This window comes from Arthrobacter woluwensis (genome assembly GCF_900105345.1).
GTDB classification, from domain to species: Bacteria; Actinomycetota; Actinomycetes; order Actinomycetales; family Micrococcaceae; genus Arthrobacter_E; species Arthrobacter_E woluwensis.
This window is the reverse complement of the sequence record NZ_FNSN01000003.1, coordinates 2675588-2906273: the sequence shown is the minus strand read 5'-3', so window position 1 is coordinate 2906273 and position 230686 is coordinate 2675588. Positions and strand designations below refer to the sequence as shown.

The window sequence follows — 230686 nt, the reverse complement described above, 5'->3', positions numbered from 1 at the left end:
CCGCGGCATAGCCGGTGGCCTGGTCGATCACGATCCGCACCTGGCGCGCGGCGGAGACGAGGTCCTGGGCCTGGGCGGTCCGCAGGGACTCGATGTAGCCGTCGATCGCGGCCGGGACGTTGTGGGCGCGGCCCGCGATGTGGGCCCAGTGCTCCTCGGTGTCCGTGGACATGAGGTCGAAGATGGCGCGGATGTCCTGCGCGGGGGAGGCGATGTTGTTCAGCTCGGCGAGGGTCCAGCCGCTCGCGTGGCGTTCCACGGCGAGGCCCAGACGCTCACGCATGGCGTCCAGGGTCACGCGGTCCACGTCGTCCACGGGCTCCAGCCCGTCGAGAGCGGCGAGTGTCTCCTGGTCCAGGCGGGCGAACGCCTCCAGACCGGCGGGGGAGAAGTCGGGGTACTCGCTTTCGTGACCCGGCAGTCCCAGACTCGTCGCCAGGGCGGGATCGAGTTCCAGTAAACGTGCGGTGTAGCTGTCGGCGAGATGGTCGATGGCCGTCTTGGGGCGCGTGGTGGTCTCAGTCACAGTCCTAGCGTAGGCATTTTTTCGAAAGGAGTGCTTGAAAACCTTGCCGGTCGTGACGAGGACACGGCACTGTCGAACGGAATGGTCGCATTTGCGATCCCAGGCCGATCGAAAAACCGCAAAGGCGAATATTTGGCTATGCTCGCACCATGAGTGGAATCCGGATCAAGGATGCCGCCGCCTTCCTGGGGGTCAGTGACGACACCGTGCGCCGGTGGCTCAACAGCGGCCTCCTGAAGGTGGAACGCGGCGGGGGAGTGACCGAAGTGGACGCCTTGTCCCTGGCCGCGCTGGCCCGGGAACAGGCGGCGCAGCCCGCCGACCCGACGAAGGTGGGCCGTTCGGCCCGTAACCGGATGGTCGGCCTGGTGACCCGCGTCGTCTCGGACAAGGTCATGTCCCAGGTGGAGATGCAGTGCGGCCCGCACCGGATCGTCTCCCTCATGAGCACGGAGGCCGTCGAGGAACTCGGCATCCGTGAAGGAAAGCTCGCCGTGGCCGTGGTCAAGGCGACCAATGTGATCGTGGAGGTCCCTGATGAAGCGTGAGATCCTCTCCCGGCCGCCCCTCGGCAAGGCCGCCGTCGCCTTCGTGGCGGCGTCGTTCGCTCTGACCGCGTGCTCCGGCGCTTCCGGAAGCCCCGCCTCCGGAAGCGCGTCTCCGCAGGACGCCGGCAAGACGACCGTGGTGGTCTTCGCAGCGGCCTCCCTCAAATCCAGTTTCACCACCCTTGCGGAGAAGCTCCGTGCCGAGCACCCCGAGCTGGACCTCAAGTTCAACTTCGCCGGCTCGCAGGACCTCGTGGCGCAGATCAAGGCCGGCGCCAAGGCCGATGTGGTCGCCACCGCGGACCTGGCGACCATGGCCAAGCTGAAGGACGCCGGCTCGCTCGACGGCGCGGCGCAGAACTTCGCCAGCAACACCCTCACCATCGCCGTGCCGCCGAGCAATCCCGCGAACATCTCCGCGCTCGCCGACCTGGCCAAGCCCGGTGTCAAGACGGTGCTGTGCGCGGCGCAGGTGCCGTGCGGCGCGGCGAGCCACAAGGTGGAGAAGGCGGCCGGGCTCGACATCAAGCCGGTCAGCGAGGAACTCGCCGTCACGGATGTGCTCGGCAAGGTCTCGTCCGGCGAAGCCGACGCGGGGCTCGTCTACCGCACCGATGCGCAAGGTTCGAAGGGCGCCGTGAAGGCGGTCGACTTCCCGCAGAGTAGCGCCGCCGTCAACACCTATGCGGTGGCCCTGGTCCAGGGCGCTCCGGACCGCGACGGCGGCAGGACCTTCCTCGCCGCCCTGACCGGGGCGCCGGGGCAGAAGGTCCTGGCCGAGGCCGGGTTCGGCAAGCCGTGAGCGACCCGGGTGGCGAGGCCACCCGGGCTCCGCGTGGCAGGGCCGGGGTCGGGAGGAACCGCCGTGACGGTGCTCGGCTGGACGGTGGCCGGCTGAACGACACCCGATCGAACAGCGCCCGATTGAACGGGGTGCCCGGCTGGATGCTGCTGGCGGCCGTGCTCGGGCTCGCCTTCATCCTGGTGCCGCCCCTGGCCATGGCCCTCAAGGTCGACTGGGCGCACTTCATCCCCCTGGTGACGAGCCAGGCCTCTGTCGACGCCTTGTCCCTCAGCCTTCGCACGGCCTGCCTGAGCACGGTACTCTGCATCGTGCTCGGGGTGCCGCTGGCCGCCGTCCTCTCGCGGGCGCGGTTCCCCGGCCAGCGAGTGCTGCGGGCCCTGGTGCTCCTGCCACTCGTGATTCCACCGGTCGTGGGCGGTCTGGCCCTGCTGTACGCCTTCGGCCGGTTCGGGCTTCTGGGACCGCCCCTTCGAGCCGTGGGGGTCGAGCTGTCCTTCAGCACGGCCGCGGTGGTGCTGGCCCAGGCCTTCGTCTCGCTCCCGTATCTGGTGCTCAGCATGGAGGGTGCGCTGTCCAGCGGCGACGTGCGCTACGAGACGGTGGCCGCGACCCTCGGCTCCAGCCCCGCGGCCACCTGGTGGAGGGTGACGCTGCCCCTGGCCCTGCCGGGGCTGCTCTCCGGCGCCGTCCTCGCGTTCGCGCGGTGCCTGGGCGAGTTCGGCGCCACCCTGACCTTCGCCGGCAATCTGCAAGGCGTCACCCGCACCCTGCCCCTGGAGATCTACCTCGCCCGCGAGAGCGACCCCGACGCGGCCGCCGCGCTCGCCCTGCTGCTCGTGGCGGTGGCGGTGCTCGTGGTCGGGCTGGCTCACGGTCCCTGGGTCCGGCGCAAGGCCGGTGTGCGATGAGCGGGCGTGCGATGAGCGGCGCCTTCCTGGACGCCGACGTCCGCGTGCCCTCCCGTGGCCTCGACCTCCGGCTCGGCCTGGGGGAGGGCGACACCCTGGCGATCATGGGTCCCAACGGCGCCGGCAAGTCCTCCTTCGCGGCGGCCGTGACGGGCACCCTTCCAGGATCCCGGCGACAGGCCGAGGGCCGGATCGTCCTGGGCGGGCGGACCCTGCTGGACAGCGCCCGGGGCGTCGACGTCCCCGCGCACCGGCGGTCGGTGGCCCTCATGGCCCAGGCCCCGATGCTCTTTCCGCATCTCGACGCTCTGGACAACGTCGCGTTCGGTCCCCGCAGCCGGGGCGCATCCAGATCCCGGGCCCGTGAGGAGGCGCTCGGCTGGCTGGACAAGGTCGGAGGACGAGAGTTCGCGGGCGAAAAACCCTGGCAGATCTCGGGCGGACAGGCGCAGACCGTGGCGCTGGCCCGAGCGCTCGCCACCCGGCCCCGGCTCCTGGTTCTGGACGAACCCCTCAACGCCCTCGACGTGACGGCCTCGACCCGGATGCGCGGCATCCTCAAGGAGCTGCTGGCCGGCCAGAGCGCCGTCCTCATCACGCACGAGATCCTCGATGCCCTCACGCTTGCCAGTCACACGGCGATCCTGCACGACGGGCGTGTGGTGGCCTCCGGGCCGACGCGCGAGCTGTTCACCCGCCCTCCGAACGTCTTCGCCGCGAAGCTGGCTGGGCTGAACCTGATCCGCACCGGAGAGGACGCGCTCGCCTTCCGGGCCGCCGACGTCGTCGTGTCCGCGCGGGAACCCGGCCTCGGTGCGGAGGGGAGCGGCCTGCCCTCCGGGGCTCAGCACTTCCCGGTCACCGCCCAGGCCCTGGAACCCCGCGGGGAGACCGTGCTGCTGCGCGCCGAAGGAGCGGCGGGGGAGGCCGCCGGGCACGAGGTGAACGCCGAGGCGGACGTCAGTCTGGTCGCGGCCATGGACGCGAGCCCGGGTTCACCGCTCTGGTTCAGCGTCCCTGACGGCGCCGTGCGGCGGTACCGCCCGGCGTCCTGACCGCGGATTCGGCCTGCCCGGCTCAGCCAGCCGGAATCAGTGAGCGGGACTCAGCCCCGGGACCGGCGCCAGGAGCCGGGACCGGCCTTCAGCGGCACGTTGAACTGGGCGCGGCGGTGCCAGAAACGCTCGGAGTGACGGGCGGGGCTCGCGGTCTCCTGCGGCTGACCCGCTGCGAGAGCGCTCACGACGGCGGTCAGCGCGGCGAGCTCTTCGGGCGTGGGGTTGCCCCGGGTGACGGTGAGGAACGGCTGGGCGTTCTCCGCGTCACCCTGGGGCGCGTCGGTGGTGGTGGCCATGATCGTCCTTAGAGCGGGATGTTGCCGTGCTTCTTGGCGGGCAGGCCGGCACGCTTGTCCCGCAGGGCCCGGAGGCCACGGATGAGCTGGGTGCGGGTCTCGCTGGGGGCGATGACCGCGTCGATGTAGCCGAGCTCCGCCGCCTGGTACGGGTTGAGGAGCTCGTCCTCGTACTGGCGGATCAGTTCCGCACGGCGGGCCTCGACGTCGCCGCCCTCCGCCTGCACCGCGGCGAGATCGCGGCGGTACAGGATGTTGACCGCGCCCTGGGCGCCCATGACGCCGATCTGCGCGGTGGGCCAGGCGAGGTTGAGGTCCGCGCCGAGCTTCTTGGAGCCCATCACGATGTACGCGCCGCCGTAGGCCTTGCGGGTGATGACGGTCAGCTTCGGAACGGTGGCCTCGGCGTAGGCGTAGAGCAGCTTCGCGCCGCGGCGGATGATGCCCTGGAACTCCTGGTCCTTGCCGGGCAGGAAGCCGGGCACGTCCACCAGGGTCACGATCGGGATGTTGAACGCGTCGCAGTGCCGCACGAAGCGGGCGGCCTTCTCGGAGGCGGCGATGTCCAGGGTGCCGGCGAACTGCATGGGCTGGTTGGCCACGATGCCGACCGTGTGGCCCTCGATCCGGGCGTAGCCGATCATGACGTTCGGGGCGTACAGCGCCTGCATCTCCAGGAAGTTGCCGTCATCCACCACGTTCTCGATCACGCGGCGCATGTCGTACGGGTGGTTCGCGGAGTCCGGGATGAGGGTGTCCAGGGCGAGATCGTCCTCGTCCACGTCGAGCTCCTGGCCGTGCTCCAGGATGGGCGCCTCGGCGAGGTTGTTGCTCGGCAGGAAGTCGAGCAGCTCGCGGACGAATTCGATCGCATCCGCCTCGTCGCTCGCCAGGTAGGTGGAGGTGCCGGTGGTGGCGTTGTGCTGACGCGCGCCGCCGAGGGTCTCCATGTCCACGTCCTCGCCCGTGACCGTCTTGATGACGTCCGGGCCGGTGATGAACATGTGGCTCGTCTTGTCCACCATGACCACGTAGTCGGTCAGGGCGGGGGAGTAGGCGGCGCCGCCGGCGCACGGACCCATGATGAGCGAGATCTGGGGCACGACGCCGGACGCGTGCACGTTGTTGCGGAAGATGTCCGCGAACATCGCCAGAGAGGCCACGCCTTCCTGGATACGGGCGCCGCCGCCGTCGTTGATCCCGATCACCGGGCAGCCGTTGCGCAGGGCGAACTCCTGCACCTTGACGATCTTCTCGCCGTTCACCTGGCTCAGGGAGCCGCCGTAGACGCTGAAGTCCTGGCTGTAGAGGGCCACGAGGCGGCCGTCGACCGTGGCGTAGCCGGACACCACACCGTCGCCCAGGGGCTTCTTCTTCTCCATGCCGAACGCGGTCGAGCGGTGCGTGGCGAGGGCGTCGAACTCGACGAAGGAGCCTTCATCCACGAGCAGGTCGATGCGCTCACGGGCGGTGTTCTTGCCGCGTGCGTGCTGCTTCTCGACGGCCTCCTGGCCGGACGGGACCAGGGCCTGGGCCTGACGGTCCCGGAAGTCGGCGATCTTCCCCGCGGTGGTGGCAAGGTCGTGGCTCATGGTCCTCACTTCCGGTCCGGCACAGTCCTGTGCCGCTGGCGTACGTGTTGCTTGTGCACATTCGACAAGCCTGAGAGCCAGTCTAGCCAGGGGTCCGGCGCTGATCGCTGTAGGAACCCTACAAAGTCCCGTGTCCAGGCATGGACTGCTGCGAGAGCGTCGCCGACAGGGTTCCACATACTAGCGCCCAGTCCGCTCCCCGGCTCTCGCTTCGCTCGGCGGGGGACCCCTCGCGTACTAGGCTGGACAGTATGGACGCACAGGACTCTCAGCACGTGGAAGGGCGTGAGCCGTTCGACGCGGGCATGCTCCGCAACGGCCTGGTCCAGGCCCTCGGTCTCGCCCGGCTGGATCACGTGGACACCACCGGCTCCACCAATGCCGACCTGCTGGCCGCCCTGGGTTCCGAAGACGGCCGGGGCCGCACCGAGTACCCCGACCTCAGCGTCCTGATCGCCGATCACCAGAGCACCGGCCGGGGACGGCTCGACCGGCACTGGGAGGCCCCGCCACGGTCGGCGCTGGCCGTCTCGATCGTGCTGCGGCCGGTCAACGCTCAGGGCCGGCCCCTGCCCACCGATTCTTATTCCTGGTTCTCGCTGCTCGCGGCCGAGGCCTGGTGCCTGGCGCTCGAGGACATCTGCGGCGTCCATGCGGGGGTGAAGTGGCCCAACGATCTCCTCCTCGGTGAGCGCAAGCTCGCCGGCATCCTCGCTCAGCTGCACTTCCCGGCGGACGGCCAGCCGCCCGTCGTCGTGCTCGGGACCGGGGTGAACGTCAGCCTGACCGCGGAGGAGCTGCCGGTTCCCACGGCCACTTCCTTGCTGCTGGCCGGGGCGCGGCCCCTCGACCGGACCGCACTGGTGGCGGCCTATCTGCGCCGTTTCGTCCAGCTCTACCGCGACTACTGCAACTCGGACGGCGACCCCGACGCCGGCCTTGCCGGGGAAGCCTCGCTGCACCACCGTCTGACGCAGTCCACCGTGACACTGGGCCGGACCGTGAAGGCGCACCTTCCCGGAGACCGCGACGTGGTGGGCCGCGCGGAACGGCTCGATCACCACGGCTCCCTGGTGCTCCTCACCGAGGACGGCCTGGAGCACACGGTCACGGCCGGCGACGTCGTGCACCTGCGCCTGCATGGACCCGACGGCGCCGGCGGCTATGCGTAAGGCCCTGCTTCCGGGGGAACAGCTCATCTGCACCACCCGGCCCCAGGCCCGCAGTCTCATCTGGCCCGTCACCGCCGGGATCCTGGCCCTCGCCGCGGCGTCGTTCGCCGCGGCCTGGGTGGGCCGGGGCAATCTGAACCGTCTCCTCCCGTGGCTGCCGCAGGGATCGACGCCGTACCTGACGCTGGCCTGTGTGATCCTCGGCGTGGCCGTGCTGCTGCTCTTCACCCTGCCGCGGGTGATCGCCTGGAACAGCACCCGCTACGTGCTCACGAGCCAGCGGATCCTGATCGTCAACGGCGTCCTCGCCAAGGTCACGCGCCAGTACCTGTTGGCCGGCGTCCAAGCGGTCCAGACCCGCCAGGAACTCCTGCAACGGCCTCTGCGTTCGGGGACTATAACCTTGGAACTGCGGCATGGCGGATTCGGGGTGCTGAGCGACGTCCCGGAGGTGGAGACCTTCCGGTCCTTCATCCAGGATGCGCTCGACGATCTCCCGGACGGGGTCATCTATCCGGACGACACGATCGACGATTTCCACGACCCCGCATTGCCCTGGGAACTGAGAGAAGGTGAAGAGTGAGCGAGGAGACCTCCGGACAGGCCGCCCCCGCCGTCGACCCGCACGAGACGGACTCCGACGCACACACCCCCGTGGTGCCCGTGCCCACCACCTCCCTTCCCCAGGTCGGCTCGGTCCGTGAACTGCAGCGCCGGCTGCTCGGCGGTGACCGGACCCTCCGCCGTCGTGAAGTCGCCTCCGGCGTGGGCGTGTCGCTGCACTCCGCCCGCAAGATCTGGCGCGCGCTCGGCTTCCCGAACTGGGGGGACCAGGACGTCGCCTTCACCGAGTCGGACCAGCAGGCGCTGGAGACGATCGTCGGACTGGTGCGCGAAGGCCTCCTCACCGAGGAGACCGCCATCTCGATCGCCCGTTCCATCGGACAGATGACCGACCGCATGGTCGTGTGGCAGGTCGAGGCGCTCGTCGAAGACCTCATGGCCAACCAGGGCATCCCGGACGCCGAAGCCCGGCAGAACATCGTGGACGTTCTTCCCGCCTTGATCGACCCGCTCGAGCAGGTGCTCCGGTACTCCTGGCGCCGTCAGCTGAATGCCGCGGTCCAGCGGCTCTCGGTCCGCGCCGCCTCCGGCCTTGAGGCGAGCGAGGAAGGCCGTGAAGGCGACGAGGACGACGCTCCGCTGCCGCTGGCCCGCGCCGTGGGTTTCGCCGATCTGGTCTCCTACACGAGCCTGTCCCGCCGGATGAACGAGCGCACCCTGGCTCAGCTGGTCCAGCGGTTCGAGAACAAGTGCGCGGAGATCATCTCCGTGGGCGGTGGCCGGCTGGTCAAGACCATCGGCGACGAAGTGCTCTACGTCGCCGAGACCCCGACCGCCGGCGCCGAGATCTCCCTGGCGCTCTCCCAGGCCTTCGAAGACGACGAGATCCTGCCGAAGACCCGCGTGGCCCTGGTCTGGGGGCGGATCCTCTCCCGCATGGGCGACATCTACGGTCCCACGGTGAACCTGGCCGCGCGCCTCACCGCGCTCGCCGAGCCGGGGACGGTGCTGATCGACTCTCTGACGGCCAGTGTCCTGGCGGGGGACGAGCGCTACATCCTGACTCCTCAGGAGCCGGAGAACGTGCGCGGATTCGGCGAGATCTCGCCGGTTCTGCTGGAGCGGGGAGCGGGCCCGGGGCTCGTGGTGGACTGAGCCTCCCGTAATTATTCATTCGATGTTACTTTTGAGTTGGATCACCGGCGTGAAAAACTCAGGGGACAGGAGCGTCCTGGCGGGGACCGCTCCGACACCGCATTCTCCTGCATGACATCGAAGGATTGACGTGAGCCCTGACGGAACGAAACCACAAGGATTCAGTGCCGGGGGCAAGCGACGGTTCTTCAACCTCGGCCGGACCGGCCGGCGCGTGCTGGGCATCACCTCGGTGACGGTCGTGTCGTTGTCGCTGGCCGCGGCGGCCATCGCGTATCCCGGTTTCAAGACCGCTGATGTGGACCTCAACGACGGCGGCGTCTGGGTCACCTCGAACGCCCGCAATGCGGTGGGCCGCCTCAACTACGCCTCCCGGGTGCTGGATGGCGCGGTCACGCCCGCCAGCAACTCCTTCGACATCCTCCAGTCCCGCCAGAACGTCCTCGTGCAGGACAGTCAGGGCTCGGCCCTCGGCCAGGTCGACCCCGCCAAAGTGCGGCTGAGCGGCGAGCAGAAACTCGCGGCGTCCTCCACGTCCTCGATCGGCGGGGACGTCATCGCGGTGGCGGATCCGTCCAAGGGCCAGGTCTGGGCGATGAAGGCCGAGGCTCTGAGCGGCTACTCACCGGACTCCGCCGAACCCACGGTGAAGGGCAGCGCCGGGATCCGGGCGGCGGTCAGTGCCGACGGCCACGTCGCCGTGGTGGATCCGGCCAAGGGCACCGTCACGCAGTTCTCCCTGGACGACTCCGGCGCCGTCACGGACCGCGCCAGCAGGGACTGGGCGGATCTCAAGGGCGCAGGCGAGGTGCAGATGGCGGTCCTCGGGCAGAAGACCGTGGTGCTCGATCCGGCCGGCGGCAAACTCTTCCTGCCGGACGGCCGCACCGTGCCGGTGCCGGACGCCCGGAACGCCCGCCTCCAGCAGAGCGGGCCGGATGCGGATCAGGTGGCCATCGCCACGCCCACCGCGCTGATCGTCCAGCCCCTCGACGGCGGCAAGGCCACCTCGGTCGACGCCGGCGGGACCGGTGTGGCCGCCGCGCCGGTGCAGCAGGGCGGCTGTGTCTACAGTGCGTGGAGCGGCAGCAACCGCTACGTGCGCAAGTGCGTGAACCCGGCCGATGACCAGCAGCGCGACGTCCCGCAGGCCAGCGCCTCGCCGTCGTTCGTGTTCCGCGTCAACCGCGACCTGGTGGTGCTGAACGACATCAACGCCGGCAACGTCTGGCTGGTGAACCAGAACATGCTGCTGGTCAACAACTGGGACGACGTGATTCCGCCGAAGAACACCTCGCAGGACGCGGACAAGGACTCCGCCGACGAGGTGCAGCAGACCACGCTGCCGGACCGCAGCAAGCCCAACACCCGGCCGGTCGCGAAGCCGGACAGCTATGGCGTGCGCGCGGGCCGCACCACGATCCTCAGCGTGCTGGACAACGACTCGGATGCCGACGGCGACGTGCTGAGGGTGCGGGCGGAAGGCCAGCCGTCCATCGGACGCGTGGAGAGCATCTACGGCGGGACCGGATTCCAGGTCTCCGTGCCGGCGGACAAACGCGGCAGCGCCGAGTTCAAGTACATCGCGGACGACGGACGAGGAGGTCAGGACGCGGCGCAGGTGACGCTGGACGTCGTCCCGCCCGAGGTCAACCGCAAGCCTCAGCTCAAGCCGGGGCGCGTGCCCAGCCTGGTCCTGCAGCAGGGCAAGCAAGTGGTGCAGAACGTCCTGCCGGACTTCATGGACCCGGATGGGGATGACATGTTCCTCACCGGCGCCACCAGCAGCAATGCCGGCGACGTGGTGCGCACGCGGCCGGACGGCCAGCTGACGCTCCAGGACGCGGGGTCCTCGCCGGGCAAGCGCACCCTGACGCTCCGGGTCTCGGACGGACGCGACACGGCCGAGATCCGCGTGACGGCCGACGTCAAGCCGCCGAGCGCTCTGCCGCCGCTGGCCAACGCGGACTCGGTCATCGTGCCCGCCGGCCAGAAGATCACCGTCGCTCCCTTGAAGAACGACGTCGACCCGCTCGGCGGATCCCTCCGGCTCGCCCGAGTGGCTCCCGACGCGCAGTCGACGGCGGTGATCGGCGCCGACCAGCAGACCTTCCAGTTCAGTTCGACGCTGGTGGGCACCCATTATGTGACCTACACCGTGACCAACGGCCCGGCCGCGGCGCAGCAGCTCGTGCGCGTGGACGTGGTCCCGTCGAACGCGGACGGCCCGCCGATCGCGGTGCGCGACGTCGCGCAGCTGCCGAGCGGCGGCAGCACCCTGGTGGACGTCCTCGGCAACGACTTCGACCCCGCCGGCGGCGTGCTGGTGGTGCAGTCGGTGACGCTTGCGAACGGCGCACCCGTGAGCGTCTCCGTCCTGGACCACAGCGTCGTCCGCGTGACGGATCTGCACGCCCAGGGCACCGTGACGCTCAAGTACTCCATCTCCAACGGCAAGGCGTCCGCCACGGGCGAGATCGCCGTCGTGGTGATCCCGTCGCCGTCGAAACTGCCGGCCCCGCAGGCCAAGGACGACGAGGCCACGGTCCGCGTGGGTGACGTGGTCACCATCCCGGTCCTGGCGAATGACGTCGACCCGAACGGTGGGAAGCTGACACTGGACTCGAAGCTGCCTGAGGTGCCGGACAGCGCCGACGGCCGTATCTTCACCTCCGGCAACACCGTCCGTTTCCTCGCGGGCCCGACCCCCAAGACGGTCTACGCCACGTACAAGGTGCTGAATGAGTCCGGTCAGGCCGACTCCGCGCAGCTCACCATCCGGATCAAGGCCCGCGACGACGAGCGCAACGCCCGTCCCGAGCCGAAGAACGTCACGGCGCGCGTCCTGGCCGGGATGAAGATCAAGATCGCCATCCCGCTGGACGGCATCGACCCCGACGGCGACTCCGTGGAGCTCGTGGGCGTCGACAAGGCGCCGGCCCTGGGCACGGCCGTGCTGGGGGAGGGCGTCATCGAGTACATCGCCGGCTCCGCCTCGGCCGGAACGGACACCTTCACCTACCGGGTGCGGGATCGCATCGGCGCCGAGAACACCGGCACCGTGATCGTCGGGGTGGCTCCGGCCGCGTCCGTCAATCAGAAACCACTGGCGGTGGACGATTACGCCGAGGTCAAGCCCGGCCGACGGATCGCCGTCGACGCCCTGGCCAATGACTCGGATCCTGACGGGGACCCGATCGCGCTCGTGAAGGACCGCTTCGAGAGCGAGTCCGGTCTCAACGCGTCCGCCACCGAGAACGGGCGCGTCCTTCTGACCGCGCCGGGCGCGGAGGGCACCCACAACATCCGCTACACGATCGTCGATGACAAGGGCGCGCAGGCGAGTGCCGTCGTCGTCCTCAAGGTCAACCCGAAGGCCGTGGCCAAGGCGCCCATCGCCAACGATGACCACGTGACCCTCGCGGAGACGCTCGGCAAGACGGCCGTCGACATCCCGGTGCTGAAGAACGACTCGGACCCGGACGGGGTGACCGAGGATCTGAAGATCACGTTCCCGGACGGCAACCCGAACGCGAGCCTGGGCCCGGACGGCAAGGTGCGCGTGAAACTCGCGGAGAACGCCCAGCTCATCCCGTACACCGTCACCGACCTGGACGGGTTGACCGCCACCGCCATCATGCACGTGCCCGGTCAGGGCAAGATGCTGCCCGCACTCAAGAACAGTCAGGTGGTCGAGGTGACGGCGGGTCAGAGCGTCGACCTCAAACTGTCGGACTATGTCGCCGTGCGCCCGGGACGGACGCCCCGCATCACCGTGGCCGAGAAGATCAAGGTCATGGGCGCCTCCGCGGAGAAGGTGCTCGGCTCCGACGGTGCCACCCTGCACTATGCGGCCCTGAAGAACTTCGTGGGCCCGGGCTCGGTGACCTTCGAGGTCACGGATGGCAGCGGCCCGGACGACGCCGACGGCCTCAAGTCCACCCTGACCATCCTCACCAAGGTCAACCCGGATCCCAACGCCAACCACGCGCCCACGTTCCTGGGGAGCCCGCTGGACGTTCCGGACGGGGAGACCGTCACCCTGGACCTCAGCCGTCTCGCGAAGGACGTCGATCAGGGCGATCAGGAGAAGCTGCGCTTCGCCCTGGACGGCACGCCGTCGGCCGAGAAGTTCGGGATCACCCTCGAAGGGTCACAGCTCAAGGTGACCGGAAAAGCCGGCACCGCCGCCGGCGCCCGCCAGGTGGTGGGCGTGACGGTGACCGATGGCCGATCGGAACCGGTGCGCGCCGAGATCTCCCTGCAGGCGGTCGCGTCCACGCGCCCGCTCCCGGTCGCCAATGACGACGTGGTGGACAAGGCCGACGCCGGGAAGCCGGTGACCGTCAAGGTCACCGAGAACGACGTCAACCCCTTCCCGGGAAGCCCGCTGAAGGTCGTGGATGCCCAGGTCGAGACGGGGAGCACGAACGGGTCGCCCGTGATCAACGGGGACTCACTCACCGTCACGCCGGCAGCGGACTACCGCGGCGTCCTGGTGGTGCGCTACTCGCTGGAGGACAAGACGCAGGATCCGTCCCGCCGTGCGACGGGCCGGGTGAAGATCACGGTCCGGGCCGCGCCGGACGCTCCGTCCGCGCCCACCGCGACGGATGTCCGCAACAAGACGGCCGTGCTGCACTGGTCGCCGCCCTCGGACAACGGCGCGCCGATCACCAAGTACACGGTGCGGTCCAACAGCGGGTTCACCCAGGAATGCACCACCACCACGTGCACGCTGACGGGGCTGAAGAACAATGTCCCGTACCGATTCACCGTGGTCGCGACCAACGAGGTGGGGGACTCGAAGCCGTCGGCAGAATCCAACGAGGTCCGCCCGGACGTGAAGCCCAACCAGCCGGACGCCCCTACGGTGAAGGCCGGGAACCAGAACATGGCGATCACCTGGGCCCCCGCGAAGACGGAGGGCTCGCCGGTGACGAGCTACAACCTGGAGATCTCCCCGCCGCCCGCCAGCGGTGTGGGGAGCAAGACCGGCGTCACCGGGCTGAGCTACACCTGGTCCGGACTGACGAACGGCACCGAGTACAGGGTCCGCGTCCAGGCCGTGAACAAGGCGCCCACGCCGTCCGACTGGAGTTCCTACTCCGCGTCGGATCACCCGGCGGCCCCGCCGGCGCAGCCGGCCGCCCCCACCACTCGCGTGCTCTCCGCCGTGGGCACGACGAACCAGGTCGCCGTCGACTGGGTCGCCCCGGACCCGCACGGCGACCCCGTGAAGAACTACTTTGTGACCCGCCACGGCGGTGGACAGGCAGATCTGACCAAGACCGTGTCGGGGAGCGCGCTCAGCACGGAGTTCCAGGTTTCGAACCAGGAGACCGAGTACACCTTCACGGTGCAAGCGGAGAACAAGGCCGGCAAGAGCCCTGTCTCGGCGCCGAGCGCCCCCCGCCGGGCGACAGGCAAGCTGGGGACACCCCAGGGAGTCAAGGCGACGCCGGCCAACACGGGAGGGAACGGCCACCAGATCACGGTGAACTTCACACCTCTCACTGCCGCGCAGCGCAACGGGTCCAGCGTCTCCGAAGTCAGCTACCACTACAACGCGAGCCCGTCAGGGCAGACCGGAAGGATTACCCCCGGCCAGACCATCGGGGGGCTCTCTAACGGGAGTGCTCAGACGATCACCGTGGTGGCCGACTCGACTGTGGCGCCCAGTTCCGACGCCAGCGCGCCGTCCAGCACCACCCCCTATGGCGCGCCGGGCACTCCGAGCGCCTCGGGCCAGGATGGAGCGCTCAACAACACGAACGTGAAGTTCAACTGGTCCTCGCCGCCGGATGCCACCAACGACGTGGCCGTCACGAAGATCAGCATCGATAACGGCGCGTGGCAGACCGTGGCGGCCAACGGGTCCCGGACCTACGACACGGGCGGCTACAGCAAGAGGGCGACCATCAGGGTGCAGACCTTCAATTCACTCGGGACCGCTGGGTCGATCGCCTCGGCGAGTGCGACCTCGGGGGCGCACAAGACCGAATGGCAGACTGCCTTGAATCCGGCGGTCGTGGAACGGAGCTGCAGTTACACCTACAACGGAGTGAACTGGAGCGATGCCAACCACACCTGTGACGGTCAGGCCAATTACAACGCGCCCTGGTTCGGCCCGGGTGATTCCTTCGCGGTGAAGTGCTGGGTGACTTTCGATAATCGATACCAAGCCGACGGAGGCGGAATCGGTAACAAGGGCAGCTTCAATTGGTACCAGGTCGCGAATGGATCCAAGAACGCGGGACGGTACGTCATCACTGGTCACACCACCCTGGGCGAGCCCGGCGGTAACGACGTGCCGCACTGCTGAGGCGCCAAACGAAGGCGGGAGAGCGTCTGCCATGGGGAGCAGTCCCCATGGCAGACGCTTGCACCGGTTATTCTGCCGAAGTTACTTTTGAGTCTGGAGTGTGAGTGCAAGACTCGCTACATATGACTGACCTCATGGGGGAGGTCCGTTCTTCTCCTTGACCGACTACGACCCGTGAGGACCGCACCGTGAGCCCAGCCGGCAGCTTCCCCAGATTCGGGCGGAGAGCCCGGCGCGTCATCGCGGTGACCTCGGTGACAGCCATTTCGCTCTCCCTGGCGGCCGCGGCGATCGCCTACCCGGGTTTCAAAACCGCGGATGTGGACCTGAACGACGGCGGCGTCTGGGTCACGTCCAACGCCCGCAACGCCGTGGGCCGGCTCAACTACGCGTCCCGGGTGCTTGACGGAGCTGTCACGCCCGCCAGCAATCGCTTCGACATCCAGCAGGACGCGAGCCGCATCCTGGTGCAGGACGGCGCCGGAAGCAGCGTGAACGCGGTGGATCCCGCGGCCGTCCGGCTCGGCCCCGACTTCAAGCTGCCACCCACCACCTCCCTCTCCCTGGGCGGCCAGACGGTCGCGCTGACCGAGGTGTCCAGCGGCAAGGTCTGGGTGACGACCCCCGAGGAGCTCTCCGGCTTCAATCCCGAGAACACGCCCGTGGCCGTTCAGGGCGCCAACGGACAGAACACCTTGACCGGGCCGGACGGGACGGTGCACACGCTGAACCGCTCCAAAGGCGAGCTGACGGAACTGCGGCAGTCCGCCCCGGGGGCCGGTGTCGAACGCCAGACCAGGACCGTGACCGCGCTCAAGGACACCGGCGATCTTCAGCTCACCACGGTGGGTGACACCGTGGTCGCCTTTGAAGCGACGAGCGGCCGGGTGATCCGGGAGGACGGTTCCAGCATCACGATCCCCGACTCTCGCGATGCGAAACTGCAGCAGCCCAGCTCCGGAGGGGACGCCGTCGTGCTCGCGACCCCTACCGCGCTGTGGAAGGTTCCGCTGTCCGGCGGCGAGGCCGCCAAGACGCCGGTCGACGGCTCCGGCGCCCCGGCCGCCCCGGTGCAGCTGAACGGCTGCACCTACGCCGCCTGGGCCGGTGTCAACAAGTACGTCCGGCAGTGCCAGAACCCGGCGGATGACAAGAAGCAGGACATCCCGCAGGCCAGCAAAAGCCCGCAGTACGTCTTCCGCGTCAACCGGGACAACGTGGTCCTGAACGATGTGAACTCCGGCGTCGTGTGGCTGGTCAACCAGGACATGCTGCTGGTGGACAACTGGGACGAGGTCATCCCTCCGAAGAACCACAACTCGAACCAGGACGACAATTCCTCCGACACCACGGCTCGGAACGTCCTCCCGGACCGCACCAAACCGAACCGGCCCCCGACGGCCAAACCGGACACGTTCGGCGTGCGGCCCGGCCAGACCACGGTCCTGCCCGTGCTGGAGAACGACTCGGATCCCGACGGCGACGTCCTGACCGCGTCCGTGGAGGGCAACGGGCCCAAGGCGGGCACGGTCGAGCCCATCTACGGCAAGACGGCCTTCCAGATCGCAGTGCCGGCCTCCACGGCGCCCGGCACCGAGACCTTCCGGTACACCGCCAACGACGGCCGCAGCGGCACGAACACCGCCCAGGTCACCTTGCGGGTGGTGGGTCCCCAGGAGAACTCGGTTCCGCGGCTGAAGGCGGAGCGCAGGACCACCCTGGTGGTGGAGAACGGCAAACAGGTCAGCCAGAACGTCCTGCTCGACTGGATGGACCCGGACGGCGATGAGCTCGTGCTCATGGATGCCAAGACTGAGAACCCCCAGGACCTGGTGAAGGTCCGCCGCGACGGCATGCTCACCTTCCACGACGCGGGCACCGGCCCCGGCCGCAAGACCGTGTCCATCACGGTGTGGGACGGACGGGAATCCACCACGGGCCGCGTCACGGTGGACGTGCGGCCCAACGGCGCGCTGGTTCCGCAGGTCAACGCTGACCACGTCAACGCGGTGGCAGGCCAGCCGACCACGATCTCCCCGCTGAAGAACGACGTCGACCCGAACGGCGGCAACCTCCGCCTCGCGAGCGTCGACGCTCAGGGCAAGGCCCAGCTGGGCCCCGTCACCGATGCCGGGACGTTCACCTTCCTGGCGAAGTCCGAAGGCACCTATTACCTCAGTTACGTCGTCAGCAACGGCCCGCAGAGCAATGTGGGGCTCATCCGCGTGGATGTGGCGTCCGGACGCGAGGAGGGCGCGCCGTCGGCCGTGCATGACGTCGCGCTCCTGCCCACCGGCGGCCAGGCGCTCGTCGCGCCGCTGGAGAACGACGACGACCCCGCCGGCGGTGTGCTGGTGCTCCAGTCGATCACCGTCGACCCGGATTCCGGGATCTCGGCGACGATCCTGAACCACGAGGTCCTGCGGATCACCGATGTCCGCGGCGCCAACGCCCCGAGCACCATCCGCTACACCATCTCCAACGGCAGCAAGTCCGCCACGGGGACCATCTCCGTGATCCCCGTGCCGGCCCCGGCGGTCATCCAGGCGCCCGAGCCGAAACCGGACGAGGTCAACGTCCGGGTGAACGACGTCGTGACCATCCCCGTCCTGGCCAACGACACCCACCCGCAGGGTGAGGAGCTCAGCGTCGACCAGAAGCTCACGGAGCTGCCCGACGCCGCGGAGGGCAAGGCGTGGGTCTCCGAGAAGACCGTGCGATTCCTGGCGGGCCCGACCCCGAAGACCGTGCGCGTCGTCTACAACGCCGTGGATCCCCAGGGCCAGAAGAGCGCTGCGCCGGTGACCATCCACATCCTGCCCATCGAGGGCCGCGAGAATTCCCGGCCCCAGGCCAAGAGCGTGACCAGCCGCGTGATCGCGGGCGGCACGGTGCGGATCGCGATCCCGATGGACGCGGTGGATCCCGACGGCGACTCGGTCCAGCTCGTGGGCGTGGAAAGCGCCCCGAAGAAGGGCACGGTCCAGCTCGGCAGCAACTACATCGACTACACGGCCGCCACGGACGCCTTCGGCACGGACACCTTCCAGTACCGGATCCAGGACCGGCAGGGCGCCGTCGCGACGGCCCTCGTGACCGTCGGCGTGGCGCCGCTGCCCGAGGTGAACCAGAGCCCGTCCGCCGTGGACGACTCGGTCACGGTCCGGCCCGGGCGTGAGGTCGCAGTCGCGGCCCTGGCGAATGACTCGGACCCGGACGGCGACACCATCGGCATCCTCAAGGACCGGCTCGACGCCAACGCCGCATTGAAGGCCACTGTGAGCGACACGAGCCACCGGATCCTCGCCACCGCTCCGCAGGAGGAGGGGACCGCGAGCCTGCGGTACACCATCGCCGACTCCCGCGGCGCGACGGCGGACGCCTCCGTGCGGATCATCGCGCGGAAGGACGTGCCGCTCAAGGCGCCCATCGCGCGGGACGACCGCGTGACCCAGGCGCAGACACTCGGCAAGACGAGCGTCGACGTGCCGGTCCTGGACAACGACGAGGACCCTGACGGCGTGGGGGAGAAGCTCAAGATCTCCAGCGAGAACCCCAACGCCCATCCGAACGGCAAGGGCGGCCTGGCGGTCAACCTGACCAAGGACGCGCAGCTCGTCCCGTACACCGTCGAGGACGTGGACGGACTCAAGGCCACCGCGATCGTCTGGGTCCCGGGCGTGGGGGAGCAGATCCCGGTCCTGGCGAAGGACGACGTGCTCGAGGTCAAGGCCGGCAGCAGCCTGGACTACCAGCTCAAGGAATGGGTGAAGGTCCGTGACGGGCGCACCCCGCGGATCACCCAGGTGGACCGCGTCACCATGATCGGCGCCAACGCCCAGGACGCCGTCCGCGATAACGGCGGCTCGCTGCGCTACACCGCGAACCGGGAGTACGTGGGCCCGGGTTCACTGAGCTTCGAGGTCACCGACGGCGACGCGCCGGACGATCCCAAGGGCCTCAAAGCCACCCTCACCATCCGCACCAAGGTGATCGCCGATCCCGACCGAAACCACCCGCCGCGGTTCCTCGGCAGCACCGTCGAGGTGGCGGAGGACGGCGGCGCCACGGTGGACCTGTCCAAGCTCGCCAGCGACCCCGACTCCCGCGACCAGCTGCGCTTCTCCCTGGAGGGCGACGCCCCCGCGGGCTTCGACGCCGGCGTCGACGGCGCGACGCTCAAGTCCTCGCTCAAGGGCGAACCGAAGCCGGGCACGCGCGGCACGCTGCGGATCAAGGCCGACGACGGGCGGGGCGGCACCGCCGTCGCGTCCTTCACGCTCGTGGCCAAGGCCTCCGTCCGGCCGCTGCCGGTGGCGAACGACGACACGGTCGCGGATGCCGACGCGGGCAAGCCCCGTTCGGTGCCGGTGCTGGCCAATGACGTCAACCCGTATCCCGAGACGCCGCTGAAGATCGCCAGCGCCGTGGTCGAGACCGGCAACGGCACGGCGCTCGTGCAGGGCGACCAGGTCCAGGTGACCCCGGCACAGGGCTTCAGCGGCACCATGGTCGTCGCCTACGCGGTCCGGGACAAGAAGGACGACCCGAGCCGTACCGCCACCGCGCGGATCAGGCTGACCGTGCGGGACAAGCCGGACGTTCCGGGCACACCGAGCGCCAGTAATGTGGGTGACCGCACCGCGCTGCTGACCTGGCGTCCGCCCGCGGACCGCGGCGCGCCCATCGAGCACTACACCGTCAAGGGCGAGGGCGGCTTCACGCAGCAGTGCCCGGCGAACAGCTGCACGCTGACGGGCCTCACCAACAACGTGAAGTACCACTTCACGGTGACGGCGACCAACGCCGTCGGCGAGTCCCAGGCCTCGGCGCCGTCGGCGGAGGTCCGCCCGGACACCCGCCCGGAGCAGCCGAACCCGCCGACCACCAAGTTCGGTGACCAGCAGATCTCCGTGGCCTGGCAGCCGCCGGTCACCAAGGGCTCACCGGTCACGTCCTACGAGCTCGAGATCTCCCCGCCCGCTCCGAACGGGGTGTCCAGCAAGCCGGGCCTGAAAGGCACGAGCACCGTGTGGACGGGGCTGAAGAACGGCGTGGCGTACAAGTTCCGGGTCAGGGCTTCCAACCAGGCCCCGGAGCCCAGTGAGTTCAGCGCCTATTCGGCGGCCGAAACCCCGGCCGGCGTCCCGGCGCAGCCGCAGGCGCCGCGTGCGACGTCGGCGGAATCCCTCGGTACGCAGAGCCAGTTGACCGTCGAATGGACCGCCCCGGATCCCAACGGCGCCGCGATCTCCGCCTACACTCTGACCACCTATCAAGGTGGGGCCGTGGTCAAGACCCTCAGCGTTCCCGGCGGCCAGACGAGCGCGAATGTCTCCATGGACAATTCCGAAGCGGATTACAGCTTCACGGTGAGTGCCACGAATAAGGCGGGCAAGGGTGCCACGAGTGCCCGGTCAAACGCGGTCCGGGCTGCCGGGCAGCCCGGGCAGGTGACCAATGGGTCGGTCGCGCCCACCGGGCAGTCCGGAGAACTCAAGGTGACTTTCACCCCCTTGAGCGGGCCCGCGCGCAACGGGTCCACGAGTGACGAGATCAGCTACACCTGGCGCTCCAGCAACGGCGTGGGTGGATCCATCCCAGCAGGGGGCGGAAATGTCAACGTCGGCGTGAACGGCAGCAACATCGCCATCACCATCATGGCGCACTCGACGCGGAGCAGCCGGGCCGGCAACGACACCAACGTGGGCTCCGGCAATCCCTACGGTCCGCCGGACGCTCCGGTGGTGAAGGGCAGCCAGGCATCCCGCGGAGACAAGACCGTCAGCTGGACCTGGAACACCCCGGCGAACAACGGCCGGGCGATCCAGTACTACCAGATCAACTACGACGGCAACGGCTGGCAGAATGTGAGCGCCGGCACCCACAGCTACTCCCGCAGCGTGGCGAACTACAGCGTCACCAAGACGCTTCGGGTGAGGGCCTTCACGGTCGTCGTGGGTCCGGCCGGCTCGGACACCTCGACCTCGGGTGCGGCACCGGAACAGGACAAGGTCTCGGTGACCGCTTCGTCGGTGAACAGTTGCACGGAGGCGACGGGTGGTCAGAACGGCCGGACCGGTTACAGCGCCGGACCGCCCAAGTCCTGCTACGGAGTTGCGAGTGGTGGCGGCACGGCCGCGCCGTTCCCGTGGCTCCACACCGGGAACGACGTCCCTGTGGACCGCTGCGGCAACCCGTTTGGCGGTTCGGGCTGGTACCACATTTCCGGTGGCGCCTACGCGGACCGCTGGGTCCGCGCCGACACCGTGCGGGTGGTTTCCGGAAACGTGCGTTGCTAGTCTCGGTCCACCCGGCATACACCGGCCATCCAGAAAACGCCCTGGCCCAGTACACTCCCCAACAGATTCACTCGACACAAAGGAACACAGCATCATGACGATGACCACCGAGCAGGCCACGTGGTTCGCCGGGACCTTCGAGAAACTCGTGGCCAACGTCGGCCAGGCGGTGCTGGGCAAGCAGCACGTCATCCGGCTGACGGTCATGAGCATGCTCGCGGAGGGCCACGTGCTCTTCGAGGACGCCCCGGGGACGGGCAAGACCTCCCTGGCCCGCGCCCTGGCGGCGAGTGTCCAGGGGACGCACAACCGCATCCAGTTCACCCCGGACCTCCTGCCGTCCGATGTGACGGGCGTGAACATCTACGACCAGAAGACGCAGCAGTTCAATTTCCACGAAGGCCCGGTGTTCGCCAACATCGTGCTCGCGGATGAGATCAACCGTGCCTCGCCGAAGACCCAGTCGGCGCTCCTGGAGGTCATGGAGGAATCCCGGGTGACCGTGGACGGCGTGACCTACGAGGCCAAGCGCCCGTTCATGGTGCTCGCCACCCAGAACCCGATCGAGCAGGCGGGCACCTACCGCCTTCCGGAAGCCCAGCTGGACCGCTTCCTGATCAAGACCAGCATCGGCTACCCGGACCACAACTCCACGGTGGAACTGCTGAGCGGCGCGAGCCTCAAGGACCGCTCCAAGGCCCTCACCCCGATCATCACCACCAAGGCGATCGCGGACATGGCGGACCTGGCGTCCACCAACCACGTGGATCCCGCCGTGCTCGGCTACATCTCGCGCCTGACCGAGGAGACCCGCAACGCGCCGCAGACCCGTCTGGGCGTGTCCGTGCGTGGCGCGCTCGCCATGGTTCGGGCCGCCAAGGTGTGGGCCGCCGCGCAGGGCCGGAACTTCGTGCTGCCGGACGATGTCAAGGAACTGGCCCCGGTGGTGTGGACCCACCGTCTGGTCATGGACCCGGAGGCGGAATTCTCCGGGGCGACCCAGGAGCAGGTGATCTCGCGCGTCCTCACCGAGATCGCGGCGCCTCAGCAGAGGGCCTGACCTTCCGCCGTTCACACGGCCCCGACATGACCGTCCCTACGGAGTTGAAGGCACACCACAGATGAGTGAGAACGCCCCCACATCGCGGCGCGCAGCGCGGGAGGCCCGGCGCGCCCAGGATCAGGGCGCCGCGGCCCCTGCGGGGGAGGACCGGACCATCCGGAGGCCCGCCGCCCCGGCGGCCCCGCCCCAGCCGTCCGCACCGCCCGCTCAGCCGTCCGGCTCGCCCGGGCCGGCAGGCGGCGCCGGGCCGTCGTCGTCGCGCCCGGCCCGCGGCGCCCGGCGTCCCGACAAGGCCCGGCGGCAGGTCAAGGCTCCGCGCCCCGGCAAAGCCACACGGCCTGCACGGGCGGCGGGCTCCGAAGCGAAGGGCGCTCCGCTGGACGGTCTCAGGACCGTCGCGGAGCGTCCGGTCTCGCTGCTCCGGCAGGCCTGGCGCGTGATCGTGGACGTCTGCGGTCCCGTGACCGGCAGGGTCCGCGACGTCCTGGTCCGCACGGTGGGCCCCGTGGTCTCCGTCGTCACGCCGCTGGGTTGGGCCTGCCTGGCGCTGGTCGTGTGCATGGCATGGTTCGCCACCGCATTCGGCTGGCAGGAGGCCGCAGCACTCGGCATCCTTCTGGGAGTCCTCCTGGTGGTGGGCTGCGCGTTCATTGTGGGCCGCTCCTCCTACCAGGTCACGCTCGATCTCACCCGCACGCGCGTGGCGGTGGGCGACAACGCCGTGGGTGGCATCTCCGTCATCAACACGGCGCCGCGTCCCGTCATGCACTCCACGCTGGAGCTTCCGGTGGGCCGGGCGGTGGCCAGTTTCCCCATTCCGCGCCTGCGGCCCCAGGAACTCCACGAGGATCTCTTCAGCATTCCCACGAACCGTCGCCAGGTCATCATGGTGGGTCCGGCCGTCTCCGTCCGGGCCGATCCGTTCCACCTCCTCAAGCGCCAGATCCGCTGGACCGAGCCGGTGGAGCTCTTCGTGCATCCCAGGACGGTCGCTCTCGGCAGTCCTGCTGCCGGCTTCATCCGGGACCTGGAAGGCATGACCACCAAGGAACTGTCCAACACGGACGTGTCCTTCCACGCACTGCGGGAGTACGCGCCGGGCGATGACCGCCGCCACATCCACTGGAAGACCGTGGCCCGCCTGGGCACCCTCATGGTCCGCCAGTTCGAGGAGACCCGCCGAGCACACCTGGCGATCGCCCTCTCCGCCAATCTGGACGAATACGCCTCGGAACTCGAGTTCGAACTGGCCATCTCCGTCGCGTGCTCCGTGGGCCGTCAGGCCCTCGTCGAACAGCGCGAACTGGACATCCTCACCCAGCGTGGCCCCTTCCGCTGTGCCACCGGCCGGACGATGCTCGACGACGCCACGCGGCTCCAGAGCATGACCGGACGCCGTGACGCCGTGGATCTGGCGCGCCGCCTGGCGGACCGCGTCCCGAACGCGTCCGTGGTCTTCTTCGTGGTGGGCAGTGGCGTCACCCCGGCCCAGCTGCGCTCCTGCGCCGCTTCCGTCCTGCCGGGTGTCCGGGCGATGGCCATCCGCATCCAGCCCGGGGCCGCGCCGTCCCGCGCCACCATCGCCGATCTGACCGTCCTCACGCTGGGCGGTCTCGACGATCTGGCCCTCGTTCTGCGAAAGGCGGTCGCATGAGCACCGCGTCCACCACTCGCGTCCTCGGCAGGCGGGGGCTCCCGGCCTGGCAGGACCTCGCCGACGCCGGGGCGCTGTTCGTCCTGCTGGGACTCGGGATCCTCGGTCTCCACCTCAGCTACGGCGGCGACCCCCGGTACCTCCTGGCGGGGCTGGGCGGCGTCGCCCTCGGTCTCGGCGTCGCGGCCCTGAGCCACCGGCTCCGCCTGGGCCTCCTGGCCACGGCGGGCTCCGGCGTCCTGGTGTACTTCCTGTTCGGCAGTGCTCTCGCCACCCCCACACAGGCCCTGTTCGGAGTTCTGCCGAGCCTGGATTCCCTGCGGACGCTCCTGCTCGGCATCGTCTTCTCCTGGAAGGACATGCTGACCGTCGGCGTCCCGGTAGGCGTCGCGGACGGCATGCTGATCGTGCCGTTCCTCGCCGGGCTGATCTGCGCCGTGGCGGCCGGGCTGCTGACCTGGCGGCTGCGCAGCGCGCTCTGGCCCCTCCTGCCCGTGCTCGCCCTGTTCGTGGTCGGCGTCGCCTTCAGCACCAACGCGAGTTTCCTGACGGTGCCACGCGGCGCCGCGCTCGGTGTGGCAGCCCTCGTCTGGGCGTCCTGGCGCCGGTCCCGTCTGCGAGGCGCGGAGGCCAGGATCGTCGCCAAGGGTGCGGAGCACGACGCAGGCGCCGTCCGCCGCGCACGGTTCAACCGCCTGGCGCTCGGCGCCGGGGTGCTGGCCGGCGCGGTGGTCGTCACGGCTCTGGCGTCCCCGGCCGTGACGGCGACCAGCGAGCGGCAGGTGCTGCGCGACGTCGTCGTGCCGCCGTTCGATCCGCGCAACTACATCACCCCGCTCGCGTCCTTCCGCACCATGGTCAAGGACCAGAAGGACAAGACGCTCTTCGAGGTCAAGGGCCTGCCCAAGGACGGCCGAGTGCGTCTCGCCGCTCTGGACAGCTACAACGGCACGGTCTACAACGTGGACCCGAACGGCACCGGCAACTTCAGCAAGGTGGGCGATGCTCGCGCGCTGAACCCGCAGGCGCCCACGGGCGACGGCACCTCCGACTACACGATCGACGTGACGGTGGGGGACTACCAGGGCTACTTCGTGCCGGGAGGCACGCGGACGGTCGGCTTCGACTTCCCGGTCTCGAGCGCGGCCGGCGGCGGTCTCTACTTCAACTCCGGTTCGGACACCGCCATCACCACGCTCGGCCTCGGCAAGGGCGATCACTACACCGTTCAGGTGCAGGTCCCGCCCACGCTCAGCCACGGTCAGCTGACCCAGTACCGGGTGGCCGCCGACTCGCTGCCGAAGCCGGACGGGGTTCCGCCGGCGCTGGCCCAGAAGGCGGATCAGATCGCCGGCGACGCGCCCACGGACATCGACCGGGTGCGCCAGATCGAGGCCTACTTCCGGACCAAGGGCGCGTTCAGCAACGGCCTCGTCACCGAGGGGCAGGTTCCCAGCCTGTCCGGCCACGGCGAATCACGTCTCACCACCCTGTTCACCGCCAAGCAGATGCTGGGCGACGACGAGCAGTACGCCTCGGCGATGGCGCTCGTCTGCCGCCAGCTGGGCATGCCGGCGCGCGTCGTGATGGGCTTCTACCCCGACCCCAAGAGCCCGCAGAACGGTGGCGGCGACATCCAGATCAAGGGCAAGGACGTGCACGCCTGGGTCGAGGTGAACTTCGACCGCGCAGGCTGGATCCCCTTCGACCCCACCCCGCCGAAGGACAACGTCCCGATCCCGCCGGATCCGGAGAAGAACTCCAAGCCGAAGCCTCAGGTCCTGCAGCCGCCGCCCCCGCCGCAGGAGCCGGCCGAACTCCCGCCGGACTCCCAGCCGGAGGCCGCGGACGCCGACCAGAAGAAGAACGACTTCTGGTCCATCCTCGGCCCGATCCTGGCCACGATCGGCCTGGCGGCGATCCCGGTCCTGATCCTGGCGCTGCCACTGGTGCTGATCGCCGTCCTGAAGAACCGGCGCCGCAAGAAGAGGGCCCTCGAAGGGCCTCCGGCGCAGCGGTTCTCGGGTGGCTGGAGCGAAGTGGTCAGCCTGGCCACGGACCTCGGGACACCGGTCGATCCGAAGGCCACGCGCCGCGAGACCTCGTCCCTGGTGGGGGAGGCCTTCCCGGCGGCGGCCCCTGGCACGGTGCTGCTCGCTCAGCGGGCGGACGCGGCCGTGTTCGGGGCCGGGGAACCGGCCGAGGAGGAGGTCCGGGCGTACTGGGAGAATGTGGACCAGTCGCTGAGCAGCATGACCGAGGGGATGGGCTTCTGGCGCCGCCAGCGGGCCAGGTTCTCGCCTCGCTCGCTGCTGGTGGAAGCACGCACGGTCCTGGAGTCCGGCCCTCGAGGCCTCCTGGAGAAGGTACGACGCAGTAAAGGAGATGGGCAATGAGCATCAACGTTGAACGCTGCCCCCAGTGTCAGCAACAGCTCACCCCGGGAGCGGGGTTCTGCCTCGCCTGCGGCACGTCCCTGAGCAACCGGGCGGCGCTGAGGAACGGTGTGCAGCATCCGCAGCAGCCGGGCGGAGCACCGCAGGGCGGCCCGTGGCAGTCCTCGAGCCCGGGGATCGTGGCCCAGCATCCCGATCAGCTGCCCGCCACGCAGCCCGTGGTGCGTGCGGGCGCCGTCAAGCGTCTCTTCTCCAAGGTCATCGACCTGGCCGTGCCCGGCATCATCGCCGGCATCCTTTTGTCGGTGGGCGCCGCCGCACTGCTGAAGAACGGCCTGGCCGGGTCCGCCAACCTGGGACCGAGCCAGGAGGACGTGGTCTTCGCCCTCATCATGTCCGGGCTCGCCGTGCTGATCTGGCTGGCTTACGTCGTGACGATGTGGATCATGGAGGCGCGGAGCGGCAATTCGCTGGGCAACGCGATCTTCGGGATCAGGACCACGGAGCTCGAGGGTTATGCCCCGGGCGCCGGCGCGGTGTTCCTGCGCTGGCTCGTGCTGCTGGCCCCGAACATCCTGTTCTCCCTCGTGGGCGGCATCATGGCCTTCTTCGCACCGGCCGGCGTGGTGCAGATCGTGGGGAGCATCGGCTCGATCGTGTCCTTCCTCTGGCTGATCGTGGCCGGTGTGTCCAACGCCTGGGACCCGAACGAGCGCAAGCAGGGCTGGCATGACAAGGTCGCCCGCACCCTCGTGTTCGATGTCCGGAACGGCCGGAACCCGGTGACCACCGAAGGCATCGCGGGAAGCCACAGCTACCCGACCCTCGACCTGCCGGCCGTGCGCCCGGTGGCGTCCCCGCTGGCCGCGCAGGGTCAGAGCCGGCCGGCGCAGCAGCAGCCCCAGCAGCAGTCCCAGCCGCAGCAGGCGGTGACGCCCGTCGTCGTGCCGCAGCCCGGTCCAGCCGCCCCGCAGCAGCACGGCCGTCAGGTCCCGCCGGTGCCTCAGGCGCCGTTCCCCGTCCAGTTCGGGGAGCCGGGCCAGTTCGGGGAGCCTGCGCCGTTCGGGCACCAGCAGCCCTCGTCGCCGCAGCCGCAGCAGCCGCAGCACCAGCAGCACGGCCAGCCCGCGCCGTTCGCTCCGCCACAGCAGCAGTTCGCTCCGCCGTCGGCGCCTGCCGACCACGGGGAGACGATGCTCCGTGCCCATCTGCCGTCCGGGTCCGCCGGACAGCAGGACTCGCTCGTCCTCCTGTTCGACGACGGCGCGCAGGTCGCGCTCGATGAGGGCGTCCTGATCGGCCGGAATCCCGCGGCGCGGGCCGGGGAGGAGCGCTTGCGTCTCCTCGCGCTCGACGACGCCGGCCGGTCCATCTCGAAGACCCATCTGCTCGTGGTCCCTGCCTCGGGCGGCGCCTGGGTGACGGACCGCCAGTCGACCAACGGCAGCGGTGAGATGCTGGCCGATGGCACCCTGGTCCGGCTGGTCGCGGGAGAGGCACGTTTCGTCCGCCCCGGGTCGACTGTGAAATTCGGGGACCGGACTTTTAAGCTGAGCACACCATGATCTCCGAAGTACCCTCTGATTTCGCCTCGGCCCACGGCGCCGGGCCTCTCACCCTGACCGCCGGCTTCGGCACGGACCGGGGCCTCCGCCGCGAGTTGAACGAGGACTCGCTCATCGCGCAGGACCCGGTGTTCGCCGTCGCCGACGGCATGGGCGGGCACGAAGCGGGGGAGATCGCCAGTGGCATCTGCGTCCGTACCCTCGCCCAGCGCCTGGCCACCCCGGAAGGCAACCGCGACGTGGACGTGACCCGTCTGCAGCAGGCCCTCCAGGAAGCCGACCTGGCCATCCGGCAGCAGGGTTCCGGCCGCGCCGGGACCACCCTGAGCGGCGTCGCGGTGGTCGAGCAGAACCAGAAGCCGTACTGGCTGGTCTTCAACGTCGGGGATGCCCGGACGTACCGGCTCAGCCGGGGCGCCTTCGAACGGGTGACCGTGGATCACTCGGAGGTTCAGGAGCTGATCGACAACGGCTCCATCTCCGCGACCCAGGCCCTGCGGCACCCGCGCCGCCATGTGGTGACCCGTGCCCTGGGCAGCGGCGACGGCGGGGCGCCGGATTACTGGCTGCTGCCCATCGAGGACGGTGACCGGGTCATGGTCTGCTCGGACGGCCTGACCGGCGAGGTCTCGGACGAGTTCATCCGCCGGACCCTGCAGAACACGTTCGACCCGCAGGAGGCCGCGGACGCCTTGATCCAGGCCGCCCTGCGCAACGGGGGCCGCGACAATGTCAGCGTGGTGGTGGTCGACGCGTTCGCCCACGACGGCGAGCTGACCACCTCTCCCCGCATCGACGCGGAGACGGAGGACACATTGCCACGGGAGCTCCTGGCGCTCCGCGAGGAGAGCGCCGCGGCAGCCGCGGCGTCGGGGGAGGAAGAATGAACACCAATCATTACCGGCAGGGCCCCTGGCTGTACGTCCTGCGCAACGGGATCGCCGTGGTCGTGTCCCCGGACGCCGGGACCGAGAGGATCCAGCAGCTCTGGGAGCTCCTGGGCCGCAACCCGTCCGTGGACCAGCTGCTCAACGAGGTCACCCGGTCGTTCGGGACCTCGGTCACCGGCCTGCCCGATTTCGCCGTCGTCGATCACCGGGACTCCCTCCGGGTGTTCCTGCGCGGTGATCTCCAGGTCCGCACCCTGGATGGGAGTGGCCACGAGGTGCACGGGCGAGGGGTGACCACCTGGAACGAGCGCACCCTCCCCTCCAGCGACACGTTCGAGATCCGCGGCGGCGAGCCGGGCGACGACGAGGACCCGTGGATGCCGCTGGACGCGGGCGTCGTGACGGCGTCCGTGCTGGTGGTGGGGGAGCTGCCCGCCGAGAAGCCGCTCGAGGAGGACCTTTCCGCGACGGCCCACGAGGACACCGCGGACGCGCCGCTCTTCGCCGCGCCCGCGACGTCGTGGAACCCGCCGGCGGCAGCGTCTCCCGTCAGTGCGCCTTCTGACAGTGCGCCTGACACCGGTGCCGCGGCGTCGTCCTGGGATCCGTCGGATGAGGAGGACGACGACGAGTCAGCCTTCAGCCTCGACGGCCAGACCGACAGCCTGGCGACCGAGCTGCTGGGCGCCCGGGCGGCCCGCGAGGACGCAGGGGCGGGGGACTCCGTGGACGCCGAGGCCACCCCGGACGGGCCGGAGGACAGGTCCGAGGACGAGTCGGACGACGCCCTCGCCCGGGGCGAAGGCGCCTCTACTGACAGTGCCGCTGCTGACGGCGCGGTCGTGGCCGCGGACGAGGCCGCGGATGAGGAGGCTCAGGCGCCGGGGGCCGAGGATGCGGGCGAGGGCCCGGTGTCCGTCGCCGGGCCGCACTCCGGCGACGTTCCCGCGCACCACCATGATGCCGACGCGCCCAACGACCTCACCACCACGTACGACCACCTCTGGGACCAGGTCCCGGCCACGCCGGACGGCGCGGGGACCCAGGACGGCGCGGGGACACAGGACAGCGACGATCGTCCGGGGGGCACAGGCACTTCCGTCTCCACCGCGACCGCCGGTTCCGGCGACGGACACGGCGCCGGCGAGGAACCGGCGTCGTCCGAGACTCCGGAGCCTACTTCCGGCACAGCGGGCCCCGCCCGACACGACGAGTCCGAGAACACGCTCCTGCCCTCTGCGGAGCACGGCGAATCGCTCATCGACGAGGTGCCCTGGGCCCGTTCCGGAGGCTCGGCGTCAGGCGTGGCGCCGGCTCCCGTCGCCGCGCCCGGGGTCGGCTCGGCGCCGTTGGCGACCCCGGCGCAGGGACCCGGCGCCGCGCCCGCCGCTCCGCCCTTGCCGCCCGCGCCGCCGTCGTTCCCTCCCGGGGCGCCGCAGGGCGACGATCTGGACCACGACGGTCACACGGTGTTCCGCAGCGAGCTGCCCACCGGCGTCCCGCAGGGCGCGCCGCAGGCGGCCCCGACGGCTCCGCCGGCCAACGGCCCCCGGGTCCTGGCCCGGATGTGCCCGCGAGGCCACGCCAATCCGCCCACCCGGACGCACTGCCTGAACTGCGAGGAGCTGATCACGGGTGACGCCGCGAGCGTTCCGCGCCCGGCTCTCGGCCGGCTGAGGCTGCCCAGCGGCGAGACCGTGGTCCTGGACCGCAATGTGATCCTGGGCCGTCAGCCGTCCGTCTCGCGCGTCTCCAGCGGGGACATGCCCCACCTGGTCCAGGTGGACAGCCCCAAGCGGGACATCTCCCGTTCGCACGCCGAGGTGCGGCTGGAAGGCTGGAACGTCGTGCTGTGCGATCTGAATTCGAGCAACGGCACGGTTCTGCTGCGTGAAGGCCAGTCCCCGCGCCGGCTCGGCCAGTCGGAGACGGCGCTCGTGCTGAGCGGCGACGTCGCCGAACTCGGCGACCAGGTCTACATCGTCTTCGAGGATCTCCCGTGAGCCGTAAACGCCCCGCCGCCCCGCCGCCCCGGATCGACGGGTTCAACTACGTCCGGGTCCTCGGATCCGGTGGTTTCGCCGACGTGTACCTGTACCAGCAGGACAGGCCGCGCCGTCAGGTGGCGGTCAAGGTCCTCCACGCGGGTCTGAAGACCGAAGGCGCCCGGCGCGCCTTCGAGTCCGAGGCGAACCTGATGGCACAGCTGTCCACGCACCCGTACATCGTCACGATCTACGAAGCGGACATCACGCCGGACGGCCACTCCTACCTGGCCATGGAGTACTGCTCCAGGCCCAGCCTGGACCTCCGGTACCGGAAGGAGCGCTTCCGGCTCCAGGAGGCCCTCGCCATCGGCATCCAGGTGGCCTCGGCCGTGGAGACCGCCCACCGGGCCGGGATCGCGCACCGGGACATCAAACCCGCCAACATCCTGGTCACGGACTACAACCGGCCTGCCCTCACGGACTTCGGCATCTCCGGCATCATCGGCGGGGACCCGGAGGAGGACGGCAACGACGGCGCCATGTCCGTGCCGTGGTCGCCGCCGGAGAGCTTCGCCTCCAGCTCCACCGACGGTGTGCTGGTCGATGTCTGGGCGCTCGGAGCGACCGTGTACACCCTGCTGGCCGGCCATTCGCCGTTCGCCGTCCCGGGAGCCGACAACTCCAACGCGGAGATGATCAACCGGATCAGCAACACGCCCCTGCCGCGGCTGGGGCGTGCCGATGTGCCGGAGGCCCTGCAATTGGCACTGGCCACCGCCATGGCCAAGAACCCCGCGGCCCGGTATCCGTCGGCGTACGCGTTCGGTCTCGCGCTGCAGCGCATCCAGGCAGAACTGAGCCTGTCCGTCACCCCCTTCGAGGTCATGGGCGATCCCATCCAGGACGACTCGGACTCCGATGAGGAGGTGGAGGCCACCCGGCTTCGCGGGATCTCCGTGATCGACCCGGACAGCTCCAGTGGCAGGACGGGCAGCACGGGCACCTCCGGGGAGGGGACAGCGCCGAACAGGACCACACCGAATTACACGGCGCCGAACCAGACGCTGCCCGAGGACCCCACCATGATGCGGTCCACCGGAACGGCGCCGGGCGCCTCCGGTGGCCCGGTGCCGCAAGGTGGCACGGCTCAGGGGAACGCCCCGTACGGCTACCACGGTGGCGCGCCCGGGACGCCCTCGGGTGGCTCCGCCGGGCCTGCGGGTCCGGCCGCTTGGGAACGGACCCGGGAGGACGACGCCACGAGCGCCACGGTGCTCCGGGGCCTCCAGGATTCCGGTTCGACCGGCCAGCAGAACACCGGTCAGCACACCACGGGACAGCAGCACACCGGCCAGCAGTGGACCGGCTCACCGCACACCCAGGGCGGCGGCCAGGGTTCCGCGCAGAGCGGTGGCCGCACGAAGCTGTGGATCAGCGTCGTGGCCGGCGCGCTGTTGCTGGCTCTCGGCGTCGTGCTCGTGGTCGTGCTGAACCAGGGCGGCACGAAGGGCCGCGACCGTCCCACGGACGCGGCCAGCCAGTCGAGCACCTCCGGTCTGTCCGGGGGAGGAACGGCCAAGCCGGTCGATCCGCTGGGCGACGGCACGGTCGCCGATGTGAAGAACCTCAGCGGCACCCCGGACGGCTCGGGCAAGATCTTCTTCTCCTGGACGAACCCGGATCCACGGGATGGCGACACGTACAAGTGGCGTACCATCTCCGCCACCAAACAGGGTGAGTGGGTGAAGGCCGAACAGAACAATGTCCGGCTGAAGCCGACGGCAGGGCAGCCGACCTGCATCCAGGTGATCGTGGTCCGGACGGATGGATCGAGTTCCACCGGAGATGCCGACTCGGCGAAGGTCTGCGTCCCCTGAGCGGGGCCGGAAGGCGGGGCGGAATGAACGTGCAGCGGGGGACTGAAAGCGTGAGGAGTGCAGGGATGATTGAGCCGGGGCAGGAACCCGTGAGGGAACTCTCCATCGACTACTGCGGGGAATGGTTCGAACCGGTCCCCGACGAGGTCTTCGTGATCGGACGCGAGGGCGACCTCGCGATCGATGACAACCCGTATCTGCACCGCCGCTTCCTGGAAGTGGCCCGCTATGACGGCATCTGGTGGCTCAGCAACGTGGGCTCCATGATCTCGGCGACCATCGCGGACGGTTCCGGCGGTATGCAGGCCTGGCTCGCGCCGGGCGCGCGGATCCCGCTGGTGTTCGGGCTGACGACGGTCGTCTTCACCGCCGGACCCACCACGTACGAGTTCTCCGTGCACCAGAACAGCCCGGCGTTCCGGCACCAGGCGAAGGACCAGGAGGCGGACGGCGAGACCACGATCGGCCCGGTGGTCTTCACGGACTCCCAGAAGGCGATCATCGTGGCGCTCGCCGAGCCCATGCTGCGCCGTGAAGGCACCGGGTTCAGCGCCATCCCGAGCTCCGCAGAAGCCGCCCGCCGGCTCGGCTGGGCCCTCACACGCTTCAACCGCAAGCTCGACAACGTGTGCGACAAGCTGGACCGTGTCGGCGTCGCCGGGCTGCGGGGCGGCGGCGGCAAGCTCGCCATGAACCGCCGCGCCCGCCTCGTGGAACATGCGGTCACCTCGCATCTGGTGACCGCCGCGGATCTGCCCCTGCTCGAACGAATGAAAGGTGAGGCCGGCGAGTGAAACTCCGCCTGACACTCCGCCGCGGAGACCTCGACAGCAAGGACCTGGCCGTCACGGTGGACGGCAGTGCCACGGTTTCGGACATCGCCCGCGAACTCTGGCTCGCCGACCCTGACCGTCCCAATCCTTCCGACCCCGGCCGGCTGAGCCTGCTGGTTGAGGAGTCCTATGTGGGCGGCGCCATGCGCGGCCAGGTCCTGGATCCGGACGCCAAGCTCCTCGAGTCGGGCCTGCGGCCCGGCTCCGCCGTCTCGATCGCCCCGGTCAGCCAGGCTTTCGCGACCCATCAGCAGGCCGGGGGACCCGCCGTCGCGACGCTGAGGGTCCTGTCCGGGCCCGACGCCGGCCGCGAGTTCCCGCTGCCGTCCGGCACCAGCTACATCGGCCGGGGGCGCGACAGCGACATCCGTCTGAGCGACCCGCTGACCTCCAAGCGCCACGCCCGCATCCTCGTGGGCGAGACCGTGGAAGTGGTCGACACCAACTCCGCCAACGGCCTTCTCATGGACGGGCTGCCGGTGACCCGCGCGGTCCTGGGCTCCTCGGACACCATCACGCTCGGTGACACGACCATCTCCATCATCACGGTCCAGCGGAACCAGGCCGCGGTCGCCACCCAGCCCATGGTGGACTTCAACCGTTCCCCCCGCGTCGTGGCGCGCTTCCCCGTGCGGAAGAAGGTGCCGCCCAAGGGCCCCCAGCCCCGGGAGAAGGAGCCCTTCCCCATCCTGATGATGATGCTGCCGCTGTTCATGGGCGCGGCGCTGTTCGCCATCACCCAGAACATCACGAGCGTCGTCTTCATGGCGCTCATGCCGCTCTTCGCGATCGGCCACTGGTGGGAGCAGAAGCGGCATTCCGGCAAGCGCTTCAAGGAGCAGCTGCGGCAGTTCCGCGAGGGCATGGACCAGTTCCGCTCGGAGATGACGGAACTGCAGAAGGTGGAACGGTCCGTCCGGCTGCAGGAGACGCCGTCGGTCGCGGACACGGTGGACGCGATCTACCGGCTGGGTCCGCTGCTCTGGACCCACCGCACCGAACACCGCGGCTTCCTCTCGCTGCGGCTCGGACTGGGGACGGCGCCGTCGCGCGTCGAGATCGAGGAGCCGCAGGACCGGGACACCGAGGCGGTGTACGCCCGGGAGATCCAGGAGGCCATCGCGTACTACTCCACGATCGACGGCGTGCCGCTCGTCTCCCAGCTCCGGCACTCCGGCTCCTTCGGCGTGGCCGGTGAACGGTCCGTGATGGACGACGTCGCGCGCGGCCTGGTCGTCCAGCTGGTCGGTCTGCATTCGCCCGCCGAAGTCGTGATCGCGGCGATGACCTCCACCCGGTCGAAGGACCGCTGGGCGTGGCTCAAGTGGCTGCCGCACGTCGGCTCGGGCCACAGCCCGCTCTCCGGCGACCACCTCGCCGCAGGCCAGGCGGCGGGCACCGCCCTCCTGGAACGTCTCGAGGCTCTCGTGGACGAGCGTGCCGCGGGCCGCAAGGAGCCCGTGCCGTCCCCGCGGGGCGAGCTCAAGGACGATCTGGTCGACCCTCCGGCCCCTGTGGTCCCCGAGGTCCTGGTGGTCGTCGAGGACGACGCCCCCGTGGACCGCGGCCGCCTGACCCGTCTGGTGGAGCGCGGCGCCGACACCGGTGTGCACATCATGTGGCTCGCCGCGGACGTCCAGTCGCTGCCCGCGGCCTGCCGCGACTTCATGGTGGTCGACGGCGGCCAGGGCGCCACCACCGGCCAGGTCCGGCTGGGGCGGCACAGCTACCCCGTGAGCTGCGAGAGCGTGGATGAGCAGCTGGCGACTCAGCTGGCCCGCATGCTGACCTCCGTCGTCGACGTCGGACGTCCACTCGAGGACGACTCGAACCTGCCGCGCAGCGTGAGTTTCGTGAACCTCCTCGGGCGCGACCTGCTGGACTCCGCGAACGCCGTGGGGGAGCGGTGGAAGGAGAACAACTCCATTCACAGCACCGCGATCCCCAACCGCAAGGACAACGGCACGCTCCGCGCGCTGGTGGGCTCCAAGGGCTCCGAACCGATGTTCCTGGACCTGAAGAACGAGGGCCCGCACGCCCTGGTGGGTGGCACCACCGGCGCCGGCAAATCCGAATTCCTGCAGTCCTGGATCATGGGCATGGCCTCCGCCTACAGCCCCGACCGGCTCAGCTTCCTCCTGGTGGACTACAAGGGCGGCAGCGCGTTCGCCGACTGTGTCCAGCTGCCGCACACGGTCGGCCTGGTCACGGACCTTTCGCCGCACCTGGTGCGCCGCGCCCTGACCTCGCTCCGGGCCGAGTTGCATTACCGGGAGCACTTGCTCAACCGGAAGAAGGCCAAGGACCTCCTGGCGATGCAGCGCGAGGCCGATCCGGACGCCCCGCCGTACCTCGTCATCATCGTGGACGAGTTCGCCGCTCTGGCCAATGAGATGCCGGAGTTCGTGGACGGCGTCGTGGACGTCGCCGCGCGTGGCCGTTCCCTCGGCGTGCATCTGATCCTCGCCACGCAGCAGCCCTCCGGTGTGATCCGCGGCAGCCTGCGCGCCAACACCAACCTCCGCGTCGCCCTGCGCATGGCGGACGTGGATGACGCGACGGACGTGATCGGGGACCCGATGGCGGCGTACTTCGACCCCGCGATCCCGGGCCGTGCCGCCGCCAAGACCGGTCCCGGCCGTCTCCAGAGCTTCCAGACCGGGTACGCCGGTGGCTGGACCACGGAACGTCCGCCGCGTCCGCAGATCGACATCGTGGAGATGAACTTCGGCGCGGGCGCCGTGTGGGAGGTCGACGCCGGCCTGCGCGAGCCGGAGCCGGAGCCCACCGGCCCGAACGACATCGCCCGGATGACGGAGACCATCAAGGCCGCGGCGGATCTGCTCGCGATCGAGCCGCCCCGCAAGCCGTGGCTGCCCGTGCTGCAGTCGGCCTACGACTTCTCCGAGCTGCAGGGTCCGCTCACCGATGAGGAGCTGCTGCTCGGCGTCGGGGATGACGCGGCGCATCAGAGCCAGCCCTTGGTGTTCTACCGTCCCGACCGCGATGGCAACATGGCCATTTTCGGCACCGGCGGTTCCGGCAAGTCGTCGGCGCTGCGCAGCATCGCCGTGGCCGCCGCCGTGACGCCGCGCGGCGGCCCCGTGCACGTGTACGGGATCGACTGCGGTTCCGCCGGTCTGACGATGCTCGAGGTCCTGCCGCACGTCGGCGCCGTGATCGACGGCGACGACGAGGAGCGCGTGGGCCGTCTGCTCCGCTGGCTCCGGGACGTCTCCGAGGAGCGGGCGCGCCGCTACTCCGAGGTCAAGGCCTCCACGATCGTGGAATACCGGAAGCTCGCCGAACGGCCGGACGAGCCCAGGATCTTCGTCCTGGTGGACGGCATCAGCGCGTTCCGGGACTCCTATGAGTACTCCAGCAGCGCCGGGATCTGGGAGATCTTCCTCCAGCTCGCCACGGACGGACGCCCGCTCGGCATCCACCTCGTGGTGACCGGCGACCGCCCCGGCTCCGTGCCCACCGCGCTGCTGGCCTCCATCCAGAAGCGTCTGATCCTGCGCCTGTCCGCCGTCGACGACTACATCACCCTGGACGCCCCGAAGGACGTCCTGGACGCTTCGTCCCCTCCGGGCCGTGGCATGCTGGACGGCCTGGAAGTGCAGCTGGCCGTGCTGGGCGGCACCCCGAACCTCGCGCTGCAGGCCCGTGGTGTGCAGAAGCTCCGTGAGGCGATGCTCCGACGTGGCATCCCGCAGGCGCCGGGGATCCAGCGTCTGCCGGAATCGGTCGACCTCGGCATCCTGCCGGTGGCCCCTCCCGGCATGGCGGCCTTCGGCGTGGACAACGAGACCCTCACCTCGGCTCAGGTGCCGACCGAAGGCGCGCTCATGGTGTCCGGCCCTCCCGGATCGGGCCGCACCACGGCCCTGGTCACCCTGGCGCATGCGTACAAGAAGGCCAACCCCGGCGGCACCGCCGTGTACCTCGGCTCCCGGCGCTCCGCCGTCGGCTCGCTCAAGGTGTGGGACAAGGCGTTCGTGGGGACCGACGACGTCGAGATGGGCGTGGACGAGCTGCTCGAGTTCGCGCAGGAACGGCCGGGCCGGGTCGCCTTCTTCATCGAGGGCCTCACCGAGTTCACGGACTCCATGGCGGAGCCGGGCCTCGCCCGTCTGGTCACCGAGTCCGTGAAGTCGGGCCAGTGGGTGGTGGCCGAGTCCGAGACGTCGACCTGGTCCTCCGCGTGGCAGCTGGCACAGCCGTTCAAGTCCGGACGCCGCGGCCTCCTGCTCAACCCGGGCGACATGGACGGCGACTCGCTCCTGAGCACGAGCCTCGGCCGGATCAAGGACCAGTTCATCCCGGGCCGTGGCTACGTCATCGCCCGTGGCAAGGTCCGCAAGGTCCAGGTGGCGCTGCCCCCGGAGGCCTGATCCTGGAGAACGCAAGGGTGGAGGGGGCGGGAGACCCTGACAGCGCCGTTGTTGCGTGAGCACGCCCGCGCCCCATCGCAGACCGGAAGGTCGGCGATGGGGCGCGGGCGTTCGAGCGCAGGCGCCGAAGGGTCTCCCGTCCCCTCCGCACTTCACCCTCCTCCGATGTCAGTGCCGCGTGGCAGGATGGAGGGGTGAGCGAGAATCCCGTGGCACCCGTGATGAAAGACGACGTCGTGGAGCCTTCCGGCGGCACCCCGGCGGAGGCCCTCCGTGAGGAGTACCAGCACCTGGCGGATGAGGTCCGCCGGTACCGGCACGCCTACTACCAGGAGGACGAGCCCCTCATCAGCGACGCCGAGTTCGACGAGCTGTATCTGCGCCTCGAGCGCTTCGAGGCGCTGCATCCTGAACTGGTGTCGAATGACTCGCCCACGCAGGAGGTCGGCGGCGAGGTGTCCTCGGCGTTCGCCGCCGTCGAGCATCTGAGCCGCATGTACAGCCTGGAGGACGTGTTCTCCCTCGAAGAGCTGACGGCGTGGGTCGAGAAGACGCTCGCCAGCACGCAGACCCTCGGGCTGGCGACGCCGCGCTGGCTCACCGAGCTGAAGATCGACGGCCTCGCCGTGAACCTCTTGTACCGGGACGGCAAGCTGGTCCGCGCGGCCACCCGTGGCGACGGCACCACGGGCGAGGACATCACGCACAACGTCCTGACCATCAAGGAGATCCCGCGGGAGCTCTCCGGCACAGGGCACCCGGCCGAGGTGGAGATCCGCGGCGAGGTGTTCATCCCGTCCAAGGCGTTCGAGGAGTACAACGAAGTCCTCATCGCGCAGGGCAAGGCGCCGCTGGCCAATCCCCGGAACGCGGCCGCCGGCTCGCTCCGCCAGAAGGATCCCGCCGAGACCGCCAAGCGCCCGCTGTCTATGTACGTGCACGGCATCGGCCGCCACGAGGGACTCGACCTGGCGTCCCAGTCCGACTTCTACGCCTTGCTCCAGGAATGGGGCCTGCCCACCAGTCCATACTTCAAGGTGCTGGACACGCTGGAAGAAGTCCTCGCGTTCATCGCCGAGTACGGCGAGAAGCGCCACAGCCTGATCCACGAGATCGACGGCATCGTGGTCAAGGTCGATCAGCTCGCCGTGCAGCGCCAGCTCGGCCACACCTCCCGCGTGCCGCGCTGGGCGGTCGCGTACAAGTACCCGCCCGAAGAAGTGCACACCAAGCTCCTGGACATCCGGGTCAACGTCGGCCGCACGGGCCGCGTCACCCCGTACGGCGTCATGGAGCCGGTGAAGGTGGCGGGCTCCACCGTCGAGATGGCCACCCTGCACAACCAGGACGTCGTGAAGGCCAAGGGTGTGTTCATCGGGGACACCGTGGTGCTCCGCAAGGCCGGTGACGTCATTCCGGAGATCGTCGGCCCGGTCCTCGCCCTGCGGGACGGCACCGAGCACGCCTTCGTCATGCCGGAGACCTGCCCGTCCTGTGGCACGCCTCTGGCGCCAGGCAAGGAAGGCGACGTCGACCTTCGCTGCCCCAACGCCCGATCCTGCCCCGCCCAGCTCCGCCAGCGGGTGGCGCACCTGGCCGGCCGCGGCGCCTTCGACATCGAGGCCCTGGGCGACGAGGCCGCCCTCGCCCTGACGGCCGGGCCGGGACCCGACCCCGCCGGGACCGGCGGACTGGTCCAGCCGACCGGTCCCGGTGTCCTGACGGACGAGTCGCGCGTGTTCGACCTCGCCTCGGAGACGGCGGGCGCCGATCTGCGCGCGGCTCTGGGCGAGGTGAAGGTCTGGCGGGAGAAGCGCGTGAAGGGCGCGGGCACCGGGGTCTGGGAGCTGAAGCCGTACTTCTGGACCCAGGGCACGGCCAAGTCGCCGGCCGGGCCGAGCGCCAACACCAAGAAGCTCTTCACCGAGCTGGAGAAGGCCAAGTCGCAGCCGCTCTGGCGCGTCCTCGTGGCGCTGTCCATCCGGCACGTCGGGCCGACGGCCAGCCGGGCCCTGGCCACCGCCTTCGGCTCGATGGACGCGATCCGCGAGGCGTCGGAGGAGCAGCTGGCCAACGTGGACGGGGTGGGTCCCACCATCGCCGCCGCGGTCAAGGAGTGGTTCGCGGACGACTGGCACGTGAACATCGTCCACGCGTGGGCCGCCGCCGGGGTGCGGATGGCCGATGAGGTGGATGAGTCCATGCCGAAGACCCTCGAGGGCCTGACCGTGGTGGTCACGGGCACGCTGCCCACCCTGAGCCGGGACCAGGCGAAGGAGGCCATCATCATCCGTGGCGGCAAGGCCGCGGGGTCGGTCTCGAAGAACACGTCCTACCTGGTGGCCGGTGAGGCCGCGGGCTCCAAGCTGGACAAGGCCGAGCAGCTGGGCGTCCCGGTCCTGGACGAGGACGCGTTCCGGATCCTCCTGGAGAAGGGCCCCGCGGGTTTGCCCGGCGGAGAGTCCGAGACGGCCGAGGAGGCGCCGGCTGCTGAGGAAACGACGCCGGCTGACCTTCCGGAGGAGTCCGGGGATGAGTGAGCAACACGTCCCGGGCGGCGCTCCTCACGAGGCGCCGTCGACGCAGGAACTGCTCGACATCGCTCAGGAGGCCGCCGCAGCCGGCGCCGCCGTCCTGGCCCGGCGGGCCACGCTGAGCCAGGAGGACGTGACCGGCGGCGCGGACAACAAGACCAGTGACAACGACTGGGTCACCGCGTTCGACCGGGAGGCGGAGGACGCCGTGCGGGCCGTCATCACGCGGCACCGGCCTCATGATGTCATCACCGGGGAGGAGCATGGCACCACGGCTCCGGACAGCCCGAGCGGCTACCGCTGGTCCATTGATCCGCTCGATGGCACCACCAACTTCATCCGGAACATCGTCTATTTCGCCACGAGCGTGGCCGTCGCGGCTCCGGACGGGAGCTGGGTGGCCGGTGTGGTCGACGCCCCGGCGCTACGGTGCGTGTACTGGGCGACGCGCGGCGGGGGAGCGTGGCTCCTGGACGCCGCGAGCGGGAACCCGGAACCGCGTCGGCTCACCGGGCCGCCGGAGGGCCACCGCGGCCGCATCCTGGCCAGCGGATTCTCCTACGACGCCGGCGTCCGCGCCGAGCAGGCCGCAACCCTCCCGCAGTTGATGGACGGTCTCGCGGACCTGCGACGGCTGGGATCGGCGGCTCTGGATCTCTGTCTTGTGGCCGACGGAACCCACGACTGCTACGGCGAACGCGGCCTCAACGAGCACGACTGGTCCGCCGGCGCGCTCGTGGCCGAGGAGGCCGGGTGCTGGGTGCGGCGGCCGAATCTCCGCAGCCCCCTCGACGGCGGACCCTCGGATGCGGAACGGCTCGAAGCCTGGACGTGCGCCGGGGCCCTGGAGGACGCCACCCGCTTCCCGCTCTAGACCGGATCGCTGCCGTCCGGACCGACGCCATCCGACCCACGGTTCCGTGGTTCACCCACGGAAAATTGAGGGGGTGAACCACGGAACCGTGGGTTTTTCAGCGCCGGACCATGCGCGCTTCCGTGATCCTGCCGAAGTCCTCGAGCACGTCCTCCGTGCCATCCAGCGCGAAGCCGTTCCGGCGGTAGAACGACTGGGCGCGAGGGTTGTCCTTGGCCACCCACAGGAAGGCCGGGCCGGACGGGAGCACGGCGTCGAACAGGGCTTGACCTGCGCCGCTGCCGTGGAAGTCCTGTCGCAGATACAGCATCGAGAGGTTCTGGCCGAGGGCGGCCTCCTCGGGATCGAGGGGCGCACCCCCGCCCGCGAACCCGACCACCTCACCGGCCGCCTCGGCCACCCTGATGGTCTGGGCCGCCTTCGTCTGGCCCTGCGGCGCGGCGGCCGCCGATGCGGTCAGCATCGTCCAGAGCCGGCGTCGGCTCTCGAGGCGCTCCTCGGTGAAGAACTCCTCGGGGAGCAGGTGCCCGTAGGCCTCGCGCCAGCAGCGCACATGAAGGACGGCGAGGCTTTCGACGTCGGACGGCAGGGGCGGGCGGAGTGTGAAACTGGGCACCATTGGCCCATCCTAGCCACGGTTGTCAAGCGAGCACTTCATGAAACGACTACCATTGATGGGTGCCATCCGAGATTCTGATCCGCCCCGCCGTGCCCGCCGACTACCCCGAGATCGCCCGGATCACGGTGGACGCCTACCTCGCAGCGGGGTACTTCACGGATCCCGAGTTCCCTTACCTCCAGCACATCCGCAAGGTCGCGGAGCGCGCCGAGGTGGCCGAGATCTGGGTGGCGGAGCGCGACGGCGCCGTGATCGGCTCGGTCACGCTGGCGGTCGAAGGCGACGCGTGGTCGGACATCGCCCGCGCGGGTGAACTCGAATTCCGCCTCCTGGTCGTGGACCCGGGCGTGCAGCGCAGCGGCGCCGGCCGGGCCATGGTCGAGGCCATCCTCGCCGAGGCGCGACGCCGGCCCGGCATCTCCGCGGTCTCCCTCACCACGGGCGAGAGCTGGGAGAGCGCGCACGGTCTGTACCGCTCGATGGGCTTCGAACGCGTCCCCGAGCGTGACTGGTGGACCCCCAACAAGGAAGCGCGCCTGCTCGTCTACCGCCTGGACGTCGCCTGAGCGACGCTCACGCCCGCCGCGCGTAGCGGTGTTCCGGCCGCCCCGTGGTGCCGTAGCGCAGCTGGATCTCGACGGCGCCGTCGTCGGCCAGCGAGGACAGGTACCGCTGCGCCGTGGCGCGGGACACCCCGACCCGCTCTGCGACCTCCAGCGCCGACAGGGCTTCCCCGGCAGGTCCGCCCGCGGCGCCGCCGAGTGCTTCCAGGATGGACTGTTCGGTGGCGCTGCGGGTCCTTGCCGGTGAGGACACCACCGGGCCGTCCGAGCTGAGCAGCGCACGCCGGGCCCGCTCCACGGCCTCCTGATCCAGGCCCGTCGTCTTTTCCAGCAGTCGCCGGTATCGTGCGTACGCGCGGAGGCGCTGAGCCAGTTCCTCTCCGCCGAACGGCTTGAGCAGATAGGCCAGGGTTCCGCGGCGGAAGGCCATCCGCAGGGACAAGGCGTCGGCCGCGGCGCTGAGCATCATGACGTCGCAGTCCAGCTGGCGCAGCACGTCGAGCCCCGAACCGTCCGGCAGATACACGTCCAGCAGCACGAGGTCCGGGCGCAGGGAGTGGAACGCCTGGAGGGCCTGCTGCGCAGTGCCCGCGTGGCCGACCACCGAGAACCCGGGCACGGCCTGGACGTAGTTGGAGTGCAGCGTGGCGACGTGGAAGTCGTCATCGACGATCAGCACGGTGAAATCGTGACTCATGCGCCCTCCCCGGACGTGGTGGTGAACATCATGGCGGTCGGCAGGCGGACGGCGAACACGGCGCCCGAGCCGGTCCCGCCTGGATCAGGACCAGGCCCTCCGGCGTCGAGGAGCTTCACCTCGCCGCCGCGGCGCTGCGCGAGTTCCAGCGCCAGTTTCAGGCCCAGCCCGTGCCCCGGGACGCGGGACGCGGTGTAGCCCTTCTCGAAGAGCCGCTCGGGTTCAGCCACCCCATCCCCGGAGTCTGCGACCACGGCGTGCAGCGTCCCCAGCCGGGGAGAGCCGTCGAGAGGTTCCGGGCCGGGCTCGTCCAGCAGATCCACGCGCACCCACCGGCCGCCGCCGGCGCCGGTAGCCCCGTCAGCGCCGTCAGCAGCGCCCTCGCCGCCTTCTCGGCCGCCCACCCGGGTCCCGGACACCGCCGCGTTGATGGCGTTGTCGATGAGGTTCCCGAGCACCGTGGTGACGTCGTGCGGCGCTTTCACGGAGCCCCGGATGAAGGTGTCCTCCCCGACCCGCAGGGTCACGCCGCGCTCGCGGGCCCGGATGCCCTTCGCCCCGATGAACGCCTGCAGGTACGGCTCGGGCAGGCGTTCCAGGCCCTCGACCGGGAACTCGAGGGGGCCGGTCGCCACGAGCCGGTGTGCGTACTCCGCGGCGCGTGCGGTGTCGCCGAGGTCCAGGAGGCCGGAGATGGTGTGCAGCTGGTTGGCGAACTCATGGCGTTGCGCGCGGAGGGCGGAGCTCATGGTGCTGACCGACTCCAACTGGCGGGTGAGCTGGGCCAGCTCCGTGCGGTCCCGGAGGAAGACCACCCAGCCCAGGTCCTCGCCGTCGTGCACGGCCTTCCGGGCGGTGGCGAGCAGGACGCGGGCGCCGGCCACGAGCTCCAGGACGTCGTCCTCGGCGGCCTCCTGCCGCGTCAGGTCGCGCAGCTGCTCGGGGACGGGGGCCTCGGCCCAGGAGGTGCCCTGCAGGTCCGGAAGCCCGAGAAGCTCCTGCGCCGTCGCGTTGACCACGGTCACCCGGCCGCTCGTGGACACCCCGATCACGCCTTCGTGCGTGGTTTCCAGCACTGCGACCTGGTCCTGGACCAGGGTGGTCAGCTCCTCCGGTTCCATGCCGAGGGTGAGACGCCGCAGCCGTTTGCGCAGCAGCATCGACGCGCCCACTCCGGCGGCGAGGGCGCCGCACGCGGTCACGATCACCGGCCCGGACGCTCCGAGCAGCGCGCTGCCCAGTGGCTCCCGGGCGAAGCCGACGCTCACCACGCCGACGACGGCGCCGCCGCCCGCCGTCGTGTCCGGGGCGTAGACGGGGACCTTGGCCCCTGCCGAAGGTCCCAGCGTGCCGGTGTTGCGCGTGACGACCTCCTTGCCCGCGAGGGCCTCGGACGGGTCCGTGCTGACCTTCTCGGCGAGACGCTGGGGGTCGGGATGGGCGAGGCGGACGCCGGTCTCGTCCGTGATGACGACGAACAGGGCGGAGGTCCTCTGCCGTGCCGATTCGGCGATGGACTCCAGGGGACCGCGGTCCAGGACCGTGGACGGGGGAGTGCCGGCGGCCGCGCTGATCCGGGCCACCTCCTGCCGGACCTGGGGCTGGGACGCGATGGTGCGGGCCAGGGTGAGGGCGCGCTGTTCGGCCTCCTGCGTGATCCGCTCCACCATGATGACGCCGAAGGCCAGGGCGAAGAGGAGGACGGTCAGCAGCACCACCGCGATCTGCAGCAGCAGCGTCTGCGTGGAGAACTTCAGTGTTCGCATCGCACTCCCTTCGGCGGCGAGCCTACCCCAAAAGCGCCCTGAGCTAAATGAGCAGAACGCGCTCAACAAGCACAAGCGGCATCAAGCGCGCTTAAGACCGGCGCGTGATGCGCGCCACCTTAGCGTCTATGGCGAGCGTCACATCGGTGTGACGCACCCGACACTTTTCACCTAAGGAGCGCAGCGATGCTAGTCCTGCTCGGCTTCGCCATGATCGCAGTCTTCATGGTTCTGATCATGACCAAGAAGATGACGCCAGTGCTGGCGCTCATCCTGGTGCCCACCATCTTCGGCCTCTTCGCCGGAGCCGGTCTGGGCATCGGGGACATGGTCATGACGTCCATGAAGTCCATGACCTCCACGGCCGCACTGCTCATGTTCGCCATCATCTACTTCGGCACCATGATCGACGTGGGCCTCTTCGACCCGCTGGTCCGGTTCATCCTCCGCAAGCTGGGCAACGACCCGGCCAAGGTCGTCCTGGGCACCGCGGTCCTGGCGATGGCGGTCTCCCTGGACGGTGACGGTTCCACCACCTTCATCCTCACCACGGCCGCGATGCTGCCGGTCTACCTGCGCCTGAAGATGAGCCCGGTGGTCCTGACCTGTGTCGCAGGCCTCGCCAACGGCACCATGAACATCCTGCCGTGGGGCGGCCCGACCGCCCGTGCCGCGTCCGCCCTGAAGATCAACGTCTCCGACGTCTTCGTCCCGATGGTCCCGGGCCTGCTGGCCGGCCTCGTCGTCGTGCTGGTGTTCTCCTGGAGCCTGGGCCTCATGGAGCGCAAGCGCCTCATGGTCGCCGAGCCGGAGCGCTGGGGCGCCGCGGCGTCGTACGACGGCGGCACCGCCCTCGACGTCGCCGACGTCAAGAACGGCTCGGCCCTGTCCAAGGCGAGCGGCGGCCGCATCGGCACCCGCACGGCCCTCCTGCAGAAGATCACCCCCGGCGGCGGCTCCGCCGGTGGCTCGTCCGACGGTTCCGGCACCCTGGCCGAGACCGCTCTGGATCCGACCCGCGAGACGCTGCGGCCCAAGCTGATCTGGTTCAACTTCGCCCTGACGCTGGCCATCATGGTCCTGCTCGTCATGGACGTGCTGCCGCTGCCGTACATCTTCATGGTCGGCGCGGGCATCGCCCTCCTGGTGAACTTCCCGCACGTCAAGGACCAGGCGAAGGCCCTCGTCGCGCACGGTCAGTCGATCGTGGCCGTGGTCAGCATGGTCATGGCGGCCGCCGTCCTGACCGGTGTGCTGAACGGCACGGGCATGGTCAAGGCCATGTCCGAGTGGCTCGTCGCGATCATCCCGTCCAGCATGGGCCCGTTCATGGCGGTCATCACCGGCCTGCTGAGCATCCCGATGACGTTCTTCATGAGCAACGACGCCTTCTACTTCGGCGTGCTGCCGATCCTGAGCGAGACCGCCGGTCACTACGGCCTGAGTGCCGCGGACATGGCGCGGGCCTCCATCACGGGTCAGCCGTTCCACATGCAGTCCCCGCTGGTCCCGGCCATCCTCCTGCTGGTCTCCTTGGCCAAGGTGGAGCTGGGTGACCACCACAAGAAGGTGCTGTGGCGCGCCGCGGTGGTGTCCCTCGTGATGCTGCTGGTCGGCGTCCTGACCGGGGCCATCGGCATCGGCCACTAGCCTCTCGCTTCTGGAATGCGGGGTCACGTCAGGCCGGATGAATCGTCGTCATCCGGCCTGACGTGACCCCGCATTCGTGGGTCCAGGTCCGATGCGAGACATATTCCAGTGGATTCTGGTGCCTCCCGATAAACATTGGTTTACTAGCCGACGTGACATGCGTCACTGTGATCGAGGAGGACCCATGGGAATTGAACGCTGGACCATGCTGAAGGGGCTGGGCGCCAGCGGAGTGGCAGGAGGCCTGGCACTGTTCACCGCCGGACCCGCCCAGGCCGAAACGTCGCCGGAGGTACAGAACATCCTGTCCGCGGCCGTGGCATGGCGGGTCACCGCCGCCGAGCGCGACATGCTGTACCGGCAGGCGTTCAACATCGCCCGTGACCGCCTCGACAACGTCCTCCGGGGCGTCGGTCAGCGGCGCCGGGGCGCCAAACCGCTCGCCTTCATCTCCGACGTCGATGACACCGTCCTGTCCTCCAACCCTTACTGGGAGATGCTGATCGCGGCCGGCAAGCAGGCGTTCGACGACGACCTGTGGGACGCCTGGGTCCGGGAGAACGGCCCCACCGCGACGCCCGGCGCCGTCGAGTTCTCCCGGTACGCGGAAAGCCGGGGCGTCGAGATCTTCTACGTCTCCCAGCGCGACCAGGGCCCGGACACCCAGCGGATCGGCGTCGCGAACCTGCGGCACGCGGGTCTGGCCTTCGCCGATGACGACCACGCCGTGTTCCAGCGCGAGTCCTCCAACAAGGAACCGGCCCAGCAGGCCATCGCCGACAAGTACCAGGTCATCGCGTTCCTGGGCGACAACCTGAACGACTTCCGCCGTCGCTACTACGTGAAGTCGGTCCAGGAGCGCCGCGCCCTGGCCGCCGAGGACGCCGAGCGCTTCGGCCGTGACTTCATCCTCTTCCCGAACAACACGGACGGGCATTGGATCCGGGCCGTCTTCGGCACGAGCGAACCGGCGGACTCCCCGGAGTACCGGGCTCGGATGCTCCTGGCCGCGCAGGGCAAGGTGCTCTGAGGCCTCTCCGGGAACACTACAGCAGGACGGCGAGTGCACCGGCGCACTCGCCGTCCTGCTGGCGTTGGGGGGAGGCCCGCCCGCTACAGGATGCCCGTGGGGACCAGGAGCGCCCAGGCGAGAGCGGGGCCGGTGAGCACGACGGCGCCCGCGTACATCATGAGCTGGCGGTAGACGCGCTGCCGGTCGTCTTCCCTGGCGTTGGCCACCACGAGGGCGCCGTCCGTCGAGAAGGGCGAGACGTCCACGACCGTGGCGGCGATGGCGAGCGCGGCCACGGTGCCGGAGGCGCTCAGGGAACTGGTCGCCAGGAGTGGCCCGGCCAGGGGGATGAACGCGGTCAGGAGCGCCGTCGAGGAGGCGAACGCCGAGCCGACGCCGATCACGTAGCAGAGCACGAGGGCCACCAGGAGGGGTGCGCCGAGGGCCAGGGCCAGTTCGGCGAGGGTGTCGATGACCCCGAGGTGCTGCAGCAGCGAGACGTAGGTGATCATGCCGGCCACGAGGAGGACCGTGGACCACGAGACACCGCCGATGAACGTGGTGTGCTCCTTGATGTTCACGAAGGCCAGCAGCAGGCCGGCGGACAGCGCGACGAAGCCGATGGGCAGGTGGAAGCCCAGCGTGCAGACGAGGATGGCGAAGATCAGGACGAGCGTCAGGATCTGCTGGCCGTGCGGTCGGGTGCGCTGCCCGGCCTCCAGACCCGTGTAGCCGTTGGCGTGGTGGTCCCGCAGCTTGCCCATGAGTGTGAAGACCACGAGGGTCAGGGCGGACAGGATGACGTTGACGGCGAAGCTCGAGAGGAACAGCGCCTCCTGGGAGACGGGGAAACCGTTCTTCAGGGCGATGTCGTGGACCAGCACGCCCGCCACGGACAGGGGCGAGAACCCTCCGGCGTGGGCGCCGTTGATGACGAACGCGCCCATGACCACGGGGTGGATGCGCGATTCATAGGCGAGACCCAGGGCGGCCGGGGCCAGCAGCGCGACGGCGGCGGGGGAGAAGGTGCCGAGCGACGTGAGCGCGGCGGCCATGAGGAAGAAGACCCAGGGCATGAGCATGGTCTTGCCGCGGACCATCCGCACGCAGGCCTGGACGATGATGTCGATGGTCCCGTTCCGCTGGGCCATGCTGAAGAAGTACGTGACGCCGATGATCGTGAGGACGATGTTGGCGGGGAACTCGGCGAGGATCTCCTTATCGCTCATGCCGAGCATGAAGTAACCGACGCCGAACGAGGCCACGAGCCCCATCACGCCGATGTTCAGGGGCCATTTGGTGGCGACGACGAACATCACTACCAGGATGATGAGCGGGATGATCTGCGTCGCGGTCATGGTCTTCTCCGATCCCGTGGCCGCCGCGGGGCCGGAGAGGACGCCTCCGAACAGGAGGGCGAGCAGGCCCACGGCCGCGATCGCGGCCACCGTCACCAGAAGGATACGGCGACGCCGGTCGGGCCGGGTCGGAGGGGTGCTCCCCGTGGAGGAAGTCGGTCTGGTCTGTTCTGCGGTGTTGCTCATGGCTTTCTCCTCATTGAGTGGCGCCGGCGAAGGAGGCGTCGACGGCGCTGCCGAGGACCTCCGGAAGGTGGATGACGGTGCTGGCGATGGTGCGGGCGGTCCGGTCGACGCCGATGAGCGGCGAGCCGTTCCGTTCCTCGGACCAGGTGTCGATGACCCCGGCGGGCGTGCGCAGCCGGAGGGTGGCGCCGGGGGTCGCGCGGACCGCGACGGACGGCAGGGTGCCGGGTGTCCGCGCGGCGAGAGTCAGGGCGATGCTGCCGGTGATGGCCAGAGCCGGGTGGGGCTTGCCCATCGACAGCATCAGGACGCTGAGGTCGCTGTCCGCGTCGGAGGACGCAGGGGGCGCGACGACGGCGAGCTTGGGCACCGCCCTCGCCGCCTCCTCCGGGGTGCGGGCCATGCCCATGCGCACCGCGGCTTCGCGCCGGATGGCGTCCAGGACGGCCAGGTGCGGGACGACCGCGTCGCTCCAGTCCTCGTGGAGCTCCGGGTCCAGACCGAGGTCCTCGGCGCGGAGGATCACGAGCGGTGCGCCGGCGTCGACCATCGAGACGGTCCAGGAGGCGCCGGCCGCCGTCAGGGTGTCCACGGGGGACCCGGTCGGCAGCAGCGCGCCGGTCGTCTTGCCGGCGGGGTCGCGGAAGCCGAGGCCCACCCGGTAGCCCGGGAACGGGACGCCGGGCATCTCGGCCTGCGGGACGATCGGGAGCGCGCCGGACGGGGTGGACACCTCCTGGACGATGATCTGCCCGGTGTTGGTGTTGCGGGTGACGATGCGGGTGACGTCCCCGGTGGGCACCACCCAGCCCTTTTCGATGGCGTACAGCCCGACGACGGCGGAGCAGTTGCCGCAGTTGCTGCCCCAGTCGACGGTGGCCTCCTCGATCCCTACCTGGGCGAACGTGAACTCGACGTCCACGTCCCCGCCGGTCGGGCGATCCAGGATGACGGCCTTGCTGGTGGTCGAGGTGGCGCCGCCGACGCCGTCGATCTGGCGGCTGTCCGGGCTGCCGAACAGGCGTGGAAGCAGCACATCCGGTCCGGCGGAAGCCGCTCCGAGCTGCGCGCTCTCGAAGACCCAGCATTTGCTGGTGCCTCCGCGCATCCACTCTGCTTCGATCTTCATGAGATGGTCCTTGCCTTCAGTGATGGTCAGTGAAATCCCGGGTGATTCGAGATTGACGCAGATCACACTTGAAGACAATGTTGGATAGTTGAGGGGTTATGTAGTGATTCTTCATTCATTGAGGATGAGGCGAACCGGGCCCTGGACGCCTGGCGAATCCACCTGACCGCTGGGCCCGCCACCACTGAGGATCAAGGGCTGCTGTATAGAATGAACCGATCTTCGAGGAGGGTGAAGCAATGCTGAACGATGACTTTCAGGAATTGTTCGATATCCGCCGCCTGGCGCTCCTGGTGGAGGTGGTCGAGCAGGGATCGGTGACCGCCGCGGCCGAGGCCATGATGTACACGCCCTCCGCCGTGTCACAGCAATTGCGAAAGCTGGAACAGGAGGTGGGGCAGCCTCTCCTGACCAGGAGATCCCGTGGCGTGGTGCCGACGGAGGCCGGCCAGCTCCTGGCGGGCCACGCGCGGAAGATCGTCGCCCAGATGCAGGCGGCGCAGGCGGATCTGGCCGAGCTCGCCGGCCTGAAGCGGGGTTCGTTGACCATCGGCACCTTTCCCACGCTCGCGGGGTCCTTCCTGCCGGTGGTCCTCCGGACGTTCAAGAAGCGGAATCCGGCCATCAGTCTGTCCGTGCGCAGCGCGCGTTTCGACGAACTGCTCAAGGGGCTGCACTCCGGGGCCATGGGGCTGTGCCTGCTCTGGGACTACCCGTGGAACCGGTTCGAGGACGATTCGATCCGGATCACCGAGGTCTTCGACGAAAGCACGGTGCTCCTCGTCTCCCGCAGCCACCCGCTCGCCGACCGGGACGTCATCTCGATGGAGGAGCTGCGAAAGGAGTCCTGGATCGTCCGCGCCGAATCGCATCCGGTGGTGGAGGTCCTCCAGCGTTCGGCCCACGATGCCGGGTTCGAACCTGCGATCGGGTTCCTGGCGAACGACTATCAGGAGGCTCAGGCGATGGTCAGCGTCGGGATGGGTGTGGCGATGGTGCCGAAGACCGCCGTCGCGCTCCAGCACCCGGATGTCAAGGTGATCAGCCTGGGACCGGGGGCCCCGTCCCGCCGCGTGTTCCTGGCGCAGCGTCAGGACAAGGTCTACGCGCCGGCCGAGGTCGCCTTCCACTCGACACTCCTCGAGGTCGCCCGGGAACGGGCCGCGGACTACCGGTAGCCGGCCCGGCGCCGTCCCGCCGCGACACCGCATCCTCCACGACGGCGGCCGCGTTCCGTGATGGAGCCGCCTCCCGTGATTGACTGGGCGTGCCGGCGGGTGCCGGTGGGCACGCCGTCGTCGGGGCGGCGCGGAATCGTCAGGGGGAGCGGGGTGCACGTGGCTGGAGAGACGGCGATGAAGCCGTGGCGGCTGGCCGTCGACTCCGTCCTGCTCGTCCTTCTCCTGGCCTCGACCTGGATCCTCGTGGCCTTCACCCTGACCGGGACCTCGGTGGCCGTGGCGTCGGCCGGGCGGACCGTTTTCACGGTCGGAGGCCTGGCCCTGCTGAGCGCGCTCGTGGCCCGAGGCAGGGCCTCAGCCGGCGGTGCGGCCCTCCCGAGGATGCGACGGGGCACCACGGTCCTCCTGGCGATCACCGGAGTGAGCGCCTACACGATCTTCTCCACGGCGGCGATCCACTTCGCGGGCGCCGCGGTCCCGGCCCTCATCATGGTCGGCACGCCGCTGACCGTCATGGTGACCGAGGCGGTGCTGAACCGTCGGTCTCCGGGCGTCTGGTTCCTCGGCGTCGCGCTGCTCGCGGTGGCGGGCGCGGCACTGTACGTGGTCCAGAAACCGCCCGGTCAGCAGGGGGAATCGCTGGGGCTCGGCATCGCCGCCGGCGTCGCGGGAATGCTGTCCATGGCCTGGTACGGCGTCCATTTCTCCCGTGCCAACGCCGGGTACTCCGGCCCGATGGCGCCCCGGATCCTTCCGATCTTCGGACTCGGGTGCCTGCCGTTGCTCGCGTGGGCCGGGGCCGACCTTCTGGGCGGAGGAACGGTCACCCCCGGCGCGCTGCTCTCGCTCGTGATCCTCGGCGTCGTGGTGTACGTGCCGGCGTACCTGCTGCAGCACCGCATCCTGGTCGCGGCGGGTGCCACGTACTCGGCGCTGCTCGGGCTCGCGGTGCCGCCCGTGGTCGGGGTCGCCGCGGCGCTCGCCGGACTCGGACCGTGGCCGTCGCCCGGGCAGTGGGCGGCGACGGCGCTCACGCTGGCCGCCGTCGTGCTGGTGGTGCTGCGCACGTCCCGCCGTGCGCGGGGGGCCTGACGGCCGCTCGCTTCTCGCGGGTTCTGCGCCCTCTTCCACGTTGTGCGCCCCCATTGGGGCGCAGAATGCGAACTCGGGTGCGGCCAGACGCGACGACGCCGGCGAGTCCACCAGCCGGCCGACGAGTCGGCCAGTTCAGTGCCCCAGGATCAGGGCGACCGTGTCCGGGGTCAGCGGCCGGTCGGCGTAGAGCAGACGGATCGCCGACGGGTCGGGGTTGCCTGCGTCCGGTCCACGGAATCGGAGGGTGAGACCCACCCGGACCGCCACCGCGGCCGAAGCGGCGTTGTGTTCCAGGATCGACGCGACCCGGGGGAGCGAGGCGTCCTTCTCCCATGCTGCCGCCAGGGCGAGGCGGGCTGCACGGGTCGCGAGGCCGCGGCCCTGGGCGGCCGGCGCGAATCGGTATCCGAGGTTCCAGTGAGTGCCGTTCCGCAGAGAACAGCCGGCGTTGCCGAGTAGTTCGCCGGTTCCGGCGTCCTCCACCAGCCACGAGCCGAGCCCGTGGTCCTCCCAGTCCGACACCCACCGGTCGACCAGTCGCTGCGTGGTCGCCAGTGAGACGTGCCGTCCGTGGGGCGCGTGCCGCCAGACAGCCGGGTCGCTGTAGAGCTCATGGACGCGGCCGACGTCGTCCGAGGTCGGGACACGGAGGGCGAAGTCATCCGGCACAGGGAGCATGGTCCACATACTAGGGGTGCGCCGGGTCACCCTCTGGTCGCGAGAACCGGGCGTGCTCACACCTCCTCACCTGTCGTTCCGGTTTCGGTGTCCTAGTTTCCGCTGGGTGCCACAATTGCCGCACCCAGAGGAAACAAAGACACCGAAACCGTGGGTCCGACGCCCTGCCGACCCCACGCCCCCGCCGCGGTCGGACGGGCCGCGGCGGAGTGACTAAACTGGACCAGAAACCTTTTCACCAATTGCAGGGGAGATCCATGGCTGCGATCGATCGTGACGACGTCGCGCATCTGGCGCGTCTCGCTCACATTGAGATGAGCAATGAGGAGCTCGATCGTATGGCCGGCGAACTGGCCGTCATCGTCGACTCCGTCAAGTCCGTCAGTGAGGTCGCCGGCGCCGATGTGCCCGCCACCTCGCACCCCATCCCGCTGAGCAATGTGTTCCGCGAGGACGTGGTGGGGCATGTGCTGACCGCGGAGCAGGCCCTCTCCGGTGCGCCCGACGCCGACGAGAACCGTTTCAAGGTCCCCGCAATCCTGGATGAGGAGTAAGCCATGACCCAGGAGATCATCCACTCCACCGCCGCGCAGCTCGCCGAGAAGCTCGCCGCCAAGGAACTGTCCGCCGTCGAGGTCACCCAGGCGCACCTGGACCGCATCGCCGCCGTCGACGGCGACGTGAACGCGTTCCTGCACGTCAACACCGAGGAAGCGCTCTCCGTCGCGGCCGAGGTGGACTCCGCCCGCGCCAACGGTGAGGACCTCCACGCGCTCGCCGGTGTCCCGATCGCCGTCAAGGACCTGATCGTGACCGTGGGCCAGCCCACCACCGCCGGGTCCAAGATCCTCGAAGGCTGGCACAGCCCGTATGACGCCACCGTCATCAAGAAGCTGCGCGCCGCGAAGATGCCGATCCTCGGCAAGACCAACCTGGACGAATTCGCCATGGGCTCCTCCACGGAGCACTCCGCGTACGGTTCCACCCGCAACCCGTGGGACCTGGACCGCATCCCCGGCGGTTCCGGTGGCGGTTCAGCCGCCGCCGTCTCCGCGTTCGAGGCGCCGCTGGCCCTCGGCACGGACACCGGTGGCTCCATCCGTCAGCCCGCTTCGGTGACCGGTTCGGTCGGCGTGAAGCCCACCTACGGCGGCGTGTCCCGCTACGGCGCCATCGCCATGGCCTCCTCGCTGGACCAGATCGGTCCGGTGTCCCGCACCGTGCTCGACTCCGCGCTGCTGCACGAGGTCATCAGCGGGCACGACCCGTACGACTCCACCTCCCTGCAGGAATCCTGGACCGGCCTGGCCGCCGCCGCTGCGAGCGGCGACGTCAAGGGCATGCGGATCGGCATCATCAAGGAACTCCACGGCGAGGGTTACCAGGCCGGCGTCGAGAACCGCTTCAACGAGTCCCTGGAGCTGCTCAAGGCCGCGGGCGCCGAGATCGTCGAGGTCTCCTGCCCCAACTTCGAGTACGCGCTGGGCGCCTACTACCTGATCATGCCGTCCGAGGTCTCCAGCAACCTGGCGAAGTTCGACGGCGTGCGCTTCGGCCTGCGCGTCCTCCCCGAAGAGGGCCCGCTGACCATCGAGCGCGTCATGGGCGCCACCCGCGCCGCCGGCTTCGGTGACGAGGTCAAGCGCCGCATCATCCTGGGCACCTACGCCCTGTCCGCCGGCTACTACGACGCCTACTACGGCTCGGCTCAGAAGGTCCGCACGCTCATCCAGCGCGACTTCGACGCCGCGTTCGCCCAGGCCGATGTGCTGATCTCCCCGACGGCGCCCACCACGGCGTTCAAGCTGGGCGAGAAGGTCGACGACCCGCTGGCGATGTACCTCAACGACGTCGCGACCATCCCGGCGAACATGGCCGGTGTCCCGGGCATCTCCATCCCCGGTGGTCTCGCGGACGAGGACGGCCTGCCCGTGGGCATCCAGTTCCTCGCCCCGGCCCGTCAGGACGTCCGCCTGTACCGCGCCGCCGGCGCCCTGGAGAAGCTGCTGGAAGAGAAATGGGGCGGCCCGCTGCTGGCGCAGGCCCCGGTACTGGGAGGTGCCAAGTAATGTCCGCCGACGAGATCCTGGACTACGACTCCGTCTTCGAGAAGTACGAGCCCGTGCTCGGCTTCGAGGTGCACGTCGAGCTGAACACCAAGACCAAGATGTTCTCCTCCGCCCCCAACGAGTTCGGGGACGAGCCCAACACGAACGTCAACGAGGTGGACCTGGGCCTGCCCGGCGTCCTGCCCGTGGTCAACAAGGCCGCCGTGGAGTCCTCCATCAAGATCGGCCTGGCCCTGAACTGCCAGATCGCCGAGACGTGCCGCTTCGCCCGGAAGAACTACTTCTACCCGGACACCCCCAAGAACTTCCAGACCTCGCAGTACGACGAGCCCATCGCCTTCGACGGGTACCTCGACATCGAGCTGGAGGACGGCGAGGTGTTCCGCGTGGAGATCGAGCGCGCGCACATGGAGGAGGACGCCGGCAAGCTGACCCACATGGGTGGCGCGGCGGGCCGCATCCAGGGCGCCGACTACTCGCTCGTGGACTACAACCGTGCCGGCGTGCCGCTCGTGGAGATCGTCACCAAGCCGATCGTCGGCGCGGGCAAGCGCGCTCCGGAGCTGGCCAAGGCCTACGTGGCGGCCGTCCGCGAGATCGTGAAGAACCTCGGTGTCTCCGACGCCCGCATGGAGCGCGGCAACGTCCGTTGCGACGCCAACGTCTCCCTCAAGCCGATCGGCCAGGAGAAGTTCGGCACGCGGTCCGAGACCAAGAACGTGAACTCGCTGCGCGCCGTCGAGCACGCCGTCCGCTTCGAGATCCAGCGCCACGGCGCCGTCCTGGAGTCGGGCGAGAAGGTCGTGCAGGAGACGCGCCACTGGCACGAGGACACGCGCACGACGACGTCGGGCCGCCCCAAGAGCGACGCGGACGATTACCGCTACTTCCCGGAGCCCGACCTCGTTCCCGTCGTCGCGTCCCGTGAGTGGGTGGAGGAGCTGCGCGCGACCCTGCCGGAGCCCCCGGCCGAACGCCGCAAGCGCCTCAAGACCGCCTGGGGCTACTCGGATCTGGAGTTCCGCGACGTGGTGAACGCCGGCGTCATGGACCTGATCGAGGAGACCGTCGCCGCCGGCCTCAAGGCCGCCGCCGCCCGCAAGTGGTGGATGGGTGAAGTGGTGGGCCGCGCCAAGGCCGCCGAGGTGGACCCGGGCGAGCTGGGCATCACCCCGGATGTGATCGTCCAGGTGAACGGCCTGGTGGAAGCCGGCAAGATCAACAACAAGATGGCCTCCCAGGTCCTGGATGGCGTCCTGGCCGGCGAGGGCTCCCCGGAGGAGGTCGTGGCCGCTCGCGGTCTGGCCGTGGTCTCCGATGACGGCCCCCTGCTGGAAGCCATCGACGCCGCTCTGGCCGCTCAGCCCGACGTCGCGGAGAAGATCCGTGGCGGCAAGGTGCAGGCGATCGGCGCGATCGTCGGCGGCGTCATGAAGGCCACCCGTGGCCAGGCCGACGCCGGCCGCGTCCGCGAGCTGATCCTCGAGAAGCTGGGCGTGGAGGGCTAGTCCCTTCCTGAACCCCCGACGGCCGGTGGCCGGAGATCCGATCTCCGGCCACCGGCCGTCGGCGTTCCAAGCTGTCGGCGTTCCCCGGACCGTCGGTCTGCCCGGGACGCCTTTCGCGCAGACGGTCCGCTCAGCCGACCGTGCCGCGGGTGATCCTCACGCCGGTGCCGACCGTCGTCACGGTGGTGTTGCCCTGTCCGAGGCAGTCGCCGTACTCCTTGACCCACGCGACCTTGCCGCTCAGGGAACCGGAGGACGGCGCCCCGAAGGTGACGTCATATTTCTGCTGCTGGGTGCAGCTCGGCACGTCGTAATACTCCACGAAACCTGACTGGGACGGCTTGAGGTTGCCGGACCCCGCCGGAAGCTTGTAGCTGCCGATGTGGGTGCTCTGTCCCGTGGTGGTGTCGACGGCGGTGCCGCTCCAGGTGTCGGTGCCGGTCTGACGCACCACCATGTTGTAGGTGTGACCGTAGACGGCGTTGAACTCCAGTCCGCAGCTGACGCCCGGGCCGCCGTCGGCGCCGGGGGTGCAGTTCGGATCGGTCGACGTCGTCCCGGAGATGAACGAGGAGAAGACGCCGCGCAGACGGCCCGAGCCCTGCGAGTCCGGCCGGGGCTGCAGGCCGGTGTAGCCGACGTCGCTCTGGCCGGTGAAGCCGTACTGCATGGCGAAATACGTGCCCGCGCGGCGTGCTGTCGCCGGGGCCACGGTGATGGGGAACGTGACGGAACTCAGCCCCGCGGCCGGCGCCGAGCTGACCGACCAGGACAGCAGCTCGTTGCCGCCGAAGGTCTGGGCGTGGGCGGGGATTCCGGGACCGGCGGCGACGGCGGTGAGGCCGATCGCGATCACTGCACTGAGACGTTGGTGGAGGGGTAACCGCATGTCTTCTCCCTGTGTGCTGTCGAGGAGACGGACCGTTCTCGGCCCGTCGAGGAATTATCGTCATGCGCGTCACTCCCTTGTCAATCGTTTAACAAGAACTGGTGAGATCGCCCTCGGCGGGAAGCGGCGAACTTCATGACCTTCCGTGACGTGCCGATGGGCGGGCCTCGGGAGCGAGCGTAATATTGGAGCCAATACAGGCTTCGGCTTGCAATGTAACGCGAAAAGGATTATGTGGTGGCCCTCGAAACTTTGCCCATCCTCGATTTCTCCCGTCTGAGCGCTGGACCGGAGGAGGCCGCCCGCTTCCGCGATGACCTCCGCGACGCGATGCACGAGGTGGGATTCCTCTACCTCTCCGGCCACGGCGTCCCGCAAGAGCTGACGGACGCCATCCTCGACATCTCCCGGCGCTTCTTCGAGCTGCCGGAGGAGCAGAAGCTCGCCCTGGAGAACATCCACAGCCCGCAGTTCCGCGGCTACACCCGCATGGGCGGCGAGCTGACCGCCGGCGAGGTCGACTGGCGTGAGCAGATCGACGTCGGCGTCGACCGTGAAGCGGTTCCCGCCGGCGACGGTGTCGCCGACTACTGGCGACTGGAAGGGCCGAACCTTTGGCCCGAGGCGCTGCCCGAGATGCGCGGTATCGTCACCGAGTGGATGGACCGTCTGAGTGAGATCTCCCTCGAGCTCCTCCGTGCCCTGGCGCTGTCGCTCGGCGCACCGGAGGACACCTTCGACGAGGCCTTCGCCTCGCGGGCCTTCCCGGTCCTGAAGATCGTCCGCTACCCGGGCGAATCGGACCCGGACCCCAAGCAGGGCGTCGGATCCCACCGCGACGGCGGCGTGCTGACCCTGCTGCTCGTGGAGCCGGGCAAGGGCGGCCTCCAGGTGGAGCACGACGGCGCGTGGATCGACGCGCCGCAGGTGCCGGGGAGCTTCGTGGTCAACATCGGCGAAATGCTCGAACTCGCGACCAACGGCTACCTCAAGGCCACGCTGCACCGGGTCATCTCGCCGCTGCGCGGGACGGACCGCATCTCGGTGCCGTTCTTCTACAACCCGGCACTCGACGCGCGGATGCCTCAGCTCGCCGTCAGCCCGGAGTTCCAGGAGAAGGCCCGAGGCCTCTCGGTGGACCCCAACGACAGCCCGATCCTCGAGACCTACGGCGACAACGCCCTGCGCTACCGCGTGCGGGCGCACCCGAACGTCGTCGCAGCCCAGCACCCTGACCTCGTCAAGGGCTGAGGCGCGCCGGCAGAGGCGGACCGGCTGATGCGGGTCTGTTGATACGGGCCGGAGCGGCGCGGCACCCCCGGGGGCTGCGCCGCTCCGGCCTTTAATGGACCCATGAGGCATTCCTGGGAGATCGTGACCCGCGTCCAGTCGGAGGGCGACGCCCATCCCCAGGAGGACGGCTGCGGTTTCGCCGGGCCGGACGCCTGGATCATCGACGGCGCCACCACCCTCCTGGAACCCCTCGGCCTGCCGGCCGCCACCGATCCCCAATGGCTCACGCAGGCGCTGACCACGGCGCTCGCCCGGGTCGGGACGGGGGAGATGTCCGGTTCCCTGAGTGCCCGGGACCGGCTCGCCGCCGCGCTCCGGAGGATTGACGCCGTCGCGCAGCCCCTCGTCGGCGGGGAGCGGCTGCGCTTCCCGAGCGCGGCCGTCTCGCTCGCCCATCTGGACGACGACGGCGTGCAGATCGCGTCCCTCGCCGACTGCCGCGTCCTGGTCCAGGATCCGGAGGGCGGCGTGACCGTGGTGCTCGCCGAGCAGGCGGACGGCCGCGTGGACGAGGCACTGGACGGGCAGCTCCCGGACCCCGAAGAACGCCTCCGCCTGCTGCGCCGGGACCGCGAACTGCGCAACACGGACGGCAACCTCTGGGTGGCACGGCGCGAGCCCGAGGCCGCGCAGCACGCCGACCTCGTGCGGCTGCCCCGTCCGGCCCTCGTGGCACTCGTCAGCGACGGGGCCTGGCGCGCCGTCGACCTGGGGCTCGTGGGCTCCGCGGAGGAGTTCCTGCGCCGCGTCAGCACACCGGTCGAGGCGCTGGAACTCCTGACCGAACTGCGGCGCGAACAGGCCCGGATCGGTGAGGTGGCGGACGACGCCACGGTCCTCGTCCTGCGCCCGGCCGCCCTGGACTGAACTCCGCCCTCTCGCCATCGCGAGGGAACACGTCGTGCCTTCATTCGCACGTTTTCGGGGCGCCAGCTGTTCCTTCGCGGGGGTGTGGGCCCGGCGTAGACTGCCTGCATGGACGCTGACGTCATCGTGGTGGGCCACGGATTGTCCGGACTGGTCGCGGCGCGGGAACTCGCGCGGGCCGGCAAGCGCGTGATCATCCTGGACCAGCAGGGGCCGCAGGACCTCGGGGGACAGGCCTGGTGGTCCTTCGGCGGACTCTTCCTGGTGGACAGCCCCGAACAGCGCCGACTCCGCGTCAAAGACTCCTTCGATCTCGCCTGGCGCGACTGGCAGGGGAGCGCCGCGTGGGACCGGACGGACGGTCCGGGCGATCAGGATGCCTGGGCTCAGCGCTGGGGCCGGGCCTATGTCGAATTCGCGACGAGCGAGAAGCGGGTCTGGCTCCGGGAGGCCGGCATCGAGCTGACTCCTGTGGTGGGCTGGGCCGAGCGGGGCGACGGGCACGTGGGCGGCCATGGGAACTCGGTCCCTCGCTTCCACATCGCCTGGGGCACCGGGACCGGCGTCGTCTCGCCGTTCGCAGCGGCAGCCCACGCCGCCGTCGAGGACGGCGCCACGACGCTGCTGCACCGGCACAAGGTGCGCGGGCTGCTCGTGGAGGGCGGCGCCGTCGTCGGGGTGCAGGGCGATCTGCTGGCCGACGACGCCGGGCCGCGCGGGGCGGCCGGCCCGGACGGGACGGTGGGGACGTTCGAGCTGAGGGCGCAAGCGGTCGTGCTCGCAAGCGGCGGGATCGGCGGGAATCACCGGCTGGTGCGCCAGTTCTGGCCCGCACGGCTGGGCACTCCGCCGCGCGAGATGATCACCGGGGTTCCCGCGTATGTGGACGGCAGCATGTACGGGCCGGCCGAAGCCGCCGGAGCCCGCCTCGTGAACCGGGACCGGATGTGGCACTACACGGAGGGCATCCGCAACTGGGACCCGGTGTGGCCCGCCCACGGCATCCGGATCCTGCCGGGGCCCTCGCCGCTCTGGCTCGACGCGCTCGGACGGCGCCTGCCGGCGCCGGGACTTCCCGGCCATGACACGCTCGGCACGCTCCGCCTGTTGCGCAACACCCCGGACCTCGCGGAGCACGACCACTCCTGGTTCATCGTCAGCCGGAGCATCCTGGCGAAGGAGTTCGCGCTGTCCGGCTCGGAGCAGAACCCGGACATCACTCATCGGGACCGTAAGCTCCTGCTCAAGACCCGCCTGGGCGGGGGGATCCCTGGGCCGGTCCAGGCCTTCGTGGACCACGGACCGGATTTCGTCTCCGCGGATTCGGTGGCGGCTCTCGCGCGGGGCATGAGCCGGATCGCCCCGGAGGCGCCCGTGGGCCCGGAGGCCCTCATGGACGTCATCCGGCAGCGGGATGCGGAGTTCCGGAACGCGTTCTCCAAGGACGCCCAGGCCCAGAGCGTTCACAACGCGCGACGGTACCTGGGGGACCGGCTGGTGCGGGTGGCCAGGCCGCACCTCTTCCTCGACGAGGCGGGTCATCCGCGGGACGGGCTCGTGGCCGTGAAGCTGCACGTCCTGACCCGGAAGAGCCTGGGCGGGATGCAGACGGATCTCGCCTCCCGCGTGCTCGGTGAGGACGGTCATCCCGTGCCCGGCCTGTATGCCGTGGGGGAGGCCGCCGGGTTCGGCGGCGGGGGCGCCCACGGGTACAACGCCCTCGAAGGAACCTTCCTGGGCGGCTGCATCTTCACGGGCCTGAAGGCCGGACGGGACCTCGCCGGGAGGCTGTGATTCCGGTCCTCCCCATCTTGCGTGCTCAGCAGGTGCGGATGCCCTCCCGGAACACCCGCACCTGCTGAGCACGCAACGCCACCACGCGTCGTTGCGGCGTCGTGTCGAGCTCTTTCACGTCATCTCTTGCACCTGAGACCTGCGTCACATACCATCAGTTAATCGATTAAGAACTTAATCGATTAACAACGTTTTGAGAACGCAGGCTGCGCCCCCGGGCAGCCCTGGACTCACGAGGAGCCCCATGACACTCGCAGCCCAGCGGAAGGGTCCGCCGCCGTCGTCGATCCCGGACCGCGGCGGCAAGAAGCCGTTCCGCGTCCGTCTCCGTCAGGACCGGCAGATGCTGCTCATGATGGTGCCCGGCATCGTCTTCCTGCTGCTGTTCTTCTACATCCCGATCTTCGGCAACGTGATCGCCTTCCAGGACTACCAGCCCTATCTCGGCATCCCGGACAGCGAGTGGGTCGGCTGGCAGAACTTCGTGGACCTGTTCCACAACCCGGACTTCCTGCACGCGCTCTGGAACACGCTGTATCTGGCCGCCTGGCAGCTCGTGTTCCTCTTCCCGGTGCCGCTCGTGCTCGCGCTGATCGTGGACTCGCTCATGAGCATGAGGGTCCGCCGCATCTTCCAGAGCATCGCGTACCTGCCGCACTTCCTGTCCTGGGTCCTGGTGATCGCCCTGTTCCAGCAGATGCTCGGTGGCGCGGGCTTCGTGAACAACACGCTGCGCCAGTTCGGGATGGACCCCATCCCGTTCATGACGAACCCGGACACGTTCCCCGTGCTGGTGGTCGCCCAGATGATCTGGAAGGACGCCGGCTGGGCCATGATCATCTTCCTGGCGGCGCTCGCGAGCATCGACGTCTCCCTCTACGAGGCGGCCGCCGCGGACGGCGCCGGCCGCTGGCGGCGGATGTGGCACATCACGCTGCCGGGGCTGCGACCCGTGATCGTCCTGCTGCTCATCCTCCGGATCGGTGACATTCTGTCGGTCGGCTTCGAGCAGTTCATCCTCCAGCGCGACGCCGTCGGCGCCGGCGCCGCCGAAGTGCTGGACACCTTCACCTACTACACCGGCGTGGTGGGCGGGGGCTGGAGCTCCGGCGCCGCCGCGGGTCTCGCCAAGGGGCTCGTCAGTCTCCTGCTCATCTGGGGCGCCAACTCCCTGGCCCACAAGTTCGGCGAGGACGGGATCTTCGCCAGGAAGGTCGGCTGATGACCACGCTCACCTCACAGAACACCGAGACGCGCGACGACGCCGTCGGGCGCGGCAGCCTCGCCGTGCGGCGGGCCGCCCGCTCACGGGCCGCCGCGGAACGCGACACCCGCCGTCCCGCCTGGAAAGAACGCCCGTCGGTCCTCTACCAGTTTGTCAAGGCCGTCATCCTGGTGCTGTTCAGCGCCTCGATCCTGATCCCCATCCTCCTGGTCGTGTCCACCTCCCTCGCCGATGACCAGCAGCTGGCCCAGGCCGGAGGATTCGTCCTCTGGCCGGAACGTCCCACCATCAAGGCGTACGAGACGATCTTCGCCGGACCCATGGTCATCGGGTCCCTCGGGGTCAGCGCCTTCATCACGGTCGTGGGCACGGCACTGGCACTCTTCGTGACCATCACCATGGCCTACGCCACGAGCCGATCCGTCCTGTTCGGCCGCCCGGTGATCCTGGGCGTGCTGTTCACCCTGCTCTTCGCCCCGGGCCTGATCCCGAGCTTCCTCATGATCCGGCAGCTCGGACTGCTGGACTCGCTGTGGTCGCTCATCCTGCCCGGCATCTTCGGCGCCTTCAACTTCGTGGTGATGCGCTCCTTCTTCATGAACATCCCCGCGGAGCTCATCGAAAGCGCGCGGATCGACGGCGCGAGCGACTGGCAGATCCTGTGGCGCATCGTGCTGCCGCTGTCGAAGGCGGTGATCGCCGTCGTCGGGCTCTTCTACGCGGTGGCGTTCTGGAACTCCTTCTTCAACGCCCTGCTCTACATCAACGACCACGCCAAGTGGCCCATTCAGCTCCTGCTCCGCAATTTCGTGGTCCAGGGCTCCGGGGCCGCGGACGGGCTGGGGGTCTCCTCCGTCCCGCCGAGCCAGTCGATCCAGATGGCCGTGGTGGTCGTGGCGCTCGTGCCCATCCTCATGGTCTACCCCTTCCTCCAGAAGCACTTCACCAAGGGCGTCCTCACGGGCGCGGTGAAGGGCTGACCCTCCTCCCTCTCCAGCTCACCTGTCAATGAAAGGCACCCCTATGAGCACTCTCGCATCCCACGGCGTCAGCCGCCGTGGCTTCCTGGGTCTGGCCGGCCTGGCCGTCGCCACCGTGGGCCTGTCGGCCTGTGGCGGCGGCAGCTCCGGCGGAAGCGGCGGCGCGGCCGCCTCCGCAGGCGTCAAGCTCCCCACGTACAAGGAATTCACCGGCGTCACGCCCGATCTGGCCGGTGACGCCAAGGGCCTGCAGGCGGCGTTCTTCAAGCTGCCCAAGTCGGTGGTGTCCGTGAAGGACAAGCCGCTCAAGGGCAAGGTCACGGGCCTCACCGAGACCTTCGAGACCATGAGTCCCGGCATGAAGGACAACGCCTTCTGGCAGCGGCTCAACCAGGCGCTGGGCGGCGAGCTGGAACTGCAGATCGCCGAGGACATCGGTGACGGGTACCCGGCCAAGTTCGCCACGGTGCTCGCCAGTGACGACCTGCCGGACATGATGTGGGTCCCGCCGAACCAGGGCATCCCGAACGTCGGCCCCATGCTGGAGGCGAAGTTCCAGGACCTCACCAAGTACCTCTCCGGCGACGCCGTCCTCGAGTACCCCAACCTCGCGGCCCTCAAGCCGGACTCCTGGAAGACCGCCGTCGTCAACGGCAAGATCTGGGGCGCCCCCATCCCGAGCACGCCGTTCGGCCAGATCATGTCCGGCCGCCGCGACGTCTGGGGCAAGGTGGGTGGCCTGACCGCGGCGAACGCGGACGAGTTCCTGGCCAAGGCCAAGGAGCTCACGCGGCCCGGCGAGAAGAAGTACGCCCTCGAACCCGCCTACATCAACGTGCTCCACATGGTCACCGAGTGGTTCGGCGCTCCCAACACCTGGGCCGTCAACAAGGACCGCACCCTCACCCACCTCTACGAGACGGACGAATACCACGCGGGCGTGGAGTTCGTGGCGAAGATGTTCGCCGCCGGGGTCTTCTACCCGGACGTCAACGTCCCGGACATCCGCAATCGCGTCGCCAACGGCAGTGTCGCCGCGCAGGTCCTGGTGGGTCCGCACGACCTCAAGGCCTACCGCGCCTTCAACAAGGACCAGGCGTTCGACATCCTGGTGCCGTTCAGCGCGGACGGCAAGGTCAAGCCGACCTACGACATGGGCTACGGCACAGTGGGCTTCACGCCGTTCAAGAAGGCCGACGAGGGCAAGATCCGCGAACTGCTCGCTCTCATCAACTACCTCTCCGCACCGTTCGGCACGGCCGAGTACATGCAGAAGAACTTCGGCACCGAGGGCCAGGACTTCACGGTCGACGGCGAGGGCAACCCGGTCTTCACCTCGTCCGGCAGCACGAACATCCCGGGCCTCGCCTCGGCGCTGAACATCATGTCCAGCCCGGAGAACGTGGTCTTCAACCCCGGCTTCGACGACGACACCAAGTACATCTACCAGCAGGAGAAGAAGCTGCTGGAGCTGGCCTGGCGCAACCCGACCAACGGGACCTACTCGGACACGAACTCCAAGGTGGGCGCGAAGATCACCAAGCAGCTGCGGGACAAGGTGGTGGACATCATCACGGGCCGCGCCAAGGTGGGCGATCTGCAGGATGCGGTGAAGCGCTGGAAGAACGACGGCGGCGACAAGATCCGGGACGAGTACCAGTCCCAGCTCCCGTCCGACGTGCCCGTCTTCCGGCGCTAGGCATGGCGTGACACCCGGGCGGTGGACCCTGTGGCTAGAGTTGCCGCAGGTCCACCGCATGGGCGGGGCGAGTCGGTTCCGGGATGTCCCGGGGGAAGAGGTCAGATCATGAGCGAACGCACAGCCGCAGGAACGGACACCTCCACGGGCGCTGGAAACGCCTCGCCGGCGGCGGTCCGTCCCACCATCCGCATGGTGGCCGATCTGGCCGGGGTCTCCACGGCGACCGTCTCCTACGTCCTCTCCGGCCGGGGCTCCGGCTCCAAGGGGCCGGGGGTGAAGGAGGAGACCACCCGACGGGTGCGGGACGCGGCCGAAGAACTCGGGTACCGTCCCAACCAGGCGGCGCGGGCGGTGCGGACCGGCAAGACGCAGACCGTGCTGCTCTCCATGACGATGCTCCAGGACCCCTGGTCTCTGGAGGTCGTCGAGGCGGTCAGCGCCCAGGCCCGCAGCCACGGTCTCACTCCGCTCATCATGGCGGATGACGACTGGAACGTCGCACTGGAACGCACCCAGGCGGATGCGGTGTTCATCGATGCCGTGAAGCCGGCGCAGCGCAGTGCGCTGGCCGGTCTGGCGAGCCGCGGGCTGAAGCTCGTGGTCTTCGACAGCACCGTGGAACCGGACGGATTCGACGTGGTCCGCTCGGATGATCTGCGCGGGTGCCGCGAACTGGTCGATCACCTGCTGGACGGGTGGGACGACGTCGCGTGCCTCGGTCCCGGCGCCTCCCGGACCGACCGGGGCCGTGCCGCGGCGTTCCACTCGGCGCTCGCGGACCGCGGCAGGACCGCGCCGGAGAACCGGGTGGCGGACATCGACGGCTCCCCGGAGTCGGCGTACGCCGGAGCCTTGAAGCTTCTGACCCCGGAGGACCGGCCCCGCGCCATCTACGCCACCAGTGACTACATCGCCATCAGCGCCGTCCACGCGGCCCAGAGCCTGGGACTCGTGGTCGGCAAGGACATCGCCATCGCCGGGGTGGGCAACACCCTGGCCGGCGAACGGCTCAGCCCGGCGCTCACCAGTGTGGGCCCCCGGAATCTGCTGGGCCGCGTGGCCGAGCTCATGGTGCAGCTCGCCACGGACCAGCGACCCGTCGGGGAACTGCATGACTTCCCCTGGGAGGTCTGGGAACGCGCATCAACAGGAAAGCCGGTCTGAACGGACCGGCGACATCACCCGCCCCCTCACCAGGGGGACGGGGCAACAGCAAAGGAACTACCCTCATGGATCTCTCCGTAGCCGTCGTCGGCTTCGGCCTGCGCTCCGGCCTGTGGCGTCACGCTCACAAGCCCGGCGAAGGATCGCGCGTCACCATCGTCTGCGACACGAGCGAACGGGGCCGGGCGGATGCCGCCAGGGCTCTGCCCGACGTGACGGTGACCGGCGACCTGCAGGACGTGCTGGACTCCGGCGTCGACGCCGTCCTGGTCCTGACCCCGGACAGCCAGCACGCCGCTGTCGCGGTGCAGACGCTCAAGGCCGGGATCGCGACGTTCTGCGAGAAGCCGCTGGACATCTCGCTGGAGGCGGCCGACTCGATCCTCACGACGGCGCGCGAGACCGGCACCCGGCTGTACGTCGGCCACAACATGCGGCACATGCCGGTGGTCACGCAGATGCGGGACCTCATCAAGCAGGGGCTGATCGGCGAGGTCAAAGCCGTGTGGTGCCGGCACTTCGTGGGCAACGGTGGGGACTACTACTTCAAGGACTGGCACGCACAGCGCCGGAATGTGAACACCCTCCTGCTCCAGAAGGGCGCTCATGATCTGGACGTGATCCACTGGCTCGCCGGCGGGTACACGGCGCGGGTGTCGGCGATCGGCAAGCTCGCGGTCTACGGCGAGGTCGCGAGCCGCCGGGACAATTCCGACCGGCGCATGGGGGACTGGTTCTCCGTGGACAACTGGCCGCCCGCGGCGCAGACGGACCTCGCCGAGGAGATCGACGTCGAGGACATCTCCATGATGAACATGGTGCTCGACAACGGCGTGCTCGCCTCCTACGAGCAGTGCCATTTCACGCCGGACTACTGGCGCAGCTACACCGTGATCGGCACGGAGGGGCGTCTGGAGAACTTCGGTGACGGGCCGGGGGAGACCATCAAGGTCTGGAACACGCGCTCCAGCTACGGATTCGCGGAGCCGGACCTCGAAGTGGAGATCCTCGACGGCGACGGCGGCCACGGCGGCGCGGATCCGCTCCTGATCGGGGAGTTCCTGCGGTTCGTGCGCGACGGCGGTCAGACCCAGACCTCTCCGGTGGCGGCACGTCAGGCGGTGGCGGCGGGAATCCTCGCTGCCGAATCGCTGCGGGGTGACGGTTCCGCATTGCCGGTCCCGCCGCTCGACCCGGAACTGGTGGAGTACTTCGAACGGGGTCAGACGGCCTGACGCCTTCTCTGCAGGCGTTGTGTGCTCAGTTGTTGCGGGTGTTTTCTCTGAACACCCGCAACAACTGAGCACGCAAGCTCTCGAGGGGGCCGGCGGACTGGGCGGGGCGGCTCATGTGCCGGCCCGCCCTCAGCCGACCAGCGCCCCCATGACCTCGCGGAACGCCTCGGCGACGCGCCGGACGCTGCGCCGTTCCAGGGCTTCGGGCCGGGCCAGGAGGTCGATGCACCGCCGGGTGTCCAGGCCCTGCAGCGGCCGCAGCACGATCCCTTCCGGCAGCGACTGGCCCAGAGCCGCGCGTGAGGTGTACCGAGGAAGCAGGCCCAGCACGCCGCCGTCGGCGACCAGGGCTGCGACGGTCGAGTAGTCGTTGATGCGGTGCACGATCTCCAGGGGTGTGCTGGCTAGCGCCGCCACCGCTGTGAGGACGTCGTCCGGGGAGTAGCCCGGGCGACTCGTGACCCACGGTTCTCCCGCCACGTCGGCGGCGGTGAGCTCCTCGTGGCTCGCGAGAGGGTGACCCGCCGGCAGCGCGACATCCAGCGGCTCGCGGGTCAGCTCGATCACCGCGACCCGGTCCCGTGGCCACGGCGGGCTGTGCTCCATCCGGTGGGCCAGGACGAGGTCGTGCCGGGCCGTCAGCGCGGGGAAGTCCTGCTGCGCCACGTCCTCGTCGGTGAACCGGACCCTCGGCTGGCCCTCGCCGGAGAGCGCCCGCGCCAGCGGGGCGAACAGCGCCTGGCCCGCGGAGTGGAAGCCGCTCACGGTGACGGATGCGTCGGGAGCCTCCTGGAACGCGTCGATCGCCGCGCGCGCCTGTGCCATCGCCGCGACGACGGCGGCCCCCGCACCCGCGAGCACCTCGCCGGCCTCGGTGAGCACCAGGGTGCGGCCGTCCTTGCGCGTGAGGGGAACCTTCACGCTGCGCTGCAGGAGCATGAGCTGCTGCGACACGGCCGACGGCGTGACCATCAGAGTCTCCGCGACCGCTTTGACGCTGCCGAGTTCGCCGAGTTCCCGCAGGACCTGAAGCTGACGGATATCCATGAGCACATCCTAAATCGTCCAGTATGACGATGAAGGAATGCTGAAGTGTTGTTGCTTCGGTAGAGCTTGACCCGGCTGAGTCCGCTATCGGTGGGGTGAGTTCGCTACATCATGTGGCGAACTCACGCCCTGGATAGCGGACTCAGCGGCTTGAGGGGCGAGACCGGTCGCCGATTGGGCCCGAACTCGCTATCCCGAGTCTGAGATCGCGACCGTCAGTAGCGTGTTCGGCCCCTGGATAGCGAGTTCACCCGGACAAGTGTGCCGGATAGCTAGGTCGGCCCGTGGATAGCGAGGTCAGGGCAGGAGCGACCCCGCCCCGCCTCAGAGACCGTTCCGGACCACGACCCCCTGCGCCACGACCGTGTTGACCTTCTCCAGGGCCGTGCCGTCGCTGAGCGGGTCGGCGTCCACGACCACCGCGTCGGCGAAGCCGCCCATGGTGAACCTTCCGGCTTTCCCTTCCAGGCCCAGGAGGCGCGCCGAGTAGGTGGTCGCGGCGCGGAGGGATTCCAGCGTGGACAGCCCCGCCTCGTGCAGGCGGCGCACCTCGGTGCCCAGCGGCGTGACGTCGGTGCCGAAGGAATCGGTGCCGGCCACGATCGTCACGCCCGCCTCGTGGGCCGCGCGGACGGCGGCCTGGTGGATGGGCGTGTACTCCTTGCCGCGGGCGGCCAGGATCGGGTTCGGGTCCGTCGCCATGCTGTCCACGGCCTGGAGCGTGGGCGTGAAGTACGTGCCGCGGCGCACCATCTCCGCGATGGTGGCCTCCGTCAGGTACACGCCGTGCTCGATGCTCTTCACACCGCCCCGCACGGCGCCGTCGATGCCCTCGGCACTGTAGGCGTGGCACAACACCCCGGCGCCGCGGGCGGCCTTGACGATCGCTGCGATCTGCTCGCGCCCGTAGACGAGTTCCCGCGGATCCTGCTCGGGGATGCCCGCCCGGGGATTGGCGCGGGTCTTGATCACCCGCGCGCCGCGGGCCAGGTTGACCTTCGTGAAGTACGCCAGATCCTGGACGTCCCTGATGCCGTTCTTCAGCCCGGCCAAGGGCGCCAGATCCGGGTCGGCGAGGATGGAATCGCCCTGGTCCGGCGAGACGAACAGGCCGGCGGCGAGCATCCGCGGGGACAGGCCCGGCGCCCATTCCGGCAGCGCGGCGAGAGCCACGTCCTGGTAGAAGCTGCTGCTGCCGCTCCGGACGCTCGTGGTCCCGTTCCGCAGGTGGAGCCGGACGTCCTCCAGGCCGTTGGCGTGGACGTGGGCGTCGACCAGACCGGGGACCACCCAGCGCCCGTGCGCCTGGAGGCGCTGAGCGCGGCGGGCGACGGCGGCCACGGCCCGCCGAGTGGTATCCCGATTTCCGACGGCGGTGACCTTGCCGCCGTCGAGCACCAGGACGCCGTCCTCGATCGCGCCACCGGTGAGCGGATCGACGACGGTGCCGCCCTCGATGATCACGGCGCCCGGCGTCGCAGGGCGTCCTCGGTATGCGGGAGCGGCAGGACGGTCGGAAGCCTGGGCCGCGGGAGCTGTCGCCAGCTGTGCCGCGATGCCCGCTGCGGTGATGCCCGCGAGGGCCGCCGCCCCGGCGAGGACGCCCCGCCGGGGGAGGTTGCTGGGCGGCTGGACGACGCTGTCGTGATCATGGGTGCACATGGGGGAGTCTCCTCGGGGAAGGGCGTGAGTGTGGCGCTGCTCACTAAGTTTGGAATACCAAAGTTACGTCATGGTGACGAGTTCCCGCCAGTCCCTCCTAAAACAGTTAAGTGATTGCTTAATTCAGGAATGAGATACTTGAGCTTGTTCTAAGCCTTTGGACAGCTTGTAATGGGACTCATGAAGGCTCTGTACAAGTCCGGGGCACAGCCCGGCTTCGAACTCGTGGACCGCCCCGAACCCGGCACCGGCGCCGGGGACGTGAAGATCCGCGTGCACACCACCGGCATCTGCGGCACCGACCTGCACATCCAGTCCTGGGACGCCTGGGCCGCGAGCACCATCAACGCTCCGCTCGTCGCGGGCCACGAGTTCTACGGCGAGGTCGTGGAGATCGGCGAGGACGTCCGGGACGTCAAGGTGGGGGACCGCGTCTCCGGTGAAGGCCACGTGGTCTGCGGCATTTGCCGCAACTGCCGCGCCGGCCGCCGCCAGATGTGCATCCGCACCTCCAGCGTGGGGGTGCAGCGTGACGGCGCGTTCGCCGAGTACGTCGTCATCCCGGAGGAAAACGTCTGGGTCCACCACGACCCCAGCGTCACCCCGGAACTCGGAGCCATCTTCGACCCCTTCGGCAACGCCGTGCACACCGCCCTGAGCTTCCCGCTCGTCGGCGAGGACGTGCTCATCACCGGCGCCGGCCCCATCGGCCTCATGGCCATCGCGGTCGCCCGGCACGCCGGGGCCCGCAAGATCGCCATCACCGACGTCTCGCCGAGCCGCCTCGAACTGGCCCGCTCCCTGGGCGTCGACCTCGCCGTCGACGTCTCCACCACCCGCATCAGTGACGCGCAGCGGGAACTCGGCATGCGCGAAGGCTTCGACATCGGACTGGAGATGTCGGGACACCCGACGGCGCTGCCCGAGATGATCGAGAACATGAACCACGGTGGCCGGATCGCCATGCTCGGCCTGCCGAGCCAGTCGATCGACATCGACTGGGGCAAGGTCGTCACCCACATGCTGACCCTGAAGGGCATCTACGGGCGCGAGATGTTCGAGACCTGGTACGCCATGAGCGCCATGCTCTCCTCCAACCCGGTGCTGCACCGGAACATCTCCGCCGTCATCACCGACGTCCTGCCTGCCACGGAGTGGGAGAAGGGCTTCGAGGCGGCGCGCGGCGGGCACGGCGGCAAGGTCGTGCTCGACTGGCGCACCCTCTGACAGCCCACCGCTGATTGAGGACGACGGCGCGCGGCGGCTTCCGCGCGTCGTCGTCCACCGCGGACCGGGCCTTCCCGCACGCACCTCACCCTCGTAAGCTCGCAAGGGGCGCCCACCCCGCGGGCACCGCCGAAAGGACCATCATGTACGGCCTCATCAAGGACCAGCTCGCCACGGAGCTCGACGACCTCCGCACTGCCGGCCTCTTCAAGGAAGAGCGCAACATCACCTCGGCGCAGTCCAACCGGATCACCGCCGGCCCGCTCGGACAGCCCACCCGCGAGGTGCTCAACTTCTGCGCGAACAACTACCTGGGTCTCGCGGATCACCCGGAGATCATCGCCGCGGCCAAGGACGCCATGGACAGCCACGGCTTCGGCATGGCGAGCGTCCGTTTCATCTGCGGCACCCAGGATCTGCACCTGGAACTCGAGCGCCAGGTCTCCCGCTTCCTCGGCACCGAGGACACGATCCTGTTCTCGAGCTGCTTCGACGCCAACGGCGGCGTCTTCGAATCGCTCTTCGGCCCGGAGGACGCGATCGTCTCCGACGCCCTGAACCACGCCTCGATCATCGACGGCATCCGCCTCTCCAAGGCCCGCCGCTTCCGCTACGCGAACCAGGACATGGCGGACCTGGAGGCCAAGCTCCGCGAGGCGACGTCGGACGCGCCCGGGCAGCCGGCCGCGCGCCGCGTGGTCATCGTGACGGACGGCGTCTTTTCGATGGACGGCTACCTCGCCCCGCTCCGCGACATCTGCGATCTGGCGGACAAGTACGGCGCGCTCGTCATGGTGGACGATTCGCACGCCGTCGGCTTCATGGGTCCGACGGGCGCCGGCACCCCCGAACACGCCGGCGTCAGCGACCGGGTGGACATCTACACGGGCACCTTCGGCAAGGCGCTGGGCGGCGCGTCCGGCGGCTACGTCTCCGGCCGGTCCGAGATCGTCGCGATGCTGCGCCAGAAGGCCCGTCCGTACCTGTTCTCCAACTCGCTCGCCCCGGCCATCGTCGCCGCGACGCTCAAGGCTCTGGAACTCGTGCGCGACTCCGGGGAGCTCCGCGAGAAGCTCTTCGAGAACGCCGCGCTGTTCCGCCGTCGGATGCAGGAGGAGGGCTTCGAACTGCTCGACGGCGAGCACGCGATCATCCCCGTCATGTTCCACGACGCCGTCCTCGCCGCGAAGGTGGCCTCGGCGATGCTGGAACACGGCGTGTTCGTGACCGCCTTCAGCTTCCCCGTGGTGCCCCGCGGTGCGGCCCGCATCCGCGTGCAGCTCTCCGCGCGGCACAGCGCCGAGGACGTCGAAGCGTGCGTCCAGGCGTTCGTGGCGGCCCGGGCCGAGGCTTCCTGACCCGCGCCTTTTCCTCACCTCACCACCCATCGACTGCTCCGTAGGATGTCGTTTCCCCGGGATTTCGGGAGATTTCGACATCGTATGGAGCAGTCGATCGTTAAAGGGGGTGCGGCTGGTCCGGGATACCGGACACGGGTGAGGGTGAGTCCGGGACGGGGCGGGCGTGTCCCGGAAGAATGGGAACCATGAGCCTCCTGATCACCAACATCGCTGAACTCATGACCCAGGACGGCGAGCACCGGGTCCTCAAGAACGCGGCCGTCGTCGTCGAGGGTGAGCGCATCGCCTGGATCGGCCAGGCCGACGACGCTCCCGCCGCGGACGAGGTGTACGACGCCGAGGGCCGCGCGCTGCTGCCCGGCTGGGTGGATTCGCACACGCACCTCGTGTTCGCCGGGGACCGCACCGCCGAGTTCGAGGCGCGCATGGCGGGGGAGAGCTACAGCGCCGGCGGCATCGGCGTCACCATGAACGCCACGCGGGCGGCCTCCGATGAGGAACTCCTGGACCTCGCCCGCGCGCGTCGTGCCGAGGCCCTGCGCGGCGGCACCACGTACCTCGAGGCCAAGACCGGCTACGGCCTGAGCACCGAGCACGAGGAGGCGCTGGCCCGCGTGACCGCTCAGGTGGCCGATGAGGTCACGTTCCTCGGAGCGCATCTCGTCCCGAAGGGCGCCGAGCCCGACGCCTATGTGGACGAAGTGGTCGGGCCGATGCTCACCGCCGTCTCGCCCCATGCCCGCTGGGCCGATGTGTTCTGTGAACGCGGGGCGTTCGACGAGGCCCAGTCCCGTCGGGTGCTCGAAGCCTGCGCCGCCGCCGGCCTGGGGCTGCGCGTGCACGGCAACCAGCTCGGCCCGGGCGCCGGAGTGAGGCTCGCCGTCGAGCTCGGCGCCGCGAGCGTCGACCACGTGAATCACCTCGAAGACTCTGACGTCACCGCGCTCGCGGACAGCTGGGCGGCGTACGACGGCGGACGCGGTCCCCGCGGTACGGTCGCCACGTGCCTGCCCGCCTGCGACCTGTCCACGCGGGAGCCCCTCGCCCCGGGTCGCCGGTTGCTGGACGCGGGCGTCCAGGTCGCGATCGCCTCGAACCTCAACCCTGGGACGAGCTACACGAGCGCCATGAACTACTGCGTGACCACCGCGGTGCTCCAGATGGGCCTCAGCGTCCACGAAGCCGTGCGCGCGGCGACGTTCGGCGGCGCCCTGGCCCTGCACCGCGAGGTGGGCGAGGACGTCGACGGGCGGCGTGCGGTCGGATCGATCGCCGTCGGGCATCGCGCCGATCTGCACCTCCTGAACGCTCCCAGCGCGACGCACCTGGCCTATCGTCCGGGCATGCCGCTCACCCACGCCGTGTGGCAGGCGGGCGTGCAGGTCGTCTGACGTCCCGGAAAAGCCGCTCCCTACGACGCGAGCCGCCAGTAAATGCCCGAAACCACGAAGGATAAGGGCATCTACTGGCGGCTCGCGTGCCGTAAGGGGGGAACAGCTCAGCAGGTGAAGCGGGCGTCCGCCCAGTCACCCCAGTCGTCGCCGCCGTCGTCCCCGTTGGTCAGGGCCTTCAGCTCGACGCGTGAGGCGCCCGTGACGTCGACCTTCACGGGGACCGCCGCGTCCGGGGCGCTGAGGACCGCGCTGCGGAACTTCTCCGCGCCGTCCACCAGGACCACGAACACGACGGAGCCTTGCAGACCCTTGCCGAGTTTCTTGTCGTCCACCCCCACGAGGGCGTTGAAGGCCGTGCACTTCTTCTGCACGTCGAGCACCACGGACGAGTCCGCGTGGACGCCGATTCCCTTGGCGTACCGGGTGCCGTCCAGGGTCAGGGCCGGGCCGTCGCCGGGGTTCTCTTCGCCGTTGGCGGTGTCCCGTTCGGCCGGCCCCCAGCCGTTCTCCTCGCTGACCCACGGGAGGTCCGAGGCGTAGACCGTGCCGGACAGCTCGGCGGCGGGTGCGTCGTGGCGCTGATCGGAGCAGCTGAAGCGGGCGGCGCCCCAGTCCGCGTGATCGTTGCCGTTGCCGTCCGCGGTGGGATCCGCCACGAGTTCGACGTACTGGGCGCCCGTGAGGTCCACGTCCAGCTTCGCGGTGGCCGAGTCGGGCCGCATCACCGGGGTGACGGCCTTGACCTTGCCGTCGGCCACGACGCTGAAGACCACGGAGCCGCGGCTCTTCTGCACATCGTCGATCCCGACGTCCGCCGTGAACCGGGTGCAGTACCCGCCGAGGAAGTACTTCACCGTGGACGGTGCGTGCGCGCCGAGCCCCTTCGGGTAGACGACGCCGTTGAGCGTGATCGGCGTGCCGTCTCCGGCGCCCTGCTCACCATTGGACCGGTCCTTCTCCACGGGACCCCAGCCGTTGCTGGAACTGACCCACTCGTGATCGCTCGCGTACACGTCCTGCTGCGGCGGTTTCGGCAGCGTCTTGACCGCGACGGCGGCGCTCGCCGTGCGCGGCCCCTGCGGATCCGCGGTGGTCCGGTAGGTCCCCTTGATGCCGATGGAGTAGCCACCATCCGCGCTGCCCGGCGCCGTGACGGCCCACGTGGTGGTGAACTTCGCGCCGGCGGCGAGGGTGGCCGTCGTGGCCGGGGTCTTGGCCTCGGCGGTCCAGCCCTCGGGAAGCTGGAGGCTGACGGCCACGTCGCTCACGGGCGCGGGTTCGTTGTTCTCCAGCACCGTGGTGAACTCGGTGGCCTTGCCCTGCTGGATCACGTCGGCGCCGAGCTTGCCGGACACCGTGGCGCAGGCCGGAACCTCCGAGGCGGGGCCCAGGTCTTCCAGCAGGAAGTCGTCCAGCACGAAGTCCGCGCCGTCCGAGGAACCCGTGCGGCTCAGACCGGTGAAGTACCGCCCGCAGTTGCCGGCGGTGAATTCCTGGGCGAAGCGCGTGGTCTTGGTCTGGGCGCGGAGAGGCTTGCTCTCGACCGTGACCGGCGCCTTGGCGTCGTAGCCCCAGACCCAGCTGTACTGATCGGCCAGGGAGTTCTGGTAGTCGAAGGACACCCGGTACTGGTGGCCGGGGGTGAGCTTCACGGTGGAGTCGGAGGTCCGGTAGACCAGGCCGTCGTTCTCCTCGTGCGCCACCAGGGAGAAGTTCCCGTTCAGGGTCTTGTCCACGGTGTTGCGGTACCAGCCCTGCTGGGTGAAGGGCGCGTTCCGGATGCTCAGGTGGGTGCGCGGATCAGTGGTGCCGCCGGCGTCGCCCTTCACGAAGGGCCACCAGCCTTGGTCGACGTTCTCGAAGTCCTCCTGGAGCACGGCGCCGGTCTGCGGTGAACCGGTCTGCGTCGATCCAGCCTGGGCCGGAGCCGTTTTCACCGCCCGGAAGTCGTCCACCCTGACCTTGGCGTCGCCGTCGCCCGCGGAGAGCCGGACGGTGGGCCGGCCGCCCTGCGGCAGGTCCACGAGCACGCGGATGCGCTGGAAGTACGTGCCGTTCTTCTCGTCGCCCGCCACGTAATTGCGGGCGGTGGAGCGGTCCAGGGAGTACTCCTGGGGCTTGCCCTGACCGGTGTCGACGGTGAGGCGGGTCTCCCGGGTCTTGCCCGGTTCGATCTCCACCCAGGCGCTCACGGAATAGGTCCCGGGCTCGAGCCGGCCGAGCTTCTGGGAGACGGAGGACGCGCCGGAGCCGAGCTCGGCGTACCGGCGGCCCTTGGCATCCCGCACCTGCTGGACGGAGCCCTGCGGGTTCCAGGCCGCGAGATCCGAGCCGTTGAAGCCTGGGTCCTGGAAAGGCGTTCCGGAGCCGAACCGCGCCGTGGCGGGCAGCTGCGACGCCTTGCCGCGCGGCACAAGCACATAGGGCTGACCGGCGTCGGCGGTGAGCGTGACCTGGCCATTCACCACGGGCACGGTGGTGACGAGCGTCCGTCCGTTGTCACCGAGCTTGTAGACGCTCAGCTCGCGGGCGTTGGCGAAGCCCTTGCCGAGCGACCAGGTGGTGGAGCCGCCGGCGGCGCTGTAGTGGTACAGCTTGTCGGCCTTGCCGTTGTCCTTGGAGGACCAGGGCAGCAGGTAGTCACGGCCCTTCAGGACGGTGACGCCGTCCGCCGTGATCGTGCGGTCGGCGGCCGTGGCGCCGGTGACCGAGACGCCGTCGCTGAGGTCGACGCTGTCCGGGGTCCAGCGCATGATCTCGTGGTGCTGGAGGAACTTGGTGGGCAGATTGGATTCCCACACGTTCTTGGTGAAGGCGTTGTAGTCGTTCTGGCCGGTCCAGCCTTCGAATTCGACGATGTGGCTGCCGCCGAGGCGGACGTCCGGGTTCCAGACGTCGGCCTGGCTGTTGTTCACGAAGCGCAGGATCTGGGAGTTGATGCCCTTGTTGTCCGTGCCGCCGTACTTCTCGTCATTCGCCCAGTGGGACCAGGTGTTGTTGCGGTTCAGGGAGTACGCCCATTCGGAGCCCACACGGAACCCGTTCTTCACGAGTTCGTCCTGGATCTTCTGAGCGACCCAGCCGTAGGAGTAGTAGACGTCCACGTACACGAAGTCCAGGTTCTTGTCCGTGGCGTCGCGGAGTTCCTTGATGCGGGTGGCGAGCTTGCCGGTGTTGATGTCCGCGCGCTGATTGATCCCGTAGGACTGGTCGAGCCAGTTCCAGCCCTTGCTCTTGTCGGCAGTGAGCAGGTCCTCGCTGAAGGACTTGGCCTCGGGGTAGATCTCGGTGGCGTTGACGTGGACACCGATCCTGGCGTTCCACCGGGCGCTCTCCGAGGCGAGCGTGTTGAGGTCTTTCAGCCCGCCCGCCCGTTCGTTGAAGTTGTTCCCGTAGTCCGTGTTGGCGGAGTCGTGGCCCTCAGAGGTGTAGCCCTTGAGCATGGCGACCTGGCCCAGGCCGTCGGTGGCCAGGGAGATGCGCTTGACGTCGTCGAGGGTGCGCAGGAACGGGTGCGTGGCCTGGGAGGCGAAGTTGAAGGGGATGTGCGTGATGACGTTGTCCGCGGTCTGGTCGCCCTTGTTCGGGCGGACGGCGATGGAGCGCAGCGCGATCGCGGCGTCCTGCCAGTCGACCTGATGGTCCGCGTTGGCGTCGGCGGTGATCGCGACCTTGGCCCACGGGAGCTCCTCGGTGGCGCTGGAGCCGGCGGCGCGGTAGAGCCAGGCGCCACTCGCGATCGAGGCCTCACGGCCGCCGTCGGGCGCCGCGGTGACCTGGCTGAAGAAGCGGCTGCCGTCGAGGTTGGCGGGCCCGGAGGATGCGTCGTACAGCGAGTTGCTCTCGACGGCGGCGGCCAGTTTCGCCGTGCCCGCCAGAGCGTAGGCGGAGCCCTTGGGCTTCGCATCGACAGGCGTGGTGGCCGTGACGGGGGTGAAGGTGTCACCGGTGGCGTTGCGGTTGGTGGAGAGACGCGTGGTGGCGAGCTGCGCCCCGGGTTCCGCCGAGGTCACGGTGACGAGCTTGAGACCCGGGATCTCGACGGTGGACACCCTGTTCTCCGCCGTGTCCCGGATGGCCGTGATGCGGAAGGTGAGGGCGTTCCGCTGGAGAGCGAGGGACGCATCCAGCGCGACGCCGGGCAGCCCGGGCACCGTGAGCGTGTAAGTCATGGTGGTGTCGTCGGTCTTGCGCGAGGTGACCGTGGCGCTCTGCTCCGTGCCGTTGATCTTCAGCGTGCTGAGCGCCTGCCGCGTGCCGGCGAGGGTGCCGCCGCCGTCGCGGTCCAGATAGCTGATGACCTGGGGGAATGTCGTGGACACGACCGCGGCCAGCTTCCCGGTGACCAGGACCTCCTGGTCCTTGCCCGGGGTGGGCGGTCTGGTCTTGGCGGAGGGGGCGATGGCCGCCTGCGCGGGGGCGGACGACGGCGCGTCACCCCAGGCGGGCAGGCTCCCGGCCAGCCCGGTGAGGGGGAGTGCCAGTGCCCCTGCCATGCACCAGGCCATGCCCCGCCGCGTGGGTCTGTGAATCCTCAAGGGATGCTCCTCTCTGAGCGAAAAAGTGCGGTAATGGTAACTATTGTTCAATGTGCGACAGATCACAAGGGGTTTGTGACATGTTCTGATCGATTTGCACATCAGATGCTTACCTTCGCGCACCTCTCGGCAGGGCGCTTGCAGAGTGATCATCGACGTCACGACGGAGTCTCTCGGCGTCGGGCGCCGGTCGCGCTTCTTCCTCAGGGAAGCGGGGGCGGGCTCGTCGAGCACCCCCCAGCCCCGTGGATCCGCGGGATCGGGCCGGAAATTCCATGACCGAGGAATGAAACGTTATGCGCGTTCTGTGGACGTTTGGGCGGTGATGCAGTAGCGTAAAACTGATTGATTGAACCCCGGTCCACGCATGTTTGATCATGAGTGGGGTGATTACCACTCATGCCGGGGTTCGTCCCGACCGACGATCACCACAGAGACACCACAGAGAAGGAGTCAACGATGACGGAGCCCGTGCTCGGCGCCTACATGGACGAGGAACTCAGCTCGCAGCCCCAGGTCTGGGCGCAGGCGCAGGCGCAGAGCCGGGAGGAAGGGCTGCTGCCGGCCAAGGGCCAGAAGATCGCCGTCATCGGCTGCGGCACCTCCTGGTTCATGGCGCAGAGCTACGCCACCGCTCGCGAAGCGGCAGGCCACGGCGTCACGGACGCCTTCGCAGCGTCGGAGGCGTTCCTGAACAGCAACAGCCCGGAGCGCGGCTATGACGCCGTCGTCGCGATCACCCGCTCCGGCACCACCACCGAGGTGCTGGAAGTCCTGGCGCAGCTCAAAGGCAAGGTCCGCACGATCGCGCTCATCGGCGACATCAATTCGCCGATCGTGGATCTCGCCGACGTCGTCATCGGCCTTCCGTACGCGGACGAGCAGTCGGTGGTGCAGACCCGCTTCGCCACCACCGCCCTCGTGTACCTGCTGACGAGCCTGGGGGAGAGCTTCGACGTGGCGATCGAGCAGGCGAAGGACGCCGTGAGCGCCCCGGTGTCCCAGGAACTCCTCGACGCCGAGCAGTTCACCTTCCTCGGCCGCGGCTGGACCGTGGGCCTGGCGCATGAGGCCGGCCTGAAGATGCGCGAGGCCGTGCAGGGCTGGACCGAGTCCTACCCGGCCATGGAGTACCGCCACGGCCCGATCTCCATCGCCGCCCCGAATCGTGTCACCTGGCTGTTCGGCGAGGAGCCGGAAGGCCTGGCCGCCGACGTCGCCAAGACCGGCGCGCTGTACATCACCTCGGGCCTGCACCCCCTCGCGGATCTGGCCCGGGTGCACCGGGTGACGCTGGAACGCGCCCGCGTCCGTGGTCTGAATCCGGACCTGCCGCGCAACCTCACGCGGTCGGTCATCCTCGACGAGGCCTGAGGCCTGAGTTTCACGGCCCGCGCACTTCGGTGCGCGGGCCATGGGACCGGCCTTCAGGGGCCGCCACGCATCAACAGCAGGATAGTACGGTCAGTAGACGGACGGGCAGGAAGCATGGCACTGGGATTCGCGGACGCAGGGGTACTCGCCTTCGACGTGGGCGGCACGGACATGAAGTCCGGGGTCGTCAACGCCGCGGGCTCGGTGCTCGCTCTTCGACGGCACAAGACGCCGCTGGACCCGGACCGTCCGGGGGAGGCGATCCTGGAACGGATCGCCGAACTCTTCGCCGACTACAGCCGGCAGTACCCGGTCGGGACGTTCGAAGCGGTCGGCATCACGGTGCCCGGCCTCGTGGATGAGGCTCACGGGATCGGCATCTACTCGGCCAATCTGGGCTGGCGGAACTTCCCGTTCCGCGAGCGGGCGGAGGAGATGCTCGGCATGCCGGTCGCCTTCGGCCACGATGTCTCCAGCGCTGGGGCGGCCGAGATGGAGCTCGGCGCCGCCCGCGAATTCCAGGACGCCATGGTCATGGTGGTGGGGACCGGGATCGCCGCCGCGATTTTCACGGGTGGCCGCGCCGTCTCGGCCGGTGGTTTCGCGGGCGAGATCGGGCATTCGATGGTGCCGGACCCCGAGGGCCAAGGCAGCGTCATCCTGGAATCCGTCGGCAGCGCCGGGGCCATCGCCAAGCGCTATGTCCGCTTGACGGGCACCCCGGTGGACGGCGCGCGTGAAGTCCTGGACCGGGCGCTCACGGGCGAGCCCGAAGCCCTCAAGATCTGGAACGAGGCCGTGGAGGCGCTCGCGTTCAGCATCTGCCAATGCGTCTCGATCCTGGGGACGGAAGCCGTCGTGATCGGCGGCGGGCTCTCCGCCGCCGGGGAGGCCCTGCTGGATCCGCTCCGCCACGCGGTGGATCACGCCCTCGACTTCCAGCGCCGCCCGGTCATCCGCGCCGCGTCCCTCGGCCAGGACGCCGGGATGCTCGGCTCGGCGCTGAAAGCACGCGCCCGTCTCCTGGAGGTGCGGCTGCCGTGAGCGACACGACCCTGGCACCGGACACCCCGGACCCGCAGCCCTCGCCGGGCCGCGTCGTCACCGTCACCCCGAACCCGGCGCTCGACACCAGTTACTTCCTGGAGCGGATCGAGCACGGGGCCAGCCACCGTGTCGCGCCTCCCTTGGCCCGTGCAGGAGGCAAGGGGCTCAACGTCTCGCGGGTCGCCCATCAGCAGGGCCGCACGACGCTGGCCATCGCCCCGGTCGGCGGCGCCACGGGGGACGTCTTCGCCGCCGAGCTGGAAGCCAGCGGGGTCCCGCACCGGCTGGTCCCGGTCGAGGCCGAGACCCGTCGCAGCATGGCCTTCGTCGAGGAGTTCCTCGGCGACACGACCATCTTCAACGAAAGCGGGCACGCCCTGGCCGCCGCCGACTGGCAGCGGCTCGCGGCCGCCGTCGTCGACTCCCTGCAGGACGCGGCGGTCCTGGTGGGATCCGGCAGCCTGCCGCCCGGGGCGCCCGGTGATTTCTACCCGGCCCTGGTGACGCTCGCGCACCAGCACGGCGTCCCGGCCATCATCGACACCTCGGGCCCCGGCATCCTGGCCGCCGCGCGCGCCGGCGCCGATGTGCTGAAGCCCAATCACCACGAACTGCTCGAAGCGTTCGACGGCGACGACCTCCCGACCGCGGCGCGTCGGCTCCTGGAGCTGGGCGCCCGCACGGTCGTGGTGAGCTCCGGCAGCGAAGGCATGCGGCTCTTCTCCGCGGACCACCCCCGGCATTGCTGGCGGGCCCGGCTCGCGGAACCTCTCCGCGGCAATCCGACCGGCGCGGGGGACGCCGCGGTGTCCGCCCTGGCGACGGCGCTCGCCGAGGGCATGGACGACCCCGAAGACCTGCTGCGGCGCGCCACCTCCTGGTCGGCGGCCGCGGTCCTGATGCCCGGAGCGGGCGAGATCTCGCCCCGGCACACCGAACTGGAACAACACCTGATCATCACCCTGGAGGAACTTGCATGAGCCTGGTCAGCACCCGCACCATCATGGACCGCGCCACAGGGCGGGGGAGCGGTCAGGGGGCGTTCAACGTCATCCATCTGGAGACCGTGGAAGGCCTCATCGCGGGCGCCGAGCAGGCGGGCCTGCCGCTCATCCTCCAGATCTCCGAGAACTGCGCGAAGTACCACGGCGGCCTGGAGCCCATCGCGCTCGCGACGCTGTCCGCGGCCCGCGCCGCCGGCGTCGACCTCGCCGTGCACCTGGACCACGCCGAGAGTGAGGATCTGGCGCGGCAGGCGGTCGACCTCGGGTTCGGGTCCATCATGTACGACGGCGCGCACCTCGACTACGAGGAGAACGTCGCCTCGACCGCGCGGGTGCGGGAGTACGCACACGCCGCAGGCGTCTACGTCGAGGCGGAGCTCGGCAAGGTCGGAGGGAAGGACGGGGCCCACGCTCCCGGCGTGCTGACCGACCCGCAGGAGGCCCGGGACTTCGTGGCCGCCACCGGCGTCGACGCCCTCGCCGTCGCCGTCGGATCCTCCCACGCGATGACGAACCGCGACGCCCAGCTGAACCTGGAGCGCATCGCGGCCCTCCACGCGGCGCTCGACGTCCCCCTCGTGCTGCACGGCTCCTCCGGCGTCTCCGACGAGAACATCCAGGCGGCGATCCGTGCGGGCATGACGAAGATCAACGTGTCGACACACCTTAATGGTTTCTTCACACGGGCTGTGCGCGAGTACCTTGAAGCTCATCCGGATATTGTGGATTCCCGGAAATACCTGGGGGCAGGGCGGGCCGCACTGATTCCAGAAGTGGCCCGGCTTCTGACTCTCTTCGACACTGCGGAGCGTACTTCATGAACCGGACAGACCGATTGACGGCGATCCTCGACCTCCTGGCCGAGCGTGGCCAGATCGAGGTGGAGGACATCGTCACCCAGCTGGGGGTCTCTCCCGCCACGGCTCGGCGTGACCTGGACTCGCTGGCCAAGCAGCGCCTCCTGAGCCGCACCCGCGGCGGCGCCACCACGGGCTCCGTCTCCTACGATCTGCCCGGCCGCTACAACCGCGATGACAACGCCGAGGCGAAGCAGCAGATCGCCCTCGCCGCATCCTCGCTGGTGGAGCCGTACATGGTGGTGGGCCTGGGCGGCGGCACCACGAGCACGGCCCTGGCACAGGTCCTGGCCACCCGCGACGACCTCAACGCCCCGTCCAACCGGCCCACGCTGACCGTGGTCACGAACGCCATCAACATCGCGTCGCAGCTCGCCGTGCGCCCGAACATCAAGATCATGGTCACGGGCGGCATCCTGAATCCGCGGTCCTACGAACTCGTGGGACCGTTCACGGACACCATCATGCAGAAGGTCGCTTTGGACATCGCGTTCATCGGTGTCAACGGGGTGGATCCGATCCTCGGCCCCACCATCAACGACGAGGGCGAAGCCCAGGTGAACTCCCTCATGGCCAAGCGGGCGCTGGAGGGCTACATCCTGGCCGACTCCTCGAAGATCGGCAAGAGGGCCTTCGCCACGATGCACGGCTTCCAGATGCGCAACCTCATCACGGATGAGGGGATCTCCGCCAAGGATCTCAAGGCATTCCAGGACCGCGGGACCAAGGTCCTCGTGGCCCGGGACGGCGTCGCGGATCACCGGCACGCGTCCACGGTCCCGTCCGACGAGGAACCGGCGCACTAGGGCCGGGCCGGCCTCGGACTCCGGTTCGTCCCGGGCCCGTTGCGGAACGGGGCACGTCCCAGCCGTGCCCCGTCTCAGAAGTGCAGCGGCGGCGCGTCCAGGACGGTCGCCGTCTCGCGGCACTGCGTCCACTGGCTGAACGGCGCGTCCAGCCGGTACTTGCCGTGTTCTTCCCGGATGAGGGTGCGGATCTCCGCGTTCCCCGGGTTGTTGAGCGATTCGAAATACTCCACGGACCAGTGGAACCAGCGCATGCAGAACAGGCGCATGGTGAGGCCGTGCGTGACCAGGAGCGTGTTGGGGGCGTAGCTCGGCTTGGACCAGTGGCGGTACAGGGTCTCCATGAAGCTGGAGATGCGGTCGTAGACGTCCGACCCCGACTCGCCTTCCCGGAACCGGTAGAAGAAGTGGCCGTAGGCGTTGCGGAGCTCCTTCTGGTCCGCGATGTCCCCGGCGATCTGGAAGTTGGCCCAGTCCTGCTCCCGGAGACGCGGTTCCTCGATGACGCGCTCGGTCAGATCGCCTAGTCCCAGGGCGTCCAGGGTCTGATAGGCCCGGAGGTACGGCGAGACGTAGACGCAGACCTGCTGTCCGTCCAGCTGCCGGCGGATCTTCTCGCCCGCCTGCCGGGCCTGCTCCACTCCGAGCTCGGTGAGCGGGATCCGGTAGTCCGGGACCCGGTTGTAGATCCCGGTGTCCACATTGGCCGCCGACTGCCCGTGCCGGATCATGATGATTTGCTGCGGCGCACTCATAGGCCCAGCTTAATCGAGCGGGGGCATTCTAGGCGCTTCGTTGTTTGACGGATATTCACGCGCCCACTGTGGAAACTCTCAGGATTCACGATGCGGTGATGGCATCTGGCCGCCACTGCTCGCCATTGACTCTTCAGCCAGCGGCAACTGCGCCACGGTACCTTGATCCAAGGATGGAGCATCCGACTCCGCGCGGGTTCGTTCATACTCGCGAAGCTCCTTGAAAAGCGGCCAGGTGAGCCAGTGATGCAATTTGATGACCCCAGATTTCCGGAGAACGGAAGACATCTTCAGAGCTTCATCCAATTCGTCAAGTAGTGTTAGTTTAGCCAGCTGGAATACCGGATTTAGTGCAGAAGTGTCCCAGCTCCTGACATCTTTAATATAGGAATCCGAGCTGCCGCCGTACTTCGCCGCAATCCACCCGTTCACAGCAAACCTTAGAGCAGAATCACTGCTCACAAACGCAGACCGATCCACAATGTTGCAGAGATCGGTGACAGCGTCGAAGCGGCCAGCGTGGAGGAGCCGGTATGACACCTCTGATACTACGAATGATTCTAAGTATCGTCGGGACCGATCGTCCCGAACAAACTTTGTCCCCAGGTTTAGAGCGAGACAGGTCCCAACTGCGATAACTCGATTTGAAGCGGCGATTAGATATGCTGGGTCGACGATTAGTTCTCGACCCAGAACTTCGTCGGCGGAATCGGCGCCAATGGAGCTCACATACTGTTTAGATGCGATGCCAGCATTGTGAACGATCATATGGCGTCGCTGAAATATCTCAATGACCGCTGAGCTGCGAGCTAATTTGGGAACATCGATGTGTACCTTTGAATCGAGGAAATCTAGCCAATCAGAGTAGCTTCCGAACAGAAGCTTGTCCACATACTGGTTTATCTGATGGTCTTTGAAATCCTCAAGTGTTTCGAACTGGGCAACTTCTTTCCAGCTATAAGTCGTGCCCGAATTGCTGATTATAATAGGATGCTTTGAAATGATCTCGCGCATGAGGTTCCCGATGAGAACCTCGAAGTCCGCGACGATGCTCGTTAGAATTGATGCCCAGAGGCGACTCGAACTCTTTTTGATTTTGCTGTCGAGGATTCCTTTGAAGAGCGCACGGGTGTAGCCGCCTCTGCAGTCTTTCGGAATTCGACTCAAGAAGTCCGCGAGATCATCGTCAATTTGGTCTCTCGGCGCATTTTCTCCCTGGTCGTTATCGGCACTCGAGCTCGAGCTGGGCGATAGCTTTGACAGAACTAAATCCCAGCCTTCGTCGACTAATGAGGGATCCACGTGCGGAAAGTTGTTCTTGATGTCGCTTTTTGCGCGCGCTTTGCGGTCATTGATATCAGCCTCGCGCTCGAGGATGAATTCGGAAGTGTACAATAGATCTTCTTGGTTCGACTGAAACCGATCCAGTAGATAGATTAGTTTCATGGCAAGAGGGTCTAGCTCGGGCATTTCGGAAGTTTCGATTTTTTTGGACACGGTTCCCCCAGTGTTGTGCTATTGCTGGCCTGTTTCTGGACTATACCAGATCTGTGTTGTTTGGATTCGTGTTCGCGCACCTTTTTTCGAACGGTTTGAGCCTGGACTTCCTAAACTGGCGTATGAGCTTAGACCGAATTTGATGGCGCTCGGGCCCCGGGGCGCCGCTTGGTTTGGTTGTATCTCTTGCGGTGGATTACGTGACTGTCATATCGCGAACTTCCCTTGAAGGTGGACCTAGTTTTCTGACTGTCCATGCGGGATCGGCGGAGTGTGCGCGTGTCCGCGGCGCGTCACTACAGTGGTGACATGCCACGCGTGAAGCCGTCCCCGCCGTCGTCGTCCCTGGACTGGGAGCCTCTCGCGGACGTGGGACGACGGCGGCGCCTCTGGTGGGAGATCGCGCTCGTGCTGGGGCTGTCGCTGGGGCAGTCGGCGGTGTACTCAGTGGTGCAGCTCGCCGACAAGCTCAGCCGCGGTCCGCTCTCCTCCGCGACGTCCACCCTGAACCCGTCCCGCAATCAGCGGGAGTTCTTCGATCTGCTCTACCAGCTGCTGGACATCGTGTTCTCGCTGGTGCCGGTGCTGCTCGCCTTTTATCTCCTCGCCACCTTCCTGCCCTGGCGCGGCGAGGCGGGGCGGAAGCCCTGGCGGGGGATGGGCTTCGACCTGGCACGGCCGGTGCGCGACGCCGGGACGGGCCTGGCGCTCGCGGTCGGTCTCGGAGCGGGGACGCTGGCACTGTACGCGGCAGGCAGGGCGCTCGGCGTCACCACGGCGATCATCCCGGCCGCGCTGGACGCCCACTGGTGGACGGTGCCGGTCCTGGTGCTGTCCGGCATCCGGCACGGCGTCCTGGAGGAGACCCTGGTGGTCGGCTACCTGTTCCGGCGGCTCGGCCAGCTGCGCTTCTCTCCGCTGTGGATCGTGCTGGCGAGCGCCCTGCTGCGGGGCAGCTATCACCTGTATCAGGGATTCGGGCCGTTCCTCGGCAATGTCGTGATGGGGCTCGTGTTCGGCTGGGTGTACCTGAAGTGGCGGCGCGTGATGCCGCTCGTGGTGGCACACGCCTTGCTCGATGTGGGGGCTTTCGTGGGTTACGACCTGTTCGGCAAGGCGATCGGGCTGGGCTGAACGCGGACGACGGCCCGGCCCGGGCACCTGGCCGGACACCCTCACACCCGTGCCGTCAGCGGGCGCCGAGCAGCTCTGTGCTGAGCGCCGTGGCCAGGTCGTCGAAGCCGTTCAAGCGCTCCCTGGCGGCCGGTGACACCGTGCCCGTGCCCTGGCCGCGGTCCGGCAGAGCCGACATCTCCAGGAACAGCAGGCCGGGAGCATCCTGCGTGGTGTCGGCGATCAGAGCGGTCCGCCGGGTGTCCGGAGCTCCGCGGAGGGCTTCGCCCGCCATCGTCTTGGCGGCATGCCCCGCGAACTCCGTGTCGCGGGCGGTGCGGGTCTGCGTGAGCAGCTTTCTGCTGTTCAGGGGCAGATCCGCCACGGCGCCGACCCGCACCACCAGGCTGTGGCTCGGTTCGACGAACTCGCACAGCACCGGGAGGGCTGTGTCGTCCAACGCGCCGTTCTCCGGCGCTGCGGCGGTGACGGGTTCCAGTGACGACCCCGCGATCCTCTGGACCGTGGCGGACGCGGCCGCACACAGGGTGTTGGCATCGGCTGCTCCGAACGCGACGGTCTGCCGCGGGTCGGTGGGCGCGGCGGCCTCCGTGGCCGGTGCGCACTTTCTGAGGTCCTGATCCACCACGTGGGCGCAGGCCCCGACGGCGGCGGTGTCGGGTTCCGTGACCGCGTACACGAGGGGTGTCTTCGCCAGGGTCTGCGGCGCCGCTTTGGCAAGGACGGGGACGAGCTTCTGCGCGAGTGCCGTCGCGTCGGCGCACGTCACCGCCTCGGCTTGCGCCTGAACGACACGGCCGCTCACGGCGGTCTGGTCCGGCCACGCATCCCAGAGCAGCGTGCAGCCCGCTCCGGAGTCCTTCCAGAACAGCACGTCGGCACCGGCGATCCTCCGTACCTCGCTGTCCTCCCAGCCGCCGCCGGTGCGCAGCTCGGCCAGGGGCGGGCGGTACGCCAGCGTCAGGGCCTGCCGGGTGTAGACGGGTGGGCCGCCCGGGGTCGCGGCGTCCCTCCAGACACCGCATTCGGCGAGGCTGCCGGCGAAGGCCTTGCGCGGTGCCAGGGCCTGCCCGGCCGGGAGCGGGCCAAGGGCAGAGGACAGGACATCGCACACGGAGACTCCGGGCCGGGTGTCCTTCCGCGCGAACGACGCCGGATCGTCCAGCAGTCGGGGCGCGACGGCTTGGGCGTAGGCCTCGGGCTGTGTGCAGTCGTAGGCGCCGTCGGGATCCTGGGACCAGGTGATGGCATGCCCGAAGTCGACCGGCAGGCTGATGGTGCACCGGCCGGCCGCCTTGCTGGAGCGATAAGCCACCACGCCACCGAGCTCGATCCGCTCCTGCCAGTGCCGTTGGGATGCGGTGCTGTCCGCATAGCTGACGGCCTGCACGCCCCGGTCCTGGACCCGGCAGTCGAACGGGGTGGTGCTGACGAGTCCGGGTTTCTGCCTGAAGCCGGCGGTGATGCGGGACTCGAGCAGGGCGCAGGGATCGACGGCGGCCAGCTGCCGCCGGACGGCGGCCTGGTCGCGGTCGGGGTTGCCGGCCGGCACAGCGCGCGGCGTCACGGACGGCTGGGGCGGCGCCGGCCGCCCGCCGTCGGGGGTGCACGCTGTGACCAGCACGGTCAGCAGTGCGAGTGCGGCTGCGAGCGACGTTCTCTTCATGGGCCCTCCCTCTGGGCTCTGACACCACGCCCGCGCCGGCGGGCATGGCCTGATCAGCGAGCGGCTCCCCGGACCGCCGGGAGGCCGTGGCCCCGTCGGTGCGTGGCGCCGTCGCTGGTGGACTCATGGTACTGAACACGGGACGCCCCGAAAGAGGGGTGGCACCGGGGTACGACGAAGGCCGCCGCTCCGCGCGATGCGGAACAGGCGGCCTTCAGACGGCGTGGGCGGGTGAGCCTCAGAGGGTCACGGAGCCGTTCGCCGTTTCGAAGGTCACGGACATGATGCCGGGGGTGCCGTGCGGAGCGATCCACTCCACGGCGACGTCCTCCAGCGGGTTCTCCACTTCCTCGCCGAGCCACTCGGTCACGCGTTCCGCGGAACCGGCGATGGTGAGGCTGGAGACCCGGACGTCGCTCGGGTACACGAGCGACGGGTGGAGGGTGGAGTCACCCTCCCACTTGAGCATGTACGGCACCTGCGGGTCCGCGATGAGACCCAGGATGCCGATCTGCTTCCAGATGAGCTCGCGGCCGTCGGGGAACTTGCGGTTCCCGGGGACGGCCTCGCGGCCCAGACGTGATTCGAAGGGGGCCAGGTCGTCCACGGCGACGCACCAGCCCATCCACCCACCGCCCATCGCGGAGCGGGCCCGCACGGCCTGGCCGAACGGTGCCTTGTCCGAAGCGGGGTGGTCCAGGACTTCCACGACCTCAAGATATTTGTGGTCGGCCAAGGGGAAGATCATGTTGCGGGTGCCGAAACGGGGGTGTACCCCACCGCGCACCGCGTGCAGTCCAAGAGCAGCAGAAATGCGCTCCGCCGTGGCCTCCAGGCCATCGCGTTCACAAGCGTAAGAAACGTGATCCATGCGCATGGCATCATCCTTGCACTTTGTGACTAGGCACTCAGCTTAGGGTTACCTAAGTCACGCGACGGCGGCGGAATGCCGGAGGCCCGGGCGGATTTCCCCGGTTCCGGGCCCGGGTGTCCAGGCCCGGAACGCGCGGTCAGGGTGCCCGCCGGCTGGTGGGCCGACCGCAGAGGTTCCTGGCCGGAGACGCCCGTGGAGCCGTTTCATGCCCCGATCAGTCGCAGACCCGGATCCGTCGCAGACCCTGATCAGTTGCAGACCCTGACGTGGCGGTAGCCCAGGACCTTGTCCCCGGCCCTGTTGTACACATTGGCCGCGATGCCGACGCACTTGCCCCTCATGTTCGCCAGCTGGACCCCGCCGGCGTAGTACTCGTAGATCCCGTGGTCATGGGAGTACACCGAACTCGTGGCGATGTTGAGCTGGAGGTTGCTTGCGCCGGACTTGTTGTCGTAGAGCATGGCGCAGGCCGTCCCGCCGTTCTTGGTGGAATACCAGTACTCAATGGTGGCGGTGGTGCCGGCAACCGAGTACGGCCCGTGTTTGATCCCGGTGCATTGCTTCACGACCTGGCCGTGCTGTTCCAGCGTCCCGGCGGACGCCGGAACGCTGGATGCCAGCAGGCCCGCCAGGGCGAGCCCGGCTGCGGCTGCGGTCGCCAGGAGGCACCGGCCGAACCGCCGTGCGTGATGTGTCTGAATCCCCATGATGAAACTCCTCGATGGTGCGGGTGAGTGATGGTTCAGAGTCAACCCCACCGCACTGCGGAGGGGAATGGGCAGACCTCCCCATCCGCACCGCCCGCCGCACGCGACGCCTCTGGGACGTTCTGTGACGCACCCCTTTTCCGCGCTCCCTCCGGCCCCCTACCCTGGGTTGCAGGTCATGAGTGCCAGCATCGAGCCCCGGCTTGCTGGCCGGCAACCCTCCGTCCGCGGCGGGGTGCCCCGGGTGAAGACCAGGCGGGTCGGCATGCAGGCCGGCACGCAAGCGCGGGCCGTGGGCGCCGTCTCCTTCCACTCGGGAAGGCTGACGCCGCGATGGTGGGGGAGACCGTTCCTGGCCCTTGAAATCTAAGGAAAGCCATGACCAACAACTGGTCCTTCGAAACCCGCCAGATCCATGTCGGACAGGAGCCGGACGCCGTCACCGGCGCGCGGGCCCTGCCGATCTACCAGACCACGTCCTTCGTGTTCCCGAGCGCCGAGAGCGCCGCCAACCGCTTCGCACTCGCCGAGCTGGCGCCCATCTACACCCGTATCGGCAACCCGACCCAGGACGCCGTCGAGCAGCGCATCGCCAGTCTCGAAGGCGGTCTGGCGGCCCTGCTGCTCAGCTCCGGCCAGGCCGCGGAGACGTTCGCCATCCTCAACGTGGCAGAGGCCGGTGACCACGTGGTGGCCAGCCCCAGCCTGTACGGCGGCACCTACAACCTGCTGGCCAACACCCTGAAGAAGTTCGGCATCGAGGTCACCTTCGTCGAGGACCCGGACAACCTGGACCACTGGCGCGCCGCCGTCCGTCCGAACACCAAGCTCTTCTTCGCCGAGGTCGTCTCCAACCCGCGGCAGGACATCCTGGACATCGAAGGTGTGGCCTCCGTGGCGCACGAATCCGGGGTCCCGCTGATCGTGGACAACACCCTCGCCACCCCGTACCTCATCCGGCCGCTCGAGTGGGGCGCGGACATCGTGGTGCACTCGGCCACCAAGTACCTGGGCGGTCACGGCAGCGCGATCGCCGGCGTGATCGTGGACTCCGGCAAGTTCGACTTCGGCGCGGACCCGGAGAAGTTCCCGGGCTTCAACACCCCGGACGAGAGCTACAACGGACTCGTCTACGCCCGTGACCTCGGCGCGGACGGAGCGCTGGGCGCCAACCTCAGCTACATCCTGAAGGCCCGCGTGCAGCTGCTGCGTGACCTCGGGTCGGCCGTCAGCCCGTTCAACGCGTTCCTCATCGCACAGGGTCTCGAGACGCTCAGCCTTCGCGTCGAGCGTCACGTCGAGAATGCGCTGAAGGTCGCAGAATTCCTGGAGGCGCGCGACGACGTCGAACGCGTCGCGTATGCGGGCCTGCCGAGCAGCCCGTGGTACGAGCGGGGACGCAAGTACGGGCCGAACGGCATCGGCGCCGTGGTGGCGTTCGAGATCGCCGGCGGACTCGAAGCCGGCAAGGCGTTCGTGGACGCGCTGGAACTCCACTCGCACGTGGCGAACCTGGGCGATGTGCGATCCCTCGTCATCCACCCGGCGTCCACCACGCACGCTCAGCTGAGCGAGGCCGGTCAGCGGGCCGCGGGCGTCACCCCGGGCCTGGTCCGTCTCGCGGTGGGCATCGAGCACATCGACGACATCCTCGCCGATCTGGACGCCGGTTTCCGGGCCGCGAAGGCCGCCGTCTGAGTCTGCCGTCGGAGTCCCTGGGGACATCCGCAGGGCCGCGCATTCTTCGGAATGCGCGGCCCTCGACGCCTTCCAGGCGAACATAAATCCCGAGGGGCTGTCTCATGAAGCGTCATCTTCAGAATCGGCCCCTCCCGATCCTTTACACTGGTCCGAGAGTCACGAGTGCCAGCGCCAAACCCCGGTTCGCTGGCCGGCAACCCTCCTCCTGCGGTGGGGTGCCCCGGGTGAAGACTCGGCCCAGCGCCGGCCGGCGCGGGCAAGCACAGGAATAGAGGCCCCATGACCATCGCTGCATCCCGTCCACTGTCCACCGCGCGGGACACCACCACCCGCGAGGAGCGCGACGCCGGCGCACGCCACGGCGTCCAGCGCACCGCCGTCGTCGGGCCGCTGGAGCTGGAGGCCGGCGGGAAGCTGCCGGACGTCACCCTCGCGTACGAGACCTGGGGGACGCTCGCGCCGGATGCCGGGAACGCCGTCCTGATCCAGCACGCCCTCACGGGAAGCGCGCACGTCGCCCAGGGGGACACGGACGAGGAGGGCTGGTGGGACGGCCTGGTCGGTCCGGGCCGCGCGATCGACACGGACCGGTTCTTCGTGGTGGCCGTGAACATCATCGGCGGCTGCAACGGCAGCACGGGACCGTCGAGCCCCGCGCCCGACGGCAAGCCGTGGGGTTCCCGCTTTCCGTTCATCACGCTCCGCGACGCGGCGGTCGCCGAGGCGCGGCTCGCGGATCAGCTGGGCATCTCGCAATGGTTCGCGGTGGTCGGTGGGTCCATGGGCGGCGCGCGAGCGCTGGAATGGGCCGCGGGATTCCCCGAACGGGTCCGGAAGTGCGCGGTGATCGCGATCGGCGCCCACAGCACCGCCGAACAGATCGCGCTCGCCCAGGCGCAGACCCTCGCCATCCGCCAGGACCCCGCCTTCCGGGACGGCGACTACTACGACGGTCCGGCCCCCGAGGCGGGCCTGGCCCTGGCACGCCGGATCGCGCACATCTCGTACCGCAGCGAGGCGGAGCTCGAGGCCCGCTTCAGCCGCAAACCCCAGGAGGGCGAGTCACCGCTCAACGCCTCGGCCCTCGCCGAACGGGGCCGGTACCAGGTGGAAAGCTACCTGGATCATCAAGGCACCAAGCTCGTCCGCCGTTTCGACGCCAACAGCTACATCGCGCTGACGGAAGCGCTCATGAGCCACGACGTCGGACGCGGCCGCGGGGGAGTCGAGGCGGCCCTGGCGGACAGCCCGGTCGAGTTCTTCGTCGCGGCGGTCGAGTCCGACCGCCTCTACCTGCCCCGGCAGTCGGAGGCCCTCGCGGCCGCCCTGCCCGGCGACGTCACGGTGCACCGGATCGCCTCGGAGATCGGCCACGACGGCTTCCTCACCGAGGCCGACCAGCTCGGCGCGCTGCTCGGCCGGACGCTGTTCGCGTGACTCCCGGCTTCTGGTCTTAGGGCCGCTGGTTCTCCTGGGGCCGGGTTCGCGGCCTCGGAACCAGAACCCGGGTGGGTCCGCTGTTCCGGTGCCACCTTGGCTGAGTCCGCTATCGGGGGTGGCTTGCCTGGCTGAGTTCGCTATCGGGGTGTTGAGTTCGCTACATCAGGTAGCGGACTCGCGCCTTGGATAGCGGACTCAGCGGCGGCGGACGGACTGGGTCCATAGGAGTGAGCCCGGGCCCGGCCGGAGACGCTTCCGGGACGGGCCGGGCTCCCGGTGTAGGCTCCGACCATGGCCCTGGAAAACCTGCTGCTCCGTCTCGACCGCATCGCCGGCGGCCGCCAGTCCGGCGTCCGCATCGGGGAGCGGCAGCGGCTCCATCCGAAGACGCGGCGCGCTTTCACCTGGGTCTTGTGGCTTCTGGTGCTGGAGCTCGTGCTGGGGGTGGGGGCCGTCGGCGTCGCGCTGGTGCTGTCGAGCAGCGGCGAGCCGGTGCCGTTCGCCGTCTGGATGCGTACCGTGGTGGTGCTCGGGATGACGGCCACCCTGTTCTACTTCGCCTGGCGCGCGACCAAGGGCTGGTACTGGGCGTACCAGCGGCTCCGACTCTTCGCGCAGATCTTCCCCGTGGTCACGCTCGTCATGGCCGCGATCCCCGGGCTGTATCCGCTGTGGATGGTGACCGAGCAGATTGTGTTCAGCCTCATCATGATCGGCATCGCCGACTTCCTCACGAGCGATCACATGAGGACCGCGTTCCGGAAGCCGGGCGCGCCCCGGGACCTGGGTCCGGAGGACCGGGACCTGGACGATCAGGCCCCGGATGCGTCCTGAGTCAGAGCTCCTGACCCGGCAGGAACACCGGCCCGGGCACCGGGCGCTTGGGCTGGATGCCGTCGCCCGAGGACTGGTGCCGCAGGCGCCGCAGAACCCACGGGAACAAGTGCTCGCGGGCCCACAGGAAGTCCTCGGTGCGGGCGGTGCGCCAGGTCTTCTCCGGCAGAGGCTTGGGGGAGAGCGGTTCCAGGGTGTGCTGGACGTTCAGGGCGTCCAGGACCATCGTCGCGATGGTGTGGTGCCCGAGCGGTGAGAAGTGCAGGCGGTCCTGGTCCCAGTACTGCGAGCCGGCGAGCTGCCGCAGCGACCACATGTCCGCGATCACGGCGTCGTGCCGGGCGGCGACGGTGCGCAGGTTCTCGTTGTAGATGGCCACCTTGCCGCGGAGCGGGCTCAGCACGGTCGAGACCGTGTCCGGGCCGTTGAACAGCACCACCGTGGCGCCTTCGGAGGCGAGGCGGCCGACGGCGGCGTCCAGCGTGTTGGCGAGGGCGTCGGGATCACCGCCGGGACGGATGAGGTCGTTGCCGCCGGCGGAGATGGTGATCAGATCCGGCTTGAGGTCCAGACAGGGGTCCACCTGCTCATCGATGATCTGCTGCAATAGACGCCCGCGGATGGCGAGGTTGGCGTAGGCGAAGTCCGGGTGCCCGGCACTCAGTTCCTCCGCCACGCGGTCCGCCCAGCCGCGGTGACCGCCCGGGCTCGCGGGCTCGGGGTCGCCGATGCCCTCCGTGAAGGAGTCGCCGAGGGCCACGTACCGGGACCACGGGTGGCCGCCGTCGCCCTGCTGCTGGGCCTCAGGAGACGTGGCCGGCGCGGGAGATACCGGCCCTGAAGATACCGGCCCTGAAGATAACTGAGAGGAGTCGCTCATTCTTCCCATCATGCCCCCGGGCGGCCCGGTTACGCCACCGTAGCTTCCGGAACGCGCCGTCCTCTTCGGCGGGGCCGATCAGGACGTGATGGCAGAATACGAGCCATGAGTCTTGACGCCCCAGCCTTCCCTGAACCCACGGTCCTCTGGTCCGTCCCCGAAGATCAGCGGCAGGGGCGGCCACTCTTGGTCCTCCTGCACGGCTACGGCGCCAACGAGGCCGATCTGTTCGGCCTGGCGGATCAGCTCCCCGAAGAATTCGTGGTCGCGAGCGTGCGTGCGCCCCTGGCCATGGGCCCAGGCTTCACCTGGTTCCCGCTCACCGGGTCCCTCGACTACTCCTTCGACGCCGTGAAGGACGCGACCGAGTACGTGCTCGACTGGCTGGACGGCGTGCGCGAGGAGTTCAGCTCCGTGAGCCTCCTCGGCTTCTCCATGGGCATGGCGATGGCCACCAGCATGTGGCGCCGGCGCCCGCAGGACTTCGCGGCGATCGTGGGGCTCTCAGGTTTCGCCGTGGAGGGCGGCACGGACTGGTTCCGTGACGCGGAGCTGGACGGCAGCACACCGTTCTTCTGGGGCCGTGACCCTCAGGATCCCGTCATCCCGCGGGACCGGATCGATTTCACCGCGGCCTGGCTGCTGGGCAAGGCGCGCGCCACGAAGGTGCAGTACAGCGGCGTGTGGCACGGGATCAGCCCTCAGGAAGTGGGCCACGTCGCCGAATTCCTCGGCTTCGAGGTGCTCAGCCCGCAGCGGTGATGCGGACGCTCTGACCGTTGACGCTCACCACGTCGCCGGCCGTGAGCTGACGGCCCCGGCGGTCCTCGATGTCGCCGTTGACCTTGACCAGCCCGTTCTTGATGAGCTCGGTGGCCTCGACGCCGTCGTCGGCGAGGGAGGCGAGCTTGAGAAGCTGACCCAGGCGGATCATCGAATCCCGGATCTCGATGGTGTCGATGCCGTCCGGCTCAGGAGAAGTCATAACCCCATGATGCCCTACCCCACGGAGGAACCATGACCATCCCCCTCTATCTCGGGAGCTACACCGAGGACGGCTCCGGCCGCGGCCCGGGCGTGCAGCGCGTGACGGTGGACCCGGTGGAGGGGGAGTTGACCGTGCTCGCCACGAGCGACGGTGTGCGGAACCCGTCCTTCCTGCTGCGCGGGCCGGGCGGGCGCCTCTTCGCCGTGGAGGAGCTCGACGCCGGCCAGGTGGTCGAGCTGGATCCGGAGACGCTCGCGGTCAGGGCCCGGGTGAGCAGCGGCGGGTCGTCGCCATGCCACCTCGGGCTGGCCGGAGGCCTCCTCCTTGTGGCCAACTATGGCTCCGGGACGGTGTCCGGCCTCTCGCTGGATGAGCCGTGGGGCGCCGAGCCGCTGTGGACGGTGGGCCAGGAGGGCGCGGGCCCGGTGGCCGGCCGCCAGGAAGGTCCCCATGCCCACTCGACCATCGCGCTGGGCGACGACCGTTTCCTCGTGGCGGACCTGGGGCGGGACCGGGTCGACGAATACCTCCTGGGTGAGGGCGGTCCGGAGCTCGTGGGCGGGCTGGGCCTCCCGCCCGGCACCGGTCCGCGGCATCTGCTGCTGGACCGGCCCGCTGCCGACGGCGCCGTGGTCCTCCGGGTGGTCGGTGAGCTCGACGCCGCGCTCCACCGGGCCGTCCGTGCCGCGGACGGGTCGTGGGACCTGGCCGGGCCGCCCGTGGCGTTGGCTCCCGGTCACGAGCACGCCTATCCGAGTGAGATCACCGGCCACCCCGGCTCCGGTGAGCGGGCACTCGTGGTGGGCGTGCGCGGGAGCGACACGCTCGCCGTCGTCGCGCGCGGGGGACTCGGGGAAGGAGAAGGGGAGGAGCGCCTGCTCCGCACGCTTCCGTGCGGCGGTGCGTGGCCCCGTCACCTGGCCTGGGCACGCGACGACGACGGCGCCCCGCACCTCTGCGTCGCGGCGGAACGCGGGCACCGGCTGAGCGTGTTCGTCCCCGGCCCGGACGGCGATCTCACCCCGGTGGGCGGCGTGGGGACATTCAGCCCGACGTACGTGCTGCCGGTAGGCTAGGACGTGTGTCCCCTGCGGGGGACCGGCACGAGTATCCGCACCCGGACCGCACCCAGCGGCCCGCTTTCCCTGGAGTTGTTCATATGGCAGCAAAGTCCACCCTCGATTCGGTCATCTCCCTCGCCAAGCGGCGCGGATTCGTTTTCCAGGCCGGTGAGATCTACGGTGGATCGCGCTCCGCGTGGGACTACGGCCCCCTCGGCGCCGAGCTCAAGGAGAACATCAAGCGCCAGTGGTGGCAGACCTTCGTCCGCGGCCGCGCCGACATGGTCGGCCTCGACTCCTCCGTGATCCTGCCGTCGAAGGTCTGGGAGGCCTCCGGCCACGTCGCCACCTTCACCGACCCGCTGGTCGAGTGCCTCTCCTGTCACAAGCGCCACCGCCAGGACCACCTCCTGGAGGCGTATGAGGCGAAGAAGGGCCGCGCCCCGGAGAACGGCATGGACGACATCGTGTGCCCCGATTGCGGCACCCGCGGTGAGTGGACCGAGCCCCAGAACTTCTCGGGCCTCATGAAGACCTACCTCGGCCCCATCGACGACGAGTCCGGCAAGCACTACCTGCGCCCGGAGACGGCCCAGGGCATCTTCGTGAACTTCGCCAATGTGGTGACCGCCGCCCGCAAGAAGCCGCCGTTCGGCATCGGCCAGGTCGGCAAGGCGTTCCGCAACGAGATCACCCCCGGCAACTTCATCTTCCGCACCCGCGAGTTCGAGCAGATGGAGATCGAGTACTTCACCCCGCCGGCCGAGGCGCCCGCCGCGTTCGAGGAATGGGTCGAGGCCTGCTGGAACTGGTTCGTGGACCTGGGCATCAACCCTGAGAACATGCGCCGCTTCGACGTCCCGGACGGCGAGCGTGCGCACTACTCGGACCGCACCATCGACATCGAGTACAAGTTCGGCTTCGCCGGCTCCGGCTGGGGCGAGCTCATGGGTGTCGCCAACCGCACCGACTTCGACCTGAAGAACCACATCGAGCACTCGAAGCAGGACCTCTCCTACTTCGACCAGGCCTCCGGCGAACGGTACGTCCCGTACGTCATCGAGCCGTCCTTCGGCCTGACCCGCTCCATGATGGCCTTCCTGGCCGATGCCTACACCGAGGACGAGGCTCCCAACTCCAAGGGCGGCGTGGACAAGCGCACCGTCCTGAAGCTGGACCCGCGCCTGGCTCCGGTCAAGGCCGCCGTGCTGCCGCTGTCCCGCAACGAGCAGCTCTCCCCGCTGGCCCGCGAGCTCGGTGACAAGCTGCGCAAGCACTGGAACATCGACTTCGACGACGCCGGCGCGATCGGCCGCCGCTACCGCCGCCAGGACGAGATCGGCACCCCGTTCTGCATCACCGTCGACTTCGACACCCTCGAGGACAACGCCGTGACCATCCGCGAACGCGACACCATGAGCCAGGAGCGCGTCTCCCTGGACCAGCTCGAGGCCTACCTGGCCGGAAAGCTGCTGGGCGCCTAGCATGACCATCCAGTACCGTCCCTGGCGCGAAGGCGATGACCTGGAACTGCTCCAGCTGTGGGGGGATCCTGATTCCCCGGCAGCGGGGCAGTTCCGGGCGTCCTTCGCGCCGTCCGTGGGCAGCATCGACGGAGGCAGCGCGAACGGCGAGCCGTGGCGCCAGTGCATCGTGGCCGAGGACGTGGTGGACGGTGTCGCCATCCCGGTCGCCGCGGGCGTGGTCTACGAGACCGCCCTGCACAGCGAGCGGCTCTGGTCCTACATCGAGGTCTCCCGCGATCACCGCGGGCACGGCATCGGCTCGAGCCTCCTGGTGATGCTGCGCCGCGAGGCCGAACTCTCGCCTTCGGGCGTGACGGCCCTCCGGTCCAAGGTCGCCGTGGGCACCGACGGCGCGGGTTTCGCCGCGTCCGCCGGGCTCGAGCCCATCCAGCGTTCGCGCCTCGTGGAGGTCTCCGCGGGCGCCCTGAAGCTCCCCGTGTTCGACGGCGAGGGCGAGGACGCCGGCAGCGACATCATCATGGACCTCGCCACGGGGTCCGTGGAGCTGACGCAGGTGGTGGGCCGCTACTACCGGGAGGTGCACTCCTGGGACGACCCGGGCGAGCTGTCCCTCGGCACGGTCCAGCGGCTCTTCCTCGACGACCTCTCCGGAGCCCACGGCGCGATCGTGCTGCGGGCCAAGCCGGAGTCGGCGTTCGGCAGCACCGTCTCGCCGACCCGCAAGGGCAGGATCCGCGCCTTCGCGATCAGCTACGCGGCGCCGGGCACGGGGGAGGAGCTGCAGGAGGGCGCCACCGACGTGTTCCTGGGCCACGACCCTGCCCTGGACGCGGAAGACGCGGCCGAGGCGGTCCGTGACCTGCTCTCCCTCATCGCCTACCCGCACCCCGTGGTGCTGGAAGTGGACGATTCGATGACGGCGTTGCGCGCCGCCGTCGAGCCCCTCCTGGAGTCGGGCGAGGCCCGGCAGCTGGGGGCGGACGTCCTGGTGGTCAGCGACAAGTAGCGGCGGAACCGACAGGAGCGGAGCGGACCCATGGGTGCCGGACATTCACACGGCGGGGGCCACTCGCACGACGACGGCGTGGCTCCGTCCGCGGAAGCGGCGGCGGCACGCCGTCGGGCCGGGTGGATCCTGGCCGCCATCCTGGTGCCGGTCACCGTCCTCACGGTGCTGGGCATGGTGCTCCTGTGGCCTTCGGGCAAGCACGAGGATCTGCGCCTGAGCTCGCCGTACTCCACGGCGCCCGGCGTCAGTTTCGACACCGGCAAGGTCATGAGCGTCACCAAGGCTTCCTGTTCGGGGAGTTCCCCCGATGCGCAGCCGGATTCGAGCCAGAACGGCTCTGGCCAGAGTCCCGCGCAGAGCCCCTCACAGAGCCCCTCCCAAGGCGCCTCGCAAGGCTCCGGCCAGAGCGGCTCCACGCCCGGCGCCAGCCGTCTGACGTCCTGCTTCTGGGCCGTGACGCAGCCGGACGCGGGCGGTTCGCCGGTCCAGGTGGTGTTCAACCCGGAGGTGTCCGCCTCGGATTCCGTCCACCCCGGTGACGGGATCCGGTACCTGAACCTCTCGCAGGTGCAGGGAGCCTCGGCCGGGCATGCGCCGTCGTATGTGTTCGTGGACTTCGTCCGGTCCGCACCCATCGCGATCCTCGCCGTGCTGTACGCCGCCGTGGTGATCCTCGTGGCGCGCTGGCGGGGTTTCCGCGCACTGCTCGGGCTGGGGGTGGCGTATCTGGTGCTGGCGTTCTTCCTGCTGCCGGGCCTGGTGGACGGCAAACCCGCCATGCCGCTGGCGCTCACGGCGTCGACGGCCATCCTGATCGCGGTGCTGTACTTCGCGCACGGTTTCTCGGCCAGGACCTCCACGGCGCTCCTCGGCACGATCTTCGGACTGCTCGTCACCGCCGGCCTGGCCCTGTGGGCGACCGATGCCGCCAAGCTCCTGGGCATCGGCAGCCACGAGGCGTCCACCCTGGTCAACACGAGCGGGACCATCTCGATCTCGAGTGTCATCCTGTGCGGCCTGATCGTGGCGAGCCTGGGCGCGCTCAACGACGTCACCATCACCCAGGCCTCCGCCGTCTGGGAGCTTTACGAGTTCTCCCCGGAGACCTCGGCGCCCAAGCTGTTCGCCTCGGCCATGCGGATCGGCCGTGATCACATCGCGTCCACCGTCTACACGATCGCCTTCGCCTATGCGGGCGCCGCGCTGCCGGTGCTGATCATCGTGATGCTCTACGAACGGCCGTTCCTGGACACCCTGACCAGCGCCGAGCTGGCCGAGGAAGTGGTGCGCACCCTGATCGGCTCGATCGGCCTGGTCCTCGCGATCCCGCTCACGACGCTCGTGGCCGTCCTGGTGGTCAAGGCGACGAATCTGCACCGCCACGCCGTCGACGCCGAGCAGCCCCTCACGCGCCGCGAACGCCGCGCCCTGGGACGCTGAGCCATGCCCCGCTCGGTTGAGTGCTCAGTTGTTGCGGGTGTTTTCGCCGAACACCCGCAACAACTGAGCACACAAGGCAACTGACCACGCAAGGCCGGGAAGCGGGTCCTAGAAGTGGGTGCCGCCGTCGATCCGGATCTCGGTTCCCGTGATGAAGGCGCCGTCCTCGCTCGCGAGCATCGCGACCACGCCGGCCACCGTCTCGGGGCCCGCGAAGCCCTCGCCGAGTGCGGGGGAGAGCTTCAGGAAGAGGCGCATGTCGGCGTCCTCCGGAAGGCCGGGGCCCACGCTCTGACGGCTCTGGCCGCTGCCGTCGGTCATGCCGGAGGAGATGGAGCCCGGCTGGACCGCGGTGAAGCGGATGCCCGCCGAGGCATACTCCGCGGCGAGAGCGTGGGTCATGGACTGCACGCCGCCCTTGCTGGCCGCATAAGCCGCCATATAGGGGTGCGCGAACGCCGCCGACGTGGAGCTGAAGTTCACCACCGCCGCACTCTTGCCGTCCTGGAGCGCGGGGATCGCTTCCCGGATCACCAGGAACGTCCCGACCAGGTTGATGCGGATGACCTGCTCGAAGGATTCGAGGGTGGTCTGCTCGGTGTGGGAGGAGCGCAGGATCCCTGCCGCGTTGACCAGGGCGTCCAGGCCCCCCAGGAACTCGACGGCCCCGGAGACGCCGGCCTTGACCGAGGCCTCGTCGGCGATGTTCATGACCACGGTCTTCAGGCGCGGGGCGGCGTCGCCGGCCTTGGCCACGGTGTCGGCCAGGCCGGCCTCGCTCACATCGGCGGCGACGACGGTGCCGCCTTCGGAGAGCATCCGCAGCACGGTGGCCTGCCCGATGCCGGAACCGCCACCGGTGACGAGGGCGCGGCGGTCTGTATAGCGAAGCATGATGTTCCTTTCGTTCCGGGTGGCCGAAGGACTGCTCCGGTCTCCACTGGCTGGGCCTGGCGGTGTGGTCGGCCCCGTCCTGTCAGCATACGCTTTGTGGCACGTTGTGCCAATACGGCATGATGTGCCGAGCTTCGGGTTGCTGGGTTACGATCACGGGGTGGAAACAGAACAGCCCAGCCTGAGGGAGCGCCGTCGCGCCCAGACCCGGAGGGAGCTCGCCGCCGCCGCGGCCGAGCTCTTCACCGCGCAGGGGGTCGTGGCCACCACGGCCGAGGAGATCGCCGCGCGTGCCGCCATCTCCCTGCGCACCTTCTACCGCTACTTCCGCACCAAGGAAGAGGCCATCGCGCCGCTCCTGGAGATCGGGGCCGAACGCTGGCAGGATGCGTTGCGCGCTGTGCCCGCAGGGTCGGACGGCAAGGAGGCCGTGACGGCGGCGATCCGACATGCGCTCACGCCTCAGGACCGGGAGACCGCGGACGGGATGGAGCTCGTGCGCAACCTCCTGATCGCCGCGGAGGAGGATGCCGAGCTGGCCGGGGTGTGGGCCGTGGTGAACGCCCGTTCGGAGCGCGAACTCCTGGCCGTCATGGCGGACCGGTTCGGCGCCGCGAACAGTCTGCTCCTCAGGCTCCACGCCACCGCGGCCACCGCGGCCGTCCGGGTGGGGCTGGAAGCGTGGGCGGCGGATGTGAGTCCCGCCCCCGGGGACGACGACGGCAAGCCCGGCCACCCGGCGTCGTCGCTCGCGGTCGAGGCCTTCCGGAGGCTGTCCGCCGGCCTCTGAACAACGCGCGGCGCGCACGATTTGCGCCGTTGCGGGAGAATGGTGGGGTGACCCTTGAAGCACTTCCCACCAGAATCGAGCTGCCACCCCTGAAGCTCGGCGACATCACCGTGGACACCCCCGTGGTGCTCGCGCCCATGGCCGGCATCACCAACAAGGCCTTCCGCCGGCTCTGCCGCGAGTTCGGCGGCGGCCTCTATGTCGCGGAGATGGTCACCTCCCGGGCGCTCGTGGAACGCTCCCCGGAATCACTCCGGATCATCGAGCATGACGACGACGAGGAGGTCCGCTCCGTCCAGCTGTACGGCGTGGACCCCGTCACGGTCGGCGCCGCCGTCCGCCTGCTGGTGGAGGAGGACCGGGCCGACCACATCGACCTGAACTTCGGCTGCCCCGTCCCGAAGGTCACCCGTCGTGGCGGCGGTTCGGCGCTGCCCTGGAAGATCGACCTGTTCACCGCGATCGTCCAGACCGCCGTGCGTGAGGCGTCCAAGGGGGACATCCCGCTGACGATCAAGATGCGCAAGGGCATCGACGAGGATCACCTGACGTACCTCGAGGCCGGCCGCATCGCCCGCGACGCCGGAGTGGCCGCCGTCGCGCTGCACGGCCGCACGGCGAGCCAGTTCTACTCCGGCAAGGCCGACTGGGACTCCATCGCCCGGCTGCGCGAGGCCCTGCCGGACATCCCGGTGCTGGGCAACGGCGACATCTGGAGCGCCGAGGACGCCGAGCGCATGGTCCGCCAGACCGGCGTCGACGGCGTGGTGGTCGGCCGTGGCTGCCAGGGCCGACCGTGGCTCTTCGGCGATCTGCAGGCCGCGTTCGACGGCCGCGAGGACCGCATCCGCCCGGGCCTGCGCGAGGTGGCGGACGCCGTGTACCGGCACGCGGAGCTGATGATCGACACCTTCGGCGATGAGGGCAAGGCGCTGCGGGACATCCGCAAGCACATGGCCTGGTACTTCAAGGGCTACGTCGTCGGCGGGGACCTGCGGGCTCAGCTGGCCACGGTGCCGGACCTGGCGACGCTGCGCGGACTGCTCGACCAGCTGGACATGGAATCCCCGTACCCGGGAGCCGACGCCGAAGGCCCCCGTGGCCGCGCCGGCACCCCGAAGAGGACCGCGCTCCCGGACCGCTGGCTCGAGAGCCGCAGCCTGAACGACGAGCAGCGCGCCACCATCAAGGCGGCCGAACTGGACGTCTCGGGCGGCTGACGCCCCAGCGCGCCCGGCGGACGGCAGCGTTCCGGGCATGACGGATGTCATGCCCGGAACGTGACGCACGGCCGGGGTCCTCGCATCCCCTCCACGGTCGAATGGATACCGAGGGAGAGCACAGGCTCTTCCGGATCCATCCGGCAGACGGGGAATGCGAGGACATGATGAGCCAGTCACTGGCCGTGGACGCCCAGGGCCTCCACAAGAGTTTCGGGACGGTGCAGGCCGTCCGCGGCCTGGACCTGCAGGTGAAGCCCGGCGAAGTCGTGGCCTTCCTGGGCCCGAACGGCGCGGGCAAAACCACCACCATCGACATGATCCTGGGGCTCTCGGAGCCGACGAAGGGCAGCGTCACGATCTACGGTGGCACGCCCCGTCAGGCGATCGCCCGGGGCCAGGTGGCCGCCGTCATGCAGACGGGCGGGCTGCTGAGGGACATCACCGTCAAGGAGACGGTCCAGCTCACGGCCGCGATGTTCGACTCGCCGCGCCCGGTGGCGGAGGTCCTGGAACGTGCCGGCATCGCGAACCTGGCGGACCGCCGGGTGGAGAAGTGCTCGGGCGGTCAGCAGCAGCGCCTGCGCTTCGCGATGGCCCTGGTCTCCGACCCCGGCCTCATGATCCTCGATGAGCCCACCACCGGCATGGACGTGACCGGCCGCCGCGACTTCTGGCACGCCATCCGGCAGGACGCCCAGCGGGGCCGCACGGTGGTCTTCGCCACCCACTATCTGGACGAGGCCGACGCCTACGCGGACCGGATCGTCCTGGTCCGCCAGGGCCGCGTGGTGGCGGACGGCACCGCCGCCGAGATCAAGAACCTCGCGGCCGGACGCACCATCCGCGCGGCACTGAGCCACGAGGATCCGCGGCTGGTCCGGCTCCCCGCCGTGGATTCCATGGAGTACGACGGCGCCCGGGTCACCATCCGCTCCCAGGATTCGGACACCGTGCTCCGCTTCCTCCTGGCCGAGACCGACGCGCATGACGTCGAGGTCAGCGCCAACAACCTCGAGGACGCCTTCGTGGCCCTCACCAGCGACGACGCCGCATCCGCCGTCGAGTCGACCCCCACTGGAAACGAGGCCCGGGCATGAGCACCACCACCGGCACCACCAGGGACCCGCAGGCCGCCATCCAACTGGTCGACCGCAGACCCGCCGCGGGAGGAGTCAACGGCACCTTCCTGTGGATCGAGATCAAGCGGCTTCTGCGCAACCGCCGCACCCTGATCTTCACCATCGCCATCCCGGCCCTGTTCTTCGCGATTTTCGGCCTGTCGAACAAGAATCAGATGCTCCCGGGCGGCACTCACAGCTACGGGGAGTACATCCTCATCAGCCTCACCGTGTATGCGGCGATGACCTCGGCCACGGCGTCCGGATCGCAGGTGGCGGTCGAACGGGCCCAGGGCTGGTCCCGGCAGCTCCGGCTGACACCGCTGCGTCCTGGGGCGTACATCCTGGTGAAGGCCGCGGCCGCCCTGGCCATGAGCCTGATCGCCGTCGTCGCGCAGTTCGTGATCGGCGCCCTCTTCGGCGTCCACCTCGACGCCGCGACCCTCGTCGTGGCGGGCCTCGCCGCCTGGCTGGGCTCCCTCGTCTTCGCTGCGCTGGGCCTCATGGTCGGATATCTCATGCCGAGTCAGAACGTCATGCAGCTCCTCGGCCCGGTGCTCGCGATCATGGCGATGCTCGGCGGGCTCTTCATGCCACTGGAAGTCATGGGCAGCACCTTCGCGGACATCGCGCGCTTCTCACCCGCCTACGGGATCGGACAGATCGCCCGCAGCCCCTTGACCGGGAACTGGGACTGGATCTGGGTGGTGAACGCCGTGGTCTGGCTCGCCATCTTCGTGACCGGCGCCGCCCTGGCCTTCCGCAAAGACACCAAGCGCGTCTGAGCCCTAGATTGGTTCTCATGGAAGACACACGGGAGTCACCCGGCCGATGGGCGAGCCGGCGTTCCGGGGCCGGGCCCCGGAACTGGCTCATCGGCGCCGGGTTCTCCCTGCTGTTGTGGACGTGGCCCACCTACACCACGGTCTGGGCGGATCCGGCCGACCCGCTCGGGAACAAACTGCTGATCACGGGCCTGACCGTGCTCTTCTTCGCCTGCTATGCCGTCGGTCCGCTGTACGCCTGGTCGCGGAGGAAGCCTGAAGAGCGCGTCGTGGCAGCGGCCGTGGTCCTGGTGGTGCTCCTGGTCAGCAACGCCCTGGTCGTGCTCACCCTCGGCCTTCCCGGGCTCTGGACGTGGACGTTCGTGGCCTGCGCCGCGGCCATGCTGCCGCTGCCCGCCCGGTGGCGTACGGTGTCGGTCTTCGCCCTGGCCGTCGGCTCCCTCCTGCTGCAGTCGGCCGGCGGGCAGCCGGAGGCGGGGTTCATGCAGGCGTCGCTGGTGCTGTCCCTCGGCTTCATGATGATGGCCTTCGCCCGGCAGATCCAGCTCCGGCAGCAGCTCGAAGCCACCCGGAAGGACCTCGCGGTCGCGGCCGTTGCCGCCGAACGGGACCGGATGGCGCGGGACATGCACGACATCCTGGGCCACTCCCTGACCGTGGTGGCCGTGAAGGCCGAACTCGCGGGCCGGCTGCTGGAAGCCGACCCGGCCCGTGCCGCCCGCGAGCTGGAGGACATCGAGGACCTGGCCCGGGGAGCGCTCGCCGATGTGCGGGCCACGGTGGCCGGGTACCGCGGGGTGAACGTCGTCTCGGAGCTGGCCCAGGCCCGCGGCGCTCTCGCCTCCGCAGGGATCGAGGCGGACCTGCCCGGCTCCGTGGACGAGGTTCCCGCGGCACACCGGGAACTCTTCGGCTGGGTGGTGCGCGAAGGCGTCACCAATGTCGTCCGGCACTCCCGCGCGGCACGCTGCCGGGTCACCGTGTCCGCGGACGGCGTCCAGGTGGACGACGACGGCGCGTGGCGCCCCGCGCTCGCCGTCGCCGCGGGAGCCTCCGGGGGCGGCCGCGCGTCCTCCGGCGGCACCGGGGGCCCGGCGACTTCGCATTGGAGCGGACGGGGCTCCGGATTGGACGGTCTGGCCGAACGGGTCAGGCAGGCGGGAGGGACCCTCAGCACGGGTCCCTCGGAACTGGGCGGCTTCCGCCTGACGGTGGTGATGTAGTACATGGCGCAGGACAGTGCGATCCGCCTCGTGATCGCGGACGACCAGGCCCTCGTCCGGGGTGCGCTCGCCGCCCTGCTGGGGCTGGAGAACGACATCGAAGTGGTGGCCGAGGCGGGGGACGGCGAAGCGGCGCTGGTCGCCGTGCGGGAGGAGCGGGCCGATGTCGCGCTCCTGGACGTGCAGATGCCGGGGCTGGACGGACTGGCGACGGCGGAACGGCTGCGCCGGGAGGCCCCGCAGTGCCGGGTGCTCATGGTGACGACGTTCGGCCGGCCCGGTTATGTCCGGCGTGCGCTGCAGGCCGGGGCCGCCGGTTTCGTCGTCAAGGACACCCCGGCCCGTCAGCTCGCGGACGCCGTCCGGAGGGTGCACGCCGGGCTGCGGGTCATCGATCCGTCGCTTGCTGCCGAGTCGCTCGTGGCGGGGGAGTCCCCGCTCACCGCGCGGGAGGTCGAGGTGCTTCGGGTGTCCGCGGGCGGCGGGACGGTGGCCGACATCGCGCGCGAGGTGTTCCTTTCGGAGGGCACGGTGCGCAATCACCTCTCGGCGGCCATGGCGAAGACGGGCGGACGGACCCGCGGCGATGCGGCACGGATCGCCGCGGAGAACGGTTGGTTGCTCTAGCCGAACGACCCTGGCCGCGCCGGTGTGGCCCGTGGCATGATGTCGGCACCCTGGCGAGAAGGCCGGCGAAGGAGCTGATGTCATGACCACCTGGAAGATCCGCGATTTCCACGCCTCGGATGTGGAGGGGATCCTGCACCTCTGGGAATCCCTCAAGGCGTCCGGAGTGGAGTCCGTCTACGATCTGGCCGAAGTGCTCGCGTCCTGCGAGAAGGACCACGCCGTGGTCGCCGTGCACGGGGACACGGTGGTGGGAGCCGCCGTCGGGCGTGCGGCGCACGATCAGGGCTGGATCGTCTTCCTGGCCACGCTCGAGTCCTGGCACGGGCAGGGCATCGGCACCTCGCTGCTCGCCGGCGTCGAACAGCGCATGGCGTCCCTCGGTCTGAACAAGCTGTCCGCGCTCATGCCCACCCAGGAGACCCGGGTGGAGGCGTTCCTGAACCGCGGCTTCCAGGTCAAGGCGGACCTGCGGTACTACGAGCGGCGGATCCCCATCCAGCGGGCCGAGCTCGGGGCCCTGGAGCAGCTCGGGGGCCGCATCCTGCCGCGCGATCTCTGGGAGAAGGTCGCGGGCATGACCCGGGAGAAGCAGCTGTTGGAACGGCGGCTCGTGCTGCCCCTGGCGGAAGGCGAGCTGGCGGACGAGTTCGGCGTGGTGCCGCCGCGCGCCGTCGTGCTCTTCGGCCCGCCCGGCACCGGCAAGACGACCTTCGCCAAGGCCATCGCCTCCCGGCTCGAATGGCCGTTCGTGGAGGTGTTCCCCTCGCGCCTCGCAGCAGACCCCGCGGGCCTGGCCGGCGCCCTGCGTGAGACGTTCCTGGAGATCGCGGAGCTGGAGCACGCGGTGGTGTTCATCGACGAGGTGGAGGAGATCGCGGCGCAGCGTTCGGGCGAACCGCCGTCGCCTCTGCAGGGGGTGACGAACGAACTGCTCAAAATCATTCCGGCATTCCGCGATCAGCCCGGCCGTCTCCTCGTGTGCGCCACGAACTTCATCCGGTCCCTCGACTCCGCCTTCCTGCGGCACGGACGCTTCGATTACGTGATCCCGATCGGGCTCCCGGACGAGGAGGCGCGGACCGCCATGTGGCAGCGGTTCATCCCCGCGACCGTGCTGGCGGACGTCGACATCCAGGCTCTCGTGGACCGCAGCGAGGGGTTCTCCCCGGCGGACATCGAATTCGCTGCGCGCAGCGCCTCCCAGCGGGCCCTGGAGAAGGCGGTGTACGACGCCGGCGGCTCGGCCCTCGCGGCTGCGCCCGGCGCTGTCGCTGGCGCCGGCCGCCGCGGTCCCACCACGCGCGACTACCTGGAGACCATCGCCGACACCCGGGCGACCGTCAGCGAGGAGGTCCGCGAAGCGTTCCTGGAGGACATCGGGACGCTCGCCCGGACCTGAGTCAACCGGCCTCGGCCCCCCGGGCCGGTTCCGCCCTGAGGTGAAGTCCGCGGAAAATCCGTGGGCCATGGCGTCATGGGCCGGGGGAGAAGGGCCCGCTCTGACTAGACTGAGGGCGTGAGTGACGCACAGTACCCGGCCCACGCCTCCGAACGCTGGGTCGCTGAGCCGGCCAAGAACACCTACCGGTCCGACTTCGAACGGGACCGCGCCCGGGTGCTTCATTCGTCCGCCCTGCGGCGGCTCGGGGCGAAGACCCAGGTGGTGGCGCCGGACACGGACGACTTCGTCCGGACCCGCCTGACCCATAGCCTCGAAGTGGCCCAGGTGGGCCGTGAACTCGGCCGTGCGCTCGGCTGCGATCCCGACGTCGTGGACACCGCTTGCCTTTCCCATGATCTGGGACATCCGCCGTTCGGCCACAACGGTGAGTCCGCGCTGAACGACATCGCCCACGACATCGGGGGCTTCGAGGGCAACGCCCAGACCCTGCGCCTTCTCACCCGTCTCGAGCCGAAGGTGCTCGCCCCGGACGGCACCCCCGCCGGGCTGAACCTCACCCGCGCCAGCCTGGATGCCTCGTGCAAGTACCCGTGGCAGGCCGCCGACGCCCCCGTGATCCACGGCCGCCGCACGAGCAAGTTCGGCGCCTACGAGGACGATCTGCCGATCTTCGACTGGGTCCGGGACAACGCCCCGGCGGGCCAGACCTGCATCGAGGCCCAGGTCATGGACCTGGCCGACGACATCTCGTACTCGGTGCACGACGTGGAGGACGCCGTCGTGGCCGGGCATTTCCAGCTGCGCTGGATGGACAACCCGGACCACCGCGCCCGCGTGGTGGGCTACACCCGGCAGTGGTACCTGCCGCACGCCGACCCCGCCGAAGTGGACGAGGCGCTGAGCCGCCTCGAGAAGACGGCCGTCTGGGTGCGGGAAGCCGACGGCAGCCGGAAGTCGATGGCCGCCCTGAAGAACATGACGAGCCAGCTGATCGGACGGTTCTGCCAGAGCGCGCTCGAGGCCACCCGGTCCGTCTACGGCCCGGACCCCCTGACCCGGTACAACGGACAGCTGATGGTGCCCGAGGAGACGGTCATGGAGATCGCCGTCATGAAGGGCCTGGCCACCACGTTCGTCATGACCACGGACCACCGCCAGCCGATCTACGAGCGGCAGCAGGAGGTGCTGCGGGCTCTCGTGAGCGCGCTGACCGCCACGGGGGACAAGCATCTGGAGCCCATGTTCGCCGCCGACTGGCGCGCCGCGGACAGCGACGACGCGCGCTTCCGGGTCGTCATCGACCAGGTGGCGTCGCTGACGGACGGATCGGCGCTGAGCCTGCACGAACGCCTGGTGGGCAGCCTGCCGTCACTCTGGTGATCCCGCGGGCGGCCGTCCCCGGGCCGGCCCACCCACCGCGGCCGTCCCGGCTTGCCAGCCGGACTAGGATGGAACCGTGGCTGGACTGATCAAAAGGGAAGACATCGAGGCGGTCCGCCAGCGCACCGACATCAAAGAGGTGGTGGACGGGTACGTCACCCTCCGCAGCGCGGGCATCGGCTCGTTCAAGGGACTCTGTCCTTTCCATGACGAGCGCAGCCCCAGCTTCCACGTCCGTCCCCAAGTGGGCACGTACCACTGCTTCGGATGCGGTGAGAGCGGCGACGTCATCTCCTTCGTGCAGAAGATGGACCATCTGTCCTTCAGTGAGACGGTGGAGAAGCTCGCGGCCAAGGTCGGCATCGAACTCCGCTACGAAGACGGCGGCACCGGACCGCGACGCGAGGATGTGGGCAAGCGCCAGAAGCTCCTGGACGCCCACAAGATCGCCGCGGAGTTCTTCGCCGTCCAGCTCCTGACGCCGGGCGCCATCGAGGGCCGGCGGTTCCTCGCCGAACGCGGTTTCGACCGCGCCGCCGCGGAGTCCTTCGGCGTGGGGTTCGCCCCGCAGGGCTGGGACGGGCTGCTCGGCCACCTGCGCACCAAGGGCTTCCGTGATGACGAACTGGTGCAGACCGGCATGTTCTCCACGGGCCGGGAAGGGTCCGGCCGGCTGTACGACCGCTTCCGGGGACGGCTGATCTGGCCCATCCGGGACATCACGGGAGACGTCATCGGCTTCGGCGCGCGCAAGCTCTTCGAGGACGACAAGGGCCCCAAGTACCTCAACACCCCGGAGACTCCGCTCTACAAGAAATCCCAGGTCCTGTATGGGATCGACAAGGCCAAGCGGGACATCGTGCGTGGCCGGCAGCTCGTGGTGGTCGAGGGCTACACGGACGTCATGGCCTGTCACCTCGCGGGCGTCACCACCGCGGTCGCGACCTGTGGCACGGCCTTCGGCGGGGACCACATCAAGATCGTGCGGCGGCTCCTCTCGGACGACGGCACCGGTGGCGAAGTGGTCTTCACCTTCGACGGCGACGCCGCGGGCCAGAAAGCGGCCCTGCGCGCCTTCGAGGAGGATCAGCGTTTCGTGGCGCAGACCTACGTGGCGGTCGAGCCGTCCGGCGCGGACCCCTGTGAGCTCCGGCAGCACCGGGGTGACCAGGCCGTGAAGGATCTCATCGACAGCCGCAGGCCCCTGTTCGAGTTCGCCATCCGGGTGGGCCTGAAGAAGCACAATCTCAACACCGTGGAGGGCCGGGTCCAGGCCCTGCGGGAGGCCGCGCCGATCGTGGCCCGGATCCGGGACGGGTCGTTGCGTCCCGCGTACACCCGCGAACTGGCCGGCTGGCTGGGCATGTCCATGGAGGAGGTGTCCCGCGCGGTGCAGACGGCCGCGCGCCGGGCCGCGGCGGCGCCGTCGTCGGGCGATCACGGGGGAGCGCCCGCGCAGGAGCCGGCGGACAGCGCACCGCTGTACGGCCGCCCGGATCCGCGGGATCCTGCCGCCGCCATGGAGCGGCAGTCGCTGGAGGTCGCCCTGCAGCAGCCTCAGGTGCTCGACGAGCGTCACTGGCAGATGTTCTCCCAGGCCCACTTCGTGGTGCCCGCCTACCAGGCCGTCCACACGGCGATCCGAGCCGTGGGCACGGCGCGGGGCGCCGACCCGGTGACCTGGGTCGAGACCGTCCGCGAAGAGGTTCCGGAGCCGCTGCGGGGCCTCGTGTCGGAGCTCGCGGTCGCGATGATCCCGGCGCCCGACGAGGATGCTCTCCTGCGGGCGTGCCGGGACATCCTGGCCCGCCTGTTCGAGTTGGACATCACCCGTCAGAAAGCGGATCTGCTCGGTCAGCTGCAGCGCATGGGGGCCGACGCCGACCCCGCCACGGTCCAGGACCTGAACCGGCAACTGCTCTCCCTGGAGATGCAGCGGCGGTCGCTGCGCCAGACCGCCTGAGCGTCTCCGGGCAGGCGCGGGGCCCGATTTCATGTTCGGGGTCCGGCTCTGGTAATGTCTTACTCGCTTCGATCCTCCTTAGCTCAATTGGCAGAGCATTCGACTGTTAATCGAAGGGTTGCTGGTTCAAGTCCAGCAGGAGGAGCTTCCGCCCCGGGTGGGCGGCCTGAAACGGCCGCTGACCCGGGGTTTTTCTTTGCCTGGGAACGTTTTCGTGAGCCGGGAAGGACCCGGGGGGAGCCGATCAGCGCTCCGACGGCGTCCGACGTGGAGCGTCCGCAGGCGTCCCGGAGTCCTGAGTGGCCCGCAGGGCTCCGATCAGGCGTTCGGTGCACCCCACGATCACCAGGAGCCCTCCCAGGAGCGAGACGCGGAATCCGCCGGTCACGAACGCGTCCATGGCCACGAGCAGCAGGCCGATGCCGATCAGCAGCGGGCCGAACGTCCCGTCGGCCTTCCGTGCACGGTCCGGTCCTGGTGTGTTCCGCATCTCCTGTGGCGTCATGCGGCCAGACTACCCGTCCGGCTCAGCTCCCGCTGGTCACACGTTCTTCGAACGCGGTCCACCCCGGGGACAGGAGGGCGAATGTGGCCTCGAGGGATGCCCGGGGGTCCTCCGTGCGGTCGAGGAACGCCCAGGTCTCCAGCGCGTAGTGGGAGAAGACCTGGATGAAAGGGTCCGTGGCGGGCAGCCCCAGCTCGTCGGCGATGGTCAGGATCAGGGCCTTCTCGTGCCGCATCCACATGGACCGCTCGTACTCACGGAGGGACGGCGCGGCCTGGACCATCGCGTCGAAGGCCGCCACTTGCGCGCCGTACTGCTCGTGCTCCTCCATGACCGCGCGGAGCCACTGGTGGATGGCGGTGCAGATGGTCATGCCCGGCTCGCGGTTCCTGACCGCGTCCAGGAGTGCGTCCCGGATCTCGTCGTCCTCGTCGTAAACGAGGGCCTCCTTCTGGGGGAAGTGAGCGTAGACGGTGGCGAGGGAGACGTCGGCGCGTTCGGCCACCTCCTTGATGGTCACGGCGTCGAAGCCGCGGTCCTGGAAGAGTTCGAGCGCGGCGTCCGAGATCGCCTTGCGGGTCGCTGCCTTCTTGCGTTCCCGGCGTCCCGGGGTGGTGGTGTCGGCCATGCTCACCAGGATAGTCGCTCTAAAACTAGAATGACTCTAGTTTTAGTGTTACTCTAGCGACATGTCCCTGAATTCCTCCCCTCCAGCTCCGCCGCCGTCTCCGCGCCGCGCCTGGTTCATGCTCGTCGTCCTCGCCATGCTCACCGTCATCGGCATGACGGTGGTCCTGCCCGTCATGCCATTCATCGTCCAGGAGTACCTCCCGCACGGCGACCCGAACCTCGCCCTCTGGGTGGGGGTCCTCGAAGGCGTGAACGCGTTGTGCGCCTTCCTCGCGGCGCCGTTCCTCGGCGGTCTCTCCGACCGAGTGGGCCGCCGGCCCGTCATCATCATCGCCTCGTTCGGCGCGGTCATCGGCTACCTGGTGTTCGGCATCGGCGGATCCTTGTGGGTCCTCCTGCTCGGCCGTGTCATCCAGGGCGTCACCGCCGGCGACCTCCCCGCGCTCTTCGCCTACACCGCGGACATCACCCCCGCCAAGGACCGCGCCAAGCGATTCGGGCTCCTCGGGGCTCTCAACGGCATCGGCTTCATGATCGGCCCGGCCCTCGGCGGGCTCCTCTCCGCCATCGACATCCACCTGCCGGTCTTCGCCACCGCCGTCGTCGCCTTACTCGTGGCGATCCTCGCGATCTTCCTGCTGCCCGAGTCCCTCGCGCCGGAGAACCGCACCCCGAAGCTCGCGCTCGAGGAACTGCACCCGGTGAAGGTCATCTCCGATGCGTTCCGCCGGCCCGGGCTGCGCGGTCTGCTCCTCGTGTTCGCGCTGATGATGATCCCGTTCGCCTTCTTCACCAACAACTTCAGCGTGCTCGCCATCGACGCCGTCGGCTGGAGCGCCGCCCAGATCGGCTTGCTGGTGGCCGTCATCGGCGTCCTGGACGTCGCGGTGCAGGGCGGCCTGCTGGCCGTGCTGCTTCCGAGGATCGGCGAGAAGAAGACCATCATCATCGGCATTCTGGGGCAGGGTCTCGGATGTGCGGCTCTGGTCATCCTCGCCTCGGTGCTGGCCCAGCCGTGGCTGCTGATCGCCGGCGTGCTCATGCTCGGAGCCTCGCAAGGCCTCACGCAGGCTCCGCTGGACGGACTCATCTCCAGCTCCGTGGGCGACGACGAGCAGGGCCGCGTGGCGGGAGCGCTCCAGGCTGTCGGATCGGCCATCCAGATGGCCGCGCCGATCGTGGCCGGTCTCCTGTACAGCGGGATCGCGCATGTGGCGCCCTACCTGCTGGGTGTGCTCTTCATCCTGGCTGCGGCGGTGGTCTTCTCGCGCCTGAGGCTGCCGAGGAGCGCCCACGAAGCGCCTCGCGGGGAAGGGGCCGTGGTCTGAGCCGGCGTCCCTGAAACGGGGCGGCGAGCGGGGCTCGATTTCATGTTCGGGCCCCGCCTCTGGTAACGTCTTACTCGCTTCGATCCTCCTTAGCTCAATTGGCAGAGCATTCGACTGTTAATCGAAGGGTTGCTGGTTCAAGTCCAGCAGGAGGAGCTTCCGCCCCGGGTGGGCGGCCTGAAACGGCCGCTGACCCGGGGTTTTTCTTTGCCCGGCTTCTGTGTCCGAGCGCCGTGTCCGAGCTCCGTGCCCTGTCGCGCGACGGCGGTCAGCGGACGAGGTGTCAGTGAACGAGGTGCAGGGCCGCCCAGTCGCGGCGCAGCAGCCCGTAGACCCACGAGTCGGAGACAACGCCGTTCACGATGCAGTCCTCGCGCAGCGTCCCTTCCAGGACGAAACCGAGCTTCTCGAGCACCCGGGCGGAGGGCGCATTGCGGGTGTCGGCTTCGGCCTGCACCCGGTTGAGGTCCAGGGCGCCGAACGCCCACTGCAGCAGCGCCCCGGCGGCTTCGGTCGCGTGGCCCTGGCCCCAGGCGGACTGCCGGAGGCAGTATCCGAGGGACGCGCTCCGGAAATCCGGGTTCCAGCTGTTGAAGGTGATCCAGCCGAGGAACGCCTGATCAGACCGTCGCTCGATGACCAGCCGGACGCCGGTGCCCTCCTCGGCCATGCGCCGGTTCCCCGCCAGGAAACGCTCGACGGCGGAGCGTTCCGTCCAGGGCGGCGAGTCCCAGTACCGCAGCACCTCGGCGTCGCTGTTCAGGGCGTAGAGGTCGTCGCCGTCGGCCTCGGTGAACGGCCGCAGGCGCAGCCGGGTGGTGTCGAGGGTCGGAGGGGGAAGAATCATGCCGCCATCCTGTCACGCCGGCTCCGGCGCGGGATGGCCGCAGGGCGCTCGGGTGAGCCCGAGGAGGCTCGGCCCGGGCCTACTTCCGGTTCCGGCCCCACGGACCGGGGTTGAGCCGGTAGAGCACCGCGGCCCCGATCAGGGCCCCGAACACGATCCCCAGGGCGCCCTGCCCGATCGCGCGGCCCGCGAAGTAGCCCAGCACGCCGCCGATCACGGCGCCCACGAAGAGGCCTCGCCCGTTGCGGTGCGCCTTCTTCCCGGCACGGGGATCCGACGGGCCGCGACGCCAGGGGGCCGCCACCCGGGCGCCGGACGCCCGCAGGGCCTGTGCGCGCTCCCTCGCCCCGCGGAGGGAGGAGGTGCGGCGTGGGCGCGGGGCGTCGTCGTGGGTCACGTGGCCAGCCTAGGCGATCGCGGGCACCGAGCGGGGCCGGATGATGAGCCACAGGCTCAGGATTCCGACGCCGATGCAGGCGATCATGATCGCGGCCATCGGCACGGCCGAGTCGGTGCCGAGCAGCCCGACCACGGGGGAGAGGAGCCCCGCCGTGAGGAAGGTGCTCGCGCCCAGCAAGGAGGCCGCCGTGCCCGCGCGGTCACCGTGGCTGGCCAGGCCGAGCACCTGGACGCACGGGAAGCAGAAGCCAGTGCACATGATGTAGAACCACAGGGGGATCGCCAGGCCGAGGAGCCCGGCATGGGAGGCGTCCGCCACGATGATCAGCAGGGCGGAGACGATCTGACCCACCGTCGCGAAGGCCAGGATCCATTGGGGGCCGACCTTCTTGATCAGCCGCGAGCTGATCTGCACCCCGGCGACGATGCCCAGCGAATTGATGCCGAACAGGTAACCGTACTGCTGCGGGGTGAAGCCGTAGAGCCGTTCGAACAGGAACGGAGAGGCCGAAAGGTAGGAGAACAGGCCCGCGAAATTCATGCCGGCCATGATGAGCACGCCCACGAAGATCCGGTCCGTGAACAGCACCCGGTAATGGCTCAGCACGCTCGTGCCGGAAACGCGGCGGCGCTCCACCGGAAGCGTCTCGCGGACCAGGAACAGGCAGCCCAGGATGACGAGCGCGCCGTAGCCGGCCAGGAAGAGGAAGATGCCAGGCCACGGGGTGATGAGGAGCAGCTGGGAGCCGATCACCGGAGCCAGGATGGGCGCCAGGCCGTTGACCAGGGACATGGCGGCGAACATCCGCACCATCGAGTACCCCGCAAAGAGGTCGCGGACCATCGCCATGGAGACCACGCCGCCGCCGGCCGCGCCGATGCCCATGAGGACGCGGAAGATGCCCAGCGGCACGATGTCGTGCGAGAACGACGCCCCGATCGAGGCCAGGATGTGGAGCGCGGTGGCGCAGAGGAGCGGCACCCGCCGCCCCACCTTGTCGCTCAGCGGGCCCACCAGCAGCTGACCCAGCGCGAAGCCCACGGTGGTGCCCGTCAGGGTGAGCTGCACGGCCGCCTGGCTCACGCCGAGGTCCCGTTCGATCGCGGGGAACGCCGGCAGGTATAGATCGATGGTGAAGGGACCCAGCGCGGTCAGGGCGCCGAGAATCAGGACATAGGTGATCTTCTGACGCCGGGACATGGCGGAGCCAAGGGAAAGGGTGGGGGTGGTCACCTCCACTATCTTAAGCGGCTCCTCTGCCCCGGGAAGGGGCGCGGGGACCACTCGATGCAGGTGAACGCACATGAACATGGCGACGGCGGAACCTCCACGACCGTGGCGCAATGATAGTTTTGTCCAAGGCGGGGCTGTCCTCCAGGGGTCGGCCTGCCGCCACCGTGGCCCTGGTCACGGCCTTTTCTATCCGTCGAGTCGATGTGAGGCGAAACTGATGAGCGGACGCCATGCGAGCACCGTACGGCCCCAGACAAGCCTCAAGGCGCTTCCGGCCACGGCCCGGAGTGCGGCCCAACTGCTGCCCCGCCAGATCCAGGACGAGATCACCCTCGCTCAGCTGGAACTCAAGGACAAGGGCGTCAAGGTAGGGATCGCCTCCGCCGGATTCGTCGCGGCCCTCGTCTTCGTGGGCCTGCTCGTGATCGCGCTGGTGGTCGCCGCCATCATGGGTCTGGCCACGGTCATGCCGGCCTGGCTCTCGGCTCTCATCGTCTCCGCCGCGTTCCTGATCATCGCCAGCATCGGTGGTCTGTTCGGGTTCCTCAAGCTCAAGTCGGCCATGCCACTGCTGCCCGCCGAGGCGATCCGCGGCTTCAAGCACGATCTCGGCATCGTCAAGGAAGGCAGCGCGTTCGACGCGAGCATCCTCGACCCGGAGTCGCCCGCCGCGAAGGCCGCTGCCGAGGCGAAGGCGGAAGCCAAGGCGAAGGCCCGCGAAGAGGCGGAGGCCAAGGCGAAGCAGAAGCTCGCCGAGGAAGGTCCCGCTCCCACGCAGCAGCAGATCATGGCGCGACTGGACGAGCGCCGTGCCCACCTGACCGGCATCCGCGACGACCTGGGCGTTCAGCTCGACGTCAAGACCCAGGCCCAGGGCCTCGTGTCCGAGGTCAGGGAACGTGCCGAGTCGGTCCGCGAGTCCGCGCAGCAGCGTTTCGCCGGCGCGACGGGTGGAGACAACGGCATCGCCGGCGAGCTGACGCAGCGCTGGAAGCCGATCGCCGTCGCGGTGGCCGCCGGAACCGCTTTCGTGGTCCTCCTGCGCAAGCTCATCAAGTCCTGACGCTGTCCCGGCCGGAGCCGGGCTGGTTCGACGGATTCGCACGGAGGAAGGGGGAGGATGAAGCTCATCGGCGCTGGCGCACGCCCTGGCGTGCCGCAAGTCGACCATGACCGCATCCTCACGGTGCCCAACGTCCTCACGGTGATCCGGTTCCTCGGCGTCCCGCTGTTCATGTGGCTCGTCCTGGGGGTTCACGAGTACGGCTGGGCCGTCGCTGTCCTCGCCGTCATGGGGTCCACCGACTGGGTGGACGGCTATGTGGCCCGTCGCTTCGACCAGACCTCCAAGCTCGGCCGCATCCTCGATCCCGCCGCCGACCGCCTCGCGCTGATCGCCGTGGCCGTGACCCTGGTCCTGGCCGGCGTCGTGACCTGGTGGTACCTGGCCGCCCTGCTGGTCCCGGATCTGATCCTCGGCACGGCGTCCCTGCTGTACTTCCGCAGCCATCCCGATCTTCCCGTCAGCGTCGTCGGCAAGGTCCGGACGGCGCTGCTCCTCCTTGGAACCCCGCTGCTCGTGCTCTCAGAGTTCGCCGGCGGGCGGCCCTTGGCCATCACGGCCTGGGTGCTCCTCGGCCTCGGGCTGGTGGGTCACTGGATCGCGGCCACGGGCTACTTCGCCGCGATCATCCGCAAGGGCCGTCCGGTGCGGGAGGCGCGCGTCGCAGGTCACCGGGAGGGGACGGACTCGAACACCACGGCAACCGGCGTCGACGACGGCGGGCGGAGCGGCGTCGTCGGGCGCCCTGAGACGGGGGAGAAGGACGGTGAGGGCCGGTGATCTGGTTCGCTGTCATCCTGGCGATCCTCGGGGCGTTCTGCCTGGCGATCGGCGCCCAGCGGCAGGGGAGTGCCGTCAAGGCGGACACCGGTGGTCTGGCCCTCGGCTCCAGCAGCTTCGTCCGCCTGCTCCGCAATCCCCGCTGGCTCCTGGGTCTCGCCCTGCTCGCCGGCGGCATGATCATGAACTGCATCGCGCTGATCTCGGCGCCGCTCACCGTGATCCAGCCGATCGGCGCGATCGCGCTGGTGATCACCACCGTGGTGAATTCCAAGGACCAAGGCCTCAAGATCAACCGCGCCACCGTGGTGGCGATCTCGGCCTGCGTCACCGGTTCCGCGCTCTTCGTGCTGCTGGCGGTCAACGCCACGCAGGAGAACCACCATGTGGCGGCGTCGGATGAACTGGCCGTGGTGCTGCTGCTGGTCCTGGCGGTGGGGGTGTTCGGCTCCCTGGCCGTGGGCTTCCGGCACCGTCTGAACGCTTTCGTCTACATTCTCGGCGCCGGGGTGCTGTTCGGTTTCGTGGCGGTCCTGACCCGCATCATCGGCCGCCACCTGCTGGACCCGAACGGCCAGTTCCTGCTCAATGTGCCGTGGTACACGGTCGTGGCGATCGCGGCGGCGGGTGGCCTCGGTTCGTGGTTCGTGCAGAGCGCGTACTCCGGTGGACCTCCGGATCTGGTGATCGCGGGGCTGACCGTGATCGATCCGATCGTGGGCATTGCGATCGGCGTCACCATCCTCGGTGAGCTGCGTCCCGATGTGCAGCCGGTGATCGGGATATCCATGATCGCAGCGGCATGCCTTGCTATCGTTGGGGTGATCGCCTTGTCCCGTCACCATCCCGAGGTGACCAAGCGCAAGAAGGAAGCTGCACGGAAATCGGCCGGTAAATCGGCCTAGGGCCACAGCCCGCGACCCACCAACGCCAGGAGAACCTCACCCATGACGTCCACCGACGGCAGTAAGCCCCTGACCATTCTGATCGCCGCGGACACCTATCCGCCGCATGTGAACGGGGCCGCGCAGTTCGGCTACCGTCTGGCCAAGGGCATGACCGCTCGCGGACACCGGGTGCACGTCCTGGCCGCCCGCGCGGACAAGGGCAAGAGCTACACCGAATTCCGGCCGGAAGGAACGGTGCACCGGATCCGCTCCCACGCGGTGCCCACGCACGATTCCTTCCGCATCACCTTCCCCTGGGAGATCAAGAAGGAAATCGCGCTCCTCTTCGACAAGGTGCAGCCGGATGTGGTCCACATCCAGAGCCACTACATGATCGGCGAGCACGTGCTGTACGAGGCCGTGAAGCGCGGCATCCGCGTGGTGGCCACGAACCACTTCATGCCGGAGAACCTGAACCCGTTCCTGCCCTTCCCGCAGTGGCTGAAGGACCGGATCGGCCGCATCTCCTGGAAGGACATGGGCAAGGTCATGGGCCAGGCCGACGTCGTCACCACTCCCACGCCGCTCGCCGCCCGTGCCATGCACCAGCACGCCTTCCTGCACCAGGTGCTGCCGCTCTCCAACGGCATCGACACGCCGGCCTACGAGCTCCAGCCCGGCGAGGTGGTGGAGAAGAACCTGTACCCCACCATCCTGTTCGCCGGCCGCCTGGCCGAAGAGAAGAACATCGATGTCCTGATCAAAGCGGTCGCCCGGCTCCCGAAGGAGCTGAACGCCCACCTGGAGATCGTGGGCGGCGGCGAGGTCCGTCCCGCTCTGGAGCAGCTCGTGGCCTCCCTGGGTCTGGGGGACCGCGTCCGGTTCCTGGGCCTCGCGCCCGATGATGAACTGCGCCGCGCCTACATCCGTGCCGACCTGTTCTGCATGCCGGGCACGGCGGAGCTGCAGTCCCTCGTGACGCTGGAGGCCATGAGCGCGTCCACGCCGGTCGTGCTGGCCAACGCCATGGCGCTGCCGCACCTGGCCGACGACGGCGTCAACGGCTACCTGTTCGAGCCGAACAACGTGGTCGACCTGACTGAGAAGATCCGTCTAGTCCTGGACCAGCCGGAGGAGGCCCGCAAGGCCATGGGCGACGCCAGCCACGAGATGGTCCAGAAGCACAGCCTGGAGAACACGCTGAAGACCTTCGAGGACATCTACCGCGGCGCCGCGTACGAGGATCTCCAGGTCTGAGACTTCGCGCCCTTCGGGGCGTCTCCATGACAGGTACGACGGCGGCCGCCGGGTAGACTGTCCGGGTGCCGTTTCGGGGTCTTGAACCTGGTGGCGGCGCCCCGAGGGGGTATAGCTCAGCCGGTTAGAGCAGGGGACTCATAATCCCTTGGTCCTGGGTTCAAGTCCCAGTGCCCCTACGTGTCATAGCCCCGGAATCGCTCTGATTCCGGGGCTATCGTGCGCTACGACCCGCAGAAGCCGGCCCTACCGTCTTCGCCGCCTTCCCGGCCGACACGGACTACTTCGGCTCTCAGACCCAGCAGGTGATGTTCAACTTCCGGGTCAGAGACCTGGACGCCATGCTCGCTCAGCTCCGGGACAAAGGCGCGAACGTGGTGGACGACGTCCAGGAGATGGAGGGCGTCGGCCGTTTCGCGTGGGTCATCGACCCCGCTGGCAACAGGATCGAACTCTGGCAGGCGGAATGACCCGCGCTGACTGACCGAAGCCGACCGGCCGGCCCAGTCACCACATCCCGACGAGCCCCCGACGGCGCCGCTCACCCCTGAGGTGAGCGGCGCCGTCGTCGTTCGCAAAGAGAGTGCGGGGAGTGTGACGAGCCCCTCAGGGACAAAAGATTGCACCAGGCAACTAATGGTGCAAAAATACACTATGTGAGTAATAGTGCAAACTTTGAGGGTGGCCTCCGGGAACGCAAGCGCGCGGCGACGCGTCAGGCGATCACCGCGGCCGCGCGGTCCCTCACGGCGGCCCACGGCCTGAGCGGTTTCACCGTGGAGGAGGTCTGCGAGCAGGCAGGCATCTCCCGTCGCACGTTCTTCAACTACTTCCACACCAAGGAGGACGCCGTGATCGGCGCCTTCTCGGATGAACTGCCTCACGACGCGCTCGAGGCCTTCTCCGCAAACCCTCGACGTGAGAAGGGAAGGATCTCCGGCACGCTGCTGGAGGCGCTCTTCCGCTTCACCGTCGACGTCGTGACCCGTTCCACCGTCAGCCCGACGGAGATCCGGCAGCTGATCGCGGCCATCGCCGCGGAACCCCAGTTGCTGGGCCGTCTGACCGCGGAAGGGGAGGCCCGCGAACGCCAGTTCGCGGAACTCGTCGCCTCCCGCGAGGGCCTTCCGGTGGATCACCCGGAGATCGTCATGGCCGTCGCCGTCTTCAGCGCCGTGTGCAAGAAGACGAACCAGACCTTCTTCTCCGAGGACAACACCGCCCCGTACCGGGAGCTGCTGGCCACGAACCTCCGTGCCGCCCGCGCACTCTTCGACCACTCGTCCGACTCCTTCGACATCCCCTCTTCTGACACCACCGAGGACCGCCCATGAGCACCACCACCAAGGCAGCGCAACCCCTGCTGCTGACCCAACGAAGAATCTGGATCATCTTTTCGGCCCTGATCGCCGGGATGCTGCTGTCCAGCCTCGACCAGACCATCGTCTCCACCGCGATGCCGACCATCGTCGGCAAGCTCGGCGGCGTGGAACACCAGGCGTGGATCACCACGGCCTACCTCCTGGCGACCACCATCGTCATGCCGATCTACGGCAAGTTCGGCGACGTCCTCGGCCGCCGCAACCTCTTCCTCGTCGCGATCGGCCTGTTCACCGCGGCGTCCGTCGGCTGTGCGTTCGCCACCGACTTCTGGTCGTTCGTGATCTTCCGCGCCATCCAGGGTCTGGGCGGCGGTGGCCTCATGATCCTCTCGCAGGCGATCATCGCGGACATCGTGCCCGCCAAGGAACGCGGCAAGTACATGGGCCCGCTGGGCGCCATCTTCGGACTCTCCGCCGTCGCCGGCCCGCTGCTGGGCGGCTTCTTCGTGGACCACCTCACCTGGGAGTGGGCCTTCTACATCAACATCCCGATCGGCATCGCGGCCTTCGCCATCGCCTGGTTCACGCTGACCCTGCCGAACAAGAAGGCCGAGAAGCGCATCGACATCCTGGGTGTGCTGCTGCTCTCCGCCGCCACCGCCTGCCTCATCTTCTTCACCGACTTCGGCGGCAAGAAGGACGAAGGCTGGGATTCGCCCACCACATGGCTGTTCGGCGCGGGGCTCCTCGTGGCCGCCGTCCTCTTCGTGCTCGTGGAGCGCAAGGCCGAGGATCCGATCATCCCGCTGAGCCTGTTCAAGAACCGGATCTTCATCAACGCCACGGCGATCGGCTTCACGCTCGGACTCGGCATGTTCGCGGCCATCGCCTTCGTCCCGACGTTCCTTCAGATGTCCTCGGGCACCTCGGCGGCCGTCTCCGGCTTGCTGATGCTGCCCATGATGGTCGGCCTGATGGGGACCTCGATCTTCTCCGGTATCCGCATCTCGAAGACCGGCAAGTACAAGATGTACCCGATCCTCGGGGCCGGGCTGACGATCGTGGCGATGCTCTGGTTCACGACGCTGACGGCTGCCACTCCGATCTGGGTCATCTGCATCCAGCTGTTCATCTTCGGCGCAGGCCTCGGCCTGATCATGCAGGTGATCGTCCTGGTGGTGCAGAATGCGGTCCCGGCCGAACAGATCGGCACCGCCACCAGCACCAACAACTACTTCCGTGAAGTGGGCGCCTCCCTCGGTGTCGCCGTGTTCGGGTCGCTGTTCACCACCCGTCTGGCCGACTCGCTGACCAAGGCGTTCACCGGCGCCGGCGCGTCGACCGAGCAGGCGTCCCAGGCCACCAAGACGCTGGATCCGCAGACGCTGTCCCAGCTGCCGTCCGCCGTCCGGGACGCGATCGTGAACGCCTACGCCGACTCCCTGGCCCCGGTGTTCTGGTACCTCATCCCCTTCATCGCGGTGGCGCTGCTGCTGGCCATCACGCTCAAGCAGATCCCGCTGTCCGACACGGCCGGCATGGTCGCCCGCGGTGAGGCCGTGGGCGGCGAAGAGGCGGAGCGTCTGGAGGCCGAGCGCCTGAGCGGCGGCCCGGCGTCGGACGCCCCGGTCCTGCTGGTGGAGGATGAACACGAGAAGGACGACGACGCCGAGCTCGCCTCTCCGCGCAGCTGACGTCCCGCGCGTGACGCGCAGCCCGCGTCACCGAAGAAGGGTGGCCGCACCTCAGGTGCGGCCACCCTTCCGTGTATCCCGTGGCTGGACGGTCCCGACCTCGGGGCGACCCGCCAGGAACCCTGGGCCGTCAGCCGACGGTCGGAGTGTGCTCAGAGAGAGTGTTCAGAGCACGATGGACATCTGGGGTCGGTCTTCTCCGGGCGTGTCCTGGGACGCGAATCCCACGCCGTACGGCAGCGTCCCCGACGGGTCCTTCGGGAAATCGTCGCCGGAGAGCCGCGTGGTCACTTCTCCCACGAGCGCCGGTTCTCGCATCGTCTCCTTCAGCAGCAGGGGACCGGTCAGCGGATGGGCGTCGTCCTGGTGGGCCCGGGCCTTCTTCCGCTCCTCGTGCCGTCTTTCGACGAAGTCCCGGAACCGTTCGAGGTCTTCGCGGACACTCGTCGGCTCCAACCGGAACAAGGAGACGGTGTGTTCCGAGGGCTCGCGGGGATCCCAGATGACGTCCACGGTGATCCGCGTGAGTTCAGGTTCCAGGGAATCGAAGAGCAGCTGGCCGTGGCTTTCGAGGCCGTCGCTGCAGTCCCAGCGGATGAGGCGGTCGGGACGCTGCTCTTCGATGGTGGTCTTGATCGTGCGGTGGGTCCCGTCGACCTCGGCGGTGAGGAGGGCGGGTGCGTCGTCCTGCCGCTCGACGGACACCACATGCGACATGAAGTGAGGGAAGAGCTCGAACTCGGCCCACTGCTCGTAGCTGAGCCATAACGGGGCTCTGACGTCGATCTCTTCCTGTATCTGTGCCAACTGCATCATCTCCTTGAGAAGTGTGAATCTGCGCTCCGGGCGCTCCGACGAAGGTCTCGGCGGAGTCGTCCCGGGCGCGGCGTGAACGGGTCAGACGGTCAGTGACAGCTCCCGCTCGGCGCGCGGAACACGCAGTTCCTCCGCCATGGAGCGTGAGGTGATGTCGATCCGCAGATGGCGGTGGTGCGCGTCGCGGACCGCGGCGAGGTAGAAGGACCTTCTCTCTAGGCGGGAGCAGGCCGGAGTGGTCTGGCAGAGCATGAACACGATCCGGTCTCCGCGCATCTGATAGCGGGCGACGCCGACGACCGTGCCGTTGCGGTACATCTCGAACTGGGACTGGACGACGTTGTCCACAACGTGCTCATTCCGGTTGATAAGACGCATGATCTTCTCCTGACGGGTGGTGCGAGGACGGCGGAACCGGAATGCCACGAGGTGGCCGGCCGAACGTCTTGACGGGTGGCCGGATATCCGGCGGGGTCAGTCGCTGCTGTGACGCAGCTCCGGATGCTCGGCGGTCAGCATCCAGTGGAGCTGTTCGAGAGTTTCGAGGACGTCGTGGAGGAGGTCTGCCGTGGTGGGATCCTCGGAGTCCACGGCATCGTGCACCGCAAGAGCGGTGGCGGCAGCGGCTTGCAGCCGCTCGCCGATGTCAGCCACGACGACGTCGGTGCTCACCGGGCCGGGAGGGAATTCCTTCAGCGTGGTCGTCTCCGTGATGGTGCGCGTTCGTCCGTCGGGCTCAGCGTGGAGAGCCCTCAGGCGTTCGGCCAACCGGTCGGAGAGGAGCCGGGAGGCGGCGACGATTTCGTCGAGTTGCAGATGGAGGTCCCGGAAATTCGGACCCACCACATTCCAATGTGCTTGCTTCCCCTGAATTCCCAGGGCGATGAGGTCGACCAGTACAGCCTGAACCTGCCGTGCAAGGTCGGATGATGCCTTCATGCGCTGATCCCTCCATCAACGTGCGGGCTGGCGGTTGGAAGGTAACGTAACTGAAATAACGATAGCTTGACAAGCTAGTAAAAAACAAGGGATCGGCGTAGGCTCGAAACATGGGACACCACGAGAAGGAAACTGACCGAGATCCCCGCCCTCAGGACGAGGGGCATGACGTGGGGAACCAATCCGAAGAACGCGAAAAGGCCGGAGTCCGGCCCGGGTCCGGGCCGGAGCGCAGCGCTGAAGACGTGCCGGACGGCTCCGGCACCGATCTCGATGAGCACCATGAGCCGGAGTCGGACCGTTTCGACGCCGGCTGAGACGCGAGGCCCAGGGAGAAGCGCCGGGGGCGTCTCCGGCACTGCGCGCGGCCTGTGAACTTTCATGAAGGAGAAATCATGCCAGACAAGAAGAATCCATCATTGAAGGACCCCGAACTCTATGAAGAACTCCGTGAGGACGGGGCTTCCAAGAGCAAAGCAGCCAGGATTTCCAATGCGGCAGCCAAGAAAGGCCGCAGTGCGGTCGGCCGGAAAGGCGGAAAATCCGGCGATTACGAGGACTGGACGGTCAAGGAGCTGAAATCCAAGGCCAAAGAAATCGGCTTGAAGGGCTATTCGGATAAGCGCAAGTCGGAACTGATCGACGCGCTCCGCAACTCCTGAACGGTTTCGCCTCCCTGCCTGACCGGAAGACTGACCAGCCGCATCACTCATCAGCCACAACACTGACCAGATGGAACGGCCCCGGGACGGAAGTCCCGGGGCCGTTCTCCGCTGTTCGCCGGAGGAGCCGTCAGCGCCCGTTCTCGCCCTCGCCCTCCTCCACGTCGTCGACGGCGGCGTGCACGCGCGGGCCGATGAACGCGACCGTCACGAAGAGCAGAGCCAGCACCCCGAGCGCGGCCACGGCGCACAGCGTCGCAGCGGTCCTCCCGGCCACGACATCGACCGTGAAGGTGAGCGTCCCGGCCACCAGCAGGGGGAGCAGGACCAGTACGGTCTTGCTCGCGCGGTCGGCCAGGCCCACGAGGGACCCGCGCTGGTGGCGCCGGAAGACCCGGCGGTGCACGGCCACCGGCAGGAGCGTGATGATCGTGGTCGCTGCGGCCAGGAGGACGAGGCCCAGGTACAGGGCCTTGTCCCACGTGTCGAGCGACGCGAAACGCTGCTGGAACGGCAGGGTGAATAGGAAGCCGCCGATGATCTGAGCGGCCGTCTGCGTGACCCTGAGCTCCTGGAGCAGTTCATTCCAGTGCCGGTCCAGCCGATGGGTCTCTGACTCGCGGCGCTGGTAATCGTCGTCGCTGTCTTCCATCTCGCACCTCCTCTGAAGCCGCAGCCGCGGCCTTCCTCACGGGCTGGGAATGCCGCCGTTCGCGTTGAGCGTCTCGCCGACCACATAGCTGGACTCGGAGGAGGCCAGGAACACGTAGCAGGGCGCCATCTCCGCCGGGTGACCGGCACGGCCGAGCGCCGTGTCCTTGCCGAAGTCGGGCAGGCTCTCCTTCAGCTGGCCGCCGCTGATCTGCAGGGCCGTCCAGACCGGGCCGGGCGCCACGGCATTGACGCGGATGCCCTTCGGCGCCAGCTGCTGTGCGAGGCCCTTGGTCAGATTGTTGATCGCCGCCTTCGTCGAGGCGTAGTCCAGCAGATCCGAGGACGGCTTGTACGCCTGGATGGACGTGCTCGCCACGATGCTCGAACCGGGCGGCATGTGGGGCACCGCGGCCTGGATGAGGCGGATCATCGCGAAGACGTTGATCTGGTAGGTCTCCTCGAACTGCGCTTCCTCGATCTCGTTGAGCTGGGCGGTGGCGACCTGCCGGCCGGCGTTGCTGACCAGGATGTCCAGTCCGCCGAGCCCCTCCACGACGTCGGTGACGAGGGCGGCGGGGGCGTCGGGGTCCGTGAGGTCCGCCGGCAGCGTGAGAGCTTTACGCCCGGCCTTCTCGATGAGCGCCGCGATCCTAGCCGCGTCGTCCTCTTCTTCCGGAAGGTAGGAGATGGCGACGTCCGCCCCCTCCCGCGCGAAGGCGATGGCGACGGCGGCGCCGATGCCGGAGTCCCCGCCGGTCACGAGGGCCTTGCGGCCCTCCAGGCGGCCGAGTCCGCGGTAGTAGTCGTCTCCCAGATCCGGCTCGGGGGTCATCAGGATCTCCAGGCCCGGGGGCTCCTGGTGCTGGATGGGTGGAGTCACCTCTGGGAACAGTGTGACGGGGTCGCGGAACGTGTACTGGTCACTCATGGTTCAACTCCTCCATGCGGAATGTGAATGATCGTTCGTCGTGTCCTGACGAACGGGCAACGGGGCCGTCCCGGATGAGACGGATGCCGTGGAAAACGGGAAAGAATGCCCGCTCACTGCGGCTTGCGGGGCATAGACTTGCTGTCGGGGGCGATGTATCTAGATCGTCTAGTAGTTAGAGAGTGGAAGGGGAATGGTGTCCTATGGCACTGGAACTCATCAACAGAAGCTGGCTTGAGGGAGGCGACCAGGACCGCGTCCTGTCCGCACTCCACCTGCTGAGGGAGTTCGTCGTGGTGGAAGCCGAGACCCGGACCAACCTCATGGCGGACCTGAAGATCAAGAGCAACGACCTCTCGGCACTGCGGTTCGTCCTCGACGGATCGGAGGAAGGCGCCGTCAGCCCTCGCGCCCTCGGACACCACCTCGGCATCACCTCGGCCTCCACCACCGCCCTCGTCAACCGCCTCGAACACGCGGGATACCTGCGTCGGGAGCCCGACCCCAAGGACCGCAGGGGCCTGGTGCTGCACACCACGCAGGCGGCGCGCGTGCTGCTCGAGTCCAGCCTGCAGCGGCAGGTTTCGTCCCTGCTCGCCGCGGCCGGATCCTTCAACCCGGACGAACTGGCCGTCGTCGAGGATTTCCTCCAAGCGGTCACCGACGCCCTCCGCTCCTGATCCTCACACCGTCGGCGGGTCCGTCAGCGGGGGCTGCCCCGGGGGCGGACCGTCGTTCGGCGAGGGGATCGTCCCATGCCAGCCGCCGCTCGCCTGGTGGCGTTCCTCGATGTATTTCTTAAAGTTCGCCAGATCCTGGTGAACGCTGACCTGGTCCAGCTTGAAGAACGAACCGATCGCTTCCACCACATCCTCCGGGTTCCACAGGATGGACACGTCCAGGCGTGTGGCGTCCGGACCGACGGGTTCGAAGCGGATCTCGCCGTGGTGCGCGGGACGGTCCGTGTCCTGCCACCGGATCATGCGGTCCGGCCTCTGTTCCTGGATCCGCGCGGTGAAGGTCCGGCGGACGCCGCCGATCGTGGTCGTGAACCGGACCAGATCGTCCTCGAGCTGTTCTGTCTGGGCGGCGTGGTCCATGAACTCGGGGAAGAGCTCGAACTGCGTCCACTGGTCGTACGCGGTCCACAGGGGGACCTCGACGTCGATGGTTTCGTGAATCTGTGCCATGGTGCTGGCCTCCTGGTGTTCTCTGCGACGGGAGTCTCCGTGGAGCGCCCGTCCGGAATGGTCTGCCCGCGCTGACGTGGGGGCCGGGCCGTACTGCTCAGGAAGTCCGGGCGCCCTGGTGGCTGTTGCGGCCGCCGCGGACCTTGGCCTCATGGGGCTGTGCTTCGGCACCCTTGCGTCCTGCTTCGTGGGGATCGGCGCCGTGCTCTGAACCGAACTTGCCGGTGCTGGCCTCGCCGCCGCGGCGGGCCTGTTCCTCGGTGTCCTTGCGGTTTCCGAACTGTCCGGGATTCTTCGTGTCAGCCATGCTGTTCTCCTTCCGAATGACTGTGCCGGTGGCCGCTTTCCGCGACCGTGTTTCCAGCCAAACAGGCTGGCAGCGGTCGACGGTAGCCCTGTGGTTCACGGCGTCGCAGCGGTACACTGTGGGGTCGGTTTTTCACTCCTGCCGGCCGTGCCCGAAGGCCCGAGACGGCCTGTCGCCGAGCGGTCGGGCGTGGGCCGGGTGGGAGAATGCGACCATGACCGAACACCCCACTTCCCGCGCGACGGCGACGACGGCGCTCCGCGACCATGTGCTCGGGGCCCTGCACCCCGGCGACGGGTCGGCGCCGCTGTTCTCCGCCGTCGTCGTCCTGGTGAGCGATGCGGGGGAGGTGCTCGCGAGAGAGGCCCACGGGCTGACCGCCGACTGGGTGGACGAGAGCGGCACACGCCGACGGGGAGCGCCGGTCACGGGGGACACGCTGTTCGACCTGGCGTCGATCACGAAGTCATTCGTCACCGCCGCGGCGCTCGCGGAGTTCGCGGACCGCGGCTTCCTGGAATCCGGACGGGAAGGACTGCGCATCCCCGTGAAGGAGTGGCTGCCCGAGTACCGGGAGCTGCCCGCGGTGACCCTTCTTGATGTTCTGACGCACCGGGCCGGCCTGCCGAGCGAGTGGGAGGACAACCGGCCGGGACCCGACGCCTGGGGGCGGTTCCGCACGGTGCTGCCGACCGGTCCCGCCGGAACCGTTCACGCCTACTCGTGCGTCGGCTTCATCTGGCTGGGTCTGTGCCTGGAAGCCATGACCGGCACACCGCTGGACGAGATCGTGGGGGACCGGATCCTGCGCCCGCTGGGCCTCACGAACACCGGCTATCGGCCCTCGATTCCGCTGGACGGGGTTGCGGCGACCGAGATCCAGCCGGGGCGGGGGCTCGTCCACGGGCAGGTGCACGACGAGACCGCCTGGGCGCTGGGCGGGGTGAGCGGCAACGCCGGCCTGTTCAGCACGGCCGGCGACCTGCTCACCTTCACCGAGATGCTGCGGAACGGCGGAGTCCATGAGGGTGATCAGGTGCTCAGTCCCGGTGCGGTCGGCCTCATGACGACGCCCGTGCCCGGGCCGGTCTCCGGACAGTACGAGCAGGCGGTCGGCCTCCGGGTGGGCGAGCCGTGGCACCACGCGCTGGCGCCGGGTGGCCTACGGATTCCGGTTCCGGCAGGGCATGGCGGCTACACGGGAACGGCCTTCGGATTCGTGCCGGGAGGACGCCGGAGCGTCGTCCTGTTGACCAATCGCGTGCACCCGCACCGCGGCGAGGACGACCGGTTCGCGGCCTTCCGGCAGCGGCTGATGGAGCTGGCCGGAGGCCTCTGACCGTCCGTCAGGAGGTGCCGCTGATGACCGGCATGGCTCGGGAGAAGCCGCCGGATTCCACCAGCTGAACGACGGCGGCGCCCACCCGGGCGCGCGGCGTGAACAGTTCGGCCGGGCCGTGCGGGGTGAGGTTCACCGTGCCGTGGTGGCTCCCGCCTGTGAGTTTCAGGACGCGGATGATCGTGTAGTCCACGGGGCTCTCCTGAAGGATCCGCACGTGCTCCTTACCGTCGGCGATGCGCTTCGGGTCCACGACGCCGATCGCGAAGTTGGCGGCACGGTCGAAGAGGGGGATGCGGTCCCCGGGGAGGCGGACGCCGGTCCCGGTGAGGGAGATGAGGCGGGTCTCCGGCTGCCGGGCGGCGATGATTTCCACGCAGTGCTGGATCGCCACCGACTGGACATCGGCGCTGGAGCGACGGTTGTGGCCGATCATGCTGACCGCGACGTCGGCCCCGTCCAGAAGGGCGGCGACCTCGTCCTTGTTCCTCGCGTCGCAGCGCATCTCCTCGAGGCCGGGATGGCCCGGCAGGGTCGATGCGGACCTGACGCCCGCCCTGACCCGGAAACCGGCCTCGAGCAGCGCGGCCACGCACGCCTGGCCGGATCGTCCCTGAGCAGCGAGTACAGCGATCAATGGCTTCATGACCCCAGCGTATCCGGGCGGACGCCGGACCGGCGGAACGGGTTTCCGAGGTGCACGTCTCCGGAGGGCGCCCCGAGACGACTCAGGCCGTCCCCCTGAACATGGGGGACGGCCTGAGAAGCTGGACCTGGGGCGTGTCAGCGGGTCAGGACCCAGGACACCGCGTCGAAGGCGTTCACGGTCCAGAGCAGCTTTTCGCCGTCCTGCGGGGTCGGCCAGCTGGAGAGCTTCGCGGCCACGACGCCGGCGGAGCGGTTCACGTAGACCATCTGGCCGTGGATGCCGAGAGCCAGGAGCGGATTGGATCCCTCGCGAGGGAACCAGAACCCGTTGCGGTACATGCCGCCCGGCATGAGCGTCGGCTCGGGCGCGTTCGCGAAGGCGTCCCGGCTGTCGGGGCCGCCGGCGAACGTGTCCGCGACCCACCAGGACGGGAGGACCGGGGTGTCATCGAGCGCAAAGCCGTCGCGGAGGAACAGGTTGCCGAAGCGTGCCAGGTCCCGCAGCCCGGCGGACACGCCGCCGTCGAACATGCCTTCACCGGCGCTGTCCACGCCCACGTGCGCGCCGAGTTCGGCGCCCATGGGCTGCCAGAGCCGCTCGGACATGAGGTCGGCGGCGTGACGGCCCGTCGCGCCTTCGAGCACGAACCCGAGGGCGTCGGTCTCGCACGACTTGTAGTCGAAGGCGCCGCCGTGGTCCCGGTCCTTGCCCAGGCTCGCCAGGAAGTCCAGCAGGGTGGCCGGGGCGTTCGGGTGACGGCGAGGAGCCCAGCCGATGGCCTGCTCCAGGAGTCGCACCTCGGCGTCGGGGTCCAGATACTTCTCCGAGAAACGGACGCCCGTCCGCATGTCCATGAGGTGCCGGACGGTGGCGCCTTCGTAGCCCGAGCCGGCCAGAGCCGGGACGTAGCTGGTCACGAGAGCGTCGGCGTCCAGTTCCCCGCTGCCCTGGAGGGATCCCGCCACCGAGGTGGTGAGGGACTTGCTCACGGACATCAAGAGGTGGACGCTGGCCGGGGTCATGGTGTTGAAGTAGCCCTCACCCACGAGAGCGCCGTCCTTCGTCACCACCCAGCCGTCGGTGAAGGTGCTTTCCAGGACCTCGGCGAACGTCGCCGTGCGGTCCTCCCAGGGATGGGGGACCGGGACCGCGGACAGATCGACCGGGGCCGGAGGCAGAACAGTGGCGCGGACGCCCCGTGGGATGGACCGCACCGGAAGGAACGTGGCGATGTTCTGCATCGACCAGTTGAGGTGCGGAGCCAGCTGCCACTGGTCCAGAGGAGGGGCAGCCGGAGTGCTCGGTTGGCCGGTGCTCATGCCGTAGCTCTCGTCTGCAAACATTCCACCAAGTATGGCATGGGTAATTTAATTCCCTTTCGCGGGAGCGGGCCATTTCACGGGTTCGGAATCCGGAAGCGGGGTGGCGCGGTACATGCTCCGGATCGACTCGATGAGGTGGCGCGCATGGATCGTCAGGCCGCCGTGGGAGCCCTGGAGGCGGCCCTTCGTGACCAGGATCCCGAGGTCCGCACCCTTCCAGCGATAATCGCCCGGACCATAGATGCGCAGGTAGAACGCTTCCGACTCGTTGTTGACCAGGTGCCAGTCCAGCTCCCGGTGCGCGAAGACGAACCGGCCCTGACCGTCCAGCACATACAGTCCGGTGGTGGGGGCGGCGTCGATGTGCTCCACGGTCTTGTCCGTGTGTTTGATCACCATGTGGCTCCACTCGTCCTCTGAGGCGAGTTCCTCCCAGCGGGCGTTGATCTCATCCACGTCCAGGGTGAACTCGACGCCCGAGTATTCAAGGAGGTGGAAGACGAAGAGCGGCACATCGGCGTAGGCGCCCGCCGTCACGTTGGTGATGGCGGAGGCCCCGCTGATCCGGGGGTTCAGCTCGCCGAGGTAGACCTCGTCGGTGTCCGTGTCGAGCAGGACGTCGACTTCGAAGAACCCGCGGTACCCCTCCTTCGCGAGACGGTCACCGAGCTTCCGCACGAGTTCCGTGGTGGCATGCCGTGCCTTCTCGGCCAGGACGTCCGGGTACATCTCGTTGCCGGCCCAGCCGCCGCGGTACGGGGTGAGCGCCTTATGGCCGGTGATCTCGGTCATGCACGGGCCCACGATGGTGCCGTGGTGGGTGATGACGGCCTCGACCGCGATCGGGCGGTTGTTGATCCGCTTCATGATCTTCACCTCCTCGCCTCGGAGGTTTTCAGCGACCGCGTCGAACTCCTCTTCCGACGTGACGAAGTAGGTGGTCTTGCCGGAGTCGCCGTAGGCGGTCTGGATGACCAGGTCCGTGCCCAGCTTTGCCGCCTTGGTGGCCTTCACGACGTCGGCCCAGCTGTCCACCGTCGTCATCACGTTCGGGACGCTGTCCACGCCGGCGGACGTGGCGATGCGGGTGGTCTCCATCTTGGAGTCGAGGCGTTCGCGCAGGGCGGCCGGCGGAAGGATCAGCTCGTAGCCGAGTTCCTGGCAGATGTGCTCGGTCTCCTCATTGAAGAAGACCATGACGATCTTGGGATGCACGCCGGCCGGGGTGCGGTGCTCGATGTGGGCGCGGACCTCGTGGTTCGTGAGCAGCCAGTTGTTGATCTCCTCGCCGCTCTGGAATTCGATGTACGGCTTGTCGGCGGGAGTGAACACCCGGGGATGGGTGCCTTCCCAGCTGTCGTAGTAGGTGATGTAGGAGAAACCGCGGACCCAGCGGTCGAGACCGAGGAGATTGAACGCCGAGGCGCCCACGAAGAAGATGGGGGATTCGTCCGTCCGGAAGAAGTGCCGGATCTCCGACATGTTGTTCAGGTGGCGTCCGTCGCCCTTGCTGCGGTTGCGGATGCGGGGAGCCGGCTTGCTGGTGCGTGAACGGCGCGGCGCGGGGATGCGCTTGGTGAGGGCGCCGCGCACGCCGGAGGTCTTGGCAGGGCCGGTCTTGACATCCGGAGCGACGACGGCGGCGACCGTGGGTTCGAGGGTCGGCGCGACCGGTTCGAGCGTGGGCGTCGGTTCGGGCGGAACGGCCGTCGCTACGGCTTTTCTGGTGCGTGGCGACGCGGTGGCTGCGGTGGTGCCCTGCTGGCTGTCTGCTCCGTTGGACGCTGCTTTCCGGACCATGGCGATTCCTTCCCTCCGGGGTACGTAGCGACATCTTGGCATGTGACCCAGGTCGCACCAAGAATGTTCCAGCGGCCCCCGGATTATGTCGGCGGGTCCGCGATTGTTGCGGCTCGGCCGGTGGCCTGACGCACCCTTTACCCGGCCCGCAAAGTGGGATAAGTTACTCATGAGTAACATCAATTCCTGTGGAGGGATCATGGCCAAGGCCGAGCTGGACATCAACAATCTGCCGTACGCGGATGGCGACTTCTTCGCCTTCGAACAATTGCTCTCCGACAAGGAGCGCGACCGCCTGAGCGAGATCAGGACGTGGCTCGACCGTGAGGTCCGGCCCATCGCCGTGGACTGCTGGAACCGCGGCGAATTCCCCATGGAGCTGATTCCCAAGCTCGCGGAGCTGGACGTGATGAGCCCGGTGCACCGCCAGGGGTATTCGAACCTGTTCGCGGGCATCGTCCACGCCGAGTTCACGCGTGCGGACACGTCCATCGCCACCTTCATGGGAGTCCATGACGGCCTCTTCACCGGCTCGATCGAGGCGCTCGCCTCGGAGGAGCAGAAGGAAGCGTGGCTGCCGGACATCTACGCCATGAAGAAGATCGGCGCCTTCGGCCTGACCGAACCCCTCGGTGGTTCGGACGTGGCCGGCGGCACGCGGACCACCGCGCAGAAGGACGGCGACACCTGGATCCTCAACGGCGCGAAGCGCTGGATCGGCAACGCCACCTTCTCGGACTACGTCGTCATCTACGCCCGTGACGTCGCGGACAACCAGGTCAAGGCGTTCCTCGTGGACACCACGCTGCCGGGCTACCGTGCCACGAAGATTGAGAACAAGATCTCGCTGCGCACCGTCCAGAACGCGGACATCGTGCTGGAGAACGTCGTCGTTCCGGACAGCCACAAGCTCGCGGGCGGCAACAGCTTCCGGGACACCAATAAGGTCCTCAAGGTCACCCGCCTGGCAGTCGCCTGGCAGGCGGTGGGGCAGCAGCTCGCCGCGTTCGACGTCGCGCGGCGCTACGCGGTGGAGCGTCACCAGTTCGGCCGCCCGCTGGCCTCGTTCCAGCTCGTGCAGGAGCAGCTCGTCAAGATCCTCGGCAACGCCGTGAGCTCCATGGGCATGATGGTCCGGCTGTCGCAGCTCGAGGACGCCGGAGTCGCCAAGGATGAGCAGTCCGCGCTGGCCAAGGCGTTCACCACTGCGCGGATGCGTGAGTCGGTGGCGATCGGCCGCAGCCTTCTGGGCGGCAACGGCATCGTGACCGACTATGAGATCGCCAAGATCTTCGCCGACGCCGAGGCCATCTACTCCTATGAGGGCACCTACGAGATCAACACCCTGGTGACGGGACGCGCCATCACCGGGATCTCCGCCATCGTCTGACGGCGGCGCCCCGAAGATTCCACGCGGCACTTCATCCGTCGCCGTGACGATCCGCTCCACTGGCAGGCCGGTTCCCCGCGGGGGAGCCGGCCTGCGGCATGAGGAGGCACTCATCTCCAGGGCAGCAGGATCGATGGGCGGGGGTCCTGGATGAAACGCAGGGGGTCCACATAGTCGTCCTCCCGACGTACGCCCCAGTGGACGCAGACGGACACGGCGCAGTGTCCGGGCCGAAGCGAGCCGATGCGCTGGCCCCGGTGCACCGCCTCTCCGGGTTTCAGATCACTCTCGACCGGTTCGAAGCTGCTCTTCAGTCCATGACCATGGTCGATGGTGATGACCGGGCGGTCCACGACGGTGCCGCGGAAGCTGACGACGCCGTCGGCGGGGGAGAGGACGGCGGCCCCATCGCCTTCTGAAGCTCGGAGATCGACTCCACGGTGCCCGCTCAGCCAGGGCTGGTCGGGCGGATCGAATGGTCGCAGCACATCGTGACGCAGAGGCCGTCCGGGATGTTCCAAGGGCCAGTCCCAGTGAGAGGCGGCCCCGGCCGTGGGTCCGTGTGACGAGGAGTGGATGACTCCTGGGGAGTCCGCCGCGGCGGAGACGGGCAGTGCCGCCAGCAGCGACGCCACCAGAACGCCTGTCCGGACGACGGGGCGGGCGGCGACCCGGCGCCGTCGTGGTGGACGGGCTGGCTGCGGACAGCTTCGTGGTCGGTCCAGGGTCTTCGTGCTCGTCATGACTCCACTGTCGCCGGGCTTCGGCAGGGGGGAAACGAGGCTGATGGCGTATGTGGAGAGGTGAGGCGCGGCACCCTGTGGAGAGCGGGGTGGGTAGCGCCCGTGTAGTACACTGGGGACTGCAGTCTTCTGTGCCCTGCGCCTGCCCGGCGGAGGTCGCGCCGACTGACTTCGCGTGTCCATCCTCGCAGCCCCCTCAATCCGTTCGCGGAGTGATCGCTGTGGGCTGGGACTGCTCACGGTCCACGTTTCCGGGTTCACCGGGACGCGGCGAGTGGTTCCTGGGGCACCAGGAGCCCGGATGTGATGTCCGGACTGATAACCGACAAAAACACTATGGCAGGGCAAGAGCGGCCACTCGAAAGGCCCTCTCACGAGAACGCGTGACCTGCCGGAAGGAGCGATGGCATGCCCGTCGTAACCATGCGCCAGCTGCTCGACAGCGGTGTCCACTTCGGCCACCAGACCCGCCGTTGGAACCCGAAGATGAAGCGCTTCATCCTCACCGAGCGCAACGGCATCTACATCATCGACCTGCAGCAGGCTCTGTCCTACATCGACCGTGCCTACGAGCACGTCAAGGCCACGGTCGCCCACGGCGGCACCGTGCTCTTCGTCGGCACCAAGAAGCAGGCTCAGGAAGCAATCGCCGAGCAGGCCACCCGCGTGGGCCAGCCCTACGTGAACCAGCGCTGGCTGGGCGGTATGCTCACCAACTTCCAGACCGTCGCCAAGCGCATCCAGCGCATGAAGGAGCTCGAAGAGCTCAACTTCGACGACGTCGCCGGCTCCGGCTACACCAAGAAGGAGCTCCTGCTCCTCAAGCGTGAGCTGACCAAGCTCGAGGCCAACCTCGGTGGTATCCGCAACCTCACGAAGACCCCTTCCCTCCTCTGGGTGGTTGACACCAAGAAGGAGCACCTGGCGGTTGACGAGGCCAAGAAGCTGGGTATCCCGGTCGTCGCCATCCTCGACACCAACTGCGATCCGGATGAGGTCGACTTCCCGATCCCGGGCAACGATGACGCCATCCGCTCCGTGAACCTGCTGACCCGCGTTGTTGCCGACGCCGTCGCCGAGGGTTTGATCGCTCGTAACAACCGCGCAAACGGCACCGCCGAGACTGCTGAAGAGCCCCTGGCCGCCTGGGAGCGCGAGCTCCTGGAAGGCGAGAAGGCTGCTGAGGCTCCCGCTGCTGAAGCTACTGAGGCTCCCGCTGCTGAGGCTCCGGCCGCCGAGTAAGTCCCTGACTGCGACCGTTCCGGGCCCCGCCCGGAACGGCTGGTGACAGGATGGCTGCCTCCGGGCGGCCATCCTGTCACGCATGTCATACCCAGATCTTTAGACGCAACAACACATTTGAGGGGTTCCCATGGCGAACTACACTGCTGCTGACATCAAGGCCCTGCGTGAGCGCACCGGCGCCGGCATGATGGACGTCAAGAAGGCTCTTGACGAGGCCAACGGTGATGCCGAGAAGGCCATTGAAATCATCCGTATCAAGGGCCTGAAGGGCGCCACCAAGCGCGAAGGCCGCTCCACCGCCGAGGGCCTCGTCGCCGCCAAGGTCGTGGGCAACGTCGGCTACATGGTCGAGGTCAACTGCGAGACCGACTTCGTCGCCAAGAGCGACAAGTTCATCTCCATCGCCGACAAGGTGCTCGCCGCAGCCGTGGCCGCCAACACCGGTGACCTGGAGACCCTGCTCGCCGCCGACGTCGACGGCAAGCCGCTGTCCGAGGTCGTCGTCGAAGAGGGCGCCGTGCTGGGCGAGAAGGTCGCCGTTCGCCGCGTGGCCCGCGTCGAGGGTGGCACCGTTGACGCCTACCTGCACAAGACCTCCAAGGACCTCCCGGCTCAGGTCGGCGTGCTGTTCGCCGTCTCCGGCACCGGCGAGGCCGCCGAGACCGCCGCTCACGACGTCGCCGTTCACGTGGCCGCCATGGCCCCGAACTACCTGACCCGTGAAGACGTTCCGGCCGAGCTGGTCGACAACGAGCGCCGCATCGCCGAGGAGACCGCCAAGGCCGAGGGCAAGCCCGAGGCTGCGCTGCCGAAGATCGTCGAAGGCCGCGTGACCGGCTTCTTCAAGGGCGAGGTTCTCGTGGACCAGGCATTCGCCAAGGACGCCAAGAAGACCGTCGGCGCCGTCCTCGAAGAGGCGGGCGTCCAGGCTGTGGCCGTCGCACGCTTCCGCGTCGGCTCCTAGTCAGACATTCAGAAGGGGTGGCTACTTCGGTAGCCGCCCCTTTTGTGTGCGCACCGACGGACGGTTTCCGCCCGCCAGGGGAGGGCACACAGACGGCGCCGCTGGCGCCGGGCTCCGCAACATATAGTGAAGACAGAACCGAGCCAGGGAGGCCCCATGGAAAACACCACCATCGCCAACGATCCGTCGCCGCGCCGCCGTCGAGTGCTGCTGAAGCTCTCCGGCGAGGTCTTCGGTGGAGGCAAGCTGGGCGTCGATCCTGAGACGGTGCGTGGCATCGCCACCCAGATCGCCGAGGCGGTCAGGAACGAGGTGGAAGTGGCCGTCGTGGTGGGCGGTGGCAACTTCTTCCGGGGCGCCGAACTGTCGCAGAGCGGCATGGACCGGTCCCGTGCGGACTACATGGGCATGCTCGGCACGGTCATGAACAGCCTGGCCCTGCAGGACTTCCTGGAGCAGGCCGGCGTCGACACCCGCGTGCAGTCCGCGATCTCCATGGCTCAGGTGGCCGAGGTCTACATCCCGCGCCGTGCCATCCGTCACATGGAGAAGAACCGTGTGGTGATCTTCGGGGCGGGCGCAGGCCTGCCGTACTTCTCGACGGACACCGTGGCGGCCCAGCGCGCGCTGGAGATCCACGCCGACGAGGTCCTCATGGCGAAGAGCGGCGTGGACGGCGTCTACACCGCGGACCCCAAGACCAATCCGGACGCCGAGAAGCTCGACGTCCTCAGCTATGACGAGGCCCTGCGACGCGACATCCGCGTCATGGATCAGACGGCCATGACCATGTGCAAGGACAACAAGCTCCCCATGCTGGTTTTCGGCATGGAGGGCGAAGGCAACGTCACCCGCGCCATCCTCGGTGAGGACCTCGGCACCCGCGTCACCCCGTAACACCACGGCCGCGGCCGCCCCGAACCCTGCGGAAGGCCGGGGGCGGCGGCTGCGGCTAGGATGTTTGTAGTTGTGCCTGGATCTCAGGCACGTTTCACCCATGAGTTCACAGGAGAAACCGTGATCGAAGAGACCCTGCTCGAAGCGGGCGAAAAGATGGACAAGGCCATCGAGGTGGCCAAGGAAGATTTCGCCTCGGTGCGCACGGGTCGCGCGAACCCGGCTCTCTACAGCAAGGTGATCGTGGAGTACTACGGCACTCCCACTCCTCTGCAGCAGCTGGCCTCCTTCGCCGTTCCGGAAGCCCGCACCATCCTCATCACCCCGTACGACAAGACGGCTCTGCGTGACATCGAGAAGGCCCTCAGCGACTCCGAGGTGGGCGCCAACCCGTCCAACGACGGCAACGTCATCCGCGTGGTGCTCCCCGAGCTGACGCAGGAGCGCCGCAAGGAGTACGTCAAGATCGTCAAGGGCAAGGCCGAAGACGCCAAGGTCTCCGTCCGTTCCATCCGCCGCAAAGCCAAGGACACCCTGGACAAGCTCGTCAAGGACGGCGAAGCCGGCGAGGACGACGGCGCCCGTGGCGAGAAGGAGCTCGATGCCCTGACCAAGCAGCACGTCGACGCGATCGACGAGCTGCTGAAGCGCAAGGAAGCTGAGCTCCTCGAAGTCTGATGACTGAGCACGCCGGGCGGCGCCGTCCCCCGCGAACCGCGCGTCCCAACCCCACGCCGAAGGCCGGCCGGGATCTCCCGGCCGCCATCGGCGTGGGGCTCGGACTGCTCGTCGTGGTGCTGGGCACGCTGTTCTTCCTTCCTCTCGGCTTCGTGGCCGTCGTGACGGGCTTCGCCTGTCTCGGCGTCTGGGAGGTCGCCCGCGCCCTGGAGAGCTATGGCATCCGGGTGACGATCGCGCCCCTCATGCTGGCCTCGGTCGCGCTGCCGTTCGTCTCCTATTTCGGAGGACTCGAAGCCCTGCTCTACGGGGTGGTGGCCGGCGCCTTCGCGATCCTGGTCTGGCGCAGCGCCGAGTCCGCCGAAGGGGCTGCCCCCAGCATCTACGCGAGCATCTTCATCCTGGCGTGGGTGCCGTTCTTCATCAGCTTCGCGGTCCTGGCCATGCACACCGGGGTGGGACAGGCCAGCATCGGTCTCTGGCCGGGCGGTCAGGCTCCGCAAGGCGTGTTCCAGCTGATGACCATGCTGCTCCTGGTGGTCGCGAATGACACCTTCGGCTACCTGGTGGGGGCTTCGCTTGGCAAGCACCCGATGGCGCCGAAGATCAGCCCCAAAAAGTCCTGGGAGGGTTTCGCCGGTTCGGTGGCCGGAGCCGTCCTCATCGGCATCCTGGCCTGCGTGTTCTTCCTCGACAAGCCGTGGTGGCTGGGTGTCGTCCTGGCGATCGGCATGGTCGGCGCCGCCACGGCCGGGGACCTGGCCGAGTCGATGGTCAAGCGGGAGCTGGGCGTCAAGGACATGAGCTCGATCCTTCCCGGGCACGGCGGCGTGATGGACCGGCTGGACTCGGTTCTCTTCGCCGCACCGGTGGCCTTTATCCTGTTCCATGTCTTTGAAAACGCACATTGATGCCGGATGAAGACACCGCATCACGTACTTTCCGTAAGGGGAAATCCATGACAGAAGCGAGCAGCGGCAAGATCCCCGCGACCTTCCGCCGTGTCGAACGCTCCAGCTATGGCTACAGCGTGGCGCAGGTGGACGACTTCATGGAGCGCGGTCGCGCGGTCTTCGAGGACCCCATGCACGACCGTCCCCTCACCAGCACCGATGTGCGCAAGGTCGCCTTCGATCCGGCACGCGGCGGCTACGAGGCCGCCCAGGTCGATCACGCCCTGGACATCTTGGAGGACGCTCTGGCGCGGCGCGAACGCGACCGGCTGATTTCCAGCGAGGGCGAGGAAGCCTGGCTCGGCGAGGTCGGACGGCTGTCGGCGCTGCTGCGCCAGCGTCTCTACCGTCCCGACGGCGAGAAGTTCCGCCATCCGTCCAAGTCCCGGACGCAGGGATATGCGGTGACCGAGGTCGATGCGCTGTGCAAGGACATCGTGGACTATCTGGAACACGATCACGCGCTGAGCGTCGATGACGTCCGTCGCGCCTCCTTCCCGCCCGCGAAGGGCCAGGACGCCTACGAAGAGGCCCAGGTGGACGCCTTTCTCGACCGCGTCGTCGAGCTGATGGCCGCCATCGACTGACGGCGCTCCGCCGCGCGGCGCCGCCGTGGGGACAGCCGTCAGCGGCGCTCCGGTGCGTGGAGCCGGGTGAGGATCCGCCAGGCGTCGACCGGGACGCTTCGCGGGGTCCGCGACGAGACGCCGATCATGACGGCGAACGCCAGGGGCACGCTCCAGGCGGCCGGCTGCGAAAGCCAGACCGGCGCCGTCGTGCCCAGAACCGCCGTCGCGATCATGGCGGCGCCGCACCCCAGGCCTCCCGTGACCATGCCGGCCACTGCGCCCGCCGTGCTGAGGCGGGGCCACCAGATGCCCAGCACGAGCACGGGGCAGAGGGTCGAGGCGGTGAAGGCGAACACCTGGCCCACGCTGCCCGCCAGGGCAGGGCTCTGCGTCGGCACCGAGAGCAGGAACGGCACCAGCATCGCGAGCACGGCCGCTCGGCGGAAGCCCTTCACCCCGCCGCCCAGCGCATCCTGCGACAGCACGCCCGCCACGGACACCACGAGCCCCGACGTCGTGGACAGGAAGGCCGCGAAGGCCCCGGCCACCACGAGGGCGGTGAGCAGGTCGCCGAGTGCCCCCGGGACCAGAACATGCGGCAACAGCAGCACGACGGCGTCGGGCTGGGTTCCGGCGACGACGCCGGGCGCATAGACGCGGGCCAGATAGCCGAACGCGACGGGCAGCAGGTAGAACGCCGACAGGAGGCCGAGCACCAGGACGGTCGTCTTCCGGGCCGTCGGGCCGTCCGGATTCGTGTAGAAGCGCACCAGGACGTGGGGCAGGCCGAGCGTTCCCAGCAGCAGAGCCAGGAAGAGCGAGATGTTCTGATACGTTCCGAGAGCTCCGGTGGCGGCCATGGCCGGCACCGTCCGGGGCGCCGCGGCGGGATGCAGCCCCGGCACGGAGAACAGCATGAAGAGCACCGGGACCGCCAGGGCCGCGAGCTTGAGCCAGAACTGGAACGCCTGGACGAAGGTCATGGACCGCATGCCGCCCGCGACGACGGCCAGCGTGACGACCAGCGCGACCGTCCCCGAACCGGCCCACGACGGCAGCCCGGTCATGGTCGAGACGGTGAGCGCCGCCCCGTGGAGCTGCGGGATGATGTAGAGGCACCCGACCAGGACGACGAGAAGGCTGGTCAGCCGCCGCGCCGGAAGCGATCCGAGCCTCGCCTGGACGAAGTCCGGCACCGTGTACGCGCCGGAGCGCCGCAGCGGCGCCGCGACGAACAGCAGCAGCATGAGGTATCCGGCGGTGTAGCCGACCGGATACCAGAGAGCGTCCCGACCGTTCAGGAACACCAGCCCCGCGACGCCCAGGAAACTCGCGGCGGAAAGGTACTCACCGCCGATGGCCGAAGCGTTCCACCAAGGCTGGACCGTGCGGGACGCCACATAGAAATCGCTCGTGGTCCGCGAGATGCGCAATCCGTGGATCCCGATGAGAAGGGTTGCCGCGGCGACCAGGAGGATCGCGCCGACGGCGAGTGAGGCGTTCACCGGTCCTCGGTGAGATCGCGGTACCGGTCCTCGTTGCGCTGGGCGAGCCGGGTGTAGAGCACGGCGCCGAGGAGGATCACCGGGAAGAGCCCCGCTCCCAGGAGGATCCACTCGAAGGGGACGCTCAGCACGCTGAGATCGCGAAGCCAGGGGACCCACACCAGCAGCACGGAGAACGTGGCCGCGATCAGCAGGAATCCCAGGGCGACCACAAGGGCCAGGCGCAGCTGGGTGCGGAGCAGGGACCGCAGGTAGACGTGGGCGGCGTCGTCTTCCGTGGACTGCCGGGCGCCGCCCGGCGCCGGGCGCAGGGGGACCGGCGCCTGCGACCGCGCGGAAGGGCCGACGACACGGACCCGCGTCATCCGCCGGACCTCAGGCGCGAGGGGGTGAGCGCGTTCCGCACGGCCGGGAGCAGACGGCGGCTGATGGGCAGCTCCGCGCCGGCGACGGTGACGCTCGGCGCGGCCGCTCCGAGCTTGAGCGAGCTCACGTGCCCGAGCGCCACGAGGTAGGAGCGGTGGATCCGCAGGAAGCCCGCGGTGCCCCACTGCTGTTCCAGTTCACTCAGAGGGACGCGGACCAAATAGCTCGCCTCGGCGGTGTGGAGCCGTGCATAGTCGCCCTGGGCCTGGACGTACTGCACCTCGTCGCGACGGACCATGCGGGTGACACCACCCAGCTCCACGGGGATCATCTCCGGTGCCCGCAAGGCCTCTCCGGCGGGCTCGCTGATCCGGGACACGGAGCGGGCCAGGCGTTCCGGGCGGATCGGCTTGAGCAGATAGTCGACGGCGGCCAGTTCGAAGGCCTCCAGGGCGCAGTCCTCGTCGGCGGTCACGAACACCACGGCGGGTGGAGAAGGACGGGAGTTGAGCGTGCGGGCGAGCTGCAATCCGGACAGACCGGGCATGTGGATGTCGAGGAAGACGGCGTCGAACACTGTGGCGTCCAGTTCCTTCAGGGCCTGTTCCCCGGATTCCGCCCGGTGGATGTCTCCCACCCGGGCGTCCTTGCCCAGCAGGAACGTGAGTTCTTCGATGGCGGGGAGCTCGTCGTCCACCACCAGGACCCTGAGCGCCGCTGTGATTGCTGTCACTCGACCAGGGTAGCGCGGGCGCTTCAGGCCTCGTGGCGAGGCTGGGACTTCGGGATGCGGAGTGTCACCAGGGTCCCTTCACCCGGCGCGGTCTCCACGACCAGGCCGTGACCGTCGCCGTACACCTGCCGCAGCCGGAGATCGACGTTCCGCAGCCCCACGTGGTTCCCGCCTCCGTCCTGCCCGGCGAGCAGGGCGCGCAGACGCTCGGGATCCATGCCGACGCCGTCGTCCTCCACGCTGACCACGGCGTCACCACCCTCCTCATACGCCTTGATGGTGATGGTCCCGGTGCCGGCCCGGGACTCGAGCCCGTGACGGACCGCGTTCTCGACCAGCGGCTGGAGGCTGAGGAACGGGACGATCGTGCTCAGCACCTCGGGCGCGATCGTCAGGGACAGCTGCAGGCGCTCGCCGAACCGCGCCCGCTCCAGCAGGAGGTAGCGGTCGATGCTCCGGAGTTCCTCGGCGAGGGTGGTGAAGTCCCCGTGCCGCCGGAACGAGTACCGGGTGAAATCGGCGAACTCCAGCACGAGCTCCCGGGCCCGGGCGGGGTCGGTGTTGATGAACGAGGCGATCGCGTTGAGTGAGTTGTAGATGAAGTGGGGGCTGATCTGCGCGCGCAGGGCCTTCAGCTCCGCTTCGACGAGCATGGTGCGGGACCGCTCGAGGTCGGCCAGCTCGAGTTGGGAACCCAGCCAGGAGGCCAGCTCGGTGGTCGCCCGGAGCAGCCCGGCGCCGGGGGCGGTGCTCACGGCGACCAGCAGGCCGACCACCTCCCCGTCCACGCGGACGGGCGCCGTCGCGGCTCCGGACATGGTCTCACCCCCGGGCCCGCTTCCGTGCCGGCTCCCGCGCCCCGGGCCACGTCCGCTGCGGCGGCCCCGGGCCTGCGGCGTCGGTCTGAGCAGCGCCGGCCGGTGCGGACGGCCATCGCCCCACGCGCGGTCCAGGACCTCCTGCCGCTCGGGGGGTTCCGTGCCGTCCCAGGTGAGGAGGCCGCCGTCGGCGTCCAGGAGGGCGATCGCCTCGCAGCCGAGCAGTGCGCGCAGATGGCGGGCGGCGCGGGACGCGCTCTCCGGTGACAGGCCGGCGCGCAAGTGCGTTCCCGCGAGCGCCGCGCTGTGGAGGGTCTGGTAGGTGGCGCGTTCGGCGTCACTGCCGAGTTCGCGGAAGGAACGGAGGATCTGGACGCCGACGCCGGTCACCGCGGCGATGGCCAGGGTGACGACGCCGACGGCGAGGGCGAGCAGGAGCGCGGAATCCGGCATGGGCTCAGCGTAGCGAGCCGTGGTCCGCGCGGGCCGGAATCGGGCCGCAGGAGTCCAGGTCCGCTGCCGTTCGTCGCACGTCTCACTCCGCTGGGCGATCCGATCCGGTGTCTGCCGGACACGGACCCCACGACGATCGCATAGTGATGTCAGTCACACCCGATCTGAAGATCGGAGACCACCGGGCCGCCCCGGTCCGGACCAGGCAGCACTAGCAGCTTCAAGGAGGAAGCCATGGGACACGAGACCCCTCCCGAGGACGGCGCACTGGCCGTGGACTTTCAGGAGGTCCAGGCCACACCGGAATTCCAGGACCTGCGGAGGAAGCACCGCAGCTTCGTCTTCCCGCTGGCCGCGTTCTTCCTGCTCTGGTACTTCGCCTACGTCCTCCTCGCCGATTACGCCCACGAGTTCATGTCGGCGAAGCTCTGGGGGAACATCAACGTCGGTCTGGTGTTCGGGCTTCTCCAGTTCGTCACGACCTTCGGCATCACGGCCTGGTATGTGCGGTATTCGAACAAGACGCTGGACCCGATCGCGACCGGCATCCGCGAAGGCATCGAACGGCACGAGCATGACCGTTCCGCCGCCACGCCGGGTGAGGGGGCGGCGCGATGAGCCTTCCCATGGTGCAGCTCTCAGCACTCAAAGAGACCACGCTCCTGAACATGGGGATCTTCGCCGCCTTCGTGCTGGTGACCCTCGTGATCGTGATCCGGGCGAGCCGGAACAACAAGACCGCGGCCGACTACTACGCCGCCGGCCGGTCGTTCACGGGCTCCCAGAACGGGACCGCGATCGCCGGCGACTACCTCTCCGCGGCCTCGTTCCTCGGGATCACCGGGGCGATCGCCCTCAACGGCTATGACGGATTCCTGTATTCGATCGGCTTCCTGGTGGCCTGGCTCGTGGCGCTGCTCCTGGTTGCGGAGCTCCTGCGCAACACCGGCAAGTTCACCATGGCAGACGTCCTGTCCTTCCGGCTGCGCCAGCGCCCGGTGCGGATCGCGGCGGCCCTGTCCACGCTGGCCGTCTGCTTCTTCTACCTGCTCGCGCAGATGGCGGGCGCCGGAAGCCTCATCTCGCTGCTGCTGGGCATCAGCGACTGGGGAGGGCAGGCGCTCGTGATCGTGGTGGTCGGCGTCCTGATGATCGTGTACGTGCTGATCGGCGGGATGAAGGGCACCACCTGGGTCCAGATCATCAAGGCGGTGCTGCTGATCGCGGGCGCTGCCGTCATGACCCTGTGGGTCCTGGCGAGCTACGGCTTCAACCTCTCCGCCCTGCTCGGCGGCGCCGTCGACGCAGCCCAGAATCCGGCCGTCCTGAATCCGGGCCTCCAGTACGGCAAGAGCCCGACCACCAAGCTGGACTTCGTCTCCCTGGCCCTGGCCCTCGTACTCGGCACGGCGGCGCTCCCGCACGTGCTCATGAGGTTCTACACCGTCCCCACGGCGAAGGAGGCTCGCAAGTCGGTGGTGTGGGCGATCTGGCTGATCGGCGCGTTCTACCTGATCACCCTGATCCTGGGCTACGGCGCCGGCGCCATGGTGGGCGCCGACCTCATCAAGAAGGCTCCGGGCGGGGTGAACTCGGCGGCTCCGCTGCTCGCCTTCCATCTGGGCGGTCCGCTGTTGCTGGGCTTCATCTCCGCGGTCGCGTTCGCCACGATCCTCGCCGTGGTCGCGGGCCTGACCATCACCGCCGCGGCGTCCTTCGCGCATGACATCTACGCCAACGTCATCGCGAAGGGGAAGTCGGACCCCGCCCAGGAGGTCAAGGTGGCGCGGCGGACCGTGGTGGTGATCGGCGTGCTGGCGATCATCGGCGGGGTCTTCGCGAACGGGCAGAACGTCGCGTTCCTCGTGGCGCTCGCCTTCGCGGTGGCCGCCTCGGCGAATCTGCCCACCATCATCTACTCCCTGTTCTGGAAGAGGTTCACCACTCAGGGGGCGCTCTGGAGCATGTACGGCGGACTGGCGTCCGCGGTGTTGCTGATCACCTTCAGCCCGGTGGTCTCCGGAACCAAGACCTCGATGATCCAGAACGCCGATTTCGCCTGGTTCCCGCTCAGCAACCCCGGGATCATCTCGATCCCGCTGGCCTTCGTGCTCGGCTGGCTGGGCACGATCCTGGACCGGCGGAAGGAGGATCCCGCCAAGCAGGCGGAGATGGAGGTGCGGTCCCTGACAGGCGTGGGCGCCGAGAAGGCCGTGGACCATTAGTCCGTTCCCGCGCAGGCCCTCGTCGAGGCCGCCGGCTCGCGCTGCACCCGTTCCGTCATGGGACGGTCCGCAGCCGGCCGGCGGCCTCGGCCGCGCACGGCAGACCGCACCGCCTGGACCGGGTACGCGACGACGGCGACGGCCAGGACCGCGCCCGCGGCCAGCATGGCGAACCGGTAGCCGTCCGGGCCGGCTGCGAGGGCGATGGTGCCGAAGACCGCCACGCCGATGCCGTTCCCGAGGGCGAAGCTGACCTCCTGGACCGCGCCCACCTGACCGGCCTGGGCCGGCGTCGTGTAGTCGAAGAGGGCGGCCGCGGCCAGCGTTCCCACTGCGCCGAAGCCCGCCCCGATCAGGCCGAGCGCGACCGGGATGCCCGGGAGCCCGGACGCCAGCCAGAGCTGACCGAGCAGCGCCACCAACAGTGCGAGCGTCGTGATGGTCTTGCGGCCGACCCAGCGCAGGGCCAGGGGAGCGGTCGCGCCGACGATTCCGGTCAGCGCCGCCAGGGGGAGCAGGACCAGGCCGGCCCCGGCAGGGCTGAGCCCCTGTTCGTCCTGGACCTGCTGCCCGACCAGGTAGAGGGTCGCGGCGGTGGTCCCGGTGATCACGAGGATGTGGCTGTAGGCGATGCTGAACTCGCGGATGCGGAAGATCCCGACATCGATCAGCGGATTGTCGAGCGTTTTCTGGCGGCGCACGAAGAGGTAGCCCGCCGCGAGTCCGGCCGCGGCCAGCACCGCGGCGGGCATCGTCTCCGCCAGCGCATGCTGCAGAGCGTAGACGATCCCGCCGATCGCGAGCACCGACGTGGCGATGCTCAGCGGATCCCAGTGCGGTGGGACGGGCGCCCGCCCTTCGGGGACGAAGCGGAGGGCTGCCAGGACCGCGATGACCGAGAGCGGCACGCACCCCAGGAAGATCCAGCGCCATCCCGGTCCCTCGGTCAGCACGCCGCCGAGCAGCGGCCCGAACGCGCTTCCGGCCCCGAACGCCGCCGTCCAGAATCCGTAGGCGAGGACTCGTTCGCGCGCGTGGAACTGCGTGCCGATGGTCGAGACCACGCTCGAGATGACCATGGCCTCGGAGATCCCCAGGAGCATCCGGAGGGCGATGAGCCCCGGCCCCGCCGACTGGAGCCCGGCGACCAGGTTGAACACGGCGAAGCCGCCGAGCCCGAGCACCATGACCCGTCTCCGGCCCCAGTGGTCTCCGGCGCGAGCGGCCAGGACGAGCGTGACGCCGAGGGTGAGCGGGTAGATGTCGATGATCCACACTCCGACTCCGGGGTCCAGCCGCAGCTCGGACAGCAGGGCCGGGAGCGCGGTGATGATCGAGCTGAGGCTCAGGCTTCCGATCAGCACGCCGAGCAGCATGGGGACGAGGGCGAGCCAGCGGCGGGAGGACGGCGCCGTCGCAGGGGCGCTGTGGACGTGGGACATGTTCTCAGACTGCTGGGTATGCCTACCATGGGCAAGTACTGACTTTTCCTGCCCGTACTGACAAAAATGTCAGTACCTGCGGTCGTCGGAAGGAGATCCGCGTGCGCGAACGGACGGAGAAGGTGGTCCGGGAATGGCCGGCGGAATGCGCGGCCGAGGTCGCCGTGGTGGTGCTCGGCGGGGCCTGGAAGCCGGCCATTCTCAGCCTGCTGCACCAGGACGGGGTGATCCGCTTCGGCGAGCTGGGACGTCGCCTGGGGGACCCTCCGCCGAGGGTCCTCACCCGCCAGTTGCGCGAACTCGAGGACGACGGGCTCGTCCTGCGGACCGTCTATCCGCAAGTGCCCCCGAAGGTCGAGTACTCGCTGACGGAGCTCGGCCGTGGCGCCTTGCCGATCATCCACCAGCTTGCCCGGTGGGGCGCCGACTATGCGGGCAGGATCGACGCCGAGGATTGAGCAGAATGCCCAGTGCGGCGTGTGCCGCTGGGGCATTCAGGCTACTCGGACAGGGCATGGATTCACCGAACACCGCATTCCGCGCAATTGCGCCGGAAGTGCTTGTTCGCGCTTTTCAATGTGAGTAGCCTCACAAGTAAGAGCTGCATGTGACGATGGCGTCCAGAGGGGCTCCGGGCGATCCCTGGAGTGACTCGGCCGCGGCGAAGGGAAGTTGACTATCGTGCCCGACCTCAATCCCCACCACCCCGGGGAAGAAATGCTCCAGGTGCTCGCCCCGAGTGGAGAGCGCCTGCCGGAGCCTCAGCTGGACCCCTGGCTCCAGGACCTCGATGGCGATGACGGCGCCGCCGTCCTGGCCGGACTGTACGAGGACATGGTGGTGATCCGGCGGATCGACGCCGAAGCCACCGCCCTCCAGCGCCAGGGAGAACTGGCCCTCTGGCCGCCGCTCCTCGGGCAGGAGGCAGCTCAGATCGGCTCCGGCCGCGCGCTCCGCCAGGACGACTTCGTGTTCTCCAGTTACCGCGAGAACGGCGTGGCCTACTGCCGCGGCGTGGACCTCAGCCAGATCCTCCGGGTCTGGCGCGGCAACGCCTCCTCCGGCTGGGACCCGTTCGCCATCAACATGGCCACACCGCAGATCATCATCGGCGCCCAGACCCTCCACGCGGTCGGCTATGCGATGGGCATACAGTTCGACGGCGCGGACGCGGCCGCGGTCGCGTACTTCGGCGACGGCGCCACGAGCGAGGGCGATGTCAACGAGGCGATGGTGTTCGCCGCGAGCTACCAGGCGCCCGCCATCTTCTTCTGTCAGAACAACCACTGGGCCATCTCCGAGCCCGTGAGCCTCCAGAGCCACATCACCTTGGCCGAGCGGGCCGGCGGCTTCGGCATCCCGCATCTGCGAGTCGACGGCAACGACGTCCTGGCGGTGCTCGCGGCCACCCGCATCGCCCTGGACCGGGCCCGGCAGGGTGGCGGTCCGAGCTTCATCGAGGCGGTGACCTACCGCATGGGACCGCACACGACGGCGGACGACCCCACTCGCTACCGGGATGCCAACGAGCTCGAGGACTGGGCCGCCAAGGACCCGATCGCCCGGCTGGAGCGTCACCTCGAGGCCAGCGGCGTCCTGGACGACGCCCTGCGGCAGCGCGTGGCAGGCGCGGCGGACGAGGTGGCCGCCGTCGTCCGCGCCGGGGTCATCTCCATGCCGGAACCCGAGGCGCTCGACGTGTTCCGGCACGTCTACGCCGAACCGAATCCCTGGCTGGAACGCCAGGAAGAGCACTACCGGCGGTATCTGGACCAGTTCGACCACTCCGGCGCCACGGCCGGCACGGCCACCGAGGGAGGGCAGCGCTGATGTCGACCATGACTTTCGCCCGCGCGATCAACGCAGGGCTCCGGCGCGCCATGGAAACGGATCCCAAAGTCCTCCTGATGGGGGAGGACATCGGATCCCTCGGCGGCGTCTTCCGGATCACGGACGGTCTGCAGAAGGACTTCGGCGCCCACCGCGTCCTGGACACGCCTCTGGCGGAGTCCGGCATCATCGGCACCGCGGTCGGCTTGGCGTACCGGGGCTACCGGCCGGTGTGCGAGATCCAGTTCGACGGGTTCATCTACCCGGCGTTCGACCAGATCGTCTCGCAGGTGGCCAAGCTGCACTACCGGACCCAGGGCCTCGTGAAGGTGCCCCTGACGATCCGCGTGCCGTTCGGCGGCGGCATCGGATCACCCGAGCACCACTCGGAATCGCCCGAGGCCTACTTCACCCACACCTCAGGGCTGCGGGTCATCTCCGTGTCGAACCCCCAGGACGCCTACACGATGATTCAACAGGCCATCGCGTGTGACGACCCGGTGCTCTACTTCGAGCCGAAGCGCCGCTATCACGACCGCGGCGAGGTGGACGAGTCGGTCGACCCGGCCACGGCGCTGTCCCTGGGCTCGGCGAGGGTGCTCACCGAGGGATCCGACGTCACCCTGGTCACGTACGGCCCGCTTGTGAAGACGGCGCTGGACGTCGCGGTGGCCGCCGGGGACGAGGGCGTCTCCGTGGAGGTCATCGATCTGCGATCCCTCTCACCGGTGGACTACCCCGTGGTGGAGGCCTCGGTCCGCAAGACCGGCCGGCTGGTGATCACCCATGAGGCGGGGCAGAACGGCGGGCTCGGCGCGGAGATCGCGGCCAGCATCACGGAACGGTGCTTCCACTATCTGGAGCACGCGCCGGTGCGGGTCACGGGCTTCGACATCCCGTACCCGTACTCCAAGCTCGAATCCCACCACCTGCCCGACCTGGACCGCATCCTCGACGGTGTCGACCGGGCCATGGGGCGCGCCAATTCCCTCTCGAACCTCCCAGGAGCGGACGACTGACATGATCAAGGTTTTCAACCTGCCGGACCTGGGTGAAGGACTCACGGAATCCGAAGTGGTGGCCTGGAAGGTCACGCCGGGTCAGTCGGTCGCCCTCAACGAGATCATCGCCGAGGTCGAGACGGCCAAGGCCGTCGTGGAACTGCCCTCACCGTTCACGGGCACCATCTCCGCGCTGCACGCGGATCCCGGGACGGTCGTGGAGGTAGGGCACCCGCTCGTGTCCTTCGACGTGGTCGGCGCGGACGACGACGCCGCGCAGCCGCCTCAGCGCGAGGCGAACCTGGTCGGCTACGGCGCCCTCGTGGAGAAGGGCGGGCGTCCGGCCCGCCGCGCGCGGGTGGCGGCGGCCGTTTCTCCCGCGGCGTCCGCCCCGGCTGCGGCCGTGACCACGCCCGCCGTCACCACGCCCGTCGCGACGAGCGCCCCGGCGCCCCGCGAGGAACGGCCGCGCTCCACGCCTCCCGTGCGGAAGCTGGCCAAGGACCTCGGCATCGACCTGGAACGCGTGCAGGGCACGGGGGAGCGTGGCCTCATCACCCGGGAGGACGTGCTGGCGTTCTCCGGGGCGGCCACCGCGGCAGGTGGCGAGGCCGCCGGGCCGGGCACGGACGGCGGCGCGTCCGCGCTCGCCGGGACGGGCGCGGGCGAGGCGGGGGCCGGCGTCGTCGGACGAGAGACCCGCAGCCCCATCAAGGGGGTGCGCAAGCACACGGCGGCGGCGATGGTCGCGAGCGCGTTCACGGCGCCGCAGGTCTCCGAATTCCTCACGGTCGACGTCACGCCGACCATGGAGCTGCTCGCCCGGATCAAGGCCGACCGGACCTTCGCAGGGCTCAAGTTCACACCGCTCACGCTCGTGGCCAAGGCCGTGCTCGTGGCGCTCGCGAACAACCCCACGCTCAACAGCCACTGGGACGAGGCGGCCCAGGAGATCGTTCAGTACCACTACGTGAATCTGGGCATCGCGGCGGCCACACCCCGCGGTCTCACCGTGCCGAACATCAAGGACGCGCACACGCTCAGCCTGCGGGACCTGGCCGTGGCGCTCGCGGACCTGGCGGAGAAGGCGCGCGCCGCGCGCACCACGCCCGCCGAACTGAGCGGCGGGACGTTCACCATCACCAACATCGGTGTGTTCGGGATCGACGCGGGCACCCCGATGCTGTACCCCGGCGAGGCCGGCATCCTGGCCGTCGGAGCGGTGCGCCGTCAGCCATGGGAGTACCAGGGCGAGGTGGCGCTGCGTCAGGTGCTGACCCTCAGCCTGTCCTTCGACCACCGACTGGTCGACGGCGAACAGGGCTCCCGCTTCCTGGCCGATGTCGGCCGGATCCTGGCGGATCCGGGCATGGTCCTCACGATGATCTGAGGCACCGAACCGACCCGGTGTTCAGGTGCCCGGCGAGCGGACGGGGCGTGCCTCAGTCCGAGCCGCCGGGCGCCGTGAGCGCGGCGTAAGCCATGGCTTCCAGCACGGGCCGCGCCGTCCTCGCAGGCACGGTGCGTCCTCGTTCACGGAGCGAGTGCGGGGTGGAGTTGATGAGGCCGAAACAGGCGTGGACGCGGAGCCGACGTTCGCTGGGTCCGGCTCCGGGCAGCTCCGTCCCGAGGGCCTGCACCCACAGTTCGACGTAGGCGCGCTGCAGCTCGCGCACCTGCTTCCGGCTCGCTTCGGGGAGCGACTGGAAATCGCGGTCCTGGATCCGGATCACCTCCGGCTGGGACAGGGCGAAGTCGGTGTGGAACCGCACGAGGGCGCGCAGGGCCGTGCCGTCCGGCGCGGAATCGGCGGCAGCGTCCATCACCTCACGGCCGCCGTCGAGCAGTCGTCGGCTCACGCCCAGGAGCAGTTCCTCCAGGACGGCCTGCTTCGACGGGAAGTGCCGGTAGACGGCAGGGCCGCTCATCCCGACGGCGGCGCCCAGCGCCTCCAGGGACACCTTGGCGAATCCGGAGTCGGCGAAGAGCCGGGCGGCCTGGGAGACCAGGGCCTTCCGACGTTCCTCCTTGGCCGCGGATCGCGCCGTGCCGGGGCTTTCGCTCACTTGTTCCTCCCGAGTGGTGGACATCACGCTCATTCGAGACTAACCTCAAACTCAGTTATACGTCACTAACTGAAATGTGACCTACCCGCTTCGGAAAGAGCAGGTCAATGGAGATTCTGTCCACCACAGTGGAACCGGCCTCCCCGCAGTTCGAGGCCAACGACGCCGCTCAACGGGCCCTGGTGGAGGAGCTCCGGCAGAAGCTGGCCACCGCCGCGCTCGGCGGTCCGGAGAAGTCCCGCGAACGGCATGTCGCACGCGGCAAACTGCTGCCCCGTGAACGCGTGGACCTCCTCCTGGACGAGGGCAGCCCCTTCCTGGAGGTCGCACCTCTGGCGGCCGAGGACCTGTACGACGGCGCGTCGCCGGCGGCAGGCGTGATCGCCGGCATCGGCGTCGTGGAGGGCCGATTGGTCATGGTGGTCTGCAACGACGCCACCGTGAAGGGCGGCACGTACTATCCCCTGACGGTGCGCAAGCACCTGCGGGCGCAGGAGATCGCCCTGGAGAACGGCCTGCCGTGCGTGTACCTCGTGGATTCCGGCGGCGCCTTCCTCCCGATGCAGGACGAGGTCTTCCCGTCGAAGGACCATTTCGGACGGATCTTCTACAACCAGGCTCAGCTCTCCGCGCGGAAGATCCCGCAGATCGCGGCCGTCATGGGTTCCTGCACCGCCGGCGGCGCGTATGTCCCGGCCATGAGCGATGAGACCGTCATCGTCAAGAACCAGGGCACGATCTTCCTGGGTGGGCCGCCTCTCGTGAAGGCGGCCATCGGTGAGGTCGTCACGGCCGAGGAGCTGGGCGGGGGAGAGGTCCACGCCAGGATCTCCGGTGTGGCCGACCATCTGGCCGAGAACGACGAGCACGCCCTGCAGATCGTCAGGGACATCGTCGCCACGCTGCCGGAGACCCCGGCCCGCGCGTGGGACGTGCTCCCGGTCCGGGAACCCGTGGTGGATCCCGCAGAGTTGTACGGCGCCGTTCCCGTGGACGTGAACGCCTCCTACGACGTGCGCGAGGTCATCGCGCGGCTCGTGGACGGCAGCGAGTTCCACGAATTCAAACGCGAGTACGGGGACACGCTGGTCACCGGCTTCGCGCACGTGATGGGGCACCCGGTGGGCATCGTCGCCAACAACGGCGTGCTGTTCTCCGAATCGGCCCGCAAGGGCGCCCACTTCATCGAACTCTGCGACCAGCGCGGCGTGCCGCTCCTGTTCCTGCAGAACATCACCGGCTTCATGGTCGGCAAGGACGCCGAGCACGGGGGCATCGCCCGCGACGGCGCCAAGATGGTCACGGCCGTCGCCACGGCCCGGGTGCCGAAGTTCACCATCGTGATCGGCGGCTCGTTCGGCGCCGGGAACTACTCGATGTGCGGCCGCGCCTACAGCCCGCGCTTCCTCTGGATGTGGCCCGCGGCGCGCATCTCCGTCATGGGCGGCGCCCAGGCGTCCAGCGTGCTCGCGACCGTCAAGCGTGACCAGCTCGAGGCGGCCGGCCAGGAGTGGAGCGCCGAGGACGAGGAGGCCTTCAAGGCCCCCATCCGTGAACAGTACGAAACACAGGGCAGCCCGTACTATTCCACGGCGCGGCTCTGGGACGACGGCATCATCGACCCGATGGACACCCGCCGGGTGCTCGGTCTCGCCCTCGACGCCGCGTCACGGGTTCCTCTGCCCGAGACCTCCTTCGGCCTTTTCAGGATGTGATCATGGATTTCGCTTTCAGCCTCGGTGGCCATCCCGGCCCTCCGGTCGCCCCCGAATCAGCCCCGCCCCCCTTCGGTTCGGTGCTCATCGCCAACCGCGGCGAGATCGCCGTGCGGATCATCCGCACACTCCAGCGGCTGGGTGTCCGGTCCATCGCCGTCTACAGCGACGCCGACGCGGACGCCCTGCACGTCCAGCTGGCGGATGAAGCGGTCCGGATCGGTCCGGCGGCAGCCGCCGAGAGCTACCTGAACATCGACGCCGTCGTCCGCGCCGCCGTGGAGAGCGGCGCCGACGCCGTGCACCCGGGCTACGGCTTCCTCAGCGAGAACGCGCGCTTCGCCGAAGCGCTCGCCGCCGCGGGCGTCACCTTCATCGGCCCCGGCGTGGACGCGCTCGCCGTGATGGGCGACAAGATCACCGCCAAGAACCACGTGTCCCGTTCCGGCGTCCCCACCGTTCCCGGCTATGCCGGCTCGCCGGGCCGGCCGCCCACCGACGACGAGCTGCGGGAGCACGCCGCCGACGTCGGCTACCCCTTGCTCATCAAGCCCTCCGCGGGCGGTGGCGGCAAGGGCATGGTCGTGGTGGAGGCGCCCGACGACCTCGACGCCGGCCTGGCCACCGCACGCCGCGTAGCCGCGAGCGCCTTCGGCGACGACACGCTGTTCATCGAACGGCTCGTGCGGAACCCCCGTCACATCGAGGTCCAGGTGCTGGCCGACACCCATGGGAACGTCATCCACCTCGGGGAGCGCGAGTGCTCCTTGCAGCGCCGCCATCAGAAGGTCATCGAGGAGGCCCCGTCGGCACTGCTCGAAAGCCTGCCGAACGGCGCCGGGATCCGGGAGCGGATGGGGCAGGCGGCCTGCGACGCCGCCCGGAGCGTCGACTACGTGGGCGCGGGGACCGTGGAGTTCCTGGTCTCGGACGACCGTCCCGATGAGTTCTTCTTCATGGAGATGAACACCCGGCTGCAGGTCGAGCACCCCGTCACCGAGGAGGTGACCGGCATCGACCTGGTGGAGCAGCAGCTGCGGGTGGCGGCGGGGGAGACCCTGTCGCTGACACAGGACGACATCCGGCTGAACGGGCATGCGATCGAGGCCCGGGTGTACGCGGAGGATCCGCGCAACGGCTTCCTCCCGGCCACGGGCACGGTGCTGCTGCTGGACGAGTATCACCGGCGGGGTCCGGCCCCGCGTTTCGCCGGCGTGCACCACTCGATGCCCGAATGGCCCCGACGCCTGAGGATCGACTCCTCGCTGTATGAAGGCCAGACCATCGGCTCGGACTACGACCCCATGCTGGCGAAGGTCATCGTGCACGGCGAGGATCGTGCGGACGCCCTCCGGCAGCTCGATCTGGCCCTGGGGAACTACCGGCTGCTCGGGCTGTCCACGAATGTCGAGTACCTGCGGCTCCTCCTGGCGGACGAGGACGTCCAGGCCGGGCGCCTGGACACGGGTCTGATCGAACGGAAGCTCGACGGCTTCCCCTTCCACGAAATGGACGACGCCGATCTGGCCTTCGTGGCCGTGCTCGCCGACCACGTGGGCACGGCGGCCCGACGCGCACAGTCCGACGGAAACGGCCGTGGGCTGGGACCGGAGTGGGGCGCGACTGATGGCTGGCGTCTCGGCGTCCACCGGCCCCGCCGGGTCCACGCGACCGTCGACGGCGCGGAGCTGGAGGCATTCGTCACGGGCGATCGGGAGGACCAGACCACCTTCCATCGCACCGAACGCGGTCACCACGTGGTCACCCTCGCGGGAGGCCGGACGGTGCGGGTCGAGACATCGCAGATCTTCCACGGTCAGGTGGAGGCGACCGCGGCGGGCGAACGGCGTGAGTACGTCCTCGGCCAGCCGCGTTTCCTTAGCCCCGACGGTCAGGTGCCCCGCGAGTTCACCGTCTGGATCGGCCGTGACGGCTGGTCCGCCGAGGTCGAGCTCCTGGGCCGCGAAGAAGCCCTGACCCGCCGTCTGGCTCGGATCGACCGGGTGGAGGGCGAGGCCGATCCGCGCGTCGTGACGCCCATGCCGGGCACCGTCGTCGCCGTCATGGTGCAGGACGGCGAGCGGGTGGAGGCCGGCCGTCACCTGCTCAGCGTCGAAGCCATGAAGATGGAGCACCAGCTCACCGCACCCCTCGGGGGCATCGTGCACCTGAACGTCGCACCCGGCGATCAGGTCAAAGCCAAGGCCGCAGTGGCCACCATCCATCCCGAAGATCCGGGACACGAGAACTAGGACACCACATGCCTGATTTTGAACTCAGCGACGAGTACCAGGACCTTAGTGACACCGTCCGCGAGTTCGCGGACGAGGTCGTGGCCCCGGTCGCGCAGAAGCACGACGAGGAGCACAGCTTCCCCTATGAGATCGTGGCCGGCATGGCCGAGCTGGGCCTCTTCGGCCTGCCGTTCCCCGAGGAGTACGGCGGCATGGGCGGCGACTACTTCGCCCTCGCCCTGGCGCTCGAGCAGCTCGGCCGCGTGGACCAGTCCGTGGCGATCACCCTGGAGGCAGGCGTCTCGCTCGGCGCGATGCCGGTGTACCGCTTCGGGACCGACGCCCAGAAGGAGGAATGGCTGCCGTCCCTGGCCTCCGGTCAGGCGCTCGCCGGCTTCGGTCTGACGGAGCGGGAGGCCGGTTCCGACGCCGGCGGCACCCAGACGAAGGCGCGCCGCGAGGACGGCCAGTGGGTCATCAACGGGAGCAAGGAGTTCATCACGAACTCCGGGACGGACATCACTCGTCTGGTCACCGTCACGGCCGTCACGGGCAGCACGGAACGCCCCGACGGCACCGTGAAGAAGGAGATCTCCACGATCCTCGTGCCGACCGACACCCCCGGATTCATCGCGGAGAAGGCGTACAACAAGGTCGGCTGGAACGCCTCCGACACCCACCCCCTCACCCTGAAGGACGTGCGCGTCCCCGAGGAGAACCTCCTGGGCGTCGAGGGCCGCGGCTATGCGAACTTCCTCTCCATCCTCGACGAGGGCCGTATCGCCATCGCGGCGCTCGCCACCGGCGCCGCACAGGGCTGCGTGGACGCGTCCGTCCGCTACGCCCGGGAGCGGAGCGCCTTCGGGAACATGATCGGCAAGTACCAGGCGATCCAGTTCAAGATCGCCCGGATGCAGGCCCGTGCCCACACCGCCCGCCTCGCCTACTACGATGCCGCGGCCCGGATGCTGGCCGGCAAGCCGTTCAAGTCGCAGGCCGCGATCGCCAAGATGGTCGCGGGCGAGGCCGCCATGGACAACGCCCGGGACGCCACCCAGGTGTTCGGCGGCTACGGGTTCATCAACGAATTCCCGGTGGCCCGGCACTACCGCGACTCCAAGATTCTGGAGATCGGCGAGGGCACCACCGAGGTGCAGCTCATGCTGATCGCGCGCGAGCTCGGTCTGTAGCCGCGCCTCTGGAAATCGACGACGCCACAGGAGAGGATCGGAGCATGATCGACAAAGTGGTCGGCAGCGTGGAGCGTGCCGTGGCTGACATTCATGAGGGCGCCTCCCTCGCGGTGGGCGGATTCGGACTGTGCGGGATCCCCGTCGGCCTGATCGACGCCCTGCACCGCCAGGGAACGGGCGGTCTGGAGACCATCAGCAACAACTGCGGCGTGGACGACTGGGGTCTCGGCATCCTGCTGTCCGACGGCCGGATCCGCCGCACGGTCAGCTCCTATGTGGGGGAGAACAAGGAGTTCGCCCGCCAGTACCTGGCCGGTGAGCTCGAAGTCGTCCTGACTCCGCAGGGCACGCTGGCGGAGAAGCTCCGTGCCGGCGGCGCGGGCATCCCCGCCTTCTACACGGCGGCCGGTGTCGGCACGCAGGTGGCCGAGGGCGGATTGCCTCAGAAGTACGACGACGCCGGCGGGATCGCGCTCGGCTCGGCGCCGAAGGAGGTGCGCAGCTTCGGGGGCGCCGACTACGTGCTGGAGGAGTCCCTCACGCCGGACTTCGCTCTGGTGCACGCCGCGAAGGGTGACCGCCACGGGAACCTCGTCTTCCACGCCACGGCGCTCAACTTCAATTCCCTGTGCGCCATGGCGGGACGGATCACCATCGCCGAGGTCGAGGAGCTCGTGGAACCGGGCGAGCTGGATCCGGAGCACATCCACGTGCCGGGCATCTTCGTGCAGCGCGTCGTCCACGTGCCGGCGGGAAGCCCTCTGGCGGAGAAGCGGATCGAGAAGCGGACGGTGCGGAAGGAGCAGGCTCCGGAGCCCGCGGGCGTCGCCGGTGCTCAGGCGTCGGGCGCTGCGGAGACCGCCGCGGAGAACGCGGCGCGAGGGCTCGACCGCAACCAGCTGGCGGCGCGGGTGGCCCGCGAGCTGCGGAACGGCCAGTACGTCAACCTCGGGATCGGCATGCCGACCCTCATCCCGAATCACATCCCGGACGGCGTCGAGGTGGTCCTGCATTCCGAGAACGGCATCCTGGGCACCGGACCGTACCCCACCGAGGACGCGGTGGATCCGGATCTCATCAACGCGGGCAAGGAGACGGTGACGGTGAACCCCGGCGCGGCCTTCTTCGACTCGGCGCTGTCCTTCGGCATGGTCCGGGGCGGGCACGTCGACGTGGCGGTCCTCGGCGCGATGGAGGTCGCGGAGAACGGCGATCTCGCCAACTGGATGATCCCCGGCAAGATGGTCAAGGGGATGGGCGGTGCCATGGACCTCGTGTTCGGGGCGAAGCGCCTGATCGTGATGATGGAGCACGTGGACCGCAATGGCCGGCCCAAGATCGTCCAGAGCTGCTCCCTTCCGGTCACCGGCAAGGGCTGTGTGGACCGGATCATCACGGACCTCGCGGTCATCGACGTGACCGACGACGGTCTTGTCCTCCGGGAGACCGCTCCGGGCGTCTCGGTGGAGGAAGTCCTCGCCGCGACGGGCGCTGAACTGCGCGTCGAGATGCACGACCCGGACACCGTATGAGCACGCAGGAGAACCGCATGAGCGAGCCCGGGGACAAACCCGTGACCCAGCAGGACGAACCCCGCAGGATCGTGCAGCGCGGACTGTACTTCGACGAACTGGAGGACGGCGCCGTCTACGTTCACCGTCCCGGCAGAACCCTGACCGAAGCGGACAACGTCCTGTTCACGACCCTGACGATGAACACGCAGGCTCTGCACCTGGACGCCGCGTGGAGTGAGTCCCAGCCCTTCGGGCAGCGCCTCGTGAACTCGATGCTGACCCTGGCCACGCTGGTGGGGCAGTCGGTGCCGCAGCTGACGGCGGGGACCATCATCGCCCAGCTCGGTCTCGACGGGATCAGCTTCCCGAAACCGATGTTCCACGGCGACACCCTCTACACGGAGACCACCGTGCTGGAACGCAGGCCGTCGGCGTCGCGTCCGGGCCAGGGCGTGGTGACCTTCCAGCACACCGGCTACAACCAACGGGGCGAGGTCGTGGCCCTGGCCCGGCGGACCACGTTGATGTGGACCCGCGAGGCCCACGAAGCCGCCGGACGGGGGACACTGGAGGCATGAGCTTCTCGATGGGACCCAGTCTCCTGTTCTGCCCGGCCGACCGGCCCGAACGCTACGCCAAGGCGGCCGACCGCGCCGACGCCGTCATCCTGGATCTGGAGGACGCCGTGTCCGCCGACGCCAAGGCCGCCGCCCGGCTGGCGCTCGCGGATCCCGCGAACGCCCTCGACCCGGAGCGGACCATCGTCCGGGTCAACCCGGTCGGGACCCCCGAGATCCGCCTGGACCTGGAAGCGGTGGCGAAGACGCCCTACCGGACGCTCATGCTGGCCAAGGCCGAGAGCGGCCAGCAGCTCGACGCCCTGGGGGACTACGAGATCCTCGCTCTGTGCGAGACCGCGCGAGGTGTGCTGAACGCCGCCGAGATCGCCGCACGGCCGAACGTCGTGGGACTCATGTGGGGCGCCGAGGACCTGCTGGCGTCGCTCGGCGGGACTTCCAGCCGGGATGCCGACGGCGCCTACCGTGCGGTCGCGCTGCACGCCCGCTCCCAGGTGCTGCTCGCCGCCGGGGCGTTCGGCAAGGCGGCGATCGACGCGGTCTACGTCAACATCCCGGACCTGGACGGGCTCGCCGCGGAATCCGCCGACGCGGTGGCGTCCGGTTTCGCGGCGAAGGCCTGCATCCACCCGAACCAGGTGGCCGTGGTGCGGGAGGCGTATCTGCCCGACGACGCCGCGGTCCAGGCCGCGCGGGACCTCCTCGCCGCCGCTGCCTCCGCGGGCAACGGGGTGTTCAGTCACGAGGGCCGCATGATCGACGGTCCGATCCTCCGGCACGCCGAGTCGGTGCTCCGCCGGGCGGGCGCGGCCGGCTGAGGTCGCGGTTTCCGGCTGAATTCGTCGACACGGTCCACGAACTCAGCCGAAACCCACGGACTCGGGGTGGTGGTGCGCCGGTGCGCAGAGGCCGGACGCAGGGGCGCCGCACGGGCTCCGTGCAGCAAGCGCTCAGGTTCTCCGGGATACTGGAACCATGCGTTCAGTGACCCTGCTCGGCTCCACCGGCTCCATCGGCACCCAGGCGATCGACGTCGTCGACGGCGCCCCTCACCGCTTCAGCGTCACCGCGCTGAGTGCCGGCGGCGGCAACCTCGCCCTCCTCGCGCGGCAGGCGGTCCACGTCCGCGCCCAGGCCGTGGGTGTCGCCTCGGGGAGCGAGAGCGAGTTCCGGGAGCTGCTGGCCGATGAAGCGGCACGGGCCGGGCTGCGGGACTACGCCCCGGAGCTGTACTTCGGCCCCGACGCCTCCACCCGCATCGCTTCGATCCCGGTCGATGTGGTCCTGAACGGCATCACGGGTTCGATCGGCCTCGCACCCACCCTGGCGGCTCTCGAGTCCGGGGCGACCCTGGCGCTGGCCAACAAGGAATCCCTGATCGTGGGCGGCGCCCTGGTCAAGGACCTCGCCCGGCCGGGGCAGATCGTGCCGGTCGACTCCGAGCATTCGGCCATCGCCCAGTGCCTCCGCTCCGGCACCGAGGCCGAGGTCGACCGCCTGGTCCTGACCGCCTCAGGGGGACCGTTCCGCGGCAAGACCCGCGCGGAGCTCCAGCACGTCACCCCCGCCGAGGCCCTCGCCCATCCGACCTGGGACATGGGCCTCATGGTCACGACCAACTCCGCCAGCCTGGTGAACAAGGGTCTGGAGGTCATCGAGGCGCACCTGCTCTTCGACGTGCCGCTGGACCGGATCGACGTCGTCGTCCATCCGCAGTCGGTGGTGCACTCGATGGTGCAGTTCGTGGACGGCTCCTCGATCGCGCAGGCGTCCCCGCCCGACATGCGGCTGCCCATCGCGCTCGGCATGGCCTGGCCCGAACGGGTCGCTCACGCCGCAACCCCCTGTGACTGGACGCAGGCGACCCAGTGGACGTTCGAGCCGCTCGACGCCGTGGCGTTCCCCGCCGTCGACCTCGCCAAGGACGCGGCCAAGCAGGGCGGCACCCATCCGGCCGTCTTCAACGCCGCCAACGAGGAGGCCGTGCTGGCCTTCCACCGCGGGGAGATCAGCTTCACGGACATCGTGGACACCGTGGAGGCGGTGCTCGCCGAGCACTCCGACCACGCCGCGCTCAGCCTGGACTCGGTGCTCGCCGCCGAGGAGTGGGCACGAAAGCGCACCCACGAACGTTTGTCCTCGTGATGAATGCTTCGACGAGAAAGAGCACTGAGATGACGAGGCTGTGGGCATGAGCGGGCCGCTGCTGTTCCTGGGTGGGGTGCTGTTCGTGGCGATCGGCATCGCCGTGTCCATCGCGCTGCACGAAGTCGGCCATCTGCTGCCTGCCAAGCTGTTCAAGGTCCGCGTCACGCGGTACATGATCGGGTTCGGCCCCACGATCTTCTCCCGGAAGAAGGGGGAGACCGAGTACGGCGTCAAGGCGCTGCCCCTGGGCGGCTACGTCCAGATGATCGGGATGTACCCGCCGAATCCCGAGGACGGCACCCTGCGCGCCTCCAGCACGGGCATGTTCCAGAACCTCGCCCGTGAGGCCCGCCAGCAAGCGAGCGAGGAGGTGGGGCCCGACGACGGGAACCGCGTCTTCTACAAGCTGCCGGTGTGGAAGAAGATCGTGATCATGCTGGGCGGCCCGGCGATGAACATCGTGCTGGGCATCCTCTTCACGGCGATCCTGCTGATGGGCTTCGGCAGTGCGCAGCCCACGACCACGCTGTCCACCGTGTCCGCCTGCCAGGTGGCCCAGGGTGACAAGGAGCCGGGACCAGGGGAGAAGTGCACCCCTGCTCCGGCGGCGGCCGCCGGTCTCAAACCGGGCGACCGGATCGTCAGTTTCGACGGCAAGCCCGCCACGGACTGGAACACCCTGACGGAGCAGATCCGGCAGTCGGCCGGGCGCAAGGTCCCCGTCGTCGTCCAGCGCGGCGACCAGACGATCGACACGACCGTCACCCCGGTCCTGACCGCGCGCCCGGTCTACGGCGCGGACGGCCAGCCGGCGAAGGACTCTGCCGGCAAGGTCCTCACACAGGACGTCGGGTTCATCGGCGTCGGGCCGCGTCAGGCCCTGGTGCCGCAAGGGCCCGAGACGGTGCTGCCGGCCGTGGGGACGCAGATGACCCAGGTCAGCCACGTCGTCCTCGACCTGCCCGCCCGCGTGATCGGTGTGGCCAAGGCGGCGTTCAGCTCAGAGCCCCGTGATCCGAACGGCCCCATCAGCGTGGTGGGCGTCGGACGCGTCGCCGGTGAGGTCTCCGCCATGGAGGAGATCCCGCTGGACGCCCGTATCGCGAGCCTGATCGGGATCCTGGCCGGGCTGAACTTCGCGCTGGCCATCTTCAACCTGATCCCGCTGCCGCCCCTGGACGGCGGGCACGTGGCCGGGGCGCTGTACGAGGGAATCCGCCGCGGCATCGCCCGGATCTTCCGCCGTCCCGACCCGGGCCCCTTCGACCTGGCGAAGCTGCTGCCCGTCACGTACACGGTGGCGGGGCTGCTGCTCGCGATGGGTGTGGTGCTGATCTACGCGGACATCGTCAAACCCGTGAAGCTGTTCGGATGACGACGGCGGTCGCATCCACTGAGCCCGCCGGCCTGGCGGCCGGCCGAGGTCCCTCGGCGCCTGCGCTCGTTCCTCGCGCGACAACGGCGCTCTCGGAACATCCCCGGCCGGCCACCAGGATGACGACGGCGCAGAGAGCTTCGCGCCGGCGTCGAGCGCTCAGTGTCACACTACGGACGCCCCGCGGTTCCGGGCCTGAGGGATAGAGTGAACCCATGACTGTTTTCGCCGTGGAGTACGTGTACGACGCCGCAACGGCCGCCGTGCGCGACGAGTTCCGCCCCGCCCACCGCGCCTGGCTCGGAGCGCTCGCCGAGGAGGGCACCGTGCTGGCCTCCGGACCCGTCGATTCCGGGGCGGGAGCCCTGCTGATCATGGTGGCCGAGGACCAGCCCGCGCTGGACGGGCTCCTCCGGGAGGACCCGTTCCAGATCAACGGCGCCGTCGCCCAGACGAGCGCCCGCGAGTGGAGCCCCGTGATCGGCCGCTTCAGCGAATTCGTCTCCTGACCGGGGCCGGACTCACCAGAACCACAAGAGCTACAGAACTGAGGAATCAGAAGTGACATCGGTCAGCCTTGGAATGCCGTCCGCCCCGCCGCCCGTGCTCGCACCGCGGCGCAAGACCCGCCAGATCAAGGTGGGGTCGGTGGGCGTCGGATCCGACTCGCCCATCAGCGTGCAGTCCATGACCACCACCCCCACCACGGACATCAACGCGACCCTGCAGCAGATCGCGGAGCTGACCGCCTCCGGCTGCGACATCGTGCGCGTGGCGTGCCCGTCGGCGGACGACGCCGCGGCTCTGCCCATCATCGCCAAGAAGTCGCAGATCCCGGTGATCGCGGACATCCACTTCCAGCCGAAGTACGTCTTCGCGGCGATCGAGGCCGGGTGTGCCGCGGTGCGCGTGAACCCGGGCAACATCCGGAAGTTCGACGACCAGGTCAAGGAGATCGCCCAGGCGGCCAAGGACCACGGCACGAGCATCCGCATCGGCGTCAACGCCGGCTCCCTGGAGCCCAGCCTGCTGAAGAAGTACGGCAAGGCCACCCCGGAGGCCCTCGTGGAGTCGGCCGTCTGGGAGGCGAGCCTCTTCGAGGAGCACGGTTTCCACGACTTCAAGATCTCGGTGAAGCACAACGACCCCGTCGTCATGGTGGCCGCCTACGAGATGCTCGCCGAGAAGGGCGACTGGCCTCTGCACCTCGGCGTGACCGAGGCCGGACCGGCGTTCCAGGGCACCATCAAGTCCGCCACCGCGTTCGGCGCCCTGCTGTCCCGCGGCATCGGCGACACCATCCGCGTCTCCCTCTCGGCCCCTCCCGTCGAGGAGGTCAAGGTGGGCAACCAGATCCTGCAGTCCCTGAACCTGCGCCCCCGTAAGCTCGAGATCGTCTCCTGCCCCTCCTGTGGCCGCGCCCAGGTGGACGTCTACACCCTCGCCGAGCAGGTGACCGCGGGACTGGAAGGCATGGAGATCCCGCTGCGCGTGGCCGTCATGGGCTGCGTGGTGAACGGCCCCGGCGAGGCCCGCGAAGCCGACCTCGGCGTCGCCTCGGGCAACGGCAAGGGCCAGATCTTTGTGAAGGGCCAGGTCATCAAGACCGTGCCGGAACACGAGATCGTTGAGACACTGATCGAAGAAGCCATGCGCATTGCCGATGAAATGGAGTCCGATGATCCGAGTGCTCCCTCCGGCAGTCCAGTGGTCACCGTCTCCTAGCAAGGTCGCGGGAGGGCCCATGATCCGTGAACTCGTGGATGAGGACCTTCCCGCGCTCCGCGATCTGGCCCTGCGGGACGAAGCCGTCAACGCCTTCGTCCTGGCCCAGACCGTGAGGCCGTGGCGCTCTCTGGGCGCCACGGTCTTCGGCGTGTTCGACGACGGCGGGCTGATCGCCGCCTGCTGGGCGGGCGCCAACGTGGTGCCCATCGCCCTCGACCCGTCCCTCGCGCCGCTCTTCGCCTATGCGCTGCACGCCCGTTCGCACCGCTACGCCTCGATCTTCGGCCCGAGCGACGCGGTGCTCGCCCTGCTCCCGGCCCTGGAGGCCTTCGGGCATGTCCCCCTGGAAGTCCGCCGTTCCCAGCCGTTCCTCCTGCACGACGGCGAGGTGGAGGTCGAAGCGGACCCGTCCGTCCGCGCCGCCTCGATGGACGACTTCGACCGGATCCTCCCGGCCTCCGTGGCGATGTTCGAGGAGGAGGTGGGCTATTCGCCGTTCCTGGGCGGGCAGGAGAACTACCGCCGCCGGGTGCTCAACCTGCTCCGGCAGGGTCACACGCTCGCCCGTTTCAGTCCCGCGGGTCAGGTGCTTTTCAAGGCGGATCTGGGGGTGGTCACCCGCGGGGTGTGCCAGATCCAGGGGGTCTGGATGGACCCGGCCCAGCGCGGCCGGGGGATGGCGGCCGCCCGGGTCGCCGCCGTCGTCGAGTATTCACGACGCGTGGCGGGTGTCGCGTCCCTGTACGTGAACGACTACAACACCGCGGCGCGGAAGGTCTACGAGAAGGTCGGCTTCCGCGAGCACGGCGAGTTCGCCACGGTGCTGTACTGATCTCCACTGACCCGGGCCGTACTGACCCGGCCCTGCTGGTCCGGCACCCCCGCCCGTTCTGTGCCCGCCTGCTTGTCGCGGGGTCCGCGGCGGCATAGCGTTGGCCTCACCGTCTCCAGGGGGAAGCCGTCATGAGAAGACCACTGCTCGCCATGCTGTCCGTGCTGCTGTCCGCCCTGGTGGTGGGCGGATGTGCGGTCACGATACCGAGTCCGGGCAAAGCGTGGAGCGCGGCGGAACTGGAAGACGTCGTGACCCGGCTCAAGGGGCCCAACGACGGCTCGTTCACGCAGGTCGCAGTGGAGAAGGTCCGCAAGACCGTCGAGGCGAACGAGCGGACCGAGGCCAGGACCGAGGTGGCGCCGGTGGCGTGTCAGGACGTTGCTTTTTCCAACAACCGCGTCTCCACGAAACTCCTGGACCGCGCCCGTGTGGCCCTGGGCCTCAACGACACGGGCCGCGACGCGACGGTCGCCGTCGTCCTCAGCAGCGGCCCGCCGGAGCTGCTTCGTCCCGGCGTCGACCGGGAGACCTTAAGGCGCTGTTCCACCCTCAAACTGATCCGTGGGGTTCAGACGGCCGCGGTGGCCATGGCCGCAGCGTCGCCGCCGAAAGCGGAGGGCGGTCTCGCGTGGACCATGACGATCACCGGCCCCGACGGGACCATGGAGATCGCGCTGTCGACGGTGACGGTGGGCCGGGTGAACGTCTTCGTCAGCGTGGCCGGGCGGAAAGGCGGGGCGGACACGACGACGGTGGCGAACGCCGTGGTCGAGCAGGCCGCCGCGCTCCTGGAGTGAGCCCTCGTCTGTCGCACTCGCGTCATGGGGAGGGCTGCCCATCGCACATTTCCGCATCGAATGGAATAATCACAGACGAGTTCAGTCTCACCAATCGAACCGCTTTCTGATCGGGGAAAACATCATGAAGAACGCACGTCGGGCCCTCCTGGCTCTCTCCGCGGCCTCGCTGCTGGCCGTCACGGCCTGTTCCGGCCCGGCACAGCAGCAGCCCGGCGGGACGTCCGGAGGTGGCGGGCAGTCCGCCGCGCCGGTGGCCGCGAAGAAGTACAGCGAGGCCGAGCTGGAGGCCGTGCTCAAAGCTTCCAAGGGCGCCGACGGCAAGGAGCTCAAGGTGCTCCCCTCCGCAGACCTGAAGAAGTCCCTCGAAGCGTCGAAGGAACTGCTTGCGAAGACGAAGATCACCCCGGCCGAGTGCGGCGGGGCTGACGTCACCGCCGGTCTTCAGATGCTCGACGGCGCCACCACCGCGGTGGGCACGTCCACCGGCGCCGACGGCATCCCCAGCCAGGCCGTCAGCCTGATCTCCGGCGTCGACGCTTCGGCGCTGGAGGGCGCCCTCTCGAAGTCCAAGGACCGCCTGGAGAAGTGCAAGACCATGACGGTCGAGATCGCGGGCCAGAAGGCCGAGGCGACCACCGAGACGCTCCAGATCTCGGCGAAGACCCCGGGCGCGACCGCGTTCGAGACCACGACCGGGCTGCCGGGCGGCGCCTCGAAGATGAAGCAGGTGAGCGTCATGGCCGTGAAGAACGGCGTCGCGATCACCAGTGTCTCCCTGGCGGGCGGCGCGGGCACGGCCGATGTCGAGAAGGCCGTCGCCACCCTGGACGCTGTCGCGGACCAGATCAAGTAGGAGCGCGAGCGTTCCTCAGCAGCACCCGAAGGGGCCGCGTCCACTCTGGACGCGGCCCGTTTCGTGTGTCGTGCGCACCATTCCTCCTGAACCGTCCGCAACAGCACCGCCGGGCGGGGGTCACTCCGTGGCGGGCTCCACGGTGTGGCCGCTCTCGCCGCGGAGGTACCGCTCGATGGTGGGCGCCACCTGCCGGACCACCTCCTCGGGCGTCGCAGACGCCAGGGGTTCCAGTCGCACCACATACCGGGTCAGCATGAGCCCGACCATCTGCGACGCCACCAGGTCGCCACGCAGTGCGAGTTGCTGCGGGCTGCCCGGCAGCCCGGCCGTGATCCGGGAGAGGATCGTCCGGCTGACCATCTCCCGGAGCATCGCGGTCTTGGTGCGGGACCCGATGGTTCCGCGGATGAAGGCGACCAGGCTGTGCTGGGCCGGGCTCTCCCAGAGGCGCAGAACCGCGCGCACGATCTCCTCGGAGCGCTGCCGGGGATCGAGCGACGTGACCCCGGCCAGCACGTCCGCAGGGTCGGCGGGCAGTTCGACACTCAGGGCGAACAGCTCGTCCTTGCCCTGGAAGAAGTGGTGGACCATGGCCGGATCGACTCCCGCCTCCCGCCCCACCTGGCGCAGGCTCGTGCCCTCGAATCCGTGCTCGGCGAACAGCCGGCGGGCCGTCGCCAGGATCCTCTCGCGGCTGTCCGCCTGTCCGCCCCGGCGACCACGACGGCGGCCGGGAGCCGCCGCCGGGTCCGCGGCGGGCCGGCCCGGGGCGCCGTCGTCGGGCTCTCCCGGCGAGAACCCGCTCACGCCGTCCGCCGGCGCAGGGTGGCGGCCGCGAGCACGAGGAGCCCGAAGGCGATCACGGCCAGGGCGACGAGGTCGTTCCGGAGGGTGTCCGTGGGGTCGCTGTTGCGGCCGATCTCCTGGAGGGCCTCCACGGAGTAGCTCAGGGGGAGCACGTTCGAGACGGCCTCCAGCACGGAGTTCATCGAGTCCCGTGCGACGAACAGGCCGCAGAGGAGGATCTGGGGGACCACCACGACAGGCATGAACTGCACCGCCTGGAACTCGGTCCGGGCGAATGCCGAGCAGAGGAGTCCCAGGGCCACGCCCAGCACCGAGTTCAGGATGCACACCAGCCCCACCAGCAAAGGGCTCCCTTGCACGTCGAGCTGGAACACCCAGTAGGCGACGGCCAGGGTGACGAGCGCCTGGACCGCTGCCAGCACCGAGAACGCCAGCGCATAGCCGAACAGGAGATCGGCCTTGCCCAGGGGAGTGGTGAGGAGCCGTTCGAGCGTGCCGCTGGTCCGCTCGCGCAGCATCGTGACCGAGGTGATGAGGAACATGATGAGGAACGGGAAGATGGCCAGCATGACCAGGCCCACCCGATCGAAGGTGCGGGGCATCTCCGGGGGCAGCGTCTCGTTCTCGAAGAGGAAGTAGACCGCCGCCAGGAGGAACGAAGGCACCACGAGGATCATGGCCACGCTGCGGTGGTCGTGGCGGATCTGCGTGAGCACGCGCGCGGTGGTGGCGGCGAGGAGCCGGGGGTTCATGACGCCGCCTCTTCCTGTCCCGGTCCGGAAGCGCCGGACGCCTGGATCATGGCCAGGAACGCCTGTTCCAGGTCCGTGGTGTGACCGCGCTCCGCCAGCTCGTCGGGCGTCAGCTGCGCCAGGAGCCGGCCGTCCCGCAGCAGCAGGAGGTCCTGGCAGTGACGTGCCTCCTCCATGACATGGCTGGACACCAGCAGTGTGGCGCCGGCGTCGGCGAGTCGGCGGAAGTGGGCCCAGAGCTCCGCCCGCAGCACCGGGTCCAGGCCGACGGTGGGTTCGTCCATGATGAGCAGCTCCGGGTCGCCGACCAGGGCGCAGGCCAGGGAGACGCGGTTGAACTGCCCGCCGGACAGGTCCGCGGTGAGCCGCCGGGACTCGCCGGTCAGCCCCACCGCGTCGACGGCGTCGCGGGCCTCGGCGGCCGATCTGCCGTGCACGGTGGCGAAGTAGCGGACGTTGTCCAGGACCGTCAGGTCGCGGTAGACGCTGGGGGACTGGGTCATGTAGCCGAGCTTCCGCCGGAGCGCAGCGGCGCCGGCCGGCGAGCCGAGCACGGTCACGCTGCCGGAACCGAAGCGCTGGAGGCCCATGATCACCCGCATCAGGGTCGTCTTGCCGCTGCCGGAGGGCCCCAGCAGACCCGTGATGCTGCCGGAGGCGACCGCGAAATCCACATTCCTCAGCACGTGCAGACGGCCGCGTCGCACGTGCAGCCCTCGGACGGTGACCGCGGCCTGTCCTGGTGCCGGCTGTGAGCCGGCTCGCTGCGACCTGTCCATGACCGCTCCCGCCTTCCGGGGACCCGTCTGACGCTTCCTGGGATAATTCATCGACTGATGAATTAAAAGTAAGTTCACCGAAAAGGTCCGTCAAGATCCTTGATCGGGGAACCGGCGTGAATTAAGTTCAGCTCAGATGTGTCGTCGCTGTTCGCAGCGGCCAACAGGGCATGTCACCGACGTAAGGGAGCTGGAACATGGCAGTTAGCGTCAACCTCGGCAAGGGCCTGGACAAGGACTTCGAGGACAAGAGCCTGAAGGAGATCCTGGACGCCCCCGTGTCCGCGCTGGCGGGCATCACGGACGCCAAGGGTGAATTCCTGGCCAAGGAACTCGGGATCAAGACCGTCCGTGATCTCGGCTCCAACAAGTACTTCGCCCTGGCCGGTGTCCTGGTGGCCCTGGAGGGCAAGGAAGGCTGAGCCTTCCGCGGACACCCTCGGGAATCCGCCGTGAGGGCCCGGAGCGCGGTCGCTCCGGGCCCTTCGCCGTCCCCGGTCTCCGGCGCGTCCGGGGCGCGGGCCGGGAGTCCCGTGCCGGGGTGACGCCCCGCAGCGGATAAACTCGGGGTACGGTCCGGTCATCCCGGACCGCAGCCCTGTCCCCGGCCTGCCCGGACGGGCTTCAGCCCCGATTGCGCCAGAAACGGAATTTCAGTGATCACACGCCTTTCCTCGCTCTTCCTGCGAACCCTGCGTGAAGACCCGGTGGACGCCGAGGTCGCCAGCCACAAGCTCCTGGTCCGCGCCGGTTACATCCGGCGCGCCGCCCCAGGCATCTACACGTGGCTGCCGCTCGGTCTGAGCGTGCTGCGCAAGGTGGAGCAGATCATCCGTGAGGAGATGGCGGCCATCGGCGCGCAGGAGGTCCACTTCCCGGCCCTGTTGCCGAAGGAGCCCTACGAGGTCACCAACCGCTGGACCGAGTACGGCGAGGGCCTCTTCCGCCTGCAGGACCGCAAGGGCGCCGATTACCTCCTGGCTCCGACCCACGAGGAGATGTTCACCCTCCTGGTGAAGGACCTGTACTCCTCGTACAAGGACCTGCCCCTCGCGATCTACCAGATCCAGAACAAGTACCGCGATGAGGCACGCCCGCGCGCCGGCCTCCTGCGCGGCCGCGAGTTCATCATGAAGGACTCCTACTCCTTCGACGTCGACGACGCCGGCCTGGACGCCAGCTACCTGGCTCACCGTGGCGCCTACCTGCGCATCTTCGAGCGCCTCGGCCTCGAAGTGGTCCCCGTGAAGGCCACCGCCGGCGCCATGGGCGGTTCCCGGAGCGAGGAGTTCCTGCACCCCACCGCGATCGGTGAGGACACCTTCGTGCGCTCCGCGGGCGGGTACGCCGCGAACGTCGAGGCCGTGACCACCGTGGCGCCCGAGCCCATCGACTACGCGTCGCTGCCGGCCGCCGTCGTCCGCGACACCCCGGACACGCCCACCATCGACACGCTCGTGGACGCGGCCAACCGGACCGAGCCGCGCGCCGACCGTCCCTGGACGGCCGCCGACACCCTCAAGAACGTGGTCCTCGCCGTCACGCTGCCCACGGGCGAACGTCAGCTCGTGATCATCGGCGTCCCCGGCGACCGCGCCGTGGACCTCAAGCGCGTCGAGGCGAACATCGGCGCGTTCCTGCCGGTGGGCGGGGAGATCGGACTCGAGGCCGCCTCCGAGGAGGACCTCAAGAAGAACACCGCGCTGGTCAAGGGGTACATCGGCCCCGGCCTGAGCACCGACGAGCCCGTCCTGGGTTCCGAGGGCGCCGCCAAGGTCCTGTACCTGGTGGATCCCCGCGTCGTGCCCGGTTCCAGCTGGATCACCGGCGCGAACGTCGACGGGAAGCACGTCTTCGGCCTGGTGGCCGAGCGCGACTTCGGCTGGGACGGCGTCATCGAGGCCACCGAGGTGCGCGAAGGCGACCTCGCCCCCGACGGCAGCGGTCCGCTGGAGCTGGCCCGCGGCATCGAGATGGGCCACATCTTCCAGCTCGGCCGTAAGTACGCCGAGGCGCTCGACCTGAAGGTGCTGGACCAGAACGGCAAGCAGGTCGTGGTGACCATGGGTTCGTACGGCGTCGGCGTGACCCGTGCGGTCGCCGCGCTGGCCGAGGCCAACCACGACGACCGCGGCCTCATCTGGCCCCGCAACGTCGCCCCGGCCGATGTGCACGTGGTGGCCGTGGGCCGCGGCGAGGAGATCTTCTCCACCGCCGCCCAGCTCGCGGAGGAGCTGTCCGCCGCAGGCCTGGACGTCATCTACGACGATCGTCCCAAGGTCTCTCCCGGCGTGAAGTTCGGCGACGCCGAACTGCTCGGAGTCCCCACGATCCTCGCGGTCGGCAAGGGTCTGGCCGATGGTGTGGTGGAGCTCAAGGACCGCCGCAGCGGGGAAGCGCAGAACGTGCCGGTGGCCGAGGCGGTCGCCGCAGTGCGTGCCGCCGTCGCGCACTGACCGGGTGCGCACTGATCGGATGAGGGGATCACGGGCGGGCGTGCCATGCTGAGCGGTTTCGAACTGCTCGACGGCGGCACGCTCGCCGTGATCGTCCTGGCCGGCTTCTGCGCGGGCTGGGTCGATGCGGTGGTGGGCGGTGGCGGTCTCATCCAGCTGCCCGCGCTGTTGCTGGTGCCCGGCATCACCCCGGTGCAGGCGCTGGCCACGAACAAACTCGGGTCCATCTTCGGGACCACCACGAGCTCCATCACGTTCTACCGACGGGTGCACCCAGATCTGAGAACGGCCGTGCCCATGGCACTGATCGCACTGGCCGGCAGTTTCGGCGGCGCCGTGATCGCCACGCAACTGCCGGGCAAGGCGTTCAAACCGATCATCGTCGTGGCGCTCGTGGCCGTGCTGCTCTTCACCGCGTTCCGGCCTGCGGTGGGAGGCGAGACCGCGCTCCGGCATCAAGGCCGCAGGCACTACGTCCTGGCGTGTCTCATCGGCGCCGTCATCGGCTGCTACGACGGCTTGATCGGCCCGGGCACGGGTTCGTTCCTGGTGATCGCCCTCGTCTCCCTCATGGGTTACGCGTTCACCGAGGCCAGCGCCAAGGCAAAGATCGTCAACATGGCCACCAACGCCGGCGCGCTGCTGTTCTTCCTGCCGCATGGCTCGCTGCTCTGGGGCGTGGGGCTGCTGCTCGGGGCGGCCAACACCGCGGGCGGCTACCTCGGAGCGCGCATGGCCGTGGCCCGCGGTAACTCCTTCATCCGCTGGGTGTTCCTGGGCGTAGTGGCGGTGCTGATCGTCAAGCTCGGGTTCGACGTCTGGCAGGACAACGTCCGTCAGGTGGCCGCAGGCGCGGTCCGGTCAGTCGACCTGACCGGGGTCGTGGAGCCGTCGGGGGTCGATGGTGTCGTCCAGGACCTTTCCCGCGAGGGCTGAGGCCAGCCAGAGCGACCGCTCCGTCTCCCGCTCGTGCCCGCCTTTCGTCGCGAACCAGAGGGCGTCCTCCACGAAGCTGACCACGCTCCACTGCCGGGCGAGTTCCGCGTCCAGCCCTGCGGCCGCGCAGTAGTCCTCCAGACGGCGCAGCACCCCTTCGGCGGGCCGCACCACGGGATACTCGGCCAGGCGGTTGCGCAGCACCGGCGGGAGGGAGAATTCGGCGTCGCCCAGCACCGCCTGCGGGTCGATCGCGACCCACTCGGTGTCGGAGCCACCGGGGCGGGTCCTCGCCGGTTCGCCGGGCCGCGCCAGGATGTTCAGGAAGTGGAGGTCCTGATGGACCAGGACCTCACGGGATTCGCGCCGTCCCACCGTGCCGTGCACCTGGCAGACCTCCAGGGCGGCCTCCAGCAGCCACCGCGGGAATGGTTCGCCCGCATCCTGCCAGCTCTGCGGGAGCTCGTCGCACCATCGCTCGGCGGTTTCGGAGAGCCGCGGGATGGCCGCGAAGGCGGGGGTGTCGCCGAGGATCCGGCCGACGTCGTCCGCCGGGACGCTCAGCCGCCGGACGATCCCGCCCCAGACCTCTGCGGCGTCCTGGAGATCCATGCTGATGAGGGTCTGATGAGGCTCGAGCCGTTCGAGCAGGAGGGCGCACCGCCCCGGGTCGTCCGCCAGGACTCGGACTGCGCCCCGTCCGCGCCAGACCCGCAGGGAGGGGCCTTCGGAGAGCGTCTCCTCGACCGGCAGGGACACCTTGAGAACTGCAGCCCCGTCCCGTCGGCGGACCGGGACGACGATGCCGCTGTAGCCGTGCAGGACCGGGAAGCCGGGGGAGAGGTCCGGGCTCAGACCCCAGGTGTCGAAGCACTCCTCGAGGAGGCGGGGCAGGGACCGGACCCATCGGGAGCCCTCGGCACTCCGCGTCATTCTCCTGACCAGGCCGGGCGGTAACGTCACGGGGGAGCTCACGGGTCCAGCTTAGTCTCGCGGGCCCGCGGGGTCCGCTGGGTCCGCCGGCCGGTCACCGCGGAGCGTTGGGGCACGGCGGCGCTCACGCCGAGTCCCGTACGCCGAGTCCCCGCCCTTCGGGGATCAGAGGACGCCGGACTGCCCCAGGAGACTGCCCACCAGGAACGTCGCGGTCAGCGCCAGCGCGCCGCCGATCACCACACGGACGGCAGCCCGGGACACACTCGCGCCGCCGATCCAGGCGCCCACGGCGCCGGTGGCGGCCAGAGCCGTCAGCACCACGCCGAAAGTCAGCGGGATGCGGATCTCCGGGGGCAGGAGCAGCACGGCGAGCAAAGGCAGAATCGCTCCGGCGGTGAAGGCGAGTGCCGACGCGAGGGCTGCGTGCCACGGACTGACGATTTCTTCCTCGTCGATATTGAATTCGCTTTTCAAATGAGCGCCCAGAGCGTCTTTGGCGCTCAATTCCTCGGCGACCAGTGTTGCGGTGGACGGAGAAATTCCCTGCGCGATATAGCGCTCCTTGAGCCGGACCAGTTCTCCGCTGGGGTCGTCCTTCAGCGCCGTGCGCTTCTGGCGGACGATGGCCCGCTGGCTGTCGCTCTGACTGCTGACCGACACGTACTCGCCGAGAGCCATCGAAATGGCCCCGCCGATCAGCCCGGCCGCGCCGGCAGCTAGAAGGGGGCCCTGCTGGGTGGTGGCGCCCGCGACGCCGACCACGATCGCGGCCACCGAGACGATGCCGTCGTTGGCCCCGAGGACACCGGCCCGCAGCCAGTTGAGGCGCTGTGCCAGATTGCCCCGGGCGCTCTTCTTACCGGCCCCGGCCTTGATCTCCATTGTCGTCATGTCTTCAGGAAAGCACTCCCGGAAAAACAATTCCAGCAATGTTTGCCTTCACTAATTGAGAGAAGGCTTGGCTTATTGAAGTAAGCCTTGGCTCACTCACAGAAGAGAAAACCGAGGAATTCCGGACTCAGCGTGAGCTGGATGAAGGCGTCGCGGATGGAGGCCCGTACGGCGACGCCGAGGCGGCCTCCGGGACACCCGGCAATGCCGAACCGGCTCCCGCCGTCGGATCCCAGTGCCGGGCACGCGAGCCTGCGGCGAGGTACTGCTCCATGGCCCAGGCCCGGAGGTCCCCCTCGGAGACCGCCACCAGATCGAGCGCCGCGTTCGCCATTTCCTCCTCGACCGCGCCCAGACCCGTGGCCGGGGCCTTGAGGAACGTGACCGGCAGTTCGTACCCGGCCTCGGGCACGGCGGGTTGGGCGCACGCGGCCCGCACCCACGCGGCGGCGTCGGAGCCACTTGAGCGGACCGCGGTTTCGAAGCGGTCCGCATCGGCCCGGGCCTCGTGGTCCAGACGGACTTCGGCCACCTGGTAGAGGTATGCCAGGTGCCGGCCCGCGCGCAGGACCGCCTGCGTGGCGTCGACCGCTCGCGGTGACGGTGTCGGCGCTGCCGAGGCGGACGACGCCGGCCCGGCGTCCGCCGTGCCGCTCACCGAGGCGGTGGCCGCTGTCGTCGGGGCCGGCGTGGCGTCAGCGTCCGGTGAGGAAGCCCCGGACGAGCAGGACGCCGAGGGGGCGCCGGCCCCGGGCTTGACGAGGTCCGTGCCACTGGGCGCTCCCGACGGCAGGAGTGGCCCGAGGGCATCCAGGCGCCCCTGCGCCGCGGCGGTGTAGAGGCGGGCCAGCCCTCCGTCCGGATCGCGACGGGCCTGGTCGAGCAGGTCCGACGCGCTCGTGCGGACGGCGGTCACGAGCTGGGGGAGCGTCGTGGGGCCGGTGGACGGTGAGAGGTGCTGCGAGGGCCGGACCGATGACGGCGCCGGTGGGGTCAGCGCCGCGAACTGGTGTTCCAGCGTCGTTGCGAGCGGGGCCGCCTTCGGGGCCGTCGTGGAAGCGAGAGCCCGCGCCTGTGCGGCGAGCTCGCCCGTGCTGGTGGCGAGGACGGCCTGAGGGGCCTGAGCGGCGGCGTCGACCGGTGCGGGGGAGAGGACCTGGCTCACGGCGGCGCTCAGTCCCAGAACTGTGGCCAGCACCACTGCCGAAGCTCCCAGCCGCCGGAGGACCGTGCCCGTCCGTCCCGTCTTTCCCGCGTTTTTCATCACCATGATCTTGCCATGACCCCGCGATTCCCGGCGCCGGGGCCCGCCCGGCACCCGAGGATCGCGGAGGATTGCAGTGCCCGGAAGCCGCCGGAGCCAAAAAGTCGATACTCTATAGTCTGAAAACTTCAATCAGGGAGGCCTTGCGGACCATGAGCGGTGCCGGACATTCGACTACCCCAGACCAGGGCGGCCAGGACTCCGAAGCAGCACGGCTGCACGGACTCCTGGAGCCCGTGGTGACCGCCCAGGGTCTCTTCCTCGAGGAAGTGGAGATCCACCGGGCCGGGACCCAGCGCACCGTTCAGGTGCTGGTGGACCTTCCCGAGGACCAGCAGGGCGGAGTGAGCCTGGACCGCATCGCGGAGGTCTCCACGGACATCTCGGCGGCACTGGACGCGGACCCGCTGGACGGCCCCCAGGCCTACGAGCTTGAAGTCTCCTCGCCGGGCGTCTCCCGTCCGCTCACGCAGCCGCGCCACTGGCGCCGGAATCTCGGCCGCCTGGTGCGCGTGAAGCTGAGCGATGCGGAGCCGCTCACGGGCCGGATCCGCGAAGTCCACGAGGACAGCGTGACCCTGGTCCCGCAGCTCGAAGCGAAGAAGGGCGTCAAAGCCAAGGAAGGCGCACCGGTCACGGTGGCCTTCAGCACGATCCGCCAGGCCAAGGTGGAGATCGAATTCACACATCTGGACCATGCGGCGCTGGACGAAGCATTGGACCCCGAAGAAACTGAGGAGGCCTAAATGGATATCGACATGAGCGCGCTGCGACTCCTGGAGCGGGAACGCGAAATCCCCCTGGACAAGCTCATCCCCACCATCGAGCAGGCACTGCTGGTGGCTTATCACAAGACCCCCGGCGCCATCGATCAGGCACGGGCGGAACTGGACCGCAAGACCGGTCACGTGACCATCTGGGCGAGCGAGATCGACGAGGAGGGCGAGGTCGTCGGCGAATTCGACGACACCCCGGACGGCTTCGGCCGCATCGCGGCGAGCACTGCGCGCCAGATCATCCTCCAGCGCCTGCGCGACGTCGAGGACGACAACGTCCTGGGCGAATTCAAGGGCCGCGAGGGCGAACTCGTGGCCGGCCAGATCCAGCAGGGCCACTCGGCGCACATGGTCCAGGTCAACCTGGGGACCGTGGAAGCCCTCATGCCGCCGCCCGAGCAGGTGCCGGGCGAGAAGTACCTCCACGGCAACCGCATCCGCGCGTTCGTCGTGAGCGTGCAGCGCGGCCAGAAGGGCCCCAGCATCACGCTCTCCCGTACCCACCCGGGCCTGGTCCGCAAGCTCTTCGAACTCGAGGTCCCGGAGATCGCGGACGGCTCCGTGGAGATCGTCGCCCTGGCCCGTGAAGCCGGCCACCGGACCAAGATGGCCGTGCGCGCCAACCGCCCCGGCATCAACGCCAAGGGCGCCTGCATCGGCGAGATGGGCTCCCGCGTGCGTGCCGTCATGACCGAGCTGAACGACGAGAAGATCGACATCGTGGACTTCTCCGACACCCCGGAGACGTTCATCGCGAACGCCCTCTCGCCGTCGAGCGTCACGAGCGTCACCATCGCGGATCCGGCGACCCGTTCCGCCCGCGTGGTGGTGCCGGATTACCAGCTCTCCCTCGCCATCGGCAAGGAAGGGCAGAACGCCCGTCTGGCCGCCAAGCTCACGGGCTGGCGGATCGACATCGTCTCCGACGCGGCCGGCGAGTAGTCCTCCGGAGGCCCCGACGCGCCGTCGCGCACGGCGGGGCCCGCCGGAAGGCGTAGAATGGATAACGCCGGTTCCCCGGCATGGCATCTTGCGTGTCCGCCCTCCGGGCGAGCAGGCACTTCAAGCGAGGCAGGCGCACGTGGCAGCACCGACAAGTGCACCTCTGCGGACCTGTGTCGGATGCCGCCGCCGGGAAACCCAGGATCAGCTCATCCGGCTGGCGACCGTGACCTCCGACGCAGGTGAAAACCTCGTGGTGGTGGACGCACGACGCCGGGTGGGCGGCCGGGGTGCATGGCTGCACCCCACCACTGAGTGCCTTGCCCTCGCCCAGCGGAAGCGCGCGTTCGCGCGTGCCTTCCGCAGCGCCGTCGTCAGCGACGGTCTGGAGGAGAAGCTGGCACCGCACAGTGTCCCCACCGGGGCGGAGACGCCTCAGGGGACGACCGTCCTATCCGAAAGCGGGTCAGAAATCTGATGGAAACCCGATGAGTTCCCTGCGATGAGCGCGTAACCATGACCAATCTGTTGCGCGCTGCACAGCGCCCCGAGCCGCTTTTCATGGCTCAGGGCAGGAAGAAGTATTAGACGGTTCGTGCCAAGGCTGATGCGCGGACCGAGACAGGAGAAATGTGGCCAAGGTCCGCGTACACGAGCTCGCCAAGGAGCTCGGTATCACCTCCAAGGATGCGCTTGCAAAGCTGCAGAGCCTCGGAGAGTTCGTCCGTTCCGCATCGTCGACCATCGAACCCCCGGTGGCGAAGAAACTGCGTGACGCATTCCCGGGTGGGGGTTCCGCTCCCGCCCCGTCCGCTGCACCCGCAGCGAAGGCAGCCGCTCCGGCCGCCCCCAAAGCACCTGCGGCGGCTTCCGCCCCCGCACCTCAGGCTCCCGCGGCTCCTGCCGCGCCGTCCGCATCCTCCGCGCCTGCCGCCTCCCCGGCCGCTCGCCCGGGTGGCATGAAGCCGGGTGGAGCCCCCAAGCCGGGTTCCCGTGCCGCAGCCGAAGCGGAGGCAGCCCGTGTGGCCGCCGCCCGTGCGGCCAAGCCGGCTTCCCAGCAGCGCCAGTCCGGCCCCCGTGCCGGTGGCCCCCGTCCGGGCAACAACCCGTTCGCCAGCTCCCAGGGCATGCCCCGTGGGCGCGACGGCGAGCGTGCTCCCCGTCCGGGTAACAACCCGTTCGCCAGCTCCCAGGGCATGCCCCGCCCGGGTGGTCCCCGCCCCGCAGCAGGCGCCGGCGGTCCCCGCCCGGCAGCCGGCGCCGGTGGTCCCCGTCCCGCAGCGGGTGCCGGTGGTCCGCGTCCGGGCGCACCGCGTCCCGGCGCTCCCCGCCCGGGTGCTCCGCGCCCCGGCGGTCCTCGCCCCACCCCGGGCATGATGCCCAGCCGCATCGAGCGTCCCGCTCCCGGCGCGGCAGCGCGTCCGGGCGCACGTCCCGGTGGCGGCCCCGGCCGTCCCGGTGGCGGCACCGGTGGCGGCGCTCCCGCCGGCGGTGGCTTCGGCAAGGGCGGCCGCGGTCGCGGTGGCACTCAGGGCGCCTTCGGCAAGGGTGGCGCAGGACGTGGCAAGCAGCGCAAGTCGAAGCGTGCCAAGCGCCAGGAACTGGAGCAGATGAGCGCACCGTCGCTGGGCGGCGTGAGCGTGCCTCGCGGCGACGGCCAGACGATCGTCCGTCTGCGCCGTGGCTCCTCGATCACGGACTTCGCCGAGAAGATCGATGCGAACCCCGCGTCGCTCGTCACGGTGCTGTTCCACCTCGGCGAGATGGCCACGGCCACGCAGTCGCTGGACGAGGAGACCTTCGAGCTCCTGGGCGCCGAGCTGGGCTACAAGCTCCAGATCGTCTCCCCGGAGGACGAGGAGCGCGAGCTGCTGAGCAGCTTCGACATCGACTTCGAAGCCGAGCTTGAGGCCGAAGGCGACGACGAACTGGAGGCCCGCCCGCCGGTCGTCACCGTCATGGGTCACGTCGATCACGGTAAGACCCGACTGCTGGACGCGATCCGCAACTCGGACGTCGTGGCCGGCGAGCACGGTGGCATCACCCAGCACATCGGCGCCTACCAGATCACCCACGAGCACGAGGGCGTCGAGCGCAAGGTCACCTTCATCGACACCCCGGGTCACGAGGCCTTCACGGCCATGCGTGCCCGTGGCGCCAAGGTCACCGACATCGCGATCCTCGTGGTCGCGGCCGATGACGGTGTCATGCCGCAGACGGTTGAAGCGCTCAACCACGCTCAGGCGGCGAACGTGCCGATCGTGGTCGCCGTGAACAAGATCGACAAGGAAGGCGCCAACCCGGACAAGATCCGTGGCCAGCTGACCGAGTACGGCCTGGTTCCGGAAGAGTACGGCGGCGACACCATGTTCGTGGACGTCTCCGCACGTCAGAACCTGCACATCAACGAGCTGCTGGAAGCCGTCCTGCTGACGGCCGACGCCGCTCTGGATCTGCGCGCCAACCCGGACAAGGATGCTCGCGGTATCGCGATCGAAGCGAACCTGGACCGTGGCCGTGGTTCCGTGGCGACCGTTCTGGTTCAGTCGGGCACCCTGCACATCGGCGACACGATCGTGGCCGGCACGGCTCACGGCCGCGTCCGTGCCATGTTCGACGAGGACGGCGAGTCTCTCACCGAGGCTGGTCCGTCGCGTCCGGTCCAGGTGCTGGGTCTGTCCAACGTCCCGCGTGCCGGTGACACCTTCTTTGTGACCGCTGACGAGCGCACCGCCCGCCAGATCGCCGAGAAGCGTGAAGCCGCGGACCGCAACGCCGCCCTGGCGAAGCGCCGTAAGCGCATCAGCCTGGAAGACTTCGACCAGGCCGTCGCCGAAGGCAAGATCGACACCCTCAACCTCATCCTCAAGGGTGACGTGTCCGGTGCCGTGGAAGCCCTCGAGGACGCCCTGCTCAAGATCGACGTGGGCGACGACGTCCAGCTGCGCGTCATCCACCGCGGTGTGGGTGCCATCACGCAGAACGACGTCAACCTGGCGACCGTGGACAGCGCGATCATCATCGGCTTCAACGTGAAGCCGGCCGAGCGCGTGGCCGAACTGGCCGAGCGCGAGGGCGTCGACATGCGCTTCTACTCGGTCATCTACGCGGCGATCGACGACATCGAACTCGCGCTCAAGGGCATGCTCAAGCCCGAGTACGAAGAGGTCCAGCTCGGCACGGCCGAGGTCCGCGAAGTGTTCCGTTCCTCCAAGTTCGGCAACATCGCAGGCTCGATCGTCCGTTCCGGCCTCATCCGCCGTAACGCGAAGGCCCGTGTGCTGCGCGATGGCAAGGTCATCGGGCAGAACCTGTCCATCGATTCGCTCAAGCGCTTCAAGGACGACGCCACCGAGGTCCGCGAGGGCTTCGAGTGCGGTATCGGCCTCGGTTCGTACAACGACCTCACCGAGGGCGACATCATCGAGACCTTCGAGATGCGCGAGAAGCCGCGCGTCTAGGAGTGTCGGGAAGGCCGGGCCCGGGGGAGACCGCGGGCCCGGCCTTCCGTTCACCGTCACACGTCTTTTGAGGAGGAGAACATGGCAGATCCAGCACGCGCCGGACGACTGGCGCAGCGCATCAAGGTCCTGGTGGCTGAGGCGCTCAGGAAGGCCGTCAAGGACGAGCGGGCGCTCGACATCACCGTGACCGATGCACGGGTCACGAACGATCTCCAGCACGCCACCGTCTACTACACGGTCCTCGGCGACGCCGAGACCCGGGCCGGGGCGGAAGAAGTCCTGGCTCAGAACAAGGGGATCCTGCGCCGGGAGGTCGGACGCAATCTGACCATCCGCCTGACGCCCACCCTGGAGTTCGTCGCCGACGAGATTCCGGAGAACGCCTCGAACCTCGAGGAACTGATCCGCAAGGCCAAGGAACGGGACGCCGAAGTGGCGGCGCTGGCCGAAGGGGCCGTCTTCGCCGGCGAGTCCGATCCGTACAAGAAGGACGACGAGGATCAGGAAGACTGATCTCTCGCCCTGCTGAGGGAACGCGTCACCCTGCCACGGCGCCGGGTACGACTGAGGCCCACCGGGACATCCCGGTGGGCCTCAGTCGTACCGTCAGGTCGCTGTCAGACCGTCACGTCTCGGGCGCCCTCGGGAGAGGGCGCCCCGGACCCTACTTGGTCCAGACGAGCGGCTTGTCGCGGTACGGGTTCAGGTCGTAGCTGAGGTAGTTGCTGGAGTTGCCCGTGTAGGAGACTCCGGTCACCGCGGTTCCGGTCGGGGCGAGGGCGATCTGGCAGTCCACCTGCGTGTCGCCGATGGCCCGGAAGCTCTTGGAGTAGGGGCACTTGTCGAAGCCGCCGAAGATGATCAGGCTGCCGGCCGGCGAGCCGCCGGCCAGGGTGCCCTTGAAGGACGTGTGCGTCCAGGAGACCGAGGTCTTGATCGGGTTCAGCGTCTGCTTGAGGGTGACCTCGCTGTGGATGTAGTACGGCACGTAGCCCTTGTACTTGTCCGAGTTCTTGAGGCCGGCCAGGTCCGCGAACGAACCCTTCTCGATGCTGGTGACCTTCACGTCGAAGAGCTGCTTGTCGTAGTAGTCCTTGCCGGGCTTGCCGGTCTGGACGAAGATCTTGCCGGTCTGGCCGATCTTGAGGGTGGTGCCGGCGGGGGTCATCTGCTCCACCGAGGGGCCGCCCTTGGGATCGGTCGCGGGAGCGGCACTGGTCTCCGACGGCGTCTCGGACGGGGTGTCCGAGGGGGATGACTCGGTGGACGGAGTCTCTTCCGGGGTCTGCGAAGGAGTGCTCGAGGAGCTCTCCACCGGGGCCGGATCCTTCTTGGTGTCCACGGTGATGGTGCAGGCGCTCAGGCCCAGGGCCAGTGCGGCCAAGGCTGCGACGGCGCCCGCGCTGCGGGTGCGAGTGGTGAAGAGTGACATGGTTCCCTGATCCTTGCTACTGCGTCAGATCGCACCTGTTAGTGCAATCATTGGAGCAATTGTGGCATGTTCCGTGCCCTGGCCGCGATGGGTACCTCTCCCCATGACGAAGGCTGGGAGGGGTGTGACCAGACGCCCGGGCGGCCGCCGTGCAACCGCTCGTGACAACGTCGGGGGAGCCTCACGGGAGCTTCCCGGGCGCGGGGGAAGGTCCGCGACCTCCTATACTGGAAGGCGTGCTTTCGGGACTGGTGATCGTGGACAAACCACAGGGTTGGACGAGCCACGATGTCGTGGCCCGTATGCGTCGGCTGGCGGGGACCCGCAAGGTGGGCCATGCCGGAACCCTCGACCCCATGGCGACCGGTGTTCTGGTGGTCGGCGTCAACAAGGCGACGCGTCTCCTGACGTACATCGTGGGCACCGGCAAGCGCTACACCGCCACCATCCGCCTTGGCCAGTCCACCGTGACCGACGATGCCGAAGGCGAGGTCACCGCCGAACAGGACGCCGCGTCCGTCACGGAGGAGTCCATCCGCGAGGCCGTCCTGGCGTTCCTCGGTGACATCCAGCAGGTGCCCAGCAGCGTCAGCGCCATCAAGGTCAACGGCGAGCGGTCCTACGCCCGCGTGCGGGCCGGTGAGGACGTGGCGCTGGCGGCACGGCCCGTGACCATCCGGCGCTTCGACGTCCTGGACATCCGCCGCGACGGCGCCCTCATCGACGTCGACGTGGACGTGGAGTGCTCCTCGGGGACCTACATCCGCGCTCTGGCCCGTGACCTGGGCGCAGCGCTCGGCGTCGGGGGGCATCTCACCGTGCTCCGCCGCCATGAAGTCGGTCCGTTCACCCTCGACGCCGCCCGGACCCTGGAGCAGCTCGCCGAGGACTTCCAGGTCCTGGACCTGGCGCAGGCCGCCCGTGATCTGATGCCGGTGCGGGAACTCAGCGCCGAGGAGGCGGCGGATCTGTCCCATGGCCGCCGCATCCCGCGCGACGAAGCGCTGCCCGGAACCGCCGACGCCCCGGTCGCCGCCTTCGCGCCCGACGGCGCCCTCGTGGCACTCCTGGCCGACTCCGGCCGACACGCCAAGCCCGTGCTCGTCTTCCCTCCGGACGCTCCGGAGGCGCCCGCCGGGTCTGCCGGGTCTGCCGCGGGGGAGCGGTGATGGACGTCTATTTCTGGATCATCGCCGTCGTGGGGGTCGCCTCCACGGTGATCTGCGCCGTCGCCGGCGCCCTGGGGAAGAAGCCCAACGACGTGACCATCCTGTCCGTGGGGGCCGTGTGGCTCGCGCTGCTCGTCTACCTGGTGGGATCGATCGTCCGCGTGAGCCTGGGGGAGCGGATCCGCGGAGAGGCCTGGGAGTTCTGGGGCTACATGATCACGGCCCTGGTTCTGCCGCTGGGCGCCGTCTACTGGTCCGTGGTGGAACGGACCCGGTGGAGCAATTTCGTCATGGCGGTGGTGGGCGTGACGGCGCTCGTGATGGCCGCCCGTATGAACCAGATCTGGTACTAAAGGGAGAATTCGGTGATGACCACCCCCAGCAACAAGGAACAGACGGGCGCGGAACAGACGAGCCCGGAGCAGGGCAACACCCGGAACACCGGTCCGGGCCGCCTGCTGATCGCCGTCTACGGCGTCTTCGCCTTGGCGGCCACCGCCCGCGCCGCGTATCAGATCGCCACCAAGTTCCACACCGCTCCGCTCGCCTACCTCCTCTCGGCGCTGGCCGCCGTCGTCTATATCGTCGCGACGGTGTCTCTGGCGCGGAAGGGCACTGCATCCTTCCGGGTCTCGGTGGTTGCCGTCAGCCTGGAGCTTCTCGGCGTCCTGGTGGTCGGCGCGCTGAGCGTCTTCGACGCCCAGGCGTTCCCGGCGGACACCGTCTGGTCCGGCTTCGGCAAGGGCTACGGTTTCGTGCCGCTTTTGCTGCCGCTGCTCGGCCTCTGGTGGCTGTACAAGCGACGGCCGGCCGCGGCCTGAGGGCCCGGCGCTTTCCGCCGCCCGCGCACCCGGTATTCTTGACAGGCCGCTAGCCGCGGCACACCGCTCTTGTAGGGGATGGCTCATGGTTGACATTTGGCGGGACCTCTCGGAGGTTCCGGAAGCTTACGGTCCCACCGTGGTGACGATCGGGAACTTCGACGGCGTGCACCGGGGCCACCGCCGCGTCCTCAGCCGCCTGGTCGAGGCCGCCCGCGAGGGTGGCGCGCGCGCCGTCGTCGTGACGTTCAACCCGCATCCCGCGCAGGTCCACCGTCCCGAGCATGCGCCCGAACTCATCATGGGACTTCAGGACCGGATCGAAGCGCTCGGCGCGGAAGGCGTCGACGCGGTCCTCGTCATGCATTACACGCCGGAGCTCGCCTCCATGAGCGCGCGCGGTTTCGTCCAGGACGTCCTGGTGGACGGCCTGCGGGCCTCCGGCGCCGTGATCGGCCACGACACCCGTTTCGGCGCCGGCAACAGCGGCGATGTGGACACCATGCGGGAATTGGGCGCTGAACTCGGCTTCCAGGTGGAGGTCATCGACGAATACGGCAGCGACGACGACGGCGGCCTCTCCCGCCGCTGTTCGTCCACCTGGGTGCGGGAGGCCCTCGCCTCGGGGAACGTCGGGCAGGCCGCCGAGGTGCTCGGCCGCCCGCATCGCATGCGCGGCGAAGTGGTCCACGGCGCCGCCCGCGGCCGCGAACTCGGATTCCCCACGGCGAATCTGGCTCACGACTCCTCGGGCTTCGTCCCCGCGGACGGCATCTACGCGGGGTGGCTCGTCGATGAAGCGGGCACCCGCTGGCCCGCCGCCATCTCCGTGGGCTCCAACCCCACGTTCGAGGGAGTCCAGCGCCAGGTCGAGGCCCACGTGATCGGACGGCCGGACGAACCGGTGGAGAACTTCAACCTGTATGGACAGTGCGTCGTGGTGGAGTTCGTCTCCCATCTGCGCGGCATGGTCGCCTACCGCGGTCCCGAGGCGCTCGTGGAGCAGATGTGCCTCGACGTCGCGCAGACGCGCGAGATCCTCGGGGTCGGCGCACCCCAGGCCTGACTACCCTTCGGGTCGTCCGCGCTCGGGCGATCCGGCCTTGAGGCGTTCGGCGAACGCCCGATGGTCCGCCGCGTTGACCTCCTCATAGGCGAGTGACCAGTCCAGCAGGGCCGATCCCACTTTCCGGCTCCGGCCGAGGTATCCGGCGATCCGGGTGGCCGCCGGAGACTGCGAGTGGGCGCGGGACAGCAGCAGCGCGCATGCCTGGGCATATCCGTGGAACGGGCCGTCCTCCAGGGTCGAGGCGTCGATCCCGCCCTTCATGTCGCGGAACTGCCGCAGGTAGAAGTCGCCTTCCGGCGCCTGCAGATGGCCCAGGAACGGGTCCGAGCAGGCCTGGAGGATCTTCTGGAGACCGACCACACGGGCGCCTTCACCGCGTTCGGCGACCCCGTCCAGCAGGGGGCGCGGCTGCGCGATCCCGCCGTACTCGGCCAGCACGCTCCGGCGGGCCTCCTTCGCCTGCAGGATGAGGACGTCGTCCGCGGAGTCCTGCAGCGCCAGCACGAAGCACTGGGTTCCGACGCTCCCCACGCCCACCACCCGGCGTGCGAAGTCCGCCAGCGAGTAGTGCTGGACCAGGAAGGCGATGTCGATCGCGGCATTGCGCTGATAGGCCTTGAAGAGCGCGTTGAGATCGCGGGTCAGGGACGGATCCACGTGCTCCATGACGGGCGGGTCGTCCAGGAACCGGATGCGGCCGTCCTCGCCCTTCCGGGTCAGCTTGCGGGCGGCCTGCCCGGCGGTCCGCTTCCGCGCCTTCGTGATCGCGTCCTGGAGTGCCTTCCGCGACGGTCCGGAGAGCCTGCTCAGCGTCTCCTCGGCGTCGACGTTCGCGTAGTACCGCTCCACGGGGCTCAGCCGGAGCGCGGCGTCCAGGCCCAGCCGGTAGCCGTCGACGGCGGCCAGCACGGCGTTCTCGATGACCTCCGGACTGCGTCCGCTGTCCCGGCCGGCGATGACAAGGCTTGTGACGAGGCGCTTGAGGTCCCACTCCCACGGCGCCCAGGCGGCCTCGTCGAAGTCGTTGAGATCGAACACCAGGCTTCGCTCCGGGGAAGCGTAGAACCCGAAGTTGGCGAGGTGGGCGTCGCCGCAGGAGGCCACCAGGATCCCGCTGTGCCGGTCGCGGGCGAGGTCCGCGGCCATCACGGCTGCGGCCCCGCGGTAGAAGGCGAACGGTGAGGCCGCCATCCTCTCCTCGCGCAGTGGGACCAGGGCGGGCACCCGCGTCGCGTTCTGCCGGTCGAGGATGTCCAGCGGCTCCCTGCCGTCCGTGGTGAGCCGCGCCAGTTCCCGGCGGGGATGGGATGACCGGGCCGCCCGGCCGGCGGTGAGCTGTTCCGTGAGGGTCGCGCGTGCAGGCTCCATGAGGACAGTCTGGTGGCCGCCTTCGCTCCGGACAAGCGGCGCCTCCGTCGATCCCGCCCCGCCTTTCGACAAGGTACGGCGGATGACGATAGAATGACAGGTGGATTCGGCTGCAGTCCGTGGTTGCCGAATCCGTTGCCTGCCCGCCTCGGCGGCAGGCGGCTACCCGGCAGTGATTTTCTGTCCGGGCCTCACGGCACAACTCATAGGAGTTCACTGTGGCACTTGACGCCGCCGTAAAGACGCAGATCATCCAGGAATTCGCCACCCACGAGGGTGACACCGGTTCCCCCGAGGTTCAAATCGCTGTGCTGTCCAAGCGCATCTCTGACCTGACGGAGCACCTGAAGTTCCACAAGCACGACCACCACACCCGCCGTGGCCTCATGGCTCTGGTCGGTCGCCGCAAGCGCATGCTGCGTTACCTGCACGACACCGACATCAACCGCTACCGTTCGCTCATCGAGCGTCTCGGCCTGCGCCGCTAGTTGGTCCGGAAGCGGCCCGCTCCTCGAGTGGGCCGCTTCCTGCGGCACTGGCGAAAACTGAGTTCGACAGAAAAGCACATCAGCAGAAGACCTTCCGGATCCGCGCATTCGCGGTCCTCGGTAGTGACTCGCGGGACGGGCCCCGAAGCCCTGGGCCCGAGAGTCTCGATCGAAGACCGGGTGACGTACAGGACGGCGACGCCGCCCCTGGGCTGGAGCGGACGGTTTTCACACATGAAACGGAGGTGACCCTTGGAGGGTCCCGAGATCCAGTTCTCCGAAGCGATCATCGACAACGGCCGATTCGGCCAGCGCGTGATCCGCTTTGAAACCGGCCGTCTGGCCAAGCAGGCCGCAGGTGCGGCCATGGTGTACATCGACGATGACACCGCCCTGCTCTCCGCCACCACCGCGGGCAAGCACCCGCGTGAGGGCTTCGACTTCTTCCCGCTCACCGTCGATGTGGAAGAGCGCATGTACGCCGCCGGCCGCATCCCCGGCAGCTTCTTCCGCCGCGAAGGCCGTCCGTCCACGGAAGCCATCCTGGCCTGCCGTCTAATGGACCGCCCGCTGCGCCCGGCCTTCGTGAAGGGCCTGCGCAACGAGGTCCAGATCGTCGTCACCGTTCTGGCGATCAACCCGGACGAGCTCTACGACGTGGTCGCCATCAACGCGTCCTCCATGTCCACCCAGCTCTCCGGCCTGCCGTTCTCCGGCCCGATCGGCGGCGTCCGCGTCGCGCTGATCGCCGATGAGCAGGGCACCCAGTGGGTCGCCTTCCCGAAGCACTCCCAGCTCGAGAACGCCGTGTTCGACATGGTCGTGGCCGGCCGCATCGCCGGTGACGACGTCGCGATCATGATGGTCGAGGCCGAGGCCACCGACAACTCCTGGAACCTCATCAAGGAACAGGGCGCCACGGCCCCGACCGAAGAGGTCGTGGCCGAGGGCCTCGAGGCCGCCAAGCCGTTCATCAAGGCCCTGTGCGAGGCACAGGCCGACCTGGCCGCCCGCGCCGCCAAGCCCACGGTCGAGTTCCCCGTGTTCCTGGACTACCAGGACGACGTGTTCGCCGCCGTCGAGGCCGCCGCTGCGACCCGCCTGGCCGAGGTCTTCCAGATCGCGGACAAGCAGGAGCGCGACGCCGCTTCCGACGCTCTCAAGGACGAAGTGGTCGCCGCTCTGTCCGAGCAGTTCGAGGGCCGCGAGAAGGAGCTGTCCGCAGCCTTCCGCTCCGTCACCAAGCAGGTCGTGCGTCAGCGCATCCTGAAGGACCAGGTCCGCATCGACGGCCGTGGCCTGACGGACATCCGTCAGCTCACCGCCGAGGTCGAGGTCCTGCCCCGCGTGCACGGTTCCGCCATCTTCGAGCGCGGCGAGACCCAGATCATGGGTGTCACCACGCTGAACATGCTCAAGATGGAGCAGCAGATCGACTCCCTGTCGCCGGAGAAGACCAAGCGCTACATGCACAACTACAACTTCCCGCCGTACTCCACCGGTGAGACCGGCCGCGTCGGTTCCCCGAAGCGCCGCGAAATCGGCCACGGCGCTCTCGCCGAGCGCGCCCTGGTGCCGGTGCTGCCGAGCCGCGAGGAGTTCCCCTACGCGATCCGTCAGGTGTCCGAGGCTCTCGGCTCCAACGGCTCGACGTCGATGGGTTCCGTCTGTGCCTCCACCCTGTCCCTCCTGAACGCCGGTGTGCCGCTGAAGGCCCCCGTCGCCGGCATCGCCATGGGCCTGGTGTCCGACGAGGTCGACGGTCAGACCCGCTACGCGGCCCTGACCGACATCCTCGGCGCCGAAGACGCCTTCGGCGACATGGACTTCAAGGTCGCCGGCACCCGTGAGTTCGTCACGGCCATCCAGCTCGACACCAAGCTGGACGGCATCCCCGCCTCCGTGCTGGCCGCCGCTCTGAAGCAGGCCCGCGAGGCCCGCCTCCACATCCTCGACGTGCTCAACGCCGCGATCGACACCCCGGACGAGCTCTCCGAGTTCGCTCCGCGCGTCATCGCCGTGAAGATCCCCGTGGACAAGATCGGTGAGGTCATCGGCCCCAAGGGCAAGATGATCAACCAGATCCAGGAGGACACCGGCGCGGACATCTCCATCGAGGACGACGGCACCGTCTACATCGGCGCCACCAACGGCCCGTCCGCCGAGGCTGCCCGTTCCGCGATCAACGCCATCGCGAACCCGCAGATCCCTGAGGTCGGTGAGCGTTACCTGGGCACCGTGGTCAAGACCACCACGTTCGGCGCGTTCGTCTCCCTCACCCCGGGCAAGGACGGCCTCCTGCACGTCACCGAGCTGCGCAAGCTGGCCGGTGGCAAGCGCGTGGACAACGTCGAGGACGTCGTCTCCGTGGGCCAGAAGGTCCAGGTGGAGATCACCAAGATCGACGACCGTGGCAAGCTCTCCCTCTCCCCGGTGGTTGAGGACGAGGCCGAAGCCCCGGCTGGCGAGTAGTACATGGCAGCCACTGAGCTGCCTCTGAGCGTGGAGCATGGCCGTCCGGTCCTGCTCCACGCCCATGATGGGGCAGAAGTCCGCCGGACCATCCTCCCGGGCGGCGTCCGCGTCCTCACCGAATCCATGCCGGGGCAGCGCTCCGCGACCATCGGCTTCTGGGTCGGCGTGGGCTCCCGCGACGAGGTGGGCGGCCAGCACGGCTCCACCCACTTCCTCGAGCACCTGCTCTTCAAGGGCACCCGACGCCGGACCGCTCTGGAGATCGCCTCCGCCTTCGACGAGGTGGGCGGCGAATCCAACGCGGCCACCGCGAAGGAGAGCACCTGCTACTACGCCCGCGTGCTCGACCGTGATCTGCCGATGGCGATCGACGTCATCGCGGACATGATCACCGGCGCCGTCCTCGACCCCGAGGAGCTCGAGCAGGAGCGCGAGGTCATCCTCGAAGAGATCGCCATGGACGCGGACGATCCCACCGATGTGGCGCACGAGCACTTCGTGTCCGCCGTCCTCGGCGAGCATCCGCTGGGCCGCCCGATCGGCGGCACTCCCGAAGCCATCCGCGCCGTGGCGCGGGACTCGGTGTGGGAGCACTACCAGCAGCACTACCGTCCCCAGGAACTCGTGGTCACCGCCGCCGGCGGTCTGGACCACGACGTCGTCTGCTCGCTCGTGGAGGAGGCTCTCCGGTCCGCCGGCTGGCCGATGACACAGGGCACCGCGCCGAAGCCGCGCCGGTCCTCGGTGGCGGCCGAGATCTCCGGGCAGCCGGGCCTCGCCGTGGTGAAGCGTCAGGTGGAGCAGGCCAACATCATCCTGGGCTGCCCGGGGCTGGTGGCCGGCGACTCCCGCCGTTACGTCATGAGCGTGCTGAACTCCGTGCTCGGCGGTGGCATGTCCTCCCGTCTGTTCCAGGAGATCCGCGAGAAGAAGGGCCTGGTGTACTCCACGTACTCCTTCTCGTCGAGCTACGCGGACACGGGCTACTTCGGTCTGTACGCGGGCTGCAGCCCGGCCAAGGTAGGGCAGGTCATCACCCTGCTCCAGGCCGAACTGGACAAGCTCGCGGAACACGGCATCACGGAGTCGGAACTGAGCAAGGCCAAGGGCCAGCTTTCCGGCGGGATCGTGCTGGCCCTGGAGGACACCGGCTCCCGGATGTCCCGCCTGGGCCGTGCGGAGCTCGTGTCCGGCGAGTTCCAGAGCATCGACGACACGCTCGCACGGATCGACGCCGTGACCGCGGACGAGGTCCTGCAGCTGGCGCGGGACATGGCCGGGCGTCCCCGCACCATCACCGTCGTCGGACCGTTCGACGAGTCGGAGACGTTCGGGCTTTAACGAAGCGCGGAGCAACGATCTGCTCTGCCTGCTATTCCCACGGCGGCGTGGTCACCACACGCCGTGGTCAGGGCCGTGGGGCCCTTTTATGCAGGCTGCCGCAGATCCTTGCTCCGCGCTGTGCTTTTCCGGATGTCTTCGGGTCGTCGGGTGGTGCTCAGCCGCCGGCGAAGGGTGGGAGGACGTCCACCGTGTCGCCGGCGGAGAGGGGCTTGGCGTGGTCCTTCGCGGCCACGCCGTTGATGAGGAACGAGCTCCGGGACAGGACCCGGGAGAGTTCCGGGGCGTCAGGGGTGGCGCCGGGGCGCTCGAGCCGCTGGAGGGTCTCCAGGAGCGCGCCCAGGGTGAACGGGGCCGCGGAGGGGGCCGCGCCGTCGTCGTCCGTGGGGGTGAATGCCGCGGTGTCGATCCGCTCCTCGTCCAGTCCGGCGGCCGCCTTGGCCGCGGCGAAGTACCGTACCGTGATCATCTGTTCTGTTCTCCTGGGTGACTCTGCGTGACTCAGCCGCCGATGGCGCTCATGGAGCGGTCCGGCTGCACGAAATCGGGGGCGTCGAGGCCCACATGGCCCATGCCGTGGGCCTTCGGCTTGACCCACATGGCCTCCTGCCAGCGGCGGACCAGCTCGTCGTCGTCCGCACCGGAACGGAGCGGCCCGAGGAGGTCGAACTCCTCACGGGAGAACAGGCAGCTCATGACCTTGCCCTCGGCGGTGAGGCGGGTGCGCCGGCAATCGGAGCAGAACGGCTCCGTCACGGACGCGATGATGCCCACCGTGCCGAGCGCCTCACCGGTCTCCCGGGAGAACACCGTGAACCGTTCCGCCGGGGCGCCGTCGCGCTGGCGGGGGTCCGGTCCGAGGTCGAACCGCTCCTCGATGATCTCCCGGGTCTGGGCGGCGGTGATGAGCTGTTCGCGCTGCCAGATGTGGTCCGCGTCCAGCGGCATCTGCTCGATGAACCGCAGCTCGTAGCCGTGTTCCAGCGCCCAGGCCAGCAGATCCGGCGCCTGGTGATCATTGAGGCCGCGCATGAGGACCGCGTTGAGCTTCAGGGGGGTCAGCCCGGCCTGCGCGGCGGCTTCGACGCCGCGCAACACCTGGTCCAGGAAGTTGCGCCGGGTCAGCGTGGCGAAGGTTTCGGGGTGGATGGAGTCGAGCGAGACGTTGATCCTGCTCAGCCCGGCGTCCCGGAGCGCCTGCGCCCGTGATTCCAGGCCGACGGCGTTCGTGGTCATCGAGATCGGCAGCTCGGGATGGTCGGAACGCAGTCCCGCGATGATCTCCACCAGATCGGCCCGGACCAGCGGCTCGCCGCCGGTCAGACGCAGTTCGCGCACGCCGAGGCGTTCCACGGCCAGCCGCACCAGGCGGCGGATCTCGTCCTGGGTCATGAGGCGGTCCTTCGCCATCCAGTCGAGTCCGTTGGCGGGCATGCAGTACGTGCAGCGCAGATTGCACTTGTCGATCAGCGAGACCCGGAGGTCGGTCGCGAGGCGCCCGAAGCGGTCCAGAAGACCGCTGTGGTCAGGCATCGGCGACGGGCCGCCGTCCCGCACGGCAGGGGGAAGCCCGGGCATGCCGAGGGCTACGCGCACGCCCGCATCATGTGCGGTGTTCTCCATGTCTTTCACCCTACGCCAGCCGGACGGCACCAGGATGTTTCAGTCTTGTCATAACTGCCGATCCCCTGCTCTTGATCGGTGGCACCGGCCTACTCTGGAGAAATGAACGGTGCCTCGCCCTCTCCGGAATCCCCGGCGGCTTCACGCTCCGGCTGGTCTCCGGGCTGGCGGGTGACGGTGCCGGCCGCCGTGTGCGGTCTGCTCGCCGTGGGGACCGGAGTGCTCGTGGGGGAGTTCCTCAGCACGTGGCTGAGCCCCTCGCTGACACCCTTGAACGCCGTGGGCGGGATGGTGATCGACGCCGTTCCCGCACCGGTCAAGGAGTGGGCCATCGCCAGCTTCGGCACCTCGGACAAGACCGTGTTCGGAATCCTCATGCGCGTCATCGCCGGGCTGCTGGCGGCGCTGGCCGGGATCCTGGAATTCCGTCGTCGCCGGGTCGGCGTCCTGCTGGTGGCCGCGGTCGGGGTCGTGGCGGCGTGGGCAGGAGCTGTGAGGCCCGACGGCGGCGCCGTACCGGCGGTGCTGGGCCTGCTGTCCGGCGTGGTGGCCGCCGTCGTGCTGTCCCTCCTGATCACGCGGCTCGGCGACTGGGCGCGGAGCGGTTCCCGGACGGAGCCGGCGCGCGGAACCGAGGGGGAGGCGGTGGATCCCGCGAGCAGCCGCCGCCGGTTCCTCGGCGCGGTCGGTGCGAGCGCCGTGGGGGTCGCCGTCCTCGCGGCGGGGACGGCCGTGGCGCGCGGTGCCCGGAACGGCTACCAGACAGCGCGAGCGGCCCTGAAACTCCCGGCGTCGGCGAAGGCCGCGCCGCCCGCTCCGGCCGATCTCCCCGTGCCGGGCATCTCGCCGTGGTCCACCCCGAACGGCGAGTTCTACCGGATCGACACCGCACTGGTGGTGCCCTTCGTGGACCCCGCCACCTGGACTCTCAAAGTCACCGGGCTGGTCGAGCGGGAGGTCACGCTCAGCTTCGACGAGCTGCTCGCCAAGCCACTGCGCGAACTGGACGTGACCCTCGCCTGCGTGTCCAACGAGGTGGGTGGCGACCTCGTGGGGAACGCCCGCTGGCTCGGCTGGCCCGTGCGGGAACTGCTCGCGCAGGCAGGGGTGCGGCCGGGCGCCGACATGGTCCTCTCCACGAGTGTGGACGGCTTCACCGCCAGCACGCCGCTCGAGGCGTTGAGCGACGCGCGCGGCGCGTTGCTGGCGATCGGCATGAACGGCCAGCCGCTGCCTCCCGAACACGGCTTCCCGGTCCGGCTCGTGGTGCCCGGCCTGTACGGCTACGTCTCCGCGACCAAGTGGGTCACCGAGCTCAAGGTCACGACGTTCGCTCAGGACATGGCGTACTGGACGTCCCGCGGCTGGTCCGACCACGGTCCCATCAAGCGGTCCAGCCGGATCGACACGCCTCGCCAGGGCGCGACCGTCCCAGGGGACGGCGTCATCGGGGGTGTGGCCTGGGCCCAGGGCACCGGCGTGGCCTCCGTGGACGTGCGGCTCGACGACGGCGCGTGGCAGCCCGCGCGCCTGGGCGGCGACGGCGGCACGGACTCCTGGCGGCAGTGGTCACTGCCCGTCGCCGCGCTGACCGGAGGAGCTCCCGCTGGGGGCGAGCACCGGCTCACGGTCCGCATGACGGGCCGGGACGGCCGGCCCCAGTCGACGGACCTGGCGCCCCCGGCGCCGAACGGTTCCAGCGGCCTCCACACGATCACCTTCCGGGTCGGATGACAGCGTGCGTCCGGAGCGCGATGCCCGTGCGGTGATGCCGGACCACCGGCGCCGTGTCGTCCGAGCCGGATCCTCGGCGGTGGCCCGGGACCGGCTGCGGCCTGCCACAATGGGGCCATGACTTCGCATTCCGAGCCGTCCGCTCCGCGCGCCTCCCGGGGCCGGCGGAGCGTCGACGACCATGCGGCCGCCGTCCGGGACCTTCTGCATCCCGCGCTGGAACGCCTGGGCCGGGACGCCGTCACCGTGCCGCTCCCGGAGGCCCGTGGACGGGTGCTGGCCCGGCCTGTGATCGCGCCCCTGGACCTTCCGCCCTTCGACAACTCCCAGATGGACGGGTATGCCGTCCGGTCCGCCGATCTTCCGGGGCGGGTGACGGCCGTGGCGACGATCGCGGCGGGCCACGCCGAGGCGGCGCTCGCACCGGAACCCGGCCCGCGCGCCGCCGCCCCGATCATGACCGGCGCCATGCTGCCGGCCTGGGCGGACGCCGTCGTGCCCGTGGAAGCCGCCGATCCGCCGCGCTTCGTGGCGACCGGCGAGGAGGTGACCCTGCCGGAGGCGCCGGCAGGGCAGTTCGTCCGCGCCCAGGGGAGCGATGTCACGCGGGGGACCACCGTGCTGGAGCCGGGGGTGCGCCTGGGAGCGGCTCAGATCGCGCTGCTCGCCGCCCTCGGCCTGGTGGACGTTCCAGTGCGTGACGCACTGCGCGTCGCGGTGCTCAGCACCGGCGATGAGCTGGTGCAGCCGGGGGAGACCCTGCCTCCCGGGCGGATCTACGATTCGAACGGTCCCATGCTCGCGGCCGCGCTCGAGGACGCCGGCGCAGCGGTCCTGACCGTTCAGGCGCAGGAGGACAGCCCGGAAGGGCTTCGGGCCGCGCTCGCCCGGCTCGACGGGGTCGACCTGGTCGTGAGCACGGGCGGTATCAGCCAGGGGGCCTTCGAAGTGGTCAAACAGGGCCTCGAGGGCGGAGTGGAGTTCGTCTCGGTCGCGCTGCAGCCGGGCGGGCCCCAGGCCCTGGGCGCCGTGACCATTGCCAGCGGCACCGTGCCGTTCCTCGGATTCCCGGGCAACCCCGTGAGTTCCCTCGTTTCCTTCGAGATGTTCCTCCGCCCCCTCCTGGCCGGCCCGCGTCCGAGCGTCCGGGCCGTGCTCGAGGGCGCCGCGGACAGCCCGGCGGGCAAGCACCAGGTCCGGCGAGGCGCCCTGCGGGACGGACGGGTCCGGCTCGAAGGCGGCGCCGGATCGCACCTCCTGCACGCCCTGGCACAGGCCGATTGTCTGGTCCACCTCCCGGTGGGCCTCGAGCGCGCCGACGACGGCGCCGAAGTGGAAGTATGGATCGTATGACGCAACCCCAGGCCGGAGACGGCCCTCAGCTGACCCATGTCCGGGCCGACGGCAGCGCCCACATGGTCGATGTCTCAGCCAAGGAGGAGACCACGCGCGTGGCCACGGCCCAGGCAGTGCTCCGGACCACGCCCGAGGTCCTGCGGCTGCTCGGGGAGGGCGGTCTGCCCAAGGGCGACGCGCTCGCCGTGGCCCGCGTCGCCGGCATCATGGCCGCGAAGAAGACGCCGGAACTCGTGCCGTTGTGTCATCCGCTGCCGATCTCCAAGGTCACGGTGGACTTCGAGCTCCTGGAGGATGCCGTCCGCATCGAAGCGCTGGTCAAGACGCGCGGCGTGACCGGGGTGGAGATGGAGGCCCTCACGGCGGCGAGCGTCGCGGCACTCGGCGTCTACGACATGATCAAGGCCGTGGACAAGCACGCGGTCATCACGGACATCCAGGTGCTCGCGAAGAGCGGCGGCAAGAGCGGGGACTGGACGCGATGAGCCACGGACTGAGGAAGAATCGCGCAGGAGTGGTGGTGGCGTCCACGAGCGCCGCGGCGGGACTCGCCGAAGACCTGACCGGTCCGGTGCTGGTGGACTGGCTGCGGGAGCACGGCTTCGAGGTGGGCGAACCGCTCGTGGTGCCCGACGGCGCCGCCGTGGGCGCCGCTCTCCGCGCGCTCGTGCAGGTGGGATCCGCCGTCGTGATCACCACCGGGGGCACCGGCCTGACCCCGGATGACCTCACCCCGGAGGAGACCCTCCCCCTCCTGGACCGGCAGGTGCCCGGTCTCATGGAGGCGATCCGTGCGGTCGGGCTCGCCAAGACCCCGTTCGCCGCCCTGAGCCGGGGGTACGCCGGCCTGGCCGGCGACTGCCTGGTGGTCAACCTGCCGGGCTCCCCGAAGGGCGTCATGGACGGCCTCGGCGTCCTCGACCCCCTCATCAGCCACATCTGCGCCCAGGCCCAGGGAGAACACCATGACCACTGAAAATGCACAGCCCACTGAGAACGCACGGCCGGCCCAGCACGCCCGCGTCCTGTTCGCGGAACTGAGCTCCGCGCCGATCTCCGCCGACATGGCCCTGGACGCCGTGTCGCACGACCGGGCCGGCGCCGTCGTGACCTTCTGCGGCGTGGTCCGGGACCATGACGGCGGCCGTTCCGTGGACCGTCTCAACTACTCGGCGCATCCCAGCGCGCAGGAGGCCCTCGACCGGATCGTCGCCGAGCTCGGGGACACCCACGGCGAGGCGACGCTCTGGGTGTCGCACCGCGTGGGGGCCCTTTCGATCGGCGATGCGGCGCTGGTGTGCGCCGTCGCCACGCCGCACCGTCGCGAGGCGTTCGCCCTGTGCTCGGACATCGTGGAGCGCGTCAAGGCGGAGGTGCCGATCTGGAAGGAACAGTTCTTCTCGGACGGGACCGTCGAATGGGTGGGCGTCTGAGGCTCCGCGTCTGAGGGGGCCGTCCCCGTTTTCCGTGCCCGCCCGGCGCACGGATACGCTTGATCCATGAGCATCAGAGTGGCAGTGATCGGCGCGGGCGGGCGCATGGGCAGCGAGGCCGTGAAGGCCGTGGAGGCGGCTCCCGACCTGGAGCTGGTCGCCGCACTGGGCCGTCAGGACGCGCTGGAGGGCATCCTCGACGCCGGCGCCACCCACGTGGTGGACCTGAGCGTGCCCGACTCCACGGAGCGCAATGTCCGCTTCGCCGTCGAGCACGGCCTGCATGCCGTGGTCGGGACCACGGGCTGGACGCCCGAGCGTCTCGATGCGCTCCGCGGACTGCTCGCGACGCAGCCCGGCGTGGGTGTCCTGATCGCGCCGAACTTTGCCCTGGGGTCCGTGCTGGCCAGTGCCTTCGCGGCCAAGGCCTCCCGTTACTTCGAATCCGTGGAGATCGTCGAACTGCACCACCCGGACAAGGTGGATGCCCCGTCCGGCACCGCGGCGCGCACCGCGGAACTGATCGGCGCCGCGCGGGAGGCGGCAGGTGTCCCGGCGAGCCCCGACGCGACGCAGAGCGACCCGCTCGGGGCCCGGGGCGCCGTCGTCGACGGTGTTCACGTCCACAGCGTCCGGCTCCGTGGCCTGGTGGCGCACCAGGAGGTCCTGCTGGGCGGTCCGGGCGAGCAGCTGACCATCCGGCACGATTCGTACGACCGCGCGTCGTTCATGCCCGGCGTCCTGCTGGGGCTGCGCGAGGTGGCGGGACACCCGGGGCTGACCCACGGGCTCGACGGCTACCTGGATCTGGGGCTGTAGATGAAGGAGTTCTGGGCCGCCTACAAGACCAAGATCTGGGTGGGCGCCATCACCCTCCTGCTGGTCTTCTACCTGGTGGTGACGTTCAACCGGGCCGTGCTGCTGCTGATGGATCCGCAGCCGGTGGCGAAGGCGATGGGCCTGGCGTACCTCGTGCTGCCGGTGGTGGGCGCGTGGGCCCTCATCCGGGAGCTGATGTTCGGGGCACGCACCGAGCGCATGGCGCGCATCCTGGAGGAGGAGGGCGGCCTGCCGCCGGACAACCTGCCGCGCACGCCCGCCGGCCGGATCGTCCGTGAGGCGGCCGACGCGGAGTTCGTGAAGTACCAGCGGGAGGCCGAGGCGGCGCCGGAGGACTGGCGCGTGTGGTTCCGGCTCAGCTGCGCGTACGACGCCGCGGGGGACCGCCGTCGTGCCCGCGCCGCCATGCGTGACGCGGTGGGCCTCTTCCGCCGCGGTTAGCAGCGCCGCGAGGGCGGTCGGCGCCGCTCCGGACATCGCCGCATTCCCGCCATACGGGACCGCGTTGCAGAGGTTGGACGGATTCACGATAACCTTCATGCATGGCTGTTTCTGGTACACGCACCCCCAACCTCGGAACTCTTCTGACCGCGATGGTCACGCCGTTCACCGATGATGGAGTGGTCGATTACCGGAAAGCGGCGGAGCTCGCCGAGCACCTCGTGGACAACGGCTGCGACGGTCTCGTCGTCACCGGCACCACGGGGGAGACCTCCACGCTGACCGATGACGAGAACGTGGGCATGTTCCGCGCCGTCAAGGAAGCCGTCGGGGACCGTGCCGTGATCATCGCGGGCACGGGCACCAATGACACCGCTCACTCGATCCAGCTCTCCCGTCGTGCCGAGGAAGTGGGCGTCGACGGTCTGCTGATCGTGACGCCGTACTACAACAAGCCGAGCCAGGCCGGGGTGCAGGCGCACTTCGAAGCCGTCGCGGACTCCACGGGCCTGCCCGTCATGCTGTACGACATTCCCGGCCGCTCCTCGATCGAGATCGCGCCGGAGACCATGATCCGCCTGGCGGAGCACCCCAACATCGTCGCGGTCAAGGACGCCAAGGCGGACTTCGCCAAGGCCACCCGCGTCCTGCGGGAGACGGACCTGGTGTTCTACTCGGGCGATGACGGCCTCACCTTGGAATGGATGGCCCTCGGGGCCGTCGGCCTGGTGGGCGTGACCACCCACGTGGCCACGGCGAAGTTCCGCGCCCTCGTGGACGCCGTGAACGCCGGAGACCTGGCGACCGCCCGCACCCTCAACTTCGACCTCGAACCCGTGGTCCGTGCCACCATGACCCGCGCCCAGGGCGCCGTGGCGGCCAAGCAGATTCTTCAGTGGCAGAACGTCCTGCCCAACTCGCGTGTCCGCCTGCCCCTCGTGGAGCTGAGCGACGCCGAGCAAGCCATCATCCGTGAAGACTTGGCGGAGGCCGCATGGGTCCTGGGTTAGAACATCCAGAATCCCCTGCGGCTGCCGCCGGAAAGTAGCCAGATATGACCCAACTCGCGTTTTCCCACCTCACCACGCCTCCCAAGCTGGCGAAGGACACGCTCCGCATCGTTCCCCTGGGTGGCCTCGGGGAGGTGGGGCGCAACATGGCGGTCTTCGAGATCGCCGGCAAGCTCCTCATCGTGGACTGCGGCGTGCTCTTCCCTGAGGAGACCCAGCCCGGCGTGGATCTCATCCTCCCGGACTTCTCCTACATCGAGGACCGTGTCGATGACATCCTCGCCGTCATCCTGACGCACGGCCACGAGGACCACATCGGCGCCGTGCCGTACCTGCTGCGCCTGCGCCGCGACATCCCCCTGGTGGGCTCCCAGCTGACGCTGGCCCTCGTCGAGGCGAAGCTCGTGGAGCACCGCATCCGCCCGAAGACGATGGTGGTGGAGGAAGGCCAGGTCGAGCAGTTCGGTCCGTTCAACTGCGAATTCGTCGCCGTGAACCACTCGATCCCGGACGCCCTGGCCGTGTTCATCCGCACCGCAGGCGGCACCGTGCTGCACACCGGTGACTTCAAGATGGACCAGCTTCCGCTGGACGGCCGCATCACCGACCTCCGTCACTTCGCCCGTCTGGGCGAGGAGGGCGTGGATCTCTTCATGTCCGACTCGACCAACGCCGACGTCCCCGGCTTCACCACCGCGGAGAAGGAGATCGGCCCGACGCTGGACCGCCTCTTCGGCCAGGCCAAGAAGCGCATCATCGTCGCGTCCTTCTCGTCCCACGTGCACCGCGTGCAGCAGGTGCTGGACGCCGCTGCGAAGCACGGCCGCAAGGTGGCCTTCGTGGGCCGCTCCATGGTGCGCAACATGCAGATCGCCGCGAAGCTCGGCTACCTCGAGGTGCCGGACGGCATCCTGGTGGACCTGAAGAACGTGGACAAGCTGCCCGATGAGAAGGTCGTCCTCATGTCGACCGGCTCGCAGGGTGAGCCGATGGCCGCCCTCTCCCGTATGGCCAATGGCGACCACCGCGTCCAGGTGGGCACGGGCGACACCGTGATCCTCGCGTCCAGCCTGATCCCGGGCAACGAGAACGCCGTGTTCCGCATCATCAACGGTCTGCTCAAGCTGGGCGCCGATGTGATCCACAAGGGCAACGCCAAGGTCCACGTCTCCGGCCACGCCGCGGCCGGTGAGCTCCTGTACTGCTACAACATCCTGGAGCCGCTCAACGCCATGCCCGTGCACGGCGAGACGCGGCACCTGATCGCCAACGGCAAGATCGCCGAGGAGTCCGGTGTGCCGGGCGAGAACATCATCCTGGCGGACAACGGCACCGTGGTGGATCTGCACGACGGTCTGGCGAACATCGTCGGCCAGGTCGAAGTGGGCTTCGTCTACGTGGACGGCTCCAGCGTCGGCGAGATCACGGACGCCGACCTCAAGGACCGCCGCATCCTGGGTGATGAGGGCTTCATCTCGATCGTCACCGTCATCAACCGCAGCACCGGCAAGGTGGTCTCTGGGCCGGAGATCCACGCCCGCGGCGTCGCCGAGGAGGACGCGGTCTTCGACGAGATCATCCCCAAGATCAATGCCGCCCTCGAAGAGGCCGTGGCGGAGCGCAAGGATCACACCACCCACCAGCTCCAGCAGGTGGTGCGCCGCGTCATCGGCACCTGGGTGAACCGACGTCTCCGTCGCAAGCCGATGATCATCCCGGTGGTCCTGGAGGCCTGATTCCTCCCGGCCCCGACGTCAGAAGCGCCGTAGAACCCCGGAAATCCGGGGTTCTACGGCGCTTCTGGGCTAGGGTGGGACTATGGCGACCCGCACCCCTTCCGCGCCTAAAGGCACCACGAAAAGCAAGACCGGCACTTCCACCACGCGTGGCGGTTCAGGCCGGGCCGCTGCTTCCAAGGCTGCGGCTGCCCGGCACCAGAATGCCGGAGCCGCCGAACAGCCGTGGATCGTCCGCGCCCTGGCGGGCGCCTACCTGGGCCTGGCGCACGCCGTCGGCGCCGGGGTGCGCCGGATCGGCCGCGATGTCAGCGGCCTGGATCCGGAGGCCCGTCGTGACGGCGCCGCCCTCTTCAACCTGCTCCTCGCGGTCTTCATCGCCACGTTCGCGTGGTGGGGACTGAGCGGCTGGCTGCCCACCGTGGTGGCCTCGGTGGTCAACGGCACCTTCGGGTGGATGACGTACCTGCTGCCGCTCATGCTCGCCGTCTGCGGCGTCCGGCTCTTCCGCCATCCGGAGGACACCCGCGGGAACAACCGGATCGGCATCGGCTTCATCATCATGACGATCGCCGGATCGGGCCTCGCCCACGTGATCGGCGGCCAGCCGAGCCCCTTCGACGGTTTCGACGGCGTGCGCCGCGCCGGCGGGATGGTCGGCTTCCTGGTGGGATCCCCGCTGGCGGCCGTCCACGCGGCCCTGCCGATCGCGCTGTATTCGTTCCTCGCCTTCACCTCGGTCCTCATCGTGACCGCCACGCCGTTCACGGCCATTCCGCGCAGGATCCGCGAAGCCTACGAGCACCTCATGGGCATGGATCTGCAGGACCCCCTCACCGCTGACGGCCATGACCGCAGCTACCTCTACGAGCATGACCGTCCCGCGAAGCCGGCCAGGAAGCGTAAGCTCTTCAGCCGGGACAAGGGCCCGGAAGACCGTGCCGTGGACGGGTACGTGGGCGATGAGGCCTTCGAGCACGCCGTGATCGACGACGACGCGGCGGGCCCGGCGTCCGGCCTGGCTCCGGCGTCCGGCGCCGCAGCCCCTGCCGCCCCGGCCGTCCCCGCCGGCGTCCGCCGGCCCACCCAGTCCGAGCTGGCCCGCGAGAAGATCAAGGAACGCCAGGCGCAGCCCGAGCCCACGAGCCAGGACGACACCGCCACCCAGGCCCTGCCCGCCGTCGCCGCCACCACGGTGTTCAACGTCGAGCCGCAGAAGCCGCCCATTCCGGCGCCGATCCCTCAGCGGACCGAGCAGCTCTCGCTCGCCGGGGACGTGACGTACACGCTGCCCAACGCCGACGCCCTGGTGGCCGGCAGCGTGCCGAAGGAGCGCACGGAGGCCAACGACGCCGTCGTCGCCGCCCTGACGGACACCTTGCAGCAGTTCAATGTGGACGCCTCCGTGACCGGCTTCAGCCGTGGCCCGACCGTCACCCGGTACGAGATCGAGCTGGCGCCCGGCACCAAGGTGGAACGGGTCACCGCGCTGTCCAAGAACATCTCCTACGCCGTGGCGAGCTCGGATGTCCGCATCCTGAGCCCGATCCCCGGCAAGAGCGCCATCGGCATCGAGATCCCGAACACGGACCGCGAGACCGTGTCCCTGGGCGACGTCCTGCGCAGCCAGAACGCCCGCCGGACCGACCACCCCATGGTCATGGGCGTCGGCAAGGACGTCGAAGGCGGCTTCGTGGTCGCCAACCTGGCGAAGATGCCGCACATGCTCGTGGCCGGCGCCACGGGCGCCGGTAAGTCGTCCTTCGTGAACTCCATGATCACGTCCATCCTCATGCGCGCGACGCCGGACGAGGTGCGCATGGTCATGGTCGACCCGAAGCGTGTGGAACTCACCGCGTACGAGGGCGTGCCGCACCTCATCACGCCGATCATCACCAACCCGAAAAAGGCCGCCGAGGCCCTCCAGTGGGTGGTGCGGGAGATGGACGCCCGGTACGACGACCTGGCGAACTACGGCTACAAGCATATCGACGACTTCAACAAGGCCGTGCGCGCCGGCAAGGTGGTCCCGCCGCCGGATTCGAAGCGCATCATCAAGCCGTACCCGTACCTCCTGGTGATCGTGGACGAGCTCGCCGACCTCATGATGGTCGCGCCGCGCGACGTCGAGGACTCGATCGTCCGCATCACGCAGCTGGCCCGTGCGGCCGGCATCCACCTCGTGCTCGCGACCCAGCGTCCGTCCGTGGACGTGGTGACCGGTCTGATCAAGGCCAACGTCCCGTCCCGTATGGCGTTCGCGACATCGTCCGTCACCGACTCCCGCGTGGTTCTGGACCAGCCGGGCGCCGAGAAGCTCATCGGCCAGGGTGACGCGTTGTTCCTGCCGATGGGCGCATCCAAGCCCATGCGTGTCCAGGGTGCGTGGGTCAGTGAGTCCGAGATCCACAAGGTGGTCGAGCACGTCAAGGGCCAGCTCCAGGTCACTTACCGCGACGACGTCGCGGCCGAGGCGCCCAAGAAGCAGATCGACGACGACATCGGAGACGATCTGGATCTCCTGCTGCAGGCCACCGAACTCGTGGTCACCACGCAGTTCGGGTCGACGTCGATGCTGCAGCGCAAGCTCCGCGTGGGCTTCGCCAAGGCGGGCCGGCTGATGGACCTCATGGAGTCGCGTGGCGTCGTCGGGCCGTCCGAGGGGTCGAAGGCCCGCGACGTCCTGGTCAAGCCGGACGATCTGGGCGCCGTCCTTGCCACGATCCGGGGCGACGACGTCCCGGCCGCCCCGGACAGCACGACCGAGGCCCTCGCGGACAATGCCAACGCCAACCACCAGATGGGTGACTACGGCGTGGACCTGGTCCAGCAGGATCTCGATGCGCGCACGCAGGCGAGTGACTACGGCGACGACGATGATGACGAGGGTGAAGACGCGTGGCAGCTGACCGGACGGTAGCCTGAGTACGTGAGCGGAACCCCGACGTCGCAGGTCTGGAACCTGCCCAACATCCTGACCATGCTGCGGATCGCGCTGGTCCCGTTTTTCGCCTGGTTCCTGCTCGCGGACGCGGGCGAGCACGGCCTGTGGCGCTGGGCCGCCCTGGCGGTGTTCGCCGTCGCGATGTATACGGACAAGCTGGATGGCGACATCGCCCGTGCCCGTGGGCTGATCACGGATTTCGGCAAGATCGCCGATCCCATCGCGGACAAGCTCCTGACCGGCGCGGCCTTCGTGATCCTCTCCGTCCTCGGCGAGATCCCGTGGTGGGCCACGCTGATCATCCTGGTGCGCGAGTGGGGGATCACCCTGCTGCGCCTGGTGGTCATCCGGTACGGGGTCATCCCCGCCTCCAGCGGTGGCAAAATCAAGACCGTGCTCCAGACCGTGGTGCTGTTCCTGTACCTCCTGCCGTTCACGGCGCAGTGGACGTGGCTGGGAGTGGCGGCGTTCGTGCTGCTGCTCGCCACCGTGGCGGTGACCCTGGTGACAGGCCTGCAGTACGTGTTCCTGTCGGCGCGGCTCATCCGGGGAGGGTCCCGTGCCTGACACCTTCCCCACGACGGTCCGGGAGACCGTCGAGCTCGCCATCTCGCGCGGCATCACGGTCGCCACGGCCGAATCGCTGACCGCTGGCCTCGTCGCGGCCCGGCTGGCCGATGTGCCGGGCGCCTCGGCGACGCTGTGTGGGGGAGTCGTGTCGTACCACAACGAGGTCAAGCAACAGGTCCTGGGCGTGAGCGGCGCACTGCTCGCCGAGCGGGGGTCGGTGGACGCCGACGTGGCGCGGGAGATGGCCGCCGGGGCGCGGCGTGCCTGCGGAGCGGACGTGGCTGTCAGCACCACGGGCGTCGCCGGTCCCGAGGCCCATGACGGCAAGCCTGTGGGCACCGTGTTCATCGGGATCGCGGATGCGCAGGGGGCGAGGGCGTTCGCCCACCATTTCGTCGGAGGGCGCGAGCAGATCCGTGAAGCGGCGTTACGGGGAGCGATCGGCCATTTGCTGGACGCACTCCGTGAGTTCCCTGGGAAAGAGCCTCCGGGGAACAAAAGCTGAGAGCCGGGAGTTACTTTAGTGTCGCCATCACAAGGGTGATGGTCATAGGATGAAATTCAGGCCCCGGCCTGAACGAAGGAGCAAGCGATACACATGGTCAAGCAGCCTGTATCCGTGAACGGCGTGGTCCGCTGGAAGGATGTGGGCCTACTCGATCCGGCACAGCACGAAGCGAAGGAGCGCAAGATGGTGATCCTACGTCACGAGATCGGTGACGTCCTCCGCGATGTCCGTCAGCGCCAGGGACGCACACTGCGGGAAGTCTCCCACAGCGCGCGGGTTTCGCTCGGGTATCTGAGTGAGGTCGAGCGTGGCCAGAAGGAAGCCTCTTCTGAGCTGCTCTCCTCGATCTGCTCGGCATTGGACGTTCCGCTGTCCAGCATGCTCCGTGAGGTCAGTGATCGTGTGGCCGTGGCCGAGGGCGTCGCCGTCCCGGATACCGTCCCGCAGGACTTCACCCAGCGCTACGGCCGTGGCCTGGGGGACGAGCTGGAGCTCGTCGGGAGCCGCTGAGAGCGGCAGAAGTGAGAAGGAAGGGCCCCGGCATCTCGAGTGCCGGGGCCCTTCCCTGTTCGCTGACCGGCTGTGCTTCTACAGGCCGTCCCGTTCGTAGATGGTGTTGAGCCGCTCGAGGTTCTCGGCCAGCGCGTCCAGGGCGGGCGTGTCCCATTCGCCCAGGCGCTGCCGGAAGATCTCCCGCCGGGCGTCCTGCACACGTGCCATGGTGTCCTCGCCGTGCTCGGTGAGGTGCAGCAATTGGGCGCGGCCGTCCAGGGGGTCGGCGTCCTTGGACACCAGTCCCAGCTGCATCAGGAAGGTGATCTGGCGGCTCACCGTGGGTTTGCCGACCCCGATCAGACCGGCGAGTTCCGTCAGCCGGATGGGTCCCTGCCGGCGGAGGATCGACAGCAGGCCATAGGCCGAAGGGTCCATGTCGGGATGGACCTGCCGCGACAGGCGCAGGGAGACGGCCCGGCCCCGTCGCCAGAGCAGGCTGAGCTGATGCTCGACGGCGTGGATCGCCTCGTCCAGGCGTGCGCCTTCCGGGGTGTCCGACGCGGGCGTCTCCACCGCCCTGGGCTCGTCGCCGGGGGTGGGGCTGTCGGCGCTGCCGTCGCGCTCGGCTGGAATCATGCGTCCATTCTAGTTTGGTCAGGGGCGCCGTCCCTTGCGATGTGGCACTGTGACCACGGTGGTGACCGGGGCATGAGAAGCTGGACCGATGCGACGTTCCCAGTTCTGGCAGTTGATGGACGACGAGTTCGGCCCCGCCTACGCACGCCATCTGGCCACGAACCTCGCGCTGCGAGAGCTGGGCAGCCGGACTCCGGATCAGGCGCTCAGGGACGGACTCGACCTGAGGTCCATCTGGCTCGCGGTGTGTGAAGCCCAGGATGTTCCGGAGAGCCGGAGGCTCGGTAAGGACCCGAAGGCCGCCAAGAAGGCCTGAATCGCAGGGATCTCTCCCGTAAGTTCCTTCAACACGCCGAGAAATCATTCGAATAGTTGTTCGAATGGGGCTAGGCTGATATCCAGAGAAAAGACGGGCGAGTTGTCCACATGAGCCAAGGTCGCGGGAAATAATGTCAGTCCCGCTCCCTAGGCTCGTCAGTGAAGGTTCTCATCCGGGAACCGACGATTCGCGTCATCAACTTCGCCGGGCCGCACGGGTCCGCGAAACAACCTAGGGGTAGGGGTACGTCATGGCGGCAGCAACACCGGACCGCGCCAAAGCTCTTGAAGCGGCACTGGCCCAGATCGACAAGCAATTCGGCAAGGGATCCATCATGCGGCTCGGGGATGACACCCGTGCCCCCATCGAAGTGATCCCCACCGGCTCCATCGCCATGGACGTGGCTCTGGGCATCGGCGGTCTGCCGCGCGGACGCGTGGTGGAGATCTACGGTCCGGAATCCTCCGGTAAGACCACGGTCGCCCTGCACGCCGTCGCCAATGCGCAGCGCAATGGCGGTCTCGCGGCCTTCATCGACGCCGAGCACGCCCTCGATCCGGAGTACGCGGCCAAGCTGGGCGTGGACACGGACGCCCTGCTGGTCTCCCAGCCGGACACCGGTGAGCAGGCCTTGGAGATCATGGACATGCTGGTCTCCTCCGGCGCGCTGGACATCATCGTCATCGACTCCGTGGCCGCCCTGGTGCCGCGTGCGGAGATCGAGGGCGAGATGGGTGACAGCCATGTGGGTCTGCAGGCCCGTCTGATGAGCCAGGCCCTCCGTAAGATCACCGGTCGACTGAACCAGACCAAGACCACCGCCATCTTCATCAACCAGCTCCGCGAGAAGATCGGTGTCTTCTTCGGGTCTCCCGAGACGACCACCGGTGGTAAGGCCCTGAAGTTCTACGCCTCGGTGCGTATGGACGTGCGCCGTATCCAGACCCTCAAGGAGGGTGCTGATTCGGTGGGCAACCGGACGAAGGTCAAGATCGTCAAGAACAAGATGGCTCCGCCCTTCAAGACCGCCGAGTTCGACATCATCTATGGTCAGGGCATCTCCCGCGAGGGCGGCATCATCGACATGGGTGTGGAGCACGGCATCATCAAGAAGTCCGGCTCCTGGTACACCTATGACGGTGACCAGCTCGGCCAGGGCATGGAGAACTCCCGCCGGTTCCTCCGGGACAACCCGGATCTCGCCGACGAGCTCGAGCGTCTCATCAAGGAGAAGCTCGGCGTGGGCCAGGTCGCTCAGGAAGAGGAAGAGAACCCGAAGCTGAAGGCCGTCGACGGGTACTGAGGTGGCACGTTCGGAACAGCCCTCCGCCGACAACACGAGCGCTGAACCCTGGAGCCCCGGCATGACCGTGCCGGGGCTCCGGCCCGCTTCGGCCCTGTCCAAGCCCACCGGGCCACCCAAGGAGTTGCCGTGGGGCGCGGGGCATGATCCCGAGGGCGGCTCGGAGACCGCCCCTGCGCGAAGGCGTAAGCGGCCCGAGTCCACGGGCGCCGTTCCGCCGGAACCCGAACAGGATCGCGACGCCGATCCGGAAGCAGTGGCCCGCACCATCATCCTGAGGCAACTGAGCGCCGGGCCTCGGACACGGCACCAGCTCGCCACCAAGCTCAAGGACCGCGAGATTCCCGAAACGGCCGCCCGCGCCGTGCTCGACCGGTTCGAGGAGCTCCGGCTCATCAACGACGCCGAGTTCGCCGAGCTCTGGGTCCGCAGCCGGGCGGAGCATCGTCACCTGGGATCATCGACCTTGCGCCGCGAGCTCCGGGAGAAAGGCGTGGCAGATCACCTCATCGAAACGGCCCTGGAGCAGCTGACCGCCGCCGATGAACGCGAGGCGGCACGCTATCTGGTGGCCAAGAAGCTCGCGCGGGTGGACCGTGCGTCCCTGGACCGCGCCGAGAAGGACAAGCACACCCGCCGCCTCGTGGCCATGCTGGTGCGTAAGGGGCATTCCCCGGGCGTGGCCTTCGGCATCGTCGCGGAGGAACTGAACCGCGAGGACGATTCCTGGGAGTGAGCCCCGGGCCCTGAACGGGAGCCCATGAGGAGTCGCCCGCTCCGGTCCCGGTACCCTTGAAAGGTGAGCGTGAGCATTCCTTCTTCGACGTCCGCCGGCACTCCGGCCTCCGTTCCTGCCGCCGTCGGACACGACGTGCCGGAGAACTCGGCCCCGCGGACCTATCAGGTCCGGACCTTCGGCTGCCAGATGAACGTCCACGACTCGGAGCGCATGTCGGGCCTGCTCGAAGACGCCGGGCTGGTGCCCGCCACCGAGGAGCTGGCCGACGTCATCGTGTTCAACACCTGTGCCGTCCGCGAGAACGCCGACAACAAGCTCTACGGGCACCTGGGTCAGCTGCGCCCCGTCAAGGAGAAGAACCCCGGGATGCAGATCGCCGTCGGCGGCTGCCTGGCCCAGAAGGACCGCGAGACGATCCTTCAGAAGGCGCCGTGGGTGGACGCCGTCTTCGGAACCCACAATGTGGGCGCCCTTCCGGCGCTGCTCGAACGCGCCCGGCACAATGCCACAGCCGAACTGGAGATCCTCGAATCCCTCGAGGTCTTCCCCTCCACACTGCCGACCAAGCGTGATTCCGTCTACTCGGGCTGGGTCTCCATCAGTGTCGGCTGCAACAACACCTGCACCTTCTGCATCGTGCCCTCGCTCCGCGGCAAGGAGCGGGACCGCCGGCCGGGGGAGATCCTCGCGGAGATCCAGGCCCTCGTGGACGACGGCGCCATCGAAGTGACCTTGCTCGGCCAGAACGTGAACTCCTACGGTGTCGAATTCGGCGACCGCCAGGCCTTCAGCAAGCTCCTGCGGGCCTGCGGCGACATCGAAGGACTTGAACGCGTCCGGTTCACGAGCCCGCATCCTGCGGCATTCACGGACGACGTGATCGCCGCGATGGCCGAGACCCCCAATGTGATGCCGCAGCTGCACATGCCACTGCAGTCCGGTTCGGACAAGGTGCTCAAGGACATGCGCCGTTCGTACCGCTCAACCCGTTTCCTCGGCATCCTCGACAAGGTGCGGGAACGGATTCCGGACGCGGCCATCTCGACCGACATCATCGTGGGTTTCCCGGGCGAGACGGAGGAGGACTTCCAGGCCACCCTCGACGTCGTGGAGAAGTCCCGCTTCGCCACGGCCTTCACCTTCCAGTACTCCAAGCGTCCCGGCACGCCCGCCGCGGAACTCGAGGGCCAGCTCCCGAAGGCCGTGGTCCAGGAACGCTACGAGCGGCTGATCGCCCTCCAGGACCGGATCGCCGCCGAGGAGAACGCGAAGCAGGTGGGCCGCGAAGTGGAGATCCTCGTCGCGGCTCAGAGCGGCCGGAAGTCTGACCAGACGCACCGCCTCAGCGGTCGTGCCAAGGACCAGCGGCTGGTGCACTTCAGTGTCCCTGCAGGTGCCGAGACGCCCCGGCCCGGCGACCTCGTCACCGTGACCATCACCGAGGCCGCCCCGTTTCACCTCATCGCCGACCCGCGGGACGCCTCGGAATACCGGCGTCGCAGGTCCCGTGCGGGGGACGCATGGGATCGCGCCCAGGCGGATTCGTGCGGGGTTCCGTCCGCGGGGACCGCCGGGACCGTCCCGGGCAAGGGCGTGCTCCTCGGCATGCCGAAGCTGCCCACCCCCGTCCGATGAGGGCGCCGGACTCCGTCGTGCTCTTCCAGGTGAGTGGCACAGGCGCATGCTTGCGCACTGATCCGGCCGTAGCCCTGGGGCCCGACGCGTGACCGTCCACGACCGCACGCCGCCGCTGATCGCCGTCGTCGGGGCCACCGGCACGGGGAAGTCCGAGCTGGGTCTCCGGCTGGCCGAGCGCCTGGGCGGGGAGATCATCAACGCGGACGCCATGCAGTTCTACCGTGGCATGGACATCGGCACGGCCAAGCTCAGCGTCGCGGAGCGCGAAGGGGTTCCGCACCACCTGCTCGACATCCTGGACGTGGTCGAGGAATCCAGCGTCAGCGACTTCCAGGCCCAGGCCCGGGCGTTGATCCACGACATCCGGGGCAGGGGAGCGGTGCCCATCCTGGTCGGAGGTTCGGGACTGTACGTCCGAGCGGCTCTCGACGTCCTGGAGTTCCCCGGCACCGATCCCGCATTGCGCGCCACGCTGGAGGCCGAGGCGGCGTCCCGTGGCCTGGCCCCGTTGCGAGAGCGTCTCCGGGCCGTCGATCCTGTCAGCGCGGACCGTCTGCAGGACGAACGCCGTGTCATTCGCGCCCTCGAGGTGCACCAGGTCACGGGGCGCCCGTTCAGTGCGTTCATGCCCACACGGGAGTACGTCCAGCCGGCCCTGCAACTAGGACTCGAAGCCGACCGCGAGGTCCTCAAAGAGCGCCTCGCCCTGAGGGTCCACCGCATGGTCGAGCAGGGCCTGCAGGACGAGGTCCGCGAGCTGGAGACCCGAGGGCTGCGTGAGGGGAAGACGGCTGGACGGGCCATCGGCTATGCGCAGTTCCTCGCGGCCCAGGACGGGACCCTCACCCTGGCGGAAGCCGTCGAGGACACGATCGTGGCGACCCGCAAGTTCGCGCGCCGCCAGCTCACCTGGTTCCGGGCGGATCCCCGGATCCACTGGCTGGACTGGACCGCCCCGGACCTTGTTGAACAGGCCCTGCACCGGGTGGAGGAGGAGTTCCCGGGTTCTGTCGCTTAGGTGAACATCTGTACGCTGGAACCATGACTGAGACGCTTCCTGCTCCCGCCGCCGTCGTCCTCGCCGGACTGAGCGGACTGGAGTTCGCCAAGGGACACGGCACGGGCAACGATTTCGTGCTGATCGCCGACCCCGACGGCCTGCGTCCTCTCACGGCGGAGCAGGTGGCCGTGCTGTGCGACCGGCACCAGGGCATCGGCGGCGACGGACTGATCCGTGCCATCCCGTCCCGTCTCCTGCCCGAAGGTCAGGAGCTGCTCGCCTCCGAGCCGGACGCCGAATGGTTCATGGACTACCGCAACAACGACGGTTCCATCGCCGAGATGTGCGGCAACGGGGTCCGCGCCTTCGTGCACTTCCTGCTCGACTCCGGGCTCGCCCGTCTCGATGACAACTCCGTCCTCAAGGTCGGCACGCGCGCCGGTGTCAAGGTCGTCACCCTGGTTCCCGAGGGCTACGCGGTGGACATGGGGCCGTGGGCCTTCATCCACCCGGAGGAGGCGGCCGAGAGGGCCGTCGATTCACTCGTCACCGCGCGCGGTCTGGACGGCGAACGCCCGGCGCTGTCGATCACGATGGGCAATCCGCACACGGTGCTGGCGCTGGCCGGGCTGGACGAGCTCGCCGCTCTTCCGCTCACCGAGATCCCGGCGGTGCACCCGGTTCCTCCGAACGGCACGAATGTCGAGTTCGTGGTGCCCGCGGAGCCGCTCGTGCAGGACGGGAAGGGCCATGTGACCATGCGGGTGCACGAGCGCGGCGTGGGGGAGACCCAGTCGTGCGGCACCGGCGCCTGTGCGGCCGCTGCGGCGATCCGGTACTGGGCGGGTGCCGGCGCACCGTCACGCTGGGATGTCCAGGTGCCCGGCGGCGTGGTCGGGGTCGAGTTCCTGCCGGCCGCCTCCGACGGCGAGCACGTGGTCCTCAGTGGTCCTGCGACGATCGTGGCACGCGGCCGCCTGGCCTGAGAACCCGGCCGCGGCTGAGCCGGGCACGCGCAGACCGCAGGCCGACGACGGCGGGCGGGGGGCGTCGTCGTCGTGCTCAGGGCGCCTGGCCGGGGCGGAGGGCGTCAGCCGTCGCGGACGACCCGCAGCACGCGGAACGACTTCGCGGTCGAGAAGCGTGAGACGGCGAACCCGGCGGGCAGCGTGTCCGCGAGCCATTTCTGCAACGAGTCCGAGCCGAGGTTCTTCTGGACGACCAGGTAAGCCTCGCCGCCGGGATTGAGCCGGGGAAGCCAGAGCTGCAGCAGCTCGTGGAGTTCCGCCTTGCCGATCCTGATGGGCGGATTGGACCAGATGAGGTCGAATCCGAGCTCCGGGTCGACGTCCTGAGGGAGTGAGGCGATGAGATTGGTCAGCCCTAGGGTGGCCGCATTCTCGGTGGTCAGCGCGATGCAGCGCTGATTGACGTCCACAGCGGTGACCCGGGCCTCCGGGGACTTGAGCGCCAAGGTCAGGGCGATGGGTCCCCAGCCGCAGCCGATGTCCAGGAAGGAGCCCTCGGAGGCCGGTGCGGGGACTTCGTCCAGAAGGATCCTGGTGCCCTTGTCGATGGCGTCGGGGCTGAAGATGCCCGTGGAGGTGTGCAAGGAGCGTTCCTTGCCGTCCAGAACGACGCTGAGCGGCTTGCGGATGAACTCGCCGGCCGGCTCGCTGCTGAAGTAGTGTGCGGACTCCATGCGTGCAACCTTAGTGGGCCGTGGCCAGGCGCGGGAGCTGGTAGAATGGTGCAATGCTGTCTTTCCTGTAATGAGTCCCGGACCCACGCGCCGCTTCGCTCACTGATCTGCTGTTGATGCCGATCCTGAGGTGAAGCCTGTCGTCGCGTGGCACCGGTCGACCCCGTGACCCTGACCCCAGTGGTGCGGTACTGCAGGAATTCCTTCCGGACTGATCCTTCGAAATCCCGGAAGACGTGTTTTTTCCTTTCCGCACCTCCTTTCACCACTTGCCCGTGTTGTCGGAGCCTCCGGCTAGCATGGGACCGAACGCTTTGAGGGAGACCATGACTGAACAGACTCATTCTGGTTCTGAACTGACTCCGGAGGAGATGCAGGCCGTCATCGACCGCATCCTCGCCACCGAATCCGACGCGGTGGAACCGGAAGCGGGGGCCGGCTCCGGCACCCCCCGCGGCACCGTGCTGGGCTCCAGAGCCCAGGCCCTGTCCACGCTGGACAAGGAACACAGCGAATTCGACGGCCTGCAGCAGGATCTCGCCGAGAGGCGCGCCCGGCGTCGCGTGGCGGGCCTGTCCACCGAGCTCGAGGACGTCACCGAGGTCGAGTACCGCCAGCTCCGTCTGGAGCGCGTGGTCCTGGCCGGGCTATGGACCGAAGGCACGCTCGCCGATGCGGAGAACTCCCTGCGGGAACTCGCCGCGCTGGCCGAGACCGCCGGTTCCGAGGTGCTGGACGGACTGGTCCAGAAGCGCCTCAAGCCGGACCCCGGGACGTTCCTCGGCTCCGGCAAGGCACTGGAGCTCCGTGACATCGTCATGGCGACCGGCGCCGACACCGTGGTCATCGACTCCGAGCTGGCGCCTTCTCAGCGGCGCTCCCTGGAGGACATCGTCAAAGTGAAGGTCATCGACCGCACCGCGCTCATCCTGGACATCTTCGCGCAGCATGCGAAGAGCCGGGAAGGCAAGGCGCAGGTGGAGCTGGCTCAGCTGGAATACCTGCTGCCGCGTCTGCGTGGCTGGGGCGAGTCCATGTCCCGCCAGGCCGGTGGCCAGGTGGGCAGCGCCGGCGCCGGCATGGGATCCCGTGGTCCCGGTGAGACGAAGATCGAGCTGGACCGCCGGAAGATCCGTACCCGCATGGCCAAGCTCCGCCGTGAGATCGACGCCATGAAGCCCGCCCGTGAGGCCAAGCGTGCCAACCGCAAGCGTCATGAGGTCCCCTCGGTGGCGATCGCCGGTTACACCAACGCCGGCAAGTCCTCGCTGCTGAACCGGCTCACCGACGCCGGGGTTCTGGTGGAGAACGCGCTGTTCGCCACCCTGGACCCCACGGTGCGCAGGGCGCAGACGCCGGACGGGATCACCTACACGCTGGCGGACACGGTCGGCTTCGTGCGGTCCCTGCCGACGCAGCTCGTGGAGGCGTTCCGTTCCACGCTGGAGGAGGTGGCCGATTCCGACCTCATCCTGCACGTGGTGGACGCCTCGCACCCGGATCCTGAGGGCCAGATCGCGGCGGTCCGCCAGGTGTTCACCGAAGTGGATGCGCGGAAGGTCCCCGAGATCATCGTGCTCAACAAGGTGGATGCCGCGGATCCGTTCGTGGTGGAACGCCTGAAGCAGAGGGAACCGCGCTGCCTGGAGGTGTCGGCCCGCACCGGCGCCGGCATTCCGGAGCTGCTGGCGGAGATCAGCCGTTCCATTCCGCGCCCCGATGTGCGGATGGAACTGCTCGTGCCGTACCAGCGCGGCGATCTGCTGAACAAGCTGCACGAAGGGGAGTCCGAGATCCTCAACCTCGAGCACACCGGGGAAGGCACACGGGTCACCGTCGTCGTCCGGGAATCCCTGGCAGCGGAACTGGAGCAGTTCGTCATCCATGAGTGAGACGCCCGCGGCCCCGCAGGAGCCGGAGGAGGAGTCCAGGGGGGACAGCCCCGCCATCCGGCGGGCGCTGTCCCTCCTGGACACCGCCGTCGGCAGCCTCGGCGGCCAGAACCGCCCCGGCCAGCACGAGATGGTGCGGCAGGTCGCCGCGTCTCTCGAGGAGCAACGTCATCTGCTCGTCCAGGCGGGCACGGGCACCGGTAAGTCGCTCGGGTATCTCGTGCCCGTGATCGACGACGCCGTGCGCAACGGGCACCGTGCGGTCATCTCCACCGCGACGCTCGCGCTTCAGGCCCAGATCATGGGCCGGGATCTGCCGCGCCTGCTGGAGACGGTCACGCCCGAGCTTCCCCGGCCGGTGAAGACCGCCCTCGTGAAGGGCCGCTCCAACTACCTGTGCCTGCACAAGGTGGGTGGAGGCTTCCCCGAAGAGGACGCCTCGGATGACCAGTTGTTCGGCATGGGGGCCGATGGTGCGCTGTTCAGTTCGAACAACGGGCCGAGCCTCGGCAACGGCCCGGGCACCCAGCTCGGCCGCGAGATCCTGCGGCTGCGCGAGTGGGCGCAGGAGACCGACACCGGCGACCGGGACGACCTGACCCCGGGTGTGTCCGAACGGGCGTGGCGGCAGGTGTCCGTCACGGCGCTGGAATGCCTCGGTCCCGCGAAGTGCCCGATGTCCGAGGAATGCTTCAGCGAGCGGGCCCGGGCCACCGCCGCCGAATCGGACGTCATCGTCACGAACCACGCCATGCTCGCCATCAACGCTTTTGAAGGCGTCGCCGTGCTGCCCGAATACGACGTCGTGGTCGTGGACGAGGCCCATGAATTGCAGGACCGGGTCACGAGTGCGGTCACCGGTCAGCTGTCCGAGGCGATGGTGACCGCCGCAGCCCGGGCCGCCCGTCGCCACGCTCACATTAACGTCGAAGCGCTCGACGCCGCGGCCGGAGCACTCGAGGCTGAACTGGGCCTGTTGTCCACCGGCCTGCTGCCGCGCGGTCCCGAGGAACCGCTCGGCCGGGCCATCGACGCCGTGCGGGAGGCCTGCCGCGCCGCACTCTCCGACTCCAAACCGGAGCAGGGGCAACCCGCGGACGGGGCGCTGCAGGCTGCCCGCTCGCGGCTGACGCAGCTTTTGGAAGTCAGCGAACGTCTCCTCGTGGCGGCCGAGCGGAAGGAAGTCGTCTGGCTGACGCGCAGCGGCACCTTCGAGCCCGGCGCCGGGTATCGCCCCGCCGACGACGACGCACCTGCCACCGTGACCGTGGCGCCTCTCAGCGTTGCCATGAAGCTCCGTGACGGCCTGTTCGACGGGCACACCGCGATCCTGACCTCCGCGACTCTCGCGATCGGCGCCGCGTTCGAGCAGGCCGCCGGCGACGTGGGACTGCAGGGTCCGGGCGCCCCCGACTGGGTGGGCATCGACGTCGGATCCCCGTTCGACTACCCGCGTCAGGGCATGCTGTACGTGGCACGCCATCTGCCCAAACCGGGCCGCGGCATCTCGGCCGAAGCGCTCGACGAGGTGGTGGACCTCATCAAGGCCTCCGGCGGCGGAGCCCTCGGGCTGTTCTCGTCCCGGCGGGCTGCGGAGGAGGCTGCGGACTACGTCCGTGAGCGGGTCGATGTCCCGATCCTGTGTCAGGGGGAGGCGACGATGAGCTCCCTCATCCAGGAGTTCTCCGATGACCGGGACACGTGTCTCTTCGGCACGTTGACCCTGTGGCAGGGCGTGGACGTCCCCGGTGACTCCTGCCGGCTGGTCATCATGGACCGGATCCCGTTCCCGCGGCCGGACGACCCCCTCAACACTGCGCGGTCCCGGGCGGTCGCCCAGAGTGGGGGCAACGGGTTCATGGCGATCTCGGCCAGCAGCGCCGCCATCAAGATGGCACAGGGTGCGGGCCGGCTCATCCGTTCGACGGGCGACAAGGGCGTCGTCGCGGTCCTGGACTCGCGCCTCGCCACCGAGAGGTACGGCGGGTTCATCCGCTCGACGCTGCCGCCGTTCTGGCCGACCACCGATCGGCAGGTCGTCCTCGCAGCGCTTCAGCGGCTCTCCGGCCGCGAACAGGCCGCGACGGCGACGAGCTGAGCCGGGCGGTCACCACCACAGCACAAAGGCGTGGGCCTGAGCGGTGATCCGCTCAGGCCCTCGCCGTCTGCTGTTCGTCTTCCGGCCGCTGTTCGTCTTCCGGCGCGCTGCGGCGGCCGGTGGGGTTTCTCAGAGTGAGCGCAGCACCGAGACCACTTTGCCCATGACCGTGGCGTGATCGCCCAGAATCGGCTCGTACCGCGTGTTCTGGGGCAGCAGCCAGGTGTGGCCGTCACGCTGCCGGAAAGTCTTCACCGTCGCTTCGTCGTCGAGGAGGGCGGCGACGATGTCCCCGTTCTCCGCGTTGTTCTGACGCCGGACGACCACCCAGTCTCCGTCGCAGATGGCCGCGTCGATCATGGAATCACCCGCGACCTGAAGCATGAAGAGCTCGCCATGTCCCACGAGCTGGCGGGGGAGCGGCATGACGTCCTCCACCTGCTGATCCGCCAGGATCGGTCCACCGGCTGCGATCCGTCCGACCAGAGGCACCATGGCCGCGTCCGAGGAGGTGCTGAGCTCCGCCACGATGGACCGTGGCTCGGGTAGCGAGGCCACACGCGGTGCTTCGCGGGTGTCCAGGGTCAAGGGGATGAGGATCTCCATCGCCCGGGGGCGCTTCGGATCCCGGCGGATGTAACCGAGACGCTCGAGCTGGCTCAGCTGGTGGGTGACGCTGGACAGGCTGGCGAGCCCGACAGTGTCACCGATCTCCCGCATCGACGGCGGATATCCCTTCGCCTCGACCGAGCGCTGGATGGTCTCCAGGATCTTTTTCTGACGGGGAGAGAGGCCGCGATTGCCCGGCGCTCTGCCCGGGCCGGCTTCGTTCGATGAACTCCTGGCCATCTGTCACTCCCTGGATCTCGTGTGGGGGATCCCCGTCCTCCGGGAGGGCGGGTGCTGCCTGTCGCTTCGCGAGCCTGATTCCGGACCCGCGAAATTTTTGTCAGTGCCCCCTGGTGTGCTGGTCGCCAAAGGAACTCTTCTTGCGTCCAACGCTAGGCCAGGAGGATGCCCGAATCAAACATTTGTTCTAGCGAGTCTTGACAGTGTTCGTAGCTATGTCCTAAAAATAGTAGTAACGAGGTTCGAATACATGTTCGAACCGAGCTGGATGTACGGCGTATTGCCATCGAACGTAGATGCCAAGCGGCGTGATGGAAGCGAGGAATCGAAATGTCAGCACAGGCTGTTGCGATCACCCGAACGCAGGCTGCTCCGCGGATGCGGTTGACCCGCCGTGGGCGGTTCGTCTTCTTCGGCCTCCCGGCCGCGCTCCTGCTCGCCGCGATCATCACGTTCGCGCTGGGCACCTTGCTCACCCCGGCCATCGCGAGCGACACCCATACGGTCGGCTCGTCCCAGACGGTCGTCGTTCAGCCCGGTGACACGGTCTGGGACATCGCTCAGCGGGTCGCGCCGGGCCGGGACACCCGTGAGGTCGTCGGCGAGATCGCTCGGTTGAATGACCTGAAGGCTTCGGAGATCGTCGCCGGTCAGGACCTCTTCGTCCCCGCGGCACGCTGATCCACAGCAGCGCCGACCCAAGGCGGTGCCCTTGAACTCCGGCGCTGATCCAAAGCGGCGTGTTGCTCCCGTCCATCAGTGGCCCCGCTCCCGTCGTTCGCTTCGTGCGATCAATCAGCTCTCGCTCCGCGACCGTCCGGGCTTGGTGCTTGTTCGGTGAGCGAGCAACAATTCAGGGCGGGGGACTTGGGCAAACTAGACTGTACGGGTGAGCGAACAAATGCAGCGCTTGGCGAAGCTTCCCCTGCGAGACAATCTCCGGGGGATCAGCCCGTACGGCGCCCCCCAGATCGACGTCCCCGTGCTCCTGAACGTCAATGAGAACACTCATGGCGTTCCCGCTCCGGTGGTCGAGGCCATCACGGAAGCCGTCACTCATGCCGCCACCACGCTCAACCGCTACCCGGACCGCGAATTCACGGAGCTGCGCACGGCTCTGGCGGACTACCTGGGCCACGGCCTGACCGCGGAGAACATCTGGGCCGCCAACGGCTCCAATGAAGTGCTCCAGCAGATCCTCCAAGCGTTCGGCGGCCCTGGCCGCACGGCGCTGGGATTCCCTCCGACGTACTCCATGTACCCCTTGCTGGCCAGCGGAACCGACACCGAGTATGTGAAGGGCGTCCGCGACGCCGACTTCGAACTGTCCGCCGCATCGGCCGCCCGTCAGGTGCGCGAGCTCGGCCCGAGCGTCGTGTTCCTGTGCTCCCCGAACAACCCGACCGGCACCAAGCTCGGCCTCGATGTGGTAGAAGCCGTGTACGAGGCGGGCGAGGCCAGTCAGACCATCGTGATCGTCGATGAGGCGTACCACGAGTTCGCCCACGAAGGGACGCCGAGCGCTCTCACGCTGCTGCCGGGCCGCGAGCGGCTCATCGTCAGCCGCACCATGAGCAAGGCCTTCGCCCTGGCGGGCGCCCGCCTGGGTTACCTGGCCGCAGCGCCGGAGATCACCGACGCCCTCCGCCTCGTCCGTCTGCCGTATCACCTCTCGGCGATCACCCAGGCCACCGCTCTGGCCGCACTGTCCCACCGGGAACTGCTCATGGCGGACGTGGAAGACATCAAGGTCCAGCGCGACCGGATCGTCACGGAACTCCAGGAGATGGGGCTCAAGCCCGCGTCCTCGGACTCGAACTACGTCTTCTTCGGCGGCATGGAGGATCCCGCCGCCATCTGGCAGGGCCTCCTGGACGCCGGAGTCCTCATCCGCGACGTCGGCATTCCGGGGCATCTCCGGGTCACCGCCGGCACGGAGGCCGAGACCACGGCCTTCCTCACCCGGCTCCGGGAACTGCTCGGGCACTGAGCCCGGCGGCCGGGCCCCAGGCCGGCTCCGGCCGGAAGGACCCGGCGGACATTCCGTACGCACCGCCGACCATCGACATCCACTTAGCACGTCACCAGAAGGAGTCTCCCGCATGAGCGCAGCGAGCACGCCCCGCACCGCCAGCATGGAACGCAGCACGAGCGAGTCGAGCGTATTCGTCAGCATCGACCTGGACGGGACCGGTGTGGCTGAGATCAGCACCACCGTGCCGTTCTACGACCACATGCTCAATGCGCTGTGCAAGCATTCGCTCATCGACCTGACGGTCCGCGCCACCGGTGACACGCATATCGACGCCCACCACACCGTCGAGGATGTGGCCATCACGTTCGGTGAGGTGCTCAAGAAGGCGCTCGGCGACAAGGCCGGCATCCGCCGCTTCGGCGACGCGACGGTGCCGCTCGATGAGGCGTTGGCCCGCGCCGTCGTCGACGTTTCCGGTCGTCCGTACCTCGTCCACGAAGGTGAGCCGGCCGGTCAGGAGTACCACCTCATCGGAGGGCACTTCACCGGTTCGCTGACCCGGCACGTCTTCGAGGCCATCACGCTGCACGCCGGGATCTGCCTCCACATGGACGTGCTGCGCGGCCGCGATCCGCACCACATCGTCGAGGCGCAGTTCAAGGCCTTCGCCCGTGCACTGCGCGCGGCGATCGAACCGGATCCCCGGGTCGAGGGCATCCCGTCCACGAAGGGAGCACTGTGAGCGAGCAGGAGAACAACACGACGGGTCCCGCCCAGTCCCTCGAGGACGGGGCGGTCCGTGACGCCCACACCGGACGGAAGCCGGAGAGCCCGGAGGGCAAGCCGACGGTCACCGTGCTGGACTACGGTTCCGGCAATGTGCGGTCCGCCGTGCGCGCCCTCGAAGCCGCCGGCGCCCAGGTGACCCTGAGCGCACGCCCCGAGGACGTCCTCAATGCCGACGGCCTGGTCGTTCCCGGCGTCGGCGCGTTCGCGACGGTCATGAAGGAACTCAAGGACGTCGACGCGATCCGCCTGATAGGCCGCCGCGTGGCCGGCGGACGTCCGGTGCTGGCCATCTGCGTGGGCCTTCAGGTCCTCTTCGAAAAGGGCGTGGAGCACGGCGTGGAAGCCGAAGGCATGGGCGAATGGCCCGGCACGGTGGAACTGCTGCCGGCCTCCGTGGTGCCCCACATGGGCTGGAACACCGTCAAAGCCCCCGAAGGAAGCCTCCTGTTCGAGGGCGTGGAGGACGAGCGGTTCTACTTCGTGCACTCGTACGGCGTGCAGACCTGGGACTTCGACGTCACGCAGCCGCACATGGCCCCGCCGAAGGTCACCTGGTCCGAGCATGGCGCCCCGTTCATCGCGGCGGTGGAGAACGGCCCGCTGAGCGCCACTCAGTTCCACCCGGAGAAGTCCGGGGAGGCCGGGGCGCGGCTGCTCCGCAACTGGGTCGGTTCACTCCGCAAGGGACGTGCAGCGTCCACGACGGAGCCCTCCACGACCCCGGAGACGGGCGCTGATTCCTGATGTGGTCCATTCTGCTCATGGGCCTCGGCGGTCTGCTGATCGGTGGGGGTATCTCCTTCATCCAGCAGAAGAAGCCGCGCTGGCTCAGCATCGCGTTCTTCGTTTTGGCGGCCATGGCTTTGGCCGCCGCCTACCTGTTCACCCTTGACTCGAAATAGGCGCTCCGCGCGCCACCCGGAGGGATCATGACCCAGACCCAGCTTCCCGTCCTCGAGCTGCTGCCCGCCGTTGACGTCGTCGATGGCCAGGCCGTGCGCCTCGTCCAGGGCGAAGCCGGCAGCGAGACCAGCTACGGCACACCGCTGGAGGCCGCGCTCAATTGGCAGCAGAACGGCGCCGAGTGGGTGCATCTCGTGGACCTGGACGCCGCCTTCGGCCGGGGTGACAACGCGGAGATCCTGCGCGAAGTGGTGAACTCGCTCGACCTGAAGGTCGAACTCTCCGGCGGGCTGCGGGACGACGCCAGCCTGGAGCGCGCCCTGGTCGACCTCGGCGTGGCCCGTGTGAACCTCGGGACCGCCGCACTGGAGAACCCCGCATGGACCGCCCGTGCGATCGAGCGTTTCGGCGACCGGATCGCGGTCGGCCTGGACGTCCGGGGCACCACGCTCGCCGGCCGCGGCTGGACCCAGGAGGGCGGCGATCTCTGGGAGGTCCTCGCCCGCTTGGAGGACGCCGGCTGTGCGCGGTACGTCGTCACGGACGTGACGAAGGACGGAACGCTGCAAGGCCCGAACGTCGACCTTCTGCGGCAGATGGTCGAGAAGACCGGCAAGCCCGTGGTGGCCTCGGGCGGCATCTCGAGCCTGGCCGATCTGGAGGCGCTGCGTGCGCTCGTCCCGCTCGGCGTCGAAGGTGCGATCATCGGCAAGGCCCTGTACTCCGGCGCCTTCACCCTGCCCGAAGCCCTCGACGTCGCCGGACGCCGCTGAGGCCGGCATGACGGAACGTCGCGAACTTCCCGGCCACATCGCCGCAGCACTCGCCGGGGCCGGCGGCCCGACCGACTCGGCCGGGCGCCCCTGGGCGGGCCGCTCGCTGGCCGGCGAGGACTCCCACATCCACAACTTCGAGCACGACGACGGGGAGGCGCACCCCGGTCTGACGGCCGCGCTCGACGCCCTGCGCACTGGAACGGGGGGAGAGGACGGCGTCCTCGACGCCTTGGCGACCTCCCGGGTGTTCATCCCGATCGTGGCTCAGCTGGCCGAGGAAGACGAGGGCCACGACGGTCTGCATGCCGACAAGCAGGCCGACATGGCGATGGTCACCATGCAGGCCCCGGACGGCCGGATCGCCATGCCGGTCTTCAGCTCGGTGCGCGCGCTCGAAGCCTGGCACCCGGAGGCCCGTCCCGTGGCCGCCTATGCTGCCCGTGCGGCGCTGTCGGCGGTGTCGGAGAAGGCACAGCTGCTCGTGCTCGACCCCGGCAGCGAGTTCACCTTCGTCGTGCGCCGGGCCCCGCTGTGGGCGCTGGCCCAGCAGAAGCCGTGGATGCCGTCCTACCTGGACCCTGATGTCGCCGAGGCGTTCCGTGCCAGCGCCGTCGGGCACCCGGAGGTGGGGGACATCCAGGTGCGTCGGGGCTCCGGCGTGGTGTCCCGGGACGCACGGGGGGAGGAGGTCCCGGGCGGTGGCCTCGGACCCGAGCTGTGCGTCATCCTGGCGTTGAAGCCCGGACTGGAATCGGCCCAGGTCAGTGCAGTGGTGTCCGCTTTACAGCAGAGCTGGGCGGGAAATGAAACACTTGCTGAGGGTGTTGATTCGATCGAGGTCAAAGTCACCCTTCACCAACCCTGATCCTCCGTGCCGGGAAGCGCGGGGTGATCACGACTCGCGCAAAGGATTTCAAGAGACGTGAACTTCGCACGGTACAAGGAGCTGCTGGCCGAACGGGATGTCCGCTGGCTGCTGCTGGTGGGGATGATCGCGAGGATTCCGCACTCGGCGTCGGGCATCCTGCTCACGCTGCACATCGTGCTGACCCTCGGCAAGGGTTTCGCGGAGGCGGGAGTCGCGGCGGCGCTGTTCACCATCGGCATCGCGGTCGGCGCTCCCTGGCGCGGACGCCGGGTGGACATCGCCGGACTCCGTGTCGCGCTGATCCCGTCGATCATCTCGGAAGCCGTCATCTGGACGGTCATCCCGCACGTGTCCTACGAGTGGATCCTCCCGCTCGCCCTGGTGGGCGGCGCGTTCAGCCTGCCGATCTTCAGCGTGATCCGTCAGTCGCTGGGTGTGCTGGTGCACGGCGAGCGGATGCGGACCGCCTACGCGCTCGACTCGATCGCCACGGAACTCGTCTTCATGATCGGTCCGGCCGCCGCCGCGGTGCTGGCTACCACCTGGTCCACCGTCTGGGGGCTGACCCTGGTCGGCTGGCTGACGGCCCTCGCCGGCCTGTTCCTGGTCTGGATGAACCCGCCCACGCGCCGTGAGGGAGCCGCCACGGCTGACGAGGAGCAGGAGCAGCGCGCCGCCGAGTGCGAGGCCGCCGAGCACGCGGTGGCCGACACCGCCGCCGGCAACCCCCAGGGCGCGGCGGGCGAACTGCTGGAGGTCGCCACCCGTCCTCCCGGACCGGCGGTGGCGGAACGCGAGAACGCGCGACGCCGACTCGTGAAATCCTTCTCCTGGATCAGCGGCACCCTGGTCGCCGTGTTCCTGACGGCGGCCGGCGCGGGCCTGGTGCTCAGTGGCACCGATGTGTCGATCGTCGGCCTGCTGCGCCAGCACGGCAACGAGGCGGAACTGGGGATCGTGTTCTTCTTCTGGTGCGCGTCCTCGATGGTGGGCGGCATCCTCTACGGGGCGATGAAGCGCAAGGTCTCACCCATGCTGCTGCTCCTGGCGATGGCCGTGCTGACCATCCCGATGGGCTTCGCGCAGGACACCTGGTCGCTGGCCCTGCTCTCCAATCTGCCCGGACTGCTCTGCGCCCCGGTGCTCTCCTCGGCGTCGGAGTACGTGGCCGACCTGGTGGACGAGGACCGGCGTGGTGAGGCGATGGGCTGGTACGGCTCGTTCCTCACCGCCGGAACCGCCCTGGGTTCGCCGATGACTGGCCTTTTCATCGACCGCATCGGACCGTGGTCGGGATTCGTGGCGATCGGCGTGGCTGGGGTGCTCCTCGTCGTCGTGGCGACGGTGGCCCGCGTCGTCCGCCGACGGCTCGCCTCGGTCTGAACGAGGGGCACGTCGCCCTTCACGACTCGCGGACACGACGACGGCGGGGCGCCACCTTCTCCAGGTGGCGCCCCGCCGTCGTCGTGCCGGATGTGGCGCGTTAGTTGACGGGGCCGGTGAACTTCTCGCCGGGACCCTTGCCGGGCTCATCCTTGATGAGGGAGGCTTCCCGGAAGGCGAGCTGCAGGGTGCGCAGGCCGTCGCGCAACGGGCCGGCGTGCTGGGAGCCGATCTCCGGGGCGGCCGCCGTGATGAAGCCCGCCAGCGCCGTGATGAGCTTGCGGGCCTCATCGAGGTCCTTGAGGTCCTCGGCGTTGGGGTCGTCCGCGAGGCCGAGCTTCACGGCGGCGGCGCTCATGAGGTGGACGGCCGCGGTGGAGATGACCTCGACCGCGGGGACTTCGGCGATGTCGCGGGTGTGCCCAGCGGCGGGGTCGCCCGCAGCGGTGCCGTGGTCTTCGTGTTCAAAAGTGCTCATTTGATAAGCTTGGCACAGACCAACTGGGAGTCGTTACCCGACGCGAGCACTGTGTGGGCGCGCCGTTCGCATTCGTGTGCCGGAGTCGTGTAAGATTTACTCTTAGTTTGCAAGTGGAGATTTCTCCCACCCGCGTCGACCGCCGTTCGGCCAGGGGCTCAGGCCCCCGGAACAGGACACTGAAGGTCGCCGGGTCAGAATAGGACGGCAGTCCTGTGCAGGGCCATCGCTCAGGTGATGTTCCGGCGCTGTGATCTTTGTCCGACTCAGTTTCCTGAGGCCTCCGCTTGCACTGGCAAGAGGAGGCCTTTCTCATTGCCAGTGGAACAAGGCAACGAGCAACAGGAGCTACACATTAGCGATCCACGTATCAATGAGCGTATCCGCGTCCCCGAGGTGCGGTTGGTCGGCCCAGCCGGTGAGCAGGTGGGTATCGTCCGCATCGAGGACGCCCTCCGTCTGGCCGCAGAAGCAGACCTTGATCTCGTTGAGGTTGCGCCTCAGGCCAAGCCGCCTGTCTGCAAGCTGATGGACTTCGGAAAGTACAAGTACGAAGCCGCAGTGAAGGCACGCGAGGCCCGGAAGAACCAGACCAACACGGTCCTGAAGGAAATCCGGTTCCGCCTGAAGATCGACAAGCACGACTACGAGACCAAGCGCGGTCACGCACTGCGCTTCCTCGGTGCCGGTGACAAGGTCAAGGCCATGATCCAGTTCCGTGGCCGTGAGCAGCAGCGTCCGGAGATGGGCATCCGCCTCCTCCAGCGCTTCGCCGAAGACGTGGCCGAGGTCGGCGTCATCGAGTCCACCCCGCGCATCGACGGCCGCAACATGGTCATGGTGATCGGTCCGCTCAAGAACAAGGCCGAAGCGAAGGCCGAAGCCCGTCGCGCCGCACAGCGTGCCGAGGCCAAGGCTCAGAACGAAGCCAAGGCCCAGGCCGAGTCTGACCGTGTGGACACGGACAACGCCACTCCGCTGAGCAACAACCTCGGCGAGCAGCTGGCCGAGGCTTTGAAGGCCAGCGAGTCCGCAGCGGTGGAAGCACCGCTCGAGGATGTCGCAGCTGACGGGGCCGTCGTCGAAGAGGCTCCGGTTGCGGAGGCTTCCGTGAAGGAAGCTCCGGTGGAGGAGCCGAAGCCGGCTGCCAAGCCCGCCGCGGCCAAGCCTGCCGCGACGCCGAAGCCGGCTGCGAAGCCCGCCGCCGCGCCGAAGCCGTCCATGCCGAAGCCGGGCGCTCCCAAGCCCGGTGCCCGCAAGGCCAACTAGACACCCGTCCTTCGCCCGACGGCCCTCCGATGACGAGGGCCCAGGGCGGAAAGCCCAACGGCGTCCGTCAGGATGCCGGAATGTGATTCGCAGGCCCGCCAGGGCCTGTGGCAACGTAAGGAGATCGGTCCCCATGCCGAAGATGAAGACCCACAGTGGTGCCAAGAAGCGCTTCAAGCTGACCGGTAGCGGCAAGCTCAAGCGCCAGCAGGCCAACCGCCGCCACTACCTGGAGCACAAGCCCAGCACCCTGACCCGCCGCCTGGCCGGCGATCGCATCGTCGCCAAGGGCGATGCCAAGGTCATCAAGAAGATGCTGGGCCTCTAAGTTCCATTTCCCGGCCGGATGGCCAACCACTTAAGGCCCTGAGCCGCCCGAGAGGGCGAGCCGAGCGGGCCAATGATTGAAGGAGTACGCACGTGGCACGTGTGAAGCGGGCGGTCAACGCCCACAAGAAGCGTCGGGTTGTTCTTGAGCGCGCCAAGGGTTACCGCGGCCAGCGGTCCCGCCTGTACCGTAAGGCCAAGGAGCAGCTGCTCCACTCGTTCGTTTACAGCTACGGCGACCGCCGCAAGCGCAAGGGTGACTTCCGTCGCCTGTGGATCCAGCGCATCAACGCTGCGTCC

The 230686-nt window shown here is 69.0% G+C and carries 201 protein-coding genes, 3 tRNA genes, 4 pseudogenes and 2 riboswitches (2 of these 210 cut by a window edge); of the genes and pseudogenes, 151 read left to right on the top strand and 57 right to left on the bottom strand.

All coding sequences use genetic code 11. From position 1 onward, the window contains the following. Nucleotides 1-526, bottom strand: the 5' portion of a protein-coding gene (locus BLV63_RS13840) for a DUF885 domain-containing protein (RefSeq protein WP_066216905.1). Its footprint begins 1157 nt before the window's first position; only the first 526 of its 1683 coding nucleotides appear in the window; the start codon lies at nt 524-526; its stop codon lies beyond the left edge, outside the window. A gap of 149 nt (nt 527-675) precedes the next feature. On the opposite strand from BLV63_RS13840, the gene BLV63_RS13835 reads away from it, so the two are divergent. The 4 genes from BLV63_RS13835 (at nt 676) to BLV63_RS13820 (ending at nt 3842) form a co-directional block, all read left to right on the top strand. Then, complete coding sequence (locus BLV63_RS13835; RefSeq protein WP_066216908.1) at nt 676-1074, top strand: TOBE domain-containing protein; 399 nt, start codon at nt 676-678, stop codon at nt 1072-1074. Then, nucleotides 1064-1876 carry a molybdate ABC transporter substrate-binding protein gene (modA, locus tag BLV63_RS13830; RefSeq protein ID WP_066216911.1) on the top strand — a complete coding sequence of 271 codons (813 nt, stop codon included), beginning with the start codon at nt 1064-1066 and terminating at the stop codon, nt 1874-1876. The genes BLV63_RS13835 and modA overlap by 11 nt, the downstream gene beginning before the upstream one ends. 143 nt (nt 1877-2019) lie before the next feature. Then, nucleotides 2020-2787, top strand: coding sequence for an ABC transporter permease (locus BLV63_RS13825; protein ID WP_066216945.1), 768 nt, complete (start codon nt 2020-2022; stop codon nt 2785-2787). Further along, entirely contained in the window at nt 2784-3842 is a 1059-nt protein-coding gene (locus BLV63_RS13820) for a sulfate/molybdate ABC transporter ATP-binding protein (RefSeq protein ID WP_254780562.1), read from the top strand. Before BLV63_RS13825 ends, BLV63_RS13820 begins: the two co-directional genes overlap by 4 nt. 50 nt (nt 3843-3892) lie before the next feature. Here the strand turns inward: BLV63_RS13820 and BLV63_RS13815 are convergent, their stop codons facing one another. Both BLV63_RS13815 and BLV63_RS13810 read right to left on the bottom strand, forming a co-directional pair. Next, nucleotides 3893-4141 carry an acyl-CoA carboxylase subunit epsilon gene (locus BLV63_RS13815; RefSeq protein WP_066216916.1) on the bottom strand — a complete coding sequence of 83 codons (249 nt, stop codon included), beginning with the start codon at nt 4139-4141 and terminating at the stop codon, nt 3893-3895. 8 nt (nt 4142-4149) lie between these two features. Continuing rightward, nucleotides 4150-5733, bottom strand: coding sequence for an acyl-CoA carboxylase subunit beta (locus BLV63_RS13810; RefSeq protein WP_066216919.1), 1584 nt, complete (start codon nt 5731-5733; stop codon nt 4150-4152). 251 nt (nt 5734-5984) lie between these two features. On the opposite strand from BLV63_RS13810, the gene BLV63_RS13805 reads away from it, so the two are divergent. The 16 genes from BLV63_RS13805 (at nt 5985) to BLV63_RS13730 (ending at nt 41322) form a co-directional block, all read left to right on the top strand. Beyond that, nucleotides 5985-6905 carry a biotin--[acetyl-CoA-carboxylase] ligase gene (locus BLV63_RS13805; protein WP_066216921.1) on the top strand — a complete coding sequence of 307 codons (921 nt, stop codon included), beginning with the start codon at nt 5985-5987 and terminating at the stop codon, nt 6903-6905. Continuing rightward, complete coding sequence (locus BLV63_RS13800; protein WP_066216927.1) at nt 6898-7488, top strand: PH domain-containing protein; 591 nt, start codon at nt 6898-6900, stop codon at nt 7486-7488. The genes BLV63_RS13805 and BLV63_RS13800 overlap by 8 nt, the downstream gene beginning before the upstream one ends. A 71-nt stretch (nt 7489-7559) precedes the next feature. Continuing rightward, the gene (locus tag BLV63_RS13795; protein WP_066216948.1) at nt 7560-8624 is read left to right on the top strand and encodes an adenylate/guanylate cyclase domain-containing protein; all 1065 of its coding nucleotides are present in this window, start codon (nt 7560-7562) and stop codon (nt 8622-8624) included. 130 nt (nt 8625-8754) lie between these two features. Beyond that, a complete protein-coding gene (locus BLV63_RS13790) occupies nt 8755-14949 on the top strand; it encodes an Ig-like domain-containing protein (protein ID WP_082724297.1) in 6195 nt (2064 codons plus the stop codon). Between the two features lie 254 nt (nt 14950-15203). Next, nucleotides 15204-21251, top strand: a complete 6048-nt coding sequence (locus BLV63_RS13785) for an Ig-like domain-containing protein (RefSeq protein WP_254780561.1) — start codon at nt 15204-15206, stop codon at nt 21249-21251. Between the two features lie 94 nt (nt 21252-21345). After that, nucleotides 21346-22311, top strand: a complete 966-nt coding sequence (locus BLV63_RS13780) for an AAA family ATPase (protein WP_066216929.1) — start codon at nt 21346-21348, stop codon at nt 22309-22311. A gap of 445 nt (nt 22312-22756) precedes the next feature. Then, a complete protein-coding gene (locus BLV63_RS13775) occupies nt 22757-23968 on the top strand; it encodes a DUF58 domain-containing protein (RefSeq protein WP_254780607.1) in 1212 nt (403 codons plus the stop codon). Beyond that, a complete protein-coding gene (locus tag BLV63_RS13770) occupies nt 23965-26364 on the top strand; it encodes a transglutaminase TgpA family protein (protein WP_082724202.1) in 2400 nt (799 codons plus the stop codon). Before BLV63_RS13775 ends, BLV63_RS13770 begins: the two co-directional genes overlap by 4 nt. Continuing rightward, entirely contained in the window at nt 26361-27929 is a 1569-nt protein-coding gene (locus BLV63_RS13765; RefSeq protein ID WP_066215052.1) for an RDD family protein, read from the top strand. The genes BLV63_RS13770 and BLV63_RS13765 overlap by 4 nt, the downstream gene beginning before the upstream one ends. After that, a complete protein-coding gene (locus tag BLV63_RS13760; protein WP_066215054.1) occupies nt 27926-28816 on the top strand; it encodes a PP2C family protein-serine/threonine phosphatase in 891 nt (296 codons plus the stop codon). The genes BLV63_RS13765 and BLV63_RS13760 overlap by 4 nt, the downstream gene beginning before the upstream one ends. After that, a complete protein-coding gene (locus BLV63_RS13755; RefSeq protein ID WP_066215055.1) occupies nt 28813-30822 on the top strand; it encodes an FHA domain-containing protein in 2010 nt (669 codons plus the stop codon). The genes BLV63_RS13760 and BLV63_RS13755 overlap by 4 nt, the downstream gene beginning before the upstream one ends. Next, nucleotides 30819-32684, top strand: coding sequence for a serine/threonine-protein kinase (locus tag BLV63_RS13750; RefSeq protein ID WP_066215056.1), 1866 nt, complete (start codon nt 30819-30821; stop codon nt 32682-32684). The genes BLV63_RS13755 and BLV63_RS13750 overlap by 4 nt, the downstream gene beginning before the upstream one ends. Nucleotides 32685-32773: 89 nt before the next feature. Continuing rightward, nucleotides 32774-33478 carry an FHA domain-containing protein gene (locus BLV63_RS13745; RefSeq protein WP_066215362.1) on the top strand — a complete coding sequence of 235 codons (705 nt, stop codon included), beginning with the start codon at nt 32774-32776 and terminating at the stop codon, nt 33476-33478. Next, a complete protein-coding gene (locus BLV63_RS13740; protein ID WP_066215058.1) occupies nt 33475-37914 on the top strand; it encodes a type VII secretion EssC family protein in 4440 nt (1479 codons plus the stop codon). The genes BLV63_RS13745 and BLV63_RS13740 overlap by 4 nt, the downstream gene beginning before the upstream one ends. Before the next feature lie 221 nt (nt 37915-38135). Next, on the top strand, nt 38136-40454 hold the full coding sequence (gene ligA / locus BLV63_RS13735) for an NAD-dependent DNA ligase LigA (protein ID WP_066215364.1): 2319 nt from the start codon (nt 38136-38138) through the stop codon (nt 40452-40454). Continuing rightward, nucleotides 40447-41322: an inositol monophosphatase family protein gene (locus BLV63_RS13730; RefSeq protein ID WP_066215060.1), complete on the top strand. Its 876-nt coding sequence runs from the start codon at nt 40447-40449 to the stop codon at nt 41320-41322. Before ligA ends, BLV63_RS13730 begins: the two co-directional genes overlap by 8 nt. Nucleotides 41323-41419: 97 nt before the next feature. On the opposite strand, the gene BLV63_RS13725 is transcribed toward BLV63_RS13730, so the two are convergent. After that, on the bottom strand, nt 41420-41941 hold the full coding sequence (locus tag BLV63_RS13725) for a GNAT family N-acetyltransferase (RefSeq protein WP_066215062.1): 522 nt from the start codon (nt 41939-41941) through the stop codon (nt 41420-41422). Between the two features lie 59 nt (nt 41942-42000). Here BLV63_RS13725 and BLV63_RS13720 point away from each other — a divergent pair, with 59 nt between their 5' ends. Continuing rightward, nucleotides 42001-42507 carry a GNAT family N-acetyltransferase gene (locus tag BLV63_RS13720; RefSeq protein ID WP_066215064.1) on the top strand — a complete coding sequence of 169 codons (507 nt, stop codon included), beginning with the start codon at nt 42001-42003 and terminating at the stop codon, nt 42505-42507. A gap of 7 nt (nt 42508-42514) precedes the next feature. Here the strand turns inward: BLV63_RS13720 and BLV63_RS13715 are convergent, their stop codons facing one another. Further along, the gene (locus tag BLV63_RS13715) at nt 42515-43201 is read right to left on the bottom strand and encodes a response regulator transcription factor (protein ID WP_066215066.1); all 687 of its coding nucleotides are present in this window, start codon (nt 43199-43201) and stop codon (nt 42515-42517) included. After that, the gene (locus BLV63_RS13710; RefSeq protein WP_174521279.1) at nt 43198-44967 is read right to left on the bottom strand and encodes a sensor histidine kinase; all 1770 of its coding nucleotides are present in this window, start codon (nt 44965-44967) and stop codon (nt 43198-43200) included. The genes BLV63_RS13715 and BLV63_RS13710 overlap by 4 nt, the downstream gene beginning before the upstream one ends. 186 nt (nt 44968-45153) lie before the next feature. Here BLV63_RS13710 and BLV63_RS13705 point away from each other — a divergent pair, with 186 nt between their 5' ends. Continuing rightward, nucleotides 45154-46617, top strand: a complete 1464-nt coding sequence (locus BLV63_RS13705) for a CitMHS family transporter (protein ID WP_066215068.1) — start codon at nt 45154-45156, stop codon at nt 46615-46617. A 184-nt stretch (nt 46618-46801) separates the two neighbouring features. After that, entirely contained in the window at nt 46802-47647 is an 846-nt protein-coding gene (locus BLV63_RS13700) for a 5'-nucleotidase, lipoprotein e(P4) family (protein WP_217640453.1), read from the top strand. A gap of 83 nt (nt 47648-47730) precedes the next feature. On the opposite strand, the gene BLV63_RS13695 is transcribed toward BLV63_RS13700, so the two are convergent. Next, nucleotides 47731-49173: an SLC13 family permease gene (locus tag BLV63_RS13695; protein ID WP_066215071.1), complete on the bottom strand. Its 1443-nt coding sequence runs from the start codon at nt 49171-49173 to the stop codon at nt 47731-47733. 10 nt (nt 49174-49183) lie between these two features. Next, nucleotides 49184-50302, bottom strand: a complete 1119-nt coding sequence (locus tag BLV63_RS13690; protein WP_066215073.1) for a PrpF domain-containing protein — start codon at nt 50300-50302, stop codon at nt 49184-49186. A gap of 239 nt (nt 50303-50541) precedes the next feature. On the opposite strand from BLV63_RS13690, the gene BLV63_RS13685 reads away from it, so the two are divergent. Both BLV63_RS13685 and BLV63_RS13680 read left to right on the top strand, forming a co-directional pair. Further along, entirely contained in the window at nt 50542-51480 is a 939-nt protein-coding gene (locus tag BLV63_RS13685) for a LysR family transcriptional regulator (protein WP_066215075.1), read from the top strand. A 153-nt stretch (nt 51481-51633) separates the two neighbouring features. Next, nucleotides 51634-52575: a DMT family transporter gene (locus tag BLV63_RS13680; RefSeq protein ID WP_139244699.1), complete on the top strand. Its 942-nt coding sequence runs from the start codon at nt 51634-51636 to the stop codon at nt 52573-52575. Nucleotides 52576-52710: 135 nt separating this feature from the next. On the opposite strand, the gene BLV63_RS13675 is transcribed toward BLV63_RS13680, so the two are convergent. Continuing rightward, a complete protein-coding gene (locus BLV63_RS13675; protein ID WP_066215079.1) occupies nt 52711-53256 on the bottom strand; it encodes a GNAT family N-acetyltransferase in 546 nt (181 codons plus the stop codon). A 257-nt stretch (nt 53257-53513) separates the two neighbouring features. Here BLV63_RS13675 and gatC point away from each other — a divergent pair, with 257 nt between their 5' ends. Genes gatC through gatB form a run of 3 tightly spaced genes read left to right on the top strand, consistent with a single transcriptional unit; the run spans nt 53514 to nt 56833 of the window. Then, entirely contained in the window at nt 53514-53810 is a 297-nt protein-coding gene (gene gatC, locus BLV63_RS13670; RefSeq protein WP_066215081.1) for an Asp-tRNA(Asn)/Glu-tRNA(Gln) amidotransferase subunit GatC, read from the top strand. A 3-nt stretch (nt 53811-53813) separates the two neighbouring features. Continuing rightward, nucleotides 53814-55325 (top strand): Asp-tRNA(Asn)/Glu-tRNA(Gln) amidotransferase subunit GatA, encoded by a 1512-nt coding sequence (gatA, locus tag BLV63_RS13665; protein ID WP_066215083.1) that lies wholly within the window; start codon nt 53814-53816, stop codon nt 55323-55325. After that, nucleotides 55325-56833 carry an Asp-tRNA(Asn)/Glu-tRNA(Gln) amidotransferase subunit GatB gene (gatB, locus tag BLV63_RS13660; protein WP_066215085.1) on the top strand — a complete coding sequence of 503 codons (1509 nt, stop codon included), beginning with the start codon at nt 55325-55327 and terminating at the stop codon, nt 56831-56833. The genes gatA and gatB overlap by 1 nt, the downstream gene beginning before the upstream one ends. 130 nt (nt 56834-56963) lie before the next feature. Here gatB and BLV63_RS13655 read toward each other — a convergent pair whose 3' ends face one another. Next, the gene (locus BLV63_RS13655) at nt 56964-57722 is read right to left on the bottom strand and encodes a DUF3472 domain-containing protein (protein WP_066215086.1); all 759 of its coding nucleotides are present in this window, start codon (nt 57720-57722) and stop codon (nt 56964-56966) included. A 237-nt stretch (nt 57723-57959) separates the two neighbouring features. Here BLV63_RS13655 and BLV63_RS13650 point away from each other — a divergent pair, with 237 nt between their 5' ends. The 8 genes from BLV63_RS13650 to BLV63_RS13615 all read left to right on the top strand — a co-directional run bounded on the left by BLV63_RS13650 (nt 57960) and on the right by BLV63_RS13615 (nt 67982). Continuing rightward, nucleotides 57960-58973, top strand: coding sequence for an isopenicillin N synthase family dioxygenase (locus BLV63_RS13650; protein WP_066215088.1), 1014 nt, complete (start codon nt 57960-57962; stop codon nt 58971-58973). A 102-nt stretch (nt 58974-59075) separates the two neighbouring features. Next, complete coding sequence (locus BLV63_RS13645) at nt 59076-59882, top strand: hypothetical protein (RefSeq protein ID WP_066215090.1); 807 nt, start codon at nt 59076-59078, stop codon at nt 59880-59882. A gap of 108 nt (nt 59883-59990) precedes the next feature. Further along, a complete protein-coding gene (locus BLV63_RS13640; RefSeq protein WP_066215093.1) occupies nt 59991-61676 on the top strand; it encodes an FAD-binding dehydrogenase in 1686 nt (561 codons plus the stop codon). A 343-nt stretch (nt 61677-62019) separates the two neighbouring features. Beyond that, entirely contained in the window at nt 62020-62898 is an 879-nt protein-coding gene (locus BLV63_RS13635) for an ABC transporter permease (RefSeq protein WP_066215370.1), read from the top strand. Further along, complete coding sequence (locus tag BLV63_RS13630; protein WP_082724204.1) at nt 62898-63881, top strand: carbohydrate ABC transporter permease; 984 nt, start codon at nt 62898-62900, stop codon at nt 63879-63881. Before BLV63_RS13635 ends, BLV63_RS13630 begins: the two co-directional genes overlap by 1 nt. 43 nt (nt 63882-63924) lie before the next feature. Then, nucleotides 63925-65580 carry a type 2 periplasmic-binding domain-containing protein gene (locus BLV63_RS13625; protein WP_066215096.1) on the top strand — a complete coding sequence of 552 codons (1656 nt, stop codon included), beginning with the start codon at nt 63925-63927 and terminating at the stop codon, nt 65578-65580. A 108-nt stretch (nt 65581-65688) separates the two neighbouring features. Then, nucleotides 65689-66747: a LacI family DNA-binding transcriptional regulator gene (locus tag BLV63_RS13620; RefSeq protein WP_066215097.1), complete on the top strand. Its 1059-nt coding sequence runs from the start codon at nt 65689-65691 to the stop codon at nt 66745-66747. A 65-nt stretch (nt 66748-66812) separates the two neighbouring features. After that, entirely contained in the window at nt 66813-67982 is a 1170-nt protein-coding gene (locus BLV63_RS13615; RefSeq protein WP_066215099.1) for a Gfo/Idh/MocA family protein, read from the top strand. Nucleotides 67983-68111: 129 nt separating this feature from the next. Here BLV63_RS13615 and BLV63_RS13610 read toward each other — a convergent pair whose 3' ends face one another. Then, entirely contained in the window at nt 68112-69029 is a 918-nt protein-coding gene (locus BLV63_RS13610; protein ID WP_066215101.1) for a LysR family transcriptional regulator, read from the bottom strand. A gap of 324 nt (nt 69030-69353) precedes the next feature. After that, nucleotides 69354-70691 (bottom strand): amidohydrolase family protein, encoded by a 1338-nt coding sequence (locus BLV63_RS13605; RefSeq protein ID WP_066215103.1) that lies wholly within the window; start codon nt 70689-70691, stop codon nt 69354-69356. A gap of 180 nt (nt 70692-70871) precedes the next feature. On the opposite strand from BLV63_RS13605, the gene tdh reads away from it, so the two are divergent. The 3 genes from tdh (at nt 70872) to hutI (ending at nt 74670) form a co-directional block, all read left to right on the top strand. Beyond that, nucleotides 70872-71918, top strand: coding sequence for an L-threonine 3-dehydrogenase (gene tdh, locus BLV63_RS13600; RefSeq protein WP_066215375.1), 1047 nt, complete (start codon nt 70872-70874; stop codon nt 71916-71918). A gap of 143 nt (nt 71919-72061) precedes the next feature. Beyond that, on the top strand, nt 72062-73276 hold the full coding sequence (locus tag BLV63_RS13595) for a glycine C-acetyltransferase (protein ID WP_066215105.1): 1215 nt from the start codon (nt 72062-72064) through the stop codon (nt 73274-73276). 188 nt (nt 73277-73464) lie between these two features. After that, the gene (gene hutI, locus BLV63_RS13590; RefSeq protein ID WP_066215377.1) at nt 73465-74670 is read left to right on the top strand and encodes an imidazolonepropionase; all 1206 of its coding nucleotides are present in this window, start codon (nt 73465-73467) and stop codon (nt 74668-74670) included. Nucleotides 74671-74777: 107 nt separating this feature from the next. Here hutI and BLV63_RS13585 read toward each other — a convergent pair whose 3' ends face one another. Then, on the bottom strand, nt 74778-79169 hold the full coding sequence (locus BLV63_RS13585) for an endo-alpha-N-acetylgalactosaminidase family protein (protein ID WP_066215107.1): 4392 nt from the start codon (nt 79167-79169) through the stop codon (nt 74778-74780). 501 nt (nt 79170-79670) lie between these two features. Here BLV63_RS13585 and BLV63_RS13580 point away from each other — a divergent pair. The 5 genes from BLV63_RS13580 (at nt 79671) to BLV63_RS13560 (ending at nt 84299) form a co-directional block, all read left to right on the top strand. Continuing rightward, nucleotides 79671-80585 carry an SIS domain-containing protein gene (locus BLV63_RS13580; RefSeq protein ID WP_066215109.1) on the top strand — a complete coding sequence of 305 codons (915 nt, stop codon included), beginning with the start codon at nt 79671-79673 and terminating at the stop codon, nt 80583-80585. A 114-nt stretch (nt 80586-80699) separates the two neighbouring features. Further along, complete coding sequence (locus BLV63_RS13575) at nt 80700-81629, top strand: ROK family protein (protein WP_066215112.1); 930 nt, start codon at nt 80700-80702, stop codon at nt 81627-81629. Further along, nucleotides 81626-82612 carry a 1-phosphofructokinase family hexose kinase gene (locus tag BLV63_RS13570; RefSeq protein ID WP_254780560.1) on the top strand — a complete coding sequence of 329 codons (987 nt, stop codon included), beginning with the start codon at nt 81626-81628 and terminating at the stop codon, nt 82610-82612. The genes BLV63_RS13575 and BLV63_RS13570 overlap by 4 nt, the downstream gene beginning before the upstream one ends. Further along, nucleotides 82609-83457: a class II fructose-bisphosphate aldolase gene (locus BLV63_RS13565; RefSeq protein ID WP_066215113.1), complete on the top strand. Its 849-nt coding sequence runs from the start codon at nt 82609-82611 to the stop codon at nt 83455-83457. Before BLV63_RS13570 ends, BLV63_RS13565 begins: the two co-directional genes overlap by 4 nt. Further along, the gene (locus BLV63_RS13560) at nt 83454-84299 is read left to right on the top strand and encodes a DeoR/GlpR family DNA-binding transcription regulator (RefSeq protein ID WP_066215117.1); all 846 of its coding nucleotides are present in this window, start codon (nt 83454-83456) and stop codon (nt 84297-84299) included. Before BLV63_RS13565 ends, BLV63_RS13560 begins: the two co-directional genes overlap by 4 nt. Nucleotides 84300-84373: 74 nt before the next feature. On the opposite strand, the gene BLV63_RS13555 is transcribed toward BLV63_RS13560, so the two are convergent. Beyond that, nucleotides 84374-85054, bottom strand: a complete 681-nt coding sequence (locus BLV63_RS13555) for a histidine phosphatase family protein (protein WP_066215119.1) — start codon at nt 85052-85054, stop codon at nt 84374-84376. Between the two features lie 78 nt (nt 85055-85132). Continuing rightward, a complete protein-coding gene (locus tag BLV63_RS18380; RefSeq protein WP_139244698.1) occupies nt 85133-86551 on the bottom strand; it encodes a hypothetical protein in 1419 nt (472 codons plus the stop codon). A gap of 309 nt (nt 86552-86860) precedes the next feature. On the opposite strand from BLV63_RS18380, the gene BLV63_RS13550 reads away from it, so the two are divergent. After that, nucleotides 86861-87685 carry a CPBP family intramembrane glutamic endopeptidase gene (locus BLV63_RS13550; protein ID WP_082724220.1) on the top strand — a complete coding sequence of 275 codons (825 nt, stop codon included), beginning with the start codon at nt 86861-86863 and terminating at the stop codon, nt 87683-87685. Nucleotides 87686-87740: 55 nt separating this feature from the next. On the opposite strand, the gene BLV63_RS13545 is transcribed toward BLV63_RS13550, so the two are convergent. The 3 genes from BLV63_RS13545 to BLV63_RS13535 all read right to left on the bottom strand — a co-directional run bounded on the left by BLV63_RS13545 (nt 87741) and on the right by BLV63_RS13535 (nt 90932). Further along, nucleotides 87741-89351, bottom strand: coding sequence for a hypothetical protein (locus BLV63_RS13545; protein ID WP_066215121.1), 1611 nt, complete (start codon nt 89349-89351; stop codon nt 87741-87743). A 238-nt stretch (nt 89352-89589) separates the two neighbouring features. Further along, complete coding sequence (locus tag BLV63_RS13540; protein WP_066215123.1) at nt 89590-90228, bottom strand: VOC family protein; 639 nt, start codon at nt 90226-90228, stop codon at nt 89590-89592. A gap of 245 nt (nt 90229-90473) precedes the next feature. Then, nucleotides 90474-90932: a hypothetical protein gene (locus BLV63_RS13535; protein ID WP_066215125.1), complete on the bottom strand. Its 459-nt coding sequence runs from the start codon at nt 90930-90932 to the stop codon at nt 90474-90476. A gap of 174 nt (nt 90933-91106) precedes the next feature. After that, nucleotides 91107-91224, top strand: a riboswitch (SAM riboswitch). An 86-nt stretch (nt 91225-91310) separates the two neighbouring features. Between BLV63_RS13535 and BLV63_RS13530 the strand changes: the two genes are divergently transcribed. The 3 genes from BLV63_RS13530 to BLV63_RS13520 all read left to right on the top strand — a co-directional run bounded on the left by BLV63_RS13530 (nt 91311) and on the right by BLV63_RS13520 (nt 94907). After that, nucleotides 91311-92630, top strand: coding sequence for a bifunctional o-acetylhomoserine/o-acetylserine sulfhydrylase (locus BLV63_RS13530; protein WP_066215128.1), 1320 nt, complete (start codon nt 91311-91313; stop codon nt 92628-92630). 157 nt (nt 92631-92787) lie between these two features. Further along, a riboswitch (SAM riboswitch) is annotated at nt 92788-92902 on the top strand. A gap of 10 nt (nt 92903-92912) precedes the next feature. Continuing rightward, nucleotides 92913-94070 (top strand): homoserine O-acetyltransferase MetX, encoded by a 1158-nt coding sequence (gene metX / locus BLV63_RS13525; RefSeq protein ID WP_082724205.1) that lies wholly within the window; start codon nt 92913-92915, stop codon nt 94068-94070. 294 nt (nt 94071-94364) lie between these two features. Beyond that, nucleotides 94365-94907: a hypothetical protein gene (locus BLV63_RS13520; RefSeq protein WP_074784312.1), complete on the top strand. Its 543-nt coding sequence runs from the start codon at nt 94365-94367 to the stop codon at nt 94905-94907. A gap of 1 nt (nt 94908) precedes the next feature. On the opposite strand, the gene BLV63_RS13515 is transcribed toward BLV63_RS13520, so the two are convergent. After that, entirely contained in the window at nt 94909-95787 is an 879-nt protein-coding gene (locus tag BLV63_RS13515; RefSeq protein WP_082724206.1) for an SGNH/GDSL hydrolase family protein, read from the bottom strand. Nucleotides 95788-95892: 105 nt separating this feature from the next. Between BLV63_RS13515 and BLV63_RS13510 the strand changes: the two genes are divergently transcribed. Continuing rightward, nucleotides 95893-96549 carry an alpha/beta hydrolase gene (locus tag BLV63_RS13510; protein ID WP_066215133.1) on the top strand — a complete coding sequence of 219 codons (657 nt, stop codon included), beginning with the start codon at nt 95893-95895 and terminating at the stop codon, nt 96547-96549. On the opposite strand, the gene BLV63_RS13505 is transcribed toward BLV63_RS13510, so the two are convergent. After that, the gene (locus tag BLV63_RS13505; RefSeq protein ID WP_066215134.1) at nt 96533-96772 is read right to left on the bottom strand and encodes an RNA-binding S4 domain-containing protein; all 240 of its coding nucleotides are present in this window, start codon (nt 96770-96772) and stop codon (nt 96533-96535) included. The genes BLV63_RS13510 and BLV63_RS13505 overlap by 17 nt on opposite strands. A 32-nt stretch (nt 96773-96804) precedes the next feature. Here BLV63_RS13505 and BLV63_RS13500 point away from each other — a divergent pair, with 32 nt between their 5' ends. The 4 genes from BLV63_RS13500 to BLV63_RS13485 all read left to right on the top strand — a co-directional run bounded on the left by BLV63_RS13500 (nt 96805) and on the right by BLV63_RS13485 (nt 101772). Then, on the top strand, nt 96805-97851 hold the full coding sequence (locus tag BLV63_RS13500) for a lactonase family protein (protein WP_066215135.1): 1047 nt from the start codon (nt 96805-96807) through the stop codon (nt 97849-97851). An 83-nt stretch (nt 97852-97934) separates the two neighbouring features. Continuing rightward, the gene (locus BLV63_RS13495) at nt 97935-99320 is read left to right on the top strand and encodes a glycine--tRNA ligase (RefSeq protein ID WP_066215137.1); all 1386 of its coding nucleotides are present in this window, start codon (nt 97935-97937) and stop codon (nt 99318-99320) included. A gap of 1 nt (nt 99321) precedes the next feature. Next, the gene (locus BLV63_RS13490; protein ID WP_066215139.1) at nt 99322-100329 is read left to right on the top strand and encodes a GNAT family N-acetyltransferase; all 1008 of its coding nucleotides are present in this window, start codon (nt 99322-99324) and stop codon (nt 100327-100329) included. 30 nt (nt 100330-100359) lie between these two features. Beyond that, complete coding sequence (locus tag BLV63_RS13485) at nt 100360-101772, top strand: YibE/F family protein (protein WP_066215141.1); 1413 nt, start codon at nt 100360-100362, stop codon at nt 101770-101772. 108 nt (nt 101773-101880) lie between these two features. On the opposite strand, the gene BLV63_RS13480 is transcribed toward BLV63_RS13485, so the two are convergent. Further along, on the bottom strand, nt 101881-102666 hold the full coding sequence (locus BLV63_RS13480; RefSeq protein WP_066215143.1) for an SDR family NAD(P)-dependent oxidoreductase: 786 nt from the start codon (nt 102664-102666) through the stop codon (nt 101881-101883). Between the two features lie 160 nt (nt 102667-102826). Between BLV63_RS13480 and BLV63_RS13475 the strand changes: the two genes are divergently transcribed. From BLV63_RS13475 to BLV63_RS13430, 10 genes are all read left to right on the top strand, one after another. Then, a complete protein-coding gene (locus BLV63_RS13475; protein WP_074784584.1) occupies nt 102827-103456 on the top strand; it encodes a TetR/AcrR family transcriptional regulator in 630 nt (209 codons plus the stop codon). 47 nt (nt 103457-103503) lie between these two features. Then, complete coding sequence (gene dusB, locus BLV63_RS13470; RefSeq protein ID WP_066215147.1) at nt 103504-104676, top strand: tRNA dihydrouridine synthase DusB; 1173 nt, start codon at nt 103504-103506, stop codon at nt 104674-104676. A 167-nt stretch (nt 104677-104843) separates the two neighbouring features. Further along, nucleotides 104844-105776, top strand: a complete 933-nt coding sequence (locus tag BLV63_RS13465; RefSeq protein WP_139244697.1) for an ABC transporter ATP-binding protein — start codon at nt 104844-104846, stop codon at nt 105774-105776. Then, nucleotides 105773-106582, top strand: a complete 810-nt coding sequence (locus tag BLV63_RS13460) for an ABC transporter permease (RefSeq protein ID WP_066215150.1) — start codon at nt 105773-105775, stop codon at nt 106580-106582. The genes BLV63_RS13465 and BLV63_RS13460 overlap by 4 nt, the downstream gene beginning before the upstream one ends. 17 nt (nt 106583-106599) lie before the next feature. Further along, entirely contained in the window at nt 106600-107805 is a 1206-nt protein-coding gene (locus BLV63_RS13455; RefSeq protein WP_066215151.1) for a sensor histidine kinase, read from the top strand. Nucleotides 107806-107808: 3 nt separating this feature from the next. Beyond that, complete coding sequence (locus BLV63_RS13450) at nt 107809-108432, top strand: response regulator transcription factor (protein WP_066215153.1); 624 nt, start codon at nt 107809-107811, stop codon at nt 108430-108432. A gap of 82 nt (nt 108433-108514) precedes the next feature. Further along, nucleotides 108515-109834 carry an ATP-binding protein gene (locus BLV63_RS13445; protein ID WP_066215155.1) on the top strand — a complete coding sequence of 440 codons (1320 nt, stop codon included), beginning with the start codon at nt 108515-108517 and terminating at the stop codon, nt 109832-109834. A 117-nt stretch (nt 109835-109951) separates the two neighbouring features. Beyond that, the gene (locus BLV63_RS13440) at nt 109952-111217 is read left to right on the top strand and encodes a deoxyguanosinetriphosphate triphosphohydrolase (protein WP_066215158.1); all 1266 of its coding nucleotides are present in this window, start codon (nt 109952-109954) and stop codon (nt 111215-111217) included. A 76-nt stretch (nt 111218-111293) separates the two neighbouring features. Beyond that, the gene (gene dnaG / locus BLV63_RS13435; protein ID WP_066215160.1) at nt 111294-113180 is read left to right on the top strand and encodes a DNA primase; all 1887 of its coding nucleotides are present in this window, start codon (nt 111294-111296) and stop codon (nt 113178-113180) included. A gap of 72 nt (nt 113181-113252) precedes the next feature. Then, nucleotides 113253-113325 (top strand) — tRNA-Asn (locus tag BLV63_RS13430). A 99-nt stretch (nt 113326-113424) separates the two neighbouring features. On the opposite strand, the gene BLV63_RS13425 is transcribed toward BLV63_RS13430, so the two are convergent. Continuing rightward, nucleotides 113425-113685 carry a hypothetical protein gene (locus BLV63_RS13425; protein WP_139244696.1) on the bottom strand — a complete coding sequence of 87 codons (261 nt, stop codon included), beginning with the start codon at nt 113683-113685 and terminating at the stop codon, nt 113425-113427. Between the two features lie 22 nt (nt 113686-113707). Further along, the gene (locus tag BLV63_RS13420) at nt 113708-114313 is read right to left on the bottom strand and encodes a TetR/AcrR family transcriptional regulator (RefSeq protein WP_066215164.1); all 606 of its coding nucleotides are present in this window, start codon (nt 114311-114313) and stop codon (nt 113708-113710) included. A 61-nt stretch (nt 114314-114374) separates the two neighbouring features. Between BLV63_RS13420 and BLV63_RS13415 the strand changes: the two genes are divergently transcribed. Continuing rightward, on the top strand, nt 114375-115643 hold the full coding sequence (locus BLV63_RS13415; RefSeq protein WP_254780559.1) for an MFS transporter: 1269 nt from the start codon (nt 114375-114377) through the stop codon (nt 115641-115643). 83 nt (nt 115644-115726) lie between these two features. Continuing rightward, nucleotides 115727-115799, top strand: a tRNA-Asn gene (locus BLV63_RS13410). A 127-nt stretch (nt 115800-115926) separates the two neighbouring features. Here the strand turns inward: BLV63_RS13410 and BLV63_RS13405 are convergent. The 3 genes from BLV63_RS13405 to BLV63_RS13395 all read right to left on the bottom strand — a co-directional run bounded on the left by BLV63_RS13405 (nt 115927) and on the right by BLV63_RS13395 (nt 118090). Further along, nucleotides 115927-116490: a GNAT family N-acetyltransferase gene (locus BLV63_RS13405; RefSeq protein ID WP_066215167.1), complete on the bottom strand. Its 564-nt coding sequence runs from the start codon at nt 116488-116490 to the stop codon at nt 115927-115929. A 79-nt stretch (nt 116491-116569) separates the two neighbouring features. After that, nucleotides 116570-116887, bottom strand: coding sequence for a GlsB/YeaQ/YmgE family stress response membrane protein (locus BLV63_RS13400; protein WP_254780612.1), 318 nt, complete (start codon nt 116885-116887; stop codon nt 116570-116572). Between the two features lie 9 nt (nt 116888-116896). After that, the gene (locus BLV63_RS13395; protein ID WP_066215387.1) at nt 116897-118090 is read right to left on the bottom strand and encodes a multidrug effflux MFS transporter; all 1194 of its coding nucleotides are present in this window, start codon (nt 118088-118090) and stop codon (nt 116897-116899) included. A gap of 250 nt (nt 118091-118340) precedes the next feature. Here BLV63_RS13395 and BLV63_RS13390 point away from each other — a divergent pair, with 250 nt between their 5' ends. From BLV63_RS13390 to BLV63_RS13355, 8 genes and pseudogenes are all read left to right on the top strand, one after another. Then, on the top strand, nt 118341-119186 hold the full coding sequence (locus BLV63_RS13390) for a phage holin family protein (protein ID WP_066215171.1): 846 nt from the start codon (nt 118341-118343) through the stop codon (nt 119184-119186). A gap of 57 nt (nt 119187-119243) precedes the next feature. Then, nucleotides 119244-119837 (top strand): annotated as a pseudogene (locus tag BLV63_RS13385) (CDP-alcohol phosphatidyltransferase family protein); the annotation flags it as partial. 125 nt (nt 119838-119962) lie between these two features. Further along, entirely contained in the window at nt 119963-120871 is a 909-nt protein-coding gene (locus BLV63_RS13380) for a DMT family transporter (protein WP_066215173.1), read from the top strand. A gap of 42 nt (nt 120872-120913) precedes the next feature. Then, complete coding sequence (locus tag BLV63_RS13375; protein WP_066215175.1) at nt 120914-122110, top strand: glycosyltransferase; 1197 nt, start codon at nt 120914-120916, stop codon at nt 122108-122110. A gap of 105 nt (nt 122111-122215) precedes the next feature. Further along, a tRNA-Ile gene (locus BLV63_RS13370) sits at nt 122216-122289 on the top strand. An 87-nt stretch (nt 122290-122376) separates the two neighbouring features. Continuing rightward, nucleotides 122377-122580: pseudogene (locus BLV63_RS13365) on the top strand (VOC family protein); the annotation flags it as partial. Nucleotides 122581-122766: 186 nt separating this feature from the next. Next, nucleotides 122767-123444 carry a TetR/AcrR family transcriptional regulator gene (locus tag BLV63_RS13360; protein WP_066215176.1) on the top strand — a complete coding sequence of 226 codons (678 nt, stop codon included), beginning with the start codon at nt 122767-122769 and terminating at the stop codon, nt 123442-123444. Further along, nucleotides 123441-125126 (top strand): MDR family MFS transporter, encoded by a 1686-nt coding sequence (locus tag BLV63_RS13355; protein ID WP_066215178.1) that lies wholly within the window; start codon nt 123441-123443, stop codon nt 125124-125126. The genes BLV63_RS13360 and BLV63_RS13355 overlap by 4 nt, the downstream gene beginning before the upstream one ends. A gap of 165 nt (nt 125127-125291) precedes the next feature. Here BLV63_RS13355 and BLV63_RS13350 read toward each other — a convergent pair whose 3' ends face one another. From BLV63_RS13350 to BLV63_RS13340, 3 genes are all read right to left on the bottom strand, one after another. Further along, on the bottom strand, nt 125292-125933 hold the full coding sequence (locus BLV63_RS13350) for an SRPBCC family protein (RefSeq protein ID WP_169795525.1): 642 nt from the start codon (nt 125931-125933) through the stop codon (nt 125292-125294). Between the two features lie 90 nt (nt 125934-126023). Continuing rightward, complete coding sequence (locus BLV63_RS13345) at nt 126024-126320, bottom strand: hypothetical protein (RefSeq protein WP_139244695.1); 297 nt, start codon at nt 126318-126320, stop codon at nt 126024-126026. A 96-nt stretch (nt 126321-126416) separates the two neighbouring features. Continuing rightward, nucleotides 126417-126881 carry a Dps family protein gene (locus tag BLV63_RS13340; RefSeq protein ID WP_066215183.1) on the bottom strand — a complete coding sequence of 155 codons (465 nt, stop codon included), beginning with the start codon at nt 126879-126881 and terminating at the stop codon, nt 126417-126419. Nucleotides 126882-127051: 170 nt separating this feature from the next. Here BLV63_RS13340 and BLV63_RS18680 point away from each other — a divergent pair, with 170 nt between their 5' ends. After that, nucleotides 127052-127198: a hypothetical protein gene (locus tag BLV63_RS18680; RefSeq protein ID WP_157412734.1), complete on the top strand. Its 147-nt coding sequence runs from the start codon at nt 127052-127054 to the stop codon at nt 127196-127198. A gap of 78 nt (nt 127199-127276) precedes the next feature. Then, on the top strand, nt 127277-127543 hold the full coding sequence (locus tag BLV63_RS13330) for a DUF7218 family protein (protein ID WP_066215187.1): 267 nt from the start codon (nt 127277-127279) through the stop codon (nt 127541-127543). Between the two features lie 130 nt (nt 127544-127673). Here the strand turns inward: BLV63_RS13330 and BLV63_RS13325 are convergent, their stop codons facing one another. Then, on the bottom strand, nt 127674-128195 hold the full coding sequence (locus BLV63_RS13325; protein WP_074784306.1) for a DUF6328 family protein: 522 nt from the start codon (nt 128193-128195) through the stop codon (nt 127674-127676). A 36-nt stretch (nt 128196-128231) separates the two neighbouring features. Next, complete coding sequence (locus tag BLV63_RS13320) at nt 128232-129125, bottom strand: SDR family oxidoreductase (protein ID WP_066215189.1); 894 nt, start codon at nt 129123-129125, stop codon at nt 128232-128234. Between the two features lie 203 nt (nt 129126-129328). Between BLV63_RS13320 and BLV63_RS13315 the strand changes: the two genes are divergently transcribed. After that, nucleotides 129329-129805: a MarR family winged helix-turn-helix transcriptional regulator gene (locus BLV63_RS13315; RefSeq protein WP_066215191.1), complete on the top strand. Its 477-nt coding sequence runs from the start codon at nt 129329-129331 to the stop codon at nt 129803-129805. Between the two features lie 3 nt (nt 129806-129808). Here the strand turns inward: BLV63_RS13315 and BLV63_RS13310 are convergent, their stop codons facing one another. Next, on the bottom strand, nt 129809-130315 hold the full coding sequence (locus tag BLV63_RS13310; RefSeq protein WP_066215193.1) for an SRPBCC family protein: 507 nt from the start codon (nt 130313-130315) through the stop codon (nt 129809-129811). Between the two features lie 97 nt (nt 130316-130412). Further along, entirely contained in the window at nt 130413-130622 is a 210-nt protein-coding gene (locus BLV63_RS13305) for a hypothetical protein (protein WP_066215196.1), read from the bottom strand. A 214-nt stretch (nt 130623-130836) separates the two neighbouring features. On the opposite strand from BLV63_RS13305, the gene BLV63_RS13300 reads away from it, so the two are divergent. Beyond that, a complete protein-coding gene (locus tag BLV63_RS13300; protein ID WP_066215198.1) occupies nt 130837-131961 on the top strand; it encodes a serine hydrolase domain-containing protein in 1125 nt (374 codons plus the stop codon). 7 nt (nt 131962-131968) lie between these two features. Here the strand turns inward: BLV63_RS13300 and BLV63_RS13295 are convergent, their stop codons facing one another. From BLV63_RS13295 to BLV63_RS13285, 3 genes are all read right to left on the bottom strand, one after another. After that, nucleotides 131969-132607: an NAD(P)-dependent oxidoreductase gene (locus BLV63_RS13295; protein WP_082724210.1), complete on the bottom strand. Its 639-nt coding sequence runs from the start codon at nt 132605-132607 to the stop codon at nt 131969-131971. Nucleotides 132608-132744: 137 nt separating this feature from the next. After that, nucleotides 132745-133953 carry a serine hydrolase domain-containing protein gene (locus BLV63_RS13290; protein WP_082724211.1) on the bottom strand — a complete coding sequence of 403 codons (1209 nt, stop codon included), beginning with the start codon at nt 133951-133953 and terminating at the stop codon, nt 132745-132747. 24 nt (nt 133954-133977) lie between these two features. Beyond that, on the bottom strand, nt 133978-135732 hold the full coding sequence (locus tag BLV63_RS13285; RefSeq protein ID WP_082724212.1) for a biotin carboxylase: 1755 nt from the start codon (nt 135730-135732) through the stop codon (nt 133978-133980). A gap of 199 nt (nt 135733-135931) precedes the next feature. Between BLV63_RS13285 and BLV63_RS13280 the strand changes: the two genes are divergently transcribed. Then, entirely contained in the window at nt 135932-137122 is a 1191-nt protein-coding gene (locus tag BLV63_RS13280) for an acyl-CoA dehydrogenase family protein (RefSeq protein ID WP_066215205.1), read from the top strand. A 110-nt stretch (nt 137123-137232) separates the two neighbouring features. On the opposite strand, the gene BLV63_RS13275 is transcribed toward BLV63_RS13280, so the two are convergent. After that, complete coding sequence (locus BLV63_RS13275; RefSeq protein ID WP_082724213.1) at nt 137233-137865, bottom strand: M23 family metallopeptidase; 633 nt, start codon at nt 137863-137865, stop codon at nt 137233-137235. Between the two features lie 408 nt (nt 137866-138273). Between BLV63_RS13275 and rpsB the strand changes: the two genes are divergently transcribed. The 6 genes from rpsB (at nt 138274) to BLV63_RS13245 (ending at nt 143189) form a co-directional block, all read left to right on the top strand. Continuing rightward, nucleotides 138274-139107, top strand: coding sequence for a 30S ribosomal protein S2 (rpsB, locus tag BLV63_RS13270; protein ID WP_066215209.1), 834 nt, complete (start codon nt 138274-138276; stop codon nt 139105-139107). 130 nt (nt 139108-139237) lie between these two features. Next, the gene (gene tsf, locus BLV63_RS13265; protein WP_066215211.1) at nt 139238-140074 is read left to right on the top strand and encodes a translation elongation factor Ts; all 837 of its coding nucleotides are present in this window, start codon (nt 139238-139240) and stop codon (nt 140072-140074) included. Between the two features lie 156 nt (nt 140075-140230). After that, nucleotides 140231-140971 carry a UMP kinase gene (pyrH, locus tag BLV63_RS13260; protein WP_066215213.1) on the top strand — a complete coding sequence of 247 codons (741 nt, stop codon included), beginning with the start codon at nt 140231-140233 and terminating at the stop codon, nt 140969-140971. Between the two features lie 120 nt (nt 140972-141091). After that, nucleotides 141092-141649: a ribosome recycling factor gene (gene frr / locus BLV63_RS13255; RefSeq protein WP_066215217.1), complete on the top strand. Its 558-nt coding sequence runs from the start codon at nt 141092-141094 to the stop codon at nt 141647-141649. Then, complete coding sequence (locus tag BLV63_RS13250; RefSeq protein ID WP_066215219.1) at nt 141649-142560, top strand: phosphatidate cytidylyltransferase; 912 nt, start codon at nt 141649-141651, stop codon at nt 142558-142560. Before frr ends, BLV63_RS13250 begins: the two co-directional genes overlap by 1 nt. Nucleotides 142561-142607: 47 nt before the next feature. Continuing rightward, nucleotides 142608-143189, top strand: coding sequence for a DivIVA domain-containing protein (locus BLV63_RS13245; protein WP_066215220.1), 582 nt, complete (start codon nt 142608-142610; stop codon nt 143187-143189). 38 nt (nt 143190-143227) lie between these two features. On the opposite strand, the gene BLV63_RS13240 is transcribed toward BLV63_RS13245, so the two are convergent. Genes BLV63_RS13240 through BLV63_RS13225 form a run of 4 tightly spaced genes read right to left on the bottom strand, consistent with a single transcriptional unit; the run spans nt 143228 to nt 147046 of the window. Next, complete coding sequence (locus BLV63_RS13240; protein ID WP_066215224.1) at nt 143228-144676, bottom strand: sodium/solute symporter; 1449 nt, start codon at nt 144674-144676, stop codon at nt 143228-143230. Then, nucleotides 144673-145041 (bottom strand): hypothetical protein, encoded by a 369-nt coding sequence (locus tag BLV63_RS13235; protein WP_066215226.1) that lies wholly within the window; start codon nt 145039-145041, stop codon nt 144673-144675. The genes BLV63_RS13240 and BLV63_RS13235 overlap by 4 nt, the downstream gene beginning before the upstream one ends. Further along, a complete protein-coding gene (locus BLV63_RS13230; RefSeq protein ID WP_254780558.1) occupies nt 145038-145775 on the bottom strand; it encodes a LytR/AlgR family response regulator transcription factor in 738 nt (245 codons plus the stop codon). Before BLV63_RS13230 ends, BLV63_RS13235 begins: the two co-directional genes overlap by 4 nt. Before the next feature lie 23 nt (nt 145776-145798). Further along, nucleotides 145799-147046: a sensor histidine kinase gene (locus BLV63_RS13225; RefSeq protein WP_066215228.1), complete on the bottom strand. Its 1248-nt coding sequence runs from the start codon at nt 147044-147046 to the stop codon at nt 145799-145801. Nucleotides 147047-147280: 234 nt separating this feature from the next. Here BLV63_RS13225 and BLV63_RS13220 point away from each other — a divergent pair, with 234 nt between their 5' ends. Further along, nucleotides 147281-147664, top strand: coding sequence for a DUF485 domain-containing protein (locus BLV63_RS13220; RefSeq protein ID WP_066215230.1), 384 nt, complete (start codon nt 147281-147283; stop codon nt 147662-147664). Next, nucleotides 147661-149271, top strand: a complete 1611-nt coding sequence (locus BLV63_RS13215; RefSeq protein WP_066215233.1) for a monocarboxylic acid transporter — start codon at nt 147661-147663, stop codon at nt 149269-149271. The genes BLV63_RS13220 and BLV63_RS13215 overlap by 4 nt, the downstream gene beginning before the upstream one ends. On the opposite strand, the gene BLV63_RS13210 is transcribed toward BLV63_RS13215, so the two are convergent. Then, nucleotides 149268-150713: an MFS transporter gene (locus BLV63_RS13210; protein ID WP_066215234.1), complete on the bottom strand. Its 1446-nt coding sequence runs from the start codon at nt 150711-150713 to the stop codon at nt 149268-149270. The genes BLV63_RS13215 and BLV63_RS13210 overlap by 4 nt on opposite strands. 101 nt (nt 150714-150814) lie before the next feature. Between BLV63_RS13210 and BLV63_RS13205 the strand changes: the two genes are divergently transcribed. From BLV63_RS13205 to BLV63_RS13190, 4 genes are all read left to right on the top strand, one after another. Next, complete coding sequence (locus tag BLV63_RS13205; RefSeq protein ID WP_074784303.1) at nt 150815-151171, top strand: winged helix-turn-helix transcriptional regulator; 357 nt, start codon at nt 150815-150817, stop codon at nt 151169-151171. 259 nt (nt 151172-151430) lie between these two features. Further along, complete coding sequence (pdhA, locus tag BLV63_RS13200) at nt 151431-152543, top strand: pyruvate dehydrogenase (acetyl-transferring) E1 component subunit alpha (RefSeq protein ID WP_082724214.1); 1113 nt, start codon at nt 151431-151433, stop codon at nt 152541-152543. After that, a complete protein-coding gene (locus BLV63_RS13195) occupies nt 152543-153562 on the top strand; it encodes an alpha-ketoacid dehydrogenase subunit beta (RefSeq protein WP_066215238.1) in 1020 nt (339 codons plus the stop codon). The genes pdhA and BLV63_RS13195 overlap by 1 nt, the downstream gene beginning before the upstream one ends. A gap of 1 nt (nt 153563) precedes the next feature. Beyond that, nucleotides 153564-154934 (top strand): dihydrolipoamide acetyltransferase family protein, encoded by a 1371-nt coding sequence (locus tag BLV63_RS13190; RefSeq protein WP_066215240.1) that lies wholly within the window; start codon nt 153564-153566, stop codon nt 154932-154934. Nucleotides 154935-154986: 52 nt separating this feature from the next. On the opposite strand, the gene BLV63_RS13185 is transcribed toward BLV63_RS13190, so the two are convergent. After that, nucleotides 154987-155634: a TetR/AcrR family transcriptional regulator gene (locus tag BLV63_RS13185; protein WP_066215242.1), complete on the bottom strand. Its 648-nt coding sequence runs from the start codon at nt 155632-155634 to the stop codon at nt 154987-154989. A gap of 83 nt (nt 155635-155717) precedes the next feature. Here BLV63_RS13185 and BLV63_RS13180 point away from each other — a divergent pair, with 83 nt between their 5' ends. The 14 genes and pseudogenes from BLV63_RS13180 to BLV63_RS13120 all read left to right on the top strand — a co-directional run bounded on the left by BLV63_RS13180 (nt 155718) and on the right by BLV63_RS13120 (nt 170583). Continuing rightward, nucleotides 155718-157325: a carboxyl transferase domain-containing protein gene (locus tag BLV63_RS13180; RefSeq protein WP_066215244.1), complete on the top strand. Its 1608-nt coding sequence runs from the start codon at nt 155718-155720 to the stop codon at nt 157323-157325. 2 nt (nt 157326-157327) lie between these two features. After that, complete coding sequence (locus BLV63_RS13175; RefSeq protein ID WP_066215246.1) at nt 157328-159577, top strand: ATP-binding protein; 2250 nt, start codon at nt 157328-157330, stop codon at nt 159575-159577. An 8-nt stretch (nt 159578-159585) separates the two neighbouring features. Beyond that, a complete protein-coding gene (locus tag BLV63_RS13170) occupies nt 159586-160749 on the top strand; it encodes an acyl-CoA dehydrogenase family protein (RefSeq protein WP_066215247.1) in 1164 nt (387 codons plus the stop codon). 44 nt (nt 160750-160793) lie between these two features. Further along, a pseudogene (locus BLV63_RS18810) lies at nt 160794-161576 on the top strand (CoA transferase subunit A); the annotation flags it as partial. A gap of 75 nt (nt 161577-161651) precedes the next feature. After that, entirely contained in the window at nt 161652-162284 is a 633-nt protein-coding gene (locus BLV63_RS18805; RefSeq protein WP_219906416.1) for a CoA transferase subunit B, read from the top strand. Between the two features lie 17 nt (nt 162285-162301). Further along, nucleotides 162302-162844 carry a MaoC family dehydratase gene (locus BLV63_RS13160; protein ID WP_066215394.1) on the top strand — a complete coding sequence of 181 codons (543 nt, stop codon included), beginning with the start codon at nt 162302-162304 and terminating at the stop codon, nt 162842-162844. Continuing rightward, nucleotides 162841-163662, top strand: coding sequence for an HpcH/HpaI aldolase/citrate lyase family protein (locus BLV63_RS13155; protein WP_066215252.1), 822 nt, complete (start codon nt 162841-162843; stop codon nt 163660-163662). Before BLV63_RS13160 ends, BLV63_RS13155 begins: the two co-directional genes overlap by 4 nt. A 157-nt stretch (nt 163663-163819) precedes the next feature. Beyond that, entirely contained in the window at nt 163820-164989 is a 1170-nt protein-coding gene (gene dxr / locus BLV63_RS13150) for a 1-deoxy-D-xylulose-5-phosphate reductoisomerase (protein ID WP_066215254.1), read from the top strand. Nucleotides 164990-165035: 46 nt separating this feature from the next. Continuing rightward, nucleotides 165036-166367 carry a M50 family metallopeptidase gene (locus tag BLV63_RS13145; RefSeq protein ID WP_066215395.1) on the top strand — a complete coding sequence of 444 codons (1332 nt, stop codon included), beginning with the start codon at nt 165036-165038 and terminating at the stop codon, nt 166365-166367. A 215-nt stretch (nt 166368-166582) separates the two neighbouring features. After that, complete coding sequence (locus BLV63_RS13140) at nt 166583-166876, top strand: YciI family protein (RefSeq protein ID WP_066215256.1); 294 nt, start codon at nt 166583-166585, stop codon at nt 166874-166876. Nucleotides 166877-166928: 52 nt separating this feature from the next. Next, nucleotides 166929-168092: a flavodoxin-dependent (E)-4-hydroxy-3-methylbut-2-enyl-diphosphate synthase gene (gene ispG / locus BLV63_RS13135; RefSeq protein WP_066215257.1), complete on the top strand. Its 1164-nt coding sequence runs from the start codon at nt 166929-166931 to the stop codon at nt 168090-168092. 19 nt (nt 168093-168111) lie between these two features. Beyond that, complete coding sequence (locus BLV63_RS13130; protein WP_066215259.1) at nt 168112-168927, top strand: GNAT family N-acetyltransferase; 816 nt, start codon at nt 168112-168114, stop codon at nt 168925-168927. A gap of 131 nt (nt 168928-169058) precedes the next feature. After that, nucleotides 169059-169727 carry a hypothetical protein gene (locus BLV63_RS13125; protein WP_139244693.1) on the top strand — a complete coding sequence of 223 codons (669 nt, stop codon included), beginning with the start codon at nt 169059-169061 and terminating at the stop codon, nt 169725-169727. Between the two features lie 124 nt (nt 169728-169851). After that, complete coding sequence (locus BLV63_RS13120; protein WP_066215265.1) at nt 169852-170583, top strand: hypothetical protein; 732 nt, start codon at nt 169852-169854, stop codon at nt 170581-170583. A gap of 120 nt (nt 170584-170703) precedes the next feature. Here the strand turns inward: BLV63_RS13120 and BLV63_RS13115 are convergent, their stop codons facing one another. The 3 genes from BLV63_RS13115 to BLV63_RS13105 are packed head-to-tail and all read right to left on the bottom strand — an operon-like array spanning nt 170704 to nt 172924. Next, entirely contained in the window at nt 170704-171393 is a 690-nt protein-coding gene (locus BLV63_RS13115; RefSeq protein ID WP_082724215.1) for a TetR/AcrR family transcriptional regulator, read from the bottom strand. After that, nucleotides 171390-172145 carry an ABC transporter permease gene (locus tag BLV63_RS13110; RefSeq protein WP_066215267.1) on the bottom strand — a complete coding sequence of 252 codons (756 nt, stop codon included), beginning with the start codon at nt 172143-172145 and terminating at the stop codon, nt 171390-171392. The genes BLV63_RS13115 and BLV63_RS13110 overlap by 4 nt, the downstream gene beginning before the upstream one ends. Then, nucleotides 172142-172924, bottom strand: a complete 783-nt coding sequence (locus BLV63_RS13105; RefSeq protein WP_066215269.1) for an ABC transporter ATP-binding protein — start codon at nt 172922-172924, stop codon at nt 172142-172144. Before BLV63_RS13105 ends, BLV63_RS13110 begins: the two co-directional genes overlap by 4 nt. Before the next feature lie 197 nt (nt 172925-173121). On the opposite strand from BLV63_RS13105, the gene BLV63_RS13100 reads away from it, so the two are divergent. The 3 genes from BLV63_RS13100 to BLV63_RS13090 all read left to right on the top strand — a co-directional run bounded on the left by BLV63_RS13100 (nt 173122) and on the right by BLV63_RS13090 (nt 176316). Continuing rightward, nucleotides 173122-173346, top strand: a complete 225-nt coding sequence (locus BLV63_RS13100) for a hypothetical protein (protein ID WP_066215271.1) — start codon at nt 173122-173124, stop codon at nt 173344-173346. A gap of 234 nt (nt 173347-173580) precedes the next feature. Continuing rightward, entirely contained in the window at nt 173581-175380 is a 1800-nt protein-coding gene (locus BLV63_RS13095; RefSeq protein WP_066215273.1) for a proline--tRNA ligase, read from the top strand. Nucleotides 175381-175425: 45 nt separating this feature from the next. Beyond that, nucleotides 175426-176316: a sulfite exporter TauE/SafE family protein gene (locus tag BLV63_RS13090; RefSeq protein ID WP_082724216.1), complete on the top strand. Its 891-nt coding sequence runs from the start codon at nt 175426-175428 to the stop codon at nt 176314-176316. Here the strand turns inward: BLV63_RS13090 and BLV63_RS13085 are convergent. The 3 genes from BLV63_RS13085 to BLV63_RS13075 form a co-directional block, all read right to left on the bottom strand. Further along, nucleotides 176242-177249 carry an aminoglycoside phosphotransferase family protein gene (locus tag BLV63_RS13085; protein WP_066215275.1) on the bottom strand — a complete coding sequence of 336 codons (1008 nt, stop codon included), beginning with the start codon at nt 177247-177249 and terminating at the stop codon, nt 176242-176244. The genes BLV63_RS13090 and BLV63_RS13085 overlap by 75 nt on opposite strands. 165 nt (nt 177250-177414) lie before the next feature. Next, complete coding sequence (locus BLV63_RS13080; protein ID WP_066215277.1) at nt 177415-178143, bottom strand: VIT1/CCC1 transporter family protein; 729 nt, start codon at nt 178141-178143, stop codon at nt 177415-177417. Between the two features lie 127 nt (nt 178144-178270). Continuing rightward, entirely contained in the window at nt 178271-179407 is a 1137-nt protein-coding gene (locus BLV63_RS13075; RefSeq protein ID WP_139244692.1) for a DUF4439 domain-containing protein, read from the bottom strand. A gap of 152 nt (nt 179408-179559) precedes the next feature. On the opposite strand from BLV63_RS13075, the gene rimP reads away from it, so the two are divergent. The 5 genes from rimP to rbfA all read left to right on the top strand — a co-directional run bounded on the left by rimP (nt 179560) and on the right by rbfA (nt 185102). Further along, on the top strand, nt 179560-180153 hold the full coding sequence (gene rimP, locus BLV63_RS13070; protein WP_066215280.1) for a ribosome maturation factor RimP: 594 nt from the start codon (nt 179560-179562) through the stop codon (nt 180151-180153). Continuing rightward, nucleotides 180154-181125 carry a transcription termination factor NusA gene (nusA, locus tag BLV63_RS13065; RefSeq protein WP_066215282.1) on the top strand — a complete coding sequence of 324 codons (972 nt, stop codon included), beginning with the start codon at nt 180154-180156 and terminating at the stop codon, nt 181123-181125. Between the two features lie 139 nt (nt 181126-181264). Continuing rightward, nucleotides 181265-181603: a YlxR family protein gene (locus BLV63_RS13060; protein ID WP_074784297.1), complete on the top strand. Its 339-nt coding sequence runs from the start codon at nt 181265-181267 to the stop codon at nt 181601-181603. Nucleotides 181604-181757: 154 nt separating this feature from the next. Next, nucleotides 181758-184586: a translation initiation factor IF-2 gene (gene infB, locus BLV63_RS13055; protein WP_066215284.1), complete on the top strand. Its 2829-nt coding sequence runs from the start codon at nt 181758-181760 to the stop codon at nt 184584-184586. A gap of 81 nt (nt 184587-184667) precedes the next feature. Beyond that, a complete protein-coding gene (rbfA, locus tag BLV63_RS13050) occupies nt 184668-185102 on the top strand; it encodes a 30S ribosome-binding factor RbfA (protein WP_066215285.1) in 435 nt (144 codons plus the stop codon). 151 nt (nt 185103-185253) lie between these two features. On the opposite strand, the gene BLV63_RS13045 is transcribed toward rbfA, so the two are convergent. Then, on the bottom strand, nt 185254-186021 hold the full coding sequence (locus BLV63_RS13045; protein ID WP_066215287.1) for a hypothetical protein: 768 nt from the start codon (nt 186019-186021) through the stop codon (nt 185254-185256). 236 nt (nt 186022-186257) lie between these two features. On the opposite strand from BLV63_RS13045, the gene truB reads away from it, so the two are divergent. The 4 genes from truB to BLV63_RS13025 all read left to right on the top strand — a co-directional run bounded on the left by truB (nt 186258) and on the right by BLV63_RS13025 (nt 189077). Next, on the top strand, nt 186258-187190 hold the full coding sequence (gene truB, locus BLV63_RS13040) for a tRNA pseudouridine(55) synthase TruB (protein WP_074784294.1): 933 nt from the start codon (nt 186258-186260) through the stop codon (nt 187188-187190). Next, nucleotides 187190-187543 (top strand): hypothetical protein, encoded by a 354-nt coding sequence (locus BLV63_RS13035; RefSeq protein WP_066215289.1) that lies wholly within the window; start codon nt 187190-187192, stop codon nt 187541-187543. The genes truB and BLV63_RS13035 overlap by 1 nt, the downstream gene beginning before the upstream one ends. A gap of 15 nt (nt 187544-187558) precedes the next feature. Beyond that, complete coding sequence (locus BLV63_RS13030) at nt 187559-188011, top strand: hypothetical protein (RefSeq protein WP_066215291.1); 453 nt, start codon at nt 187559-187561, stop codon at nt 188009-188011. 85 nt (nt 188012-188096) lie between these two features. Then, on the top strand, nt 188097-189077 hold the full coding sequence (locus BLV63_RS13025; protein WP_066215293.1) for a bifunctional riboflavin kinase/FAD synthetase: 981 nt from the start codon (nt 188097-188099) through the stop codon (nt 189075-189077). On the opposite strand, the gene BLV63_RS13020 is transcribed toward BLV63_RS13025, so the two are convergent. After that, a complete protein-coding gene (locus tag BLV63_RS13020) occupies nt 189078-190448 on the bottom strand; it encodes a DUF2252 domain-containing protein (RefSeq protein WP_066215294.1) in 1371 nt (456 codons plus the stop codon). A 218-nt stretch (nt 190449-190666) separates the two neighbouring features. Here BLV63_RS13020 and rpsO point away from each other — a divergent pair, with 218 nt between their 5' ends. The 3 genes from rpsO (at nt 190667) to BLV63_RS13005 (ending at nt 194752) form a co-directional block, all read left to right on the top strand. Further along, complete coding sequence (rpsO, locus tag BLV63_RS13015) at nt 190667-190936, top strand: 30S ribosomal protein S15 (protein ID WP_066215295.1); 270 nt, start codon at nt 190667-190669, stop codon at nt 190934-190936. Nucleotides 190937-191188: 252 nt separating this feature from the next. Further along, nucleotides 191189-193408 (top strand): polyribonucleotide nucleotidyltransferase, encoded by a 2220-nt coding sequence (locus BLV63_RS13010; protein WP_066215297.1) that lies wholly within the window; start codon nt 191189-191191, stop codon nt 193406-193408. A 3-nt stretch (nt 193409-193411) separates the two neighbouring features. After that, nucleotides 193412-194752 carry a M16 family metallopeptidase gene (locus tag BLV63_RS13005; RefSeq protein WP_066215299.1) on the top strand — a complete coding sequence of 447 codons (1341 nt, stop codon included), beginning with the start codon at nt 193412-193414 and terminating at the stop codon, nt 194750-194752. A gap of 157 nt (nt 194753-194909) precedes the next feature. Here the strand turns inward: BLV63_RS13005 and BLV63_RS13000 are convergent, their stop codons facing one another. Further along, nucleotides 194910-195221: a MoaD/ThiS family protein gene (locus tag BLV63_RS13000; protein WP_217640452.1), complete on the bottom strand. Its 312-nt coding sequence runs from the start codon at nt 195219-195221 to the stop codon at nt 194910-194912. 32 nt (nt 195222-195253) lie between these two features. Continuing rightward, nucleotides 195254-196330 (bottom strand): GTP 3',8-cyclase MoaA, encoded by a 1077-nt coding sequence (moaA, locus tag BLV63_RS12995; RefSeq protein WP_066215403.1) that lies wholly within the window; start codon nt 196328-196330, stop codon nt 195254-195256. A 147-nt stretch (nt 196331-196477) separates the two neighbouring features. Here moaA and BLV63_RS12990 point away from each other — a divergent pair, with 147 nt between their 5' ends. The 13 genes from BLV63_RS12990 (at nt 196478) to BLV63_RS12930 (ending at nt 209457) form a co-directional block, all read left to right on the top strand. Next, entirely contained in the window at nt 196478-198109 is a 1632-nt protein-coding gene (locus BLV63_RS12990; RefSeq protein ID WP_066215301.1) for a molybdopterin-dependent oxidoreductase, read from the top strand. Between the two features lie 117 nt (nt 198110-198226). Continuing rightward, nucleotides 198227-199462, top strand: coding sequence for a molybdopterin molybdotransferase MoeA (locus tag BLV63_RS12985; RefSeq protein ID WP_066215304.1), 1236 nt, complete (start codon nt 198227-198229; stop codon nt 199460-199462). Then, on the top strand, nt 199459-199950 hold the full coding sequence (gene moaC, locus BLV63_RS12980; protein ID WP_107002017.1) for a cyclic pyranopterin monophosphate synthase MoaC: 492 nt from the start codon (nt 199459-199461) through the stop codon (nt 199948-199950). Before BLV63_RS12985 ends, moaC begins: the two co-directional genes overlap by 4 nt. Next, nucleotides 199947-200441 (top strand): MogA/MoaB family molybdenum cofactor biosynthesis protein, encoded by a 495-nt coding sequence (locus BLV63_RS12975; protein ID WP_066215309.1) that lies wholly within the window; start codon nt 199947-199949, stop codon nt 200439-200441. The genes moaC and BLV63_RS12975 overlap by 4 nt, the downstream gene beginning before the upstream one ends. Continuing rightward, nucleotides 200431-200898 (top strand): molybdenum cofactor biosynthesis protein MoaE, encoded by a 468-nt coding sequence (locus BLV63_RS12970; RefSeq protein ID WP_066215311.1) that lies wholly within the window; start codon nt 200431-200433, stop codon nt 200896-200898. The genes BLV63_RS12975 and BLV63_RS12970 overlap by 11 nt, the downstream gene beginning before the upstream one ends. Before the next feature lie 66 nt (nt 200899-200964). Beyond that, complete coding sequence (dapB, locus tag BLV63_RS12965; protein WP_066215313.1) at nt 200965-201717, top strand: 4-hydroxy-tetrahydrodipicolinate reductase; 753 nt, start codon at nt 200965-200967, stop codon at nt 201715-201717. Next, on the top strand, nt 201718-202179 hold the full coding sequence (locus BLV63_RS12960) for a hypothetical protein (RefSeq protein ID WP_066215315.1): 462 nt from the start codon (nt 201718-201720) through the stop codon (nt 202177-202179). Nucleotides 202180-202280: 101 nt separating this feature from the next. Further along, nucleotides 202281-203189, top strand: coding sequence for a 4-hydroxy-tetrahydrodipicolinate synthase (dapA, locus tag BLV63_RS12955; RefSeq protein ID WP_066215317.1), 909 nt, complete (start codon nt 202281-202283; stop codon nt 203187-203189). Nucleotides 203190-203233: 44 nt separating this feature from the next. Next, nucleotides 203234-204925, top strand: a complete 1692-nt coding sequence (locus BLV63_RS12950) for a ribonuclease J (RefSeq protein ID WP_066215319.1) — start codon at nt 203234-203236, stop codon at nt 204923-204925. 82 nt (nt 204926-205007) lie between these two features. Continuing rightward, entirely contained in the window at nt 205008-207845 is a 2838-nt protein-coding gene (locus tag BLV63_RS12945) for an FtsK/SpoIIIE family DNA translocase (protein ID WP_066215321.1), read from the top strand. Nucleotides 207846-207854: 9 nt separating this feature from the next. Continuing rightward, nucleotides 207855-208436: a CDP-diacylglycerol--glycerol-3-phosphate 3-phosphatidyltransferase gene (gene pgsA / locus BLV63_RS12940; protein WP_066215323.1), complete on the top strand. Its 582-nt coding sequence runs from the start codon at nt 207855-207857 to the stop codon at nt 208434-208436. Then, nucleotides 208429-208944, top strand: a complete 516-nt coding sequence (locus tag BLV63_RS12935) for a CinA family protein (protein ID WP_066215325.1) — start codon at nt 208429-208431, stop codon at nt 208942-208944. Before pgsA ends, BLV63_RS12935 begins: the two co-directional genes overlap by 8 nt. 93 nt (nt 208945-209037) lie before the next feature. Further along, the gene (locus BLV63_RS12930; RefSeq protein WP_066215327.1) at nt 209038-209457 is read left to right on the top strand and encodes a helix-turn-helix domain-containing protein; all 420 of its coding nucleotides are present in this window, start codon (nt 209038-209040) and stop codon (nt 209455-209457) included. A gap of 78 nt (nt 209458-209535) precedes the next feature. On the opposite strand, the gene BLV63_RS12925 is transcribed toward BLV63_RS12930, so the two are convergent. Beyond that, nucleotides 209536-210078 carry a MarR family winged helix-turn-helix transcriptional regulator gene (locus tag BLV63_RS12925; RefSeq protein ID WP_082724217.1) on the bottom strand — a complete coding sequence of 181 codons (543 nt, stop codon included), beginning with the start codon at nt 210076-210078 and terminating at the stop codon, nt 209536-209538. Nucleotides 210079-210166: 88 nt separating this feature from the next. Between BLV63_RS12925 and BLV63_RS12920 the strand changes: the two genes are divergently transcribed. The 6 genes from BLV63_RS12920 (at nt 210167) to dapF (ending at nt 216063) form a co-directional block, all read left to right on the top strand. Further along, on the top strand, nt 210167-210394 hold the full coding sequence (locus BLV63_RS12920) for a DUF3046 domain-containing protein (RefSeq protein ID WP_066215329.1): 228 nt from the start codon (nt 210167-210169) through the stop codon (nt 210392-210394). A 253-nt stretch (nt 210395-210647) separates the two neighbouring features. Next, nucleotides 210648-211700: a recombinase RecA gene (recA, locus tag BLV63_RS12915; protein ID WP_066215330.1), complete on the top strand. Its 1053-nt coding sequence runs from the start codon at nt 210648-210650 to the stop codon at nt 211698-211700. A gap of 1 nt (nt 211701) precedes the next feature. After that, nucleotides 211702-212436 (top strand): regulatory protein RecX, encoded by a 735-nt coding sequence (locus BLV63_RS12910; RefSeq protein ID WP_254780557.1) that lies wholly within the window; start codon nt 211702-211704, stop codon nt 212434-212436. A 63-nt stretch (nt 212437-212499) separates the two neighbouring features. Then, entirely contained in the window at nt 212500-214074 is a 1575-nt protein-coding gene (gene miaB, locus BLV63_RS12905; RefSeq protein ID WP_066215331.1) for a tRNA (N6-isopentenyl adenosine(37)-C2)-methylthiotransferase MiaB, read from the top strand. An 88-nt stretch (nt 214075-214162) separates the two neighbouring features. Then, the gene (miaA, locus tag BLV63_RS12900; protein WP_066215333.1) at nt 214163-215095 is read left to right on the top strand and encodes a tRNA (adenosine(37)-N6)-dimethylallyltransferase MiaA; all 933 of its coding nucleotides are present in this window, start codon (nt 214163-214165) and stop codon (nt 215093-215095) included. Nucleotides 215096-215118: 23 nt separating this feature from the next. Beyond that, nucleotides 215119-216063 carry a diaminopimelate epimerase gene (gene dapF, locus BLV63_RS12895; protein WP_066215334.1) on the top strand — a complete coding sequence of 315 codons (945 nt, stop codon included), beginning with the start codon at nt 215119-215121 and terminating at the stop codon, nt 216061-216063. 104 nt (nt 216064-216167) lie between these two features. Here dapF and BLV63_RS12890 read toward each other — a convergent pair whose 3' ends face one another. Further along, a complete protein-coding gene (locus BLV63_RS12890; RefSeq protein WP_066215336.1) occupies nt 216168-216779 on the bottom strand; it encodes a class I SAM-dependent methyltransferase in 612 nt (203 codons plus the stop codon). Between the two features lie 326 nt (nt 216780-217105). Here BLV63_RS12890 and hflX point away from each other — a divergent pair, with 326 nt between their 5' ends. After that, a complete protein-coding gene (gene hflX, locus BLV63_RS12885) occupies nt 217106-218671 on the top strand; it encodes a GTPase HflX (protein WP_066215338.1) in 1566 nt (521 codons plus the stop codon). After that, nucleotides 218664-220769, top strand: coding sequence for an ATP-dependent DNA helicase (locus tag BLV63_RS12880; RefSeq protein ID WP_066215340.1), 2106 nt, complete (start codon nt 218664-218666; stop codon nt 220767-220769). The genes hflX and BLV63_RS12880 overlap by 8 nt, the downstream gene beginning before the upstream one ends. 129 nt (nt 220770-220898) lie before the next feature. On the opposite strand, the pseudogene lexA reads toward BLV63_RS12880, so the two are convergent. Further along, nucleotides 220899-221561, bottom strand: a pseudogene (lexA, locus tag BLV63_RS12875) (transcriptional repressor LexA); the annotation flags it as partial. A gap of 387 nt (nt 221562-221948) precedes the next feature. Here lexA and BLV63_RS12870 point away from each other — a divergent pair. The 8 genes from BLV63_RS12870 (at nt 221949) to BLV63_RS12840 (ending at nt 228312) form a co-directional block, all read left to right on the top strand. Next, on the top strand, nt 221949-222299 hold the full coding sequence (locus BLV63_RS12870) for a LysM peptidoglycan-binding domain-containing protein (protein WP_066215344.1): 351 nt from the start codon (nt 221949-221951) through the stop codon (nt 222297-222299). Between the two features lie 208 nt (nt 222300-222507). Continuing rightward, nucleotides 222508-223608 carry a histidinol-phosphate transaminase gene (locus BLV63_RS12865; protein ID WP_066215346.1) on the top strand — a complete coding sequence of 367 codons (1101 nt, stop codon included), beginning with the start codon at nt 222508-222510 and terminating at the stop codon, nt 223606-223608. A gap of 112 nt (nt 223609-223720) precedes the next feature. Further along, on the top strand, nt 223721-224335 hold the full coding sequence (gene hisB, locus BLV63_RS12860; protein ID WP_066215348.1) for an imidazoleglycerol-phosphate dehydratase HisB: 615 nt from the start codon (nt 223721-223723) through the stop codon (nt 224333-224335). Further along, the gene (hisH, locus tag BLV63_RS12855) at nt 224332-225126 is read left to right on the top strand and encodes an imidazole glycerol phosphate synthase subunit HisH (RefSeq protein WP_066215350.1); all 795 of its coding nucleotides are present in this window, start codon (nt 224332-224334) and stop codon (nt 225124-225126) included. The genes hisB and hisH overlap by 4 nt, the downstream gene beginning before the upstream one ends. Next, a complete protein-coding gene (locus BLV63_RS18675; RefSeq protein WP_169795526.1) occupies nt 225126-225284 on the top strand; it encodes a CG2302 family histidine operon protein in 159 nt (52 codons plus the stop codon). The genes hisH and BLV63_RS18675 overlap by 1 nt, the downstream gene beginning before the upstream one ends. A gap of 27 nt (nt 225285-225311) precedes the next feature. Next, nucleotides 225312-226058 (top strand): bifunctional 1-(5-phosphoribosyl)-5-((5-phosphoribosylamino)methylideneamino)imidazole-4-carboxamide isomerase/phosphoribosylanthranilate isomerase PriA, encoded by a 747-nt coding sequence (priA, locus tag BLV63_RS12850; RefSeq protein ID WP_174521280.1) that lies wholly within the window; start codon nt 225312-225314, stop codon nt 226056-226058. 7 nt (nt 226059-226065) lie between these two features. Beyond that, a complete protein-coding gene (locus tag BLV63_RS12845; RefSeq protein ID WP_066215354.1) occupies nt 226066-226926 on the top strand; it encodes an SseB family protein in 861 nt (286 codons plus the stop codon). A 57-nt stretch (nt 226927-226983) separates the two neighbouring features. Then, on the top strand, nt 226984-228312 hold the full coding sequence (locus BLV63_RS12840) for an MFS transporter (protein WP_074784291.1): 1329 nt from the start codon (nt 226984-226986) through the stop codon (nt 228310-228312). 100 nt (nt 228313-228412) lie between these two features. On the opposite strand, the gene BLV63_RS12835 is transcribed toward BLV63_RS12840, so the two are convergent. Then, a complete protein-coding gene (locus tag BLV63_RS12835) occupies nt 228413-228790 on the bottom strand; it encodes a DUF1844 domain-containing protein (protein ID WP_066217307.1) in 378 nt (125 codons plus the stop codon). A gap of 321 nt (nt 228791-229111) precedes the next feature. On the opposite strand from BLV63_RS12835, the gene infC reads away from it, so the two are divergent. The 3 genes from infC to rplT all read left to right on the top strand — a co-directional run. Next, nucleotides 229112-230059 (top strand): translation initiation factor IF-3, encoded by a 948-nt coding sequence (gene infC / locus BLV63_RS12830; RefSeq protein ID WP_074784288.1) that lies wholly within the window; start codon nt 229112-229114, stop codon nt 230057-230059. Nucleotides 230060-230192: 133 nt separating this feature from the next. Next, nucleotides 230193-230387 (top strand): 50S ribosomal protein L35, encoded by a 195-nt coding sequence (gene rpmI / locus BLV63_RS12825; RefSeq protein WP_066217308.1) that lies wholly within the window; start codon nt 230193-230195, stop codon nt 230385-230387. Nucleotides 230388-230479: 92 nt separating this feature from the next. Beyond that, a protein-coding gene (gene rplT, locus BLV63_RS12820) for a 50S ribosomal protein L20 (RefSeq protein ID WP_066217310.1) crosses the window boundary here: on the top strand, nt 230480-230686 show its 5' portion. The gene runs 174 nt beyond the window's last position; only the first 207 of its 381 coding nucleotides appear in the window; the start codon lies at nt 230480-230482; the stop codon falls past the right edge of the window.

Bases quoted from the DNA above. Each gene is read 5' to 3' on its own strand.
- dxr (WP_066215254.1), top strand. From the start codon at position 163,820: ATGCGTTCAGTGACCCTGCTCGGCTCCACCGGCTCCATCGGCACCCAG.
- BLV63_RS13155 (WP_066215252.1), top strand. From the start codon at position 162,841: ATGAGCTTCTCGATGGGACCCAGTCTCCTGTTCTGCCCGGCCGACCGG.
- BLV63_RS13100 (WP_066215271.1), top strand. From the start codon at position 173,122: ATGGCAGTTAGCGTCAACCTCGGCAAGGGCCTGGACAAGGACTTCGAG.
- priA (WP_174521280.1), top strand. From the start codon at position 225,312: ATGACCCAGACCCAGCTTCCCGTCCTCGAGCTGCTGCCCGCCGTTGAC.
- BLV63_RS13330 (WP_066215187.1), top strand. From the start codon at position 127,277: ATGCCAGACAAGAAGAATCCATCATTGAAGGACCCCGAACTCTATGAA.
- hflX (WP_066215338.1), top strand. From the start codon at position 217,106: ATGACTGAACAGACTCATTCTGGTTCTGAACTGACTCCGGAGGAGATG.
- BLV63_RS13705 (WP_066215068.1), top strand. From the start codon at position 45,154: ATGCTAGTCCTGCTCGGCTTCGCCATGATCGCAGTCTTCATGGTTCTG.
- BLV63_RS13285 (WP_082724212.1), bottom strand. From the start codon at position 135,732: ATGGTCCGGAAAGCAGCGTCCAACGGAGCAGACAGCCAGCAGGGCACC.
- BLV63_RS13800 (WP_066216927.1), top strand. From the start codon at position 6,898: ATGCGTAAGGCCCTGCTTCCGGGGGAACAGCTCATCTGCACCACCCGG.
- BLV63_RS13675 (WP_066215079.1), bottom strand. From the start codon at position 53,256: ATGCTCCCTGTGCCGGATGACTTCGCCCTCCGTGTCCCGACCTCGGAC.
- BLV63_RS13495 (WP_066215137.1), top strand. From the start codon at position 97,935: ATGGCAGCAAAGTCCACCCTCGATTCGGTCATCTCCCTCGCCAAGCGG.
- BLV63_RS13780 (WP_066216929.1), top strand. From the start codon at position 21,346: ATGACGATGACCACCGAGCAGGCCACGTGGTTCGCCGGGACCTTCGAG.
- modA (WP_066216911.1), top strand. From the start codon at position 1,064: ATGAAGCGTGAGATCCTCTCCCGGCCGCCCCTCGGCAAGGCCGCCGTC.
- ligA (WP_066215364.1), top strand. From the start codon at position 38,136: ATGAAAGACGACGTCGTGGAGCCTTCCGGCGGCACCCCGGCGGAGGCC.
- rpmI (WP_066217308.1), top strand. From the start codon at position 230,193: ATGCCGAAGATGAAGACCCACAGTGGTGCCAAGAAGCGCTTCAAGCTG.
- BLV63_RS12985 (WP_066215304.1), top strand. From the start codon at position 198,227: ATGACTTCGCATTCCGAGCCGTCCGCTCCGCGCGCCTCCCGGGGCCGG.
- BLV63_RS13500 (WP_066215135.1), top strand. From the start codon at position 96,805: ATGACCATCCCCCTCTATCTCGGGAGCTACACCGAGGACGGCTCCGGC.
- BLV63_RS13490 (WP_066215139.1), top strand. From the start codon at position 99,322: ATGACCATCCAGTACCGTCCCTGGCGCGAAGGCGATGACCTGGAACTG.
- BLV63_RS13305 (WP_066215196.1), bottom strand. From the start codon at position 130,622: ATGGCTGACACGAAGAATCCCGGACAGTTCGGAAACCGCAAGGACACC.
- BLV63_RS13515 (WP_082724206.1), bottom strand. From the start codon at position 95,787: ATGAGCGACTCCTCTCAGTTATCTTCAGGGCCGGTATCTTCAGGGCCG.
- BLV63_RS13620 (WP_066215097.1), top strand. From the start codon at position 65,689: ATGAGCGAACGCACAGCCGCAGGAACGGACACCTCCACGGGCGCTGGA.
- BLV63_RS13560 (WP_066215117.1), top strand. From the start codon at position 83,454: ATGAACCGGACAGACCGATTGACGGCGATCCTCGACCTCCTGGCCGAG.
- BLV63_RS13715 (WP_066215066.1), bottom strand. From the start codon at position 43,201: ATGAGTCACGATTTCACCGTGCTGATCGTCGATGACGACTTCCACGTC.
- BLV63_RS13685 (WP_066215075.1), top strand. From the start codon at position 50,542: ATGCTGAACGATGACTTTCAGGAATTGTTCGATATCCGCCGCCTGGCG.
- BLV63_RS13655 (WP_066215086.1), bottom strand. From the start codon at position 57,722: ATGCGGTTACCCCTCCACCAACGTCTCAGTGCAGTGATCGCGATCGGC.
- rimP (WP_066215280.1), top strand. From the start codon at position 179,560: ATGAGCGGTGCCGGACATTCGACTACCCCAGACCAGGGCGGCCAGGAC.
- BLV63_RS13210 (WP_066215234.1), bottom strand. From the start codon at position 150,713: ATGTCCCACGTCCACAGCGCCCCTGCGACGGCGCCGTCCTCCCGCCGC.
- BLV63_RS13480 (WP_066215143.1), bottom strand. From the start codon at position 102,666: ATGCTTCGCTATACAGACCGCCGCGCCCTCGTCACCGGTGGCGGTTCC.
- BLV63_RS13425 (WP_139244696.1), bottom strand. From the start codon at position 113,685: ATGACGCCACAGGAGATGCGGAACACACCAGGACCGGACCGTGCACGG.
- BLV63_RS13585 (WP_066215107.1), bottom strand. From the start codon at position 79,169: ATGGCAGGGGCACTGGCACTCCCCCTCACCGGGCTGGCCGGGAGCCTG.
- BLV63_RS13610 (WP_066215101.1), bottom strand. From the start codon at position 69,029: ATGGATATCCGTCAGCTTCAGGTCCTGCGGGAACTCGGCGAACTCGGC.
- BLV63_RS13565 (WP_066215113.1), top strand. From the start codon at position 82,609: ATGAGCCTGGTCAGCACCCGCACCATCATGGACCGCGCCACAGGGCGG.
- BLV63_RS13085 (WP_066215275.1), bottom strand. From the start codon at position 177,249: ATGACGCGGAGTGCCGAGGGCTCCCGATGGGTCCGGTCCCTGCCCCGC.
- BLV63_RS13545 (WP_066215121.1), bottom strand. From the start codon at position 89,351: ATGAAGAGAACGTCGCTCGCAGCCGCACTCGCACTGCTGACCGTGCTG.
- BLV63_RS13725 (WP_066215062.1), bottom strand. From the start codon at position 41,941: ATGGTGCCCAGTTTCACACTCCGCCCGCCCCTGCCGTCCGACGTCGAA.
- BLV63_RS13225 (WP_066215228.1), bottom strand. From the start codon at position 147,046: ATGCCGGATTCCGCGCTCCTGCTCGCCCTCGCCGTCGGCGTCGTCACC.
- BLV63_RS13295 (WP_082724210.1), bottom strand. From the start codon at position 132,607: ATGAAGCCATTGATCGCTGTACTCGCTGCTCAGGGACGATCCGGCCAG.
- BLV63_RS13485 (WP_066215141.1), top strand. From the start codon at position 100,360: ATGGGTGCCGGACATTCACACGGCGGGGGCCACTCGCACGACGACGGC.
- BLV63_RS13120 (WP_066215265.1), top strand. From the start codon at position 169,852: ATGAAGAACGCACGTCGGGCCCTCCTGGCTCTCTCCGCGGCCTCGCTG.
- BLV63_RS13110 (WP_066215267.1), bottom strand. From the start codon at position 172,145: ATGAACCCCCGGCTCCTCGCCGCCACCACCGCGCGCGTGCTCACGCAG.
- BLV63_RS13640 (WP_066215093.1), top strand. From the start codon at position 59,991: ATGGACGCTGACGTCATCGTGGTGGGCCACGGATTGTCCGGACTGGTC.
- BLV63_RS12930 (WP_066215327.1), top strand. From the start codon at position 209,038: ATGGTCAAGCAGCCTGTATCCGTGAACGGCGTGGTCCGCTGGAAGGAT.
- BLV63_RS13630 (WP_082724204.1), top strand. From the start codon at position 62,898: ATGACCACGCTCACCTCACAGAACACCGAGACGCGCGACGACGCCGTC.
- BLV63_RS13105 (WP_066215269.1), bottom strand. From the start codon at position 172,924: ATGGACAGGTCGCAGCGAGCCGGCTCACAGCCGGCACCAGGACAGGCC.
- BLV63_RS13140 (WP_066215256.1), top strand. From the start codon at position 166,583: ATGACTGTTTTCGCCGTGGAGTACGTGTACGACGCCGCAACGGCCGCC.
- BLV63_RS13760 (WP_066215054.1), top strand. From the start codon at position 27,926: ATGATCTCCGAAGTACCCTCTGATTTCGCCTCGGCCCACGGCGCCGGG.
- BLV63_RS13510 (WP_066215133.1), top strand. From the start codon at position 95,893: ATGAGTCTTGACGCCCCAGCCTTCCCTGAACCCACGGTCCTCTGGTCC.
- BLV63_RS13275 (WP_082724213.1), bottom strand. From the start codon at position 137,865: ATGACGAGCACGAAGACCCTGGACCGACCACGAAGCTGTCCGCAGCCA.
- BLV63_RS12950 (WP_066215319.1), top strand. From the start codon at position 203,234: ATGACCCAACTCGCGTTTTCCCACCTCACCACGCCTCCCAAGCTGGCG.
- BLV63_RS13605 (WP_066215103.1), bottom strand. From the start codon at position 70,691: ATGTGCACCCATGATCACGACAGCGTCGTCCAGCCGCCCAGCAACCTC.
- hutI (WP_066215377.1), top strand. From the start codon at position 73,465: ATGAGCCTCCTGATCACCAACATCGCTGAACTCATGACCCAGGACGGC.
- BLV63_RS13175 (WP_066215246.1), top strand. From the start codon at position 157,328: ATGGATTTCGCTTTCAGCCTCGGTGGCCATCCCGGCCCTCCGGTCGCC.
- BLV63_RS13195 (WP_066215238.1), top strand. From the start codon at position 152,543: ATGTCGACCATGACTTTCGCCCGCGCGATCAACGCAGGGCTCCGGCGC.
- BLV63_RS13505 (WP_066215134.1), bottom strand. From the start codon at position 96,772: ATGACTTCTCCTGAGCCGGACGGCATCGACACCATCGAGATCCGGGAT.
- BLV63_RS13405 (WP_066215167.1), bottom strand. From the start codon at position 116,490: ATGATTCTTCCCCCTCCGACCCTCGACACCACCCGGCTGCGCCTGCGG.
- BLV63_RS12835 (WP_066217307.1), bottom strand. From the start codon at position 228,790: ATGAGCACTTTTGAACACGAAGACCACGGCACCGCTGCGGGCGACCCC.
- BLV63_RS12880 (WP_066215340.1), top strand. From the start codon at position 218,664: ATGAGTGAGACGCCCGCGGCCCCGCAGGAGCCGGAGGAGGAGTCCAGG.
- nusA (WP_066215282.1), top strand. From the start codon at position 180,154: ATGGATATCGACATGAGCGCGCTGCGACTCCTGGAGCGGGAACGCGAA.
- BLV63_RS12975 (WP_066215309.1), top strand. From the start codon at position 199,947: ATGAGCCACGGACTGAGGAAGAATCGCGCAGGAGTGGTGGTGGCGTCC.
- BLV63_RS13710 (WP_174521279.1), bottom strand. From the start codon at position 44,967: ATGCGAACACTGAAGTTCTCCACGCAGACGCTGCTGCTGCAGATCGCG.
- BLV63_RS13045 (WP_066215287.1), bottom strand. From the start codon at position 186,021: ATGTCACTCTTCACCACTCGCACCCGCAGCGCGGGCGCCGTCGCAGCC.
- tsf (WP_066215211.1), top strand. From the start codon at position 139,238: ATGGCGAACTACACTGCTGCTGACATCAAGGCCCTGCGTGAGCGCACC.
- BLV63_RS13325 (WP_074784306.1), bottom strand. From the start codon at position 128,195: ATGGAAGACAGCGACGACGATTACCAGCGCCGCGAGTCAGAGACCCAT.
- rbfA (WP_066215285.1), top strand. From the start codon at position 184,668: ATGGCAGATCCAGCACGCGCCGGACGACTGGCGCAGCGCATCAAGGTC.
- BLV63_RS13160 (WP_066215394.1), top strand. From the start codon at position 162,302: ATGAGCGAGCCCGGGGACAAACCCGTGACCCAGCAGGACGAACCCCGC.
- BLV63_RS13825 (WP_066216945.1), top strand. From the start codon at position 2,020: ATGCTGCTGGCGGCCGTGCTCGGGCTCGCCTTCATCCTGGTGCCGCCC.
- BLV63_RS12870 (WP_066215344.1), top strand. From the start codon at position 221,949: ATGTCAGCACAGGCTGTTGCGATCACCCGAACGCAGGCTGCTCCGCGG.
- BLV63_RS13035 (WP_066215289.1), top strand. From the start codon at position 187,190: ATGGACGTCTATTTCTGGATCATCGCCGTCGTGGGGGTCGCCTCCACG.
- BLV63_RS13765 (WP_066215052.1), top strand. From the start codon at position 26,361: ATGAGCATCAACGTTGAACGCTGCCCCCAGTGTCAGCAACAGCTCACC.
- BLV63_RS13235 (WP_066215226.1), bottom strand. From the start codon at position 145,041: ATGACGCGGGTCCGTGTCGTCGGCCCTTCCGCGCGGTCGCAGGCGCCG.
- BLV63_RS12845 (WP_066215354.1), top strand. From the start codon at position 226,066: ATGACGGAACGTCGCGAACTTCCCGGCCACATCGCCGCAGCACTCGCC.
- BLV63_RS13455 (WP_066215151.1), top strand. From the start codon at position 106,600: ATGGAAGACACACGGGAGTCACCCGGCCGATGGGCGAGCCGGCGTTCC.
- gatB (WP_066215085.1), top strand. From the start codon at position 55,325: ATGTCCGCCGACGAGATCCTGGACTACGACTCCGTCTTCGAGAAGTAC.
- BLV63_RS13130 (WP_066215259.1), top strand. From the start codon at position 168,112: ATGATCCGTGAACTCGTGGATGAGGACCTTCCCGCGCTCCGCGATCTG.
- BLV63_RS13580 (WP_066215109.1), top strand. From the start codon at position 79,671: ATGACGGAGCCCGTGCTCGGCGCCTACATGGACGAGGAACTCAGCTCG.
- gatC (WP_066215081.1), top strand. From the start codon at position 53,514: ATGGCTGCGATCGATCGTGACGACGTCGCGCATCTGGCGCGTCTCGCT.
- BLV63_RS13355 (WP_066215178.1), top strand. From the start codon at position 123,441: ATGAGCACCACCACCAAGGCAGCGCAACCCCTGCTGCTGACCCAACGA.
- pdhA (WP_082724214.1), top strand. From the start codon at position 151,431: ATGCTCCAGGTGCTCGCCCCGAGTGGAGAGCGCCTGCCGGAGCCTCAG.
- BLV63_RS13770 (WP_082724202.1), top strand. From the start codon at position 23,965: ATGAGCACCGCGTCCACCACTCGCGTCCTCGGCAGGCGGGGGCTCCCG.
- BLV63_RS13835 (WP_066216908.1), top strand. From the start codon at position 676: ATGAGTGGAATCCGGATCAAGGATGCCGCCGCCTTCCTGGGGGTCAGT.
- BLV63_RS13635 (WP_066215370.1), top strand. From the start codon at position 62,020: ATGCTGCTCATGATGGTGCCCGGCATCGTCTTCCTGCTGCTGTTCTTC.
- BLV63_RS13315 (WP_066215191.1), top strand. From the start codon at position 129,329: ATGGCACTGGAACTCATCAACAGAAGCTGGCTTGAGGGAGGCGACCAG.
- BLV63_RS13550 (WP_082724220.1), top strand. From the start codon at position 86,861: ATGCCACGCGTGAAGCCGTCCCCGCCGTCGTCGTCCCTGGACTGGGAG.
- BLV63_RS13645 (WP_066215090.1), top strand. From the start codon at position 59,076: ATGAGGCATTCCTGGGAGATCGTGACCCGCGTCCAGTCGGAGGGCGAC.
- BLV63_RS13290 (WP_082724211.1), bottom strand. From the start codon at position 133,953: ATGTTTGCAGACGAGAGCTACGGCATGAGCACCGGCCAACCGAGCACT.
- BLV63_RS12990 (WP_066215301.1), top strand. From the start codon at position 196,478: ATGAACGGTGCCTCGCCCTCTCCGGAATCCCCGGCGGCTTCACGCTCC.
- BLV63_RS13245 (WP_066215220.1), top strand. From the start codon at position 142,608: ATGACAGAAGCGAGCAGCGGCAAGATCCCCGCGACCTTCCGCCGTGTC.
- BLV63_RS12960 (WP_066215315.1), top strand. From the start codon at position 201,718: ATGAAGGAGTTCTGGGCCGCCTACAAGACCAAGATCTGGGTGGGCGCC.
- BLV63_RS13320 (WP_066215189.1), bottom strand. From the start codon at position 129,125: ATGAGTGACCAGTACACGTTCCGCGACCCCGTCACACTGTTCCCAGAG.
- BLV63_RS13520 (WP_074784312.1), top strand. From the start codon at position 94,365: ATGGCCCTGGAAAACCTGCTGCTCCGTCTCGACCGCATCGCCGGCGGC.
- BLV63_RS13700 (WP_217640453.1), top strand. From the start codon at position 46,802: ATGGGAATTGAACGCTGGACCATGCTGAAGGGGCTGGGCGCCAGCGGA.
- tdh (WP_066215375.1), top strand. From the start codon at position 70,872: ATGAAGGCTCTGTACAAGTCCGGGGCACAGCCCGGCTTCGAACTCGTG.
- BLV63_RS13125 (WP_139244693.1), top strand. From the start codon at position 169,059: ATGAGAAGACCACTGCTCGCCATGCTGTCCGTGCTGCTGTCCGCCCTG.
- BLV63_RS13375 (WP_066215175.1), top strand. From the start codon at position 120,914: ATGACGTCCACCGACGGCAGTAAGCCCCTGACCATTCTGATCGCCGCG.
- BLV63_RS13180 (WP_066215244.1), top strand. From the start codon at position 155,718: ATGGAGATTCTGTCCACCACAGTGGAACCGGCCTCCCCGCAGTTCGAG.
- BLV63_RS13465 (WP_139244697.1), top strand. From the start codon at position 104,844: ATGAGCCAGTCACTGGCCGTGGACGCCCAGGGCCTCCACAAGAGTTTC.
- BLV63_RS13080 (WP_066215277.1), bottom strand. From the start codon at position 178,143: ATGACGACAATGGAGATCAAGGCCGGGGCCGGTAAGAAGAGCGCCCGG.
- BLV63_RS13420 (WP_066215164.1), bottom strand. From the start codon at position 114,313: ATGGCCGACACCACCACCCCGGGACGCCGGGAACGCAAGAAGGCAGCG.
- BLV63_RS13250 (WP_066215219.1), top strand. From the start codon at position 141,649: ATGACTGAGCACGCCGGGCGGCGCCGTCCCCCGCGAACCGCGCGTCCC.
- BLV63_RS12890 (WP_066215336.1), bottom strand. From the start codon at position 216,779: ATGGAGTCCGCACACTACTTCAGCAGCGAGCCGGCCGGCGAGTTCATC.
- pyrH (WP_066215213.1), top strand. From the start codon at position 140,231: ATGGAAAACACCACCATCGCCAACGATCCGTCGCCGCGCCGCCGTCGA.
- BLV63_RS13345 (WP_139244695.1), bottom strand. From the start codon at position 126,320: ATGCGTCTTATCAACCGGAATGAGCACGTTGTGGACAACGTCGTCCAG.
- BLV63_RS13310 (WP_066215193.1), bottom strand. From the start codon at position 130,315: ATGGCACAGATTCACGAAACCATCGACGTCGAGGTCCCCCTGTGGACC.
- BLV63_RS13540 (WP_066215123.1), bottom strand. From the start codon at position 90,228: ATGCGCATGGATCACGTTTCTTACGCTTGTGAACGCGATGGCCTGGAG.
- dapF (WP_066215334.1), top strand. From the start codon at position 215,119: ATGACTGAGACGCTTCCTGCTCCCGCCGCCGTCGTCCTCGCCGGACTG.
- BLV63_RS12970 (WP_066215311.1), top strand. From the start codon at position 200,431: ATGACCACTGAAAATGCACAGCCCACTGAGAACGCACGGCCGGCCCAG.
- hisB (WP_066215348.1), top strand. From the start codon at position 223,721: ATGAGCGCAGCGAGCACGCCCCGCACCGCCAGCATGGAACGCAGCACG.
- BLV63_RS13695 (WP_066215071.1), bottom strand. From the start codon at position 49,173: ATGAGCAACACCGCAGAACAGACCAGACCGACTTCCTCCACGGGGAGC.
- BLV63_RS13020 (WP_066215294.1), bottom strand. From the start codon at position 190,448: ATGGAGCCTGCACGCGCGACCCTCACGGAACAGCTCACCGCCGGCCGG.
- dapA (WP_066215317.1), top strand. From the start codon at position 202,281: ATGGCTGTTTCTGGTACACGCACCCCCAACCTCGGAACTCTTCTGACC.
- BLV63_RS13090 (WP_082724216.1), top strand. From the start codon at position 175,426: ATGCTGAGCGGTTTCGAACTGCTCGACGGCGGCACGCTCGCCGTGATC.
- BLV63_RS13185 (WP_066215242.1), bottom strand. From the start codon at position 155,634: ATGTCCACCACTCGGGAGGAACAAGTGAGCGAAAGCCCCGGCACGGCG.
- BLV63_RS13805 (WP_066216921.1), top strand. From the start codon at position 5,985: ATGGACGCACAGGACTCTCAGCACGTGGAAGGGCGTGAGCCGTTCGAC.
- BLV63_RS13730 (WP_066215060.1), top strand. From the start codon at position 40,447: ATGAGTGAGCAACACGTCCCGGGCGGCGCTCCTCACGAGGCGCCGTCG.
- BLV63_RS13025 (WP_066215293.1), top strand. From the start codon at position 188,097: ATGGTTGACATTTGGCGGGACCTCTCGGAGGTTCCGGAAGCTTACGGT.
- dapB (WP_066215313.1), top strand. From the start codon at position 200,965: ATGAGCATCAGAGTGGCAGTGATCGGCGCGGGCGGGCGCATGGGCAGC.
- BLV63_RS13460 (WP_066215150.1), top strand. From the start codon at position 105,773: ATGAGCACCACCACCGGCACCACCAGGGACCCGCAGGCCGCCATCCAA.
- BLV63_RS13555 (WP_066215119.1), bottom strand. From the start codon at position 85,054: ATGAGTGCGCCGCAGCAAATCATCATGATCCGGCACGGGCAGTCGGCG.
- BLV63_RS13450 (WP_066215153.1), top strand. From the start codon at position 107,809: ATGGCGCAGGACAGTGCGATCCGCCTCGTGATCGCGGACGACCAGGCC.
- BLV63_RS13815 (WP_066216916.1), bottom strand. From the start codon at position 4,141: ATGGCCACCACCACCGACGCGCCCCAGGGTGACGCGGAGAACGCCCAG.
- BLV63_RS13530 (WP_066215128.1), top strand. From the start codon at position 91,311: ATGACCAACAACTGGTCCTTCGAAACCCGCCAGATCCATGTCGGACAG.
- BLV63_RS13445 (WP_066215155.1), top strand. From the start codon at position 108,515: ATGACCACCTGGAAGATCCGCGATTTCCACGCCTCGGATGTGGAGGGG.
- BLV63_RS13215 (WP_066215233.1), top strand. From the start codon at position 147,661: ATGAGCCTTCCCATGGTGCAGCTCTCAGCACTCAAAGAGACCACGCTC.
- BLV63_RS13395 (WP_066215387.1), bottom strand. From the start codon at position 118,090: ATGTCCCGGCGTCAGAAGATCACCTATGTCCTGATTCTCGGCGCCCTG.
- BLV63_RS13575 (WP_066215112.1), top strand. From the start codon at position 80,700: ATGGCACTGGGATTCGCGGACGCAGGGGTACTCGCCTTCGACGTGGGC.
- BLV63_RS13415 (WP_254780559.1), top strand. From the start codon at position 114,375: ATGTCCCTGAATTCCTCCCCTCCAGCTCCGCCGCCGTCTCCGCGCCGC.
- BLV63_RS13005 (WP_066215299.1), top strand. From the start codon at position 193,412: ATGGCAGCCACTGAGCTGCCTCTGAGCGTGGAGCATGGCCGTCCGGTC.
- rpsB (WP_066215209.1), top strand. From the start codon at position 138,274: ATGCCCGTCGTAACCATGCGCCAGCTGCTCGACAGCGGTGTCCACTTC.
- BLV63_RS13280 (WP_066215205.1), top strand. From the start codon at position 135,932: ATGGCCAAGGCCGAGCTGGACATCAACAATCTGCCGTACGCGGATGGC.
- BLV63_RS13075 (WP_139244692.1), bottom strand. From the start codon at position 179,407: ATGAAAAACGCGGGAAAGACGGGACGGACGGGCACGGTCCTCCGGCGG.
- gatA (WP_066215083.1), top strand. From the start codon at position 53,814: ATGACCCAGGAGATCATCCACTCCACCGCCGCGCAGCTCGCCGAGAAG.
- BLV63_RS13145 (WP_066215395.1), top strand. From the start codon at position 165,036: ATGAGCGGGCCGCTGCTGTTCCTGGGTGGGGTGCTGTTCGTGGCGATC.
- BLV63_RS13030 (WP_066215291.1), top strand. From the start codon at position 187,559: ATGACCACCCCCAGCAACAAGGAACAGACGGGCGCGGAACAGACGAGC.
- BLV63_RS13755 (WP_066215055.1), top strand. From the start codon at position 28,813: ATGAACACCAATCATTACCGGCAGGGCCCCTGGCTGTACGTCCTGCGC.
- BLV63_RS13170 (WP_066215247.1), top strand. From the start codon at position 159,586: ATGCCTGATTTTGAACTCAGCGACGAGTACCAGGACCTTAGTGACACC.
- metX (WP_082724205.1), top strand. From the start codon at position 92,913: ATGACCATCGCTGCATCCCGTCCACTGTCCACCGCGCGGGACACCACC.
- BLV63_RS13810 (WP_066216919.1), bottom strand. From the start codon at position 5,733: ATGAGCCACGACCTTGCCACCACCGCGGGGAAGATCGCCGACTTCCGG.
- BLV63_RS13390 (WP_066215171.1), top strand. From the start codon at position 118,341: ATGAGCGGACGCCATGCGAGCACCGTACGGCCCCAGACAAGCCTCAAG.
- BLV63_RS13300 (WP_066215198.1), top strand. From the start codon at position 130,837: ATGACCGAACACCCCACTTCCCGCGCGACGGCGACGACGGCGCTCCGC.
- BLV63_RS13220 (WP_066215230.1), top strand. From the start codon at position 147,281: ATGGGACACGAGACCCCTCCCGAGGACGGCGCACTGGCCGTGGACTTT.
- moaC (WP_107002017.1), top strand. From the start codon at position 199,459: ATGACGCAACCCCAGGCCGGAGACGGCCCTCAGCTGACCCATGTCCGG.
- BLV63_RS13000 (WP_217640452.1), bottom strand. From the start codon at position 195,221: ATGATCACGGTACGGTACTTCGCCGCGGCCAAGGCGGCCGCCGGACTG.
- BLV63_RS13625 (WP_066215096.1), top strand. From the start codon at position 63,925: ATGAGCACTCTCGCATCCCACGGCGTCAGCCGCCGTGGCTTCCTGGGT.
- BLV63_RS13595 (WP_066215105.1), top strand. From the start codon at position 72,062: ATGTACGGCCTCATCAAGGACCAGCTCGCCACGGAGCTCGACGACCTC.
- recA (WP_066215330.1), top strand. From the start codon at position 210,648: ATGGCGGCAGCAACACCGGACCGCGCCAAAGCTCTTGAAGCGGCACTG.
- BLV63_RS12920 (WP_066215329.1), top strand. From the start codon at position 210,167: ATGCGACGTTCCCAGTTCTGGCAGTTGATGGACGACGAGTTCGGCCCC.
- BLV63_RS13820 (WP_254780562.1), top strand. From the start codon at position 2,784: ATGAGCGGGCGTGCGATGAGCGGCGCCTTCCTGGACGCCGACGTCCGC.
- BLV63_RS13535 (WP_066215125.1), bottom strand. From the start codon at position 90,932: ATGGGGATTCAGACACATCACGCACGGCGGTTCGGCCGGTGCCTCCTG.
- BLV63_RS13615 (WP_066215099.1), top strand. From the start codon at position 66,813: ATGGATCTCTCCGTAGCCGTCGTCGGCTTCGGCCTGCGCTCCGGCCTG.
- BLV63_RS12925 (WP_082724217.1), bottom strand. From the start codon at position 210,078: ATGATTCCAGCCGAGCGCGACGGCAGCGCCGACAGCCCCACCCCCGGC.
- BLV63_RS13190 (WP_066215240.1), top strand. From the start codon at position 153,564: ATGATCAAGGTTTTCAACCTGCCGGACCTGGGTGAAGGACTCACGGAA.
- BLV63_RS13690 (WP_066215073.1), bottom strand. From the start codon at position 50,302: ATGAAGATCGAAGCAGAGTGGATGCGCGGAGGCACCAGCAAATGCTGG.
- BLV63_RS12945 (WP_066215321.1), top strand. From the start codon at position 205,008: ATGGCGACCCGCACCCCTTCCGCGCCTAAAGGCACCACGAAAAGCAAG.
- BLV63_RS13340 (WP_066215183.1), bottom strand. From the start codon at position 126,881: ATGAAGGCATCATCCGACCTTGCACGGCAGGTTCAGGCTGTACTGGTC.
- BLV63_RS18675 (WP_169795526.1), top strand. From the start codon at position 225,126: ATGTGGTCCATTCTGCTCATGGGCCTCGGCGGTCTGCTGATCGGTGGG.
- moaA (WP_066215403.1), bottom strand. From the start codon at position 196,330: ATGCCCGGGCTTCCCCCTGCCGTGCGGGACGGCGGCCCGTCGCCGATG.